218 protein-coding genes, 2 riboswitches and 2 other annotated features (1 of these 222 cut by a window edge) are annotated in these 230,686 nt (G+C 37.8%); of the genes, 183 read left to right on the top strand and 35 right to left on the bottom strand.

Going from position 1 to position 230,686, the window contains the following annotated elements; translation table 11 throughout:
- From VXM77_RS07395 to VXM77_RS07355, 9 genes are all read left to right on the top strand, one after another.
- Positions 1 to 463, top strand: the end of a protein-coding gene (locus VXM77_RS07395; RefSeq protein ID WP_338505837.1) for a hypothetical protein. It extends 1,040 nt beyond the left edge of the window; 463 of the gene's 1,503 nt are visible here — the last part of the coding sequence; the start codon falls outside the window, past its left edge; the stop codon is at positions 461 to 463.
- A 352-nt stretch (positions 464 to 815) separates the two neighbouring features.
- A complete protein-coding gene (locus VXM77_RS07390) occupies positions 816 to 1,490 on the top strand; it encodes a response regulator transcription factor (protein ID WP_161832061.1) in 675 nt (224 codons plus the stop codon).
- Positions 1,487 to 2,518 carry a HAMP domain-containing sensor histidine kinase gene (locus VXM77_RS07385; RefSeq protein ID WP_161832060.1) on the top strand — a complete coding sequence of 344 codons (1,032 nt, stop codon included), beginning with the start codon at positions 1,487 to 1,489 and terminating at the stop codon, positions 2,516 to 2,518. Before VXM77_RS07390 ends, VXM77_RS07385 begins: the two co-directional genes overlap by 4 nt.
- A 150-nt stretch (positions 2,519 to 2,668) precedes the next feature.
- Positions 2,669 to 4,429 (top strand): ABC transporter ATP-binding protein, encoded by a 1,761-nt coding sequence (locus VXM77_RS07380; protein ID WP_338505835.1) that lies wholly within the window; start codon positions 2,669 to 2,671, stop codon positions 4,427 to 4,429.
- Positions 4,426 to 6,183, top strand: coding sequence for an ABC transporter ATP-binding protein (locus tag VXM77_RS07375; protein ID WP_338505834.1), 1,758 nt, complete (start codon positions 4,426 to 4,428; stop codon positions 6,181 to 6,183). The genes VXM77_RS07380 and VXM77_RS07375 overlap by 4 nt, the downstream gene beginning before the upstream one ends.
- 429 nt (positions 6,184 to 6,612) lie before the next feature.
- Positions 6,613 to 7,113, top strand: coding sequence for a GNAT family N-acetyltransferase (locus tag VXM77_RS07370; RefSeq protein ID WP_338505832.1), 501 nt, complete (start codon positions 6,613 to 6,615; stop codon positions 7,111 to 7,113).
- Positions 7,114 to 7,789: 676 nt separating this feature from the next.
- Complete coding sequence (locus tag VXM77_RS07365) at positions 7,790 to 8,953, top strand: MFS transporter (protein ID WP_338505831.1); 1,164 nt, start codon at positions 7,790 to 7,792, stop codon at positions 8,951 to 8,953.
- 90 nt (positions 8,954 to 9,043) lie between these two features.
- Positions 9,044 to 9,577, top strand: a complete 534-nt coding sequence (locus VXM77_RS07360; protein ID WP_161832943.1) for a helix-turn-helix domain-containing protein — start codon at positions 9,044 to 9,046, stop codon at positions 9,575 to 9,577.
- A complete protein-coding gene (locus VXM77_RS07355) occupies positions 9,532 to 10,422 on the top strand; it encodes an IS3 family transposase (protein ID WP_161832944.1) in 891 nt (296 codons plus the stop codon). The genes VXM77_RS07360 and VXM77_RS07355 overlap by 46 nt, the downstream gene beginning before the upstream one ends.
- 48 nt (positions 10,423 to 10,470) lie before the next feature.
- On the opposite strand, the gene VXM77_RS07350 is transcribed toward VXM77_RS07355, so the two are convergent.
- Positions 10,471 to 12,255 (bottom strand): glycerophosphodiester phosphodiesterase, encoded by a 1,785-nt coding sequence (locus VXM77_RS07350; RefSeq protein WP_338505830.1) that lies wholly within the window; start codon positions 12,253 to 12,255, stop codon positions 10,471 to 10,473.
- Between the two features lie 285 nt (positions 12,256 to 12,540).
- Here VXM77_RS07350 and VXM77_RS07345 point away from each other — a divergent pair, with 285 nt between their 5' ends.
- The 7 genes from VXM77_RS07345 (at position 12,541) to VXM77_RS07315 (ending at position 18,460) form a co-directional block, all read left to right on the top strand.
- On the top strand, positions 12,541 to 12,855 hold the full coding sequence (locus tag VXM77_RS07345) for a hypothetical protein (RefSeq protein ID WP_161831668.1): 315 nt from the start codon (positions 12,541 to 12,543) through the stop codon (positions 12,853 to 12,855).
- Between the two features lie 565 nt (positions 12,856 to 13,420).
- On the top strand, positions 13,421 to 13,699 hold the full coding sequence (locus VXM77_RS07340) for a hypothetical protein (protein ID WP_161831667.1): 279 nt from the start codon (positions 13,421 to 13,423) through the stop codon (positions 13,697 to 13,699).
- A gap of 38 nt (positions 13,700 to 13,737) precedes the next feature.
- A complete protein-coding gene (locus tag VXM77_RS07335; RefSeq protein WP_262953612.1) occupies positions 13,738 to 14,016 on the top strand; it encodes a hypothetical protein in 279 nt (92 codons plus the stop codon).
- Positions 14,017 to 14,437: 421 nt separating this feature from the next.
- The gene (locus VXM77_RS07330; RefSeq protein ID WP_202618724.1) at positions 14,438 to 14,614 is read left to right on the top strand and encodes a hypothetical protein; all 177 of its coding nucleotides are present in this window, start codon (positions 14,438 to 14,440) and stop codon (positions 14,612 to 14,614) included.
- 280 nt (positions 14,615 to 14,894) lie between these two features.
- A complete protein-coding gene (locus VXM77_RS07325) occupies positions 14,895 to 15,641 on the top strand; it encodes a DeoR/GlpR family DNA-binding transcription regulator (protein ID WP_161831665.1) in 747 nt (248 codons plus the stop codon).
- On the top strand, positions 15,638 to 16,558 hold the full coding sequence (pfkB, locus tag VXM77_RS07320) for a 1-phosphofructokinase (RefSeq protein ID WP_161831664.1): 921 nt from the start codon (positions 15,638 to 15,640) through the stop codon (positions 16,556 to 16,558). The genes VXM77_RS07325 and pfkB overlap by 4 nt, the downstream gene beginning before the upstream one ends.
- A gap of 15 nt (positions 16,559 to 16,573) precedes the next feature.
- The gene (locus VXM77_RS07315) at positions 16,574 to 18,460 is read left to right on the top strand and encodes a fructose-specific PTS transporter subunit EIIC (protein ID WP_338505827.1); all 1,887 of its coding nucleotides are present in this window, start codon (positions 16,574 to 16,576) and stop codon (positions 18,458 to 18,460) included.
- A 194-nt stretch (positions 18,461 to 18,654) separates the two neighbouring features.
- On the opposite strand, the gene VXM77_RS07310 is transcribed toward VXM77_RS07315, so the two are convergent.
- Positions 18,655 to 19,290: a hypothetical protein gene (locus tag VXM77_RS07310; protein WP_161831662.1), complete on the bottom strand. Its 636-nt coding sequence runs from the start codon at positions 19,288 to 19,290 to the stop codon at positions 18,655 to 18,657.
- 152 nt (positions 19,291 to 19,442) lie between these two features.
- On the opposite strand from VXM77_RS07310, the gene VXM77_RS07305 reads away from it, so the two are divergent.
- Positions 19,443 to 20,039, top strand: a complete 597-nt coding sequence (locus VXM77_RS07305) for a glycosyltransferase (protein WP_161831661.1) — start codon at positions 19,443 to 19,445, stop codon at positions 20,037 to 20,039.
- A 180-nt stretch (positions 20,040 to 20,219) separates the two neighbouring features.
- Positions 20,220 to 20,792 carry a hypothetical protein gene (locus tag VXM77_RS07300; RefSeq protein ID WP_161831660.1) on the top strand — a complete coding sequence of 191 codons (573 nt, stop codon included), beginning with the start codon at positions 20,220 to 20,222 and terminating at the stop codon, positions 20,790 to 20,792.
- Positions 20,793 to 20,837: 45 nt separating this feature from the next.
- On the opposite strand, the gene VXM77_RS07295 is transcribed toward VXM77_RS07300, so the two are convergent.
- On the bottom strand, positions 20,838 to 21,596 hold the full coding sequence (locus VXM77_RS07295) for an exodeoxyribonuclease III (protein WP_338505825.1): 759 nt from the start codon (positions 21,594 to 21,596) through the stop codon (positions 20,838 to 20,840).
- Between the two features lie 194 nt (positions 21,597 to 21,790).
- On the opposite strand from VXM77_RS07295, the gene VXM77_RS07290 reads away from it, so the two are divergent.
- From VXM77_RS07290 to VXM77_RS07275, 4 genes are all read left to right on the top strand, one after another.
- Positions 21,791 to 23,104, top strand: a complete 1,314-nt coding sequence (locus VXM77_RS07290) for a GNAT family N-acetyltransferase (RefSeq protein WP_161831658.1) — start codon at positions 21,791 to 21,793, stop codon at positions 23,102 to 23,104.
- 41 nt (positions 23,105 to 23,145) lie between these two features.
- Positions 23,146 to 23,382: a hypothetical protein gene (locus VXM77_RS07285; RefSeq protein WP_161831657.1), complete on the top strand. Its 237-nt coding sequence runs from the start codon at positions 23,146 to 23,148 to the stop codon at positions 23,380 to 23,382.
- 87 nt (positions 23,383 to 23,469) lie between these two features.
- A complete protein-coding gene (locus VXM77_RS07280; RefSeq protein ID WP_338505824.1) occupies positions 23,470 to 24,486 on the top strand; it encodes an alpha/beta hydrolase in 1,017 nt (338 codons plus the stop codon).
- Positions 24,487 to 24,667: 181 nt separating this feature from the next.
- A complete protein-coding gene (locus VXM77_RS07275) occupies positions 24,668 to 24,952 on the top strand; it encodes a hypothetical protein (RefSeq protein WP_338505823.1) in 285 nt (94 codons plus the stop codon).
- Between the two features lie 101 nt (positions 24,953 to 25,053).
- Here the strand turns inward: VXM77_RS07275 and VXM77_RS07270 are convergent, their stop codons facing one another.
- Positions 25,054 to 25,548: a DedA family protein gene (locus tag VXM77_RS07270; RefSeq protein ID WP_161831654.1), complete on the bottom strand. Its 495-nt coding sequence runs from the start codon at positions 25,546 to 25,548 to the stop codon at positions 25,054 to 25,056.
- A gap of 504 nt (positions 25,549 to 26,052) precedes the next feature.
- Between VXM77_RS07270 and gshAB the strand changes: the two genes are divergently transcribed.
- A complete protein-coding gene (gene gshAB / locus VXM77_RS07265) occupies positions 26,053 to 27,438 on the top strand; it encodes a bifunctional glutamate--cysteine ligase GshA/glutathione synthetase GshB (RefSeq protein WP_338505822.1) in 1,386 nt (461 codons plus the stop codon).
- 44 nt (positions 27,439 to 27,482) lie between these two features.
- On the opposite strand, the gene VXM77_RS07260 is transcribed toward gshAB, so the two are convergent.
- Complete coding sequence (locus VXM77_RS07260) at positions 27,483 to 28,304, bottom strand: hypothetical protein (RefSeq protein WP_262950628.1); 822 nt, start codon at positions 28,302 to 28,304, stop codon at positions 27,483 to 27,485.
- A gap of 463 nt (positions 28,305 to 28,767) precedes the next feature.
- On the opposite strand from VXM77_RS07260, the gene VXM77_RS07255 reads away from it, so the two are divergent.
- The 17 genes from VXM77_RS07255 (at position 28,768) to VXM77_RS07175 (ending at position 46,481) form a co-directional block, all read left to right on the top strand.
- Entirely contained in the window at positions 28,768 to 29,931 is a 1,164-nt protein-coding gene (locus VXM77_RS07255) for a hypothetical protein (RefSeq protein ID WP_262953610.1), read from the top strand.
- A 215-nt stretch (positions 29,932 to 30,146) separates the two neighbouring features.
- A complete protein-coding gene (locus VXM77_RS07250) occupies positions 30,147 to 30,926 on the top strand; it encodes an endonuclease/exonuclease/phosphatase family protein (RefSeq protein WP_338507427.1) in 780 nt (259 codons plus the stop codon).
- 2,002 nt (positions 30,927 to 32,928) lie between these two features.
- Entirely contained in the window at positions 32,929 to 34,431 is a 1,503-nt protein-coding gene (locus VXM77_RS07245; RefSeq protein WP_161831649.1) for a carboxypeptidase M32, read from the top strand.
- 88 nt (positions 34,432 to 34,519) lie between these two features.
- Positions 34,520 to 35,002 carry a GNAT family protein gene (locus tag VXM77_RS07240; RefSeq protein ID WP_161831648.1) on the top strand — a complete coding sequence of 161 codons (483 nt, stop codon included), beginning with the start codon at positions 34,520 to 34,522 and terminating at the stop codon, positions 35,000 to 35,002.
- A gap of 160 nt (positions 35,003 to 35,162) precedes the next feature.
- Positions 35,163 to 36,653, top strand: a complete 1,491-nt coding sequence (locus VXM77_RS07235; RefSeq protein WP_237658904.1) for a glycoside hydrolase family 32 protein — start codon at positions 35,163 to 35,165, stop codon at positions 36,651 to 36,653.
- A gap of 199 nt (positions 36,654 to 36,852) precedes the next feature.
- Positions 36,853 to 37,278 (top strand): methylglyoxal synthase, encoded by a 426-nt coding sequence (locus VXM77_RS07230; protein ID WP_161831646.1) that lies wholly within the window; start codon positions 36,853 to 36,855, stop codon positions 37,276 to 37,278.
- Between the two features lie 28 nt (positions 37,279 to 37,306).
- The gene (locus tag VXM77_RS07225) at positions 37,307 to 37,768 is read left to right on the top strand and encodes a GNAT family N-acetyltransferase (protein ID WP_161831645.1); all 462 of its coding nucleotides are present in this window, start codon (positions 37,307 to 37,309) and stop codon (positions 37,766 to 37,768) included.
- A 349-nt stretch (positions 37,769 to 38,117) separates the two neighbouring features.
- The gene (murI, locus tag VXM77_RS07220; RefSeq protein ID WP_161831644.1) at positions 38,118 to 38,897 is read left to right on the top strand and encodes a glutamate racemase; all 780 of its coding nucleotides are present in this window, start codon (positions 38,118 to 38,120) and stop codon (positions 38,895 to 38,897) included.
- A gap of 84 nt (positions 38,898 to 38,981) precedes the next feature.
- The gene (locus VXM77_RS07215) at positions 38,982 to 39,428 is read left to right on the top strand and encodes a hypothetical protein (RefSeq protein ID WP_161831643.1); all 447 of its coding nucleotides are present in this window, start codon (positions 38,982 to 38,984) and stop codon (positions 39,426 to 39,428) included.
- A gap of 74 nt (positions 39,429 to 39,502) precedes the next feature.
- Positions 39,503 to 39,706 carry a spore protein A gene (locus VXM77_RS07210; RefSeq protein ID WP_161831642.1) on the top strand — a complete coding sequence of 68 codons (204 nt, stop codon included), beginning with the start codon at positions 39,503 to 39,505 and terminating at the stop codon, positions 39,704 to 39,706.
- 345 nt (positions 39,707 to 40,051) lie between these two features.
- Entirely contained in the window at positions 40,052 to 41,542 is a 1,491-nt protein-coding gene (locus tag VXM77_RS07205) for an ABC transporter permease (protein WP_161831641.1), read from the top strand.
- A 2-nt stretch (positions 41,543 to 41,544) separates the two neighbouring features.
- Positions 41,545 to 42,462 carry an ABC transporter permease gene (locus VXM77_RS07200; RefSeq protein WP_161831640.1) on the top strand — a complete coding sequence of 306 codons (918 nt, stop codon included), beginning with the start codon at positions 41,545 to 41,547 and terminating at the stop codon, positions 42,460 to 42,462.
- A gap of 12 nt (positions 42,463 to 42,474) precedes the next feature.
- Entirely contained in the window at positions 42,475 to 43,578 is a 1,104-nt protein-coding gene (locus VXM77_RS07195) for an ABC transporter ATP-binding protein (protein WP_338505819.1), read from the top strand.
- Entirely contained in the window at positions 43,526 to 44,464 is a 939-nt protein-coding gene (locus VXM77_RS07190; protein WP_338505817.1) for an ATP-binding cassette domain-containing protein, read from the top strand. Before VXM77_RS07195 ends, VXM77_RS07190 begins: the two co-directional genes overlap by 53 nt.
- Positions 44,465 to 44,607: 143 nt before the next feature.
- A complete protein-coding gene (locus VXM77_RS07185; RefSeq protein WP_161831637.1) occupies positions 44,608 to 45,126 on the top strand; it encodes an amidase domain-containing protein in 519 nt (172 codons plus the stop codon).
- A 90-nt stretch (positions 45,127 to 45,216) separates the two neighbouring features.
- A complete protein-coding gene (locus VXM77_RS07180; RefSeq protein WP_338505816.1) occupies positions 45,217 to 45,411 on the top strand; it encodes a hypothetical protein in 195 nt (64 codons plus the stop codon).
- 233 nt (positions 45,412 to 45,644) lie between these two features.
- A complete protein-coding gene (locus VXM77_RS07175) occupies positions 45,645 to 46,481 on the top strand; it encodes an HAD family hydrolase (RefSeq protein ID WP_161831635.1) in 837 nt (278 codons plus the stop codon).
- 198 nt (positions 46,482 to 46,679) lie between these two features.
- On the opposite strand, the gene feoB is transcribed toward VXM77_RS07175, so the two are convergent.
- Positions 46,680 to 48,812, bottom strand: a complete 2,133-nt coding sequence (gene feoB, locus VXM77_RS07170) for a ferrous iron transport protein B (protein WP_338505815.1) — start codon at positions 48,810 to 48,812, stop codon at positions 46,680 to 46,682.
- Positions 48,813 to 48,827: 15 nt separating this feature from the next.
- Positions 48,828 to 49,064, bottom strand: coding sequence for a FeoA family protein (locus VXM77_RS07165; RefSeq protein ID WP_161831633.1), 237 nt, complete (start codon positions 49,062 to 49,064; stop codon positions 48,828 to 48,830).
- Positions 49,065 to 49,358: 294 nt separating this feature from the next.
- Here VXM77_RS07165 and VXM77_RS07160 point away from each other — a divergent pair, with 294 nt between their 5' ends.
- From VXM77_RS07160 to VXM77_RS07110, 11 genes are all read left to right on the top strand, one after another.
- A complete protein-coding gene (locus VXM77_RS07160) occupies positions 49,359 to 49,730 on the top strand; it encodes an Asp23/Gls24 family envelope stress response protein (protein ID WP_161831632.1) in 372 nt (123 codons plus the stop codon).
- A gap of 250 nt (positions 49,731 to 49,980) precedes the next feature.
- Positions 49,981 to 50,460 carry a transcription antitermination factor NusB gene (nusB, locus tag VXM77_RS07155; RefSeq protein WP_161831631.1) on the top strand — a complete coding sequence of 160 codons (480 nt, stop codon included), beginning with the start codon at positions 49,981 to 49,983 and terminating at the stop codon, positions 50,458 to 50,460.
- 16 nt (positions 50,461 to 50,476) lie between these two features.
- Positions 50,477 to 51,826, top strand: a complete 1,350-nt coding sequence (xseA, locus tag VXM77_RS07150; protein ID WP_161831630.1) for an exodeoxyribonuclease VII large subunit — start codon at positions 50,477 to 50,479, stop codon at positions 51,824 to 51,826.
- 18 nt (positions 51,827 to 51,844) lie between these two features.
- A complete protein-coding gene (gene xseB, locus VXM77_RS07145) occupies positions 51,845 to 52,072 on the top strand; it encodes an exodeoxyribonuclease VII small subunit (protein ID WP_161831629.1) in 228 nt (75 codons plus the stop codon).
- Positions 52,073 to 52,074: 2 nt separating this feature from the next.
- On the top strand, positions 52,075 to 52,950 hold the full coding sequence (locus VXM77_RS07140) for a polyprenyl synthetase family protein (protein WP_161831628.1): 876 nt from the start codon (positions 52,075 to 52,077) through the stop codon (positions 52,948 to 52,950).
- 294 nt (positions 52,951 to 53,244) lie between these two features.
- The gene (dxs, locus tag VXM77_RS07135) at positions 53,245 to 55,116 is read left to right on the top strand and encodes a 1-deoxy-D-xylulose-5-phosphate synthase (protein ID WP_161831627.1); all 1,872 of its coding nucleotides are present in this window, start codon (positions 53,245 to 53,247) and stop codon (positions 55,114 to 55,116) included.
- A gap of 17 nt (positions 55,117 to 55,133) precedes the next feature.
- The gene (locus VXM77_RS07130) at positions 55,134 to 55,940 is read left to right on the top strand and encodes a TlyA family RNA methyltransferase (protein WP_161831626.1); all 807 of its coding nucleotides are present in this window, start codon (positions 55,134 to 55,136) and stop codon (positions 55,938 to 55,940) included.
- Positions 55,941 to 56,153: 213 nt separating this feature from the next.
- Positions 56,154 to 57,839: a DNA repair protein RecN gene (gene recN, locus VXM77_RS07125; RefSeq protein ID WP_338505813.1), complete on the top strand. Its 1,686-nt coding sequence runs from the start codon at positions 56,154 to 56,156 to the stop codon at positions 57,837 to 57,839.
- A gap of 128 nt (positions 57,840 to 57,967) precedes the next feature.
- A complete protein-coding gene (spoIVB, locus tag VXM77_RS07120; protein ID WP_161831624.1) occupies positions 57,968 to 59,146 on the top strand; it encodes a SpoIVB peptidase in 1,179 nt (392 codons plus the stop codon).
- A 207-nt stretch (positions 59,147 to 59,353) separates the two neighbouring features.
- Entirely contained in the window at positions 59,354 to 60,166 is an 813-nt protein-coding gene (gene spo0A / locus VXM77_RS07115; protein WP_161831623.1) for a sporulation transcription factor Spo0A, read from the top strand.
- Positions 60,167 to 60,448: 282 nt separating this feature from the next.
- The gene (locus VXM77_RS07110; protein ID WP_161831622.1) at positions 60,449 to 62,167 is read left to right on the top strand and encodes a family 10 glycosylhydrolase; all 1,719 of its coding nucleotides are present in this window, start codon (positions 60,449 to 60,451) and stop codon (positions 62,165 to 62,167) included.
- Between the two features lie 42 nt (positions 62,168 to 62,209).
- Here VXM77_RS07110 and VXM77_RS07105 read toward each other — a convergent pair whose 3' ends face one another.
- The gene (locus tag VXM77_RS07105; RefSeq protein WP_202618723.1) at positions 62,210 to 62,353 is read right to left on the bottom strand and encodes a hypothetical protein; all 144 of its coding nucleotides are present in this window, start codon (positions 62,351 to 62,353) and stop codon (positions 62,210 to 62,212) included.
- Between the two features lie 95 nt (positions 62,354 to 62,448).
- Here VXM77_RS07105 and VXM77_RS07100 point away from each other — a divergent pair, with 95 nt between their 5' ends.
- The 12 genes from VXM77_RS07100 to VXM77_RS07045 all read left to right on the top strand — a co-directional run bounded on the left by VXM77_RS07100 (position 62,449) and on the right by VXM77_RS07045 (position 75,483).
- Positions 62,449 to 63,651 (top strand): DNA polymerase IV, encoded by a 1,203-nt coding sequence (locus tag VXM77_RS07100; protein ID WP_262950617.1) that lies wholly within the window; start codon positions 62,449 to 62,451, stop codon positions 63,649 to 63,651.
- Positions 63,648 to 64,193, top strand: coding sequence for an NUDIX hydrolase (locus VXM77_RS07095; protein WP_262953604.1), 546 nt, complete (start codon positions 63,648 to 63,650; stop codon positions 64,191 to 64,193). Before VXM77_RS07100 ends, VXM77_RS07095 begins: the two co-directional genes overlap by 4 nt.
- Before the next feature lie 166 nt (positions 64,194 to 64,359).
- On the top strand, positions 64,360 to 65,082 hold the full coding sequence (locus tag VXM77_RS07090) for a hypothetical protein (protein ID WP_161831619.1): 723 nt from the start codon (positions 64,360 to 64,362) through the stop codon (positions 65,080 to 65,082).
- Between the two features lie 41 nt (positions 65,083 to 65,123).
- Complete coding sequence (locus VXM77_RS07085; RefSeq protein WP_161831618.1) at positions 65,124 to 65,591, top strand: Fur family transcriptional regulator; 468 nt, start codon at positions 65,124 to 65,126, stop codon at positions 65,589 to 65,591.
- 255 nt (positions 65,592 to 65,846) lie between these two features.
- On the top strand, positions 65,847 to 66,767 hold the full coding sequence (xerD, locus tag VXM77_RS07080; protein ID WP_338505811.1) for a site-specific tyrosine recombinase XerD: 921 nt from the start codon (positions 65,847 to 65,849) through the stop codon (positions 66,765 to 66,767).
- Positions 66,768 to 66,847: 80 nt separating this feature from the next.
- Positions 66,848 to 68,029 (top strand): phosphopentomutase, encoded by a 1,182-nt coding sequence (gene deoB, locus VXM77_RS07075; RefSeq protein ID WP_161831617.1) that lies wholly within the window; start codon positions 66,848 to 66,850, stop codon positions 68,027 to 68,029.
- Positions 68,030 to 68,176: 147 nt separating this feature from the next.
- Positions 68,177 to 69,568 (top strand): CehA/McbA family metallohydrolase, encoded by a 1,392-nt coding sequence (locus VXM77_RS07070; protein WP_161831616.1) that lies wholly within the window; start codon positions 68,177 to 68,179, stop codon positions 69,566 to 69,568.
- An 87-nt stretch (positions 69,569 to 69,655) separates the two neighbouring features.
- The gene (locus VXM77_RS07065; protein WP_161831615.1) at positions 69,656 to 69,958 is read left to right on the top strand and encodes a Dabb family protein; all 303 of its coding nucleotides are present in this window, start codon (positions 69,656 to 69,658) and stop codon (positions 69,956 to 69,958) included.
- Between the two features lie 129 nt (positions 69,959 to 70,087).
- Positions 70,088 to 71,041, top strand: a complete 954-nt coding sequence (locus tag VXM77_RS07060; RefSeq protein WP_262950613.1) for a carbohydrate kinase family protein — start codon at positions 70,088 to 70,090, stop codon at positions 71,039 to 71,041.
- Positions 71,042 to 71,330: 289 nt separating this feature from the next.
- Positions 71,331 to 72,995, top strand: a complete 1,665-nt coding sequence (locus VXM77_RS07055; RefSeq protein ID WP_338505809.1) for an alpha-glucosidase — start codon at positions 71,331 to 71,333, stop codon at positions 72,993 to 72,995.
- A gap of 36 nt (positions 72,996 to 73,031) precedes the next feature.
- On the top strand, positions 73,032 to 74,678 hold the full coding sequence (locus VXM77_RS07050; protein WP_338505808.1) for a PTS transporter subunit IIBC: 1,647 nt from the start codon (positions 73,032 to 73,034) through the stop codon (positions 74,676 to 74,678).
- Between the two features lie 16 nt (positions 74,679 to 74,694).
- Positions 74,695 to 75,483, top strand: a complete 789-nt coding sequence (locus VXM77_RS07045; RefSeq protein ID WP_161831611.1) for an endonuclease/exonuclease/phosphatase family protein — start codon at positions 74,695 to 74,697, stop codon at positions 75,481 to 75,483.
- A 95-nt stretch (positions 75,484 to 75,578) separates the two neighbouring features.
- Here VXM77_RS07045 and VXM77_RS07040 read toward each other — a convergent pair whose 3' ends face one another.
- Complete coding sequence (locus VXM77_RS07040; RefSeq protein WP_262950607.1) at positions 75,579 to 76,229, bottom strand: hypothetical protein; 651 nt, start codon at positions 76,227 to 76,229, stop codon at positions 75,579 to 75,581.
- Positions 76,230 to 76,427: 198 nt separating this feature from the next.
- Here VXM77_RS07040 and VXM77_RS07035 point away from each other — a divergent pair, with 198 nt between their 5' ends.
- Positions 76,428 to 76,922, top strand: coding sequence for a hypothetical protein (locus tag VXM77_RS07035; protein ID WP_262950605.1), 495 nt, complete (start codon positions 76,428 to 76,430; stop codon positions 76,920 to 76,922).
- A 61-nt stretch (positions 76,923 to 76,983) separates the two neighbouring features.
- On the opposite strand, the gene VXM77_RS07030 is transcribed toward VXM77_RS07035, so the two are convergent.
- Positions 76,984 to 77,829, bottom strand: a complete 846-nt coding sequence (locus VXM77_RS07030) for a hypothetical protein (protein ID WP_161831608.1) — start codon at positions 77,827 to 77,829, stop codon at positions 76,984 to 76,986.
- A gap of 316 nt (positions 77,830 to 78,145) precedes the next feature.
- Between VXM77_RS07030 and VXM77_RS07025 the strand changes: the two genes are divergently transcribed.
- The 9 genes from VXM77_RS07025 (at position 78,146) to VXM77_RS06985 (ending at position 85,265) form a co-directional block, all read left to right on the top strand.
- Entirely contained in the window at positions 78,146 to 79,855 is a 1,710-nt protein-coding gene (locus tag VXM77_RS07025; RefSeq protein WP_262950603.1) for an alpha-glucosidase, read from the top strand.
- A gap of 316 nt (positions 79,856 to 80,171) precedes the next feature.
- Positions 80,172 to 80,414, top strand: coding sequence for a hypothetical protein (locus VXM77_RS07020; protein ID WP_161832599.1), 243 nt, complete (start codon positions 80,172 to 80,174; stop codon positions 80,412 to 80,414).
- Positions 80,415 to 80,729: 315 nt separating this feature from the next.
- On the top strand, positions 80,730 to 80,939 hold the full coding sequence (locus VXM77_RS07015; protein ID WP_161832598.1) for a hypothetical protein: 210 nt from the start codon (positions 80,730 to 80,732) through the stop codon (positions 80,937 to 80,939).
- Positions 80,939 to 81,490 (top strand): type II toxin-antitoxin system PemK/MazF family toxin, encoded by a 552-nt coding sequence (locus VXM77_RS07010; protein ID WP_161832597.1) that lies wholly within the window; start codon positions 80,939 to 80,941, stop codon positions 81,488 to 81,490. The genes VXM77_RS07015 and VXM77_RS07010 overlap by 1 nt, the downstream gene beginning before the upstream one ends.
- A gap of 145 nt (positions 81,491 to 81,635) precedes the next feature.
- A complete protein-coding gene (aspD, locus tag VXM77_RS07005; protein ID WP_338505805.1) occupies positions 81,636 to 83,336 on the top strand; it encodes an aspartate 4-decarboxylase in 1,701 nt (566 codons plus the stop codon).
- A gap of 195 nt (positions 83,337 to 83,531) precedes the next feature.
- A complete protein-coding gene (ybaK, locus tag VXM77_RS07000) occupies positions 83,532 to 84,014 on the top strand; it encodes a Cys-tRNA(Pro) deacylase (RefSeq protein ID WP_161832595.1) in 483 nt (160 codons plus the stop codon).
- A 3-nt stretch (positions 84,015 to 84,017) separates the two neighbouring features.
- Positions 84,018 to 84,287, top strand: coding sequence for a DUF1294 domain-containing protein (locus VXM77_RS06995; protein ID WP_161832594.1), 270 nt, complete (start codon positions 84,018 to 84,020; stop codon positions 84,285 to 84,287).
- 82 nt (positions 84,288 to 84,369) lie between these two features.
- Positions 84,370 to 84,729, top strand: a complete 360-nt coding sequence (locus VXM77_RS06990; protein ID WP_161832593.1) for a hypothetical protein — start codon at positions 84,370 to 84,372, stop codon at positions 84,727 to 84,729.
- Between the two features lie 170 nt (positions 84,730 to 84,899).
- A complete protein-coding gene (locus VXM77_RS06985) occupies positions 84,900 to 85,265 on the top strand; it encodes a DUF3784 domain-containing protein (protein WP_161832592.1) in 366 nt (121 codons plus the stop codon).
- 41 nt (positions 85,266 to 85,306) lie between these two features.
- Here the strand turns inward: VXM77_RS06985 and VXM77_RS06980 are convergent, their stop codons facing one another.
- Entirely contained in the window at positions 85,307 to 85,909 is a 603-nt protein-coding gene (locus tag VXM77_RS06980) for a GNAT family N-acetyltransferase (protein WP_161832591.1), read from the bottom strand.
- Positions 85,910 to 86,108: 199 nt separating this feature from the next.
- Here VXM77_RS06980 and VXM77_RS06975 point away from each other — a divergent pair, with 199 nt between their 5' ends.
- From VXM77_RS06975 to VXM77_RS06955, 5 genes are all read left to right on the top strand, one after another.
- Positions 86,109 to 86,360 (top strand): GIY-YIG nuclease family protein, encoded by a 252-nt coding sequence (locus VXM77_RS06975; protein ID WP_338505804.1) that lies wholly within the window; start codon positions 86,109 to 86,111, stop codon positions 86,358 to 86,360.
- A gap of 80 nt (positions 86,361 to 86,440) precedes the next feature.
- On the top strand, positions 86,441 to 86,827 hold the full coding sequence (locus VXM77_RS06970; protein ID WP_338505803.1) for a transcriptional repressor: 387 nt from the start codon (positions 86,441 to 86,443) through the stop codon (positions 86,825 to 86,827).
- Between the two features lie 69 nt (positions 86,828 to 86,896).
- Positions 86,897 to 87,391, top strand: a complete 495-nt coding sequence (locus tag VXM77_RS06965; RefSeq protein ID WP_338505802.1) for a hypothetical protein — start codon at positions 86,897 to 86,899, stop codon at positions 87,389 to 87,391.
- A gap of 90 nt (positions 87,392 to 87,481) precedes the next feature.
- Positions 87,482 to 88,324: an SGNH/GDSL hydrolase family protein gene (locus VXM77_RS06960; protein WP_338505801.1), complete on the top strand. Its 843-nt coding sequence runs from the start codon at positions 87,482 to 87,484 to the stop codon at positions 88,322 to 88,324.
- 85 nt (positions 88,325 to 88,409) lie between these two features.
- Positions 88,410 to 91,139 carry a calcium-translocating P-type ATPase, PMCA-type gene (locus VXM77_RS06955; RefSeq protein ID WP_338505800.1) on the top strand — a complete coding sequence of 910 codons (2,730 nt, stop codon included), beginning with the start codon at positions 88,410 to 88,412 and terminating at the stop codon, positions 91,137 to 91,139.
- Positions 91,140 to 91,197: 58 nt separating this feature from the next.
- Here the strand turns inward: VXM77_RS06955 and VXM77_RS06950 are convergent, their stop codons facing one another.
- Positions 91,198 to 93,144, bottom strand: coding sequence for an aryl-sulfate sulfotransferase (locus tag VXM77_RS06950; protein WP_338505799.1), 1,947 nt, complete (start codon positions 93,142 to 93,144; stop codon positions 91,198 to 91,200).
- A gap of 345 nt (positions 93,145 to 93,489) precedes the next feature.
- On the opposite strand from VXM77_RS06950, the gene VXM77_RS06945 reads away from it, so the two are divergent.
- Positions 93,490 to 95,052, top strand: a complete 1,563-nt coding sequence (locus VXM77_RS06945; protein WP_338505798.1) for a BspA family leucine-rich repeat surface protein — start codon at positions 93,490 to 93,492, stop codon at positions 95,050 to 95,052.
- Between the two features lie 279 nt (positions 95,053 to 95,331).
- The gene (locus tag VXM77_RS06940) at positions 95,332 to 96,618 is read left to right on the top strand and encodes an ISL3 family transposase (RefSeq protein ID WP_289461271.1); all 1,287 of its coding nucleotides are present in this window, start codon (positions 95,332 to 95,334) and stop codon (positions 96,616 to 96,618) included.
- A 90-nt stretch (positions 96,619 to 96,708) separates the two neighbouring features.
- Here the strand turns inward: VXM77_RS06940 and VXM77_RS06935 are convergent, their stop codons facing one another.
- Positions 96,709 to 98,220 carry a bifunctional UDP-sugar hydrolase/5'-nucleotidase gene (locus tag VXM77_RS06935; RefSeq protein ID WP_338505797.1) on the bottom strand — a complete coding sequence of 504 codons (1,512 nt, stop codon included), beginning with the start codon at positions 98,218 to 98,220 and terminating at the stop codon, positions 96,709 to 96,711.
- 194 nt (positions 98,221 to 98,414) lie between these two features.
- On the opposite strand from VXM77_RS06935, the gene VXM77_RS06930 reads away from it, so the two are divergent.
- The 4 genes from VXM77_RS06930 to VXM77_RS06915 all read left to right on the top strand — a co-directional run bounded on the left by VXM77_RS06930 (position 98,415) and on the right by VXM77_RS06915 (position 100,715).
- Positions 98,415 to 98,912 carry a hypothetical protein gene (locus tag VXM77_RS06930; protein WP_338505796.1) on the top strand — a complete coding sequence of 166 codons (498 nt, stop codon included), beginning with the start codon at positions 98,415 to 98,417 and terminating at the stop codon, positions 98,910 to 98,912.
- 249 nt (positions 98,913 to 99,161) lie between these two features.
- On the top strand, positions 99,162 to 99,749 hold the full coding sequence (locus tag VXM77_RS06925) for a hypothetical protein (protein WP_161832584.1): 588 nt from the start codon (positions 99,162 to 99,164) through the stop codon (positions 99,747 to 99,749).
- A 14-nt stretch (positions 99,750 to 99,763) separates the two neighbouring features.
- The gene (locus VXM77_RS06920; protein WP_161832583.1) at positions 99,764 to 100,258 is read left to right on the top strand and encodes a GNAT family N-acetyltransferase; all 495 of its coding nucleotides are present in this window, start codon (positions 99,764 to 99,766) and stop codon (positions 100,256 to 100,258) included.
- Between the two features lie 10 nt (positions 100,259 to 100,268).
- Positions 100,269 to 100,715, top strand: coding sequence for a hypothetical protein (locus tag VXM77_RS06915; protein ID WP_161832582.1), 447 nt, complete (start codon positions 100,269 to 100,271; stop codon positions 100,713 to 100,715).
- A gap of 36 nt (positions 100,716 to 100,751) precedes the next feature.
- On the opposite strand, the gene nhaC is transcribed toward VXM77_RS06915, so the two are convergent.
- Positions 100,752 to 102,143, bottom strand: a complete 1,392-nt coding sequence (gene nhaC / locus VXM77_RS06910; RefSeq protein ID WP_161832581.1) for a Na+/H+ antiporter NhaC — start codon at positions 102,141 to 102,143, stop codon at positions 100,752 to 100,754.
- A gap of 355 nt (positions 102,144 to 102,498) precedes the next feature.
- Here nhaC and cspD point away from each other — a divergent pair, with 355 nt between their 5' ends.
- The 4 genes from cspD (at position 102,499) to VXM77_RS06890 (ending at position 107,854) form a co-directional block, all read left to right on the top strand.
- On the top strand, positions 102,499 to 102,699 hold the full coding sequence (cspD, locus tag VXM77_RS06905; protein ID WP_161832600.1) for a cold-shock protein CspD: 201 nt from the start codon (positions 102,499 to 102,501) through the stop codon (positions 102,697 to 102,699).
- Positions 102,700 to 103,762: 1,063 nt separating this feature from the next.
- Positions 103,763 to 106,213, top strand: coding sequence for a UvrD-helicase domain-containing protein (locus tag VXM77_RS06900; protein ID WP_338505794.1), 2,451 nt, complete (start codon positions 103,763 to 103,765; stop codon positions 106,211 to 106,213).
- A 5-nt stretch (positions 106,214 to 106,218) separates the two neighbouring features.
- Positions 106,219 to 106,926, top strand: coding sequence for a hypothetical protein (locus VXM77_RS06895; RefSeq protein ID WP_161832538.1), 708 nt, complete (start codon positions 106,219 to 106,221; stop codon positions 106,924 to 106,926).
- Between the two features lie 241 nt (positions 106,927 to 107,167).
- A complete protein-coding gene (locus VXM77_RS06890) occupies positions 107,168 to 107,854 on the top strand; it encodes a TIGR00266 family protein (RefSeq protein WP_161832539.1) in 687 nt (228 codons plus the stop codon).
- 75 nt (positions 107,855 to 107,929) lie between these two features.
- Here VXM77_RS06890 and VXM77_RS06885 read toward each other — a convergent pair whose 3' ends face one another.
- The 3 genes from VXM77_RS06885 to VXM77_RS06875 all read right to left on the bottom strand — a co-directional run bounded on the left by VXM77_RS06885 (position 107,930) and on the right by VXM77_RS06875 (position 109,941).
- Positions 107,930 to 108,544, bottom strand: a complete 615-nt coding sequence (locus tag VXM77_RS06885) for a sugar O-acetyltransferase (RefSeq protein WP_262950588.1) — start codon at positions 108,542 to 108,544, stop codon at positions 107,930 to 107,932.
- Positions 108,545 to 108,640: 96 nt separating this feature from the next.
- On the bottom strand, positions 108,641 to 109,276 hold the full coding sequence (locus VXM77_RS06880) for an MFS transporter (RefSeq protein WP_161832541.1): 636 nt from the start codon (positions 109,274 to 109,276) through the stop codon (positions 108,641 to 108,643).
- Positions 109,276 to 109,941: an MFS transporter gene (locus VXM77_RS06875; RefSeq protein ID WP_161832542.1), complete on the bottom strand. Its 666-nt coding sequence runs from the start codon at positions 109,939 to 109,941 to the stop codon at positions 109,276 to 109,278. The genes VXM77_RS06880 and VXM77_RS06875 overlap by 1 nt, the downstream gene beginning before the upstream one ends.
- Positions 109,942 to 110,289: 348 nt before the next feature.
- Here VXM77_RS06875 and VXM77_RS06870 point away from each other — a divergent pair, with 348 nt between their 5' ends.
- The 9 genes from VXM77_RS06870 (at position 110,290) to VXM77_RS06830 (ending at position 117,986) form a co-directional block, all read left to right on the top strand.
- Entirely contained in the window at positions 110,290 to 111,480 is a 1,191-nt protein-coding gene (locus tag VXM77_RS06870; protein WP_338505791.1) for a helix-turn-helix transcriptional regulator, read from the top strand.
- Positions 111,481 to 111,745: 265 nt separating this feature from the next.
- Positions 111,746 to 111,943, top strand: a complete 198-nt coding sequence (locus VXM77_RS06865; protein WP_338505790.1) for a hypothetical protein — start codon at positions 111,746 to 111,748, stop codon at positions 111,941 to 111,943.
- A 75-nt stretch (positions 111,944 to 112,018) separates the two neighbouring features.
- Positions 112,019 to 112,852 (top strand): McbB family protein, encoded by an 834-nt coding sequence (locus tag VXM77_RS06860; protein ID WP_338505789.1) that lies wholly within the window; start codon positions 112,019 to 112,021, stop codon positions 112,850 to 112,852.
- Entirely contained in the window at positions 112,845 to 113,498 is a 654-nt protein-coding gene (locus tag VXM77_RS06855) for a hypothetical protein (RefSeq protein ID WP_338505788.1), read from the top strand. Before VXM77_RS06860 ends, VXM77_RS06855 begins: the two co-directional genes overlap by 8 nt.
- A 1-nt stretch (position 113,499) precedes the next feature.
- Positions 113,500 to 114,489: a YcaO-like family protein gene (locus VXM77_RS06850; protein ID WP_338505787.1), complete on the top strand. Its 990-nt coding sequence runs from the start codon at positions 113,500 to 113,502 to the stop codon at positions 114,487 to 114,489.
- 24 nt (positions 114,490 to 114,513) lie between these two features.
- Positions 114,514 to 115,560 (top strand): hypothetical protein, encoded by a 1,047-nt coding sequence (locus tag VXM77_RS06845; RefSeq protein ID WP_338505786.1) that lies wholly within the window; start codon positions 114,514 to 114,516, stop codon positions 115,558 to 115,560.
- 19 nt (positions 115,561 to 115,579) lie between these two features.
- Positions 115,580 to 116,254, top strand: coding sequence for a hypothetical protein (locus tag VXM77_RS06840; RefSeq protein WP_338505785.1), 675 nt, complete (start codon positions 115,580 to 115,582; stop codon positions 116,252 to 116,254).
- Positions 116,255 to 116,259: 5 nt separating this feature from the next.
- Positions 116,260 to 116,880 (top strand): ATP-binding cassette domain-containing protein, encoded by a 621-nt coding sequence (locus tag VXM77_RS06835; RefSeq protein WP_338505784.1) that lies wholly within the window; start codon positions 116,260 to 116,262, stop codon positions 116,878 to 116,880.
- Between the two features lie 680 nt (positions 116,881 to 117,560).
- A complete protein-coding gene (locus tag VXM77_RS06830; RefSeq protein WP_161832547.1) occupies positions 117,561 to 117,986 on the top strand; it encodes a hypothetical protein in 426 nt (141 codons plus the stop codon).
- Positions 117,987 to 118,023: 37 nt separating this feature from the next.
- Here VXM77_RS06830 and VXM77_RS06825 read toward each other — a convergent pair whose 3' ends face one another.
- On the bottom strand, positions 118,024 to 118,272 hold the full coding sequence (locus tag VXM77_RS06825) for a hypothetical protein (RefSeq protein WP_338505782.1): 249 nt from the start codon (positions 118,270 to 118,272) through the stop codon (positions 118,024 to 118,026).
- A gap of 289 nt (positions 118,273 to 118,561) precedes the next feature.
- Here VXM77_RS06825 and VXM77_RS06820 point away from each other — a divergent pair, with 289 nt between their 5' ends.
- The 4 genes from VXM77_RS06820 to VXM77_RS06805 all read left to right on the top strand — a co-directional run bounded on the left by VXM77_RS06820 (position 118,562) and on the right by VXM77_RS06805 (position 122,586).
- A complete protein-coding gene (locus VXM77_RS06820) occupies positions 118,562 to 119,305 on the top strand; it encodes a polyphosphate polymerase domain-containing protein (protein ID WP_161832549.1) in 744 nt (247 codons plus the stop codon).
- On the top strand, positions 119,299 to 119,976 hold the full coding sequence (locus tag VXM77_RS06815; RefSeq protein WP_161832550.1) for a DUF4956 domain-containing protein: 678 nt from the start codon (positions 119,299 to 119,301) through the stop codon (positions 119,974 to 119,976). The genes VXM77_RS06820 and VXM77_RS06815 overlap by 7 nt, the downstream gene beginning before the upstream one ends.
- 24 nt (positions 119,977 to 120,000) lie before the next feature.
- Complete coding sequence (locus VXM77_RS06810; protein WP_338505781.1) at positions 120,001 to 121,908, top strand: carbohydrate-binding domain-containing protein; 1,908 nt, start codon at positions 120,001 to 120,003, stop codon at positions 121,906 to 121,908.
- Positions 121,909 to 122,463: 555 nt separating this feature from the next.
- A complete protein-coding gene (locus VXM77_RS06805) occupies positions 122,464 to 122,586 on the top strand; it encodes a hypothetical protein (RefSeq protein ID WP_255421493.1) in 123 nt (40 codons plus the stop codon).
- Between the two features lie 350 nt (positions 122,587 to 122,936).
- Here VXM77_RS06805 and VXM77_RS06800 read toward each other — a convergent pair whose 3' ends face one another.
- Together VXM77_RS06800 and VXM77_RS06795 are read right to left on the bottom strand one after the other, a co-directional pair.
- Complete coding sequence (locus VXM77_RS06800; RefSeq protein WP_338505779.1) at positions 122,937 to 124,205, bottom strand: HAMP domain-containing sensor histidine kinase; 1,269 nt, start codon at positions 124,203 to 124,205, stop codon at positions 122,937 to 122,939.
- On the bottom strand, positions 124,202 to 124,882 hold the full coding sequence (locus VXM77_RS06795) for a response regulator transcription factor (RefSeq protein WP_262953585.1): 681 nt from the start codon (positions 124,880 to 124,882) through the stop codon (positions 124,202 to 124,204). Before VXM77_RS06795 ends, VXM77_RS06800 begins: the two co-directional genes overlap by 4 nt.
- A 201-nt stretch (positions 124,883 to 125,083) precedes the next feature.
- Here VXM77_RS06795 and VXM77_RS06790 point away from each other — a divergent pair, with 201 nt between their 5' ends.
- Both VXM77_RS06790 and VXM77_RS06785 read left to right on the top strand, forming a co-directional pair.
- Complete coding sequence (locus VXM77_RS06790; RefSeq protein WP_161832554.1) at positions 125,084 to 126,169, top strand: radical SAM protein; 1,086 nt, start codon at positions 125,084 to 125,086, stop codon at positions 126,167 to 126,169.
- A 77-nt stretch (positions 126,170 to 126,246) separates the two neighbouring features.
- Positions 126,247 to 126,675, top strand: a complete 429-nt coding sequence (locus VXM77_RS06785; RefSeq protein ID WP_161832555.1) for an EamA family transporter — start codon at positions 126,247 to 126,249, stop codon at positions 126,673 to 126,675.
- A 423-nt stretch (positions 126,676 to 127,098) separates the two neighbouring features.
- Here VXM77_RS06785 and VXM77_RS06780 read toward each other — a convergent pair whose 3' ends face one another.
- Positions 127,099 to 127,332, bottom strand: a complete 234-nt coding sequence (locus VXM77_RS06780; protein ID WP_161832556.1) for a hypothetical protein — start codon at positions 127,330 to 127,332, stop codon at positions 127,099 to 127,101.
- Between the two features lie 142 nt (positions 127,333 to 127,474).
- Between VXM77_RS06780 and VXM77_RS06775 the strand changes: the two genes are divergently transcribed.
- On the top strand, positions 127,475 to 127,894 hold the full coding sequence (locus VXM77_RS06775; protein ID WP_161832557.1) for a DUF3888 domain-containing protein: 420 nt from the start codon (positions 127,475 to 127,477) through the stop codon (positions 127,892 to 127,894).
- A 448-nt stretch (positions 127,895 to 128,342) separates the two neighbouring features.
- On the opposite strand, the gene VXM77_RS06770 is transcribed toward VXM77_RS06775, so the two are convergent.
- The gene (locus tag VXM77_RS06770; RefSeq protein WP_338505775.1) at positions 128,343 to 129,776 is read right to left on the bottom strand and encodes an alanine/glycine:cation symporter family protein; all 1,434 of its coding nucleotides are present in this window, start codon (positions 129,774 to 129,776) and stop codon (positions 128,343 to 128,345) included.
- 156 nt (positions 129,777 to 129,932) lie between these two features.
- Entirely contained in the window at positions 129,933 to 130,349 is a 417-nt protein-coding gene (locus VXM77_RS06765) for a hypothetical protein (RefSeq protein ID WP_161831403.1), read from the bottom strand.
- Positions 130,350 to 130,628: 279 nt separating this feature from the next.
- Between VXM77_RS06765 and VXM77_RS06760 the strand changes: the two genes are divergently transcribed.
- The 4 genes from VXM77_RS06760 to VXM77_RS06745 all read left to right on the top strand — a co-directional run bounded on the left by VXM77_RS06760 (position 130,629) and on the right by VXM77_RS06745 (position 134,370).
- Complete coding sequence (locus VXM77_RS06760) at positions 130,629 to 130,754, top strand: hypothetical protein (RefSeq protein ID WP_338505772.1); 126 nt, start codon at positions 130,629 to 130,631, stop codon at positions 130,752 to 130,754.
- 14 nt (positions 130,755 to 130,768) lie between these two features.
- Positions 130,769 to 131,080, top strand: a complete 312-nt coding sequence (locus tag VXM77_RS06755; RefSeq protein WP_338507425.1) for a DUF188 domain-containing protein — start codon at positions 130,769 to 130,771, stop codon at positions 131,078 to 131,080.
- A gap of 810 nt (positions 131,081 to 131,890) precedes the next feature.
- Positions 131,891 to 133,333, top strand: coding sequence for a cardiolipin synthase (gene cls, locus VXM77_RS06750; RefSeq protein ID WP_237658883.1), 1,443 nt, complete (start codon positions 131,891 to 131,893; stop codon positions 133,331 to 133,333).
- Between the two features lie 23 nt (positions 133,334 to 133,356).
- Positions 133,357 to 134,370, top strand: coding sequence for an aromatic acid exporter family protein (locus tag VXM77_RS06745; RefSeq protein WP_161831397.1), 1,014 nt, complete (start codon positions 133,357 to 133,359; stop codon positions 134,368 to 134,370).
- Between the two features lie 81 nt (positions 134,371 to 134,451).
- On the opposite strand, the gene VXM77_RS06740 is transcribed toward VXM77_RS06745, so the two are convergent.
- The gene (locus tag VXM77_RS06740; protein WP_338505770.1) at positions 134,452 to 135,597 is read right to left on the bottom strand and encodes a DEAD/DEAH box helicase; all 1,146 of its coding nucleotides are present in this window, start codon (positions 135,595 to 135,597) and stop codon (positions 134,452 to 134,454) included.
- Between the two features lie 37 nt (positions 135,598 to 135,634).
- On the bottom strand, positions 135,635 to 135,787 hold the full coding sequence (locus VXM77_RS06735; RefSeq protein WP_338505768.1) for a hypothetical protein: 153 nt from the start codon (positions 135,785 to 135,787) through the stop codon (positions 135,635 to 135,637).
- Positions 135,788 to 135,998: 211 nt separating this feature from the next.
- On the opposite strand from VXM77_RS06735, the gene VXM77_RS06730 reads away from it, so the two are divergent.
- The gene (locus tag VXM77_RS06730; protein WP_338505767.1) at positions 135,999 to 136,280 is read left to right on the top strand and encodes a DUF503 domain-containing protein; all 282 of its coding nucleotides are present in this window, start codon (positions 135,999 to 136,001) and stop codon (positions 136,278 to 136,280) included.
- Positions 136,281 to 136,458: 178 nt separating this feature from the next.
- Positions 136,459 to 137,745 (top strand): ISL3 family transposase, encoded by a 1,287-nt coding sequence (locus tag VXM77_RS06725; RefSeq protein WP_289461271.1) that lies wholly within the window; start codon positions 136,459 to 136,461, stop codon positions 137,743 to 137,745.
- Positions 137,746 to 137,879: 134 nt separating this feature from the next.
- Here VXM77_RS06725 and VXM77_RS06720 read toward each other — a convergent pair whose 3' ends face one another.
- On the bottom strand, positions 137,880 to 138,029 hold the full coding sequence (locus VXM77_RS06720) for a hypothetical protein (RefSeq protein WP_202618710.1): 150 nt from the start codon (positions 138,027 to 138,029) through the stop codon (positions 137,880 to 137,882).
- 240 nt (positions 138,030 to 138,269) lie between these two features.
- On the opposite strand from VXM77_RS06720, the gene VXM77_RS06715 reads away from it, so the two are divergent.
- From VXM77_RS06715 to VXM77_RS06630, 18 genes are all read left to right on the top strand, one after another.
- Positions 138,270 to 139,622, top strand: a complete 1,353-nt coding sequence (locus VXM77_RS06715) for an MATE family efflux transporter (protein WP_338505766.1) — start codon at positions 138,270 to 138,272, stop codon at positions 139,620 to 139,622.
- Positions 139,623 to 139,759: 137 nt separating this feature from the next.
- Positions 139,760 to 139,996, top strand: coding sequence for a zinc ribbon domain-containing protein (locus tag VXM77_RS06710; RefSeq protein ID WP_161831389.1), 237 nt, complete (start codon positions 139,760 to 139,762; stop codon positions 139,994 to 139,996).
- A gap of 153 nt (positions 139,997 to 140,149) precedes the next feature.
- Positions 140,150 to 141,079 carry an MFS transporter gene (locus VXM77_RS06705; RefSeq protein ID WP_161831387.1) on the top strand — a complete coding sequence of 310 codons (930 nt, stop codon included), beginning with the start codon at positions 140,150 to 140,152 and terminating at the stop codon, positions 141,077 to 141,079.
- Entirely contained in the window at positions 141,067 to 141,216 is a 150-nt protein-coding gene (locus VXM77_RS06700; protein ID WP_262950562.1) for a hypothetical protein, read from the top strand. Before VXM77_RS06705 ends, VXM77_RS06700 begins: the two co-directional genes overlap by 13 nt.
- A 142-nt stretch (positions 141,217 to 141,358) precedes the next feature.
- Positions 141,359 to 141,587: a binding site (T-box leader), on the top strand.
- Positions 141,588 to 141,627: 40 nt separating this feature from the next.
- Entirely contained in the window at positions 141,628 to 142,107 is a 480-nt protein-coding gene (locus tag VXM77_RS06695) for an Lrp/AsnC family transcriptional regulator (RefSeq protein ID WP_161831383.1), read from the top strand.
- Entirely contained in the window at positions 142,104 to 143,273 is a 1,170-nt protein-coding gene (locus VXM77_RS06690; protein WP_161831381.1) for an aminotransferase class I/II-fold pyridoxal phosphate-dependent enzyme, read from the top strand. The genes VXM77_RS06695 and VXM77_RS06690 overlap by 4 nt, the downstream gene beginning before the upstream one ends.
- A gap of 94 nt (positions 143,274 to 143,367) precedes the next feature.
- Positions 143,368 to 144,540, top strand: coding sequence for an alpha/beta hydrolase (locus VXM77_RS06685; RefSeq protein WP_338505762.1), 1,173 nt, complete (start codon positions 143,368 to 143,370; stop codon positions 144,538 to 144,540).
- Positions 144,541 to 144,638: 98 nt separating this feature from the next.
- On the top strand, positions 144,639 to 145,487 hold the full coding sequence (locus VXM77_RS06680; RefSeq protein ID WP_338505760.1) for a potassium channel family protein: 849 nt from the start codon (positions 144,639 to 144,641) through the stop codon (positions 145,485 to 145,487).
- Positions 145,462 to 145,950 carry a GNAT family protein gene (locus VXM77_RS06675; protein ID WP_262950560.1) on the top strand — a complete coding sequence of 163 codons (489 nt, stop codon included), beginning with the start codon at positions 145,462 to 145,464 and terminating at the stop codon, positions 145,948 to 145,950. The genes VXM77_RS06680 and VXM77_RS06675 overlap by 26 nt, the downstream gene beginning before the upstream one ends.
- A gap of 85 nt (positions 145,951 to 146,035) precedes the next feature.
- A complete protein-coding gene (locus VXM77_RS06670; protein ID WP_161831373.1) occupies positions 146,036 to 146,857 on the top strand; it encodes a YhfC family intramembrane metalloprotease in 822 nt (273 codons plus the stop codon).
- A gap of 52 nt (positions 146,858 to 146,909) precedes the next feature.
- Positions 146,910 to 147,170 carry an autorepressor SdpR family transcription factor gene (locus tag VXM77_RS06665; RefSeq protein WP_161831371.1) on the top strand — a complete coding sequence of 87 codons (261 nt, stop codon included), beginning with the start codon at positions 146,910 to 146,912 and terminating at the stop codon, positions 147,168 to 147,170.
- 132 nt (positions 147,171 to 147,302) lie between these two features.
- On the top strand, positions 147,303 to 147,806 hold the full coding sequence (locus tag VXM77_RS06660; protein WP_161831369.1) for a DedA family protein: 504 nt from the start codon (positions 147,303 to 147,305) through the stop codon (positions 147,804 to 147,806).
- A 42-nt stretch (positions 147,807 to 147,848) separates the two neighbouring features.
- On the top strand, positions 147,849 to 149,261 hold the full coding sequence (cls, locus tag VXM77_RS06655; protein WP_202618709.1) for a cardiolipin synthase: 1,413 nt from the start codon (positions 147,849 to 147,851) through the stop codon (positions 149,259 to 149,261).
- Between the two features lie 30 nt (positions 149,262 to 149,291).
- Positions 149,292 to 150,173, top strand: a complete 882-nt coding sequence (locus VXM77_RS06650) for a metallophosphoesterase (protein WP_338505759.1) — start codon at positions 149,292 to 149,294, stop codon at positions 150,171 to 150,173.
- A gap of 371 nt (positions 150,174 to 150,544) precedes the next feature.
- A complete protein-coding gene (locus VXM77_RS06645; RefSeq protein WP_161831366.1) occupies positions 150,545 to 150,952 on the top strand; it encodes a DUF2680 domain-containing protein in 408 nt (135 codons plus the stop codon).
- A 218-nt stretch (positions 150,953 to 151,170) separates the two neighbouring features.
- A complete protein-coding gene (locus VXM77_RS06640; protein ID WP_161831364.1) occupies positions 151,171 to 151,320 on the top strand; it encodes a hypothetical protein in 150 nt (49 codons plus the stop codon).
- Positions 151,321 to 151,559: 239 nt separating this feature from the next.
- Positions 151,560 to 152,249, top strand: coding sequence for a hypothetical protein (locus VXM77_RS06635; protein WP_338505758.1), 690 nt, complete (start codon positions 151,560 to 151,562; stop codon positions 152,247 to 152,249).
- Between the two features lie 111 nt (positions 152,250 to 152,360).
- Entirely contained in the window at positions 152,361 to 154,397 is a 2,037-nt protein-coding gene (locus VXM77_RS06630) for an SNF2 helicase associated domain-containing protein (protein ID WP_338505757.1), read from the top strand.
- On the opposite strand, the gene VXM77_RS06625 is transcribed toward VXM77_RS06630, so the two are convergent.
- Positions 154,386 to 155,276, bottom strand: a complete 891-nt coding sequence (locus VXM77_RS06625; protein ID WP_161832944.1) for an IS3 family transposase — start codon at positions 155,274 to 155,276, stop codon at positions 154,386 to 154,388. The genes VXM77_RS06630 and VXM77_RS06625 overlap by 12 nt on opposite strands.
- Complete coding sequence (locus tag VXM77_RS06620; RefSeq protein WP_161832943.1) at positions 155,231 to 155,764, bottom strand: helix-turn-helix domain-containing protein; 534 nt, start codon at positions 155,762 to 155,764, stop codon at positions 155,231 to 155,233. Before VXM77_RS06620 ends, VXM77_RS06625 begins: the two co-directional genes overlap by 46 nt.
- Positions 155,765 to 155,804: 40 nt before the next feature.
- Between VXM77_RS06620 and VXM77_RS06615 the strand changes: the two genes are divergently transcribed.
- From VXM77_RS06615 to VXM77_RS06560, 12 genes are all read left to right on the top strand, one after another.
- Positions 155,805 to 157,076: a DEAD/DEAH box helicase gene (locus tag VXM77_RS06615; protein WP_338505754.1), complete on the top strand. Its 1,272-nt coding sequence runs from the start codon at positions 155,805 to 155,807 to the stop codon at positions 157,074 to 157,076.
- Between the two features lie 39 nt (positions 157,077 to 157,115).
- Positions 157,116 to 157,330: a binding site (T-box leader), on the top strand.
- A gap of 78 nt (positions 157,331 to 157,408) precedes the next feature.
- Positions 157,409 to 158,407, top strand: a complete 999-nt coding sequence (gene trpS, locus VXM77_RS06610) for a tryptophan--tRNA ligase (RefSeq protein ID WP_338505753.1) — start codon at positions 157,409 to 157,411, stop codon at positions 158,405 to 158,407.
- A gap of 99 nt (positions 158,408 to 158,506) precedes the next feature.
- Entirely contained in the window at positions 158,507 to 159,034 is a 528-nt protein-coding gene (locus tag VXM77_RS06605) for an adenylate kinase (protein WP_338507424.1), read from the top strand.
- 139 nt (positions 159,035 to 159,173) lie between these two features.
- Complete coding sequence (locus tag VXM77_RS06600; protein WP_161831356.1) at positions 159,174 to 159,752, top strand: DJ-1/PfpI family protein; 579 nt, start codon at positions 159,174 to 159,176, stop codon at positions 159,750 to 159,752.
- 229 nt (positions 159,753 to 159,981) lie between these two features.
- A complete protein-coding gene (locus tag VXM77_RS06595) occupies positions 159,982 to 161,439 on the top strand; it encodes a DUF4352 domain-containing protein (protein WP_161831354.1) in 1,458 nt (485 codons plus the stop codon).
- Positions 161,440 to 161,571: 132 nt separating this feature from the next.
- Positions 161,572 to 162,345 carry an SAM-dependent methyltransferase gene (locus tag VXM77_RS06590; RefSeq protein ID WP_161831352.1) on the top strand — a complete coding sequence of 258 codons (774 nt, stop codon included), beginning with the start codon at positions 161,572 to 161,574 and terminating at the stop codon, positions 162,343 to 162,345.
- Positions 162,346 to 162,901: 556 nt separating this feature from the next.
- Positions 162,902 to 163,882: a Wadjet anti-phage system protein JetD domain-containing protein gene (locus VXM77_RS06585; RefSeq protein ID WP_338505752.1), complete on the top strand. Its 981-nt coding sequence runs from the start codon at positions 162,902 to 162,904 to the stop codon at positions 163,880 to 163,882.
- Positions 163,883 to 163,894: 12 nt separating this feature from the next.
- Positions 163,895 to 165,496, top strand: a complete 1,602-nt coding sequence (locus VXM77_RS06580) for a hypothetical protein (RefSeq protein ID WP_338505751.1) — start codon at positions 163,895 to 163,897, stop codon at positions 165,494 to 165,496.
- Complete coding sequence (locus tag VXM77_RS06575) at positions 165,497 to 166,219, top strand: DUF6063 family protein (RefSeq protein WP_338505750.1); 723 nt, start codon at positions 165,497 to 165,499, stop codon at positions 166,217 to 166,219.
- The gene (locus VXM77_RS06570) at positions 166,206 to 170,618 is read left to right on the top strand and encodes a hypothetical protein (RefSeq protein ID WP_338505749.1); all 4,413 of its coding nucleotides are present in this window, start codon (positions 166,206 to 166,208) and stop codon (positions 170,616 to 170,618) included. The genes VXM77_RS06575 and VXM77_RS06570 overlap by 14 nt, the downstream gene beginning before the upstream one ends.
- 281 nt (positions 170,619 to 170,899) lie before the next feature.
- A complete protein-coding gene (locus VXM77_RS06565; RefSeq protein ID WP_161831342.1) occupies positions 170,900 to 171,673 on the top strand; it encodes an ABC transporter ATP-binding protein in 774 nt (257 codons plus the stop codon).
- Entirely contained in the window at positions 171,657 to 173,543 is a 1,887-nt protein-coding gene (locus VXM77_RS06560; protein WP_237658884.1) for an ABC transporter permease, read from the top strand. Before VXM77_RS06565 ends, VXM77_RS06560 begins: the two co-directional genes overlap by 17 nt.
- A 249-nt stretch (positions 173,544 to 173,792) precedes the next feature.
- Here the strand turns inward: VXM77_RS06560 and VXM77_RS06555 are convergent, their stop codons facing one another.
- On the bottom strand, positions 173,793 to 174,407 hold the full coding sequence (locus VXM77_RS06555; protein ID WP_161831338.1) for a TetR/AcrR family transcriptional regulator C-terminal domain-containing protein: 615 nt from the start codon (positions 174,405 to 174,407) through the stop codon (positions 173,793 to 173,795).
- 271 nt (positions 174,408 to 174,678) lie between these two features.
- Between VXM77_RS06555 and VXM77_RS06550 the strand changes: the two genes are divergently transcribed.
- The 7 genes from VXM77_RS06550 to VXM77_RS06520 all read left to right on the top strand — a co-directional run bounded on the left by VXM77_RS06550 (position 174,679) and on the right by VXM77_RS06520 (position 182,959).
- The gene (locus VXM77_RS06550; RefSeq protein ID WP_161831336.1) at positions 174,679 to 176,763 is read left to right on the top strand and encodes an MMPL family transporter; all 2,085 of its coding nucleotides are present in this window, start codon (positions 174,679 to 174,681) and stop codon (positions 176,761 to 176,763) included.
- Positions 176,760 to 178,898, top strand: a complete 2,139-nt coding sequence (locus VXM77_RS06545; RefSeq protein ID WP_338505748.1) for a hypothetical protein — start codon at positions 176,760 to 176,762, stop codon at positions 178,896 to 178,898. Before VXM77_RS06550 ends, VXM77_RS06545 begins: the two co-directional genes overlap by 4 nt.
- A 237-nt stretch (positions 178,899 to 179,135) precedes the next feature.
- Positions 179,136 to 179,441: a hypothetical protein gene (locus VXM77_RS06540; RefSeq protein ID WP_161831332.1), complete on the top strand. Its 306-nt coding sequence runs from the start codon at positions 179,136 to 179,138 to the stop codon at positions 179,439 to 179,441.
- An 84-nt stretch (positions 179,442 to 179,525) separates the two neighbouring features.
- The gene (locus VXM77_RS06535) at positions 179,526 to 180,050 is read left to right on the top strand and encodes a GNAT family N-acetyltransferase (RefSeq protein WP_338505746.1); all 525 of its coding nucleotides are present in this window, start codon (positions 179,526 to 179,528) and stop codon (positions 180,048 to 180,050) included.
- Between the two features lie 551 nt (positions 180,051 to 180,601).
- On the top strand, positions 180,602 to 181,888 hold the full coding sequence (locus tag VXM77_RS06530) for an MFS transporter (RefSeq protein ID WP_262950534.1): 1,287 nt from the start codon (positions 180,602 to 180,604) through the stop codon (positions 181,886 to 181,888).
- 213 nt (positions 181,889 to 182,101) lie between these two features.
- Positions 182,102 to 182,656 carry a GNAT family N-acetyltransferase gene (locus VXM77_RS06525; RefSeq protein ID WP_338505744.1) on the top strand — a complete coding sequence of 185 codons (555 nt, stop codon included), beginning with the start codon at positions 182,102 to 182,104 and terminating at the stop codon, positions 182,654 to 182,656.
- A 177-nt stretch (positions 182,657 to 182,833) separates the two neighbouring features.
- The gene (locus VXM77_RS06520; RefSeq protein WP_262950531.1) at positions 182,834 to 182,959 is read left to right on the top strand and encodes a hypothetical protein; all 126 of its coding nucleotides are present in this window, start codon (positions 182,834 to 182,836) and stop codon (positions 182,957 to 182,959) included.
- A 157-nt stretch (positions 182,960 to 183,116) separates the two neighbouring features.
- On the opposite strand, the gene VXM77_RS06515 is transcribed toward VXM77_RS06520, so the two are convergent.
- Complete coding sequence (locus VXM77_RS06515) at positions 183,117 to 183,788, bottom strand: flavodoxin family protein (protein WP_262950529.1); 672 nt, start codon at positions 183,786 to 183,788, stop codon at positions 183,117 to 183,119.
- An 880-nt stretch (positions 183,789 to 184,668) separates the two neighbouring features.
- On the opposite strand from VXM77_RS06515, the gene VXM77_RS06510 reads away from it, so the two are divergent.
- The 14 genes from VXM77_RS06510 (at position 184,669) to VXM77_RS06445 (ending at position 198,890) form a co-directional block, all read left to right on the top strand.
- Entirely contained in the window at positions 184,669 to 185,454 is a 786-nt protein-coding gene (locus tag VXM77_RS06510) for an alpha/beta hydrolase (RefSeq protein WP_338505741.1), read from the top strand.
- Complete coding sequence (locus tag VXM77_RS06505; RefSeq protein WP_161831317.1) at positions 185,438 to 185,644, top strand: PspC domain-containing protein; 207 nt, start codon at positions 185,438 to 185,440, stop codon at positions 185,642 to 185,644. Before VXM77_RS06510 ends, VXM77_RS06505 begins: the two co-directional genes overlap by 17 nt.
- Before the next feature lie 2 nt (positions 185,645 to 185,646).
- Complete coding sequence (locus tag VXM77_RS06500; RefSeq protein WP_262950524.1) at positions 185,647 to 186,342, top strand: NAD(P)H-dependent oxidoreductase; 696 nt, start codon at positions 185,647 to 185,649, stop codon at positions 186,340 to 186,342.
- Positions 186,343 to 186,475: 133 nt separating this feature from the next.
- Positions 186,476 to 187,174, top strand: coding sequence for an alpha/beta hydrolase (locus VXM77_RS06495; protein ID WP_161831314.1), 699 nt, complete (start codon positions 186,476 to 186,478; stop codon positions 187,172 to 187,174).
- 1 nt (position 187,175) lies between these two features.
- Entirely contained in the window at positions 187,176 to 187,820 is a 645-nt protein-coding gene (locus VXM77_RS06490) for an SIMPL domain-containing protein (RefSeq protein WP_161831312.1), read from the top strand.
- Positions 187,821 to 187,834: 14 nt separating this feature from the next.
- Positions 187,835 to 188,884 carry a M42 family peptidase gene (locus VXM77_RS06485; RefSeq protein WP_262953565.1) on the top strand — a complete coding sequence of 350 codons (1,050 nt, stop codon included), beginning with the start codon at positions 187,835 to 187,837 and terminating at the stop codon, positions 188,882 to 188,884.
- A 79-nt stretch (positions 188,885 to 188,963) separates the two neighbouring features.
- A riboswitch (purine riboswitch) is annotated at positions 188,964 to 189,064 on the top strand.
- A 131-nt stretch (positions 189,065 to 189,195) separates the two neighbouring features.
- Positions 189,196 to 189,801 carry a class I SAM-dependent methyltransferase gene (locus VXM77_RS06480; protein ID WP_338505739.1) on the top strand — a complete coding sequence of 202 codons (606 nt, stop codon included), beginning with the start codon at positions 189,196 to 189,198 and terminating at the stop codon, positions 189,799 to 189,801.
- 142 nt (positions 189,802 to 189,943) lie between these two features.
- Positions 189,944 to 191,116 (top strand): MBL fold metallo-hydrolase, encoded by a 1,173-nt coding sequence (locus VXM77_RS06475; protein WP_304940771.1) that lies wholly within the window; start codon positions 189,944 to 189,946, stop codon positions 191,114 to 191,116.
- A 132-nt stretch (positions 191,117 to 191,248) separates the two neighbouring features.
- Entirely contained in the window at positions 191,249 to 191,443 is a 195-nt protein-coding gene (locus VXM77_RS06470; RefSeq protein ID WP_161831304.1) for a hypothetical protein, read from the top strand.
- A gap of 1,531 nt (positions 191,444 to 192,974) precedes the next feature.
- On the top strand, positions 192,975 to 193,541 hold the full coding sequence (locus tag VXM77_RS06465; RefSeq protein ID WP_161831300.1) for a hypothetical protein: 567 nt from the start codon (positions 192,975 to 192,977) through the stop codon (positions 193,539 to 193,541).
- A gap of 499 nt (positions 193,542 to 194,040) precedes the next feature.
- Positions 194,041 to 195,371 (top strand): IS3 family transposase gene (locus VXM77_RS06460; protein WP_338505737.1). Its coding sequence is split into 2 segments (ribosomal slippage): positions 194,041 to 194,422 and positions 194,422 to 195,371, totalling 1,332 coding nucleotides; the frame shifts between segments, so codons are not numbered across the junction.
- A gap of 534 nt (positions 195,372 to 195,905) precedes the next feature.
- The gene (locus VXM77_RS06455) at positions 195,906 to 196,622 is read left to right on the top strand and encodes a recombinase family protein (RefSeq protein ID WP_338505736.1); all 717 of its coding nucleotides are present in this window, start codon (positions 195,906 to 195,908) and stop codon (positions 196,620 to 196,622) included.
- Between the two features lie 17 nt (positions 196,623 to 196,639).
- Positions 196,640 to 196,966, top strand: a complete 327-nt coding sequence (locus VXM77_RS06450) for a hypothetical protein (protein WP_338505735.1) — start codon at positions 196,640 to 196,642, stop codon at positions 196,964 to 196,966.
- A gap of 793 nt (positions 196,967 to 197,759) precedes the next feature.
- A complete protein-coding gene (locus tag VXM77_RS06445) occupies positions 197,760 to 198,890 on the top strand; it encodes a lysozyme inhibitor LprI family protein (protein ID WP_338505734.1) in 1,131 nt (376 codons plus the stop codon).
- 247 nt (positions 198,891 to 199,137) lie between these two features.
- Here VXM77_RS06445 and VXM77_RS06440 read toward each other — a convergent pair whose 3' ends face one another.
- On the bottom strand, positions 199,138 to 199,506 hold the full coding sequence (locus VXM77_RS06440; protein ID WP_338505733.1) for a hypothetical protein: 369 nt from the start codon (positions 199,504 to 199,506) through the stop codon (positions 199,138 to 199,140).
- Positions 199,507 to 200,509: 1,003 nt separating this feature from the next.
- Here VXM77_RS06440 and VXM77_RS06435 point away from each other — a divergent pair.
- The 4 genes from VXM77_RS06435 to VXM77_RS06420 all read left to right on the top strand — a co-directional run bounded on the left by VXM77_RS06435 (position 200,510) and on the right by VXM77_RS06420 (position 204,208).
- The gene (locus VXM77_RS06435) at positions 200,510 to 201,094 is read left to right on the top strand and encodes a thermonuclease family protein (protein ID WP_338505732.1); all 585 of its coding nucleotides are present in this window, start codon (positions 200,510 to 200,512) and stop codon (positions 201,092 to 201,094) included.
- Positions 201,095 to 201,480: 386 nt separating this feature from the next.
- Positions 201,481 to 202,929, top strand: coding sequence for a DNA methylase (locus VXM77_RS06430; RefSeq protein ID WP_338505731.1), 1,449 nt, complete (start codon positions 201,481 to 201,483; stop codon positions 202,927 to 202,929).
- Positions 202,930 to 203,364, top strand: a complete 435-nt coding sequence (locus VXM77_RS06425) for a hypothetical protein (RefSeq protein WP_161831291.1) — start codon at positions 202,930 to 202,932, stop codon at positions 203,362 to 203,364.
- Positions 203,365 to 203,512: 148 nt separating this feature from the next.
- Entirely contained in the window at positions 203,513 to 204,208 is a 696-nt protein-coding gene (locus VXM77_RS06420; RefSeq protein ID WP_338505730.1) for a Crp/Fnr family transcriptional regulator, read from the top strand.
- A 46-nt stretch (positions 204,209 to 204,254) separates the two neighbouring features.
- On the opposite strand, the gene hcp is transcribed toward VXM77_RS06420, so the two are convergent.
- Positions 204,255 to 205,904: a hydroxylamine reductase gene (hcp, locus tag VXM77_RS06415; protein WP_338505729.1), complete on the bottom strand. Its 1,650-nt coding sequence runs from the start codon at positions 205,902 to 205,904 to the stop codon at positions 204,255 to 204,257.
- 144 nt (positions 205,905 to 206,048) lie between these two features.
- On the opposite strand from hcp, the gene VXM77_RS06410 reads away from it, so the two are divergent.
- The 3 genes from VXM77_RS06410 (at position 206,049) to VXM77_RS06400 (ending at position 207,725) form a co-directional block, all read left to right on the top strand.
- Positions 206,049 to 206,609: a hypothetical protein gene (locus tag VXM77_RS06410; RefSeq protein ID WP_262950511.1), complete on the top strand. Its 561-nt coding sequence runs from the start codon at positions 206,049 to 206,051 to the stop codon at positions 206,607 to 206,609.
- 26 nt (positions 206,610 to 206,635) lie between these two features.
- Positions 206,636 to 207,178 carry a hypothetical protein gene (locus VXM77_RS06405; RefSeq protein ID WP_338505727.1) on the top strand — a complete coding sequence of 181 codons (543 nt, stop codon included), beginning with the start codon at positions 206,636 to 206,638 and terminating at the stop codon, positions 207,176 to 207,178.
- A 265-nt stretch (positions 207,179 to 207,443) separates the two neighbouring features.
- On the top strand, positions 207,444 to 207,725 hold the full coding sequence (locus VXM77_RS06400; RefSeq protein WP_338505726.1) for a helix-turn-helix transcriptional regulator: 282 nt from the start codon (positions 207,444 to 207,446) through the stop codon (positions 207,723 to 207,725).
- A 61-nt stretch (positions 207,726 to 207,786) separates the two neighbouring features.
- Here VXM77_RS06400 and VXM77_RS06395 read toward each other — a convergent pair whose 3' ends face one another.
- Positions 207,787 to 208,095 (bottom strand): nucleoside triphosphate pyrophosphohydrolase, encoded by a 309-nt coding sequence (locus tag VXM77_RS06395; RefSeq protein WP_161831278.1) that lies wholly within the window; start codon positions 208,093 to 208,095, stop codon positions 207,787 to 207,789.
- Between the two features lie 114 nt (positions 208,096 to 208,209).
- Here VXM77_RS06395 and VXM77_RS06390 point away from each other — a divergent pair, with 114 nt between their 5' ends.
- From VXM77_RS06390 to VXM77_RS06375, 4 genes are all read left to right on the top strand, one after another.
- Positions 208,210 to 210,648: a DEAD/DEAH box helicase family protein gene (locus VXM77_RS06390; protein ID WP_161831276.1), complete on the top strand. Its 2,439-nt coding sequence runs from the start codon at positions 208,210 to 208,212 to the stop codon at positions 210,646 to 210,648.
- A gap of 411 nt (positions 210,649 to 211,059) precedes the next feature.
- On the top strand, positions 211,060 to 212,142 hold the full coding sequence (locus tag VXM77_RS06385) for an SIR2 family protein (protein ID WP_161831274.1): 1,083 nt from the start codon (positions 211,060 to 211,062) through the stop codon (positions 212,140 to 212,142).
- Complete coding sequence (locus VXM77_RS06380; protein ID WP_161831272.1) at positions 212,132 to 214,384, top strand: hypothetical protein; 2,253 nt, start codon at positions 212,132 to 212,134, stop codon at positions 214,382 to 214,384. Before VXM77_RS06385 ends, VXM77_RS06380 begins: the two co-directional genes overlap by 11 nt.
- Positions 214,385 to 214,896: 512 nt before the next feature.
- Entirely contained in the window at positions 214,897 to 216,183 is a 1,287-nt protein-coding gene (locus VXM77_RS06375; protein WP_289461271.1) for an ISL3 family transposase, read from the top strand.
- Positions 216,184 to 216,582: 399 nt separating this feature from the next.
- Here VXM77_RS06375 and VXM77_RS06370 read toward each other — a convergent pair whose 3' ends face one another.
- Positions 216,583 to 217,353: a MerR family transcriptional regulator gene (locus tag VXM77_RS06370; protein WP_161831270.1), complete on the bottom strand. Its 771-nt coding sequence runs from the start codon at positions 217,351 to 217,353 to the stop codon at positions 216,583 to 216,585.
- An 82-nt stretch (positions 217,354 to 217,435) separates the two neighbouring features.
- Here VXM77_RS06370 and VXM77_RS06365 point away from each other — a divergent pair, with 82 nt between their 5' ends.
- The 4 genes from VXM77_RS06365 (at position 217,436) to VXM77_RS06350 (ending at position 220,542) form a co-directional block, all read left to right on the top strand.
- Positions 217,436 to 218,788, top strand: coding sequence for an MATE family efflux transporter (locus VXM77_RS06365; RefSeq protein ID WP_338505721.1), 1,353 nt, complete (start codon positions 217,436 to 217,438; stop codon positions 218,786 to 218,788).
- Positions 218,789 to 218,820: 32 nt separating this feature from the next.
- On the top strand, positions 218,821 to 218,985 hold the full coding sequence (locus tag VXM77_RS06360) for a hypothetical protein (RefSeq protein ID WP_161831267.1): 165 nt from the start codon (positions 218,821 to 218,823) through the stop codon (positions 218,983 to 218,985).
- A 203-nt stretch (positions 218,986 to 219,188) separates the two neighbouring features.
- On the top strand, positions 219,189 to 219,860 hold the full coding sequence (locus tag VXM77_RS06355) for an isoprenylcysteine carboxylmethyltransferase family protein (RefSeq protein WP_338505720.1): 672 nt from the start codon (positions 219,189 to 219,191) through the stop codon (positions 219,858 to 219,860).
- Positions 219,861 to 220,128: 268 nt separating this feature from the next.
- Positions 220,129 to 220,542, top strand: a complete 414-nt coding sequence (locus VXM77_RS06350; RefSeq protein ID WP_338505719.1) for a helix-turn-helix transcriptional regulator — start codon at positions 220,129 to 220,131, stop codon at positions 220,540 to 220,542.
- A gap of 228 nt (positions 220,543 to 220,770) precedes the next feature.
- Here the strand turns inward: VXM77_RS06350 and VXM77_RS06345 are convergent, their stop codons facing one another.
- A complete protein-coding gene (locus tag VXM77_RS06345) occupies positions 220,771 to 221,418 on the bottom strand; it encodes a hypothetical protein (RefSeq protein WP_262950494.1) in 648 nt (215 codons plus the stop codon).
- 437 nt (positions 221,419 to 221,855) lie between these two features.
- Here VXM77_RS06345 and VXM77_RS06340 point away from each other — a divergent pair, with 437 nt between their 5' ends.
- The 7 genes from VXM77_RS06340 to VXM77_RS06310 all read left to right on the top strand — a co-directional run bounded on the left by VXM77_RS06340 (position 221,856) and on the right by VXM77_RS06310 (position 230,592).
- On the top strand, positions 221,856 to 222,458 hold the full coding sequence (locus VXM77_RS06340) for a sugar O-acetyltransferase (RefSeq protein ID WP_262950493.1): 603 nt from the start codon (positions 221,856 to 221,858) through the stop codon (positions 222,456 to 222,458).
- Positions 222,459 to 222,612: 154 nt separating this feature from the next.
- On the top strand, positions 222,613 to 223,095 hold the full coding sequence (locus VXM77_RS06335) for a flavodoxin family protein (protein ID WP_161831257.1): 483 nt from the start codon (positions 222,613 to 222,615) through the stop codon (positions 223,093 to 223,095).
- A gap of 152 nt (positions 223,096 to 223,247) precedes the next feature.
- Positions 223,248 to 223,349, top strand: a riboswitch (purine riboswitch).
- A 412-nt stretch (positions 223,350 to 223,761) separates the two neighbouring features.
- Positions 223,762 to 224,700: an Rpn family recombination-promoting nuclease/putative transposase gene (locus tag VXM77_RS06330; protein ID WP_338505717.1), complete on the top strand. Its 939-nt coding sequence runs from the start codon at positions 223,762 to 223,764 to the stop codon at positions 224,698 to 224,700.
- A gap of 251 nt (positions 224,701 to 224,951) precedes the next feature.
- Positions 224,952 to 226,148 carry a dicarboxylate/amino acid:cation symporter gene (locus VXM77_RS06325; RefSeq protein ID WP_338505715.1) on the top strand — a complete coding sequence of 399 codons (1,197 nt, stop codon included), beginning with the start codon at positions 224,952 to 224,954 and terminating at the stop codon, positions 226,146 to 226,148.
- A 98-nt stretch (positions 226,149 to 226,246) separates the two neighbouring features.
- Positions 226,247 to 227,023: an RNA-binding protein gene (locus VXM77_RS06320; RefSeq protein WP_338505714.1), complete on the top strand. Its 777-nt coding sequence runs from the start codon at positions 226,247 to 226,249 to the stop codon at positions 227,021 to 227,023.
- 194 nt (positions 227,024 to 227,217) lie between these two features.
- Entirely contained in the window at positions 227,218 to 229,134 is a 1,917-nt protein-coding gene (locus VXM77_RS06315; RefSeq protein WP_338505713.1) for an LTA synthase family protein, read from the top strand.
- Positions 229,135 to 229,230: 96 nt separating this feature from the next.
- Positions 229,231 to 230,592, top strand: coding sequence for an MATE family efflux transporter (locus VXM77_RS06310; protein ID WP_262953418.1), 1,362 nt, complete (start codon positions 229,231 to 229,233; stop codon positions 230,590 to 230,592).
- Positions 230,593 to 230,686 lie beyond the last annotated feature (94 nt).

Genomic DNA, 230,686 nt, shown 5'->3' with positions numbered 1-230,686 from the left:
TGATTCTGTTAATATGAAACTGATGCGAGATGTATTTATCCAACGAAAAGAGGGGTTGATTCAACGCATTGGACAGGAAAAATACCAGCAACTTGTATGTCTTTACGGGGAGATTATCTGCCTTTTAGAAAAATATCAGTATCCGAAAGGATTCGATTTATATGTTTCAAAAGATGGGATTCATTTTAGACCTGAGGTTTTAAGTGGACTTAATAATCCGTATAGTTACGGAGGACGGACATTACTTGTTAGCCAAGAGGATGAGCTATATGTTGGGACGGCGAATCCATATGAAGGATGCGATGTGTATAGAGGAGAAATTATCGGATGTCAACCTTACTTTACAGACGGCCAGTTACAGAGCTATTTTGAACAGTTAGAGGCACTAACCTGTGAACTTCAATGTCTTTATCCGGATTTAATTCGTCTTTTATCTGAATTGTTTGTGACTTCGAAAAAATGAGCCACCTTTTTTGAAGGGCTAGGGCCCTAGATCGCTTTATGACGTCTAAGGGGCCTAACTATCCAAGCAGAAGGGGCAAATTTTTGGATAAGCTTCTCATCCAGGGACTCAACTTGTGTGACGTTTCGCAAAAAAATCACGTCTGAATTAAAACGTGATTTTTTTTGAATTCTATTCTTTTGTTTATTTAGAGTTTATATTTGTTTGGTAAAATAATAAAGCGGATGTTATAGGGAGAATTCCAGTCATTTTTATCGAAAAGAGTGTTAGAAGGACGTACTAAGGTGAGTGAGTCTTCAAGGATGGGCCTTTTATTGGGGGAGAGGTAAGATATTAAAGGTGGTGATTCGTGATGATTCATATTTTAGTGGCAGAAGATGACAAGCATGCCAGAAGATTATTAGAGGTCGTCTTAAAGCGAGAGGGATATCATGTCTTAAGCGTCGAAGACGGTGAGATGGCATTAAAAGTGATCGAATCTCATCATGTCGATTTAGTCATTTTGGATGTGATGATGCCAAAGCTTGATGGTTATGAGGTGGCAAGATTATTAAGAGAGGCGGAGTTTATGATGCCTATTTTAATGGTGACAGCTAAGCAATTACCAGAAGATAAAAAGCGGGGATTTATCATGGGAACCGATGATTATATGACGAAGCCGATTGATACGGAGGAACTTGTTTTAAGGATTAAAGCCTTACTGCGACGGTCAAAAATTGCAAGTGAGAAAAAATTAACGATTGGCGATGTCGTCTTAGATTATGAATCCTTAACGGTGCACCGAAATCAAGACGTGCAGACGCTTCCACAAAAGGAGTTTTATTTATTGTATAAATTGTTATCTTATCCGGGACGAATCTTTACACGTATTCAGTTAATGGATGAGATTTGGGGCGTTGACACGGAGAGTACGGACACAACCGTGAACGTTCATATTAATCGATTGCGCAAACGTTTTGCTGATTGTGAAGCTTTCGAGTTAGTTTCAGTGCGAGGGCTTGGATATAAGGCGGTGAAAAAGGAATGAGGCAATTATTAACGAAAATTAGTTTTAGTTTTTATACGACGCTGTTTATTTTTATTTTATACGTCTTGATTTTTACGATTACCGCCTGTTTAATTTATACGGTGATTGGCCTCGGGTGGTTTGATGAGGAGAGTCTTAACCCTATGTTGTTGACGTTAGCTGCCTGCTTTTTAGTTGGAACAACGATTTCAATTATCTGGGGGCATAAAATGTTGAAAAATGTTCGAATTTTTACCGGAGCGATGGATCAACTAGCTAGCGGGGATTTTTCGGTGCGTTTAAATATGACTCATCCCTTAGAATATCAGCTGTTATCTGATAATTTTAATCGGATGGCGGAACAATTAGCAGGCATTCAGGTGCTACGCACTGATTTTATTAATCACTTTTCGCATGAGTTTAAAACTCCGATTGTTTCGATTAAAGGATTTGCCCAGATTCTAAAGGATGATACGTTGTCTAAGGAAGAGCGCGAGGAATATTTAACGATTATGATAGAGGAGGCCGACCGCCTGTCAACTTTAGCGACGAATGTCCTCATGTTATCGAATATCGAATCACAAACTCTTTTAGTTGATCGCCAACGCTTTAATTTGGGGGAACAGTTACGACAATGTATTTTGATGTTTGAACCCAAATTAATAAAAAAAGATATTTTACTGCTTGCAACGATTGAAGATGAGGATATTTATGCGAATAAAGAATTACTCAATCAAGTGTGGTTAAATTTATTAGATAACGCCATTAAATTTGTTCCAATAGGTGGAAAGATCGAAGTGTCCATGGGAAGTTATGAGGCGGATTTAACCGTGATGATTGCCGATAATGGATGCGGAATTGCGAAAGAGACGCTTCCTAAAATATTTGATAAATTTTATCAAGAAGACCATTCCCGAAAGACGATGGGAAACGGACTGGGTCTATCGATTGTCAAAAAAATTATTCTCCTTCATCAGGGGGAGATTACGTGCGAAAGTATACCAAACCAACGGACTATCTTTACGATAAGGCTCCCTAAATCTTTATAAAAGGGGGCCTTTTATCATGACTTACCAATGCTAGATAGGAATCTACCTCATGGTTGATGAAAAAGTTGCTCTTTTTTCAATTGTTTATCATGAGTTAATGTTTCTTTGTTATAGTTATCAGGTGGAGATTTGAAAAAGGAGTGCGAAAAGATGATTAAGATGTTTCGACAATTAAAAAAGAGGGAGTGGCTATTGTTTTTATGTAGCGTCCTCTTCATCATTGCCCAAGTCTGGCTTGATTTAAGGTTACCGGACTACATGAGTAAGATTACGCAATTAGTGCAAACACAAGGAAGTGAGATGGAAGAAATTTTAGCGGCAGGAGGGAAGATGTTACTTTGTGCCTTTTTTAGCCTAGCGACTTCTTTTATTGTAGCGGCGATTTCGGCGAAAGTAGCGGCTAATTTATCCGGACGATTACGTTTTGCCCTGTTTAACCGTGTTCAGTCATTTTCAATGGAGGAAATTAATCATTTTTCAACCGCAAGTCTTGTGACGCGTTCAACAAATGATGTGACACAAGTTCAAATGTTTGTGGTCATGGGGCTGCAAATCCTGATTAAGGCCCCCATTTTAGCGGGATGGGCGTTAGTAAAGATTACGAATAAAGGGTGGCAGTGGACGTTAGCAACGGCTGTGGCTGTTGCCGTTTTGATTGTGATTGTTTCTATCTGTGTTTGGTTGGGGATGCCAAAATTTAAGGGCATTCAACGCTTAACCGATAATGTCAATAAAATTGCACGTGAGAATATTAATGGATTACGCGTGATTCGAGCGTATAATGCCGAAGGATATCAGGAGGAAAAGTTTGAAAGAGCTAATACCAATTTGACGTACAATAATTTATTTGTCGGGCGCGTCATGGCCTTTTTATTTCCAAGTATTAACTTGATTATGAGTGGCTTAACGCTAGCAATCTACTGGATTGGTGGCTTCTTAATTGATGGGGCAATCGGAATGGAACGAATGACTGTTTTTTCAGATATGATCGTCTTCTCTTCTTATGCCATGCAAATTGTGATGGCCTTTATGATGCTTATTATGATTATGTTTATTCTTCCTCGGGCGACGGTTTCGGCGAGTCGAATTAACGAGGTGCTTGAGATGAAACCGACCATTGAGGATGGAAGTTTTATTCCTAAGGATGAGCGATTGATGGGAGAGATTGAGTTTAAGGATGTTTGCTTTAGATATGCCGATGGTGAGGACTATGTGTTAGATCACATTAATTTTAAAGTGCGCCAAGGAGAAACAGTTGCTCTTATTGGAGCAACAGGGTGTGGGAAAAGTACGTTGGTTAATTTAATTCCTCGTTTTTATGATGTAACAGAAGGTGAAATCTTAATTGGAGGAGTCAATATTAAAGACTATGACCAGCAGGCGCTTCGTAATGAATTAGGATATGTTTCACAACGGGCCATCTTGTTTGAAGGAACCATTCAATCAAACGTCGCGTTTGGAGATAATGGAAAAGCGTCATCTCAAGAGGAAACGGTAGAAGAAGCCATCGAGATTGCTCAAGCGTCAGAGTTTGTTAATAAGATGGAAGCGGGAGATAAGGCGCATGTTGCACAAGGTGGAACGAATTTATCCGGAGGTCAAAAACAACGGTTATCGATTGCAAGAGCTGTTGCCCGTCGTCCGAAAGTCCTTATTTTTGATGATTCTTTTTCTGCCCTAGATTATAAAACGGATCGAACACTCCGTCAGCGGCTGAAAAAGGAAACGGCCGGGACAACGTTATTTATTGTCGCCCAACGAATTGGAACCATTAAGGATGCAGATAAAATTATCGTTTTAGACGAAGGGCGAATTGTTGGAATGGGATCTCATGATTTTTTAATGACATCTTGTGAGGTTTATCGTGAAATTGCATACTCTCAACTTTCAAAGGAGGAACTTGAATCATGAGAAAGATGGAGAAAAAGGAGAGTAGTTTTTTAAAATTACTAAAATATTGTAAAAAATATACGGTGCAGATTATTGTGGCACTCATTGGAAGTGTGATTGGAACCCTTTTAACCCTTTTTGGTCCGGATAAATTATCAGAAATGACAGATATCATGACGAATGGGTTAATGGGCGAGCTTGATTTAGAAGGAATTACTTCGATTGGACTAACACTTGTAATGATTTATGCAGTTAGTTTCATTTTATCGCTGACGCAAGGACTCATCATGACCCAAGTGATTCAGCGCGTTTCAAAACAATTACGAACATCGTTAACGGTGAAGATTAATCGCCTACCGATGAGTTATTATAATCAAACAACGACCGGTGACATTTTATCACGCGTGACAAATGATGTGGATACATTAGGTCAATCGTTAAACCAAAGTTTAACGACATTAGTCAGCGCAACGTGTTTGTTTATCGGGTCCATTGTCATGATGTTAAAGACCAATGTTGTACTCACGCTAACGGCTATCTTGGCGACGATTATTGGATTTATCATGATGATGTTAATCATGAAACGATCTCAGGTGTTCTTTTTAAGACAACAAGAGGGACTGGGAAAGTTAAATGGTTATATTGAAGAGGCTTATTCGGGTCAGATGATTATTAAAGCTTACAATAGTGAAGAACAAATGATTTCAACTTTTCAGACAATTAATGAGGAATTGACATCGAATACTTACCGCGCACAAATTCTTGCGGGATTTATGATGCCACTGATGACCTTTATCGGTAACCTTGGCTACGTAGCCGTTTGTATTGTTGGGGCGTTATTGACGATGAATGGAACGATTTCATTTGGGGTCATCGTGGCGTTCATTATGTATGTCCGTTATTTTACACAACCCCTTGCCCAAATGGCGCAGGCAGCCCAAAGTTTGCAATCCGCTTCAGCAGCGGGGTACCGCGTTTTTGAGTTTTTAGAAGCTGAAGAAATGGAAGACGAGTCAAAAAAGGTCGGTTATTTAAAAGAAGTAACAGGAAAAGTGGAGTTTGACCACGTCTCATTCGCCTATGAAGGAAGTGATCGACCAGTCATTAAAGATTTCTCGATGACGGCACATCCAGGACAAAAAGTTGCGATTGTCGGACCAACAGGAGCTGGAAAAACGACACTTGTCAATTTATTGATGCGATTTAATGAAATCAATCGAGGAGATATTCGAATTGATGACGTTTCAATTCATGACCTGACACGTGAAAATATCCATGATTTATTTTGCATGGTTTTACAAGATACGTGGTTATTTGAAGGAACAATTAAAGAAAATTTAATTTATAATCAGACGCACTTAACGGATGAAGATGTGGAGCAGGCGTGTGAAGCGGTCGGATTACATCATTTTATTCAAACCCTACCGGAAGGATATGAAACGCTATTAAACGATCAACTTAACTTGTCGGCCGGTCAAAAGCAACAGCTTACGATTGCTCGAGCGATGCTTAAAAATGCACCGATGCTTATTTTAGATGAGGCGACAAGTTCTGTTGATACGAGAACGGAATTAATCATTCAACAGGCGATGGATCAGTTAATGCACGGGCGCACATCCTTTATTATTGCGCACCGTTTGTCAACGATCAAAAATGCAGATGTGATTTTAGTTTTAAAAGATGGCGATATTTTAGAAAGTGGAAACCATGAACAATTATTAGCCAAAGATGGTTTTTACGCCGAACTTTATAATAGTCAATTTGAACAAGGATAAAAATGAAAAAGAGGGAAACCTGGCTTGTCATGGGCCAAGTTTCCCTCTTTTTTTGTTGGGAAGGATATGGATGGAGCTATTTGACAGAAGAGATTTATAAAAACGAGAATGAGTGTTCTTATTTGAAAGTTCCTTTTTAGTGAGGGGCTAATAAAGCATCCATTTGATTAAGGCTAATGTCCATTTATTGAGGATCGATTTGTACAAAAGGGGGAATGAATTCCTTTATTTGTTGATTCGACGTTTGTAAGCCAGTGAGAAGGTTCTCTAAATCAAGTGTGGAGAGTTTTGATAGATGTTCATTATTATATAATCAAAAGAATTGATAACGCTTTAAAAACTATAATCATACACACATCACATGAATCGCCAATTTTTTAAAAAAAAGAGTATATTTAAGTTGAAAAGAAGTAAGAGGAGAGATTTAAAATGAATATAGAGTTATTGTCTAGTCGATTTAAAGTAAAATATATTGAAGAGTCTCAAATAGATGAGGTATATGAACTTTGTAAAGGGAATCCAATATATTATAAATACTGTCCTCCCTACATAACAGTTCAAGGAATAAAAAAAGATATGATTGCACTACCAAATGGTAAAACGTTAGAAGATAAATATTATATCGGTTTTTATGATAATAATAAGCTTGTTGCTATCATGGATTTGATTTCTAAATATCCTGATGAAGAAACGGCATTCATAGGATTCTTTATGATGAGCCAAGAGCGTCAAGGAAAAGGTGAAGGGACAAACATTATTACAGAAGTATGCGGATATCTTAAAGAAATAGGTTTTCTGAAAGTAAAACTTGGTTATGTGAAAGGTAATTCTCAAAGTGAAACGTTTTGGAGGAAAAATCATTTCTTAAAAACAGGAATAGAAAGACAAGAAGAGGGTTATGTAGTGGTACAAATGGAAAAACAACTTTAATTAGAAACGTTGTGTTTTAAATAAAGGTTGATAAAATAGAAATTCCTCATGGTATCAATACATTGAAGTGATTTACAGTGCGAATGATTGATTGAATCAGAATTAGCAAAGGAACTAACACGACTAATGAAACAACGATAACCCTTTTAACAAAATCTAATGTTCCCTTAATCGTTAGAGCAGAGGTAGCAATAAGTGTGAGAATAGTTATCATGAATGGATTGACAGTAGGAACTAAAGTGGTAGCAATGACTTTCTTTTTTATAGAGCATCTCCTATTAAGATATCATTTAATACTGTTATATATTAGATGCCAAAAAATAATATAATTTTAGAGGATATCATAAGTAATTCAAACAACTAGAGGTTCTCCTGTTCTAATGGCTCCCTTTGAAATTATCAAGTAGATGGCTTATGCTTATCAATATATTATTTTTATCGAGTCTACCTAAGTTCATCTCATCGTAAAGATGAGATGTCTTTAGGATGGAGTGAAACACGGGTATAGTGACTTTGGACAGCGGTAAACGTTTGAACTGTTTAACACTTATCGTTGGTCTGTACGGAATCTGTTTTGGACTATGCGGTAAACTCTCAGAGGTGACAAGGAGATTTTACGTTCTGCTGATGTGGGATACACATAGGGGGAATATAAGGGAGGATAGGAGCTAAAAATATGAAGCGATTTTATGTGTATCGAATTTTTACGTTAAATCATTTTATGACGGCCGTTTATGTCATTTATTTACGCTCGTTAGGATGCTCGTTTGTGAGTATTGCGGCGTTTCATACAGCTAAAGATTTAACTGTGATGGGATTAGAGATTCCATTAAGTTATCTTTCCGAAAAAATAGGATATAAATTTGTCTTAGTGCTTTTGGGTATTTTTATGACACTTTCAATGTTACCCATGATGGGGACAACGAATCGGGCGCTATTATTTTTAAGTTTTATTTGTTGGGGCATCGCTGTATCATGCGATTCCGGAATTAGTGATGCCTATTTATATGAGCAAGTAGGTGAACAACGCTATCCTATCGTTCAATCCAATACCCTCATGTGGCGACAACTGGTCGGATCAGCCTTTAAATTAATGGGGTCAATGGTTTATTCCATATTTCATCTGCTTCCATTTCTGCTCACGTTAATCAATAGTTTAATTTCGACAGGTACCGCATTGAGTTTCAAACAGATAAAGGTTAAACAAACTCCGCGAAAGGTGTCATTTAAACAGTTTAAGGGGACGGTCTTATCTCCTACCTATCTTGCTGTTGTTTTTCATAGCGTGTGTTTAATTACTTTTTTAAGTTTAACGTTTACGTATGAATCGGTGTTACTTGTCGATCAAGGCCTAGATGCAAACTATTTAGGGGTTGTGACGTGTTTGAAATTAATGGTAAGCTCTTTCGGTGTCCATCTCGTTAAAAAGTTTGTATCTATCAAAAATAGTTCCAATTTTTATCTGTGGTTATACGTTATTTCAACCGTTGCTATCTTAGGATTAGGAAGTCGAGCGTCTATTTTAGTCATTAGTTTATCACTCTTAGTGATTTCGGTCGTAAATGGGGTAATGTTTCCCTATCGAAGCATTTTATTAAATAAAGTGATTCAAGATAATCGGGCAACGTTGTTGTCTATTCAATCTCAAGGTCAATTTTTTATGCGAGCCGTTTTATCGTTAGGAATGAGTTGGATAGCAAATCTTGTTTCCCCTTCATTTGCGATGGTAGGCTTAGCTGGATTAACATTATCCTCCATTTTAATCATGCGAGGATGCTTTTATCCGGTCATGAGAACCGTCGATGAATGGAACGAGAACAAAGTGAAGTCAGTCGCTTAACGGTTAAAAATTAAAGATAAAAGGGATCACCCATTTGATGTGCACCCCAAATGTTAGACTAAAAAATCTAACGTTAGGGGTGTTTTTTCTATGGCTAAATATAGTCCAGAATTCAAATTAAGGATTGTTAATGAATATTTACAAGGGACTTTAGGTTATCGATCGCTTGCTAAGAAATATCAGATTCCAAGTCAATCACAAATTGAAACATGGGTTAGACAGTATAAACAAGAAGGAAAAAACGGATTACAACCAAAAGAAAAACAAGTATATACTGGAGAATTTAAATTAAATGTATTAAACTATATCAAGACAACAGGTGCTTCATATAGCCAAACTGCTATTCATTTTGGAATATCAGATATAGGAACGATTGCGAATTGGAATGCAACGTTTCTAAAAGGCGGTGTAGAGGCATTACTTAAACCGAAAGGAAGGTCTCAAAGCCCTATGCCAAAATTAAAAGCATCTAAACAACCGAAAACTTTAACACGTGAACAACAATTAGAAGAAGAAATTAAATTACTCAGAATTGAGAATGAATACTTAAAAAAGTGTCACGCCCATGGGATTACGCCATGGAACCAAAGAATCAAATCGAGACAAGAATCATCCAAGAATTAACGGCTAATTTTAAATTAAGTGATATTTTAAAGGTCACAAAATTTCCTAAATCAACCTATCATTATTGGGTTAAAAAGATGGCGCAAGAGAATCCAGATCAAGAACTTGAAAATCTTATTTTAAGCATTTTTAAAGAAAATGATGAGAATTATGGTTATCGTCGAATCACAGATGAGCTTCATCATCGAGGTCATCGGGTTAACCATAAGAAAGTCTATCGTCTGATGAAAAAGCGTGGAATTATTTGCGTTAAGTTTAGTCATAAATCACGTAAATATCGTTCGTATAAAGGAACTGTTGGAACAGTGGCTAAGAATCGAATTAACCGCCGATTTAATACCCCTTATCCGTATCAGAAATTGACAACAGATGTGACTGAGTTTAAAACGCAGGAAGGAAAGAAATTATATTTAAGCCCAATCATGGACATGGCAACCGGTGAAATTTTGTCCTATTCAATGAGCCATAAACCTGACTTGAATTTTGTCATGGAATCTCTGAATCAGGTCCTACCTATTCTCAAACAAGCAAAATATAGAATAACCCTTCATTCCGATCAAGGTTGGCAGTATCAACATCAAAAATGGGTTAAAGCATTAAAAACACATAAAATTTTTCAAAGTATGTCACGAAAAGGAAATTGTCTAGATAATTCACCGATGGAAAACTTCTTTGGAATCCTTAAACAAGAAATGTACTATGGAAAGACATTTAAAACCTATGAGGAGTTAAAAGAAGCCATTGAAAACTATATCTACTACTATAATCATAAACGAATTAAAAGAAAATTGGCTGGTATGAGTCCAGTCAAATACCGAATTCGTACCAGCCAATTAGCTGCATAATATTAAGTTCAACATTTGGGGTTCACTACAATTTGGGGATCCCTTTTATCATGAAGGTTTGAAAAAAAGTTGATTGATAAGCATAATGTAATGGTCATTCAGATGTGCCTTTTGTTTTTTTAAGAGGGTGGGATTATCGGTCACAATCCCATCGACTTGCATCGCAATCATCGTTTGCATTGTGGCTTCTTTATTGACCGTCCACGCATAGATTTGTTTTCCAGAATGATGGACCTGACTGATGAGGGCATAAGAGATAAAGGACGCCTCAATCGAATAGTAGTCAACGTCTTTTAAATTTTGATAATCCCCGTAAGCAAGTGCCGTAATATAGACGGTTTGGATGTCGGGGTTAATCATTTTAGCGACTTGTAAAACACGGTAATCCATGGATCCAATAAGACATTCATCTTCCATTTTGTTTTCCTCTATTAAGTCAATTACCTTTTGAGTAATCTCGGATGTTTCTTCATTGACTTTGATTTCAATCATGAGTGTCAGTTTTCCTTTTGCCTTTTTTAAGGCTTCCTCTAGCGTGGGGATCGGTTCCCCGAAAAAGGCGGCATCAAATCGTCCTCCTACTTCTAATTGCCTGATTTTTTGATAAGTTGTCTCGGTTACTTTTTGATCATAACCAGATGTTCGTTTCAGATTGGAGTCGTGCATCAAAATCACTTCTTTGTCTTTGGTCATCTGAACATCAATTTCTGCCATATCAGCACCATGTTGAATGGAATAATCAAGAGCAGCTAATGTATTTTCAGGAACATAGGTTGCTGAACCGCGATGAGCAATAATTTGAATATCATCTGAAAAGTTTCTCCGACCAATCGAGAGGAAATTAGGACTAATGAGCCCACTACCAATGAGGAAGAAAATCCCGATCATGACTCCTTTGAGAATCGGATGTTTTGTCATTTTTGACGCGCAGCCTTTTATCGGAGGAAGATACGGGGCTGGGGTAATGAGGTAAAGAGTATGGATAAAGGCGCACATCAAAATTAAAAAGAAGGACGGTGCAATAATCGTTAATATACTTTTAATGGTTAAGGCTATATTTATAAAGATTGTCGATGCCTCTGTTGGATGAATGATTTTAATGGCAAGCGCACTTATTAGAATTAGTCCGCCATAAAGCCCCATAAAGGCTATTCCGATAAGCAGAAGATAGTTCAAGGTGTAGAAACGAAGAACTACTGTTTTCGATGAGCGTTTAACACTTTCCTTCGCTGCCCGAATGAAGGGCAACTTTTGATAGACCACCCCTTGGAGGGTAAAGCAAAAACGAATGTTAAGTAAGGCTAGAGCAGAGATGAAGAGAAAATAAACAGGATGAAAAGGCGCCCGTTGGTACAATAAATCGAATAAAAATTCGGTAATTGAAAAATCTTTTAGGAAATAGTATTTAAATAAAAAGGAAGAGATAGGGATGATACTCGTTAGAAAAAGGAGGAGTAAAAGGTTTCGAGGGGCTAGAATATTTAACGCCCCTTTTAGGCTTCGTGTAATGGTTTGAAAAAGCGAAAGTCTTTGATGATGAGTAGCTGCTTGTAAAAGGAGGAGAATAGCGTAAACTTCTAAAAATAATACATATCCAAGACAAATAATCATAAAAAAGCCTAAGATTAAAACACTTGGTGAAAGGCAAAAATGAACCGCTTGCTTGGCGCTCAGATAAGTCATATTCAACTTTTGCATAATCGTTGTTAAAATTGAAAAAAAAGATGGCACGATGACTGCCAAAAGAAGCAATTTATGTATAAGCTCAAAAAGAGCAAGTGTTAGGGCATTATATTTGAGATAAGTGAACGTTTCTTTAATCAAATGGGCCATGGTTGCAACCTCCATATCTGTCGTATTACTCCATCATATGCAAAAAGGAAAATAAACTTGCTTAGGACTAACAGGAATTAATGAGGAATGGTGCACACCCATCATGAGTTTTAACAACGACCATTCATCAAGTACTAGGTGGTCCAGTTAAAAGGGACGAGGGGGTAAGAATAGTATGTACATATTTTGGTAAAATTATGAGCGAGTTAATCGATAAAATCCTTTTCTTTAAAAACACAAAAAAAATTTGTATAATAGGATTGAGCGAAAGGAGCAAATCAAAAGATGAAGACTTATTACACAACGAATTTTGATTTTTATTATGATGAAAATATGATGGATATTCCGCAAGCGGTGTTAGAGAGTGAGCAATTGTCACCCGCTGCTAAAAATATTTATATTTACTTTATTTATTTAATCACGGAGAAGGTGGAAGATATTTTAGGCGTTTTATCGCAATTAGAAGAGGCGCGAAATGATTTAGAGGCCGGCTTGTCTGAACTCCTAGCGTGTGGGTTAATAAAAAAAGAAGTCAGATGTAATGAATCAGGTGAAGAAGAATTACATTATATTGTGACTAAGGAGTTAGCAAGAAAGTGATGGACGAATCACTATTTTCTTAAAAAGGGGCCTTTTAATTATCGTGAATTTTTCATGAAAATGAGCTATAACTTTGACGATGGAGGAGTTTGTTTTAAAAGCGTCCAACATCGTTTTTATTATGAGATAAACGAAAGAGAGGGGGGAACGACCTTTAGTGTTTCATGTAATAAATAGAATTTAACCACCTCAAACTTTTATAAAAAATGGGAAGGAAACCGTTAAAAATGAAGAAGATCAAAAAGACGGATCACTTTCTCAAGTTAAATTTCAATTGACTGCATAAAAGAGCACTTTTTTTTACAATAGGTGATTAGAAGAACCCCGTCTACGGATTTAAAACGAAGACGAGGTTTTTTTATTATTTTTCTTCCAAACAGAATTCGACAATTCGATTATGGTTAGCGCTTACTCGAAAAGAGGGGAGGATGAAATAGAGATTGTGTACGTTTTCACAGGCTTCAATTGAACTTTTTTTCACAATATTATTGTTAAAGAATTCACAACATGCTATACTACAGACATCAAGCAAAGATTAATTAATACGTGAGAGGGGTTTTCAAGGATGAGAACAGAGAAAGAATTTATCAACCGAATTAAGGAATGTCCGATGGATGTTAAAATCAGGGGGAATCGTCAAAGTATTATTTTATCTTTCGATGAAACAGAAGTGAAGTTCCCAGTTGTTGATTATATTTATACACGATTTGTGTGTTCTTTGTCTCATGCTCAAATCTTATCAAAAGGTAAACTAGAAGAGTTGAGTTTAAAAAGTTTCGAGGCGCTCGCAACAGCAGCGATTAATCGAAAAGGATCAAGTTTTGATTTGACATTTCAAGCGTAAGCGTGGATATAAAGGGGAAAAATGAAGGAGGAAATCAAATGAGAACAGAAAAGGAATTTATTAACTATATTAAGGAATGCCCAATGGAGGTTAAAATTAGGGGGAATCGCCAAAATATTATTTTGTCTTGTAAAGATACAGAGGTAAGATTTCCGGTTGTTGATCATATTTATACACGATTTATTTGCTCGCTTTCAGAGGCACAAATTTTATCAAAAGGCCATCTAGAAGAAATGGGATTACCAAGTTTAGAAGCATTAGCAACAGCGGCGATGAACCGTCAAGCGTCTAGCTTTGACTTAGTATTTGAGGCCTAATAAGGGAAATAAAAAAGCTAGATATTAATCTAGCTTTTTTGTTTGAATGTTTTTAGTCGAACCTTGTTGAACTCACGGACGATTTGAAAGATAAGGCAGTGATGTTTTAAAAGATGAAGACAGGTAGATTAAAGGTTTGTTTTAACTATAACGTCTATGAGAAAACCTCGAAGGGCTTAGTGGCTTTGGGTGATTAATTTTAAAAAGAAAGCGTAGACAAAACGGTTAGAATTTATCTAGCTTTAATCATTTGGCCTAAGCGGAGGAAAGCGGTTGATAGAACTCCTTATCTAACTTCGTATAAATCGAATGGGCGGAATGGATTTTTGACCAGAGGAGGAAAAAAATAAAGAGTTTTAGGCATATTTTTATGAGGATCTTCTTATAATGAAGTATCAACTAATTAAAGGAGCCTATAACGATGAAAAAATTTGAGTACCGATTAGAAAACTTAGCGATTGATATAAAGACAGTTTTAAATGTGGCAAATCAGGAGTTAACGGAAACGTTAAAACAAAAATTAGATGAACTTGGGCAAGAGGGATGGCGCCTTTGTGGAGTTAATGGTCATTTGTATTATTTTACACGTGAATTATAACTAGTATTCATTGAATAAAGAGGGAGAGGGATACCTGATCAAAATGAGGGGCCCCTCTTTTTTTGTTATGTAATGAACGAATATGGATGTTTATGAACGAAAGTGAATGAATTTGAATGAAAACGATTGACTAAAGGTGAGGATTTCGTTAAAATTGAATTGTAGGAAACGGTTTCAAAAAAGAGTTATAGAGGTGTTCAAGACATCCATGAAATGAACGTGTTTAGAAGGTCCCTCATCACGGGAAGTTAAACGAAATAGGATATTGGAGGTGAGGCTTTTGATTACAGAAAAAAGACATCAATTAATCTTATCGGAACTCAAGGAGAAAGGATCGGTAAAGGTCGCTGATCTTGTGGAGAAGTTTAATTTTTCAGAGTCAACCATCCGTCGAGATCTTGTTCAACTTGAAGCACGTCATTGTTTAAAGCGTGTTCATGGGGGTGCAATCCCTGTTCTTAATAAATTTGTTGAAAAAAGCTATCAAGATAAAAAAAGTCAATTTATTCATCAAAAAGATGGGATGGCAAAGTATGCAGCCTCGTTTGTTCAGGATGGAGAGAGTATTTATCTTGATTCAGGAACAACAACCTTTGAGATGATTAAATATTTAAAAGAAAAGGATATTGTGGTAGTGACGAACGGACTCTCTCATATTGAAGCGCTCATTGATCATGAAATTCCATGCTTTATTCTCGGGGGAAGAGTGAAACACAAGACAAAGGCGATTATCGGATATGAGGCGCTAACCTTGTTACATCGTTATAAATTTGACAAGTGTTTTATTGGAAGTAACGGGGTTCATCCCATCCACGGTTTTACCACCCCAGATCCAGAGGAAGCCTTGATTAAAGAGCACGCGATTAAATCCTCAGCAACGACATATGTCTTAGTTGATGAAAGTAAGTTTGGTGAAGTAAGTTTTACAAAGTTTGCGGACTTAGAAGAAGCGACTATTATTACAACAGGAAGTCTTGATCTTAAGGCCTATGAAAAAATAACGATAGTAAAGGACGTGAAAATATGATATATACAGTAACTTTGAATCCATCGATTGATTACGTCGTGAATATGGAGCAATTAGTTGAGGGAATGGTAAATCGGGTGAGCACCGAACATTTTTATGCGGGTGGAAAGGGAATCAATGTGTCTCAAATTCTGAATCAGCACGGAATTTCCAATCGTGCATTAGGTTTTATTAGTGGATTTACGGGAAATTTTATTGAAGGAAGCTTAAAAGAAAAGGGCATTGATACCGATTTTATTCGATTGAGTGAGGGATACTCTAGAATCAATATGAAAATTAAAACAACGACAGATGAAACAGAGATTAATGGAATGGGACCGCATATTCCAAAAACAGAGATTGATAAACTGTATCGGCAGTTAGATTTATTAACGGCGGATGATACGTTAGTGTTAGCGGGAAGCATTCCGGCGACGCTACCGGATGATTTTTACGAAAAAATGATGGAGCATGTACAGGATCGAGGAGTAAAAGTAGTCGTTGATGCCACTAAAAATTTATTATTAAACGTCTTAACCTATCGTCCTTTTTTAATTAAACCTAATCATCATGAAATAGCAGAGATGTTTGGGGTAACGATTTCAACCACGGAAGATTTGCTTCAGTATGGGAATCGCTTGAAGGACATGGGGGCGCGTAACGTCTTAATTTCAATGGGAGGAGACGGAGCAATTTTATTAGCTGAAAATGGTGAGGTATACCGATCAAATGTTCCAAAGGGGGTCGTAAAAAATTCAGTGGGAGCCGGGGATTCGATGGTAGCGGGGTTTATTGCCGGTTATGAAAAAACTCAATGTTATGAACAGGCGCTTCGTCTTGGAGCAGCGAGTGGGAGTGCCACAGCTTTTTCAAGCGATGTAGCGACAGCAGAGGAGATTTTAGCCTTAGTAAAGGAAATTGTTGTTCAAAAACTATAAAATGGAGGGGTTCATATGAGAATTATCGATTTGTTAAGTAAAGACTCAATTAGTCTTCAGTTACAGGCGAAAAATAAAATGGAGGCCATCAATGAATTAGTTGATTTAGTAGATGCTAGTGGTCACTTAACTGATAAAAAGGCGTACAAGGAAGGAATTATTGCGCGTGAAGAGCAGAGTACAACCGGGATTGGAGAAGGGATTGCCATTCCACATGCTAAAGTAGCTGCAGTGAAAAAGGCATGCTTGGCGGCCGCTGTTAGCCACGTGGGGGTTGACTATGAATCGTTTGATGGAAGTTTAGCTCATTTGTTTTTTATGATTGCTGCACCTGATGGGGCAAATAACACGCACTTAGAAGTCCTATCGCGATTATCAACGATTTTGATGGATGAATCCTTTAGAAAGAAACTGATGGATGCCAAAACAGTGGATGAATTTTTATCATTGATTGATCGAAAGGAAACAGAGGCGTTTAAAGAGGAAACAGAAGAAGTTATCGAACAAGGGGGGAATGAAAAGACATCAAAATATCCTAAAGTATTGGCGGTCACAGCGTGTCCAACTGGAATTGCGCATACGTTTATGGCGGCAGAATCACTTAATAAAAAGGGGGCAGAGTTAGGAATTTCGATTAAGGTTGAGACGAATGGATCAGCAGGAATTAAAAATGCGTTAACAAAAGAAGAGATTGAGCATTGTGAAGCTATTATTGTTGCGGCTGATAAAAAGGTAGAAATGGCACGATTCAATGGTAAACGTGTGATTCAAACAAAGGTTGCCGACGGGATTCACAAAGCAGAAGAATTAATTAACCGGGCGGTAAATGGAGAGGCACCCATTTACTATAATTCGTCAGCGACACAGGATGTAGTGGAGGAGTCAACTGAAAGTTTCGGGCGTCAATTATATAAACACTTAATGAATGGTGTTTCAAACATGTTACCTTTCGTTGTAGCTGGAGGAATTTTAATTGCCCTTGCCTTCTTATTTGATAATCGCGAAATAAACCCAGCAAATTTTGGATCAAATACGCCGTTTGCTGCTTTCTTTAAAACGATTGGTGATGCAGCCTTCGGATTTTTATTGCCTGTGTTAGCAGGATTTATCGCAGTTAGTATCGCGGATCGCCCAGCTATGGTTGTTGGTTTCGTTGGTGGATTGTTAGCAAATGTAGGTGGCGCTGGATTTTTAGGGGCGTTACTGGCCGGATTTATTGCAGGTTATCTTGTTGTTGGATTAAAGAAAGTTTTCTCATTTTTACCATCATCACTTGAAGGAATTAAACCTGTTCTGCTTTATCCTTTATTTGGAACATTGCTTGTCGGAGTCATCATGACGTTTATTGTAAATCCGCCAGTTGCCTTTGTTAATCAAGGGTTGACTAACTTTTTAAATGGATTAGGAACGAGCTCAGCAGTTATTTTAGGAATTGTTGTGGCTGGAATGATGGCGATTGATATGGGAGGACCATTTAATAAAGCGGCTTACGTTTTTGGAATTGCTTCATTAGAATCTGGAAATGAAGCAGTTATGGCGGCTGTCATGGCCGGGGGGATGGTTCCACCTTTAGCCATCGCATTAGCCACAACGTTCTTTAGCCAACGTTTTACAAAAGAGCAACGTGATTCTGGAAAAGTTAATTATGTCATGGGACTCTCTTTTATTACGGAAGGGGCTATCCCATTTGCAGCGGCTGATCCATTAAAAGTCATTCCTGCTTGTGTGGTTGGTTCGGCGATTGCTGGTGCACTAACGATGATTTTTAATTGTACGTTGCCAGCACCACACGGTGGAATCTTCGTATTACCGGTTGTAGGAAATGCCCTCATGTACCTTGTTGCGATTGCCGTAGGTTCAATAGTCGGTGCTTGTATTTTAGGTGCTTTAAAGAAAAAATAATGATGAGTGAGTGTTGGTTGGATACCGAGGACTCGAAAAAAGACCCCAGGCAGAGATAGCTGATCTATCTTCGGACCTGGGGTCTTTTGTATAGGATTGGGGAGGCTAGGTCAACATACAATGGGTGACAGTGGTTGATTAGACAACCAACCTGGCGATAACTTTTTGTATGTTCCAACTTCCCGTTAGACGTTTCATTTTATTTCATCTACATGAAGCTGTCCATTTGCGACTAAGAACTCTTCAAACAACGGAAGCTTCTCTTGAAGTTCTTGACAAAATTGTCGCCATTCAGGCAATCGATGATGGTGACGTTGTGACCAAATGTTCATGAGTTGCAAATAGTTAGTTGTAATTCTTCCTGTCATTTTTAATCCCGCTGGGGTCGAGTACAGGAGTTTCAGATAATCTTCTTTAGACTTCGTTTGCTGATAATGTTTTTGAAGCTCTTCTAGACGCTCGATAATAAGAGGGTCTGTATAGTCGTTAAACGCAGATTTTAAATCAAACTGGCTAATTCGATGCATGGTACTCATCCCAGTAATGATGTCAGCAAAATGGTACCGTTGAAACTCAATCCAAGCTTTATTTGTAAAGGTGATATCCATATTCACGACAATCCCCTTCGCAAACGAACAATGTCCACTATTTAACGGAGCGCGTAACAGCTTTAGAGCACGTCGGTAAGGGTGAGACTCCTTTGCATTCCCTTTTAAAGAATTCAGTTGTTGTAAAACAATTTCTTCCTGATAATCCTCAATCATCGCATACCCACTCGCAATAAGGGTCTCCTCTAAATCATAGACGCGTAAATGAGAAATAATCTCCATTTTTTCTCCTCCTTTTTACAATTTAAGATTAAAATAACATGCGAAGAGATGAGGGGGCAAGGAAAAATAACAAATTTCTAATAATCGGTAGAAACGATGAACGATTTATTAGAAAATACATATAATAATAAAAAGGAAAGGAGTCGATCGACATGAGTCAAATAATTCCTAAAATAATTCATCAAATATGGTTAGGAGACGGTGATGTTCCAATAAAATATTTATCGTTTATTGATTCGTGGAAGTCACATCATCCTGATTGGGAATATCACCTATGGACGGTGGACCATCTGATTCCCTTGAGAAACCAAAGAAGTTATGATCAAACGACAGATGTCGTGCAAAAGACCAATATCGTTCGTTATGAAGTTCTTTATCAATATGGTGGAATTTACGTTGAATTAGATACAGCCTGTTTTAAAAATATTGAACCGTTATTGGATGATGTCGAATTTTTTGTGGAAACTAAAGATGATTTTTATTTTTCTAATGAATTGATGGGATGTACGCCACATCACGAATTAATGGGCGAATTAGTGGAAGGAATTTCTCGTTCTTTACAGACAGAGGGCTTAGCCCCAATTGATGAGCAAAGCGGTAGCCTTTATATGATGAAGTACCTTCTTTGGATGCCAGAGGTCACCATTTTGGAGGAGGCTATGTTCATTCCATCACATACCGAGTTGCTTCAGCCTGAGGATGGCTCATACTGCTATCGTTCAGCGCGATTCGTCCCCTCTTTAGGATAAATTGCTTTTTTTGACGCTTTACGAGTGCTTCTACTATAACATATGATAAGGCGTCATAGATAGTCACCGTTTAAGAAAAAGAGAACGTAGTTTTTAAATCCAGGAAATACCCCTTGACATAGATAGACAAGTTCCTTACGAGTCGCATGTTAGACTAATGACGATGAGAGGGGGATGCGGATGAAAAATCCAAAATCGTTTACGACGTTTTTAGAAGGGTTTAACTTAGGAACCATTCTATCATTAATTTTATTGGGGAGCATTTTATTAAGTAGTCAATCTATTCAAGCATATAGTTTAATCTTAATTCTTATCTTAACGTGTGGTGTTGTCATTGGGGTGGTTAGGCAATACTTGCTGATTCAATTAACCTTAATGAAAAATATGAGCCATTCCTTTAAGCGCTCGCAAAATCAAATTCCAAAACGTTTATTAGAGATGAAAAATAATAAGTTACTCGACGCCCTACATTTATTAGCAGGGATTAGCTTACGGTTGCGAATGAACATGGGGGGAGTTGCTTTACTCACCGTTCTTTTGTTAATGACGCTATTTTTACCAACCGTCTATACGTATTATTTTTCTTCGAAGATGTTGATTGTGAGTTTAATTTGGAATCTTGCCTTTATCATTTATACGTTTAAAATAGTAAGTGAAATCAAGGAAAATTATTACTATCTTCAAGATCAGATTAATTATTTATTAGAAGTTAATCAATTTAATCCGGCTCACATGGGGCAAAAACAAAGCTAACCTTTGATAAATAAGAAATGGACAAGTGCAAGACTTGTCCATTTCTTATTTTATGGTGAGTGTGAGACCAACCGGGCAGTGATCAGATCCTAAAATTTCTGGATAAATAGTAGCTGTTTGTAAGCTTTCTTTTAGACGATTAGAAACAAGGAAATAATCAATGCGCCAACCCACGTTTTTAGCACGTGCATTTGCACGGTAAGACCACCAGGAATAACATCCTTCTTGGTGCGGGAAAAAGTAGCGAAAGCTATCAATAAATCCTTCTGAGAGTAAATGGGTCATTTCCTCACGCTCTTCTTTTGTAAATCCTGCATTTTTTTGATTAGTTTTAGGGTTTTTTAAATCAATAGGTTGGTGGGCGACGTTTAAATCCCCACATAAAATAACAGGTTTTTTCTTGTTAAGTTCGACTAAATAATGGCGAAAGTCACGTTCCCAACTTAAGCGATACGGTAACCGGGCAAGTCCGTTTTGGGAATTTGGAGTATAGACATTTACGAGATAAAATTCATCGTATTCTAACGTAATGGTTCGTCCTTCTTGGTCGTGCTCCTCCAGGTTGATTCCATAAAAAACCGACGTCGGACGGTGTTTGGTAAAAATGGCTGTTCCAGAATAACCTTTCTTTTGGGCATAATTCCAGTATTGGTAGTACCCCTCAAGTTCTAAGTTGATTTGTCCTTCTTGTAATTTTGTCTCTTGAATACAAAAAAAGTCAGCATCGATAGCTTGAAAAAAATCTAAAAATCCTTTTTTAACACAGGCGCGTAATCCGTTGACATTCCATGAGATAAATTTCAATTTTATTCCTCCTTTTTATGAAAAAAAGTTTATCGTACCTTGCAATAAAAGTCTACTAAAATGGACGATGTTTGAAAAAGATGTTGAAAAATGCAAAATCCTTTTTATAGGGGAGGGCACATAAAAGAAGCTAAAAAACATAAATTAATAGCATGATAGGGTTATGACTTTTTTGTAAGATGGGAGAGATCGACATGAACTTATGTACAGATCATTGCCAATTAATTGAGAAACATAAGGGAGGAGACCCCTCTCATTTGCAAGCATCGTCTTCTTCAAAAAGGGAGAAAAATGAAAAAATCGTTGATTTTGAATGGGAGGTTAGGCTAACAAAGAATCAGCAAACGATTGGGGGGGTACAGCTTAAATCACTCCCTGATACAGTGAGCGTAGAGTTAGGGTATGATAACTTAGAAGTTTTAAGGCAATTAAACGTTATCGAAGAAATTTTGAGAAAGTTAGTGGACTTTTCTTTTTTGACGTTAAAAGTTCCTCGATTGATGATGATGGTTCGCTCGATTGATTTTGAGTTAACTAAAGTAGTAAAAAAACTTGGGATGAGGTTAGATGAGAAGGTAAGCATTGGGGGCGCTGTTTTCTCAAAATATAGTTTAACTCATCCGATAAATGAAAAAGTTCCTCTCTTAAAAATGCGTTCAAGTGCGCAAATCCAACGAGAGGTACTTGAATTTGTAAAACGTGAAGCGGAAATTCGTATTTTAATACAAACAGGATTACGATTAAATCGCGATGCTCCTCTTGATATTATGAGAGATTACCGCTTTTGTTTAGGGGTAAAAAGTGAAAAATTGCACCGTTATACGGAGGATTGTTCATGGATGGAGACATTTGGGGAATTGTTAGTCGTTAAAAAAAATAAGTTAACCCCGTCTCATCTTCTTTTTCAAATGCAATTTCAAGATGGAATTCGCCTTGATTTTGAATTCCTAACGCTCGATAGACTAAAGGAATATGTTATCTCAGAAACATTGTATCGAGTGATTTTAGACAAGGATCATCAGTTGCCACTAAATACTCAGACTCATCTGTTTCCTAGCCGTGTTTCATGCCCGACGGAAGAGGAGTTTCAGGAGTTACTGAATGACATTTGGTGGAATCAAATTGAGGTTGCTAAGGCATTGTATCGTGAAGAGGTGACGCTAGTTGGGTCACTTTATGAGAAACTTTTAACGGAGGGGCTAACAACCTTATTAGGCTGGATGGTTGAAATTAAATATGATTGGAAGGTTGATTTAGGCCGAAAAAATAGGTGGTTAAAACGTTATTTATCAGATACTAGCTATCAAGAGTATCTTTCACTGTATCCTAATCAAAGTTATGGGGGGATGTGGGAGCGTTTGTTTTTGATGAAGTTATTCGTTGAAAAATATGCGAAAAAAGTGGCAGGGGTTCTCGGATACACCTATGATGTTGAACAAGGGGAAAAAGTAGCTAAATTTTTACATCGAATCAATTCTTTACCAAGTAACGCCAGTGAATTTCATTAATCATGACGTAAACGTCGGGCGAAAGTCAGGGGGAAATTAAGATGGCAGAAATTATTTTATTAATAGTGATTGCTGGATTGGTTTTAGGGGGGCTTTGTTTGTTGTTTGTCGGATTAGGTGTCTTCCAATTGATGATGAAAGGGATAGCATTAACGAGGATTACCGTGATTTTTAGTTTAGGCGTCTTAGTTGTTCTTTTGTGTTTAACAGTTGGTCATGTTATAAGGGTGATAAGTTATTTTGAAGCCCTTTTAAAAGCAAAAACTCATGAAAGATAGTCCCCCCTCCTTATCTTTAATACAAGGGTTCATTTGAGGAGGCAACAAAGGAAAAATAGGATAATGCATGATTGAGGGAGGAAGAGGATGATAAGTAGGAAGAGGATGATCGGTTGGATTGTTTTAGGAGGAGCGCTTAGTTTGTTTCTTCCGTTGTTAGTGATTGGATGTTTGTATGAGAGGCAATATGGGGAAAGAAATGAGACTCCGGAATATTTAATGTATGACCTCTCAGTATTTTCAAATTTAGAACGTAGTCCTATTTCTTTTGAGTCTAATGACGGTCAATTATTAGCAGGATATGTATATACAAGTCCAGAGAATGACAACCCATTGGGGACCATTATTGTATCTTCAGGAATTGAAACGGGGCATAACGCGTATTTGCCAGAAATCAATTATATGGTAAATAGCGGGTATCGTGTTTTTGCCTACGACGGAACAGGGAATGATGAAAGTGAAGGAGAAAGTACCGGAGGCTACTTACAGGCAGCTATTGATTTGGATTATGCGATTCGTAAGGTGAAGGAAGATAAGCGGTATGGTGACTTACCGGTGATGCTATATGGTCATGGAAGTGGTGGATATGCGGTTGTATCTGTTTTAAATCATCATCAGGATATTACCGCTGTCGTCGAACAATCGGGCTTTTATGCTTCAACGGATGCGATGCCTTATCACTTTCAATGGTTAAAGCCTTATATTAAACTTTATGAGTATTTAAAATATGGAAACTATGCTCGGGAAGACCATTTAAATGTATTGATGCATACGAATAGTCATGTTCTTCTTCTTCATAGCGAAGACGATGAGGTGACAAGTTATGAGCAATCCTTTTTTAAATATGAACCGTTGCTATCGGCCCATGATCATTTAACGTTCAGACGCTATCAAAATCGTGGCCATGATGTCGTTCTTGATCAACGACTTATAAAGACGTTAAAACTACAAGTGGATGCGGATTTAGCGGAAGAGAAGATGTCGCCCACACTAAAAAGGATGTATCAACGGGTTTTTTATGACGCGAAAAAAAATTTAGATGTTGCCGTAATGCAACAGATTATTGATTTTTATAATCAATGGATATATGCAGAATATGAATAATCAGTGAAATTAGGATAAACCTCTATAGTTTCTCTTCAGCGGTAAAGGTCAATGGGCGATAGTAAAAAATGATGAACAAATTTCTGACCTTTACCTTCTATTTTTAATGGAATGATTGAACCCATCAAGTATTCAGTTTATAATACAAAAAGAGAAGTAAGAGGAAAGAAGGTAATGGTCGTTGGTTTTATATGATGTGTTAATGGTTATTTCTATTTTATGTGCACTTTTGGTCACAGGAATGATGATTTGGCTAATGAATCGTGCTAATAAGAAGATTGAGCGTCAAACGCGAGAGATTCAAGAAAAAGTTGAACAGTTAAGAGCAGTGCCTGATCGATTAAAGGTAGAGATTGGGGACAAATTGGAGGTAGTAAGGGGAAGGTTAAGAATTTGTTACAAGATGTTAACGTTTATTGGACGTAGAAGAAAACAAAAACGACTAAAAAAGAGATTGTTAAAGTAAAGTGTCTGTCTGTAAAATAAAAAAACCTCACCTTAATAGTGAACCATAAGGGTTAGATTAAAAATTATATCGTTAAAGGTTCCTATTCGTTTGAGGTTTTTTTATAAAGAGCAGGCGAAAATGTATCCGAGGAGAAGGAGAAGTGAATTCCAAATCGCAATGCCCCCCATCGAGAACCACAGGTATGATTGAAAAGGGACCTGAAAGACACCTGCCATGAGTGAGATAAATGTGCGTACGGTTGGAATTGTTCGACCAATTAAACAAGTGATGGCCCCATAGCGCTCACTCAACTCCTTCGCTTTGTCTAATCCCTTCTGAGTGGGTGGAAATTTATAATAGAAATAATTGTACATGGGGCGACCAAATTTTAGAGCAATCAGATAATATAGAAGACATCCGCAAAGACTGCCAATAAAGGTTGTAAAAAAGATGGTAAGAAGATGAAATGAACTTTGCTTTGTCAAGTAACCGATCGTAGCTAAAATAAGATATGAGGGAATTCCGGTAAGGTTTAAGGCCTCTAAAAACATAATCACAAAAATAAGCAGAGGCCCATACTCATTAAAATAAGATAAGATCTGGGATATTGTCATGAGGTAGACTCCTAAATTTAATTTTTTAAATTTATTATACCATAAAGAAAAAAGTAAAAACAAGTTGGGTGAATCCACATCTCCTATTCAAAAGATCAGGTGTATTAGGCGAGAAAGTTTTATTAAAATGTGCTATGATGGGGGTGGAGATAAGTGTGATTTGGTATAAATACCAAGGAGGAATCATAAGGTATAAATGGTTCAATCTTTTTAGAAGGACACCCCTTTTCATATAAGTGGGGAAAGCATCTAAGCCTGTCACTTAGTAGGGCTTCGTCATCTATATTTAGCAAGACTTAAAGGTTTTCTATGAAAAGATAATTTAGAATTTGTATGTACACCAACCGAAGGAACCATATATTTTATTAAACAGACTGAGTTGTTTAATCCATTCGGATTGGATGACGAATCATTAAATAGAGATGTGAGGAGATTTAAAGTGATCGTCTCGTACAAGTCGTATTGAAAAGGAATGGACGATTTGGGAGAGGAGGTAAAAAGGGAATGTTATTGGAATTGAAAGAAAAACTAACCGTTGAAGATTTATACCACGGAAATTTTGGAATTGAACGAGAGGGACTGCGCGTGACACAAGAGGGGAAACTCGCAGATACCCCGCACCCAGAAGTGTTCGGTGATAAGTTGAAAAATCCGTTTATTACAACCGACTTTTCCGAGAGTCAAATTGAAATGATTACCCCTGTTTGTCAGACGATTAATCAGGTGCATCGCTCCTTAGCTTCTCTTTACCATCAGACAATAAAGGGGCTACAAAGGAAGGAATATTTATGGCCGCAATCGATGCCCTGTTTGTTAGAGGAGAAACAAGTAGTTCCAATTGCCCACTTTACTAGTGATGAGGAAGGAAGGGCGCTCATGGCGTACCGAAAATTATTATTAGATAAGTATGGGGCTAAAAAACAATTGATTTCTGGGATCCATTACAATTTCTCATTTAGTGAAACATTGCTGAAAAAATTATTTTTAGAAAGAGGAGCTAGCCAATCTTATCAATTATTTAAAGATCAAGTATATCTTAAAATTGTCCGTCAATATTTGCGATACCGCTGGTTGCTTATTTATTTTTTAGGGGCTTCTCCGGTCATCGATACAAGTTATTTAAGTGAATGTAAAGCTCCGCTAAAACAAATCGCGAGAGATAGTTTTTCGCATGAGGGAGCTGTTTCCTTTCGTAATAGCTCTTATGGATATCAAAATAAAGTTCCGATTTATGTTGATTACAAGGATGTAAAAAGTTACGTTCGCTCTTTACAGACGTATATTGATAAACAGACACTGTTCAGTTACAAGGAGTTTTATAGTCCGATTCGTTTAAAGGCACGGAATCCTCAACGTTTTATGGATTCATTAAAACAGGAGGGGATTTCCTATCTTGAAGTACGCTCAATCGATCTTAATCCATTTGAACCACTAGGAATTTCTAAGACGGATTTACAATTTATTCATTTGTTTATCTTATTTTTATTGGAGAGTGAGGAGGTCGAGGTGGAAAACTGGCAACAGGAAGCTAACTTCAATGCAGAGCAAATAGCAAGAGAAGGACGTTGTTCTTCACTTCGACTTAAGCGAAGGGATGAAGAGGTTTTAATGACTGAATGGGCATTAGAAATATTGAATAAAATGAAACAAATTAATGATACATTTGGACTTTATCAGGAAGCAATGATGGATCAAAAGGTAAATCAGTTACGCTACCCGGAAGAAACAATTTCAGGGAAAATGGTAGAACTAATGAGGCGGAGTAGCTATCTCGATTTGAATTTAAGTTTAGCGCGTCGATATAAGGATAGTTTAAAACACCATTTGGTTTTAGGGAAAAGGGTAAAGACAGTGGATTTAGGCAAGGAAAATGAGACGTGTTTAAATTAAAAATGAAGGAGAATTCTATTTTAAGGGAGTTCTCCTTCATTTTTTTATTGTGAAACCTGTTCAATTTCATCGAGAATTCCACTTAGGCGAAGGGCTAGTTCATCTAATTGAAGTTCTTTAAATTTTAAATCCTCCTCTGTTGCAAGTTGTTGTTGTTTACTGCGTTTGAATTGAGATGTTTCATCATTCTCAACCGCAATATAATTTGCTTCAAACGCTTGCAACAGTTCTTGCGTTTCGTGTAAATCTAAAAGAATCATCGTCTTGGTGTATCCTGATGTTAAAAACTCCGTAGCAACATTAAAGGCTGAGTTAACAGGGTGTTTAGTGAGTTGTTTATCAATTGCTTTGAAGGTTGTTTGAATGACTTTCGTATAATCAGTTTCATTTGGGTTATGAAGGTATTGCTCAACCGTGTGTACGGCTTCCGTCATTATTTTTAAAGAGGTTTCATAAAGCGAAGAGGTGTCCTGTGAAGACATATGTTTAGATAGCTTTTCTTTAAGGTTAGTTAAAGGTGTGAGAATTTGTTTAGAAAGAGTCTCAGTATAAGGTCCTGTTTCTTCGGCAAGAATATTACGTTGGGTTCGTAATTCTTTAATATTTGTTTGTAGACTTTGAATCTCGGACTCTAACATGCTACGTTCTTCATGAAGCATGGTTAGTTGAGAAGTGGCATTAGCAAGGGTAGGCGAATCTGCCTCTAGTAATTTGGAAACAGGTGTTGCTGTTGTTCGAGCTAAATCGAGTTTAATAGCAGATGTTTGAATCTGTTCGGGTTGGTGTTGGGTAAAGCTTAGGGAGATTCCGCTGACGACTACTAATCCCCCAACTAAGCTAATAGGTATCATTTGTTTAACGTTCATAATAGCCTCCTAAAAAACTAGTTTTTATTAGTATGTCCGTTTACAGGGGATTTTTACGATAAAATTCAAAATAATAGTAAATAAGAGAGATAACTTTTTGGGGGAAGAAATGAAATTTCACCTAGAATTAGGCGAGAGATGATAGGTGATGGTAAAAAACATAGAGTATTGTCGTTGATTGTCAGAAGAGTTTTTAATATAATAAGAGTAATATCAATCAGTTAGACTAAATCTAATTTCTAATCATTTGATGGGAGAAAAGCATTTAGACTGACTATAATCTGATTGGAAACATCCCATCATTTCGTCGTTTAGTTACTAGAGTATATGTAAACAGTGGTTCCGTTTTTTGAAATGAAATTTCCTACTTGAAAAATAAATTTAGGATAAAGGATTGATCCACGCAAAGATTAGTAGGGAAACGCCTAAAATGATGTAAATAACTAAGATAGGAGATGGAAAAATGAACCAATCACGGAAACGGGTACGCTCTGTTAGTTTAGAAACCTTTATCTTTTTGGGAGTAACCCTTGGCATCTTTGGATATATCGCCAGTCAAATGGGTGTTGGAATCATGTTTAGTGTTATTATGAAGACGGCCCATGACCTATTACTACAAACTGTGTTTTTAATTATGGCATTGGCCGTGTTAGCTGGGGCGCTTAGTGCGCTATTATCGGAGTTTGGAGTCATTGCTTTAATCAATAAATTATTATCTAAGGTTATTCGCCCGCTTTACGGATTACCAGGAGCAAGTATTATAGGAGCGATTGCTACTTATTTATCGGATAATCCCGCTATTATTGCGTTTGCAAAAGATAAAGAATTTCAACGTTTTTTTAAAAAACATGAAATTCCAGTTCTTTGTAATTTAGGAACAGCGTTTGGGATGGGGTTAATTGTTACAACTTTTATGGTGGCATTGGGCCCAGATTACATTGTGCCAGCGTTACTTGGGAATGTTGGAGCCATTGTTGGGAGTATCGTCAGTGTTCGCCTCATGCTTTCCTACACAAAAAAATATTATGCGAATCAAGGAATTGAAGATTTTCAACAAGATGAGGTGATTGTTGTTGAAGACTATCGTGAGATTCGTGAAGGAAACCTGTTCCAACGTATTCTTGATGCCATGCTTGAAGGAGGAAAGAACGGGGTCGAAATGGGAATGTCAATCATTCCTGGAGTTTTGATTATTTGTACACTTGTTATGTTGTTAACATTTGGTCCCTCAACGGATCCGCTGACAGGAGAGTCTGTTTATTTAGGGGTCGCTTATGAGGGGGTAGCTCTTCTTCCAGCTATAGGTGAAAAGCTCATGTTTTTGTTAAACCCATTATTTGGATTTACTAATGCGCAAGCTATTGCGGTACCTGTCACTTCCCTAGGGGCTGTCGGAGCAGCGATGTCGCTAATTCCACAATTTATTACTGAAAATATTGTAACGCCTAATGATATTGCAGTATTTACTGCGATGGGAATGTGTTGGAGTGGATATTTAAGTACCCATGTTGGAATGATGGATGCACTTGGGGTAAGACAATTAAGTAGTAAGGCAATTATGGCCCATACAATTGGAGGAATCGTTGCTGGAATGGTTGCTCATTTCCTATACATATTTTTTATTTAAAAAGTTACCGCGAGGTAACTTTTTTTGGAATAGCAACCACACAAATGAAAAGAATAGTTAAGGAATATACTTCAGATGAGGATAGTTTTATTTAAGAGATGTTGGAAAGTAGGAGTGGTAAAGAAATAAAACGGTAGAATAAATTTTATAAAGTAAATAAATATTCTCATGAATGAAGAGTAAAGGATCGAAAGGAGGAGTAATAGGTGAAAATTATGACATTTAATCTCCGTTCTGATTCAGTTTTAGATGGTAAAAATCGTTGGCGTCATCGGAAGGAGATTGTGTGTGATATTTTAGAAAAATATAGTTGTGACATTATTGGTCTTCAAGAAGTAACCGTCAAGATGCGGGCAGACCTAGAAAAAAATTTGAAAGGATATCAGATTATCGGAAGGCCAAGGAGTAAACGATTCTTTATTGAGCATAATAATATCCTTGTCTCGACCAAGCATACGATTTTAAGCCAGGAGACATTTTGGTTATCTAGAAATCCTCAGAAAGTTGGAAGTTCCGTATGGTATTCTATTTTTCCGCGAATTTGTACAACAGCAAAAATCAAATTAAGCACGGGAGAAGTAGTGAGGGTGTATAATACACATTTAGATTGTTATCTATCTCCTGCAAGACAGTATGGGTTGAAAAAAATTATGCGCTATATTGAAAAGCAGCATGCTTTAGAAAAACTACCCGTGATTCTTATGGGAGACTTTAATGCAAATCCCCATCACCGTGTCATTCAAACAATCTTTGGTGAAAAATACAATACGCAACAATTGGTTGCTGTGCAGGAAAAAGATCCGAAAATTTATCGTCAGGCAACAATGGGACGGTTTAAAGATCGTGAGCGTGGAATGCATTTAGATTACATCTTTGTTTCCCCTGAGTATGAAGTTGAGCGAACACAGATTATCAAAGATAATCAAAATGGAAGATTTCCATCGGATCATTATCCATTAGTAGCAGATATTTGTTTGCAAAGAGGTAATGGATAGAAAAAGTTAATATCCAATTTTGACACGGAAAGAACACATCTTATTTAAACAAGTGTGCCATAATAGAAATTGTCTTGAAGAACAGGACACTACCCCAACAAAAATATTATAAAGTTCTCCCCAAAAAAAACTTTATAATATTCTCTCTTTTCATCCCAATATTTATAAAGCATCCCCAAAAAGAAATCTTATTTGATTTCTTTTTTTATTTGTTAAAACTGAGGGGGGGAAGAGACACAAGTTTTTATATGGCAATAATGCGGTAGAAGATAAAGGATCATCTTAAGAATTAAACATCTTTCGAGGAAAGGAAGAGCCGTTAGCCTGTATTAACTAGACGCCTGCGGTTATTTAGCCCTAACTATTCGACAGTATAAAACAAAAAACACAAAAAAGACACATTTCAAAGTGCAAATATGCTATAATAATAAATGTCTTGAAGAACAAGACACTACCCTAATTAAAAAATTACGAAGTTCTCCCCAAAAAAACTTCGTAATATTCTCTCTTTTCATCCCAATATTTATAAATCATCCCCTGTTTTAAGAGGCTCGTAAGAGCCTCCTTTTTTTATCATGCTTGAGATAGTAAAGAAGGAGTTCGTGTGTGGAACTTTATCATAACAAGGCTGCTTATTTACTCTCAACGTTTATCGACAATAAAAGAGAAAAAACACAAAAAAGACACATTTTGAAATGTAAATATGCTATAATAATAAATGTCTTGAAGAACAAGACACTACCCTAATTTAAAAATTACGAAGTTCTCCCCAAAAAAACTTCGTAATATTCTCTCTTTTCATCCCAATATTTATAAATCATCCCCTGTTTTAAGAGGCCTTAGAGCCTCCTTTTTAATTGGTAGAATAAAACACGAAAAAGACACAACAATAGATAGAGAGTATGGCATAATAGTGAATGTCTTGAAAGATAAGATACTATCCTAATTTAAGAAGTTATGAAGTTCTCCCTAAACAACTTCATAATATTTTCTCTTTTCATCCTGATAGTATAAATCATCCCCTGTTTTAAGAGGCTCATAGGAGTCTCCTTTTTTTGTAGAGAAGATTGAAAAAGGGCGAAAAAACACAAAAAGGACACATGGTATCAAAGAGTTGTGTTATAATAATAAATGTCTTGAAGAACAAGACACTACCCTAATTAAAAAGTTATGAAGTTCTCCCAAAAAACTTCGTAACATTCTCTCTTTTCATCCCAATATTATAAATCATCCCCTGTTTTAAGAGGCCCGAAGGGCCTCCTTTTTTGTGTGAAAAAATGAAACCGATGAGTAAGTTAAGAAGAGAGGCGATCATGATTAGACGATATTGTTGTTTCATTATTGTAGAATCTAGCTATAATGGTGATAAAAAACGACAAAAAAACACAAAAACGACACATTGTGTAAAAGGATTGTGTTATAATAATAAATGTCTTGAAGAACAAGACACTACCCTAATTAAAGAATTACGAAGTTCTCCCCAAAAAAACTTCGTAATATTCTCTCTTTTCATCCCAATATTTATAAATCATCCCCTGTTTTAAGAGGCTCGTAAGAGCCTCCTTTTTTATGTAGGTAAGAAAAATTTCCAATTTTAAAAATAATATTTAGGTTGAAATGTGAAATGATTGGTATGGGACTAAGACCTGTGTTTACCATGGGAAGTTTAATGATAGGTATGTGGGGATAGAGTGATCGTTTCTTATAACGAATTAATCTTTTTTGATAAAAAACGACAAAGAACACACGAAAGACACATTTTGAAGTACAAATATGCTATAATAATAAATGTCTTGAAGAACAAGACACTACCCTAATAAAAAGTTACGGAGTTCTCCCCAAAAAAACTTCGTAATATTCTCTCTTTTCATCCCAATATTTATAAATCATCCCCTGTTTTAAGAGGCCCGAAGGGCCTCCTTTTTTATATTTGAAAAAACCCCAACTAAAAATAGAAAAATATGGTAAAATATTTAAATAGAAGAAAAGAGGGGGAATGATCTTGGATAGAGAAAAAGCATTGAGGTTTTTAAAGGAACAAAGAAAACTCATGAATTATATGAATTCGACGTTAAGTGTTGTGTCGTGGGATACTGAGGTAATGGCTCCTGAGGAAGCAATCGATTATCGAAGTGAAGTGATTGGGTACTTATCGTCTAACTATCATCAGTTAACAACGGATTATAGAATTGAGCAAGCTCTGGGTGTCTTATTGAGTGAAGAGGATAAATTTAATCTGTATGAGCAACGCTTGATTGAAGAGTTTTATAATATTTATTATAAAAATAAAAAAATACCGGAATCCCTGCAAAAGGAATTATCGATGGCGACAGCGATAAGTAATAAATCTTGGAAAAGGGCGAAAGAAAAAGGTGATTATGAACTTTTTAAACCCCATCTTGCGCGTGTTATTGATTTGTTAAAACAGCAAGCAGTATGCGTGGGGTACGAGGGGCATATCTATAACGCCTTTTTAGATAACTTTGAAAAAGGGATGACAGTAGAGGAGTTGGACGAGATTTTTGCTGACCTTAAAGAGGGGCTTGTTAAACTTTTAGCGGAGTTAAAGGAGGCAAAGCAACTGTCATTCCGTCGGCCTAAAGGGCCATTTTCAAAAGAATCGCAATCTCAGTTGGCGTTATATATACTCAACCAAATGGGATATCGCATCCATGAAGCAGGGCGACTTGATGAAACAGAGCATCCTTTTACAGCTTTTTTAGGGCCCAAAGATATAAGGATTACCACACATTATTATGAAAATTCAATTGAAGGTGCGTTGTTTAGCACGATTCATGAAGGCGGGCATGCTATTTATGATCAAAATATGCCTCATGATTGGGCAGAATATGGGGTGAATGAAGCGCCATCGATGGGACTTCACGAATCTCAATCGCGTTTTTACGAAAATATAATTGGGAGAAGTTTACCATTTTGGAGAGCTTATTTTCCAAAATTACAAGAGTTTATGCCGTCTTATCAGTCGGTTTCTTTAGAGGAGTTCTACCAAATGATAAATGAGGTATCTCCTTCGCTTATTCGGACGGAGGCAGATGAGATAACCTACTCGTTACACATTATTATTCGCTATGAAATTGAAAAATTAATGGTGAGTGGAGAGGTTGGCATTGACGAACTTCCAATGATTTGGAATCAAAAGTATAAAGAGTACTTAGGCGTGGAGCCGAAAAACGATGCAGAGGGATTAATGCAAGATGTCCATTGGGCTGAAGGGATGATCGGTTACTTTCCAAGCTATGCGCTAGGAAACCTATACGGCGCTCAGTTTTATCATCAGATGAAAAAGGAACTTCCACAACTTAAGGATGAGATAGAATCAGGGAATTTATCAATTGTTTTTGAATGGTTGAAGCAAAATGTTCATTCGTATGGAAAGGTGTATACCCCTGGACAATTGGTTGAACATGTGACCAAAGAGCCGCTTAATCCTAAGTATTTCTTAGATTATTTGCGTGAAAAATATCTAAATTTATATCATCTATAATATTGAATTAATGCTTTAGCCCTTTGTGGCATATAATCCAACGAGGTTTCCGATCGTCGTTGGATTTTTTGTATAATGGGGGGATAAAATGAAAGTAAAAGTGAGGCGGATGAGCGAGATAGATGCGTTAAAAATATTGGTATGGCATTACGCTCCTCCTTATAGTTGGTATGATTTTGAACAAACAAACTCAGATTTTCACGTGTTGTTAAAAGATCAGTATTATTGTGTAATTGGTGAAGAAGGTGAGTTAATAGGTTTTTTTTGTTACGGAACGGCTGCACAAGTTTCTTTAGGAGTAGAGCAAGGGTTTTATCGGGATCAGGATTATTTAGATATTGGGTTGGGGATGAATCCCCTGCTGTGTGGTAAAGGTTACGGGGCTCGCTTTTTTTTAATAGGAATGGACTACGCAAAACATCAATTTGGTTTTAGTAAATTTCGGTTAACTGTAGCCTCGTTTAATCAACGGGCAATTAAAATGTATTTAAAGGTAGGTTTTGTAGAGATAGGTAGATTTATTGTTTCGACTTATGAATTTATTGTAATGATTTATGAGAGGGAATCTTAAAAGGAAGGTTCCTTTTTTTTTGTTTAAAATATAGTAAAATTTTAATAAAAAAGTTGATAAAAAAATAAAGTTATTATAAAATAGAATCATAAGTAAAACGCTTTTAAAAAAGAGTGTTCTTAAAGAAATGGGAAATAGAAGGAGTGAAGGCTTCGTGTTAATGGAAAAAGAATTGTTTATTCAGGGAACAAGTGAACCGTTACAGCAGGCACGTGAATATGTGGAAAAGAAAAAAGACGAGATTATTTCTTTAAAGGATAGAAATAGATTTCATCATATGCCGGAAGTTGGGTGGATGAATGATCCTAACGGATTTTCAGTTTATGATGGGGAGTATCACCTGTTTTATCAATACTTTCCTTACGATGTTAAGTGGGGGCCGATGCATTGGGGGCATGTGAAGAGTAAAGATTTAATCAAGTGGGAATACCTTCCGGTTGCTTTAGCGCCAGATCAATCTTATGAAACAGGAGGATGTTTCTCAGGAAGTGCGTTCGAGGTGGATGGAAAACATGTATTAATGTATACCGGACACACTAATCCTAATCCAGAAGATGAATCGTATGTTAGACAGGTTCAATGTTTAGCAGTTGGGGATGGGGTAAATTATCAAAAATATATTCAAAACCCAATCATTAAAACAGAGGAAATGCCTCCGCATTCTAGTTTAACAGACTTCCGTGATCCAAAAGTTTGGAAAAAGGGAGAGACATACTATTGTATCTTAGGAAGCAAGAGTGATGAAAATAGTGCTCGTGTTTTACTATATAAGTCAGAGGATTTAATTCACTGGACATATGTTGGTTTAGTCGGAGAAAGTAATCATGAGTTTGGTTACATGTGGGAGTGTCCAGACTTCTTCCACTTAGATGGAGAAGACGTCTTAATTATGTCGCCACAAGGGGTACCTGAAGATGAGTTTAGACATAAAAATACGAATACAACGGTTTATTGTTTAGGACATTTAGACTATGATTCCGCACATTATGATTTCCGTAAGATGGAAGAACTTGATTATGGATTAGATTTTTATGCACCTCAAACAACAGAAAGTTTGGATGGGCGCCGTTTAATGATTGCTTGGATGCAATCTTGGCATCGCAATATGCCAACTGATAAGCAAGGTTGGGTGTCATCGATGACGCTTCCGCGTGAATTAACGGTAAAAGATGATATTTTATATCAGTGGCCTGTTCGTGAAATCGAAAACTATCGTACTAATTTAGTTCGTTTTGAGGACTTGTTAGTGACAGGTGTTCAACAGTTAGCAGGCGTAGAGGGGCGTCATATCGATATGGACTTGACAGTAGAGTTAAACGATGCTCAACGTTTTGAAATAAAAGTGATGAAGGGCGAAAATCAAGAGACAACAATCGCTTACGATGTTGATCGTGAGGTGCTAAGTTTTGATCGTCGTCAAAGCGGAAGTGGCATTGAGGGACTTAATTATCGTGAAATGCCTGTTCCATTAAAAGATGGAAAATTATCACTCCGTATCTTAATGGATACTTATTCAGTTGAGTTGTTTGCGCAACAAGGGGCGCATACGATGACATCAACTGTATATGCGGATTTAACATCAACACAAGTGGAATTTGCAAGTGATAAAGAAGTTAAATTAACCATTAATAAATGGGATTTAGCCGTATAGAAGATGTAGATCGTCTTAAAAAAGAGTTCCCCCCCTATAAAATGGTAGATAAAGTAAACACAAACTTTATCTACTTCTCTTTTTTATTGCAATGAAAGCGTATAAAATATCTAACTGTGTTGATTTTTTTAGATTGAAATAAATGGAATTTTAAAAATAAAGGTGATAGGATAGGATTATGCCTAACTAGAATCATGAAATGAGGGTGAATGGTTTGAATTTAAATGTTGCATTAATCGCACATGACCGAATGAAGGATCAAATGGTGAATTTTTGTTTTGCATATGAATCTATTTTAGAAAAATATGGATTGTATACAACAGGAACGACGGGAAAGCGTATTGAAGAGGGAACGTCACTAAAAGTAAATAAATTAGCTTCAGGTCCACTTGGAGGTGACCAGCAAATTGGGGCGATGATTGTCACAGAGGAGATTGATTTAGTCATCTTTTTGAGAGATCCTTTAACGCCACAACCTCATGAGACGGATATTTTAGCATTAATTCGTTTATGCGATGTCCATGCTGTTCCTATTGCAACAAATTTAGCATCGGCAGAGATCTTTATTAGAGCACTTGATCAGGGTGATTTAGATTGGCGAACATTAAGAAAAAATAATAAGTAATGGCTATAGTTTTATAGGGGGAGAATGTATGTTAAAAGTTGTAAAGGTTAAAAAAGATTCTGCTGTCAAGGAATCGGCTATTCCATTTATTGAGGAGACTTGGAAACAAAATAGTAATTCCTCGGATGTTTATCTGAAGGAAAACGGTGTTAAATACTCTGAAGATCGATTAGAAAGTTTTTTTGTTTTAATTCAGGATGATCAAATCATTGGTTATTGTGATTTTATTGAAAATGCTCCGTTAACGGATACAATTGAAGGTCCTTGGGTGAGTTCAGTGTACATGAAAATAAATGATCGCGAAAATAACTATGGGCAGTTATTAATTAATCACGTCCTTCATTACGCCCAATTGCAGGGATATTCTAATGTATATTTATTAGCGAATTCGGGTGATTATTACCGGGAGCAAGGATGGACGATTTTAGAAAATAACGTTAAACAAGGAAGCCAACAAATTTTGATAAAAGAATTAACTGAGAGATGTTAATTATTTTTTAATGCCACTGAGTAACCGGTTACCGATTTTTTTATTCTTGAGGTAACCGGTTACTTCTATAACAAAAGGAAGGGGAATCGTCCCCTTCCTTTTGTTATAGAAAGCTAGAATAGAATTTTTTAAAATGTTGAAGGCGTATGAATTTGATGGCGCGGCATTAAAAGCTCTTTATTCTATATATTAATATGGGGGGGATAAAAAGTGTTAATTAAGAATAAAGTTTTAAGGATGAGTCGTCGTGGGGAGGTAGTCAAGGAAGGTTTTTTCGTGATATAATGCACATAAAACAACATAGAAGCTAAATAAAATTTTAGATGCCTAAAGTGTAGGAGAGGTTAACATGAAAATTGGATTTTTTGATTCAGGTATTGGAGGGTTAACTGTTTTAAGCGAAGCTTTAAAACGCCTTCCTCATCATGAATATCTATATTATGCAGATACTGAACATGCACCTTATGGGAAAAGACCTAAAGAAGAAGTGTTAATGTATGTGTTAGAGGCCGTTGACTTTTTAGTTCAACAAGGAGCACAAATGATCGTTATTGCTTGTAATACAGCGACAAGTATCGCTATTACAACGCTTCGTGAGAAGTATGATATTCCTATCATTGGGATGGAACCGGCGGTAAAACCAGCCATAGAGTGTGTGAGTGACGGTTCGAAGCGGGTCTTAGTCACTGCAACACCGTTGACATTGAAAGAAGAAAAGATGCATGAACTGATTCAGCGAATTGATGGGAAACATCAAACGGACTTACTTCCATTACCCGATTTGGTTCGTTTTGCCGAGGCGCTAGATTTTTCAGATCGAACAGTGCTTCCGTATTTAGAAAAATGTTTAAGTCCGTTGGCGGTGAACCAGTATGGAGCCGTTGTTTTGGGATGTACTCACTTTCCACTTTTTCGTGCTCAGTTTGAAAAATTGTTTGAATCGACGGTTCATATCGTTGACGGAAGTTCGGGGACAGTTTCACGTTTAGAACAATTAATGCGAGAAGAAAAAGCAATAGAATCAAGTGATCCAAAGGTGAAATTTTATCAGTCAGGGAAAGAGGTTCAATCAGAAAAGGATTTAGTGAAATTTACACGTATTCTCGCTCAATTAGATGGAAGTAAATAAAAAGAGTACATTTAGTCATATGAAGGAACGTTTAATCATAGATTAAGGTGAGAGATCAGATTACTTGAAAAATGTGGTGATACTATGGATTTTCAAAACGTGAATCCCGAGTTGTTCATCGTGGTCGGTGAGTTGCTGGGTAACGTTCTTTCAAATGAGTTACCATTTAATGTACAAAATGCCGTGGGCAACTGGTTACAACTTGTTGGACAAGCGATTGAAACGTATAATGCGCAGCAGCAATATTATCAGCAAGGACCCGGGCGATATTTTACACCAGATAGTTTTAATGTAGATAATCCTCATTGTCAAAATAAACAGGGAAGTTCTAATCAGACTTCCTCCAATCAAGGGGCTTCATCTGAAGATGACGTATTGCCTAAATCTTCAAGAGCGTCGACTGACTCAGGTTCAACACCAGACATTGAACATCTTGTGCGCTTACAGGAAACGGTTGAATTACTAATGTCACGTTTAGAACAATTAGAAAAAGAAATAAAAACTTTAAAAGAGATGGATAGGGGAAAATAAACTCGTGTTAAATGGATTTTTAACATGAGTTTTTTTGTTTTGGGTATATTAATAACTGTTGGAGGTGATTATTCATGAAACATTGTAGTCATCAAGGGTTAAAAGGTGGAAATCAATTTTCTGATGTTGAGTTTGCGTCTGAGTTTGCCTCAAAAGAATCATGTTTAGATCAAGAGGCACAACATGCCTTTTTATCAGCTAAAGCTGGCGGAATGATTACGAAACGATTAGTAGAAGTCGGAGAAAAGATGCTAATGAATCAACAAAAAACGAAGTAACGTCTGTTGAATGAAAAAATAAAGGACAGGATTCCGTTCATTGTAACGGTTGTCCTTTTTTATTTGCCCATAGATGTTAAGAGCTAGAAATGGGGAAACATGAATTTTGACGAAAGGTTTAACAAAAAATATGAAAAAATGCTATCGTATTTGGTATAAAATAATAAAAAAATTATAAGTAGAAAAGGGGTTGAACGAGGGAATAGCTACAGGTAGGGCTCGGTTTTTTAGGGCCTTTCAAACATCCGTCAATGAGAGCTTGGCAGGATGGTAACTGGGGAAAGGGTGATGATCATCAAGCTGGATGACTCAGTTTAAATAAAAGGTGAAGGGGGAGAAAGCTGAGTGAGACGATATTTAATTAAAAGGTTTTTAAGATCATTGTTGTCGATTTTTATTGTTATGACGATTGTTTTTACGCTTGTTTATTCGGTAGTCCCTCGTGATCGAGTCTTTTTTTCAGATGTAAATATAGAAAAGTTGCAAAAAAGACCGGATGATTACTTGAATTATAAATATATTCAATGGGAAAAGTTGGGTTACTTGAAGTATGAGACGATTCAAGATTATTGTAGAGGACTTTACGGCGACGCGAATGGAGAGTATGTTCGTTGTTTATTACCGGACTCAAGCGAAACAAAAGAGTTTGTATCTTCTAAACAAGAGGAAGGATGGGAAGTATCCTTTTTTGAAGAATCCGGACAGGCTTATTCATTTGAAGAGATTTCACCGTTAAAACGTGCACTTAATTGGTGGGCCAACTTAATTCAAATTGATTCGCCTAATCGGGTAAAGAGTGAAGAGGCGACCCTAAAACGCCAAATTTATGTTGGAAAAGATTTTAATGATCGTCTGGCGTTGATGTGTTCGGGGTGCGAAAATAAATACTTAATATATTTTGATCAAAAGTTTCCGTTTATTCATCAAAATATAGTCAAACTGAATTTAGGAGTTTCCTATCCAACGTATAGTGGACAGGAAGTATTAGAGGTCATTACGAGTTCTCAGGGAGAAAAGGTGAAACAGGAGCTTAAAGAACCTATTAATGGTCAAGAAGCGAGCTCGATTAATTATTACACGTGTCGATATAAGGAAACGTTGGATGCCCTAGAGAAGAAGAACTTTAGTGATCATTATGCAGATTGCGATGCCATTCGAACGGATCCATCCATGATGAAGATTTCGTTTATTATGGGATTTATCTCGCTTGTGTTGACTTATGTGATTGGCTTGCCACTTGGGGTTTATATGGCGCGCCATCAAGGTCGGTGGGGGGATCGTTTGGGGCAGTGGTATATCATCTTCATGAATGCCATTCCTGGTCTTGCTTATATTGTTTTTATTCGCTTTATCGGTGGAAAATATTTTGGCTTACCTTCGATGTTCCCTATGTTAGGGGCAGAGGATCCAAGGTCTTACATTTTACCTATTTTGTCGTTAACTTTAGGTGCTACAGCTAGCCGCATGATGTGGATGCGCCGCTATATGATTGACCAAAGCCAGATGGATTATGTCAAATTTGCACGTGCGAAGGGACTTTCAGAGCGCGAAATTTTTTCAAAACACATTTTTAGAAATGCGATCATTCCTATGGTTCATGGAATCCCTGCAGCCATCATTTTTTGTATTTCTGGCGCCTTAATTACCGAAGGGGTTTATGGAATTCCAGGAATGGGTAAAATTTTACCCGATTCTATTTCGATTTATAATAATTCGATGGTGGTAGGGCTAACGTTTATTTTTACAACTTTAAGTATTCTATCGACATTTTTAGGGGACTGGTTATTGACTAAAATTGATCCACGGATACGTCTTGAAGATAAGGGAGGGAATTAACGGTGCAAGATTCACGTTTTGAATTTGTCACAGTAGATGCACGGGTAGCTGAAGAGATTGAGGCCCCATCTTATTCATATTGGCAGTCTGTTTCAAAGCAATTTTTTAAAAAGAAGAGCACGGTTATTTTGTTATTACTGATGGTCGTTATTATACTTGTTGCCTTAATTCAACCAGAATTATCAGGCTATGATCCGATGAATTCCCCTAATATTAATCGTCCAGAAATGAGATTTCGAGGGATTTCATTACAATATCCTTATGGAACAGATGGGGTTGGAAACTCAGTTTGGGATGTTGTTTGGGCGGGGACTAGGACCTCGTTATTAGTTGGATTTATTGTTGCTTGTATTAATACATCGATTGGCGTTGTTGTAGGGGCCGTCTGGGGATTTTCAAAGGCCATTGATAAAGTGATGATTGAGGTCTTTAATATTATTTCAAGTGTTCCTTATATTTTAATTGTCACTGTTCTTTTGTATACGTTTGGAAGGGGATTTTGGCAATTAATTTTAGCCATGTGTTTGACGGGCTGGTTATCGACGGCTTATTTTATTCGAACACAAGTGATGATTATTCGTGATCGCGAATATAATCTCGCTTCATCTTGTCTTGGGACACCGATGTTGCGTTTAGTTAGTCGTAATATTTTGCCATACTTGCTATCCGTTATTATGACGAATGTATCGCTAGAAATTCCAGCGGCTATTTCAACAGAAGTCACGTTATCATTTTTAGGAATTGGTTTGAACGTGGCTGTTCCGTCTCTTGGAAGAATGATTAACCAATATGCCAATTATTTTAATGGATATCCCCACTTATTTTGGGCTCCTGTTTTAACATTGGCGTTAGTGACGATTTCTTTATATGTCATTGGTCAAACATTAGCAGACGCTTCAGATCCAAGGACACATCGATAAGGGGGATGAGTTATGAAAGGTAGGGACACTATTTTATCCATTCGAGATTTAGAGGTCACCTTTAAAGTGCGAGACCGCCAACTTAAAGCTATTCGCCGTATTTCATTTGATTTGTATCGCGGGGAAACACTTGCAATTGTTGGGGAATCTGGATCTGGAAAGTCTGTGTTAATGAAGTCGCTAACAGGAATGTTGGAATCTAACGGGACGGTTAGCGGTGGAAGTATTCGTTTTTTCGATGAGGAGCTTGCTCATAAGAAAAAACCGCGGGAATGGGAGTCGATTCGCGGGGCTAAGATTGCGACCGTTTTTCAGGATCCGATGACCTCACTTAATCCGGTTCGTACGATTGGATCGCAAATTGTAGAGGTGATGATGAAGCATCAACGTTGTTCACGAAAGCGGGCGAAACAGTTGGCGATTGAGCTAATGGAACGTGTCGGAATCTCAGAAGCTGCCGAGCGATTTGATGCGTATCCTCATGAGTATTCAGGCGGAATGCGCCAGCGGATTGTGATTGCGATTGCGTTAGCTTGCCGTCCACAAATTTTAATTTGTGATGAACCAACAACGGCTTTAGATGTGACCGTGCAAGCCCAAATTTTAAATTTAATTAAACAATTACAACAAGAGGAAGGGTTTACCACCATTTATATTACGCATGATTTAGGGGTAGTGGCCAATGTGGCTGATCGGGTAGCTGTTATGTATGCAGGACAAATTGTAGAGTACGGAGAGGTAGAGGAGATTTTCTATGAATCGGCTCATCCGTATACGTGGGCGTTGCTTTCTTCGCTTCCACAACTAGGTCAAAAGGGAGAACGTTTATTTTCGCTTCATGGGACACCGCCTTCTTTATATCATGACATTGTCGGGGATGCATTTGCTCCACGTAATCAGTATGCGATGCGTATTGATTTTGAAGAGGAGCCGCCTTTTTTTGAAATTACACCGACTCATTATGCAAAAACGTGGCTATGTGATCCGCGAGTTCCATTTTTTAAACGCCCAAAAGCGATTGAAGGGCTTCATCAGAAGATGGTAATGATTTATCAAGGAGGAAATGTTAGTGGGAACAGAGAAGAAAGAAGTTTTAGTTTCAATTCGCGATCTTGAAATTAAATTTGATGAGTACGTCGCTGTATCAAATGTGAATTTTGATATTTATAAAGGAGAGACCTTTTCGCTTGTTGGGGAATCCGGTTCAGGAAAAACGACCATTGGTCGGGCTTTAATGCGTATTCATGAGACATCGAAAGGGGATATTTTCTTTAAAGGAAAAAAGATTAATCAAAAGGTGGGGGCGCGTCTTCATAAAGAACTCATCAAAAAAATGCAAATGATTTTTCAAGATCCCGCTGCTTCTTTGAATGAACGAGCGACTATTGATTATATTGTATCTGAAGGGTTGCGAAATTTTCGTCTTTATAAAAATGAAACAGAGCGTCAACAAAAGGTTCGTGAGGCGCTATTGTCTGTTGGTCTCTTGCCTGAACATTTAACGAGATATCCTCACGAGTTTTCGGGAGGACAACGCCAGCGGATTGGAATTGCCCGTGCGATGGTGATGGAACCTGAGTTTATTGTAGCTGATGAACCGATTTCCGCACTTGATGTTTCCGTCCGCGCGCAAGTTTTAAATCTGTTAAAGAAGCTCCAACAAGAAAAAGAGTTAACTTATTTATTTATTGCGCATGATTTATCGGTTGTGCGTTTCATTTCCGATCGGATTGCTGTGATTCATAAAGGTAAAATTGTGGAGTTGGCAGAAGCAGAAGAATTATTTTTAAATCCGCTTCATCCGTATACGAAATCATTACTTTCAGCGATTCCGATTCCAGACCCACGCCTTGAAAAAAATAAAAAATTAGTGGCCTATACAGGGGAAGAACATGATTATTCAGAGGATTTACCGAAATGGAAGGAAATAAAAGCGGGTCACTTTGTATGGGCAAATGATGCGGAAGAAAAAAGATATAGAATGCAAATGAAGATAGGATAATAAAAAAACCGATTGAAACACGTGGTAAACCCAATAGGTTAGAATTTTTAACTAACGTATCGGGATTGTTGCGAAAAATCATCGGTTTTTTTGTTTTAATTCTACAGGAGTGGAATAAGGTATAAAGAGGGGAGGAGTAAGGCATGCAACTAAAACGTTACAACCGACAAAAGGCTATTGATTATGCTAGAAAGTGGGCGCTTGATCGTAATAGTGTTTATCACGATTATGAAAATTACGGTGGGGATTGTACGAATTTTATTTCACAGTGCTTACGGGCAGGAGAAATCCCGTTTGATGAATCAGGAAGTGATTCGACTAAGAAATGGTATTGGTATAGTGATGCAAAGCGGACACCTTCCTGGACGTCAGCTAAACCATTTGAAACTTATTTGATTGGCAATAATAAACAGGGAACGAAAAACTATGGTGTTTATGCCACGTTTTGTCGTTATGAGGAGTTAGAACTTGGGGACCTTGTGCAAAAGCGCATTAATGGTGTCCTTACCCACACGATGATTGTGACTTCAAAAGTTTTCGATGTGGACGGTGAGTTAACAGATTACTTAATCTGTCAACACTCGTATGATTTGAAAGACTTTCCACTCTCTCAAAAAGATGGCGTGCATAGCTACATTAAAATTCATGGGTATTATGCTTAACTCATTTATCTAAAGGTATCATGCATAGTTTCGATGAAATATCGCACACTACTAAAGTCAGAATTCGACAAGAAAGTGAGGCGGTATTTGATGAGTTGTAAATGTAATGGAAAATGCCATGAAAAAGGAAAAAAAGCTAAAAAATCGGAAGCAAATAATCAATGGTGTGGAGCGTCTGTCGTTGGAAATACAGATGACCATCAAATGAAAACCGAATTTAGTAACGAATGGGCTTCAACCAATAAAATGGGAGCCGTCAATCAGGAAACTAAAAAATCTCATTAAGACGAAAAGGCCCCAACAGGGGTCTTTTTATAAACGTTTGAACGAGGTAAGGTTTGTTTTTAGGACGCCTATACACGTTAGGTGAGAAGTGATTAGATGTTAACATAGAAGGTGATAAGGCCTATTGTCGCACGAGGTATCAGAAACTTGTCATAAAATAAGAGGATTTTTCTTGGTGTCTGATAGCTTTTTTAGTATAATTAAAATTAACAACATGAAGGAAGGGTGAGGACATGGAGTTATTTGTTTCGGATTTAGATGGGACATTATTAAACAAATCGAGTCAAGTCTCATCAAAAAGTCGTGAAATCATTAATGACTTAATGAAAAAAGGGGTAAAGTTTACGGTTGCAACCGCACGTACGCATGCGACGGTGATTGATTTACTTGAAGGATTAGAAATTAATATGCCGATTGCGATTATGAACGGCGTAGGAATTTATGATTTAAAAAATAGAAAATACCTTGAAATTGTTGATATGGATAAACAAGCAGTTAAGGAAGCGATCACGATCTTTGATCAATGTCACTTAGAACCGATGATTTACGGAATTTGTGAGGATCAATTATCCGTTTTTTATCGTCAACTTCCAAACATTGCAGCACAAACATTTTATCATCAACGTAAAGATGCGAAATTAAAAACATTTAAACAAGTTCATTCGTTCGAAGAGGTCATTCAAACGAATAAAATCGTAAATATGCTTGTTTTTGATCGATTAGAAATCATTGAGGAAGCCTATCGCCGTGTCCAATCCATCGACGGAATCAGAGCGACCTACTATCGTACGCGTGAAGAAGGATACGGGTATATGGAGCTTTATAGTACCAATGCTTCAAAGGCAAATGGAATTAAGGCGTTAATGAAATATGCTGACTTTGAGAAAGTCATTGGATTTGGTGATAATCTAAATGACCTCCCGATGTTTGAGTTAGCCGACGAGGCGTATGCACCTGAAAATGCGGTTGACGAAATTAAAAAAGTTGCAACGGGTGTTATTCGTCACCACGATGATGATGCGATTGCACTGTATTTACAAGAACGTTACGAAGATCGCCAAAAATCGTAAAGTTTTTGATGACTCAGGTGAAAGGCTCCCCTTATTCATTAGAGGTTTTATAGAACGAATGGCGCTATATTTAAAAAGACACCGATGTACGTCCCTTTGTGGGTAAACATCTGTGTCTTTTTCTTTTTTCGTGCGTGTGATTTAAAGGGGGAATTTTTTAAAAGCGCGACTTCTAGGGCATGAGTGAGGGTCCTCCTCTTACACCCAACCAAAGAGTTGAAAAATGAGCGTATTGATGAAACAGAGTAAAAATCCAATAAGCGTTGGAATGAGGAAAGCAAGAATCGCCCATTTATATCCACCCGTTTCTTTTTTGATTGTCATGAGGGTTGTCGAACATGGCCAATGGCAAAGCGTAAAGAGTAAAACATTGATCCCGGTCAGTAATGTCCATCCATGCTCAGTTAAAATTTGGCTAAGGGAAAGAATGCTATCAAATTCAACCATCACGCCACTCGATAAGTAAGACATGAGTAGAATAGGAATGACAATTTCATTTGCAGGAATCCCTAAGATAAACGCCATTAAAATAAATCCATCAAGTCCAATTAACGTCGCAAAGGGATTGAGAAAGTTTGCGATATGGGTTAAAAGACTCAAATCGTTAACATAAAGGTGATTTAAGCACCAAATCATGATCCCCGCTGGAATGGCGATCATCACGGCACGTCCTAAGACGAAAAGTGTTCGATCAATAATAGACGTGTAAAGAATCCGAGCAAGTTGGGGTGTACGATAGGGAGGTAATTCAAGGGTAAAAGAGGAAGGGACGCCTTTAAGAATGGTTTTTGATAGAAGGTAGGAGACGCCTAAAGTGATGAAGACGCCTAAAATAACAATCAGACCTACAACGAGGGCACTCGCAAGTGTTCCATTGATGGGACCAAGGTCCACATTTAAAAGGAGGACACTCGCGATGGCGATAATGGTCGGAAAACGTCCGTTACAAATCATAAAGTTATTCGTTAAAATGGCGATTAGTTTTTCACGAGGGGATTCGATAATCCGGCAACCAATGATCCCGGCGGCGTTACAGCCAAACCCCATACACATAGTCAGGCACTGTTTTCCATGAGCACACGCTTTTTTAAATAAATGATCTAAGTTAAAAGCGACGCGTGGTAAATAACCTAAATCTTCAAGGGCTGTAAATAGCGGAAAGAAGATGGCCATAGGGGGGAGCATCACAGAAATAACATTGGCAAGTGTCTGATAAACACCGTTTAAAAGCAATTCATATAACCATTGGGGGGTGTGAATGGCCGTTAAAAAATGGCTGATGTAACGGCCGAGGAACGCAAAAAAGTTAGATAGAAGTTCGGATGGAATATTGGCTCCTGCAATCGTTAGCCAAAGAATTCCTAGTAAAAGCAAGAGCATTAAAGGAATGCCAAAGCGCTTAGAGGTAATCCAGGTATCAATTTTTAAATCCCGCTCACGTGCTAACTGTTGTTTGTCGAGTAAATAAACATAATTTCGTTTGATTTCTTCGGCTTTAGCGTAACTGATCTCGGTCAAGTGATCTCGAATTTCATCTTTAGCTAATGATCGAGGTAATGTTTTTTCAATTTGAATTAATTCATCCGCTTCCTCTGGACTTAAATAGCGGTTCATAGATTGGTAAATACTTTCGTTTCCATCGATCAGACGAAGGGCGAGCCATCTGGGATTGAGATTTTTATAGTTGTTAGCGAGAAGGGGAAGGAGTTGGTGGATATGACGCTCTGTCTCTTCGTTATATGTAAGGGGTTGGTAATCGAAGGGGTAGTTATTGTTAATGATTTGATCAAGGGTTGTGGTCAGTTCATCAAGTCCTAATTTACTGCGGGCTGAGGTTAAAACAACAGGGACTCCTAGTTCTTGTTCAATGGCACGACGATCGACAACGATTCCTTTTTTTTCTGCCTCATCAATCAGATTGATGCATAAAATGACTCGGGTCGTGAGTTCCATTATTTGAAAGGCAAGGTGTAAATTGCGTTCAAGGGCAGTGGCATCCGTGACAACGACAACTGCATCGGGTTGTCCAAAACAAATGAAATCTCTTGCCACTAACTCTTCTTCCGATGTGGCGAATAAAGAGTAGGTTCCAGGTAGATCAACAAGCACGTAATCATGCTCCTTCGTTTTAAATTCTCCCCGGGCATTTGTCACCGTTTTTCCAGGCCAGTTTCCTGTGTGTTGGTGTAGCCCTGTCAAAGCATTAAAGACAGTACTTTTACCGGTATTTGGGTTACCTGTAAGGGCAATGACGAACTGATCTTCGGTTTTATCGATGGCGAATAAATCTTGTAAGGCTTCCCTTTTGGTTGAACGATAGGTTAATCCCATACAAATTCCTCCTTATCAATCATGAATTGGTTGAACCATAATCAAGCTTCCCTCCTCCTCGCGCAAGGCAATCATTGCACCTCTAATGTTATAGACCGTTAAATTATTTTTAGGGCCTTTTTTTATCACATCAATTAAAGCCCCAGTTGTGACACCAAGGGCCAGTAATCGCTCACGTAAAACACCTGTTGCGATAAGTTTAGCGACTTTAACCGTTGTTTGGCATTCAACTTCGCTTAATTTTTTCAGCATAGTCATCACTCCATTACTTGATTTAATAGGGCTAACGTTTATCTAAAAGGAAATCGATCCAAAAGGATTAACTATTTCTTTCACGAGTCATTAAATAGGGGGGGGATAAATTTTAGCCGCGGCTAACAGATGAAAGGCTAGTCGGTATAGTATATGAAGCTTCATCAAATGGGTGATAGTAAATGGACATTCTTCTCATTTACAGTTTTTTCTTTCCTGCAGGGATAGTATTTGCACAACGGTTCAAACTATAGTATTATTATAGTAGTTGCATATGATTGGAGGAGAATGGTGATGGCTGTTTCAAAGTATTATCGTATTGACGAAGCAAATCAAGAAATTGGGAATATCGAAATTCATTCACAGGTTTTTGAAGTGATTGCTCACAATGCGACAGCAGAAATTGATGGAGTTTCAAAAATGTTTGAAAGTATTTCACAATCAATTGCCGATACATTTAACAGTAAAAAACATCGAAATGGTGTTGAAGTTGAGTTTGATGAGAATGGATTAGTTGTAGATGTTTATGTGAGTATTAAAGTGGGATACGCAATCAATGAAGTTGCGGAAAAAATCCAAAAAAATATTCACCAAATGATCTATCATATGACAGCAGTTAAAACATCAGAAATCTATGTTCATGTCGTTTCAATTGATTTTGAATAAAAATAAACCACTTTCAGTGGTTTATTTTTATTTTTTTCGGCAAAATTTTAATAAATATGATAACATATATAATTGAAACTTGAAAAAATAGTATACAATATAAATATGTCCAGATGAATTTATCAGTTAGAGTTGGACCAAAGGGTTTGAGTGATAAGAAAACGACGTGGGTTTTCTAACTCATGAACCATTTATTTGTTAGTTGATAAATTGAACAACTTAGAAGATTTGAATAGAAAGAGGGATTTGTGTGATTCGTCATGTATTACGTCAATTTGCAGTACAAACATTATACCAAATGGAAGTTGGGAAGATGACTAAAGAAGAAGCCATCGAAAATGTTGAACTAGTAGTTGAAGGATTAAAGGAAGAAGCGCTAGAGCTTGTAGCAGAAGAGGTTACACCACATCAAATTCTTGAAATTGAACGTCAATTTAAGTTAGAAGATTTTTATTTTGAATTGGTTGAAGGTGTATTGGCTCATCAACAAGAGTTAGATGAATTAATTGAGGCTAACTTAAAAGGATGGAGCTTTTCACGTTTAAATAAAGTAGACCGCGCGATTTTACGCTTAGCTGTTTATGAAATGAAATTTTGTCAGGAGACTCCTCATAAAATTATTATGGATGAGGCCGTTGAATTAACGAAGGAATTTTCAGATACGGGAGATGGAAAAGCCCGTAGTTTCAATAACAAAGTATTAGATCAAATAAGTAAGCATTTAGCTTAAGTAGGATGTGGGATGGATGGAGCAAAGGCAACCCTTAACCGTTAAAGCGTTAACGAAGTACATTAAGTTAAAGTTTGATTATGATAAGAATCTGCAGCATCTCTTACTTAAGGGGGAGTTATCGAACGTTAAACGGCATTCACGTGGGCATCTTTACTTCACGCTAAAAGATGACGAGGCACAAATCAATGCCGTAATGTTTGCGAGTGCCGCCTCACATTTAGAATTTGTTCCAACGGAAGGGATGCAGGTCATCGTGAAGGGGCACATTACCGTTTATGAAGCGGGAGGAACCTATTCGCTATACGTAAAAGAGATGACCGAAGATGGAATCGGAAATCTCTATGTCGCCTATACCCAACTAAAGGAAAGACTAGCAACAGAAGGCTTATTTGATGCTCGCTTTAAGCAAAAAATCCCTGATTATCCTCAGGCAGTAGGTGTCATTACTTCTCCAACAGGGGCGGCAATCCGAGATATTATATCGACCATCAAGCGAAGATTTCCAATGGTCACCATTTATGTTTATCCTGCCCTCGTTCAAGGAGAACAAGCAGAGGCCTCAATTATTTCTTGTATTAAACAGGCCAATGCGATGAATCTAGTGGATACATTAATTGTCGGTCGTGGAGGCGGGTCCATTGAGGATTTATGGGCCTTTAATAAGGAAGGAGTCGCACGGGCCATTTTTGAGTCAAAGATTCCTATTATTTCGGCGGTCGGGCATGAGACAGATTTTACGATTGCAGACTTTGTTGCCGATCATCGCGCTCCAACCCCAACCGGCGCGGCGGAGTTAGCAGTTCCTAATTTACCAGACGTTTTAAAACATTTAAATCAGCTAAACGCACGCTTAAATCACAACTTTAATTTGCAGTTTAAACAGAAAAAGGATTATCTTACTCAACTTTGCAATCATTATATTATGAAAAATCCCGCGGCGTTATTTGAACAGAGGCTGATGTATGTGGATCAGTTGAGTGAAAAGTTGAATTATGTGTTGCAGGATCAACTGACAAGAAATCAAACAAAATGGTGGACGTTGCATCATCGACTTCTCCAATTAGATCCTAAAGCTAGCGTTGACCAAGCCAAGCAGTCCTTACTCCTTCAAGATCAAACATTGCGGCAATTAATGCTTCAACACCTTTCTCAATCGAAACAAGATTATACGGTTTTACTAACTAAACTTGAGTTACTAAACCCCTTATCCATTTTAAAAAAGGGGTACACCGTCTTGACGAATGATAAAGATGAGATGGTTACGACTGTTCAAGATATTTCTGTGGGACAGGACCTCTTAATTTCATTAGATGATGGAAGGGTAAGAGCATCCGTGAAGGAAATTGAAACAAGTGAAAGTTAATAAAGAGGTGATGCAAAGATGAGTGAAACAAAATTAAACTTTGATGAGGCGTTGCGCCAATTAGAACAAGTGGTTCGTCAATTAGAAGCAGGGAACTTGCCATTAGAACAGTCAATCGATCTTTATAAAAAGGGGATGTTACTGTCTGGTGAGTGTCATCAAAAGCTGCAACAAATTGAATCGGAGGTTGCAAAGCTTGTCGATCCAACCGGAGCCATGACTGATTTCGAGGTATCGGGGGAATAGGGATGTTACAACAATATATAAATTCTCATCGAGAATCCTTTAATGCGTATATGATGGGATTAATTGAAAAAGAAAATATTCCGAATGAATTGAAGGAGTCGATGCTCTATTCGTTATCTGTTGGTGGAAAGCGATTAAGGCCGATTATTTTATTCGCCGTTTTAGAAACATTAGGGTTGGATGCAAAAAAAGGATATCCAACAGCGGCCGCCCTTGAAATGATTCATACGTATTCATTAATTCATGATGATTTACCCGCAATGGATAATGATGATTTTAGAAGGGGCAAGCCGACTAATCACCGAGTATTTGGGGAGGCGATTGCTATTTTGGCGGGTGATGGTCTATTAACACACGCTTTTCGTATAATTTGTCAAGATAACGGGCTGACTGACATGCAAAAACTACAGTTAATTGCTCATCTATCTGAGGCAGCTGGTCCGACGGGGATGGTTGCTGGCCAAGTACTTGATATGGAAGCTGAACAAAAACAATTGACGCTTGACCAATTAAAAGAGGTCCATTTACATAAAACGGGATGTCTCATTGAATTTTCAGTTGCGGCTGCAGGAATTATCGCCGGTATCTCACAGGAGCTGCTACAGGATTTAAGACAATTTGCAAAACATATCGGTCTTGCTTTTCAAATCAAAGACGATATCCTAGACGTTGAGGGAGAGCGTGAACTTATTGGAAAAGATGTAGGTAGTGACATGGAAAATGGTAAAAATACGTATGTCTCTTTAGCAACATTAGCTGGGGCTAAAACATTGTTAGATGAGGAGATAAATGCATCGTCTGTCATTTTGGATAAAATCCCATATGACACGACACTACTTATGGCCATTGCACGATTCATTAAAGAACGTCAAAGTTAATAGCGGGGGCGATTATTCATAATCGCCTTTTATTGTGAGGCTATAGGATAGGGGATGCCGTGATAGCTTCTTGAGGCCTGTTTCTGTTGAAGGCGTGAGGAGACTCCACCCAATCGTTTATCTCGCCATCAAAAAAAGAGGAGTGTTCGTTTCTTGATGAAATAGTAAGTCCAAAGCCCAAACGAGGGCTACGATAGAAAAAGAGGTCCCGAGATAGGAATAAACGTCGAAATATGATATGATATAAAGGATTAGATAAAGATTAATAGATGGAACAAGGTTGGAGTGATTAGGATGTACGACATCAACAAGATTACGGATCCTTCATTCATCAAGAATTTATCCATTCAGGAAATGCAAGTTTTATGCGATGATGTTAGAACATTTTTGATTGATTCTTTATCACAAACTGGGGGACATGTGTCCTCAAATCTTGGGGTAGTCGAGTTGACAGTTGCGATGCATAAAGTTTTTAATACGCCAGAAGATAAATTCATTTGGGATGTTGGACACCAAGTATATACTCACAAAATACTAACAGGGAGAGCTCAACGATTTAATACGTTAAGACAGTATAAAGGATTATCAGGGTTTCCAAAGCGCGAGGAGTCACCTCATGATTGTTGGGAGACAGGACATGCCTCAACCTCGATTTCTGCGGCGGTTGGAATGGCTTACGCCCGGGATTTAAAGAAAGAAAATTATCATGTAGTGGCTGTCATTGGAGATGGATCATTAACAGGTGGAATGGCTTACGAGGCACTGAATCATATTGGACATACTAACCGAAGACTTATTGTTATTATCAATGATAATGAGATGTCTATTTCTCAAAATGTCGGAGCCCTGCATAATATTTTTGGAAATTTACGCACAAATGCCTCTTATTTAAAAACGAAACATCGCGTGAAGCGTTTATTGAAAAATTCCGTGGTGTTAAAACGTCTCATGTCGCGCGCTAAAGTGCGGGTCAAACGTTTTGTAATCGGTGAAAGTTTATTTGATGCAATGGGGTTTAAATATTTAGGGCCGATTGATGGACATAATTTAGAGGAACTCATTAAAAATTTAAATGTAGCGAAAACCGTAGATAAGCCGGTTATTATTCACGTGAAAACTAAAAAAGGAAAAGGTTACACTTACGCAGAGCAAGATAAACAAGGAATATGGCATGGAGTTGGGAAGTTTAATAAGGAGACGGGATCGATTTGCGCGGTTCGGGATCAAGAACGCATCTCTTGGAGTCAACATATTTGCAATATTTTAATTGAGCTATCGAAACATGATTCTCGTGTTGCTGTGATAACGCCAGCGATGATTAATGGTTCAGCGTTAAATGATTATCAAAAGTTGTATCCTGATCGATTAATTGATGTCGGAATTGCGGAAGAGCACGCGGTGACGATGGCAGGTGGAATGGCCACGCAAGGGATGAAGCCTTTTGTCTCGATTTATTCTACGTTTTTTAAACGTGCCTTTGATCAAGTTCACCACGATATTGCCCGTCAAAAATTAAATGTTGTTTTTGGTGTGGATCGTGCGGGGATTGTAGGTGCTGATGGGGAGACCCATCAGGGAATTTATGATATTCCAATGTTAAGGCCTGTTCCAAATTTAGTCATGATGATGCCTAAGGATGCGAAGGAAGCTGGGGATTTAATGTATACCGCTTATCAGATAGAGGGGCCAGTTGTTATTCGTTATCCACGTGGTGAGGTTTTAAAAGTCGATGTTAATTATGAGTCGCTTCAATGTGTTCGAGTGGGATCATGGTCTACGTTGAAAGCAGGGGGAGATGCCTATATTATTTCAATGGGACCTATTTTAGATGAGTTTGTAGGACTCGCTCAACAATTAGACGACGAACTTGGAATGAAAGTCGGCGTGATTAATGCCCGTTTTATTAAGCCGCTAGATACGAAATTGCTAGATGAATTGGCACTTAAAAAGGTTCCGCTTATTGTTTATGAGGAATCAGCAGTCATTGGTGGTTTAGGAACGGCCATTTTGGAATATTATAATCAGACAAAACAAGAGGTTGATGTAAGAAGGTTAGGAATTCCTGACCTTTATGTTCAACACGGAAGCGTTAAAGAAATTTTAGAAGAGTTACATCTTAGTTTACAAGACGTGAAACAGGAAATTAAGCAAGTCATTAATAAATAGGTCGGTGTCAAAAAAATATGAAAAAAGAACGAATTGATGTATTATTAACCCAATTAGGATATTTTAGTTCCCGCGAAAATGCTAAACGGGCGATTATGGCGGGATTAGTTCTAGTCAATCAAGAACGAGTGGATAAGCCAGGGGAAAAGGTTCCTGTGGAGGCAGTTATCACGGTTAAGGGAAATGTGTGTCCGTATGTTAGCCGTGGGGGATTAAAGTTAGAAAAGGCACTTCAAATTTTCCCTATTGATTTAAAAGATAAGATTATTATCGATATTGGTGCTTCTACGGGTGGTTTTACGGATTGCGCGTTACAAAATGGGGCGAAATTGTCATATGCAGTTGATGTGGGTTATAATCAGTTAGATTGGAAGATGCGTCAAGATGAACGCGTTATTTGTATGGAACGTACAAATTTTAGATATATGACGCCGGAGGATTTAGCATACGGTGCACCACAATTTGCTTGCATCGATGTTTCGTTTATCTCATTGAAAATTATTTTCCCGGTTTTAAAGCAGTTATTAGAAAAGAATGGTGAGGTTGTTGCGCTGATAAAACCTCAATTTGAGGCTGGAAAAGACCAAGTCGGTAAAAAAGGAATTGTTCGTGACCCGAAGGTTCATGCAAAAGTAGTGAAAGAAATTTTGGATTTTATTACGGCGTTAGAGTTAAGTGTACTCGGATTAACGTATTCACCGATTAAGGGGGGCGAAGGAAATATCGAATTCTTAGCCTATATTAAATATCAGGATGAGGTTTGCACGTCAATTGATGAAAAAGAAATTGAACGGATTGTAGCAGATGCGCATCAACAACTTTAATTTCAGTCATGATAAAGCATGGTTGAACGATAAAAAAGCATTCATATCATGAATGCTTTTTTTATTTTGATAAGATGAAAGCGCGCGTTTTCTACTGTTTTTGAAAAATAAAAGAATCTCTTAAAGTGTGACTTGAAATCCCGGTATTATCTATGATAAGATTAAATTATCGAACAAATGTTTAGGAATAACCCCTTAGAGTAGGTGATGAATATGTTATCGCATTTAAGTATAAAAAACATGGCAATTATTGAACATTTAGAATTAGATTTTAAAAAAAATATGACGGTGTTGACTGGTGAAACAGGAGCAGGAAAGTCGATTATTATTGATGCTATCTCTTTATTATTAGGGGATCGTGCGTCAACGGACCTTATCCGTCATCACGAAGAGGCAGCGGTGATTGAGGGAATTTTCGAAGTCACAGAAAATAAACCTGTAAAAAAATATTTATCCGCGTTGGGAATCGAGATTGAAGATCAACTACTGATTAAACGAATCGTGAAACGAGTAGGGAATGGTCAAATTCGAGTGAATGGAGAACTGTTGTCTGCTACTCAATTAAAGGAAATAGGTCAATATCTCGTGGATATTCATGTTCAACATGATACACACCGTCTTTTTCAAAATGAGTATAATTATCAATTAATCGATCATTTGGATTTAACGGGTGAGACGGCTGAAAAAAATAGAGCTTATCAATTAGCTCTTGCAACTTATAATCAGGCTAAACAAGAATATCTTTCTTTTAAGCGTAATGCGGAAGAGACCCAACGCCGAATGGATTTAATGATTTTCCAAAAAAACGAGATTGAGAAGGCCCAATTAAAATCTGGAGAATTTGAAGAGCTTGAGGAGAGACGAAATCTTATTTTAAATTCGGATAAGCTCCATAAAACATATAGTCAAATTTTACAATCTTTAACGAGTGATGGTGGAGCCTTAGAACGGTTATATCACGCCTATACGTCAACACAAAACCTTTCTTCGATAGATGAAACCTTGACCCCGGCTGTAGGGCAAATGGGTGATATCTATTATGGATTAGAGGATTTTGTAAATGTTATTTCATCCAAATTAGATGAACTTAATTATTATCCTGAAGAACTTGAAGAAATTGAAATGCGTTTAAATGAACTTCAACAATTAAAACGTAAATATCGTCTTGAAATTAATGAGATTATTCATTATTATGAGCAACTTGTGAATGATTTATCACTGTTTGAGGATGCCGGACATTATGAGGAAACATTATATGCCGCGGTAGAACAAGCGTATCATGTCGTTATTTCAAAGGGTGAAGAACTAAATGAAAGGCGAATGGAAGTTGCCGATGGAATTAAGGAACAGCTAGTGAAAGAATTAAAAGACTTACAATTATTTAACGCGCAGTTCGATGTAGAATTTAAACGCTTAGCTATAGAAGATAGATTAGAGACGATTTTTTTTACACACGGAATTTATGATATTCAATTTTTATTAAGCGCAAATAAGGGTGAGCCATTAAAGCCTCTCAATAAAATTGCCTCTGGTGGAGAGTTATCACGAATCATGCTTGCCCTCAAAACTATTTTGCATCGTGGTCAGTGTATTTCAACTATTATTTTTGATGAAATTGATACAGGTGTAAGCGGTCAGGTTGCTTCAAGTATTGGAGTAAAAATGAAAGACATTTCTAAGGAGAAGCAAGTATTATGTATTTCTCATTTGCCTCAAGTTGCTTCACTTGCTGATCATCATCTTCACGTGAGTAAACATGAAAAAAATGGACGTACTGTTACGCAGGTGAAAGAATTATCCTTTGAGGAGCGAATGAAAGAGATTGCTCGAATGTTAAGTAGTGATAATATTACGGAATCAGCACTCCTTAATGCTGAACAATTGCTTTTACAAAAATAAAAAAAAAGAATTCCTTATTTTTGTTTACATAAACAGAAAATTGGAATTCTTTTTTTTAGATATTTGTTATTTAAATAGCCATAATAGTAATGTAGTTCGTGTCGAAGAAAGTTGAAAGGAGGCGCAATATGAATCAAAAAATAAATAAAAATAGGTTTTTAATTCATACGATATTAATATTTGTCTTCTCTTTATTAAGTATTAGCGCTCCAGCACAAACATATGTATGGGCCCAATCTAATAATGACCAACTTTTACATATTGATGAAAAGCGAAAAATATATGAAGTCTCGACGAAGCAGGCAGAAAGAACGGCTTCTAAAAAGCAAAATCAAAATCGTTATATGTTAATTCCTGGAGGCGATGCCATAGGAATTAAGATTCAAACAGATGGATTAGTCGTTGTCGATACCTACCTTGTGAATACGGAAGGTGGAACTATTAACCCGGCTAAGGAAGCGGGGGTTATGAAAGGAGATATGATTTTAGCAGTTAATAATCAAAAGATTTCTACAATTGAGGAGTATAAAGAACAGTTGATGTTAGCGAAAGAAAACAATCAAATGATATTAACGATTAACCGCCAAGGTAAAACAGAAAATATCACCGTTCATCCGGTGATTTCGACCGAAGGTGTTTGTACGACAGGGCTTTATTTACGTGACAAATTAGCCGGTATAGGGACATTAACCTTTATCGATCCTAATACGAATAAGTATGGAGCATTAGGGCATGAAATTATTGATCAGGACACTAACCAGTTAGTTAATATAAAAAATGGTGAAATTATCAACTCTAATGTTCTATCTGTGAGAAAGGCGACGACAGGAAAGCCCGGGGAAAAGGTTGCGGACATCTTATTTGATGAAAAATTAGGAACATTAGAAAAAAATAATAAATACGGTGTTTATGGATTGATGCAATCTAATGAGATGAGCCAAAAAGACTTAATTCCAATGGCTTATATCAATGAGGTGAAAAAGGGTCCAGCACAAATTTTAACGGTCTTAAATGGAAATAAAATCGAAGCGTTTGACATTGAAATTACAGAAGTAAATGTTCAAAGTGAAAAGGCAATTAAGGGAATTAAATACACAGTGACAGATCCTCGTTTATTAGAAGAAACGGGGGGGATTGTCCAAGGAATGAGTGGGAGTCCTATTATTCAAGACGGGAAAATAATTGGTGCAGTTACCCATGTCCTTGTTCATGATTCGACGCTCGGCTATGGAATTTTTATTGAATGGATGTTGCAAGAAGTAGGAATTGAATATCCAGCTCAAAAAATGGTCACAAAAGTAGCTTAATGACGTATTAGTCTTTTTTCGACATTATTTGACACAAGAGCGTGAAAAGGGTTTAAAAAGAAATAAAAGACAAAAGGTGATAAAAAAAATTTGTCGAATAGGTTTAAGAAATTTTATAATCTCACAAAAAATATAAAGTAATTATTGAAAAATGTAAGGAAGTGTAATTTAATAGATATATAACCGGAAAAATTAGGGGGCCAAAAAATGAGTAAATTAAAAGTTTTATTAGCAGATGATAATAAAGAACTAATCACTGTATTATCAGAATACATTTCATTACAAGAAGATATGGAAGTTGTTGAGGTAGCAGGAAACGGGAATGAGGTCTTATCTGTTTTAAGACAGCGCGACATCGATATTTTATTATTAGATGTGGTGATGCCAGACTTAGATGGAGTAAGTGTGTTAGAAGAATTAAAAGATAATCCAACTTTATATAAACGTCCACGCCATATTATTATGTTTACAGCATTCAACCAAGAGAAAATTATGATGCGTGCTGCGGAATTAGGAGCTTCATATTTTATTATGAAACCATTTGAAATCAATAAAATCGTAAAAATTATTCGTGATATTAATGTTCGTTTTGATACGACTGAAGTTTCAAAGCCAATTAATAATTTATATACAAATCAACGTCCTGTGGTTAAAGAGTTTGATTTAGAATCAGAAATTACAAATATTTTACACGAGATGGGTGTACCGGCACACATCAAGGGATATTTATACTTACGCGAGTCGATTAATATGGTTTACAATGATATCGAATTACTTGGATCAATTACAAAAGTTTTATATCCAGATGTTGCGAAAAAATATAAAACAACAGCTTCACGTGTTGAGCGTGCTATTCGCCATGCAATCGAAGTGGCATGGAATCGTGGAAATATTGAAGCTATTTCAAACATCTTTGGTTATACAGTAAGCGTATCAAAATCAAAGCCAACAAACTCAGAGTTTATTGCGATGATTGCCGATAAATTACGTTTAGAACATAAAAATAAAGCTGCATCATAAAACAAGATTTAAAAAAAGCATCGGGTTTTCCGGTGCTTTTTTACGTTTAAGTTGGATGAACCTCTCATGATGAATGTGCATATATTAATTCAGAATGGAACTTCCTAAAAGGGAGTTAAATGCGCTGTGAGAGGAGGAAGGGGAGATTAGAAATACGATGCTTTCTAATCTTCTAAATTTAAAATGGGAAATGATAAAATTCATCTATATAAGTTAACTTGTAATTGTCCATATTGCCGACAGTTACGGTTTTTAAATGAACGCATGTTAGCGGAAGGGAAGGTGGAATTAAATACGCCGGAGGAGATAAGAAAAGAGGTTACTCCTTCGAGAAAAGAGTTAACAAATAAGGTGGTTTTTGAGCCGATAGCAAGTGGAGGTAAAACGGTATACACCCCCACCTCGATCGTTTCTAAGAAAGAACAGTTTCGAGGTGTTTGGATTACCACAGTTAGGAATAATGACTTTCCGTCCACATCGGTCTATGAAAACGGATTTAATGTGGAACAATTTAAACAGGAATTTTTGGCTATTCTTAAACGATGCAAAGAATTAAAATTAAATGCAATCTTCTTTCAAGTTCGACCGGAAGGAGATGCTTTTTACGAGTCGGGTGTTAATCCATGGAGTGTTTATTTAACAGGCGAACAAGGAGTCAAACCAAATTGGGGAGAATTTGATCCGTTGGCTTGGATGATTAATGCGACACATCACGTAGGAATTGAATTCCATGCTTGGTTTAATCCATTCCGCTTAACACCGACAGGTCCAAGTGATTCGACGAAAGAGAGTCTGTTACGGACACTTAGCGACACGCATTATGCGAGACGTCACCCGGATTGGGTTTATTATTTTAATCGACAAATTTATCTTAATCCAGGGATTCCTGCGGTTCGAGAATTTATTGTGCAGACGGTCATGGAAGTGACAGAAAAGTATGAAATTGATGCCGTTCATTTTGATGACTTTTTTTATCCATACTCTTATCAGGTGGAAGAAAACGGAGTGATTAAAGTTATCAGTTTTGCCGATGAAAGTCCAGACTATCAAACTTACGAGACTTATCATCTTCCCCATCAAACGATTTTCCAATGGCGTGAGTCAAACATCAATGAAGTTATTCGAACGCTATCAGAGGCCATTAGTGAATACAACCGGTTAGCTAAAAAAAGTGTGGCCTTTGGAATTAGTCCTTTCGGTATATGGGCTTCGGCTGAGGAAACGGGAGGTATTGGTTCACAAACATCACCTAATCAACTTTCCTCATTAAGCGAGTTTGTTAATTCAAAACTATGGATTGACGAACAGTGGATAGATTATATCGTTCCTCAAAATTATTGGTCATTTATTGATCCACTTTCAACATTTGCTGATGTTTCCGATTGGTGGAATAAGATTGTGATAAATTCTAAAACGCAACTTTATATGGGGATAGGGTTATATCTTTACAATGAAGATGCACAAAATCCTGCGTGGCAGAATAAAGAAGAGATCGTTAATCAAATTCGATATCTTTCGCATCTCGACCATGTCGATGGATATGCCTTTTTTACATATCATAATTTATTAATTTCACACCATCATCTACCGGGGCAAGAAGTATTGAATCAGGCCATTGTGAGTTTAGAAAATGAGGTTTTAACGAATTATGCACTCATCCCTTCTCGACCATGGCTACAACAAGGAGAAACATTCCCTGTCAGTCAGTTAAAGGTTACTCCTTGTGATGAAGGATGTGTATTGGTTCAATTTGAGGATATGCCAGAGAATTATAGTGAATATTACGTGATCTATCGTGCTCCGAAATCGAGTCAGCGGGATGTAATCGACTTTAATGATGCCGCGTCTATTCTTGATGTGGTAGGAAAAAATAAAAAGTCGCTCATTCAACATTATACGGATTCAAGTGCGAATCCAAATCAAACCTATACTTATGCGGTTAGTGCTTTATCTCAGGCACAAGTTGAATCCGATCCTGTTTCAGTTGTATATGTTCCGTAAAAATAAAAAAAACATTTACGTAAAGTAAATGTTTTTCTTTTATTAAAAGAATGGCATATCGCGTAAGCCGATGATGCTGATGATTAATGAAATAACAGGAACAACAACAAATGATAAAGCGAGAATTAATAATAAAATTTTTGTTCCCTTCATTTTGTTTAAATTATGCGGAGCCTTTTTAGCCATATTTAATTCACCTCATAGACAACTTTTGCTATAATGTTATGTGTAACTGAATCTATTATAATATATATATCTAAAAAAAGGAAGAGGATTTACCGTTGGAAAAGCCTATATTTAGAATTATCTTCCATATTGATTTAAATGCTTTTTTTGCTTCTTGTGAAATAGCGAGGCGTCCAGAGTTAAAGGATGTCCCCGTAGCGATTACGGGAGAAAAGTCATCAAAGCGTGGGATTGTAACGACTGCTAATTATGTCGCGAGAAAGTATGGGGTGAGCAGTGCGATGCCACTTGTTCAGGCCAAAAGGAAGTGTCCTAATTTAGTGGTTATTGCCGCAAATTTTAACTTGTACAAACAGGTTTCAAGGCAATTTCTTGATCTTCTTCACACGTATACCGATCAAGTTGAGAAAGCTTCGATTGATGAGGCTTATTTAGATGTGACGGCTCTTTTTCAAGAAGGTGGGGTGCATCCTGTGCAGTTAGCATTGCAAATGCAGCAACGTATTTTCAATGAGTTAAAGATTGGGTGTAGTGTAGGAATTGGACCGAATAAGTTTTTAGCGAAAATGGCGTCGGATATGAAAAAACCAAATGGGATTACGGTCTTAAGAAAGCGGGATTTACCACAACTGTTATGGCCACGGCCTATTGAAGAGATGTTTGGTGTTGGGAAAGCTTCGGCTCCAAAATTAAAACAACTTGGAATACAGACGATTGGGGATCTGGTTCATTTTCATGAAGTTGAACGATTAGAGTGGTTGTTTGGAAGTCAGGCCTTGAAATGGATAGAGCATGCGAGGGGGGAGGACTTGAGTATTGTTGATCCACAGCGATATGAAGTTCCGTCAAGCATTGGTCATTCAACGACGTTTTCTAAGGATTATTATTTTGAACGTGAAATTAAAGAAGAAGCGAAAAAAATGTGTTTGAAAACCGCCAATCGTTTAAAAAAGTATGGTCTCTATGCAAAAACAGTGTCACTACAACTCAAGGATACACACTTTAAGCAGATGACGCGTAGTTTAACTGTATCGAAGCCTATCCAGCATATGAATGAATTATACCCGCTTGTTGAGGGATTGTTTGATGATCACTGGGAGGGGCAACCGTTACGGTTAATCGGGGTATATACCTCCAATTTAGTGCATACTAATAAAACAACTGAGCCTTTAAACTTATTTAATTATCAGTCATTTGTCGGGGAAGGGAAAATTAGGAAGACTATGGAAGAGATAAAAAATAAATATGGGGCGGATTTGATTCAAAAGGGAATTCAGAAAGGAAAGAAAAACGAATGAAAAATTTAACTGAAAAACAACTAACAACGAAGGAATATTATCGTAATTCATTTTTGAGTGTGACAGAGGATGAGGTGCAATTACCTAATCAATTAGAAGCGAAGCGCGTCGTCGTCAATCATCCGGGTGGGGTGAATTTAATTGTTTTAGACGAGGAACGTCGTTTAATTCTTGTCGAGCAATACCGTTATCCTGTTGGAAGGCTAACACTTGAAACTCCCGCAGGAAAGATTGAAAAAGGTGAGTTAACGTCTGTGACGGCTAAGCGAGAGCTAGAGGAGGAGACGGGTTATACGTGTGATTCATTAAAAATGATTGGACGTTTTGCAACGTCGCCTGGTTTTTGTAATGAATATATTGAAAATTATTTAGTTATGAATCCCAAAAAATTAGAGCATCCTGTTCAGGGAGATGAGGATGAATTTTTAAATGTCTACCACTTATCAAAAGAGGAGGCGTTAGCTGCCGTTGAAGAGGGGCGAATTTGTGATTTTAAAACGGTCTATGCGATTCAATATTTAATGTTGACGCAACGTTGGTAAGAAGGCAACGCTAGAGGGCACCATTCATGAAAAGGGAATGGTGTTTTTTGATGAAGAAGTGACGTGGTGATGTTAGACTGAATGAAATAAATAAAAAAATTAAACTCATTTAGGCATAATCCTGAGTCTTCTTTCATAAGGTTGAAGAAGAAGGGGGGAAGTGCTCATGGTCGCACAAAAACGTCGCAAAAAATCGTTCTCGTATGTCTTATATGTTTTATATGTCTTACTACTACTCGTCATAATTGGTGATATTATTGGGGCTTCACTTTACGTTAAACTGGAACAATCATCCCAAAGTTTAATGGCGAACTATGTAAATGAAAATGTTAATGTTTTTAATCAGGAAAGTTGGTCATTTAATCAACTATTTTATAAACAGTTTATGTATCAAGGAAGTATGTGGGTATTAGGATTAACTGGAGTGGGAGTTATCGTAAACTTGTTTTTAGTCTTTTTAAAAGGGGTTATTGCAGGATTTAATGTCTTCTTTATTTTTCAGGCATTATCACCATTTCAGGCCATTTTAACAAGTCTTCTTTGGTTAATTCAATATTTGTTAATTTTAGGGGTTACCATCTTAAGCGGTTACTTCAGTGTCCGTTTTGTCATTATGGCGGTAAAGATTTTATTCTTTAAGAAGAATAAATTATTATTGAAAAAGCATTTGTTATACTATTTCTATCAATTAGTAATCATTACGGTGCTAACGCTGTTGACTGCAGGTGTCACTTACCTCATTCAGCCTGTTGTTTACCAACAATTTGAGAAGGCTGGAAAGTCTGAAACCATTCAACAATCAGCAGATGATTTTATTTCAACTTCATCGGATGCAACTTCACACTTAAACAAGCAAATAAATATTAATTTTGAAAGAGAAGTGTTATAATAAATTATAACAAAATTTAGATTTAGCAAGATGGTGAAATTATGACACAACTTTCAACATATGAAACGATGATAATGAAATCAGGATCAAAGCTAACCAAACAACGCAAACAGATATTAAAAGTCATTATTGATCATCCGCATGAACATTTTTCAGCCGAAGCACTTTATGATTTAGTGAAACATATCGATGACTCGATTGGAATTGCAACGGTTTATCGAACATTAGAACTTTTTGAGAAGTTAGGAATTGTTCGAAATGTAAAAATAAAAAATGATGGTGTGAACTATTATGATGTTGTTGATTTAGACGAGGAAAATCATTTTCATCATCATTTAATTTGTACAAATTGTCGTCGAATTATAGAGATTGCAGATGAACTTGAATCGTATGAGACCTTTATTGAACAAAAGTACGGGTTCCAAGTTAAGGATCATGATCTAACACTATATGGCATTTGTTCAGACTGTCAATCGTTAGAGAATAGTGAAAAACCTCTACAAAAGTAGGGGTTTTTCACTATTAAAAAACGTGAGCGGATCATTTGAAGGGTTGGTGTTGAAGTCATCATCAAACCTAGCGATGGAAAGAGGGGAGTTATGGGCTATTTAGTTTAGAAAGAGAGGAGGGATTGCCACTAGACCGGATGCGATCAATCGATTTAAAGGGGCTCAAAGCTGTTTGTTTCGTTTGTTGGTTTTTAAACGAGGATGTACCATTCCATCGATTGATATCAAGAGATCGAGGTTTAAGTGGCAGAACAGGTGATAAAAGAAAGAGAATTGGAAAGTTTTTTAACCTATCTAACCATTGATCGCGGGCTAAGTTTGAATACAAAAGAAAATTATGCACGTGATTTGGGAGGTTACCTTACTTATCTAGAGCAGCAATCCATTGAGCATTTTAATCAGATTAAGCGTGAACACATTCAAACGTATTTGATTGAGCTTTATGGACGAGGTCTAAATACTAAAAGCGTTGCGCGTCACTTATCCGCCATACGTACCTTTCATCAATATTTGATGATTGAGCGCCTATGCTCGCAAAATCCATGTGATCTTATTGAAAGCCCGAAATTAAGTCGAGATTTACCGGAAGTTTTAAGCGTGGCTGAGGTGGAACGACTTTTAGAAAGTTTTACTGAAGAAACGGCAGCTGACTTGCGCAATCACGCCATGGTCGAATTGTTGTATGCCTCAGGTCTTCGAGTGAGCGAGTTGCTCGCCTTAAACATTGTCGATATTCATTTATCGATGCAATTTATTAAGTGTCGTGGGAAGGGAGATAAGGAACGGATTGTCCCAATTGGGGAAGTTGCCTCTGACGTTTTAACGCGCTATTTAGAAAAAGCACGTCCACAGTTATTAAAGAAATCGACGGATGTCTTATTTTTAAATCGCTTTGGTGATCCTATGTCGCGGCAAGGATTTTTTAAAATATTAAAAAAGCAAGCCCAGATGGCGGGGATTACTAAAAATCTTTCGCCCCATAAATTAAGACATTCATTTGCCACGCATTTAATTGAAAATGGGGTGGATTTAAGGTTGGTGCAAGAGATGTTGGGGCACTCAGATATTTCGACCACTCAAATTTATACGCATATGAGTAAGGAGCATTTAAAGGAGTTGTTTGAGCATACACATCCGCGAGCTCAGGCGCTGAAAGAAAGAGACTCCACAAGTTAAAAAAAATAACATATAATAAATATGGATAGATTGTTAAATACTAATAAAGATTTAGTTGTCGTTAAGAAAGGACGTTAGATATGAAATATAATCGTATATTTTTAATTATCATGGATTCAGTAGGTGCCGGAGAATTACCGGATGCTAAAGATTATAATGATCAAGGAGCAAATACGTTAAAACATATCGCACAAGCTGCTAAAGGATTAAATATGCCTCATATGCAGTCGTTAGGATTAGGAAATTTAACTGAAATACAAGGGGTTGACCCGCATCAACCAGAAAAGGGATATTATACAAAATGTGAAGAATTGTCTGTAGGAAAAGATACGATGACTGGTCATTGGGAAATTATGGGGCTTAAAATTACGGAACCGTTTAAAACCTTCACAGAGACTGGGTTTCCACAGGATTTAATCGATGAATTAGAAAAACGTACAGGTCGCAAAGTAATTGGGAATAAGTCAGCCTCAGGAACTGAGATTTTAGATGAACTTGGGGAAGAACATATGAAAACGGGGGCTATTATCGTTTATACGTCAGCAGATTCTGTATTGCAAATTGCAGCACATGAAGAAATTGTTCCGATTGAAGAACTTTGGAACATGTGTAAAATGGCGCGTGAGATTACGATGAAAGAGGACTGGAAGGTCGGACGTATTATTGCGCGTCCATTTATTGGAGACAAAAAAGGAGCGTTTAAACGCACGCCAAATCGTCACGATTATGCCTTAAAACCTTTTGACAGAACCGTTTTAAATGAATTAAAAGATGCAAAAAAAGATATCATTGCTATTGGTAAAATTAATGATATTTATGTAGGAGAAGGGATTACAGAAGCCATTTTAACGAAATCAAATGAGGATGGAATGAACCAATTACTTCAGGTGATGGATCAGCCATTTGAAGGGTTAGCCTTTTTAAATTTAGTAGACTTTGATGCGTTGTATGGTCATCGTCGAGATCCACTTGGATATGCGAAATGTTTAGAAGCGTTTGATCGTCAATTAGGTGATGTTTTAACGAAGATGAAAGAAGACGATTTACTGATTATTTCAGCGGATCACGGAAATGATCCAATTGCCTCAGGAAGTGACCATACGCGTGAGTATATTCCAGTCATTATGTATTCTCCATCTATGGTAGCAGGAGGAGAATTACCTATTGGGAAAACATTTGCTAATATTGGGGCAACGGTCGCTGAAAACTTTGGAGTTAAGGCACCACTTATTGGAGAGAGTTATTTAAAACAAATGAAATAACAAGAAGAGATGAAAAAGGGATGAAATGATTCATCCCTTTTTTTGGTATTTGTGCTTCTGAAAGATTCGTTGTTTTAAAATCGACGTATAATAAAGGAAAAACTGGGAAGACTATTGAATAATGTTATAATTTAAAAGGTGATGAATATGAAGAGATGGTCTCTGTATCTTTTGATTTGTTTGATCTTGGTCGGAGCGTGGTGTCTTTTTAATCAGTTAGAGTCAACAGACACGGAGTTATCAGTGTTTGGATTCAAAATAGAATTGCAACAAGAGAAGGTATCGGGACAGGTCATTGATGAGGATGGGAAGCCCCTGGTCGCGGAAATTCGTTTTTTTGATTCGGAAGGTGGCCTTGTTAAACGAATTCAAACGAATCTAAAAGGGGAGTTTGGAATTCATCTAGATGAAGGATATTATACGATCGAACTATCGAGGGGATATGAGTATGAACGAAAATCAATTCCTGTGGAGGTTCGTCAGGGACAGCCTGTTCAGGTTAAACCTACGATTCTTACCCGACTGATTGACTGGAGAGCAAAGGATTATTATGGTGGTGATTTTAATCAACACTCCCATTTTAGTTCAGAGGGACAAAATACGGTTGAGGAAGTTTTGACGGCTAATTTAGCAAATGGGCTAAGTTATGGGGCATTGGCCGATGAAAATACCGTTGATGGTAATGATGAGTGGAATGCATTGGCGGATCAGGTCCATTATCTTGCACTGTCAGGTCAAACAGTCATGCATCGTCAACAACGATATGTGGCCGTAAATGTTCCAAAACAACTAACGCTTGATTCAGAAGCTTCGATCGATTCGATTAATCAATTAGGCCACCAAATTCATGAATCAAACGGAATCCTACTCACCGATGCTTTAAATGATTCAATTAAGTCCTTATTAGAGGGGAAAGGAATCGATGCAATTGAAATTTGGAATGGCCAACAAGTGCCTCCAATTAGAAGCTTAGAAGGGTTAGAGAAAAAAATGACCGCTAACGTTTTACGAAGAGAGAAATGGTTTGAACTGTTAAATCAAGGAATGAAAATAACGGCAGTGGCTAATTCAAATAATTATGATATTAATGGAGCCCTTATAGGTGAAGGAATAACGAAAAACGAGCACTATAATCGATGGTTAGCAGATGGAGGATCCGTCGGAGAACCACGGAATTATATTAAGGCGGATGAGTTAACGGTAGCAGGAATATTAAAAGGAATAAAAGAAGGTCATGTTTTTATGACCAATGGGCCTTTAATGGATATTACGATAAATGATAAAACATTCGGTGATGAAATAAGTGGGGTAACGGATGCTGAGATTGCGTATTTAGTAACGTCAAACCAGTCTGAATTAATGCAGTTAAATATTATTGCAGATGGAGAAATTATACAGGAAGTTCCATTAGCAAAAAATGTCCCCAACCTAGGAACATTGAATTTGAATTTATCAGATTATCAATGGGTTGCATTTGAGGTGTTAACGACATCCTATGAATATGCGCTCTCTAATCCGATTTATTTGAAAGCGGATTAAAAATCATACAAACGCCGTCGAACTATTGAATAATATGTCGTTTTTCAGTAAAATAAAGATAACAAGCAAAGAGATGGAGGTCTAACAATGGTTAAACATATTGTGATGTGGAAAATTAAAGAAACAAATGGATTAACAAAAGAACAAACAGCGCAACAAATTAAAGAAGCTTTAGAAGGATTAAACGGAAAAATCGAAGGTCTTCGTCATTTAGAAGTAGGAATTGATTTCTTACAATCGGATGCATCTTATGATGTCGTATTATATTCAGAGTTAGAAGATAAAGCTGCTTTAGAATATTATCAGGCACATCCATTACATGTGAAAGTGGCAACAGAAATTGTAAAACCTGCGGCAACTTCACGCGTTGTTTCTGATTACGAGTTATAAGAATGGGGCAATAACATTTTTGTTATTGCTTGTTTTTATTAGAAAGTTAGTAGATGAATTGATTTATTTTATGATAAATGATACCAATTAAATGGCTTTATTTTTAACTAAAGGGAGAGGCTAACAAGCATGAAAAACAATCACGATGCGTATAATTTAGTTTTTGGAATATCCATTTACGATATTTTTGGATTTACGGCTCACAATTACCGTTCTCATGACTCAAATCCGGGGCGTGTGAAAGTATCTTTTGGTGGCGTATGTCGTAATATTGCTGAAAATATGGCAAGAATGGGAGCAAATACAAAATTTATTTCCGTTCTAGGTAATGATGAAAAAGGAAAAAGCATTTTAAAGCACTCTGAATCAATCAACGTTGATATGTCTGATTCACTGATTATTGAAGGGGCCTCAACACCAACTTATGTTGCCATCCTTGATGAAAAGGGTGAAATGGTCTCTGCTATTGTTGATATTGATGTAGAGCATCATCTCACAGAAGAATTTATTGATTCGAAATCAGATGTGATTGAAGGTTCTGAATATATGTTCTTTGGAGCAGATAATCCGAAAATTTTAGAATATATTGTGAAGAAATATAACAAGAAAACAAAGTTTGTATTAGATCCTGTTTCTGCAGCAAAAGCAGCAAATATCAAAGATTTATTGCCGTACTTTCACACCGTGAAACCTAATCGTCATGAAGCAGAAGTATTATGTGGGTTTAAATTAGAAACAGTTGAAGATGTTCGTCGCGCAGGAAAATATTTTCTTTCGCTCGGAATCCAAAATATTTTTATTAGTTTAGATGCAGATGGTGTTTATTACTGTACCCCTGTAGAAGAAGGTATTGTGAAGCCGAACAAGGTAGACGTGATAAACGTAACGGGAGCGGGAGATTCTTTTATTGCAGGTGTTGGCTATAGTTATTTAAATCAACTATCTATTTTAGATACAGTGAAGTTGGCTCAGGCAATGTCGATTATTACCATTTCACATGAAGAGACGATTCATCCGGAGATGGAACTTAATCGTGTAAAACAAAAAATTAATGAAATTGAATGGTCTATAACTACGTTTTAACCTTTCGATTTCCGACAAAACGAGGAGCTTTTTTGTGAAAAAAGCTCCTTTTTTTGTCTTATTGCGGAACTGGAACCGATTACGGAATCGTGGGGTATTGTGTCGGATAAAGTGTTACCGGTTACATGAGAATTATACATTGTATTAATTTTATGAAAACGATATAATCAAGTTGTAGCAAAAAGTAATGCGTTTACTTTGGAGATTCTTAACAGGTATAACACGAAGAATGGGGAGAAACACTAACGAAAAGAGACAGCAAGAAAAAGAAAAAGGAGTCGGACACACGATGAATAAAGTATGGTGGAAAGAAGCCGTGGCATATCAAATCTATCCTAGAAGTTTTATGGATTCAAATGGTGATGGAATCGGTGATCTTAATGGAATTATTACGAAATTAGATTATCTAAAATCACTTGGAATTGATGTGATTTGGATTTGTCCATTTTATAAGTCGCCTAATGATGATTGTGGTTACGATATTAGCGACTATAAAGATATTATGGATGAATTTGGAACGATTGAAGATTTCGATCGTTTACTCAGTGAAGTTCATAAGCGAGGAATGAAATTAATTGCTGATTTAGTTATTAATCATACGAGTGATGAACATCCATGGTTTATCGAATCTAGGTCTTCATTAGATAACCCCAAACGTGACTGGTATATTTGGCGAGACGGGATTAATGGAAAAGAGCCAAATAACTGGGAAAGTATTTTCAGTGGATCCGCTTGGGAATATGACGAAGAAACGAATCAATATTACATGCATCTATTCTCTAAAAAACAACCTGATTTAAATTGGGAAAATCCAGAGGTTAGAGAAGCTTTATACGAGATGGTTAACTGGTGGTTAGATAAAGGAATCGATGGATTCCGAGTTGATGCCATCAGCCATATAAAAAAGGAAGAAGGATTGGCGGATATGCCGAATCCTCAACAACTCAAATATGTTTCATCGTTTGATAAACATATGAATGTGAAAGGAATTCATCCGCTACTGGCTGATTTGAAAGCGAATACTTTCGATCATTATGATATTATGACAGTAGGGGAAGCAAATGGGGTTAAACCTGAAGATGCTCACCTATGGGTGGGAGAAAAAGAAGGAAAATTTAATATGGTTTTCCAATTCGAACATCTTGGACTGTGGAAGGATAATGGAAGTGAAAAACTAGATATCCGTCAGTTAAAACAAATCTTAACCAAGTGGCAAAATGGCTTAGAAGGTGTTGGATGGAACGCGCTTTATATTGAGAATCATGATTTAGCGCGAATTGTTTCTACCCTTGGAGACGATGAACACTATTGGAAAGAAAGTGCGACATCGCTTGGCATGATGTACTTCATGATGAAGGGAACACCATTTATTTACCAAGGGCAAGAAATTGGAATGACCAATGTGCACTTTGATAAGGTTGAGGATTATCAAGATGTCCAAAGTACGGGGCTGTACTATTCTAAGCTCGATCAGGGAATGGAGCATGATGACATTATGGAGATTATTCGTGCAACAGCCCGTGGGAATAGTCGAACACCGATGCAATGGAATAACGAAGCGAATGCAGGATTTACAACGGGGGTACCTTGGTTAGCAGTTAATCCAAACTATAAAGAGATTAATGTGCAAAAACAGGAGGAAGATCCGGAATCAATTCTTAACTTCTATAAAGATATGATTGCATTAAGAAAATCGGATGATGTCTTTATTTACGGAAAATACGAATTGATTCTTGAAAATCATCCAAATGTTTACGCGTACTTACGTATCTTGGATGGGAAAAGTGCCTTAGTATTGTGTAATCTAACGGACACTGAAACGATGGTTGATTTAGGTCAATTATCAGTATCGGCAGAACAATTGTTACTTGCAAATATGCCTGTTGAGGATCACGCAATTGTAACTGAATTGGAATTGAAGCCGTTTGAAGCTCGCATCTACAGCTTAAATTAAGCTATGATGATATAAGAATTATTAGGAGGAATAGTTGTGAAAAAGTCAGGGTTTATGTCGTTTGATTTCTGGCAAAAGTTTGGAAAGGCCTTAATGGTCGTTATCGCTGTAATGCCAGCAGCGGGGATTATGATTTCTTTAGGTAAATTAGTTGCAATGTCAGGTGGAGATATTGCAGTAATTGCTACAATCGCTAAAATCATGGAAGAAATCGGTTGGGCGATTATTGGTAACTTACATGTTTTATTTGCCGTTGCTATCGGGGGATCTTGGGCAAAAGAACGTGCAGGTGGAGCATTTGCCGCTTTAATCGCATTTATCTTAATTAACCGTATTTCAGGAGCAATCTTTGGAGTAACAGCTGATATGTTAGCTGATCCAACAGCAACAGTTAAATCACTGTTTGGAGCAGACATGATTGTTGCAGACTACTTCACTGAAATTTTAGGATCGCCAGCCTTAAACATGGGGGTATTCGTAGGGATTATCTCAGGGTTCTTAGGGGCAGCTATCTTTAATAAATATTACAACTTCAGTAAATTACCACAAGCATTAGCGTTCTTCAATGGTAAACGTTTCGTACCATTCGTTGTAATCGGGGGATCAGTTGTAACTTCATTAATCTTATCAATCATTTGGCCATTCGCTCAAGGTGCATTAAACAACTTTGGTCAATGGATTGCAACTTCTCAAGATACTGCGCCAATCCTTGCACCATTCGTATACGGAGCTGGTGAGCGCTTATTATTACCATTTGGTTTACACCACATGTTAACTATTCCTATGAACTATACTGAATTAGGTGGAACATATGAAGTTTTAACAGGTGCAAACGCAGGACAAATCGTTGCAGGACAAGAGTCTTTATGGTTAGCATGGGTAACTGACTTAAATAACTTAAAAGCAGCTGGGGATATGGAAGCTTATAACACATTATTAAATTCAGTAACACCAGCACGCTTCAAAGCAGGACAAGTTATTTTATCAACTGCTTCATTAATGGGGGCTGCTTATGCAATGTTCCGTAATGTTGACAACGATAAAAAATCAGCTTATAAATCAATGTTCGTTTCTGCAGCATTAGCAACATTCTTAACAGGTGTATCTGAGCCATTAGAATTCATGTTCATGTTTATTTCACCAGTTTTATACTTATGCTATGCTATCTTAGCAGGTGCGGCGTTTGCTTTAGCTGACTTAATCAACTTACGTATTCACTCATTTGGTATTATCGAATTCTGTACTCGTATTCCAATGATGGCGAATGTTGGATTAACAGGAGATATGATTAACTTCGTATTAGGATGTTTAGGATTCTTCGCATTAAACTTCGGTGTATTCAACTTTGCTATTAAAAAGTTCAAAATTGCGACACCAGGACGTTTAGGAAACTACAATGAAGAAGATAACACTGCGGCGGATTCAAACGTAACAGCTGGAGGAAGCCAATTAGCAAATGATATCATCTTATTATTAGGTGGAGCAGAGAACATCTTAGACGTAGATGCTTGTATGACTCGTTTACGTGTAACAGTTAAAAATGCAGATAATGTATCAGATCAACCAAACTGGAAAGCAACTGGTGCATTAGGATTAATCATTAAAGATAATGGAATCCAAGCAATTTACGGACCAAAAGCTGATGTATTAAAATCAGAAATTCAAGATATCTTAGGTTTATAATTATAGGAGCGTTTTTATGAAAGTATTAACCTTAAATTGTCATGCTTGGCAAGAAGAAAATCAACTTCAAAAAATTAAACACTTAGCCGAAGTCATTAAAGAAAAAAACTATGATGTGATTGCCTTGCAAGAGGTCATGCAGTTAGTAGACCCAAGTGATGATGAAAAGGTCAAAAAAGACAATTATGCGGTTGTATTACTTCATGAGTTAATGAAGTTAGGGGTAACAGATTATCAATTCGTATGGGACTTTGCTCACATCGGATTTGATATCTATGAAGAGGGGTTAGCGGTGCTAACCCGTCTCCCTATTAAAAAGGCCGATTCATTTGTTATCACGAATCAAGATGATATTCATAATTTCCGCACACGTCGTGTTGTGGGGGTTGAGGTGATGAACGGGGATCAACCGATGAGCATTTATTCATGTCATTTAGGTTGGTACCATGATGAAGAGGAACCATTTAAAAATCAGGTTGACCGCCTAGTTGCTAAGTTACCACAAAATCAATTAGCCCTTGTTATGGGAGACTTCAATAATGATGCTAATATCCGTAATGAGGGATACGACTACCTTTTAAGTAAAGGGTTAGTTGATACGTATACGTTGGCTGAAGAGAAGGATAGTGGTATGACGGTTGTTGGAAAAATTGATGGGTGGTCGAACAATAAAAAAGACTTACGCATTGATTTAGTTTTAGCTAACCAAAATATCAAAGTTAAATCATCCCATGTTATTTTTAATGGCCAACATAAAGAAATTGTTTCTGATCATTTCGGTATTGAAGTAGAGTTAGATTTATAAAAATTAACCCCTCTAAAGATTTTCTTTAGAGGGGTTAATGATATAGAAGATAAAGAAAAAACAACTAATTTTTTTATTAGTTGTTTTTTCTTTTATTATTCTGTTTCAAGTTCCTTAAGTTCGAGGTTTTGACGGCGATTATCTAAAGGGTTTTTGTTAATGTGATAAACGTAAAATCCCGATTGTGGTTTTGCTAAGAATTCATCGAGATAAAGTGGACCAGATGGGGTATGAGCAAGAACATACGGTTGACCATTAGGTTTCTTTTTCGAAATCCAAGTATATTGTTCATTTACGACACCATCTAAATCCTCGGCGGAAATAAGTGCTTTGTTCACGATGTTTCCATAGCGATCTTTTAAATGAATAGCAATATCCCCATTATCTAGACGTTCGTAACTATTGATTTGTTGGCGATTGTATATTTCAAGGTTTGATTTACGGTTATCTAGAAGATCTCCGTTAATATGTCGGATAGGTGCGTTTTTACTTGTACCTAAGACAACTGATTGTAAGGTTGGTTTGAGGTAGCGAACTTTTCCGTTTTGATTTATTTTTGTTTTTGTTTCAATAATATAGCAATTAAAATCTTTATGCCATTGAGCGTACCAATAAGAATAGTTCTTTACTTTTTCTAAATCCTCTAGATCAAATTGAGTAACGAATGATTTTCCTTTTTTATTAAAAACAGTTAAGTTAACAACGTCTCCGACGATGTCATATTGGTTTTTATGTTGAGTTGTCATTTAGAATCACCTCTAGTCATTTATCTTCTTTATTCATTATGCCATTATAACAAAAGATAATGTATTTTTCTACCTATAAAAACAAATCTTATCTTAATTTGCTACTATTGATAAACGCATATTCAAAAGAAGCGGATAGGGAATAAATTAAGGTGTAGTTGAAATTCTAACAAATGAAGTAAAAGGAGATATAGAACTATGTGCACTAATGGTATGAATAACAATCAATTCAATGAAAATTCAATTTTTAATTTTGAACCTCAACAACAAAATCGCTGTCGATGCCAAAGCGAGGAAATGCGCCCACAACGCCCTTGTCGAAATTCGAATCAAGCGGATCAGACTTGTGTTTCACAAAATGTATTTTTAACAGGTGATTTGTATCAAATTAAAGATGCAGATACAGTTGTTACGAATGATGTGCAGTTAAATGGGATTAGCCAGATGGGGCGTCAGGGAAATAATAACTGTAGAGTTCGACAAGCATATATGCAGGGCTATCGTCAAGGCTGTATGAAAGGGTGTCGTCAAGGTTATCGTAAAGGATTTAGAGATGGGTATTGCCAGGGGGTTAGAACAGCTAACTGCTTTGGATTAGGGAATAACTGTTGCAATAAGGAAGCAGAACTTAACACAAGTCTTTCAAATTCAACTACAAACTCCGTAGCTAATGAAGATTTCTTTTTGTTTTAAAAAGCTACGTAAAGCGAAATAAAAAAAGGCAGGATATCCTGCCTTTTTTTAATAGCTATTATTATTTTGTTTCTAACGCTTTTTTAACTAAATCTAAGTAAGAAGCAACTTTAATAGAAACACCTGATACAGCATCTGTGTGTCCATCTTCATCTGTTAATGTAACTTTTGTTACATCAAAGTTATTAGCAACGATGAAGTCTTCTAATAAGTCCATTTGCTCATGCCATGCTAATTCTCCACCCATGTCATAAGTTCCTTCTTCTGATGCAGCACGTTTTGATGTTCCATCTTCTTGGATCATATCGATATTTAAGTTAACAGCTTTTCCGTTATCATAAACAACTTCAATCACATCTGTTCCTGATTTAGCTGGAAATTCCGATTTTTTAATTCCACTGAATCCAAATTCAGTTTCACCTTTTGCAACTGAATCCATTAATTCTTGAACTAATTTTACATATGAACCGACTTTCATTGAAACGCCTGTTAATGAGTCTGTATGTCCATCTTCATCAATAAGATTGATTTTTGTTGTATCAAAATTATTGTCTACTAATGCTTTTTCTACTGCAGCAATTTGTTCATGCCATTGTAAAGCACCTTCTTCTTTACTCATAACATATCCACCACTAGCAGCTAATTCTTTTTTTGATGTTCCGTTTGTTAATACATCAATTGATACTGAAGTCGGCTTCCCATCTTTGTATTCCATAACAATTGAAGCAACGTCAGTAGAAGCTCCTGTAGGATCAACTAAACGGTTGTATGTTACCGTTCCAGTGTATGTTCCCGCTACTTGTTCAGTTTTTGGTGTTTCAGTTTTTGGTGCTTCTGCGTCATTTGAGCAAGCCCCTAAAAATAAGACTGCTGAAGCTAACGCGATTAAAAGTTTACCTTTTAACATGTGTTTGTACCCCCTACGGCTAAATATTATCTCTAAAAGACAAGCTATATTCTAACAATAAACCTCTTTCATATCAAGGTTTTTTTGTGTTTTTTTTAACAAAAAGCATGAAAAAATGAATAAAGAAAAAATAAAGGGGAAAAATAATAGAATTTTTTTGCATAAGAGAGAGGAAAAAATAGAAAAGTAAGATTATTCCTGTGTATCTATAACATGGAATCGATTACAGTCAGAATTTAGTAGGTTTGTCAGATTACACTATGATAAAATATGTGTTGTGAAGAACAAGTAGACTATTTATAGGGGGATGACATAGATGACAGAAGTAGCACGTAAATGGTGGAAGGAAGGCGTAGGTTATCAAATCTATCCAAAAAGTTTTTGCGATAGTAATGGGGACGGAATTGGTGACTTACAAGGAATTATTAGTAAATTAGACTATTTAGCCCATTTAGGGATTAATATTATTTGGTTATGTCCTGTTTACCAATCACCAATGGATGATAACGGATACGATGTGTCAGATTATTATCAAATTGCAAAAGAATTTGGTAGTATTGAAGACTTTAAAATTTTATTAAATGAAGCTAAAAAGCGTGGAATTAAAATTGTAATGGACCTTGTATTAAATCATACGAGCGATGAACATCCTTGGTTCGTTGAGGCGCGTCAATCAGTAGATAGTCCATACCGTGATTATTACATTTGGCAAAAAGGGAAAACCGATGAGTGGGGAAATGAAACTGAGCCAACGAACTGGGCTTCATTTTTTACGCCTTCATGTTGGGAAAAAGACGAACAAACAAACGAGTATTACATGCACATCTTCTCTCGTAAAATGCCAGACTTAAACTGGGCAAATGATAAGATGCGTGAATCATTATATGAAATGGTTAAATGGTGGTTAGAGTTAGGAATTGATGGCTTCCGTGTAGATGCTGTAGCCCATTTAGATCGCGACTTCTCATTTACTGATTCACATATGCCAAGTCATGGGAAATATAAAGAAGATTGGTCAAAATTCTCTAACATGCCACTTGTTCATACTTACTTAAAAGAGTTAAATGAAAAAGTGTTATCTCATTATGATATTTTTACAGTTGGTGAAGTTGGCGGAGGAGCGGATGTTAATGAGGCGCTTAAATACGCGGCGTATGATTCAAAAGAATTAGACATGGTATTTACGTTTGATCACTGCTGGGCAAACAATGGATATGACTCATTAAATGAAACATGGACTAATCGTGTGAACTTATATGACTTAAAACAAGTGTTTAAAAAATGGCAATTAGGATTACAAAATCGTGCTTGGAATCCACTTTATTGGTTAAACCACGATCATCCGCGTGTGATGTCACAATACGGTGAGGCAACACATTACCATAAAGAATCAGGAAAAATGTTAGCGACGTCATTATTAATGATGTGGGGAACACCATTTATCTATAACGGTGAGGAAATTGGGATGACAAACGCGGATCATTTAACATTTGATGATTATCATGATGTTTCGACAATTGAAAAAATTAAGAAATTATTAGGGGAAGGGCACCCAACGGAATTGATTGAACGTTATATTAAAGTGACTTCTCGTGATAATGCGCGAACACCAATGCAATGGGATCAAACGGAAAATGGTGGGTTTACAACGGGAACACCATGGATGAAAGTTAATCCAAATTATCAAACGATTAATGTGGCTTCACAATTAGAGGACGAAGATTCATTATTTAATCACTATCGCCGTTTAATTGAGTTAAGACGTTTTAGTGACTATAAAGATATCATCGTTTATGGGGATTACCAGTTAGTAGGTGAGCATCATCCAAATGTATACGCATATGTAAGAACATATGGGGATCGTCGATTATTAATCGTATCAAACTTCTTTGAAAAACCAACAACTATTTGTTTACCAGATTTAACAGCTAAACAAATGGTCATCTCAAACTATAAAGATTCATCAATGCATTTACCATGTTTAGAGTTAAGAGTTTATGAATCAATTGTTTTTGAATTAGTTTAATTAATATTATTTTAAAAGAAAATACAGTATCAATACACTCTGACTTGATACTGTATTTTCTTTTGTTGGTAAATGAGCGCGAATTGCGTATAATAGAGAAATCCGAGATAATTTTACTCAAGAAGACGCTCAAGGCTTTTAGCCAATCAAGGTGAACAGTCGTTTAGTTGCCCAATATAAGATTGATTGTGTAGCTAGATAGATAGAGGCGGGGTTCCTTTTGTGTTTTAAGCAGACATCCCTCATCCATAAAACATAAAAGGACGTTTGAGCGCATCCATGTGAAGGTCTTATTTGAATAGTGAAGGAGTTTACGATGAATCATATTTTACAATTATTAGTTGCGATCGTGTTCTTTTTTATCCTTTTTAAACAGTATAAAAAAACACATCAACCTCATCTTTTAGTGACACTACTGGCGTTAGTACTGATCGGTATTTGCCGACTAGTGGTTCCGCATCTTTCAAATCCCGCTATTCGGATAGGGGTTGTCTTTATTGCGGTACTAAGTTGCGCCCTCAGTTATGGACTCATCTGCCGTGATGAAAAAAAACGGTAAGGGGTTAGCCTTCATGGCTAACTCCTTTTTTTATCAAAATGAAAACTTAAGTGTGAAGGCGTCATATAGTAGTAGGGGAGAAACTTATTCTTCTTCCTTAGGGTGCTTTGAAATGGCTGCAAGAGGCGATCTATTATAAATGAAATTCTGTTAAAGTAAATCACCTCATGTATGTGATTAACTGAAAATTTAACGGAAGAATAGGCGTTGATCTATTATTATTAAGGTTTTATTGAATAGGATAGAGTAGGCAGAAAATGTAGCTATTTTAAAGTAGGATAAGAAGCTAGGAACTCTCTGATTTGAGGTGAAACAATGGTTAATCGAGGCAAAGACGGCTGGAATAAAGGAATGTTACAAAAAGAAAAAACGTCTTCCAAAAGTACGCGTAGCGTAAAAAAAACGCCTCTTCAACAATTTGATGTCGCGGCTTTCTTCGAGGAAAATTTGTTTGATATTATTGACCTAGAAGAAAATCGTTCAGGTGTCAAAGAGTTTGAAGATGCTGTGAAGAAGGATGAATAATGGAGCTCCCTCGACTTGTTCAAAGTAAAGATATTCATCGAGGGAAAATCTTTTATGTTGCCTTACCGTATACGCAGGGAAGACCGTTTCGGTTTGTTGAAAAGGACGGACAATACGAGGATTTGTATCGTATTATTGAGCGACCAGATGGATTTAAGGGGGTTTTTGAACCTGAGACCGGGAAGCGCCGTTCGGAAAATCTAGAAGTTGTAACAGGTATTAAATTACGCCCATGTATCGTCATTCAAAAAGATCAGTATAACCATAATGAGAAGTATCCATTTGTTGTCGTGTTACCCATTGCGACATTAACGAAGGAACATAAACAACGCCCGATTTTTAAGCGATTAATTGAGCATAATGATTTGGATCAATTCTATTATCTTGGAAATGATTGTTATATTACAGTCAATGATCCGAAACGTGTGTATAAAAATACGTTATTCTATGTTGAAGGACGTTTAAAAATTGAGGAAAGTGACATCGATATGGATGAATTAATGATGCGCTTTGCAGAATGCTTAGCCGTCAAAAAAATACGTTCTGAATAAGTAAGGGATACTTGCAAGAAAGGGATGCGTCAGGCGTCCCTTTTTGTTGCTAAAAAAGTCGAATATTTATTTAAAATAGTTTGCATTCTATTAAGAATATGATAAATTAGTTATGCTAGATTGAATTAAACAATGGATATTCATCATGCGATTGATGTTGCATTGTGTGGTGGATATGATGAGAATAAAGGGGCAGAATAAAAAGATGACAGCAAAGAAAATGTTAAAACGACCAGAGATGAAACAACTGATTGAAAAAGTAAAGATGTTAAGCCCATTTGAATTAAAGGATGAATTTATTAAAATGGCGCAGAAATCGAAGGAGTTGGGGACCCCGAAAATTTTAAATGCCGGACGTGGAAATCCGAACTGGACAGCGGCAACACCAAGGCAGGCCTTCTTTTCACTAGGACAATTTGCCGTTCTTGAGTCCCAATTAACATGGTGTGAAGGAGATTTGGCGGGAATGCCACAAAAAGAGGGAGCCTATGAACGCTTTTTGGCTTATCTTGCGAAGCACCCGGATGAATATGGGATGGATTTATTAAAACAGGTTGTAGAGTATGGAATTGATGTGCATCAATTTGATCCGGATGAATGGGTATTTGAGTTAGTAGATGGGATTATTGGTGATAATTATCCGGTTCCTGATCGTATGCTTGTCCAAACGGAGCGTGTGGTGAAGGACTATTTAATTAAGGAAATGGGGGGCGATTCTCAAACAGCGACGCATGAGTTATTTGCCGTTGAAGGTGGAACGGCAGCGATGTGTTATATCATCGACTCGTTAAAGTCAAATTATTTATTAAAACCAAAAGATAAGATTGCATTATTTGTTCCTATTTTTACTCCTTATCTTGAAATTGCAACGTTACCATCAAACGAATTTGAAATGGTGTTCATTCATGCCTCGGCGGTGAATGAGGAAGGGGTACCGACGTGGCAATATCCAAAAGAGGAGTTAGATAAATTAAAGGATACGGATATTAAGTTAGCGTTTGTCGTTAATCCAAGTAACCCACCTGCCGTCGCCATGAATGAGGAGACGCTTGCGTATTTAGAAGAAATCGTAACAAAGCATCACCCTAAATTAATGATTGTTACAGATGATGTTTATGGAACGTTTTGCGATGGATTTAAGTCATTGATGATTACGATGCCTTATCATACACTAGGTGTTTATTCCTACTCTAAATATTTTGGGGTGACAGGATGGCGTTTAGGTCTGATTGCACTAGCAAAAGAGAATGTTTATAATCAGTTGATTAAAGAATTAAGTAAGGAAGAACAAGAAAAGTTAGTGGAACGATATGAGGCGTTAACGACTAACCCGAAAGAGATCTCATTTATTGACCGTCTTGTAGCAGATAGTCGTCAGGTGGCGTTAAATCATACAGCGGGACTATCAACCCCTCAACAGGTTCAGATGGCTATTTTTTCAGTTTTTGCATTGCTTGATGAAAAAAATCGCTATAAAGAGCAAACGAAGGCGATTTGTCGCCATCGCGAGCAGTTAATTTATCAAGAGTTAAAGGATTATCCTTACTTAGAAAATGAATTAAATACGGCTTATTATAATAAGTATGATTTACTTGTCTGGGCGAAGTTAAAGTACGGGGAATCTTTTGCGACATATTTAAAAAACGAACGGAGTGCGCTTGAATTTTTATTTGACCTTGCACGACGCTATGGAATTGTCCTATTAAACGGGAGCGGGTTTGAAGGTCCTGCTTGGTCGATTCGTGTGTCACTGGCTAATTTAAATGACGTTGATTACACTAAAATTGGTCAGGCGATTAATGAGCTCTTCGAGGAGTACGCGAATGATTGGAAAAACGGGCAATAATCCGTCTACTTTATGAGAGAAAAATGCCATCCTTTAAATAAAAGGAAGGCGTTTTTTTTATATTCGGTATATAATAGAAAAGTAGCAATCAATCGGTGAGAGATTTTTAACGCCTTTATTAAGATTAAGGGCCTGTTTGTAAAAAGATGAAAGATAGTTTCATAGATAGAATGAAAACAGATTGGAGGAAATAGAGTGTCAAAGGTAAAAACAAATGCGATGAGATGGTTGGACCAACACAAAATTGGTTATGATGTACTGGCCTACGAGGTTAAAGATGGAGCTGTCGATGGGATTTCCGTGGCAGCGAAGGTGGGCCGCCCCGTAGAAGTTGTTTTTAAAACATTGGTGACAAGAGGGGCGAGTAAAGCTATTTATGTGTTTGTCATCCCCGTTGCTAAAGAGCTCGATTTAAAAAAGGCTGCTAAAGCGGTCAACGAGAAAAAAATTGAACTCATTGCTGTCAACGAAATCAATAAACTAACGGGCTATATCCGAGGTGGATGTTCACCTATTGGGATGAAGAAGTCTTATCCGACACTTATCGACTCGACGGCGATGGCGCTTCCGACCTTTATTGTAAGTGCCGGAAAAATCGGTTTTCAATTAGAGCTCGATCCACAGGTTCTAAGTCGACTATTAGATGCCCAGTTTCTAGAGGTGACGATGGAGGATTAATACATGGGTTGGATTTTTTTACTTACGGTTAACTGTTTAGGATATGCCCTCATGGCGATTGATAAGCGAAAAGCTTGTCGTGGGGAATGGAGAATAAGCGAGCGATCATTATTTTTGTGCGCGTTTTGCTTTGGGAGTTTTGGCGTTTATGCGGGGATGCACAGTTGTCGGCATAAGACAAAGCATCGATCGTTTCAAGTTTGGATTCCCTTTTTAATGGCGATGCAAACCTGGATCATCTTAAAATTGTATACAGGATCCGGCCTTAGTTAAAGAGTTTTTTCTTCAGAGAAGGTCATGCCACCCTCATCCTTGCATATAATTAAGGTAAGGTGCAAGAAGGGATGTGAGGGGGATGATGAAGGACTTAGAGACAATTCGTCATCAACGAAGAGGGTTTGTTCGTGTGAAGCTATTAATTGAATATTTAGATCAACTCGCAGAACTGAAACAACTCGAAATGGGAACCTACGAAGCAAGCGACGGGGCATTAGTGAACTATGTGGTCGTTGCTAAAGGCTGGAATCATTTTGGCTCATATATTCAACTGTTATATGTTCCGCGTTCCTACGGAAAGCGATATCGCTTTTTACTTGGGGAGGTCGAGGGGACAGTTGATCAATATGAGCAGTTTGACTGTTATCTTTCAGACGCGATTCCAATGACAGAAACATTAATCGATTATATCGTGGATAAAAGTCAACATTTATCATGAGAGCGCGTGGAAGGGGGATGCCGTAATAGATACCTTTTGGGACATTAAGTGAATCGGCCGTTTCAGTTTATAAGATGTTGGTGGTAAAGTTTTATGGCACTTGGTGTCCTTATATCGTCACTCGGGCGCTAGTGGGTTTAGTGGTTGACAAAGGAAAGGTGGACGAGGTAATGAATATGGATGGAGTAGCTTTTTATAGTTGTTTGTCGTTAGCGGGGCTATTTTTCCTTTTAGCACTACTTTTAATGTTACTAGGTGAAAAGGGTGCCATATTAATTAGTGGATTTAATACCTGGCCAAAGTCTAAGCGGGACATGTATGATAAACGGAAGTTAGTAAGCGATCAAGCTCGTTTATTATGGATTTGGGCGATTATTTTGAGTATGGGTGCCGTGTTATCCTATTTTATTTCACCCTATTTTGGGCTGGTAGCATTTATTTTATGGTTGATTCTAGCGTTTAAAGACGTTCATTGGGATGCTAATCGGGCCTTTGAAAAATATCGGAAATCACCTCATTCGGAACATAAAAAATAAAATGATAAAAAAATAAAAAGGGGATTCCCTTTTTATTTTTTTTATTTTGACATTAATATCGCGTCAATGACAGTTGGATCTAATTTATTAAATGGAATAAATGGTGTTGGAGGAGTAGTCGGGGTGGCAATCATTTTTTCCATCCAGATGATGTCGTACCAGTCATGAAATTTATAGGCATGGTCATGAAAATGAGCTACTTGTTTAAAGCCACGGTGTAGGTGAAAATAATAACTCGTTTTTGGGAGTCGCTTATCTTCTTGATCCGTATACGTGAGACAAGCATTTAAATAAGTGATGTTTTGTGCTCGAGAAATCTGTTCAATTTTTTCATAAAGAAGGGTTCCGAGTCCGCGTTGTTGGAGATTGGGTTTAAGGTAGATACTTGTTTCTACCGCCCATTGACAAGCTTCACGTTTATTAAAGGGACTCGTATAGGCAAATCCTAAAATTTCATCTTTCTGTTTGATGATCAGATAGGGATAAGCTACTAAGGTTTGTTGAATTCGGGTATAAAAATCTTCTACGGATGGAAGATGACATTCGCATGTAATCGCTGTATGTAGAATATAATAAGTATAGATATGAAGTAATTCTAAAGCGTCTTCAGGCTTAGCGATAGAGATTTGAATTGTTGAGCTCATTTAAGTCTCCTCCTCATTTTGAATGGTGCGAAAAGCTGGGTGTTTACTATTATCAGAGTAGTCAAAGTTGTAGAAACAAACCTGTCTTGCCCCTAACCTAAAAACAATGTCGATTATTGTAGAAAACTATCTTTTTTAATAAAGAAAGGCGTGGTATAATTAAAGGCATTGGTTAATGTTTGATGAAAGGAAGGGATTCATGCACTGGGTTTATATCGTTGAGTGCTCTGATGGGACTTATTATACGGGATATACAACGGATGTCAAGCGTCGGTTGAAAGAACATAATGAATCACCTAAGGGGGCGAAGTATACGCGGGCTCGACGGCCGGTGACCTTATGTTATCAAGCAAGTTATGAAACACGGAAAGAGGCTTGTCAGCGGGAGTATCAGATAAAAAAGATGACGCGGCAACAGAAAATAGATTTAATAATGTCTCAAAGCAAATGATTTGACAAATTTAAAGTTAGCTTCTATAATTCAAGTAGTAATCATTATTATTATAATTTATAAAAAAAGGGGTGATTGAGATGAAATACTCTAAACAGCGTGAAATGATTCATAACTGTGTGAAGGATAATCCTTGTCACTTAACGGCGGATGCTATTTATGAAATGTTAAAAAAAGATCATCCAAATTTAAGTTTAGGAACGGTCTATCGCAATTTATCTCAGTTAGCAGAGCATGACATGGTAAAAAAAGTGAGTATCCCAGGTTATCCGGATCGCTTTGATGGAACATTAGAGGATCACTTTCACTTTATTTGTTTAGAATGCGGTGAAGTAAAGGATTTATTTATTCCTGAATTATATGGAATTGACTCGGTCGTGGAGCAATTAACGGGAGTTGATGTTTCAAAATGTGAAATGACCTTCAAAGGAATTTGCGAAAAATGTAAATCGACTAAAATAGTTTAAAAGAATCCTAGGCCGTCTAGGATTTTTTTTTATGGATTACAATAAAATAGGGAGGAAGGGGGAAGTTAAATGGGTAATTTTAGTTTTTCATCGCTTGGTGTGTTATTTTTATTGTTGGTATTGATTCCGAATGCCTGCTGGTGTTTTAAAAAGCCAAAAGACTATACGGCAGAAAGGGAGAATCGTTGGTTACAAACGTGTGAACAGCTTGGGCAGGTCTTAACGACAATAGCTCTTCTTATCGATGGGAATTTAAATTGGCACGGATGGTCCAATCGGTGTTGGTGGCTTATCTTAGCTAGTTGTTTTATTTTTTTGTATGAGTGGTTTTGGGTTCGATATTTTCGAAGTGATCGAAATTTAATTGATTTTTATCGCCCATTAGTGGGGGTTCGAGTGCCAGGAGCAACTTTTCCTATCCTTTCGTTTTTATGCTTGGCTTTATATGGACGTGCGCTCGTTTTAGGTTTTGCAACTTTTTTATTAGGGGTTGGCCATATAGGCATTCATTTATCACATGAACAAGAGCTTAAGGCTCAACTACTGAATCAGGTTAAGGATTAATTTTTATTAAAAAGGGACTTTATTCCCGGTCCAATTTTCGATATCATAGGAGTCATAGAAGAACGGTCAGGAAAGGAGAACAAAAGGTTGATGAAAAAAAGATCAAAATGGTTGCTAGGTGCCTTTGGAACTTTGGCGATCACGAGTGCAGGATATACGATTTATCGCTTTAGCCGTCGTCCAAAAAATAGGGCAGATCGTTTTAAAGAGGAAGGAAATTATAAAAAAATCGTTGCCTGTTTGGGGGATAGCCATACTCAGGGGACGATGGCGCATAATTTTGTAGACGATTTAGCTAAGGAATTAGGTTCAGAAGGATACGAGTTTATCAATGCGGGGGTCAATGGTGATTTAGTTTATAATGCCTTGCATCGGATGGGGGAAGTGATTGATACGCATCCCGATTATATTATTATTTTGATCGGAACGAATGATATTTTGGCGCGCTTAAGTAAGTCAAATGAAATTCACTTTGAATTAAAAAAACATTTACCTCAAAAACCGACGGAGGATTGGTTTATACGTAATTTAAATCAATTGTTATGGGAATTGCGGCAACGAACAGAGGCAAAAATTGCTATTTTATCATTACCACTTATTAGCGAAGATGAAAATTCTGTTGCTTTTAAAACAGCGGTTGCGTATAGTCACGATATTTATAAAGTGGCGAAGATTCATGGAGTGACTTACCTTCCACTTAATGAATGTCAGTTGAACTATTTACAGAAAAGTCGTTCGGAAACGAAGCGTTCAGTTGTTCGTTCACCATTTGCGTATTTTATGCCGTCATTTAAACATTATGTTTTAAGAAAATCGTGGGAGGACATTTCAAACGATGCGGGGCTTCAACTCACGATTGATACGGTCCATCAAAATAAAGTAGCGACGGCAATGATTGTTAAATTAGTTCGTTCATTTTTACAAACCGAATAAAAAAACTTCTCGTTTGGGAAGTTTTTTTTGTTCTATTTTTAACGGACAAGACATAGAGTGAACTGTATAAACAAAAAGAAAGAAGGTGTCGGTCATTAAACGTTTGGCAAATGAAGCAGAATCAGCGAACATTACAGTTACAGATTTAAAAACAGGTTTAACAAAACAAGAAATCGAAGCATTACGATCGCAACATGGTGCAAATGAATTCACAAAGCCAAAAGAGCGTGGCCTATTTTGGGAGTTATTTGATGTATTTAAAGAACCACTGATGGTGATTTTAATTATCGCCAGTGGGCTCAGCTTTTTAGTAGGTGAGTATCAAGATGGAATCGGGATTTGCATGGCCGTGTTGCTTGGAATTATTATCGGTCGGGTCACGGAAGGACGATCGAAAAAAGCAGCTGAATCTTTAGCGAAGATGACGGAGGACGTGCTGGTTACGGTCTTACGTGATGGAAAGAAACAGAAGGTTCATAAAACGGATATCGTTCCCAATGACTTAGTGTATTTAGCGACGGGGGATATGGTCCCAGCTGATGGGATTGTGCTTGAATCTACGGACTTAAAATTAAGAGAAGATATGCTAACTGGGGAAGTTGACCAGGTTAAAAAAGAAAAAGACGATCTTGTCTACGGGGGAACACTTGTTGGAAATGGACAAGGGCTCGTGCAGATTGTTAAAATTGGCGATCAAACTGAGATGGGGGCGATTGCTAGAGATCTTGATCAAGAAGAACAAATGACGCCACTTCAATTAAAATTAGGAAAATTAGGACAAATGATTTCATCCATTTCTTCAGGGGTTGCCGCGATGTTATTCATCTATATGCTCATCCAAATTTTAAAAGATAGTCACATTCAGTTATCATTCTCAAGTTTCACAGCATTTGTTGATTCCTTAAAAGAAGTCCATCTTGTCTTCCCAAGTGTTAAAACAGCGTTTATCGTCTGTGTCGGATTAATTGTTGCTGCTGTGCCGGAAGGGTTACCAACGATGGTTAATATTACTTTAGCGATGACCATGGCAAAAATGGCAAAGATTAATGTGTTAATCCGTAAAAAAGAGGCGTGTGAAACCATCGGTTCGGTTAGTGTGATTTGTAGTGATAAGACCGGAACGTTAACAGAAAATAAAATGAAAGTTGGAAAATTATTTGCCAACGGTCATGAAACGTTATTTAAAGATATTAACAATCATCCGCTATTGATGGAAAACTGTTTAGTGAACAGTTCAGCGGAGGTTGAATTTAATGGAACGCATCATAATTATTTAGGAAACCCAACCGAAGGTGCCATTATTGCGATGGTGAATAACCCAAGTTATCAACATGTCCGTGAAAAAGCAAATATTGTGTATCAAATTCCATTTGCTTCTTCAAATAAATACATGTTAACTGTCACCAAACATGCGACAACGTATCACATTTTATCTAAAGGGGCACCTGAAGTCATCTTAAAGCAGTGTAGGAGCGAACTTGTGGATGGAAAAGTTCGTCCATTAACAAAAGCGCGCGAGCAAGCAATTTTAGATCAAATGAAAGAACTTCAATCGAACGCGATGCGTATTATTGCGTTTGCTTCGTCTGAAACGACACGTAAAGAAGACTTTATGAACAAAAAACAATGGTTCCATCAATTAACATTCCAAGGATTTGTTGGAATCAATGACCCATTACGTGAGGGCGTAAAAGAATCAATTGAATGTGCGCGTGATGCAAGAATTGAGACGAAAATTTTAACAGGGGATAATATTCATACGGCTATCGCGATTGGAAATGAGATCGGCATCTTAACCGAAGAGAAACGAGCGGTTGAGGCAAGCTATATCGATGGGTTAACGGATGAACAGTTACGTGAAGAAGTGAAAAGCATCGCGATTGTTGCACGATCAATGCCAAATACAAAAATGCGAATTGTATCGGCCCTTCAAGCAAACGGGGAAGTCGTTGCCGTCACAGGGGATGGAATTAACGATGCGCCGGCTTTAACGAAGGCAGATGTTGGGATCGCGATGGGAATTGCTGGAACAGAGGTTAGTAAAAATGCAGCGGACATTATTTTAACCGATGATAGTTTTAACACGATTGTTGAAGCCATTAAGTGGGGACGTGGGATTTATAATAACTTCCAACGTTATTTACAATTTACATTAACCGTGAATATCATTGCGTTTTTATTAACAATTATTTCGCAGTTGCTTGATCAACCGTTACCGTTTACGACGATTCACTTACTATGGGTGAATATTATTATGGACGGTCCACCAGCGTTAGCGTTAGGATTAGAACCGGTTCGTCAAACGGTCATGAAACGGAAACCAACGTCTAAAAATGCAAGCATTATTAATCGTTTAATGATTAATACGATTTTAATTAATAGTGCCTTTATGATTTTAGTGTTATTGGCTCAGTTAAAGTACAACTTCTTAGGGGCGGATTTAAGCCATGTGACACATGGGGCAAGCGAAGGACAAACGGTCATTTTCAGTTTATTCGTGAGCTTAGTGTTATTTAATGCCTTAAATTGCCGTGAATTTGGACTTGTGAGTATCTTTAAAAACTTTTTAAAAAACAAGATTGCCCTTTTAATCTTAGGGGGAACGTTCCTTATTCAAGTCGTTGTAACGCAGTTTGCCGGTGGGTTCTTCCATACGGTTCCATTAAGTGTGATGATGTGGGTAAAAATTATTGCCATCGGTTCAACCGTTGTTTTATTTAATGAACTTTTAAAATGGGGATTACGTTTAATTAATCAAACACGCCGTCGCGTTCGTCGAGCGAAAAAACGCCAAGTCGCGACGTCAAATTCTTAAAAAAATGGACATAAAAAAGCAACCCTCTCACAAGGAAGGGTTGCTTTTTTACATTCGTTTAGAAAGTTACGGATTGATTGAGCGTATAAAGGTCGCCATCAATTTCAAGATACAGGTTATACGTTCCGCTGAGTCCAGTGGCATTTATGTATTTTGTCACGCTTAATTGGTCATTTTCCTGAACTTGTTCTTTGTCGAATAAATCAACGCACATCGCGGAATAGGCTTTACTTGAGACGCGAATGTCGTAGACTTTTTGATCGGCTAGTTTATTTAAAATTAGTTTTACCTTTTGACCTTCATGGAAATTCCCCGTTAAAACGAGGCGATCGGGTTCTTTCGTGAGTTTTATGTGATAAGCGTCATCAACCGTTGCTTTAGCTCCTCTTATATTTTTAATCTTAATCGGTAAAGACGGTGTGATTTCAGGGGTTCCAACTTGCTTTCCTGGAGTTAACGAATAATTGAGTGTTTCAGGATAAAGGCTAAGTTTTGAGGCGCGGAAGAAGTGAGAGGGTAAATCGAGTTCAAAAATTACCTCTCCGTTGAGTACTTCCACTGTTTGACTTGAAAGAGTGGGATTATCATAGAAAAAGGCGGGTTGATTGATGGCCACCCCATTAACCGAACCGATTCCTCCGGAGTGGACGAGATAATGATCGGGTCCTAATTCATCAATTTCTGAAATATAAGGGGAATAAAATTGACTTCCACGTTCTTTTCCAAATTGGAATGTTTGTTCAATCGTCATTTCCTCTGGATTGAGGTGATAAACGACCCCTCGTGAATAATTGGCCTCAGCTGATAGGTAATTAAAAGGATCTTTTGATCGGTTATTTCCGTTATCAAACAATGCTAAGTCCCCATTGGCTAAGATTTTTGCAGAGTGTTGTGACCATTGCCATTCAAATGAATTACCAATGGGAGTAAAGAAGTAAGCCTGCATCTCTTCCGGCCATCCCGTTGGATCCCCAACAATCCATTTAAGGGCCCCCGTATCGTAATCTAAATAGACGACGGCATCTTGATGACGTCCTGAAAGAACAATGGCATTATTTTTCTCATCAAAGGCCACGGAGTTATTATGGAACCAATCTTCTTCGGTCCAGTTTTCGCTTTTAGCAACGTCCATCGGTAAGATTTGAGTTAAATCCCACGTTTTAATCACTTCTCCTGTTTGGCGATCGAGTTCGATGATATAATCTTCCACTGTTAATCCTTCGGGGTTGTTGGCGGCCACTAAGAAGTTTCCATTAGGGAGTTCGATGGCATCATGATGATAGCCACCAGCGACAGAATATTCCGTGTAGATTTTTCCGAGTAAATCCATTTCAACAAGCCCCGTCATGTAATACGGTGGCGCACTGGTTCGATCAGAACTTAGGAGGAGGTTTCCATTTTCTAAGCGTGAAATTTCCCAAATATTTTTAGTTGTTAAATACCATCTGACATCGCCATTGACGTCGTAGGCAGCTGTATAACCTAATGAAGCGGGAGTTAGAAAATAAAGCTCGTTGTCTAGTTCCCCGCGGTTTGCTGTCGTTTGAGTAGGAAGCAAAAAATCATCAGGAAGGGAATCGGTTTGAATCTCAATCGTCCGTGTCTCTTTTCCATCTAGCGTTAATGTCACCTGATTTAATGTATCGGCATAAAGTCCATAAACCGGGATGAGATGTGAGGTGGTTGGCTCGAAGTCGTGCGTGAACGTCGTCTGTTCATCTTTTCCTTGGATGGTCAACGTAACGGATTGTGCATCGTCGGTGTCAAAGGCAATTAGTGCCGAGAGGGGAGCATTTCCGTAAGGGTTTAAAATGACATAAGGGTCCTCGAACGTATAATCGTTTGCGTCTAATGTGTCACTGAGTGTTTGGTCCACCTGTTGTTGGTGGGATAAGGTATAATCGGTTTCTTCAACGGATGGTAATTTTTTGTTGAAGAAGAGTAAGCATGCTCCAATGAGCAAGGCGATTGTGCCTAATAAATAAAGCTTTGTTTCTCTTTTCATCTTAGTCTCCTTTTAAAGCAAAAATAAAACATGATATTTAAATAATATCCATTTTATAAAAAAATAAACCAAAAAGCAACAATTTTACAAATAGGGAAGAGAAGAGAGCCGTCCCTTATGGCAAATGCGGGGTTACCACTCTCGTTTACACCTAATCGTCATCATCAATAGAGTGGGAACGATTCTAAAATTTTTATAAAAGGGTTAAGAGGTGAGTTTCCTTAAATAGAGGAACTGGCTTTTGTAAAAGTTAAAGGCGTTTGACAGAAGAAAAGTGCCAACATTTTTTAATTTTTGCATATTATATAGAAGAGTCAATGTGTTTTTATGAAAGGAGTAAATGAAATGCCAACATTTAATATTGGTGATTGGAATGTGACTGAATCAGATACAGAATATCTGTTAACGGGGTGGAATGCAAGTACTGGTGGAAACCCTACCGATATTTATATTCCGGGGGAGTATAATGGGAAGCAGGTTTGTTTGAATAATCTTAAGATTTTCCCGGATTCTATGACTATGCTTCAAATTAAAGAAGAGAACGCCAAGAAAGTGAAACTAAACACAACAAATTTATCAACCTCTTTTATGAATAAGGATGGATTAATATCCATTGACTTAAGCGGACTAGATACAGGCGAAGTCACAGACATGAGTTCTATGTTTTTTCTTTGCAGAGGTTTAAAGGAATTAAAAGTGACAAACTTTAACACAGATAATGTGACGAATATGGCTTTTATGTTTTCAGATTGTAGAGAATTAAAGACGTTAGATGTGTCATCCTTTAATACAAGCAACGTCACAGATATGAATTCTATGTTTTCTACTTGTACTAGTTTAAAAGAGTTAAATTTGTCATCCTTTAATACGGAAAATGTGGGTAAAAATGGTGGAAATATGAAAAGTATGTTTTACGGTTGTTCGCTGTTAAAGACGTTAACGCTTAATCCCGAAAGCTTTCAGACAAGTAACGTAAGTAGCATGAATAGTATGTTTTCGACGTGTATGAGTTTAGTAACGTTAGATGTGTCATCCTTTGATACAAGCAACGTCACAGATATGAGTCAGATGTTTTATTTCTGTAGTGATTTAATAGAGTTAGATGTGAAAGGGTTTAATACTGATAACGTAACGAATATGGGTTCTATGTTTTCAGGTTGTAGAGGGTTAAAGACATTAGATGTGTCATCCTTTAATACAAGCAAGGTGACGAATATGAGTTCTATGTTTTCAAGTTGTAGAGAATTAGCGACGTTGAACTTTTCAACATTTGATACAGATAACGTAACGAATATGAGTTCTATGTTTTCTAGTTGTAGTGGGTTAAAGACGTTAGATGTGTCGTCTTTTAATACAAGCAACGTAACGAATATGAGTTTTATGTTTTCGGGTTGTAGTGGATTAGCGACGTTGAATTTATCAACATTTGATACAGGCAAGGTAACGAATATGAGTTCTATGTTTTCGGGGTGTACGAACCTTAAAATAGTTGATTTATCTTTGTGCACTACCTCAACAGCTTCAACGACTAATATGTTTTCGGAAAAATCAAACACCCCACTCGTGGTGATTACCCCTTCAACGGCGATAAATGCTTATGATTTTTTATCCGTTCGTCCGCAATCAAGTGCGATATTTAGGGAAAATGATGGGGGATTTAGTGATGAGACTTCATCTAAATCCGTGACGTTTGATTATGTATACGAGACTCGAGAGGAGTTAGAATCAGCTATCTCCATGGCCGCTTCTAAATCTCCGATTAAACCGACTTACTTTTTTTTAAGGTGGGAACGCAATCTTCCGACAACTGATGACTCGTTAGAGGAACTTTGGAATCAAGCAAATGCCATCTACACAGCTGTATGGTTTCCGTATACCGAACCAGGACGAAATTGTCATTATTGGTAGATTGGGAACGATTCTAAAATTTTTAGAGATGGGTTTAGAGGTGCGTTTTCTTAAATAGAGGAATTTGCTTTTAAAGAATTAAGAAGAGGTTAAATTCAATTTTCAAAAGGCACAATAAAAGCAATCCCAAGAGGGATTGCTTTGTTGTGTTTTTGGTTCTATAATATTTAGTGTTGCTGATTAAGCAGCACTTTTTTCATAGGATAAAAAAAAGAGACTTCAAGTCTCAATCCTGTTACAATGTTATCGACTAAAACAATATTGAAAGGATAAGATTTAATGTCTCACTCATATTTTACTAGAAAACTTTTAAATATTAAAGATAAAAATATTACATTTTCAGAAGATTATCTTGAGGAAGTGAAGTTGAACGGAATTACTAGCTTTATCTTTAAAGGTATTCTTACGTATCAACCGACTCATTGTCAAAAATGCGGAACCCTATTTGATTCAAAATTTAAGAAGCATGGATTTAAAACCTCTCGAATTGTCATTCCAAAAGTCTCTCTTCACGATACCTACTTAGACCTAAAAAAACAGCGTTATTATTGTGGGCATTGCCAGTCTACTTTTACACTAAGTACTTCAATTGTTGAAAAGAACTGTTACATTTCTTATCATACGAAACACGCCATTGCTTTAGAGGCCCAAAATAAAATTTCTGAATGTGATATCGCACGTCGCCATCAGGTCTCTCATTCAACCGTCAATCGAATCATCCATAGCTTTTATGAATCTCAAACCTTAAACCTTAATTATTTACCTGAAAATCTCTGTTTTGATGAATTTAAATCCGTTAAGTCTGCTGAGGGGCATATGTCTTTTATTTTTTGCGATGCTGACTCAAAACAAATCATCGATATCGTTGAAGATCGTCGTTTAAACTCCCTTCAAGCTTATTTTAAACGATACACAAAGGAAGCACGTCATCGAGTAAAAAATATTGTGATTGATATGTACGCTCCTTACATCAGCCTCATTAAGGATCTTTTTCCTCATGCCCAAATTATCATTGATAAATTTCATCTCGTTCAACATCTCTCTCGTGCACTGAACAAAACTCGAATCCGATTCATGAAAAAGTTCAAAAAGCATGGTCGTAAATTCAAACGTTATTGGCGCTTATTTTTAAAATCTCACGCTTTACTTAATACCACCACTTATCGATCAGTTTACTGCTTTAAACAACCCATGCGTGAAATTGATATCTTAAACTTTCTACTTGATTTATCTCCTGAATTAAAAGCAACCTATGATTTATATCAAGAGTTACTTTTCGCTCTTCAGACAAAAAACTTAAAACGATTTAATCATTTACTCGAAACGGAACATCCGCTTGTTTCTCCTGAGTTTCAAACGGCTTTCCAAACCTTTAAAACTTATCAATCCTATATTAAAAATACACTCTCAACTCATTACACAAATGGTCCCATCGAAGGAATTAATAATAAAATTAAGGTCATTAAGCGTATTGCCTTTGGATATCGTAGTTTCTATCACTTTAAATCTCGTATTCTCATGGTTCAAAATCTAACAAAGCCTAAAACGAAAATCCTAGCAGCATAGCTACTAGGATTTCGATTTGAATTTTCGTTGTAACAGGTTACAAATTAATCAGCAACACTATTTGACAAAGAACCGTGTTTTTTTAGGTTTTTATTTGATAACGTGAATAAAGGAACGATCATCGACGGTAACGTGTTGATGTTTGATAAAATAGTCAATAATAATTTCGGTCATTTCAATCGGGATTTCTTTTAATACTTTGCATCCACGTAAGCATTCATAGCCCCCAACCCCACTTGCTCGGTAGTTGTTCATGACTAAACTAAAACGATCGGTCGGTTGAACGTCTTTATCGTGAATACGCATTGAAACAACGCGTGAACCAACGGGTTGCGTTAAGTCAAACGTATAAAAGACGTTTGAGAAGAAGTCGTAGTTGTAATGCGCAACTTTTGGTTGTAAGAAGCGACGCGAAACCGAAAGCTCGTTGTTTTCATAGTGAATATAAGACGCACAAACCTCAAGCGCCTCTTTTAAAACAGCCCCCGTCACTTCAAGGACAACGAGTGTATTCGGATAAACATACGTTGAGACAATATCGCGGACCGTCACTTTTTCATTAAATCCTTTCACTACATTGGCAAAAGACGTACAAGAGAGGTCAGCACCTGAGGCTTCTAACTGGATTTGATTAATAAAGTTCGCTAGAAGTGATCCTTCGGTCGCCATCGTAATGCGTTCATCTGGTTGCAGCGGTTGATTTAAAAAACCAGCGGGTTCATCTAACCACGTTTGAACTTGCTGTTGAAGGGGAAGAAGCGCCTCATAAAGAGCCGGGGTTGGCGTGTTACCTGCCGGTTTTAAATCAGAAGTGATTTGGCATTGTCCCTCATCAAATGTTAAGTTGATTTGCGCGTATTGACTCGCATTGTGGGGCGGTTGAACGACGTGCGTTCCAAATAAGTCGTGATTTTTTAAGGGGATGTGTTGGTGTCCCGTCAGCAACACATCAAAGGCAAGTTCCTTACAAATTTTATAAGCGATATTTTCAGATGATGTGCTCAGCTGTTCGTGCGTCGCTAAGTCGTATTCAAATCCACCATGATAAACCCCAATTAATACATCCACTTGCGGTTTTAATTCATCATGAATCGCTCGAATCGATGAAAACGTATCGCGCACCTCAAAGTTTTCAAGGTTATGCGCTTTTTCCCAAATCGGGATAAAATCAGTGGTAAACCCAATAATTCCGACTTTTAATCCATTTTCCATCACTTTAATGTCTGATGAAAATAGGGGAAGTTGCCCTGTTTTATCAACGATGTTTGCACAGAGGCATTTAGCGTTAAGGGAAGTTAAGTAAGATTTTAAGTAATCATAACCATAGTTAAATTCATGGTTTCCAAGGGTGATGTAGTCATATCCCCCCCCGTTCATGACTTGGGCCACCGGGTGGGCTGTTAAGGGGCGTGAACTTAAATAGGTCATAAAAGGCGAACCTTGAATGGTATCCCCACCGTCAATGATGAGGGTATTCCCGTCTTTTTTGTAATTAGACACAATATTTAGCATCCCCATCGGTTTTTCGGTGCGATCCGTATAATCTGTCGGATAAACGTATCCGTGTAAATCTGATGTAAAATAAATTTTTAATTGTTTCATGTTGTAACACCTCATTTTAAATTATAACACAAAAAACGACATTTATTAGCCCTCCGTGCTCGTTTATTGAAGAATGCGTAGACTGTTAGGAATCGGTTGTTATTTTCCTAAAAAAGTCCAAACTCTCTCTAAACGAGGCAAAAAAATGTGGTAAAATAAAGAAAAAGATGCTGATAGAAAAGGAATGACGAATGATGACAGAGAAAATGTTAGTGACAGCGATGTCACCCATGCAAGAAGAATGGAAAGAATTAGAAGAAAGTGAGTTGTGGGAACTTTTAACACAATTACGAGAAGTCGATCCCGAGCTTTATGAGGATGCCGTTCAACGAATTCCTTATTTAGTGAAGCAAAACAAGTTAGTGTTTAAGTCGACACAAAAAACAGTGAAGCAGTTAACAAAATCGGCGAAGCAGACAAAAAAATATTATTATAAATTATCGAAAGCAATCATGAAGTTAATTAAGCGGGATGATGTCGCTCAGGAATTGAAATTAGAGTTGATTGAGCTATTAAAGGAATTGACGATTAAAATGGAGGGATGCGATCAACAAGGACAAGCGGCCCTCGTGGAGCGCCACAAGAAAACGATGGGATATGGAACGCTCGCTTTAATGACCATTGCGGCTGTTTATGGAGTTGTTACTCGCCAAAAGTCAACAGAGGTGACGCCAAACGATGACCGTTCTTAACGGTCTTTTTCTTTGGTGCGATAAACGTTGAAATTTAAGAATCACATGCAAGTTTAAAAGAAGTGTCTGTGGGAGTTTAATTTTCTAACACGTTGGTTAAGGTCAGAGAAAATGAGGGAGGGCTATCTTACTGACGTGAGGATGAAGGACAAAAAAGGGGGAATCATCGTTCTGACTCGAGATATTTTTCATGATTTGCCTCGATGTGGAATATACTTTAGTAGACGAACGTATAGGGGGGGGAGGAGAATGAAAAATCCAATTCAGTATCAACGGCAAATGGCGTTGCAACTTCATTGTGGGATTCACGCCTTTTGTTTTGTCGTAACGTTTATTTGTATGTTGTTTTTGCGCTTTGAGGTCGGCTTTTTAGAGGTTTTGGCCCTCATCATCCCGCTTATTGGGGTTTTGGCTCTCTTTTTAAACTCTAATTTAGGAAAGGGACGACGAGTGATGAAGGAATGTTACCTTTGTGCGAGTGCGGCGAGCGTTCTATCCTTATTTTTGCTTTCACAGGTCTTAATGCAATTTTGTTGTAATTACTGGTTTGGCGGGCTTTTGTATTTCTTATTTACAGGGGCAGCGCTTGCCGGATTAGCCTATTTTATTTTTTTAGGCGACATGCAGTTTTTATCGAAATGTTTAACGCCAATTGCCCTTGTTGGAAGTATTGTGATCGGTCTTTTAGTGGCAATTGTTATCTATAAGTTTTTCATTGCCTATTGGTTTAATGCGGGGTTTATTTTATTTTTAAGCTATGGCCTATGGGTATTAAATTTAGTCTTAACTATTTTTATTTGTTTAGATTTGCGCATTTTATTTTTAAAAGGACGTTAAAAGGAGTTTAAAAGATGGAATCCATAACGGTTTGTTATCGACGGATGGCTAAATCAGATTTAAAGGGGCTATTGGAATTATCTCAAGATCCCCACTTCTTAGCAGGATATGGGCAGACAACGGATTGGCCAACAACACCGGAGCAAATTCTGAGTTGGTATGAGGCTAATCTTTTGGACCCTAAGACCGCCTATTTTTCAATTGAGGTGGGGGAAGAGAAACAATGGGCAGGTTTTATGAGTTTAACGGATTTTAGTGAAACAAAAGAAGAGGCATGGTTAAGCATTGGTGTTTGTCCGAAGTTTTGGGGACAAAAAATTGCAACGAAGGTGTTAGGGCAATTCATTCAGGATTGTTTTGCAAGTGGTCCTCTAAAACGTTTAAACTTGTTTGTCTTTGCAACTAATCAACGGGCGCTAAGACTTTACACTCGACTCGGTTTTACCGTTCACTCATTTCATAAAACGCCATTTGGAGAGGTATATCAACTGTATGTGATGAATTTTTAGGAGGGTTGAAATGAAAAACAGGATTGAGAATAGCTCGTGGCTAGAAGGGGAGGAGCAATCCCCACGCTTATTTAAAACCGAAGGGAAACTTCATTTTGATCAAGCGATGAGGGAGGGGGATCGCTTAGCGAGTTTAAGCTTTAATATGTCAGATTATGAACGCTTAGTCTATACAGAACAAATTGCAACACAAGGATGCAACTATTTGACGATGGGGCTCATTGTTCGAGGTAACGACTTAGATGAAATTAATTATAAGGTCGCCTTTTATAATGAAAACCTCACGTGTCTAGATATATACGTACAAAACGTTGCTCCTGAGATTGAGACCCATTTTAAGCGAATCTGTGTCACCTATCCCATTCCAACAGATACAGCTTTTATTCGCGTCGGTTGGGAATTTAAAGGGCTTATTACAGGGATGAGTTGCTTTCATCCGTTTGTTTATTTACAGTAAAAAAGACGTCTTCTATTTTAGGAGACGTCTTTTAAATTAATGATGAGATGATCGCTTTTCCATGCTCCATCCTGTTGCCGCTAAAATTAAAGAAATGATGGGAGAAAGTAAGTTGAAGAAGGCAAAAGGTAAGAAGGCGATCGGATTTAAGCCAAGCGTGGCTAGCATATAAGAACCGCATGTCGTCCATGGAATTAAGGGTGAGGTAACGGTAGCACTATCTTCAATCGCGCGTGATAAATTTTTAGCTGCTAAATCGCGTTTTTCATATTCTTCCTTATACATGCGTCCTGGCATTACAATGGCTAAGTATTGATCACCGGTCACAATATTTGTGAAGATACAGGTCATTAAGGTTGCGAAAACGAGACCGAAGGTCCCTTTAGCGAATTTTAGAATATGAGATGAAATGGTTTCAAGCATCCCGGTCTTTTCTAACACCCCACCGAAAGAAAGGGCGCAAAGAACAAGGGAAACGGTCCATAACATACTATTTAATCCACCGCGGGTTAGTAAGTCATCAACGGCTTGCACCCCAGTATGAGATTCATAGCCGTAATGCATGGCTGACATCACATCGGCTAAACTTGCCCCTTGAAAAATCATCGCTAAAACGCCACCGATAACGGTTCCTGTTAATAGGGCTGGTAATGCTGGGACTTTTAAGATGACCATGGCAATGACCGAAATCGGAGCGAGTAAAAGAATAGGGGATAACGTATGGAAATGGTTTAAAAGCGTCGTTTGAATTAAATCAATTTGTGCGGTATCGAGGGTTTTTCCCGCAAAATTAATTCCAATCAGCGCGTAAAGAACTAGCGAGATAAGGTAGGCGGGGACGGTTGTATAAAGCATATGCTTGATGTGTTCGAATAAATGGGCCCCGGCCATAGCGGGCGCTAAGTTGGTTGTATCAGATAACGGTGACATTTTGTCTCCAAAATAAGCGCCAGAAATGATGGCCCCTGCAATAATAGGGGCACTGATCCCAAGCGTTTGTCCAATTCCAAGGAGCGCAATCCCCACTGTTCCAGCTGTTGTCCAAGAAGAACCTGTTGAAACCGCGACGATTGAACAAATGAGAAGGGTGGCTACTAGGAAAATACTTGGCGATAAAATGTTAAGCCCCCAATAAATCATCGAAGGAACGACACCACTTAAAATCCAAGTTCCAATTAAAGTTCCAACAATTAGCAAAATTAAAATTGCCTGAACCGCCATCGTAATGGTTTGAATAATTCCGTTTTCAAGCTCTTCCCACTTAAAACCGAGTCGATAAACACCAATGAGGGCCGCAACGACCGTTCCAAGTAAGAGCGGGATTTGAGGGTCCACTTTAAAGAGGGTTAAGGATAAACCTAAAATAATAATTAAAAAGATAATCGGGATTAGTGCTTCAACTAGCGTTGCCTGGCGGGCCTTTTTCACGCTCATCACTCCTTTTTCAATAGAACTCTATTTATATCATGTCTAAAAAGCGCAAATAATATCTTAAAAAATTGATTTTTGTCAAACATTACTATATCATGCAAAATAGGAGGATGTAAATTAATTTTTTAAAGAAATCAAGAGGAAGGGTAGCCCTTAAAACACGTAAATATTAGATATTAAGGTTGCCTATCCTGAAAAAATATGGTATAGTTTAAATATGCTTAATAGTTCTTTTGGTATTTTTCACAGCATCAAATTAATTGAGTTTCTTGGGGTTTATAACGAAGGGGAATTGTGTGGGGAACAAAATTGCATTAAGTATTAAATTTTGAAGTTTTTTTGGAGGTATCAGATAATGACAGGAACAGTTAAATGGTTTAACGCAGAAAAAGGATTTGGATTCATTTCAGTTGAAGGTGGAGACGATGTATTCGTACATTATTCAGCAATTACAGGAGAAGGATTCAAAACTTTAGAAGAAGGACAAAACGTTTCTTTCGAAATCGTTGAAGGAAACCGTGGAGCTCAAGCTTCTAACGTTGTTAAATTATAATTAAACGTTTAAACGTTGCTAAAAAGGTTAGCATCCCTCATGGGTGCTAACCTTTTTTACTTAGGCCCCCGTTTAAAAATGGGGGGAACTTTTCCATCGGGTATCAATAACCTTAAACAGTTTGATGCATCATCGTCGATCACGTCCTCTTTAGTTGGGTAAAAATATAGTAATGGGTTTAGGGTCTGTATTTATTAGGATTTTTTGAGATTAGTTTTCAACGCATGAAGAAGTCAAACTAAATAAATTTAAGTATCTATTGGGATAAGTAGACGTCATGTCGGGATGAGACGTCTACCTATGAGTGGGGGAGTTATTTCAACAGAAGGATTTTTTCTAAAATATGATGGAGGAGTGACGAAGAAGGAAAACTCAATAATGGGTGTAAGTAGGGGACGAGGTCATTATAAAATTCCGCTTAGAATAAATAACAGACTTGAAATAGCTAAACTGATACTGAAAAGTAACTAAGACTGAGTGTTGTTCTATATTAAAAAAACCGAACAGATCAAAATTAATCGAGTAAGTTAAAAGAAAGACTGTAAGGATACATCCATTCATGATATAGGAGGGCCCCTTAGTTTAAGAGACGAACGCAAAGATTCCAATAGGAGATTTTTTAAACGATTATAAAATCATCACGACTGTTTAATGGTGTTTAAATGAAAATAAAGTACAAAAAAGCAGGCGTTAATCGCCTGTTTTTTTTAATGATAATCCCCTTTAAGGAAGGGGGGGATTAGGTTTTTCCTGCTAATAAATGATGAACGGTGATAGAAAACACTGCCTTTGTCTAAAAAAGGAGGTGAATAAAAGGGGCATCAATGGTCGATAATTTAATGAGACATGCGTGTATGATTTTTGTTTAAAGATTCGTTATCAACGAGGAACTAAAATTCACTTGAAAAATAAAGTGGGCATATACATTTTATGGTGAATTTGATAAAATAAAAGAATCTGACGAGAGAGGGGGATTTTTATCAAAATATTAATAACCGAGCTATTTTTGAGTCATATTCCGACGGGGAAGACGGCATTTGTCTTGCAAAAAATGAGCCAGTTTGTGCAAGAGTATGAAGCATCAAAGTTTAACATGTCTTCGATGCGAGCTGGGGTATCTGTTCGTGAAATTAAACATAATAAAAATGGCTTACGAATTTTTAAATTACGAATTAATAAAGGCGATCGGTTGTTGTTTACCTTTGATACGATGCGAATCCGCCCTGAATATCGCCAATCCATTATTTTTTTAGATTACTGTCATCACGATGATCAAGCGATGCAAGGTCGAACCATTGGGTTACATTCACAAGACGTTTTGGAATACGAACCGATCGAAGAGCGCATTGAACTTGAAATTGACCAGCGTTACGCAGATTTTGATTATGATCCTAATCGAGTGATTACCCGAGTGATGGATGTTCAAACGATGGCTCAACTTCTTGATGATCGTGAAGATCGGGCTGTTTATTATTTAAATGATGAACAGTTTGCGTGTTTAAAAGAACAGGATGCCCCGACCTTTATTTTTGGAAGTGCGGGCAGCGGGAAAACAACGATTAATATACATAAGGCTTTTATCTTGGCAACCCAACCGATGAACATCGGATACTTTACGTACTCGAACTATTTAGTGGAGGATGCTAAGAAGTTATTTCACAAAATTATTGAACAGTCACCCGAATATCGAGCCGATGACCTTATTCGACGTGTGAATTTTCATCCCCTTAACGAGTACATGTCGGCCACCATCAATCAGTATAATGTTGTCACTTACGAACAGTTCCGGACGTGGATCATCGAGCGTCAACCACTCCTTCTTCGTCAACTCGATCTCCCGATTTATGATATTTGGAAAGAAATACGTGGGCTGATTAAGGGAATGATTCCAAAAGAGTGGCTGACCTATCGTGTCAATATCCATCAAAAAAAGATACCGATGGACCTGGTCGATGTATTAATCCAAAAAGGATTAGCGAAACGAAGCGGGGACGATCTTCAACTCCAAGCTGAAAAACTCTACGCAGCGAAAGCAAGATTTTTAGATGCTTATGAAACACGGGCGATTTTGTTAATGCATGAATTGCTCGATGAATATTTACTCACCCATCCAATGATTGACGAAAACATTTACTACGCCCTTGATGAACAATATTGTGTGTATTCGAGGCAATCTCGCGAATGGTTATATGAGTTAACTTTACGTTATCAGGCATTTCTACAAGAAACCGGGCTACTTGATGAAAATGATCTGGCGCGTGAATTTTTAAAAAAAGTTAGTCAAAAAGAGATGGCTTTGTTTGATTTTGTGATTGCCGATGAAATTCAAGATTTAACAGAAATTCAAATTTATTGTTTAATTCGCCTCGCTAAAAATAAAAATCAACTGTTATTTAGCGGAGATATTAATCAAACAATTCGCCCGACGTATTTTCATACGGGACGAATTGAAAGCTTATTAAAAACATCGAATACGCATCTTGGGTTTATTAAACATCAATTGATTAAAAATTACCGAAGTACGAAAGAAGTTGTTGATTTGGCCAATCAAGTGGTCGACTTGCGAGTCGAACACCTTGGGCGTCAAAAGAAACATGATTATCATGAAGTTGCCGTTCGTGAGGCTAAACATTCGATCTATTATTTTAATCCCGCCCAACCTAAAGAAGTCATGCGATTACTTGAGACGGCGATTCAACGTCATTATGTGGCAATCGTTGTTCCAAATGAAGCGGAAAAACGTAATTTTCAACAGTTAACCCAATTAAAAGGGGCGATTTTCACGGTTGAAGAAATTAAGGGGATTGAAAAGGACTATATTATTTGTTACAACGTAATGAGTTATTATCACAAAGAATGGGAACGAATTTTAACAACAGATGTAAAATATCAAAATCAATATCGATATTATTTTAATCTTCTATATGTTGCGCTCACGCGCGCGAGACATCATTTGTGTTTCATTGAGGAAAGGGTGCCCTCACTTCTTTTTGAATATTTTCGTCCGCACTTTTTAATGTTTGAGGCATTTGATGAGGCGGAGTTGAAGTTAAATCAAATTTCAACGGATAATGAGTTTTATAAAGAGGCGAAACGATATGAAGCGCATGAGTTATATGAGCAGGCGATTTTAGAGTATGAGCGCTCGAATCTTGCAGGAGCTGATCAAGATGTGAAGCGATGCCGGGCGTTAATGTTAAATAAGGAAGGTCACCACTTAGAGGCCGGTCACGCCCTTATGCAGTTAAAGGCATACGAGCTTGCAGCGAAATGTTATCGTCAGGCGCAAAATCAGCTACTGTATTTAAAGGCACGGGTTTTTTCCGATATTCCGTTTCAAACGCTAAAAGCAGAGTTTGAACAGGAAGGGATTGATTTAGTATCGTTTGTCTATGACCGAGAGGAGCCCATTAGTTGGGTGAAACGATTTAATCGTCTCTACATGAAATACGTGTTTGAACAAATGAAAGGCATCAATCGAATGATAGACACGATAGAGAAAATGAAGGGGTGAGATGAATGGATCGTGAGTTTTTAGAATTAATTCAGACGTTTGATCGAGCAGCGGGACGTCTAGAAACACTGGAAGAAACGATTTTAACGTTTAATGATGTCATAGAAAAGTTGCATCATCATTTAGACGAATTACTTGAACTTGTTTATTTAGATAATATTGTGACATTAGCGGAACAAAGTAATCAAAAACTGGGACAATTGAATCACCATTTAGATCAAGTCGCTAAAACGTATGAATCGCTTGTGCAGGTGAAGCAATTGATGAATGTCCACGCATTAGAAAATGAAGAGGGGACGTTGACATCGGTTGAAGATAAGCAGTATGTCTACTATGTGGTGTCGGAAACGAACCAAGTGATGGCAGTCAAAAAAGAAATGGGTGGTTATCACGGGCCCGTTCATAACCTTATTTCTAAAAAATTGGTGCAGGCGAACCAAATGGCGTTTGCTTTACGTGAGGAAACAGGTGAGGTCGTCTTATTACAGGGACCACAACTCGCGATGACATACCCACTTGAGGCGACTGACTTTACTATTTTTGGTTATGAACTGTATTATCTAACGGAACAAACCGTAAAGAAATTCCATTTATTAACCCAGGAACAAACAACACTCCTAGAAGGCGTGTGCGCCATAAGGAGCAAAAAGGGCGGGTTATGGTGTCAATCCTTTGATGGGACGCCCCAGTTCATTCCTTTTGCATCTATGTAGCTAAAGGCAAAGAGCTAGGAACATTTATAAATGGCAGGGAACCTTTGCCCTAGTAGTTAAGGGTATGCATGGGCTTTGCCACATGCACTAGGGAATCCAAGCCTTAGTAGACGAGGATAACTAAGAGTTCTTTATGCTCACACCTTAGCGTAGGGGACTCGGGTAAGTTATGTAGGTTGGGTGTTTTTTTGTATGGAATAACTAGGGCAAATGTGTTATGTTAAACGGAGGAGGGGATAAGATGAAGTATGAAATTTTCGGAAACGATTTACCGGGTGTATCGATTTTGTTAGATAAGGGGGAGTCGGTGTATACGCAATCCGGTGGGATGTCGTGGATGTCAGATAAAATGAAAATGGAAACAAACGTTAAAGGGGGCCTCATGAAGGGGATTGGTCGAATGTTTTCAGGGGAATCTCTGTTCATGGTAACCTATACTTCAATGGCTGCGGCTCAGGAGATTGTGTTTGCTTCAACGTTTCCCGGACAAATTTTAGCATTTGATTTATCAAATGGTGAGGAATGGATTTGTCAGAAGAGCTCATTTTTAGTTGGAGAACCAAGCATCCACTTAAGTGTGGAATGGACCAAACGTTTTTCATCGGGATTGTTTGGTGGAGAAGGCTTTATCCTACAACGAATTAGCGGGAAAGGAAAGGTTTTTTTAGAAACGGCAGGAAGTGTCGTTAAACGAGAACTAAAGGCAAATGAGGTTCTTAAAGTGGATACTGGAAATGTGGTTGCCTTTAGTCGCGGAGTTAAATATGAAGTTGAAACCGTAAAAGGATTTAAAAATATTTTCTTTGGTGGAGAGGGGCTCTTTTTAACAAAGTTAACGGGGCCAGGGACTGTTTACTTACAAACTTTAACCATGCAAAATGTAGCGGGACGTTTAATTCCCTATCTTCCAACAGGCGGAAATAATTAAAACCAAAAAGGACAAAACAATCTGTTTTGTCCTTTTAATCATTCAAAAAATAACGAGGTGAGTCTCACGTTTTATTTAATCGATGTCTATTTTCATTTCCTTAAAGTAGTATTCATAGTCGCGTTCATTAATCGCTCGTAATACTTTACATGGATTTCCGACAGCTACGACATGATCAGGAATATCTTTTGTGACGATACTCCCCGCTCCGATGACCGTGTTATCCCCAATGGTAACACCCGGTAAAACGACAGCTCCCGCTCCAATCCAAACATTATTTCCAATGGTAATGGGACGATTAAATTGAGCTTGCTTGATTCGAAGCTCGGGGTGAATAGGATGAGCAGCCGTTGCTAACGTGACATTGGGTCCAAACATCACATGATTTCCAACATAAATATGGGTATCATCTACTAAAGTTAAATTGAAATTTGCATAAACTCCGTTTCCAAAATGAACGTGGTGTCCCCCCCAATTGGCACGGAGTGGGGGTTCAATATAACAGCCTTCCCCAATTTCAGCAAACATTTCTTTTAGTAACTCAGTTCGTTTTTGAAACTCAGTTGGACGTGTTTGGTTAAAGTCATATAGACGGTCCAAACATTGTTCCTGCCGTGCTAAAAGTTCTTCGTTATGACAGTAGTATAACTTTTGATGATGCATGCGTTCTAAGGTTTCCTTGTCATCCATATCCATTCTCCTTTTTAGTAAAGCGTTTCAATTTTTATCTTATCATAGGAGTATTGGGGAGACAAGTTGGAATAGCTGACTCCTTCAATCATTTATTTAGTTTGGTGTACCTAGCAAGGTTTGTTTGTTTTTTCGTTGGGTGTGATGCCATGAAAGAGACATGAGGAAAGTGAGACAAAGAAAAAGAGTTCCGAGTAATTGTAAAAGTGTTAAGACTGAGAGAGATTCACCCACCAGTCCAGTTAGAAACGTACTGAATGGAATACACATCATAACGGTAGCACTGAGAGTACCGAGAACTTTGCCCATATGTGGACTGGCATATTCCTTTTGAATGAGGCTATAGACCCCAACAGAAACGTACGCAAAACACCCGCCAAGGATGAAAATACAAGCATAGGTGAGGAGAGTGGAAAAAAGAGAGCCCATTTCTATCATTGAGGAACCATGTCCTACTTGTGGGAGATTGCTAAAACTAGGATTTGTTTGGCGTAAAGAACCCATAAGAAGAAGAGCACTCCCAAAAATTCCACAGCTAATGAGAAGCCTTGGTGTTGTAAATAGACTCCCTTTTTTCTTGGATAAATAGAGATTGATGCTAATGGCACCAAGAGATTGAAGCGCGGCAGCGAGGCTAAAAAACAGTGGACTTTGATAAACCGTCGTTGCTAAAAAAGGAAGAGCAACTGAATAGGCGGCGTGAAAAAAGTTCATGGCTACTAACGTCATCATTAGAAGGAAAAGCGCTGGTTGTTGAAGGATGTCTTTGATGAGATGGGCTGCTTAGTGTTTTGGTTTAGGAGAGATTTGGAATCTGATCTAGAATAGGAGATCGGATGCAATAAAAGGAAAGAGATTAAAAAGGTGAGGGCATTAATGAAGAAAAGACTGGATAAGCTCAATTTAGAAAGAAGGGGAAGTCCGATGAGTAAAGGGGCAATAAATTTGATAAGATCACTAACGAGTGTATAAGAAATATTGAAGTTTTCTATTTCCTCTTTTGTAAGCATATCTGGAATGAGAGCGCGACTTGTCGGACTATATAATGAGGCAATCGCATTTAAAAAAAGTTGGACGAGGGTTAGAACTGTAATCGTCTGCCAAAATGATAACTCTGAAGGTAAAAATAAAAGAGCAACCACGAGACAAATGATAAAACTGAGTCCATCATAAAAGCGTAATAATTTTTTCTTTGAGTAGCGATCTGCACTAAATCCCCCAACTAAGTTGAAAAGACAATTTGGTAAAAAGGCAATGGCAGAAACCGTTCCTAAAATAGAGGTTGATTGAGATTCATTAGCAATAAAGTAGCTAAGGTACAGTGAGAAAATTAAGGTTCCTAATCGAGAAACTGCCGTGGCCGAAATAAAGGACCAGGCGTTTTTGTTTTTAATCATGAGAAAATCCCCCTTAATAAATGATTTAGAACAGGAATTAAATAGAAATTTTTTCTATGATTCCTAGTTATATCAGCCTTTTTATTTGAATTCAACACTAAAAATATCACTCCTCTTTCTAAGAGAGCAGTGATATTTTTAGTCATCGGGTTCTAGGATACGAGAGAGCTGTCTATGAATGTGAGATCATCGTTATCGAAAATAGCCTGGTTTTTCCTTTAATAGACAAAATGTGAAAAAATAATGGCGTTAATAGGAATAATTTGTTATAATGGGGCTAACTTCTCTATCTTTTATTGGCCAAATGAAAAGGATCGTGAAGTAAAAAGGATGAATTAGGGTGAGTGGATGTTTTTAACGATTGGAGAAAAGATGAAACGGGTCCGTCTAAGGAGTGGACTTAAACAAAGCGCGTTTGAGCGTTATGGAATCTCTCAACATTATTTAAGTTTGATTGAAAATAATCGTCGGCAACCCTCAGCAAAGATGAAGCAAAAGCTTTATGTGGCATTTTGTGAGTTGACGCAAGATCAGCCTCAGTTGAGTGAGTTGCTCATTGATTTATTAAAGGACCCGCAAGATGAGGCACGAGAATGGATCGCCAAACGGCTGGCGTTAACGGGTCAATATGATGAGACGTTACTTCAAGTTGCCAAGACATTTGACTTAACGGAAGTGCTCTTTCGTGGAAATTGGCAACTGGGTGAGGCTGCTGTATCTCATCGAAAATATTCATGTGCCATTGCTCATTTTGAAGAGGCACTCGTTTATGCAGATGAGGTCGGCGAACCTAAAAGTCATTTGTATCGAGCCATTGCCAGGTGTTTAAAACACGATTTTAATGAAGCGGGAGCAAAAGTTTATTACCAACTGGCGTTGACTCATCTTCATCTATCTGAGGATAAGTATGCTTTATTACTTGAGTTGGCGGAGGTGGAGGCAAGTCTTCAACATTGGAAAAAGGCATTGTCTTATGTGAAGGAAAGTGAGAAGAGTTCACAATTGTACATCCAAGTTCAAGGCCTATTACTAAAAGAACAAATTTGGCGCCACCAAGGACAGGCGTCTAAAGGACGAAAATTACTGGAGGCGTATTTAAGTGAACCGTTAGATGAAGCGTTATTGGACCACGTGTTCTATCAGCTAGCACTTAATGAGGCAAGTGAGCAACGTCACTCAAACGCCCTTAAACGATGCCTCTATCTTTTAAATGGTGAAACCCCGGTGACAGATGAGATTCGAACGAAAACATTGTTACTCATGGCTAACATGAACGAAAAAATGGGGGAATACCGAACGGGCTTAAACATCATCAAAGGAATTTCTTATGAGGATTTAAAAGAGCTAGGCCCTCGTGTGCTTAAAGATTATTATGAAAGTTATCTTCAGTTACTGACTCAGTTACACGAAAGAAAAGAGAGTGATCGTCTTCTATTAGAGGTGAATCGATTGGTTGAAAAGGGGGAACTCCATGAAGGGATTCTTCACCACCTCCTTACGTACACGATGAAAACGCGTCTAAAATCTAAAAAAGTTTAAAACATGACTGACTGAATGACGATAGGAGTTAAGGAAATCGGGCATCTTTGAGGGAGAAATTAAACAAAACACTTCAGTAGACGACAAAAGAAGCTAGAGTTTTTTTAACTAAGAGGAAAAATATGACTCACCCATGGTAGCGGTGAGTCATATTTTTTATGTGGTAGTTTATTCCTTTAAGTGTTAGAATGAATTTTGAGAAGAGGTAGGGATAAAAATATCCCAATCAGGATGTCTCAAAAATAATAAAAAGGAGGAGTTTTATATGGCTAAAGATCCAATTATGAAGTCTATTCCAGATGTGAATTGGGGGTATGGTGTTTCAAATTACTCATCTTCTACGGGAGGAAGTGGTGGAAGTAATGGTGGAGGCGGTGGAGGCGGTGGATGTTGTTGCTGCTGCTGTTGTTGCTGTAGCGGTGGAGCATCTGATGTGGTAGAATCTTTAAAGAATAAAAAGTAAGAATTAGATAATAAAAGATACATAATTTATTTATGTATCTTTTATTTAATCTAATAAGGACAGGGGAGTATAGAAATGTATAGAGTTAGGTCATTTTTATTACAGGAGATAGAACAAGGATGCGTATTACAAAATGGAACTGCAACTGTAATAATTACAAATGAGGAATTACTAGGCTTTTTAAAAAGTATTGAACAGAAGGGGATAATAGAGCTAGAAGAAGACTGTTTTATTGAATATTTTCAGGAAAATTACGAAAGCGTTATAGATTTTTTGATAAATACTAATATATTAAAAAAAGTTAAGAAACCACGGTTAGATTTCGATAAGCTTTTTTTAGTGACAAATGATAATGAATTTTCCAAATTATTTGAATACTCTACAACAGGTTTTGGTGAAGAAGTATCTATTTACACGACACAAGATTACCAAACAATTTTAAAAGCTCCCCCCGCTAACGGATTATGTATAGTATTCCTTAATCCTTTTAATTTAGATGAATATATTAGTATATGTAATGAGCTGATGCAAACAGATTTGATATTAAGAACAGGTTTTTTTTATAATCACTCACTTTATTTATCTAATTTGTACAAAAAGGAGTGGTATAATCCCTGTCCAAAATGCTTTTTTTATGCGCTAGAATCTCATCTAAGAGCTACTATTTCGCAAAATGGTTTAAATTTTCAAACGGTGATGGATTTAATTTATGCTAAAAACAGTAATTTTAAAGTTTTTACTAATTTAGAACATTTAGATTTGATTACATTTATAAATTTATTATTAAAAGATATTAAATTCAAAGAGGAAAATTTCGGTATAAATAATATTTATGAGCTTGATTTAGGAACTTATCGGGTAACTGAAGATAGCCCATATCATTGGGAGTTGTGCGATTGTTATGAGTAGGCATTATTGGGATGAGTATATTAAATTTTTTATTGATAATAACAAACTTCGTAATGTATTAAAGTTTCATCAATCAAATATTAATTTATTGGAATTAGATGGGTATGTTAATGCAGAGCTGAACAAAAAGGAATGGATTAATATTAGAAAGAATAGGATGATTTTTTCAGATATATCTTTAAAAAAGTATAATCATAGTGAACTGGAGAAGGATTTACAGGAATTATTTTTGATATTTGATTCTTTTACTAAAAATGCAGATTTTATTACTACTTTTCCTGTGTTGGTAATTTATAAAGAAAGAAGTGACATAGAAAGTGGATGTTACACCTTTAACTTAGTTGATAAGTGTCTTATTAAGTATTGTGAAATAGAATGTAGTGAATTACTAAATATTATGATTAGAGAGGGAGTTAGTTGGTCACTTAGTTATTTTTTGAGTATAGAGGAGAGTATTGCCGCATATGGTGGAATTGGATATTTAAAAGGAATTTTCCAAATTGGACAAATTAGTAAAGATGTTGAAGGCGGTATGGAGAATAAATTATTACATAATATTTTCATAAATAGTCAAAAGTTCACGCATGAAATTGGAATTAATTTAAGAAAACAATTATTAATTCATACAAGTTTTATAGGGGTGTAGAATGTTATTTACTATTAATAATTATGGGATTTCAAGTAGTAATTTTTTAAACAGAGATTATATTGCCTATGCTAATTTAGGAAGTGCGGATACTTATTTGGGAAATACACCAATTGATTCGTGTGCAATAGATAGTTTAAAAATACAATCGCTATTAAAATGCTATCATGAATACTTAGAAAGAATAAATATTGGTTTTCAGCTAGCTGTAGCAGAGGATGTAATGGTGCTCAATTATATAGATTTTCAATTTACCTCATTAAAAAGGTTAAACTTTGGGTATGGCGAGACAAAGTTATTTGGTAAAGTAGATACAACGGGAACTGCAGCAGGTCTAAGGTCCGATCAAGTAGTAAAAGCGGGTATTTTAGAGTTAATAGAGAAGAATGAGATGTTATTGTTGTGGTATTGTAAAAAAGGAGTTTATTTTAAAAAAAATGCCTTTATTAAGAAAACTATAGCTAATATGGCTTTTTCAAGTGAACGGGTTGAAATATTTATGTGTCAGGAGATAAGTAATTATTTTTCAATTTTTGTGGTACTTATTAGTCAGAATAGTGTGGTAGCCTCTGGTGCAGGAATATCTGATAGTAAGGTGTCAGCTTTAAAAAAAGCACTTTGTGAGGCGCGGTTATTGGAATGGCAAAATAAAAATAATAAGCTGTCAAGTTATTATTCTATGAATGATTATCAAAGAAGTAGTGTTCTGAAACATATAAATAAAATAGTTTTTGAACTGCCGAAGGTGGATTTCTATGAGGAAGAAGTGAAGAATCTTGAAGTTGTTACCTGGGTTAAAACCATGTATGTTCATCCGTTAAATTTATCAAATAGCTATGGTCCTCTAATAGTGAAATGCATATCTAAAGAATTGTATAATTGTGTTCCTTTAAAAGAAAATATTATAAACTCTTTAGATAAGGCTATTGCGAAAAAATATAAACTCTCTGATAAATATTTAAAATTAATTCCAAATTGTATATTAAAATAATTTATCCTACGAAAGGAAAACGTAATGATTGCAAGAGGATTTTTAGATAATAAAATAAACTTTATAGTTAATAGAGATAATTTTTTAAATCATCATAGTCATATATATATGGAAAGAAGAGATTTTCAAGTAATAAAATCCTATGAGGTAACTCTAGATTACACTACGAAAAATATACTAGGTACAATTGGGGAGTTCTTTGAGCGTGAAGTACTAATAAATACAAATAAAATTAAAATTGGTAAGCTACCTGCTATTTCAATGTTGAATGCAGATATAAAATATATAGAGACTTCTAAGGTTGTATTTGATGTGGATTTTGTTGACTCCTGTGGGATGGCGTCTCACATCATATCGAGTGATATTATAAGGACGGCGATTTTTGAATTTTTTGAGAGGCAGTGCTTTATATTCAACTATCTTTCGCAGGGGTTAGCGGAAAAAATAGATATCGCTAATTGTGATCAATTAGTTAGATATGATATGTATATAAAAAATTTTACGGATGATATAAGCTATTTTAATATATCTCTCAATAATAGCCTCTACGTTATTATTGCGCTAGCTTTTGGAGATGAGAAAAAGGCTATCGGTCTAGGAACAGATACATGTTGTATAGGTGCCGTTTTAAAAGCACAAAAGGAAATTCTTCAAAATTTTGCAGTAGAATGTTCAAAATATAAATATACGGATATAGGTTTTCAATATAAATGTTCCGGTGATATTGATTTATATCATGCAAATTTTTCGACTTTATCACCTTTAAAAGTTAAAGAGAAATACGAGTATTTAAGTGAATCTCCGATTAGGAAGATTGATAGTATGGAAAGGGGGAATTTTCAATTGAATCGATTTTTATATGAGATAAATGAGGTTTATGGGATGGACCCTCATATTGTATTTTTACGCACCAAGCGCTTAGTAAATCATCTTAAAGTTATAAAGATAGTAGACTTTAACTGGTTTCCAAATATGAGACCTGGAATTTATAATGAGTATATTTATAACTACGTTGAGGAAAAAACGAATAAGGTACTTAATCGTGAGGTTGATATTATTCCGTTTCCATAGATTAGAAGGGGGTTGAATGATGAATCAGATAAAGGCTTATTATGTGCTCAATATGAAAATGTTAATGAAAGATAAACTTTCGTTTATCTGGGTGCTCTTCCTACCTTCAATGACATTTGTGTGTCAATCACCGATGCAAGGAGGAGAACACCATCTTCGCTTTTACTGGGCGTATATTATTTTTTCGGCTTATGTCTTTGGCATCGGGCTTCATGCCTTAAATTTAAAGGAGCAGGGGTGTTTAAAAACTTATTTTTCGATTAAACCAACGAGACTCAGCTTTTTTATCGCTAATTTATTGACTCAAATGACGTTTTCATTTGTGACCCTTCTTATTTTTAATCTTTTAGCAGCCCAAGTCCTCCAAGTGAATGTCCTGCCTTTAATGGTATCATCTAGTATCCTCATCATTGCAGGTATACCGATTGCTTTTTTATTTTATGGATTGACGTTATTTAAACGGGTGCATTATCAATCATTAAATACATTGATGGTGATTGCGACCAGCCTTTGTTTATTGGGACAATCAGTTTCGGGTAGAATGGGTATCTTCAATCCTCTGAATTATTTGGCCATGATTGTCATGATGACAAAGGAGCATTTCGTTTTATACTTTTTGTTATCGGTGCTCTTTATTGCCATCGGCTGCTACAGTATTAAAAAATTTTCCGTGATGTCTAACGAAGTGAGGTAATGAAAATGAAACTTGGGCGCGTATCATATCCTCCCATTTTAAAGGAGGTCACTTTAACAATTCCACGAGGAATCACGTATTTATCGGGAAGTAATGGAGCCGGCAAATCCACGTTATTGGATTGCCTAAGTGGGGTTAATCCGGCGTATGAAGGGATCATTTTAGGGAATGAGTCAGTCGTTTATTTAAATCAACAGCTTTACTTTTCCCCACGATTACGGGCGCGTGATTTTCTCGATTTTATTTGTCAATTAGAAGGCATAAAGGCGTACGAACAATTATTTAATGCTTTTTTAAAAACGTATGATTGGGTTGAAACTTATGAATCAATCCAGAATAAACAAGTCGGTAAACTTTCTGGGGGAGAACGTCGATGCTTCTTTTTTATCGTCATTTGTTTTTTAGAACGTGAGTGGTATCTTTTTGATGAACCGTTTGCGGGCGTGGATGAAGCGGGAAAGAAAGTCATGACAAACATGATGAAGGCGCTCCTTCGTCAGGGGAAAAACATTCTTTTGACGAGTCATGAAAAGGAACCTCTTCGTGATTTTGAAGCATTAAACGTGATAGAACTCACCGAAGGGACGTTAATTTTAAAGTCAGCACACAAAAACCACACGGATTAGCGTGTGGTTTTTGTGATTAGTTGGCCCTTGGCGTCAAAGTTTTTTCTTAACGCATGTTCGGTTAGAAAAATTGGAATAAAGAGGACGATGAGTTGAGGAATGTAAAGGAAATCACCGCCGATAGCGAAAGGGATGTCTTTTGCGCCTATGAGGATCAACTCCATTAAAAGGGTGAATACGAGTAAATAGAGGCCCCATTTTTTAAAAAGACGCCCACTGAAATGGTGGGGCATTCCCTAGTAAAGGAGGATGGTGCGCTTAGCGCACTGCCCCAGGGGACCCACTCCCAAGTGTCCTTATTTTTCATCGAACGTGTCGTGCGATATCCCCAGACCGGATTGATGGTTTTGGGGGCGTGTTGAGAAAAGAGGAAACCTATTATTAGCATAGTAAGTGGGATAAAGAGTTGAAATGAAAAAAGGAGTATTTTCATTGGATTCACGTCCTTTGTAAGTTTGAGTTCATCATAACATATGAGATAGTGGAGAGCAAGGGAATTTATTCCTAACGCGTGTGCTGTGTAACAGGTGGTGAGAATTTGATGAAAAGAGGCGGTCTTTTTCCTTTTTTTGTGCCCAAATGTACACGGAGAGCATATAATAAAGTGTCAATCCATCGTCGAGTGAAACGTGTTAAATAGTTAGTCAGCCCCGACAGGAAAGGGAAGGGATGGGGTTTTGGTGAATATTAATCGAGTGGAGGTTTTAATCTTAAATCATAAGGAGCAGGCGGTTAAAAAGTTTGGGCGTAATAGTCAGGCAATTCGTTACTATCAGGAAGGAACGAGCAGCGATTTAATCAATGATTTATATCAACATTGGTTTGGAATTAATGAGGCGTGTATCGTGGCGCATCATTTGGCAACGATTAGTGACGAGCAAGATGATGTCAATTACATGGTGGCGGTCAATCATTTTAATGCATCGACCTCTTACGAATTGAAAAAAGTAAAGGGAAAACGACTTCGCTACGTCTTTGTCTTTTTTGATCAAGAAGAGCAAGAGGCCCGTGCCTACGCTTATCAACTGCTTAAGCCAATGCTCCTTGGTAACAAAACGCAACCGGTATCAGTGGATATCGATTATCATAATGTCACTTTTTATTAAGAAAGATTAAAAGGGGAAGAAAGCTCTTCCTCTTTTTTTATGCGAGATTTTTTGTGATAGAATCGTCTCTTGTTTGGAAATAGCAATCAGAAAAAACGCCGGCAGGTAGCTCGGTTAAAAAGTTAACGAGCCAAAAGGTCCCACCGAATAAGTTAATATGTAAAAACGAAAATCCAAGCTGTTGTAAATAAAGATAGAAAATAGCACCAAAAATAGCGAGCGAACTCGTGTAAGAAATATTAATCATAAAATACGCGTGTTTAATTTTTTTGATGGATGTTTCCATGGCAGGTTCCCCCTTTTTATTGCAACGCTCCGCATCTATTAAAGGGAGGAGATTCCCGTTCAACCGATGAGGCGTTTTCTTTTTTCTATTATTACAGATTTTTAGGGGGGGACAAGAATTGTTTGGTAATTATAACCATTTTGTTACTTTTGAGAGCAAGGATTGGACCTTTAAGTTTTCTTTAAGGTTCGTCGGTATAATGAAAGAGGAAGGCGGCTTTTCAAATCCATACACGCCGGTTAGGAAAGGCCCAATGAGTCATATCGCAAATGAGATGGGAGGTCTATCAATGGCAAAACTAATGACGTTTAGACGGTATGAGAAAAAGTTTATGTTAACCCGGGCGCAATATGAGGCGCTGATTCCACGATTGTTAGTTTATATGGAATTGGATCATCATTGTAAGAATCATCGGCCCTATTCCATTTATAACGTCTATTATGATACGGTGAATTTTGATGTGATTCGCCATTCGATTTCGAAGCCTTATTATAAGGAAAAGTTGCGTTTACGGAGTTATCGTATCCCGGGGAGTGAGGAGGAAGAGGTTTTTTTAGAGTTGAAGAAAAAAATTAAGGGCATCGTGAGTAAACGCCGAATGGCGCTCTCGTTAGCAGAGGCCAAGGCGTTTGTAAAGTGTGGGATTTTACCGACAGTTAAAGATGAGAAATCGAGTCAAGTGATGGCAGAAATCGCCTACTATTTAAAACATCATCGCGTGCGAGAAGCGGTTTATGTTGGGTATCAGCGATATGCCTATTTTGCAAAAGATAATCCCGATTTTCGTCTGACGTTCGATTTTAATATTTTGACTCGACGTGAGGTGTTAAAACTAGAAGCGGGTTATTTTGGGACAGAATTGCTAGGCCCCTCTGAGTATTTAATGGAGGTTAAGATTTTAGGGGCAATCCCTAGTTGGTTTACGTCGCTGTTATCGGAGCTTCGTATTTATCCGACACATTTTTCAAAATACGGTCAGGAGTATTTAAATCATTGTCAGTTTAGTGAAAAAAGGAGAGAACAGTTATGTTAGAAACGATTATTCAAACGGTTGATGGGACATCATTGACGTTAGTAAATACGTTAATCATTATTGGAACGTCATTTCTTTTAGGGGCGCTCATTAGTGTGGTGTATATGAAAACGATGAAAAAGACGGGGTATAGCCCAAGTTTTGCTGTTACGTTGATCATGTTACCGATGATTATTTCGGTGATTATTTTGCTCGTTGGTAATAATGTCGCTCGTGCGTTTAGTTTAGCGGGGGCCTTTTCGCTCATTCGCTTTCGCAGTGCCCCAGGGGAGCCTAAAGATATTGCTTACGTCTTTTTTACATTGGCTGTTGGACTTTGTACAGGGATGGGCTATCTCGGATATGCTGTTATTTTTACGGCAATCATGTGTGTCGTGATGTGGGGAGTTGAGGTAACAAATTTTGCGCGAATGAAAACGAAGACGATGAAATTAAAAATTGTCGTTCCAGAAGATTTGAATTATGAGGGAACGTTTGATGAAATTTTAGAGGATTATGCGTTAACTTATCACTTAGATCAAGTGCGGACACGGGATTTTGGGGCGCTTTTTGAGTTAACTTATACGCTAAGTCTCGATGAATCGACGTCTCAGAAACAGTTGATAGATGAGATTCGATGCCGAAACGGCAATTTAAATGTGACGTTAATTCAATCTGAGTTAATGGTTTAAAGTGAAAATAAAGGAGCCTTTGTTATGAAAAACAAGCGAATTTACCGAGGTATGTTTTTAAGTCTAGCTTTAATCGCTGGATGTGAGGGGGTAAAGGATTCCCCTTCTTCGGCGGACGGAATAAAAGATTCCCTGTCATCGACGTTAACAGAAGGGACTGCCATCCAATTAGGAGAAACGATTACCATTGATGGGGAGGGGGCGACGGCGTCGGACCAAACCGTAAGGATTACACAGGCGGGAACGTACTTAATTAGTGGAACGCTTGAGGATGGTCAGATTCAAGTAGAAGTTGGCAATCAAGAAGAAGTGAATTTGGTTTTGAATGAGACTCAGATTTCTTCCACCACTGGTGCGCCTATTTTAATCACGCAGTCTGCAAAGACAACGATCACGCTAATGGAGGGAACACAAAATGTTATTTCCCATCAAATGGTCATGAATGATGGGGAGGAAGTGAGTAAGGAAGAAAAGGCGGCTATTTTTAGTCAGGATGATTTAATGATAACGGGGACGGGTTCTTTAACGGTGGATGCAAAGACGTATAATGGCATTGTGAGTCAGGATGATTTGGTGATTGAGGGTGGAAACTTTGTCATCGAGTCGGCTAATCACGGGCTAAAGGGGAAAGATTCAGTTGTCATTGAAGAGGGGACGTTTAAGATGACGACGAAGGGAGATGCCATTCAATCGGATCAAGGGGCAGATGAAGAGAAGGGATTTATTACGATTCGTGGGGGAGATTTTGATTTAGTGGCAGAGCAAGATGGAATTCAGGCTCAAACGAAGTTAGTCATCGAGGGTGGAACGTTTAAGATTGAAACGGGTGGTGGATATGAAGCAGGCGCGGTAAAGGAAACGACGTCGCAACCTCCTTTTAATCGTGGAGCCTCGGCGACGGCCGAGACGGCTACTACTCCTAGCGCTAAAGGTTTGAAAGCGGGCCAGGAGTTAGTGATTGAAGGCGGAAGTTTGACGATTAATTCAGCGGATGATGCGTTGCACACGAATGGCTCATTATGGATGAATGGGGGAGAGGTGACACTTTCAACGGGGGATGATGGGTTGCATGCAGATGAGACGGTTGAAGTGAATGGTGGAACGGTTGATATTTTAACGTCTTATGAAGGTTTAGAAGGTCAAGTCGTCCGAGTCAATGATGGGGTGATTCGATTAGTCGCCACCGATGATGGGATAAATGCTGCGGGTGGAATGGATGGCTCTGGATTTATGTCTTTTTTTAATCCAACGACAACCGCACAACAAGAGAGCGAGTCGGGATGGATTGAACTTAATGGTGGATGGCTTTACGTCAACGCCTCGGGAGATGGTTTAGATGCAAATGGCTCAATCATCATGACGGGCGGTGTGGTCATTGTTGAAGGGCCGACGAGTGGACATGATGGCATTCTTGATTTTGATGAGACATTCGATCTTCAAGGGGGACAGTTGATAGCCTCAGGAGGTGTCGGAATGCTGCAAACTCCGAGCGAGACTTCAACGCAACCGACGTTGGTGATTCAAGATTCATTTGAAAGTGGCGAGTTGATTCACATTCAGTCCGAAGAGGGGGCAGAAATCGTGACTTTTTCTCCGTCGAAAGCGTCACAGGTCCTGATCATCAGTTCACCCGATCTTAAGATGGAATCGACCTATTGTGTGCTAAGTGGGGGAGCGTATTCGGTAGAGGCGACAGATGGAGTGTATCAAGAAGGAACCTACACCGAAGGAGAGGAACGATTCCAAGTCGTCCTTTCAGATTTGATTACGAGTAACGGGACTTTAACTGGTGATGGGATGCGCGGCCCTGGAATGAAAGAAGGACCTGGGATGAGAGGGACCAAAGACATGAGGGAAGCACCGGAAATGAAGGATCATCCAAAAATGGAAATGAATTCGGACTTAAAAACCCCTACGTTAAATTCTTTTTAAACGAAATGAATAAAGGCAGTCCGATGAATGCGGACTGCCTTTGTGGTAAGAAGGAGAGTTAGAGAGGTGAGGAGGTTAAGGAGAAGATTTCAAATGTTATCAATGTGCAACGTGAATAGTCATTTACTTTGTGCCTACTTATCCCCATCTTGACATCGTAAGAATAATAGAGTTACAGTTATAAAATCTGTTGTAGCAAGTTCAAAGTTGCCATTAGAAGACTGGTTAGAATATGCCAAATGCATGGTTTTATGCTTTAGTATCCGTCGTTCATTTATTTAAATTTTGGGACGTAAAGACCTCTTTTTACATACGCCATCGAATTTTAGATACCATTCGTTCTTATATTGGGATGTGACATTCAGAGGAAATCGTGGAGATAGATGAAATAAGCGCCTTTTGGCTAATGATGAGTTTGAATATCATCGGTATGATTATAAGTATTACTGGTGTAAGTAGTTTAATATTGATTGGATACTTATGGTAGTTTATAATAAAAACATAAAGTACTGAATAATCGTATTAAATAACGGATATAGAAGGAGGTGGGGGTGTATGAAAGGGCAGATTAATAAAATTTGCAATCATCCTATTGTCATTTTATCAACAGTAGTGGTTTCAGTGTTTATTGGAGGTGTTCTTGGTGTTTTTGCTTATTATGGACAATGGTTGGGGTAGATAATATAACCTAATTACGCTATTAATTTATTAGGAGTAAACATAAAGGTGGACAAATTAATTTGTCCACTTTTATATGTTCTCTTATCAAAACTATCTTGAACGACTCGGTACTCAAGTACCGCGATTCCTAGTCAATACCCTAGATAAGACAGGATTCCCCTAGGGTACCAAGATGATTCCCACCGCTGATTAGTGGAAATAGGTAAACGAGCCTGTCGCTTAAAGACCTAATTTTACATATAAAAAAGGGGAGAAATGGAGTCATCTCATGGATGATCAATTTTTCCCGATGATAGGTTTTGCGGTTCGCTTTTCTTCTCAGTTAACCAAGAGTCGTTATCTTGTGTCTAGGAAGGTTTGATAGGTAGGGTGACAACAAAGGTTGTTTTTCCAGATGAAGTACTGGTTGCGAAAATATTTCCGTGGTGTGCCGTGATAATGGATTTAGCAATGGCGAGTCCAAGTCCATGACCGCCTGTTTCTCGTGTGCGCGACGCATCGGCACGATAGAAACGATCAAAGATTTTAGGAAGATCTTCAGTTGCAATGACTGTTCCTGTGTTTTGGACGGTCAGTTCATAAACAGAAGGACGTCGTTTGAGAGAGATGTGAATGGTGCTACCATCTAAGGCGTGTTTAATGGCATTATCGAGTAAAATAACGACGACTTGTTGGATTCGTGTCACATCGCCATATGCGATCAGTTCAGGTTCGATGTCAAGCGCTAATTGTTTATGGGATTCAAAGGCTACTGACTCCAGTGGAAGAATCGCGGTCATGAGAGCGTCGCTGAGTGAGAATGGGGTAAGCGTCATCTCCATTTCCTGGCTATCACTTTTCGCTAAAAAAAGGAGATCATTTACGAGCTTTTCCATCCGATTGGATTCTGTCTGAAGGTAATTGATCCATTTTTCTGAGGCCTCGATGGTCTGTTTAGGGTGAGTGGTTAGCACTTCGAGTGTTGTTTTAATGACAGCAATTGGTGTTTTTAATTCATGGGAAGCATCCGCCATAAATTGTTGTTGTAATTCATAAGACTTGGCAATGGGGCGAATGGCCCAGTTGGCTAAAAAGTAGCTAATGATGGTTAGGACAATGAGTGAGAGACCACCAATGGCCAGAAGAATCATCGTCAGTTGTGTCAACGTTGCCAATTCGGCGGAACGGTCTAAGAAGACAAGTAGCTTTTCACCGTCCGGTCGTGGTTGGATAAGATAACGCAATTTAAACCCCTCAAAGGAAAAGGTTCCAGTTTCCTTATCTTTGGCTAGCACCCTTTCAACAAGTTCCTGCGGAGATTCGATGGACGTATCGGGTGGCAAATGGGAAATAGAGGCGACGATTTGTCCCTCTTCATTGATTTTAAAAATGAAGCTTGATTGAAGCAGTAATGGATTAAAAGGAGATTTTTTCAAGGGTCCCCATTTTTTCGGCTCATTCATCAAAGGAGGTGGAAGATTTCCATCGTTTCTTGCCAACTCTTCCATGATTTTTAGCGCTTGCCTCGTTTCAGCTTTAGACATCAAACCGTAGGTACTGATGAAAATAGATAAAAATACGGTCAGTAAAATGGAGAGATGGATGAGAAGAAAACGTCGTTTTAAATGTGGAATCACTCCTCCCCTCCTCCTAACGTGTAGCCGACGCCACGGACAGCCTTAATCATAAGAGGAGACTTTATGAATTGAAGCTTTTTCCTTAGAAAGGATATATACACCTCAACATTATTATAATCGACATCAGCATCATATCCCCAAACCTTTTCGATGAGCATCTCTTTCGTGACAATTTGCCGTTTATGATGCAATAAACAACTCATCAAGTTGAACTCTTTTAGCCCAAGTTGAATCTTTTTCTCCCCATGGCAAAGTTCGTGGGTTGAAAGATGAAGAGACGTTTCTTTGAACCGAAGGCAATCTTCCGTTAAGACGTTGCCTTGCCGACGTAGTAGGGCCCGAATTCGGGCAAGCAATTCTTCAGTTGAAAACGGCTTGGTTAAATAATCATCAGCGCCTAAATCAAGACCATGGACTTTATCTGAAACTTGATCTTTGGCAGTTAAAAGTAAGACAGGGGTCGTTACATCGTACTGACGAATCATGTTCAATACGTCAAATCCATTTCTTTTAGGGAGCATCACATCTAGGATGATGACATCATAAATCCCACGGAGTCCATATTCAAGTCCGGCTTCGCCATCGTAGCAACAGTCGACGATATACTTTTTCGCTTTTAACAGATGGGCAATGGCATCCGATAAATGACGTTCATCTTCAACTAATAAAAGTCGCATTTTAATCACCTCACTTTCATTTTATCACACATTTCTTAAAGGATTCTGAAAAAAGAGGGGCGGTAGCCGTTATTCCTGTCGCCATCAGACTGTTAATTTTTTTTGTGCAAATCATGAAACAGATGGTATGAATCAAAAAAATCGACAATATAATGAAATGAATATAGGTTTTATCGATGGGAAAATGGGGTGGAAGAGATGATGAATTTTTTAAATAATATGAATTTGTTACCTAAAAATTTTATCGTTGCAAATATTGTTGAAATTTTGAAAGAAGACCCGGATAACGGGGTTGATAAGTTGTATGAAATGTCGGGAACGTTTATCACCGATCCGCAGATTAAGGGTGTGATTGACCAAATTAAAATGTATTATGATACGCATCCTGCGATTAAACGATACGTCAAAAATATGATGTATAATACGAATAAAACGTGTTTGAATCATTTTTTGCAAAATGTTGCGGTGAAGGAGTTGTGGGAGGGAATTTCAACACGTGAGGAGATGTCTAAAAAGTATTCGGTCGCGATTCCTAATGCGTTAGTGTTAGACCTTGGGATGACGTGTCCGCTGTCGGGGCGTGGTTGTACCTGTCGACCTCAACCGGGAAATGTGATGCCTGTCTCTGAGGTTCATCGTTTAGTAGGGGAGGCACGGGACTTAGGTGTTCATATCGTGGTGTTAACAGGAGGGGACCCATTTTTAGAGGAACGATTATTTAGTGTGTATGAAGCTTATGATGATGTCGAGTTTATCGTCTTAACAACAGGACTTGCCGTGACTTCAGTTGTTGCACAACGCATCGCAAAACTTGGAAATGTGTTACCGCTCGTTATTTTAGAGGGGACCCAAGCCTTGGATTCAACGACACAACAAACGGTTTTACGTTCCCTTGATATCATGAAAACAAACGGCATTTTATTCGGTATTTTAACGCCAGTGACACCCAAAAATGTCGCGCAGGTGACAACAGATGAATTTATTTTACCGCTCATTCGTAAAGGTTCGCGTTTGAATGGTTATGTCATTTCATTACGGCAAACGGAGGCGCCATGGAGTCATGAGGCGCTCAAAGACTTAGAGGAGCATATTTCCTTTATTCGTCAAACCCGCCCATACGTCACCGTTTTACTTGAAACGGATCAGATGACTAAACGTTGCGCAGTTGGTTCATTGGCCTTTCACTATGGTTTTGATGGACAAGATCAAGTCCTTGTTTTTCCACGAGTAACAACGACACAAACTGTGAATCAGCCATTAATTCAGGTGCTTCGCTTGATGCGTTAAAAGACCTAAATGGAGTTCTAGAAATAAGGAGCTTTGTTTGATATAATCACCTCCAGAGAGAAAGAGGTGATTTTTTTATGGCACAATGGTTGATTTTTGCTTTATTAGCCGCAGTGAGTGCAAGTTTCGTGACGATTTTTACAAAAATCGGGATTCATCATTTAACGCCGGGGTTAGCAACGAGTGTGCGTGCAGTTATTATGGCTATATTTTTAGTGGCCGTTTCGTTCAGTCGGGGCGACTTTCACCAGTTAAAAGAGCTTGTGATGTACAAGCGGGATGTTGCATTTTTAATAGGGGCTGGAATTTGTGGGGCACTTTCATGGTTATTTTTAAACATCGCATTGAAAACGGGAAAAACATGGCAGGTCGCGCCTATCGATAAATTATCAGTTGTGATTACCGTTGTTGTTTCGTTGCTGATCTTCCAAGAAGAAATAACCATGAAGGGAATCATCGGCGTTGTTTTAATTGCAATTGGGACCGTATTTGTAGCGCTAGCTTAACAGGTGAGACGGCATTAGCTTATTCGTTTGGTATGTTAAAAGCCCTTCATTTTCGTTTGAAAATGAAGGGCTTTTAACATAAAATGATGACCTGAAGCCCATTCTATCCCATGATTAAATTTTTAAAAGCTTCACAAGAATATATTAATATTTAAGAACTGTCTATTAACTTTTCTTCACCTTTTAAATCAAAAACATTTTCTAAATCAACACTCGTCATAGTATGAAGATAAACATCTTCTTCACTACTTTGATTAAATGCTAATTCATAAGCTTCCTTCAACGAAAGAGAAGTATTATTTTTTGAAAGATTTAAATTAAAATAATAACCTATACAAACTATAAAAAAAACAAAAAATAAAGGGTATTATTATTTTCCTATTATAAAATCTCATAAATCTCCCACCCAAAAAGTACAAAGAATTACCTTGGAGATAAATGGTTTCTCCAAGGTAATTCTTTATTACTATCAATATAAATATATGTACCAAAAGAGATTATTGGATTTTGCCGATTACTTCCTACCCAATGGACTGATGCATATCCAACTTCCGGAACTTTACCAGAAGCAGTACGATTGGTTCCACTATAAGCATTAACATCTTGATTATAACGAACTGCTACTTTAATATTTATATCATTTTCTGAGAAAAACAACCAACATAACCACTAACCTCAATGTTAATAACAATCTGCTTTTTATAATAACAACTCCCATAGTTTTTATATTAAAGCGTATAATATAAATATCCATTCTAAATGAACACTATCTTAAAATCATCAAACAGTGAGGAAAAAAATGAAAAAAACAAAAAACATCCTGTCTTTATTATTAATTTCAATTTCTTTATTTTTAAATTATAACTCAACTAAAATTTTAGCTGAAAATAAAAATTTATTTTTTAGTCATCTCTCAAATGAAGAAAAACTTTCACAATACAATCGAATACTAGATTTACTATTATTTGATTCTATACAAAAATCAATAAATGAAATTTATGGTGAAAATCAACGAGAATATTGGAATTTTGAAATTATAGAAATTGAACGAGGTTATTATCCATCACCATTTAATTATCGTTTAACAGTGAAATTTCAAACCTTTGCTGGGGCGCATAGTGAACCATACGACGATAATATAGCAGTATACGATATTATTAATTTTTCCCCATTAAAAATAAAAGAAATTAAATTCGAACATCATCCAACAGAAAATTAAAAATGTGTATACAACATAATAATATTGCATAATTTAAATAATAAAAAAAGGTAGAAATATTTCTACTTTTTTTTATTTTTCTTTCAAAACCCTACATAATTCATATAACCAACATTCCGAGCATATGTTTCAAGCGTCATTTCACTCTCTAATTCTTCATCCTTTTCAGAATCAATATGAATTAAATCATCATTTTGTGTATCATCTAAATTTAATTTTTTATGCCACTCTTTTATGAATGCTAAAATAAATGTGTTTCTTCCGCCTATAAGATATCTTTTCATTATATCAGGTAAAGCGTTTTATCACCCAAAGTCAGGAAGAACCAACTCCTATTGATTACATATATAGATTTTATTCACCCACACGATTTGACAAAGAGCCGTTTTAAAAAGAAGGTCACCCAATCAGGGGACCTTCTTTAGATCATTCAATTAAACTTGAAGGGTTAGTTCCATTCATCAACGTTTGTTAGGCCTTCAATGTCTGAAGCTTTAAACGTTGGGTTTTGAATTCCTTGTTTACGTTGCATCGTGTAATTTTGTAGCGCTCTAAAGGCAAATTTACCAAGTAATAAGATAGCAATTAAGTTGACAATCGCCATAAATGACATAAATAAATCAGCTAAATCCCATACGATGGCAACCTTTGTAAGAGATCCGAAAATAATCATTGCAACAACAACAACGCGGTAGGCGATTAACCACCCTTTTTTCGTGCTCATAAATTCGATATTCGATTCTCCATAATAATAGTTTCCAATAATAGAACTAAAAGCAAAAAGTAAAATACAAAGGGCAATAAAGTAGTTTCCAATTACTCCGATTTGTGAAGTTAATGCAGCTTGTGTCAGTTGGATTCCTGTTAAATTAGGATCAGCGTGTGTTCCAGATAATAAAATAACAAAAGCTGTACAACTACAAATTAAAATTGTATCTGTAAAAACACCAAGTGTTTGGATTAATCCTTGTTGAACTGGGTGGCTAACTTCAGCAGTTGCGGCTGCATTTGGCGCTGATCCCATTCCGGCTTCATTTGAGAATAATCCACGTTTAACCCCTTGAATAAACATCACACCAAAGGCACCTGAGGCGAATGATGTAAAATCAAAGGCTTCTGAAATAATCAGACCAATTAATGTTGGAATCTTTGTGATGTTTAAAACGATGACTAATAAGGCCACAAGAACGTAAGCGACAGCTAATACAGGAACGATAATTTCTGAAACTTTCGCAATTCGTTGAACACCACCAAAAATAACACCCGCGGTAATAATCGCAAGTAAAATTCCCATGAATAATTTGTCCATTCCAAACGCCGTTTGGAATGCTTCTGTAATGGTATTGGCCTGAACGGCATTAAAGACAAATCCAAAGGTAATCGTAATTAAAATAGAGAAGAGTAATCCAAGCCAACGCTTGTTTAATCCTTTTTCAATATAATAAGCGGGACCTCCACGGTAAGCACCAGAAGCATCTTTTACTTTATAAATCTGTGCGAGCGTACTTTCGACGAAGCTTGAAGCACCACCAATAAGGGCGATAATCCACATCCAAAACACAGATCCTGCTCCACCAACGGCAATCGCTAAGGCAACCCCTGCAATATTTCCTGTTCCAACACGTGAGGCAGTACTAATACAAAACGCCTGGAAAGATGAAACTTTTCCATCTTTTGATGATTGTAAGGCACCATCTCCGAGTAATTTAATCATGTCTTTAAACATTCTAAATTGTACGAATTTCAACTTAAAAGTGAAATAAAATCCTGCGATGAGCAGTAATACGATGAGTAAGTACGTACCAATATACGTATTTCCAAAACTAATAATTGCATTAAGGAAGGTTAAGATCTTTTCCCCGATAACTTGTAACATTTCCATAATGTCCTCCTTTTGATGTTATATTATTGTCATATTCTGACACTCCCGCCAATAAGTATATCGTAAAATTGATGAAAATGGAAGAAGAAAGAAACAAAATGAAAAAAATGCCAATTTAAAAAGAGCAACTTGCAAGAAAGAAGTTGCTCTTTTCATTTAGTTTTGGAAAGGTTTAAATCCTGTGAGAACAAGTGTTGCCCAATCTGAATCAGGAGTTGTTTTCCATTCACATGTGACATTTAATTTTTTTAACCAGGCATTTAATCCTGTTGCAGTTTTACCGTCTGTTGCTGCCTGACGCCCAAAGACCTCTTTAATATATTCAAGGAGCTCCTTTTGCATCGTTGCATCTAGTGGCTTATCGATTAATGTTTCTAAATGTTCACGAACAGTGGTATAGTTTTGTTTATCATCGCGGTATAAATCGTTGACTAATAGTTGACGCTCACGATTTAACTCTAAGACAACCGCTTTAATTTCATCATGATTCGTTAAATATTTTTTAGCAATATTCATCGCTTGAACGGCTTGATCAATTTTAACAATACGTTTTTCAATAGCTGAACTTTTCATGTTTTCACTTCGCATTTCTACTAGTTTTTATTATAAGCCTAAGCATTATAACACTCTTATTTTAACTTTTCAATATAGGAATTTAAAAATTTGGTGTGATGAATGAGGAAAGAAAGTAAGTTGCTTTTTTTATTCGATTTCTAAGGAGAAAGGTTAAGGGGAGCATCTTAAGGAACAAGGGATAAAGAAGAAAAAAGAACCATATTTTTGTATAAAAGAAAAAGATTTTCGTCTACAATAGAATATTATGGTTAATGGTTGATAAAAGGAGCGGGCAAGATGAAGATTTATATTGATGCGGATGGATGTCCGGTAGTGAAGGAAACGATTGAGGTGGCGACTGCTTTTTTGATTCCTGTTGTGATTGTTTGCGATGTGGCCCATGAATTTTTTTTGACGGGGTAGAAGTTGTGACGGTCATGCGGGGGATGGATGCTGTTGATTACGAGATTATGAATCGACTTGAAGTTGGCGATTTGGTTATTACGCAAGATTATGGCTTAGCGGCGTTGGTGTTAGCCAAGCGTGGTTATGCATTGAATCAAAATGGACGGCAGTACGATGAAAATAATATTGATGAACTGCTTTATCGTCGGCATACATTAAAGAAATTAAGGCAAGCGGGTGAGCGAGTGAAAGGTCCTAGGAAACGTTCAAAGGAAGATACGGCTCATTTTGTAAAAGCGTTGACGACATTTTTGACCGAAATTTGTGAAACCTGTTCTAGATAAACTTATCAAATGGCGAAATTTAAGGTATAATAGTATTTTTGAGACTAAAATGTCAGGTTGAATTAAAAGTTAAAAAAAGTTGGCTTGCTTGAAAAAAGGGGGGGGATTCAAACCAATGGACAACCTCCCATAAAAAATATCCGAATCCTCATATGATCAAGATGGGAAATATGAGGACTTATCAATTGGATTTGAATAAGCATGAGAAACTATCTACTTAACGGACGCCAGTTTTGGAATGAAGATGGTCATTAAAGACTTAGTTGTTTGCAGTGACGCATATTTTTTTAAAAATATCCATCAAATACCCGTCGTTCGTAAGTGAGAGAGGCGTTTAAAACGACTTCAAAAACATATTTCTTGAAAATATAGAAGGAATAAAAATAATTAAAAGGAGGTGAAACCCGTTGCCAATTTGTTAAAACAGCAAATATTATAAAACTCGCAATTCGGTGACGACACCGGTGGTAAAAAAACAAGAAGTCATCCTACTTCACCTCATAACGAATTAGAGAGTGAAAACCAAACCTTCTCGTCTTGCTATAGAGATTTCAACTCTTCTTGGTATGATGAGAAATAAACGGTTATCAAAAGCTATTTAAAAGCAAGTCTCCTATGCATTTAAGCGCTAAATTCACTATAACGGTGAAAAGTATCGGGACGAGTTCGTAGAAGCTAATAAGTGCAATCCTTCGTTTAAAATTTGTTCTTGTTGTGAAAATATTAAATCGGAAACGGTGAACAGAGGACCTAACAAGTAAGGATAGAGTTTTATAATCTTTTGGCAACGGCTGTGTGATGCTAACGTGGATGATTGCTTTATCACTTTTTGTGATACAGTTTATCAATTTATGGACCATCTTACGAATGATTTTTAAGCGCAAAGATGAACCTATTTATATTATTGCATGGACATTAATTATGACCTTTATTCCGTTTATCGGATTTTTATTGTATCTTTTATTTGGTCATGGTCCAATCATGGCTAAAAAAGCGACGTTTCTCGATGAGGTAGAGGAGCGGGAATATCAGGAAACGGTGGAGTGGCAACTGAAGAAATTGATGAATCGACGCATTCATTTTCCTTATTTATCGTTTATAATATTTAATTTAAATTATAATAAATCACTGGTGATGGGGGCAAAGACATTTACCTATTTTAACGATGCAAAGGAGAAATATGAGGCATTGCTTGCGGATATATTAAATGCCAAAGATTCGATTCATGTTCTTTACTTTATTATTCGTGGGGATGAGAGTGGGGAACGGTTGATTCAAGCATTGACACAGAAGGCACGCGAAGGTGTACAAGTTCGACTTGTGTATGACGATGGGGGCAGCTTTATGACGCCTGCTTCTTTATTTCGTCCACTAAAAGAGGCTGGGGGGATGGTTGTCAAACACTACCCGGCAAAGTTAAAGATTTTTACCCTCAATTGGAATTACCGTAATCATCGTAAAATTGTTGTTATTGATGGGAAGATTGGTTATTTTGGCGGGATGAACATTGGCGATGAGTATTTATCGAAAAATCCGAAGTTTACCCCTTGGCGAGATGCCCACGTCCGTGTAACGGGAGAGGTTGTTCGTTCATTACAACTTCGGTTTTTAAAGGACTATACAGCTGTTATTGAACGTCTGTCAGATTTAGAACAGATTAAAACGCATCTTTCACGTTATTTTCCCGAAGAAGATCACGAGGATGCTGAAATTGAGTTACAACTTGTTTATGATGGACCGGATCAAGAACGGGACCACATGCGTGCGACTTATATTAAGTGGGTCACGATGGCGAAGGAAAGCATTTGGATTCAATCGCCTTACTTTATTCCAGATAGTGAGTTTTTACATGGATTAAAAATTGCTTCTCATTCGGGAATTGACGTTAAAATTATGATTCCAATTATCCCGGATAATCATTTCGTCCACCGTGCCACGACCTCATATATTAAAGAACTATTAGAAGCGGGGATTGAGGTTTATTTTTACGATGGCTTTTTACATTCTAAAACGATGGTTATTGATGGTCAATTAGCGACGATTGGGTCCGTCAATATGGATGTTCGTAGTTTTAGTATTAATTTTGAGTTGGCGGCATTTATTTATCACGAATCAGTTGCCCATCAGCTAATTGAGCAGTTTAAAGCGGACCAGCAACGGTGCCGTTTATTAGATTTGACAGATGAGAACAATAAATCGTGGTGGATGAAAGCGGAAGAGTCAGTGTATCGTCTTTTATCCATGCTTATGTAAGGTTTTAAAAAGGAGAAGTTTAAATGAAGTATCGTTTAGGGATGCGAACCATTAAGACGGCGCTAGGGGCAACCCTAGCTATTTTAGTGGCGCAGGCACTAGGATTAAAATACGCGCTATCGGCAGGGATTATTACGGTGTTAAGCGTGCAAAATACGAAGCAAAAATCAGTAGAAATAGCGAAATTACGTTTATATTCAACTGTACTCGCTCTGTTATTGAGTGGGATTCTTTTTGTAACATTCGGATTTCATCCGGTTTCATTTGGTCTGTATTTACTGCTATTTATTCCGTTAGCGGTTGAATTTAAATTGAGTGATGGGATTGTCATGAGCTCTGTCTTAGTGACGCATGTGCTCGGTGAGGGATACATCCATTGGAATTTACTCGTCAATGAACTGTTATTAGTCGCTATTGGTGCTGGCATTGCGTTAATCTTTAATCTCTATATGCCCAAAATGGTTCAACAGATCAAACACGATCAAGCTACAATTGAGGAGCAGTTTCGTAAAGTTTTGTTTTGTCTGGCCAAAACGATTCGTAGTCGTTCCGTGACAATTGATGAGGAAGTATTGTTTCAATCACTTGCGGATCAGTTAGAGTTAGCAAAGGTACGGGCTGAGCACAATCGTCAAAATTATTTATATGATGAGATGACGTATTATGCACAATATATGGAAATGAGGCTGATGCAATATCAAGTTTTAATTGGGATGCGTCAGCTTCTTGGAAAGTTGCAGATGACACTCGATCAATCGATTTTACTGGCGGATTTAACCGAGCATATTGCGAGTAGTTTGCATGAATTTAATACGACAGATGAGCTCATGGTTGAGACAACACAAGTGCTTCACATCTTCAGAAATCAATCATTACCAAAAACACGCGAAGAATTTGAAAATCGCGCCATGTTGTTTCAATACTTGAATGATGTCAAACACCTCTTAGAAATTAAGCGTCAATTTGTGATGAATTTAACGGAGGAACAACTTCAGAAATTTAAGCCGGAGGCGTCTTGCTCTTTGGATGAAAAATAAATAATGAATTTATCACGAGTTGCGGGGTTTGGAGGGTAAAAAAAATCATGTTCACTGAAAGGTTGAACATGATTTTTTTATTTATTTTTTAACTGGGATAAATTGACCGTGGCTGACTTGCATTTCTTCAAATTGAATATCAAATTTCTTTTGGTATTTTTTTAAAGTGCTAAGGTCTTTATCGGTAATAATACAAATTGATTTTCCATCAGAGAATCCGCGGGCGGTACGTCCGGCACGATGTAAATATTCATTTGGATTTGACGGACAGTCAAGGTGGATAATGTGAGTCACAGCGGGAATGTCAAGTCCACGTGCGGTCAGGTCAGAAGAGATTAAAAGTTTGATTTTACCGCTGCGGAAGGCGTATAATGCACGTTTTCGCTCTTCTTTTTTTATATTACCACGCATCATAAACGTTTCTTTTTGGTGATAATTTAATTTTTCTGCAATTTCTTGCATGGAATCGTTTTGGTTAACGAAAATAAGGGCACGTTCTGGATCTTCAGCAACGATCAGTTTACGTAATAATTCGAATTTATCTCGACGATCGCCTTTTAAATAAAAATGAGCAATATTCGGATTCATTGAAATACGATCCGTCATTTTTAAGACGACCGGTTCTTTCATAAATGTTTTCGCTAACTCTTCTGTTTGTGAACTAATTGACGCTGAGAATAAGCATAATTGACGGTCACGTAACGTTGTTTTAATAATATCTTGGATCGTTTTAGTATTTGTATTATCAAGTAAGCTATCTGCTTCGTCAAGGATGATCGTTTTAATGGTATGGGCCGTAATTTTTTTCTTTTTGATGAGTTCTAAAATTCGCCCTGCGGAACCGATAATGAAGTGTGGTTTTTCTTTTAATTTTTTGATTTGTTTATCAATGTTTGCTCCGCCAATAATCGTTGTTGAAGTGACAGGCTCACCCGAGTTAGCCGCTAATAACTTCACTTGGGCATCAATTTGCATGACTAACTCATGCGTTGGGGCTAAAATTAACACTTGCATCTCGCGTTTGGTTACATCGATTTTTTGAAAAAGGGGAAGAAGGAAGGCGAGTGTTTTACCGCTTCCGGTATGCGATTGAGCAATGAGGTCCTGGTGGTTTAAAATCAGGGGAATTGCTTGTTCTTGAATGGGAGTTGGGGTTGTAATCTGTTGTTTTGCTAATCCTTCAATCAGAGAAGGGGTTAATTGAAGCGTTTCAAATGATAAAGACATAGTTGTTCTCCTTTAATTAAAGTTGGGTGCGACAAGATTATTTATCGAATAGTCCGCCACCTTTGTGTCGTTTAATGCGTTTGCGTGCTTCACCAATTTGTTTATCTGGTCGCTTTAATTTATCTTGTTGTTTCGTTCTTTGTCGTTTTTCTTCAATGATTTTTTTCATTAACTCCATATTTGTTGTCATAATTCATTTTCCTCCATATAAACTAATGATATTCTTTTGGATGACCTCTTTTTATTTTATACCATTTACAACGTTTTATCTATACAAAAACCGACAAGTATTTTTGGATGAGGGGTGTCAGTGGTAAGAATAAAAGGGTAGGCTTAGGCGGGCGGTGCGTGAAAAGGCAACGATTAATGTCTGATGAAAAAAATGAAAGGTGTGGTTTGAAATGAAAATTGGTTGTTTAGAAGTGACGCTCGGTGTTCCATTTGTCACGAGTTTAAAGGAGAAGCGGATGATTGTTCGAAGTTTGGTCGTGAAGATTAGAAATCAGTTTAATGTATCGGTTCATGAGGTTGGGGCGCTTGATGTCCATCAACAAATAGTTTTAGGCGTGACAACAGGATCTAATTCAGAAGCAACGTTGCATTCTGTTTTAGATCACGTCATTAATTTTATAGAATCTAACTATGATGTGAGTGTGGAGGAAGTCATTAAAGATATTTTTTAAATGGAACAGGAGAAACCCATAAAATGAAATCATTCGTTTGGGGGTAGTAAAATGGTTCTATAATATTTAGTGTTGCTGATTAAGCAGCACTTTTTTCATAGGATAAAAAAAAGAGACTTCAAGTCTCAATCCTGTTACAATGTTATCGACTAAAACAATATTGAAAGGATAAGATTTAATGTCTCACTCATATTTTACTAGAAAACTTTTAAATATTAAAGATAAAAATATTACATTTTCAGAAGATTATCTTGAGGAAGTGAAGTTGAACGGAATTACTAGCTTTATCTTTAAAGGTATTCTTACGTATCAACCGACTCATTGTCAAAAATGCGGAACCCTATTTGATTCAAAATTTAAGAAGCATGGATTTAAAACCTCTCGAATTGTCATTCCAAAAGTCTCTCTTCACGATACCTACTTAGACCTAAAAAAACAGCGTTATTATTGTGGGCATTGCCAGTCTACTTTTACACTAAGTACTTCAATTGTTGAAAAGAACTGTTACATTTCTTATCATACGAAACACGCCATTGCTTTAGAGGCCCAAAATAAAATTTCTGAATGTGATATCGCACGTCGCCATCAGGTCTCTCATTCAACCGTCAATCGAATCATCCATAGCTTTTATGAATCTCAAACCTTAAACCTTAATTATTTACCTGAAAATCTCTGTTTTGATGAATTTAAATCCGTTAAGTCTGCTGAGGGGCATATGTCTTTTATTTTTTGCGATGCTGACTCAAAACAAATCATCGATATCGTTGAAGATCGTCGTTTAAACTCCCTTCAAGCTTATTTTAAACGATACACAAAGGAAGCACGTCATCGAGTAAAAAATATTGTGATTGATATGTACGCTCCTTACATCAGCCTCATTAAGGATCTTTTTCCTCATGCCCAAATTATCATTGATAAATTTCATCTCGTTCAACATCTCTCTCGTGCACTGAACAAAACTCGAATCCGATTCATGAAAAAGTTCAAAAAGCATGGTCGTAAATTCAAACGTTATTGGCGCTTATTTTTAAAATCTCACGCTTTACTTAATACCACCACTTATCGATCAGTTTACTGCTTTAAACAACCCATGCGTGAAATTGATATCTTAAACTTTCTACTTGATTTATCTCCTGAATTAAAAGCAACCTATGATTTATATCAAGAGTTACTTTTCGCTCTTCAGACAAAAAACTTAAAACGATTTAATCATTTACTCGAAACGGAACATCCGCTTGTTTCTCCTGAGTTTCAAACGGCTTTCCAAACCTTTAAAACTTATCAATCCTATATTAAAAATACACTCTCAACTCATTACACAAATGGTCCCATCGAAGGAATTAATAATAAAATTAAGGTCATTAAGCGTATTGCCTTTGGATATCGTAGTTTCTATCACTTTAAATCTCGTATTCTCATGGTTCAAAATCTAACAAAGCCTAAAACGAAAATCCTAGCAGCATAGCTACTAGGATTTCGATTTGAATTTTCGTTGTAACAGGTTACAAATTAATCAGCAACACTATTTGACAAAGAACCAGTAAAATTAATGCTGCGAGCATGAGAAAAGGCAACCTTGATCAAGGTTGCCTAAATAAATTAGCCTAAAACACCGGCTTTTTTGCGTGAACTTTTTCCTTTTTGTCCTTTGACCATTTCACGGCTTGGTATAAGTTGCGTTTTTTGATTTGCCGTCTGTTGTTTTTTTTGTTCGAGTAGGGCCTTGATGGCTTGCTTGGTTTGGCTCATAGTGAACGTCTCCTTTGTTTAGTTTATTATTATTTTACCGAAAAATGTCGATTTATCCTAGTGGTTCGTTAAAAAAGATTGATTATTTAATAAATTTTAGATATAATAAATTGTCTATGAGAGTGTAAAAATTACATTATAAGTGTTGAACCCCCACTTTGAAAAAACTTCAAACTGGGGGATTTTTTATGTAAAATGGTCAATACTAAAAAAAACACATGGAGAGGAAAGAGGCGAACGATGAAAAAAGAAACATCATTTTATAAGCGATTATTTATTTTAACCTTGCCGATTGTCATTCAAAATTTAATTACGACATCGCTTAATATGTTAGACACGGTCATGATTGGGAGTTTAGGTGAAGTCCAATTGGCGGCAGTTGGGGTGGCGAATCAATTTTATTTTTTATATAGTTTGTTAGTGATGGGTGTAGGTGCAGGTTGCGCCATTTTGATTGCCCAGTTATGGGGAAAACGAGATGAAGAAAAGATTCATGCCGTGTTAAAGCTTGGATTACTTGGGGCAACTGCCTTTGCAGTTGTCTTCATGGTTGTGGGCTTTTTAATGGCACAAAAAATTATTGGGTTGTTTAATACGGATCCCGATGTTGTACGTTTAGGAAGTGAGTATTTACGCATTTCAATTTTTAGTTATTTTGTTTCAGCCATTTCCTTTGTGTATGCAGGCGCTTTACGAAGTATCGGAAATAGTGCGTTGCCGATGTGGGGAAGTTTAGTCGGTTTAATTGTCAATGGCGTTTTAAATGCGATTTTAATCTTCGGTTTATTAGGGGCGCCTGCGCTTGGCGTGAAAGGGGCAGCGATGGCGACCCTTGTGGCACGCATGGTAGAGTGTGCGATTATTTTGACCGTCGTCACGATTAAAGTAAAGCCTTTGCGTCTTCGTTTCCAAGACTTTAAAACCATTGAACTTCCGTTAGTGAAATTGTTATATCAAACGGCGTTACCGGTTGTGTTAAATGAGGCGTGTTGGGGACTAGCGAATGTGACGTATACGATGATTTATGGTCATATCGGGGTCAATGCGATTGCAACGACACAAATTACGTCGACGATTCTAAATTTATTTACGATTGTTATTTTCGGGATGGCCCATGCGTCGGTTGTAATTATTGGAAATGAAATTGGGGCCAATCGTGAGGAACAGGCGCTTTTATATGCGAAGAAGATTATTCGTTTATCTGTTGTTGTTGGTTTAGTGATGGCGGTGACGCTTGCGGCCTTATCACCTGCCATTGTCTTAATGTACAATGTGTCAGACACGGTTCGAGCGGATGCGATTAAGATTTTAATTATTTATGCGATTTTTATGTTACCGCGTGTTTATAACGGAGTGCAAATTGTCGGAATTTTACGAGGTGGAGGCGATGCGAAATATGGATCAATTGCCCAAGGGTTATCGATGTGGTTAGTCGGAATCCCGCTGGCATTTATCGCCGCTTATTGGTTGAAATGGTCGATTTCCTCGGTGATTTTCCTTTCGACGTTAGAAGAGGTCCTTCGTTTCTTTATTTTAAGACACCGATTTAAATCAAATAAATGGATGAATAATATGGTCAAAGATATGGCTTAGTAGTATATTCTACATCCTATTTTCATATCATGCTTGTAAAGATGAGGCGGAGCGTCGCATCCTTACAAGCTTTTTTTATGAAAGGAAAATGGTGTGACGTGAGAGTAACATCAATTTTAAACACGAAGGTTAGGTAAATGGACGTGAATGCAGATGGTAGTAAAAATGAAGACCATGGTTCTTATTGTTTTGAAAACGGAGGGTTTACGTTTAATGGAACAATGGAAGAAATGATTGGAATTTGTGTTCCTCATACGGCCGCTGCAATTTCTAATCTGACGGAGGAAGGCGTAAGAAGAGCCATGCGTGAATGGTTCCCGATATTAAAGCGTTGGGTGTTGAGAGACGTAATGAAAGGTCCATTGATGCAATAGAAGTGTCTTTAGTTTAGCTAGTTATAGGATAAAAGATTTTATTTGATTGATGATAGCCTGAGGGAGGCGAATCTATATGTTCTTTAATAAAATAGGATCTCTCCTTTTGTTAGAGGAGTCCCTACGGTGTATCGTGAGTGAGATTTTTAGTTTTTGATTCCGATTGTTGGATTGAAAGTATTGCAGTTAACGACGTCTGAAATTTCTTTTGCAACCATGTTATTTAGTCTCGGCTATTTATTGTTTAGCTATGTTTTAGGAAGGCTTGCTGATCGGTTTGGGAAGAAACGATTGATTTTAATTGCCTTGGGTGTGGCCTCATTTTTACTTATCTTATGCTCACTGTCCATCGGAGTCGACTCTTTTTTTAAGTGGGAGTATTTTTTGATTGTTTTAGGGATGGGTGTGGCAGTAGTGAGTAAGGAAACAACAATGGGTGCTTGGATTCCTGAGTTGTTTAGTCGTAATGAGTGGTTGAAAGTGAATGGGGGTATTCAGGGAACAAAATCTGTCGCCAATTTAGTGGGGCCGCTTTTAGGTGGGATGATGGTTTCTTCTTTTCAAGTGCCCGTGTCACTGCTGATTCTTTCGGTGTTATTAATAGTAGGAATGGGGATGTTAAGCACGATTAAATCAGTAGAGCGTGAAGAAGTGAAGATAAATGAGGGGACTGAGCCGTTTAGCACTCATTTTTTCAGTCGAGTGAAGCTCGCTTTGAGGGAGCCTTCCCTCCGGGCTGTTTTATTGACAACGGCAACACTTAATTTAGCCATGTCACTTTATCAAACGATTCTTCTTCTTTATCTCATGACGTCGTTGAATTTAGGAGAGTCATTGAGCGGTTTTGTTCTCTCGATTAGTGGGATAGGAGCGATCTTAGGAGCTGTTTTATCTCGTCGTTTCATTCAAGTTGTCGGTTTGAACAGGACGATGTTTTTGATGCCCCTCTTAGGTGGAATTGGTGTTTTATTGATAGCTCTTCCTTTAGGGAAGGCTTGGATGTTTCTTTTGGTGATGGGACAATCTCTTTCTTTATTTGCACGAAGTGTGGGGAGTACAGCCGAACGACGGTGTGGCAATTGAAGGTTCCATCAACGATTCGAGGGGAAATGAATGGAATGATGATGACTTTAACTTGGGGGATGATTCCACTGGGTTCTTTTTTAGCCGCTGTTTTTGCCCCATTCATTTCGTATGCTTGGATGATTGTGATAGCTTAATCATGGGGGCAAGTGTTTGGACGGTTGGCGTGTGGAAAGATTCTTTGATTGCTTCAGCGTCCCTTTCTAGTGAAAGATAAATTAAAAAGTTTGGATTGACTCTTGTCAAGTGAGGGATTTCTCGTTATAATAGTTAACAATAGTAAAGATGATGATAAGAAGGAGTACATTTAAGCGATCTTTTTAGCGAGCTGATGAGGGTGAAAATTCAGTAAGAGTCATTAAATGGAAGCAGTCTTTGAATTGCGCACTGAGAACTAAGAATTTTTCTTAATGTAGGTGTTGCCGGTTGCCCACGTTACGGGTGTCGAGTGGGTCATCGCACGATGACTTATGAGGGTGGTACCGCGAAGTTGTCCTTCGTCCCTTTTGGGATGAAGGCTTTTTTTATTTTAAAAAGGAGGTCATGTCATGGAAGAAATCTTAGAGATTTTAGAACAAAATAGTCGTTATACGGATGAAGAAATTGCCGTTATGGCAGGAAAAACGGTGGAAGAAGTTCGCGAGGCGATTCGTGATTATGAGGAGCGTAGCATCATTGCGGGCTATACAACGTTGATTAACTGGGAAAATACAGGGAAGGAAAAAGTAACGGCCTTGATTGAGGTGAAAGTAACTCCTCAACGTGGTGAAGGCTTTGATAAAGTTGCGGAGCGTTTGTATCAGTTTGATCAAGTACGTGCGTGTTATTTAATGTCAGGCGGTTTTGATTTAACGGTCATTGTTGAGGGTAAAACAATGAAGGACGTCGCGATGTTTGTATCAGAGAAATTAGCGGTGCAGGAATATGTGCTTAGTTGTTCAACACATTTTGTCCTTAAAAAATATAAAGAGCACGGAACCATTTTTAAAGAACGAGAATTTGATGATCGCGAGGTGATTTTCTTATGATGATGGAAGACATGATTTTAGAACGCGTAAAAAAAATGCCCCCATCGGGGATTCGTAAATATTTTGATATGGTGCATGAAATGGAAGGGGTTATTTCTTTAGGTGTTGGAGAGCCAGACTTTGTCACGCCATGGAACATTCGAGAAGCGGGGATTTATTCGCTTGAAAAAGGACATACCCATTACTCATCAAATGCAGGTTTTTTAGAGTTGCGTGATGAAATTTCACGTTACTTACATCGACGTTTTGAGTTAAGCTACCATCCAGAAGATGAGATTTTGGTGACCGTTGGGGGAAGTGAAGGGATTGATCTAGCGCTTCGCGCCCTAGTTGGACCAGGAGATGAAGTTATTATTCCTGAACCAAGTTTTGTTGCTTACCAAGGATGCACGACTTTTACAGGGGCGACACCGAAGGTGATTGAACTAAAAGCAGAGAATGAATTTAAATTGACAAAGGAAGAGCTATTAGCAGCGATAACGCCAAAAACAAAGGTGCTGATCATGCCGTTTCCAAATAACCCAACAGGAGCCATTATGACAAAAGAAGAGCTCCAAGACATTGTTGACGTGATTAAAGATCGGAATATTGTTATTATTTCAGATGAAATCTATGCAGAACTGACGTACGAAACGAAACATGTTTCCATCGCAAGTTTTGAAGAAGTTAAAGATCAAACGTTATTAATTAACGGATTTTCAAAGGCATATGCGATGACAGGGTGGCGGTTAGGGTATGCCTGTGGGCCTAAAACATTAATTCAAGCCATGAAAAAGATTCATCAATACGCGATTATGTGTTCGCCAACTACGTCACAATATGCTGCCATTGAGGCGATGCGAAATGGCGATGCAAGTGTCGAAATGATGGTTAAGGAATATAATCGCCGTCGACGTGTTCTTGTCGATGGGTTTAGAAAGTTAGGACTTGATTGTTTCGAACCGTTAGGGGCTTTTTATGTTTTTCCATGTATTAAGTCAACAGGATTATCAAGCGATGAATTTTGTGAACAATTACTTCTGAGTGAGAAGGTATTAGCAGTTCCAGGAAATGCCTTTGGTGCATGCGGTGAAGGTTATATTCGTGCGTGTTATGCGGCTTCATACGAAGATATTAAAGAGGCACTCGTGCGAATTGAACGTTTTTTAACTCAATTAAAAAAATAGTGCTCAAAGCTCTCCGATGATTTGTGAGAGCTTTTGGCATATTTAAACCGGTCCTTTCATACGTTTGTAAGAGATTGAGATGGGGGGGATGTTGTTGCGAAAAATTTTGTTTAAAACGGTGCTTCATTTATTAGCTTCTGTTTCATTGATGTTCTTAATTATTATAGGCGGCCTTTTTGTTATGCGACAACTCTCCTTTCAATCCACGTTAGCACAAGCTGACCAACTGAACAAACAAGGTGGGATTAGTGAAATGCGCGAAGTCTCTTTAGGTGGAATTTCTCAATACATTGCGATTGAGGGAGAAAATCGGGATAATCCCGTTTGCCTTTTTTTACATGGGGGACCCGGACTCTCGCTTCCATACGGCATAAGTGGCCGTCATCAAATTGAGACGATCAGTTCCCACTGTAATGTTGTTTATTGGGATCAACGGGGGGCTGGGAAGACGTTCAGTGATCAGAAAGGAGACCCTGATTTTACGTATGAACAATTGGAGTCGGATGCAAAAGAATTAATTGCCTATTTAAGAGAGGAATTTGAACAAGATAAAATTTATTTGGTAGGTTATTCTTGGGGAAGTGTATTGGGTCTGCGACTTGCGAAAGCTTTACCGGATCAGTTAGCAGGCTATTTTGGTTTGTCACAAGTTGTTAATCCAAAGGCTTCTGAACGATTGCTTTATGAGTGGTTGCTTGAAGAATTTGAAACAACGGGCCACCATCACTTTATTACGCAACTGCGGCAACTTGGGCTTCCCCCTTATGAGAAGCAGAGTAGTCAACAGGCCTTTCAGGAGTTGTTAACACAAAGTAATGCTTATGTGAAATGGAATGAGGGGCTTCCGAATGTGAATGTGTTACAGTGGTTTTATCAAGTCTTTGCGTGTCCAGATTTATCTATTGGGGAGGCTTATGATACACTATTTCAAGCATCGGATAAGATGTTGAATCAGGGAAAGTACTGGAAGCAATTGCAAGAGGTTAACTTGATTGAAGAAATCAAGCAGGTTCAAATACCGCTTTATTTTGTAACGGGAGCGGATGACTATATTTGTCCGGTTTCTTTAGTCGAGGAATTTATGAATCAAGTGTCGTCAAGTGAAAAAGAATTGTTAGTTCTTGAACATTCAGCTCATTACTTTTCGGTAGAAGATGAGGTGAAGATGTACGATTGGATGAAAGGAAAAATTAAAGGGGCACACACTAACGAGACTTCCGATGAAGAACAAACGGTTGGGGATGTTATTTCTAACTTGTTACAGTGAAAAATTTCAGGAGCTGTCATGACAGGAATCACGAAATGTTTAAATAAGCCGACACCTTTTGAGGTATACTAAGGCTAAATGAACATGGGGTGATTTTAGTGAAGAAAGTTAATTTGTATTCCTGGGCGATTATTATTTGTTCGCTTCTTGCCGTCATCATGACGGTTATTCAATTGACTGTACCACTGAGTGAGACCTGGAATCGATGGTTTAATCGGATTGATACAATGATTTGGTTGTTTTTTTTGTTCGATTACGGATATCGATTGGTGAAAAGTCCGAATAAAAAGCAATTTATAAAGGGAAATAAAGTGGATTTATTAACGATTATTCCCTATTTTTCTGTTCTTCGTTTATTGAGAATTGTTAGAGTGACACGTGTGTTCTCCTTGTTACATTTTGCAAAGGTGCTACGGGCAAGCGCAATGTTAAGTCGGCTTTCTAAGCGAATGGGGGAATTTTTTAAAACGAATAATTTTCACTATATTACGGGTGTGACATTTATCGTGATTTTACTCGGTTCAGGAAGTCTGTCGCTCGTTGAGGGATTGCCGTTTAAAGATGCTCTTTGGTGGTGTGTCGTAACGGTGACAACGGTAGGATATGGAGATATTGTCCCTAAAACGGGAATGGGGCGAATAATTGCAGCCCTTGTTATGATTAGTGGAATTGGATTTTTAGGGGTTTTTACCGGAACCATTTCAACCTATTTTTTAAATCGTCGGCAGGAGAAGAAAAGACCGGCCTACGTGTTAGACCTAGTGGATCGTTTAGTTCACTTTGAGGAGTTGAGTCCGGATGAATTTGAGGAAATTATCTCTATTTTACGGGTGGTAAAAATGGGAGAAGTCTCACCGACGAAGTCTCATGAGGAGGAGACGATCAGACGGAATACGAATGAGGAAAAAGAAGGAGATTACTGTGAAAAGACAGCCAGAATTGATTGAGATTAAACCAGGTTTAAGACTGAGAACACCTAAGAAGGAAGAGTGGAGGCTTGCCCATCCATGGTATCAAAATGAGAAAGTGATGTACCTTTCTGAGGGAGTTAAAAATAAAACTTATAACTTATCACAAATTTATAATATGTATGAATATTTAAGTACGCGTGGCGAGCTTTATTTTATTGAGGTCTTTGAGCACAATCGCTGGTTAGCGATTGGCGACGTGACGCTTTGGGAAGAAAACTTACCGATTGCGATCGGTGTCGAAGCGTATTGGGGTCAAGGAATTGGAAAGGCAGTGATCAACTGCTTATTAAAGCGAGCGAAGGAACTTGGAATGACAAAAATCTCAGTGCCAGCTATTTACCATTATAATAAAGCGTCCCTTCGCCTTTTTGAATCGTGTGGGTTTAAAAAAATTTCAGAAAATGAAACCGAGAAATCATATGAAAAAATGATTAAATAGAAAGATTGACAGACCAGACATTGGAAATTATAATAAAGAATATCATTAAATAATTTTCTAATTATAGGGGATTGGGGGAGAGCACATGGTAAGCTCATTTGCAATGATCATGATGGGCCTAACAGCCATCATTTGTTTTTTAGTACCACTTGGGACACTCTACTGGATTAGAAGACGGTATCAGGCATCACTGAAAAGTTTTCTTGTCGGAATGGTCATGTTTATTGTGATGGTTCAGATCCTAGAAGGACTACTTCATCTTTATTTATTAAAAATCAATCAAACGACAGCAGCATGGCTGATGCAACCATTCATTTATGCGATTTATGGTGGGTTAATGGCAGGGGTATTTGAGGAAACCGGACGCTACGTCAGTTTTAAATGGTTTTTGAAAAAAGAAACTCGGATTCAAGATGCATTAAGTTATGGAATCGGCCATGGTGGAATAGAAGCCATGCTTATTGTCGGAACAACGTACGTGAATAATTTAATTGTCTCATTTTTGATTAATCAAGGACAACTTTCGATGCTCGGATTAGGAGCAGAAGTTGAGGAACAGATTGTAACCCAATTAACACAACTTCCCCCATTTATTTTTGGATTAGCGGGGTATGAGCGCTTCATGACCTTTATTATTCAAGTCGGTCTTAGCGTCTTAGTGTTTAAAGCGGTGAAGGAACGAAAAAAATATTTTTACATCTTAGCGATTGTCATTCACGCATTACTCGATATTCCGGCAGCTTTGGCCCAAGTTGGCGTATCGAATGTCTATGTTGTAGAAGGGATTGTAACATTTGTCGCTATTTTATTTGTTAGTTTTATGCTAAAACAATTAAAAGTTTATCGTCAAGATTTAAAACAACCGGAGGATCCTGAACTAGAGGGTTACCAAAAGGCGGGATATTAAGAGAAGGTAAAGGAGGTGTCCGTTTGCTAATAGGGTTAGCAGCGGAAGTATTGTGAATAAAGCATTTCAAGCATTAGCAGATCCAACAAGGAGAACGATTTTAAAAAAATTAAATAAGGGGGAGATGACAGCGGGGCAAATTGCCGCGTGTTTTGATATGAGTAAACCCTCGATTACCCATCATTTAAATATCTTGAAAAATGCCAATTTAATTCAGAGTGAAAAGCGAGGTCAATTTGTTGTTTATACGTTGAATACAACAGTGATTGGCGATGTTGTTGGTTGGTTTTATGAGTTTGGGTATCGACTTTAAAATAATGAGGAGGAGTCTAGAGCGGTGCTTTAGACTTTTTTTGTAAAAAAATAAAGGATACTTTATGGAATCACGAATGGATGTTGCCTTTTTTGTTATACTAATTTTAAGAAAGATAAAGGGGGAGTATCAGTGGATAATGTGCAGGTTATTTTAGATTATTTATCCGAGTATGGATTGTTTTTTTTGTTTGTCATTGTTTTTTTAGAATATCTTAATTTACCAGGGTTACCTGCAGGAATTATTATGCCAGCGGTCGGTATTTTAGTCGCGGCTAATGATATGAGCTTTTTGATGGCTTTGGTAGTATCTGTATTGGCAGGACTCCTTGGAAGTTATGTCCTATATTTGATTGGGTATTTCCTAGGCCATCCCATTTTGGAATGGTTTTATGAACGCTTTGAGCAAATGCGCCCGGCGATTGAGCGGGCGATACGGTATACGGATCAGTACGGGGATAAGGGAGTCTTTATTGCACGACTCATTCCGGTAGCACGAACATTAGTCTCATTGACGGTTGGGACTGTTCGAATGAATGTCTTGAAATTTACGATTTATTCGACGTTCGGAATTATCATTTGGAATTTTGTCTTTATTTATGCCGGTTATGGATTCGGTCATTTATTTTTAAAATAGGGGGAACCGGGGGAGTTTAAAGTAAGAGGAGGCGCCCCTATCATGGCAATCTTAATGTTTATTTCCCGTGTGATCAGCCTGTTTTTAATGGTTGTCTTAATTTTTTATAAAAGAAAGGAGCCAGCGCTCTTAATGGCCTGGCTGCTTCTTTTAGTCTTTCTTCCTCCAATTGGTTGCGTGATGTACTTATTGTTTGAACGGACCCCCTTGCCGAGAAAAGCCGGACTTTTTTTAAATGATATTAAAGACGAGCGCAGGGGGCGCCAAGCATCGGTTTCCCTCAATGATAAAATAACATCGCTGGTCCATTTTAATGAAAATTATAACAGTAGCCGCCTCTACCTCTATCAAGATTTTATGTATTTTGCAGACGGAAAAAGTAAATATCAACAATTATTTAAAGATATCGAGGGAGCTAAGCAATCCATCCATCTTCAATATTTTATTATTCGAGAAGATGAGGTCGGTCGTCAATTAGTCCAGTTATTGACTGAAAAAGCGGCACAAGGGGTTGAAGTTCGCCTGATTTTTGATAGTGCTGGTTGCTTTGGGACCCGACTTAAATACTTTGCTTCCCTTATGGAGGCAGGGGGACAGGTCTATCAATTTCATCCTCCAACCTTTCGCTTAATTGGATTGAATTATAATTATCGTAATCATCGTAAAATTGTCGTGATTGATGGTCGAATTGGGTATTTAGGTGGGATGAATATTGGAAATGAATATATGTCTTTGGACCCTAAATTTTCACCATGGCGAGATGCTCATTTACGTTTAGTAGGCGATGCTGTTTGGGAGTTACAACATCGCTTTTTAAAGGACTATTACATGGTGTGTGATCATCAAGAAGATGAAAGATATATTAAAGATCACTTAAATCACTATTTTGCCTCTCCTTTATCAACGACTCTGTGTCCAATGCAAATTGTTTCAGACGGCCCTGATACGACGACAGATGATATTAAGTTAACATTTGTTAAAATGATTCAAAGTGCCGTTCATACAATTCAAATTCAAACGCCGTATTTTATTCCTGATTCGTTGTTTTTAGAGACGCTCAAAATTGCAGCTTATTCAGGGGTAAAAGTTGAGGTGATGATTCCAACGATAGCGGACCATCATTATGTGTATCGCACCACGACCTCATTTATTAAAGAATTGCGTGAAGCCAACATTGACGTTTATTTTTATAAAGGATTTTTACATTCAAAGATTATTATTATCGATGAAGAGTTATGTACGATTGGGTCAACAAATATAGATCAACGAAGTTTTAAAATTAATTATGAAATTAATGCCTTTATTTATGATAAAACATTGACGCGTCAAGCGGTTCATCAGTTTCAACTGGACTTAGAAAATTGTTTGTTAGTGGATGATTCCTATGAACAAAATAAATCAGCTTGGATTCGGTTTGAAGAAAAGGTCTATCGACTGGTCTCCATGCTTCTTTAAACAAAGTAATAGTGGAAGGGGGAGAAAAAGATGCTCGTGTTGGTGGTTGTTGCGGTTATCTTGTTTTTTTATAGGGAACAAAATGCCTTCTCGACGACTTTTTATCGATTAACAACGCATAAATTTCACTCTACACAGGGACAGATACGAATCGTCCAGTTATCGGATTTACATTCTAAAACGTTTGGACGGAAGAATAAACGATTAATCAACAAAATAAAAAGGCTAAATCCAGATTTAATTTTTGCAACGGGTGATTTGATCTCATCTACAGATACAAACGGTGGCGCTTTCTTAGATCTTATTGATGGGCTGAAAGGTCAATATCCCATCTTTTATATTGAAGGAAATCACGAAACGACAGCTAGATATGACCAGATGAATAATGAAAGTGGTTGGTATGATGACTTTTTAAGGCAGTTAAAAGAAAAGGGCATTTGCCGATTAGACAATGCTTACCAACAAGTAGAAGTGAATGGGGAGGAACTGTTTATCTATGGATTAACGCTCCCCTTAACGCATTATAAGGCAGTTCCTCAGGCGATAAAAGATCGAGCGAACCACCGTGAGATTACTGATTTATCTGAGGTGTTTTCACCACTTAGGTTAGAGTCAATCAATATTTTATTGGCACATTCCCCATTTTTAGCAACGTTGTATGAAAAGCACGGATTTGATTACACCTATTCAGGGCATGTTCACGGAGGGATTTTGCGACTTCCTTTTGTAGGTGGTGTGCTCTCCCCCGAACGGAAGTTTTTCCCTACGTATAGCTGTGGTATCTATTCCATGAATCGGATGACACTCATTGTGAGTCGTGGATTAGGGAAGCTTCGCTTATTTAATCGTCCCCATTTAGTTGTGGTAGACTTAGTTGCTGATCCAAACAAACCTCGGCACCCAAACGGTTAGACGCTATGTTTAACGTTAGGGTGCCTTTTTGTCGCCTCCAATTATCGTGTAGGGAACTTCATAGGAGGGGAAAAAGCTCAGAGGATTAAAGATAAAGGTTTAGAGATAAACTTTTATTAGGAGACTAGAAGGCAATGGAGATAGGCATCGGACGCCCGTTCGTTTAATTGGCTATCGGTCGAGCAGTCGTCACTATGTTAGACATCTAGGATTGTCCTAAGGAGGGTTACGTGGAACACTTGATTGCCCTAATAAAAGGAGGAACAACAAATTTGGAAATAGATACGTTATTTTCATAAACTTGGCATACAAAGTTTTGGAAAACTGGTGAACACTAAGGGTGTAACAGAATTTGAAAGGAGATTAAGAAGATGAAGAAATTAAACATGGTTTTTAGTACGGCTTTATTAGCCGCAACACTTGGTTTTACAGCGTATGCTAAAGATGAGGTTAAAGAAGTTCCTAATCATCCTCAATTAACAGAGGAACAAAAAGCGGAAGTGAAGCAACAATTTGAAGCCGATTATAAAGAAATGCAAGAAAAATTTAATCAATTAACAGACGATCAAAAAGAAGAAATTTATGAGTTATATGATAAAGTTAACGTTGCTAAAGTAAAATTATTAGATAAATATGTTGAGCTTGAACTGATGACTGAAGAAGAAGTTGAGGCCATTCAAAAACATATGGCAGAAATGTCAGAAAAAATTCGAGAAGAAAAACAATTTATTGGCTTTAAAGCACCTTGTCCAGCTAAACAAACAGAAAAAACGAATTAAAGAGGAACATTATTTAACAAACGATTTAAAAGTTGATAAAATTATTGATTTTATCTGTATAAAGATGAATGATATGACTTTATTTGTTAAAAATAAAAAAGAATGGGGAATGTCACTTGAATCAAGAGACATTCTTTTATTTCTATGCAATGACGAAGAGACCAAAAAGGGGCCTTTTGCATACGATAAATTAGAAAAAAGTAAAGGCGTGTGAAATCATGAGGGAACATCAACCAACAGTAACCAATCAAACAAAACGGGTGATTTCTGCCACAACTCATCATACATTTAAATTAAAATTAAGTGTTGACGAACAAAAAAGAAAAGCCTATTTTGCTCGTATTAGAGGATATCGTGACCGTAAGTAACAGCCACGGTATCCTTTTTTTTGCTCAATAACTAAAAAAATTAAAAATTAGACAATTCTCTAATAATTGATTTATTAAGGGTATCTTATCTTATCCAAATAAAGGGGCGAATTCTTTAAAAAAAGGAGCATTTTAGAAGTAGGGGCATAGTCTAAAAGGGAAACCCTGTCTTTTTAATCAAAGGAGTTATAGGAAAATAGGGACGAAGAGGGCTTTTATCATCAAAAGGGGAGAGAACAATGTTGTATGGGGATCATTTATGGGCTGTGTATCAAATGGCGGCTAAGCAACCGGGGGTCGAGGCGCTCTATTATAAACAGACGATGGAGGGGAACGACCTGTTTTTAATTTTATGCCACGAGCCTGTTTTCTTTTTTTTACAGCTCGATTGGGTCCAGGCAATGGGTCCATTTTTACACGTGGAAAAGGAGTGGTGTCGAGGGAAACAGTTTCATTGCCGAATTATTTTTCAGTCAGGATGGGAGTGTCTGTTTCAATTTATTGCTCAAAGACCACCGTTAGATGAAGATTTGCGAGTGCTTATCGATCATCATCCCATCGTTTATCAGGAACGATCCTTCAAATTAGATAGAATGGAACAAGAAAAGAGAGCCGATGAATTTGCAAAAGTAGCACACAACTTTTATATGCATGTCCTCGTTTGGGTGCGACATTTAAAAAACGGGTCCCCGTCAACTTGCCTATGGCGAGAGAGGGAGTTAAAGAAAATGTATGAGCAGCTAAATGAAAAGGAAGGACGTACATTAGGAGAGGAAAGGATACAATGGAGCCAACTAACTGCACTCCTTGAATGGGGCGATACGTTGTTAGATGAGGTAAAGCGAAGACAAGGCCCACTTCCCCAGGAAGGGCAAATTTTCCGTTTAAAAGAACTAATTAGACAACTTATGGGGGATGGAGGGTCATAAAAGGATTGAAATGGTGCAAACTAATCCCATTAAATCCATCATCTCTCGTTTCCTATAAGTACAATTTATGGTAAAATAAAGAGATAAGTGTAGAATGGGAGTGTGAGTAACGTGAACTTAAATCAAACGCGGATTAAAAATCGAGCAGCCAATCCTGCTGTTTTTTCGCGTGCTCAGGCCTTTTATAACAGTGGGGGAAAAATTCAATACTATGTGACGTATGATCCAACTGATTTATATCAGATCTTTGCAGAAGTCGAAGACGATGGACAAACCTATCATATTTTAATTAACTTAGATGACCAGAGCAAGATTCTTCATGACCAGTGTGACTGTGGAACATTTTTATCTAATTTTGGCTCATGTAAACATGCGATCGCTGTCTTATTAAAGGTTTATGAGGATCAAATTAGAAATAAGTTAGTGATTCATTCGGCAGGCGATGGGTCCGATGCCATCATCGATGAATTATTGACGTCATATGAGTTGCAATTATCATCGGTTATCTATCAGGAATGGAATGAAAAGGATGTAAGCCTCGTTCCCAAACTTGTGATGGGAGATGAGCATCAAGAATTAGGATTTGAGGTATCAGTAAAAAAGCAACGCGCTTATGTCGTGCGCGATATTTATAAACTCGCGACGGATATTTTAAATGAGAATGTCGTGAGTTATGGCAAAGAGCTTCAGTTTAAGCATTCGATGCTTCAATTTGATTTGCAGTCGCGACCATTTGCTCGATTTATTTGTGAAATTATCCAAGAATACGATGTTTATGCGAAACAACTACCGACGCTTGGCCCCGTTAAGGCGACCAAGTGCCTAGCTTTAACGCCAAGATGGTTAGACCAATTTTATCAACTGTATCAAGGGCAGACACTGGCCTGTGATATAAGTGGTCTTGCCTCGCAGGTGATGACCTTACATCCGTATGAGCCTACGATTGAATTTCGATTGACGCAGGAAGGGACAGATTACTATTTATCGCATAACTTGGGGCCCTTTCGATTAGGCGCGGGGTTAAACTATTCTTATATTTTTTGCGAACATGAGTGTTTTCGTTGCGATGAGTCGTTCGTTAAGAAAATATTTCCTATTTTAAGGACATTGACGCAGTCTTCTCATTATGAATTGCAGATGAACGAGGCCCACATGTCGCGCTTTTTATCACTCGTTGTTCCAAATATTAAAGAGTATATTAAAGATACATCGTTAGATTTACTGTATGAAACGTTTAAAGTTTATCCCCTAGAGGTTAAATTTTATCTGGATTCGTTAAAACGCGGGGGGATTGGATTAGATGTCCATTTTTGCTATGGTGAAACGATAATCAAGGTTCATGAAACTACTGCGTCAACAGGGGCCATTTTGCGAGATGCGTTAAAGGAAACACAGGCTTTAGCAATGGTGGAACAGTATCAATTTAAGAAGGGAACCTCGAATGCCTATGCACTAGAAGATGAGGAACTCATTTATTCTTTTTTACAAGATGGGATTGATGAGTTAAAAAAAATAGGGAGTGTTTATGCATCTGAAAGTTTTAAAGCGATTAAGATTCAGGAACCGAAGAGTTTTTCCGTAGGAATTCGTCTTAAAAACGATTGGCTCAGTTTAAATTTTGATGACTTAGAATTTTCGGCAGCTGAATATAAAAAAATCCTTGCTTCTTATCGCCAAAATAAAAAATATTTCCGTCTAAAAGATGGATCATTTATTAATTTAAAAAACGACTATGTTGAAAAATTAGCATCTTTTATGGATGATTTAAGCATTGATGAAAGGCAACTCGATGAAACAGAAATTTTGATCCCTAAATATCGGGCGCTATATTTAGATCAATTAATGAAGGTCAGTCCGACGCTTTCTATTAAACGCGATACATCATTTGATGCACTCGTCGAAGAGTTTCATCACGTTGAAGATGCAGAGTTTTGTATTCCGCCATCACTTGCGAAAACACTGCGCCATTATCAAGAGACAGGTTATCGTTGGTTAAAAACGTTGTCTAAGTATCAAATGGGAGGAATTTTAGCAGATGATATGGGGCTTGGGAAAACATTACAGGTCATTTCAGTTCTTGTATCCGAACAAGAAAAAGGAACAAAATGTAGTGAACCCCAAATGTTGAACTTAATATTATGCAGCTAATTGGCTGGTACGAATTCGGTATTTGACTGGACTCATACCAGCCAATTTTCTTTTAATTCGTTTATGATTATAGTAGTAGATATAGTTTTCAATGGCTTCTTTTAACTCCTCATAGGTTTTAAATGTCTTTCCATAGTACATTTCTTGTTTAAGGATTCCAAAGAAGTTTTCCATCGGTGAATTATCTAGACAATTTCCTTTTCGTGACATACTTTGAAAAATTTTATGTGTTTTTAATGCTTTAACCCATTTTTGATGTTGATACTGCCAACCTTGATCGGAATGAAGGGTTATTCTATATTTTGCTTGTTTGAGAATAGGTAGGACCTGATTCAGAGATTCCATGACAAAATTCAAGTCAGGTTTATGGCTCATTGAATAGGACAAAATTTCACCGGTTGCCATGTCCATGATTGGGCTTAAATATAATTTCTTTCCTTCCTGCGTTTTAAACTCAGTCACATCTGTTGTCAATTTCTGATACGGATAAGGGGTATTAAATCGGCGGTTAATTCGATTCTTAGCCACTGTTCCAACAGTTCCTTTATACGAACGATATTTACGTGATTTATGACTAAACTTAACGCAAATAATTCCACGCTTTTTCATCAGACGATAGACTTTCTTATGGTTAACCCGATGACCTCGATGATGAAGCTCATCTGTGATTCGACGATAACCATAATTCTCATCATTTTCTTTAAAAATGCTTAAAATAAGATTTTCAAGTTCTTGATCTGGATTCTCTTGCGCCATCTTTTTAACCCAATAATGATAGGTTGATTTAGGAAATTTTGTGACCTTTAAAATATCACTTAATTTAAAATTAGCCGTTAATTCTTGGATGATTCTTGTCTCGATTTGATTCTTTGGTTCCATGGCGTAATCCCATGGGCGTGACACTTTTTTAAGTATTCATTCTCAATTCTGAGTAATTTAATTTCTTCTTCTAATTGTTGTTCACGTGTTAAAGTTTTCGGTTGTTTAGATGCTTTTAATTTTGGCATAGGGCTTTGAGACCTTCCTTTCGGTTTAAGTAATGCCTCTACACCGCCTTTTAGAAACGTTGCATTCCAATTCGCAATCGTTCCTATATCTGATATTCCAAAATGAATAGCAGTTTGGCTATATGAAGCACCTGTTGTCTTGATATAGTTTAATACATTTAATTTAAATTCTCCAGTATATACTTGTTTTTCTTTTGGTTGTAATCCGTTTTTTCCTTCTTGTTTATACTGTCTAACCCATGTTTCAATTTGTGATTGACTTGGAATCTGATATTTCTTAGCAAGCGATCGATAACCTAAAGTCCCTTGTAAATATTCATTAACAATCCTTAATTTGAATTCTGGACTATATTTAGCCATAGAAAAAACACCCCTAACGTTAGATTTTTTAGTCTAACATTTGGGGTGCACATCAAAACCGGCATTGATTGTAGCCCCAAGTTCCCTTGTTTATAACTGGGAACGTGAGATTCATAAATTTGCACCGACGTTGAAAACCATCATTGTTCAAGGAACGCCCAAAGTTAGGGAGCAACTGATTGAACAAGGGGCTAACGTCGATGTTGTGATTACGTCATATGATTTAATCCGACGCGATATTTCTCATTATGAAAATCAAAGATTTAGATACTGTATTTTAGATGAGGCCCATTATATTAAGAACCATAGCACGCTAAGCTCAAAAGCAGTAAAAAAAATTAAGGCTGAGGTACGTTTTGCCTTAACAGGGACACCTATTGAGAATTCATTATCTGACTTATGGTCTATTTTTGATTTTATTTTACCGGGGTATTTTGGGACATATACGCAATTTAAGAAAAAATATGAGGCTCCGGTGATGAAAAATCAAAATTTAAATTTATTGAGTCGTATTCATCAACAGGTTGCCCCCTTTATTTTACGACGTCTGAAAAAGGACGTGCTGAAAGAATTACCAGAAAAAATTGAAACGAGTCTCTATTGCGAGATGGATAAGACGCAAAAAGACTTATATTATGCGATGGTTTATGAAATGAAAGAAGAAATGAACAGTGAAATTAAAACGCAAGGTATCGAGCGAAGTCGCATTAAAATTTTAGCCTTACTCATGAGATTGCGACAAATTTGCTGTGATCCTGCCCTTTACTTAGAAAATTATAAAGGGGAAAGTGCGAAGTTGCAGTTATGCTTACAATTAGTTGAAGAATGTATCGCGACGGGGCATAAGGTTTTAATTTTTTCACAGTTTACGTCGATGCTTGATATTCTGTCAAAGGCCCTTCAACAAAAAGAAATCGAACACTTAATGTTAACGGGTGCCACAAAAACAAGTGAGCGGTTAGCATTAACTGAACAATTTAACACCGACCACACGCCCGTCTTTCTTATTTCTTTAAAAGCGGGAGGAACTGGATTAAATTTAACAGGCGCGGATGTGGTGATTCATTACGATCCATGGTGGAATATGAGTGCGCAAAATCAGGCCACTGACCGTGCCCACCGATTAGGTCAAGAGAAAAAGGTTCAAGTGTTTAAATTATTTGTAAAAGATACGATTGAAGAGAAGATTGAGCAATTACAAAAACGAAAACGTGATTTGACAGAAGCAATCGTTCAGGAAGGTGAAACCTTTATTAATCAATTAAGCAACGAAGAATTGGTTCAACTTTTTGAGGATGATTATTCATTTTAATTGACAAACGATATAATATTGCATAAAATGAAACTAAATATGAATGCGTTGATTGAGAAAGAGTAATTTAAGACCTATTTTAAAGAGAGTCGATGGTTGGTGTGAATCGATAAATAACTTGAATGAATGGGCTCAGGAGCGGAACTTGAATAAAAAAAGTAGGGAACCCGGATAACGACCGTTAACAGTTTGAAGTGAAATAACGACAATCGTTATTTAAATGAGGTGGTACCGCGGTTTTAATCGTCCTCTATCGTGAGATAGAGGGCTTTTTTTTATGGCCAGGAAAATGAATGAAAACATGAAAGTTATATTGAAAAGGAGTCGATAGCATGTCAAGAATTTTATCAGCTATTCAACCGTCAGGAACATTGACAATTGGAAATTACTTAGGGGCGTTAAAAAATTTCGTTGAGTTACAGGATGAGCATGATTGTTTATTTTTCATCGTTGATCAACATGCGATTACAGTCCCACAAGATCGCCTAGAGCTACGCAAACGAATTAAAGAGTTAACAGCCCTTTATTTAGCGTGTGGACTTGACCCAAATAAAGCAACCATCTTTATTCAATCAGAAGTCCCAGGACACACACAATTGGCTTGGATGTTAACATGTAATACCTCAATGGGTGAACTTGAACGCATGACGCAATATAAAGATAAGGTTCAAAAGCAAACGGCTAAAGGACAAGGAATTAGTGCTGGATTATTTATGTATCCTGTTTTAATGGCAGCTGATATTTTATTATATGATGTTGACTTTGTCCCTGTTGGGGATGACCAAAAACAACACGTGGAATTAACGCGTGATTTAGCAGAACGCTTTAATAACCGTTTCGGTGAAACGTTTAAAGTCCCTGAGGTGTGGATCCCTAAAAGAGGGGCACGCGTCATGTCTTTACAAGAGCCAACGAAAAAAATGAGTAAGTCAGATGATAACCCACGTAACTTTGTTTTAATGACGGATGAACCAAATGTGATTCGTAAAAAAATAAAGTCGGCCGTGACTGATTCAGATGGCGTTATTGCTTATGACCGTCAAAATAAACCGGGAATTTCAAATTTATTAGATATCTATTCAGCCTTCACTTCTGAATCGATTGAATCACTCGTCGTACGTTATGAAGGATGCGGATATGGTCAATTTAAGTCAGATTTAGCTGAGATTGTTGTTGCAGAGCTTGAACCGATCCAACAACGCATGAAAGAGTTGCTAAAATCGAATGTGATTGATGAGGTGCTTGATGCGGGGGCAAAAAGAGCTAATCAATTAGCTTTTAAAAAAGTTAAAAAAGTAGAACATAAAATGGGATTAGGACGTAAAAAATAAGAAGGGAAAGCAGCACTTGAACTAAAGTGCTCTTTTTTTATTATTTGACTTAACTCGGCACTGTTTAACGAGAAATAAGAGAGGATGTGCATGTGGGTGATGAAAAAGGTATTAATTATTGGAAGTCCTGGTGCTGGAAAAAGTACATTTGCCAGACGATTACGTACAATCACGGACTTACCGCTTTATTATTTAGATCAAATCTGGCATTGTTCAGATGGGACACACATTTTGGAACAGGCATTTGATCAACAATTAGAACGCTTATTACAAAAGGATCAATGGATTATTGATGGAAATTATAGTCGGACCCTCGAACGGCGCTTAGCAGCTTGTGATACGGTGTTTTTACTTGATTACCCAGTAGAGGTTTGTCTACTGGGGGCAGCTTCAAGAATTGGCCATCAACGGGAGGATTTACCCTGGATTGAACGGGAGTTTGATGCCGATTTTAAACAACACATTTTAGACTTTCCTCAAAAAAGATTACCTTATCTGTATGAGCAATTAGCAGCTGTCAAATTAGAAAAGACAATTATCGTCTTTAAATCGCGGGACGAGGCACAACTTTATTTGAAAAGGTTAGCGAATAAGGGGCGATGCGTGGGAGATAAAAGGGGGGAATAGGATTCTTTTTGTTGTCGAAACAACTGATTAAACGACGTAATATTGCTATTATTTAGGGTTACTGTGGAAGGTATTGACAATAGTAGCTGGCCTAAATTACAATGAGGATAATAGTTACGAAGTTAGATGGGGGCATAATATGGGGAAGATTTTGGTTTTTTTATTTGATGGGATGACGGATTATGAAATTTCATTTATTTGTCATGTTTTGCGCACAGACGCGGGGAAAGATATTATCACGGTTGCCTACGAAGATCGTGTGATTAAATCACAGGCAGGATTTAATTTAGACCCTGACTGTACCTTGTCAGAAGTCGTTGATTTAGATGTTGAAGGATTAATTTTATGCGGGGGGCGCGAGGTAGATATTAAACCTTCATTAATGAGGCTGATTAAACGTTGTGATAAGGAAAGAAAATTATTAGCTGCTATTGGTACAGCGGGAACCATTATGCTAGCAAAATCAGGGGTTTTAGATGAAGCAACGTATACGACGCCATTAACGGCATGGACGACAAAATATCAGTATGTCTATGGGATTCAGGATCCATTTCCTCGAGATAATTATATTGATAAACGATTGGTCCGTGACCGTCATATCATTACCGCACAAAGTATCGCTTTTTTAGATTTCACCTTAGAAATTTGTGCATGGTTTAAGTTATTTCAAAATCATCAGGAAAAGCACGCGTTTGCTCGCTTAGTTAAGGGGGCTTAAAAGATTAACTCTTTATCAAAGAGTTAATCTTTTTTTATAGGGAAAGATTCGACTCTTCAATTTTCTTTTTTTGAGTATTTTTTTAAAAATATGACAAAGATGAACAAAGTTATACAGCACAAATAAAACAATCCATTACTTTTTTTAGCGAAAAAAGAGGGATATAAACTAGTTAGGCTCAAGATAGGATATAATGAATGGTAAGAATAAGATGAAATGGGGAGTTTATATGCCAGACATAAAATCGATCTTATTGCTGTGTTCCTTTTTATGCTTTATTACGGGGATTTTTAGTCCAGAAGTGATTATTAGATGGGGGATTCCTTCGGTTAAAACTCGAAAACGCGTGTTATGGACGTTTGGGATGATGACATTACTGCTTGTTGGGATTAGACAGCTTACGGAGTTTGCATCTGTTGAGGATAGCGCGACGAATCATCAAGGGCAAGGGGTCAATGTAGAGACCTTTGTTTTTTCTAGTCCGGAGGAGGAGCAGCAAAAAATTTATAAATTAACGTCATCGGTTCAAAATAATCAGTTAGAGATTAAAATTGTGAATCAGCAGATGGCATCGGATCGTGCGGTAGAGAAGGCTCCTGAGGGCTATGAGTTCGTTCAATTAGACGTAAACATTACAAATAAAATGGATGAACCGTCTACGATAAATCTTGCAGATCTTCAATTACAGACTGAAACATTAGAGTTTCTTCTACCGATGAAAGATCATTTACCTACACAAAAACTGGAGTTATTACCGCAGGAAAGTAAGACTGTTTCACTCGTCTATTTGCAACCGACCAAACAGGAGCAATTAATGTTCTCTTATTTGCCAACGTCATCTGAGGAGGAGACATCTGAAGAAGAGGAAGTCAGTGTGAGTCAAATTGGCGATATAGTGAAAGCAAAGCAGGCGATGATTCAAGTGCACGAGGTTAAACGAGAGGCCTCAAAAAAAGAGGGATATGAGACACTTTTAATTTCCTTAAGTCTTAAGAATTCAACGGATATGACGGTTAATTATTATCCTTTTCACTTTTCACTTGCTGCCGACGGGTTAACCCAGCGGGTGAAACCAACCATTGATATGAGTGAGGTAAAAACACTTGGAATAAGTGAGCTCGTGGGTGGAGGAATGGTTAGTGGGACATTAATTTTTGAAATTCCACAGGGGATTCAACAATTACGTCTTCATTATGATGAACCTTCTTTGTTTTCAACACAATCCATTGAAATTGATTTAACCTCAACGAATGAGGAGGCAACACCGCTACAGCCAGAAGTTAAATTAAATGAGCAGTGGCAAGCGAGCGACGCTCTTAATGACCATCACTTAGAGGTTACAAAGGTGGAATTCGTTAAGGAGACAAAATATACAAAAGCTAAAGATCATCAGCAATTTGTTATTGTCGGGGTTGAGTTGAGTAATCAATCGACTGAAAAGCAGGACTATACTGCCTTTGATTTTAAATTAATAAATGAGCAAGGACGCCTTATTTTACCTAACTTATTGTTAATTGATAATCAGTCAGAGTTAACAAGTGGTTCGCTCGAACCTTCAGAAAGTGTTCAAGGCTACCTATTATTTGAAGATACAGATCTTTATACAACTTATCACCTCTTATATTCACCGTCACATTGGAAATCAGGTGAAGGTCTAATAAAGGAACTTCATCCATCTGGGGAGTAATGCCTCAATGGGGGAGAAGCAAATAAAATTTTATGAGGGAAAATGGTGACCTCATTCATTATTTTTGGACACACCTTATCGTTAAACGGGATGGCATTTGTAGATGAAATAGAAAGGGATTGGGGATAAGAGATGAAACAGCAGTTATTTAATGAATTAGTATTGGAAGAACAACGCCCCTTCTCAAAGTGGGATTATAGTTATTTAAAAGAGACGCAGCGGATGGTTCAGTTTCCTTTAATATGGAAATTCCCCCAGGTGATTAAGCCTTATTTACGGGATGGAGAATGCCTCGTACAGATGAATAGATTAGATGAAACTGATTGGGCTAGTTTCACTTCTTTGTCAAAGAGGACAGTTGCTCTAGAAACGAAGGAAGACCATTTATTAAAGACGAGACAACCTTTAAATAATTTAGGGATTAAGGTAGTCTTTGGTGATGAAGGAGCATTGTTACCTTTTGAGAACGAAACCTTTGATGTGATGATTAATCGCAATCAAAGGTTTCAGGTGGATGAGGTCTCTCGGGTCTTGCGCGAAAATGGGTACTTTATTACCCAGCAAATTGGTGGATTAAGTAATGGTGAATTAAATGTTTGGTTAAACGTGGAACCGACGAGTTATTCCAATTGGCGCCTTCAAGTCGCAGTAGAACAATTGAAAGAGTCTGGATTCACGATTATTGAGGTGAAAGAGGATATCTCTAAAACTCGTTTTTATGATATAGGGGCAATTGTTTATTACCTGAAGACGATGACCGAGCAAATTCCTGATTTTTCCGTTGAAAAATACTTTGATCGTTTAGTCACAATGAAAAAGGTGATGGACGAAGAGGGACATTTAGATGTTACAAGGCATCGATTCTTAATTGTTGCAAAGAAAGAAACGAACGAAAATATGGAATAGGAGATCATAGGAAGGAGCTGTCGTAAAATGACTTATCTTCAAAAGTCATAGAGCGAGAGGCTCTTTTTTTGTGCTCGTTTATAAAGGTGAAAACTATTGACTGAAAATATTCTTCTCATTTTGTTAGAAGCATGCATATCAATCGGAGTTTGTATTTTTGATAGTAGGTAAGCAATTGACTCTGTTGATTACTGGAAGAGTGAAGCTGAGACTCTACTTGTTTCTCTTTGACTAGTTCTTAAATTAATTGTCTAACTTCTTAATCTGTGTGTAATTTTGATAAAATAAATTAAAAGAAGTGAAGGGGAATTTGGTGTAAACAATCATGGCGGTGTTTAAAAGAAGAGCAATAATCTATAATAGATTTAGGTTTATCAATTTTAAGAGGATAAGGTAAGGAAAAGTTAATTTAATAGCACGGGAAAACGCATTTAGAAATGAAATGTTTGATTAATCGATTGAGGGGAATGAATAAATTTTTAGAGAAACGGATTTTTTTACTTAATTTTTAAGGTATAATTTTTATTAAAAGTAGCCAGTGCTAGGAGGACTAACCATGCAATTTTTAAAAGACTATCCCCGTAAAAAAATTACGTTACAGGAAATTGAACAGCATTATCTATTAAAGGATTATCGAGAGTTATATGATTTTATTTTAAGTCTCATTGAGCAAGAGCTTATTTCCCCAATTAAAAGTAGTGGGAGGAATGGGAAAAAACCATCATTGTATAAAAGTTATCGCCTTAAGATTTCCCTTGAAAACGAAAAATCTTTACAGGACGAGGTGACGTATGTGTTTCACCCCCTATTAAATCAGGAGTATTATTTAACTCATCTTAAGCAATATCAATTAGATCGAGAATCCATCTTAAAAATAAATAATTTTTTTAAAAATAAGCGAGAGTTGTTACAAAAATCCACGTCGATAAACGAACGCAGTTTTCAAATTTTTACCCAAGAGAAGTTTTTAGCAACTGAAGGAAAGCGCCTATTAAAAAATTTAGGTCTTTCGCTAGAAGATTTAAATTTATATGAAACGGCGGAACCGTTAGCTTATTTTAGCCTATCTAAGAAGACACCACAAACCATTTTAATTATTGAAAATAAAGATACCTTTTATAGTTTACGGAAGCATTTGATGTCTGGAAAGACAACCATCTTTGGTCAGGAGGTTCAGACGCTCATTTATGGGGGTGGAAAAAAAGTTTGGAAAGGCTTTTGTCATTTTGAGGAAAGTGTTGAGCCATTTTTGCTTCATGAATTAAATCGATTTTATTATTTTGGAGATTTAGATTATGAGGGAATTTTAATTTTTGAACAGTTATGTGCCGAGTTTTATTGTGAACCCTTGGTGTCAGCTTATGAGGCGATGGTCAAAAAAGCGACCCATCTTTCTTTACCCCAAACCAAGGAGGGGCAAAATCGGAATGAGAAAGGTGTGTTTTTTAGTTATTTTGAGGAGACGTCGCAGATGCGGGCCATTTTAGAGGCTGGTTTGTATATTCCACAAGAGATCGTAACAATGAGTGACTTTTAGGAGGTCTAGCAAATGCAATATGATTTTTTACGACAGTTTCAAACACGGATGAAAAAAGTTGGAGCCTATGCTGTCCTTTTTAAGAATAGTTTAGCAAAAACAACATGGAAAACGTACGGATTTGAGGAGTCGTTTGAACAAGTTAATTTACTATTTTCCGTGTTGCTCTACATTATGGAGAGTTCTTTAAAAGAAGAGCCTTGCACAATGGATGATATTGCTAATTTTATTGATCAGTTAAACCTCTCTGTTTATCAAAAGGCGTTATCGTATGAAGAAGCTAAAGAATTGGCTACTTTTATTGTGGATGTCGTATTTTGTAACGAGGGACGCCCGATGTATTTTGAAAGTTATAATTATGAGAAAAAGGGGTATGAACCGATCCATATTAGTTTTATTGCAAATGAAGTCGTTTACCTTGAGGAAGGTGTTCGGCGAACATCATATTCTTTAACGGATGCAGGCTATGAGTTAATGTTATCAACGCTTGAGGTGGATCGTCATTTACAGTTAACGATTCAGGAGATGGTTTTCAAATTACATTTAGAAAAAGCGACGTATGATAAAGCCGTCGATGATGTGAAAAGGATTTTTGATTTGTTACGCATGCAGTGTCAAAGAATTGAAGGGGATATGCGAAAAATTAGACAAAATGTCTTACTTTACTCTGCCAAAGATTACCGAGAACGGATTGAACAAGATTTAACGATGATTCAAGAAACAAAAACGAAATTTTTAGGTTACCGGGAAAATATTAAACACCGAGTGGAAGAACTTGAAGAAAAAGATATTGCCATTCAAAAATTGATGGATGACGAGCGTGAAAACTTACAACACTTAAAAACAATTGAACAGTATTTAAACCGATCGCTTGATGAACATCAACGAATTTTAAATTCTCATTTTGATTTAAAGATTCTGTATGAAAAGGAATTAGAAGGGCTGATTCAAATGAGCGGGATTCGGCGCTTTAATTTGCGGACAGAGGTTTATGACGTTTTATTAAAAAATCCCGATGTTTTAGAATCGATGGACGATTTTTTAAGACCACTCTGGATGCGCCCCCTTCATAAAACATACGATTTAACGAAAAGTTTTGCCCCTCAGCGCCCCCTTTATAAAAGGAAAAAGGAAGAAGAGTTCTTTGAAACATTTGAAGAGGAGTCGTTCGAGGAATTTATGGATGAGCAAAAAAGACAACGATTGATTCGTTATAAGAAGAGTCTATGTCTAATTTTAAGTTTTGTCATTAAATCAGGAAGCCTTGAGTTGAATGAGTTAAAAGAACAGTTAACACCACAAGATATTCAGGTGTTAATTCCGACGGTTGAAATCTTTAAAGAAATTGTGATTGAATTATTGCAAGCAAAAGAAATCGATATCGAACAATTAAAAAGAGAACAACTTGAGCGGACATTTGAACAAACGTTGGAATTTCAACTCAATCGGTGTTTACTTGATGTGTTAGAAGAATCTTTTATTAATCAGCAGATTCAAAAAATAGAAGTGATGCGAACAAAAGAGAATGAAGTCGTTAGATTTGAAGAGGTCGTAGACGAAAACGGGCGGAAAAAGAGCATTCAATGTTCTAATATTCGATTCGAGGTGAGCTAGATGGATTATACGCGTGAAGAGATACGGCTAAGCCAACAGATTTTTTATTATTTACTAAAACATCGAGAGTTAAATGAACAGAAGGAGAAGGAACTTTATTATGCTTATACGGCAAATGAGGCGGTCATTGAACTGGTTAAAGGTCAAGGTGAAATTGCCAGTTGTCTCATCCAACGTTATGGGAGTAGTATTTATTTAATTCCCGAGGAAGAAAATGAATTTTTAGGTTTTTCTAAGGTAGAATTGAAAAAGCTGTTATGTAAATCTCAGGCGACGGATAAAGATTATTATTTATCACAATTTGTTATTTTAACGTTACTCGTTGAATTTTATGACGGACAAGGACAAAGTGCGAAAAGCCGCGATTTCATTCGTGCCGGTGAGTTGCAAAATATTATTTCTGAACGTTTGAAAGAAGGGGCTAGTTATTATGATGAACAGGCGCAACAACAATTAGGAATTGCTTATCAAAATATGCTAGAAGCTTTTGAGTCACTTCGAAGTAGTGATCGAACGAATCGACAGAAAACAACAAAGGAGGGGTTTTTGTCTGGAATTTTAAAGTTTTTACAAGATCAGCAACTCATTGATTATATTGAAGAAGATGAAATGATTTGGACAACTAAAAAATTAGATCAATTAATGGATTATTATCTTTTAAGTCAAAATAATTTTAAGCGGTTTCAACAGATTTTAAAGGAGGTTTCAGATGAGTCGCATTAATCGAATTCGGATTGTTAATTTAAATTATAATCATCAGGCCTTTCGGATTGATGATGAGTGCTTTGATTTGGCGACTGAAAATACGTTATTTTCTTTACGAAATGGGGGAGGAAAGTCCGTTTTTATTCAAATGATAACTGCCCTTTTTGTTCGTAAAGGATATCGTCATGCGGGAGATCGGAAGTTTGAAAGTTATTTTACGACGAATCAACCGACGTTTATTATGGTCGAGTGGTGCCTTGATCAGGGGGCAGGTTATGTTTTGACTGGAATGATGGTACGGAAAAATCAAGAGATAAAAGATGAGGAGAATAGTCCTGAACTTGAAATGATTAACTTTATTTACGAGTATGAGAGTGAAAATGAATACGATATTAAACACATTCCCATTCTTATTCAAGAAGGAAATAAAAAGTCTTTAAAAGGGTTTTATGTGTGCCGCCAATTATTCGAGTCGTGTAAACAAAATAAACAATTAAACTTTTATTACTATGACATGTACCAACCGGCGAGAAGCCGGGAGTATTTTACTAAGCTACGAGAGTATCAAATTTATTCGAAGGAATGGGAGACCATTATTAAGAAGGTTAACTTAAAGGAGTCTGGGCTTTCAGAGTTATTTAAAGATGCGAAGGATGAGAAAGGGCTTATTGAAACGTGGTTTTTAAAAGCAGTTGAAAATAAATTGAATCAGCATCAAAATCGGGTGAAGGCTTTTGAAGAGTTAATGACAAAGTATGTGAATCAGTATAAAAAGAATGAAGAGAATTTTAAACGCCAAGAAGGAATTTTACTGTTTCGTCAAGAGATGGAGACGGTACTGACACTTGAGGAGCAACTGTTAAGTCATGAATCGACGATGCTTAAGTATCAGGAGGAGTTAGCAAAGCTATATGCGATTTTAGAACTATTAAGGAAAGAAGCGCTTCAATTCAAAGAGGAGGCAGAAAGTCAGTTAACCGAGTTTAAATTACAAACACATCAACTGCTATATGAACAAAGGTCATTAACCATTCATGGGTTGATGGATGAGTTAGTGGAATTAGGAAAGGAACAAAAGCGACAAATTCAACAATTAGAGCAGTTAAAAGCGCAAGAAGGAAAAATACAAAAGCAGGCGTATATTTATGAGGCTGCTCGAAGCTATCAGACGTATGTTCGAGCTTCAGAGGACGTTCAGCGCGCAGAGTCGGCGTTAGAGGTGGCGAAAAAAAGTGAACAAGAGTTGCTTCCACGCCTACAGGATTTGGGTTATAGTTTAAGTGTCGTGTATGAGGAGGAACTGGAGAGAAAAACTAAAGAAGTTGAAAAAATTGGCTGGGATTTAAAAGATAAAGAACAGGAGCGATTACGTGCGCAGCGAGAGATCCAATTAAAACAAGAGGAGCGGCAAACCCTTTCGCAAACAATCGGCCGATTAGAGGCGATGCTTTCTCAATTTGAACAAGAAGAAAAGCGATTATCGACTCGCTACTTAGAACCGTTTGAAAGAAATCTAGAGGGATTTTATTTAAACGGCTGGCTCGAGACAAAGGTTGAACAGATTACAAAGGAATTAGACGAGGCGAAAAAGCAAAACAAAAAACTGTTAGAGGAAGAGCTTAAACTTAAGGAACAACACCATCAGGTTAGTCGAGATTTAGAGGATTTAAAAGAATCGTTAGGATTGGTGAAAGCTAGTGTCCAAACGAGCCACGAAAAAATGCAGAGGTTAGAGGAAGAACTTAGAATTCGCCATAACATAGGACGCTATATTGAATGGCCTGAAGATAACGTATTTGATAAAGATGGAATGATTGAGGCCTTCCGCCAAAAGCGTCAAGTGATTGAAGAAGGATTACGTTCTTATGAACGTGAAATAGATCGTTTAAAGCAAGAAAAACGACAATTACAAGCAGGGGATGTGGAAGAATTACCAGAAGAATTATCACAGCGATTAAAAGACGTTGGGATTCAACCGATTCGAGGAATCGAGTGGTTAAAACGAAACGGAAATACGATGGAAGTCAATCAAGCGTTGATTAGAAAAAACCCTTTTTTACCGTATAGTCTCATTTTAAATGAATCACAGATGAAACAATTAAAGGAATTATCCCTTGAAGTGAGCACTTCATTTCCTATTCCGCTTTTATTACGTGAATCATTAGAATCAACACCGGTCTTTGTTCACGCATCAGGTTACTGTCAGTTAGATACTTTTCCATTTTATGTCTGGTTTAATGAAGAATTATTAGACGAGCAACGCCTAGCACAATTACTGCTTGTAAAAGATCATTCCATTGAAGAACTCATGCAAAAGTGTGACAGAAGTCGCGAGACCCTGAATCATTATGACAACCAATTAGCAACTTTAAGTTACCAACAGTTATCGAAAGACAGTTATCAAAAGGCGAAACGGCAAGTGAAAGAGGCCGTGGAGTCTCAAGAAAGATTACATCAACAAATTATTGAGTTACAACAGGAAAAAGAGCGACTAAATGCAATATCTGAATCGCTTCAAAAAAATCTAAGGAGGCTAAAGGATAAAGTTTCTAAGTTAGAGATGAAAGAGAAAGACTTTAGTTTGTTTTTAAAAAGCTATGCGGACTATTTAAAAAATCATCGATTGTATTTAGAGGCGAAGGAGAATCAAGAACGATTAGTTGAAGAATTAGAAGCTTTGGCGGACCTTCAACAAGATCTTCATCAATCGATTGACCGGTTAAAATCGAGCGAGCAAAAATCACATTATGATTTAGAGAAAACAAACGAGTCTTTTACACGATTTGTTATCTATGAAGAAGGAACCCTCATTCAAAAGGATGTAGAAGATTTATTATCCGAATACGATGCGATTGAAAAACAAATGGAGGGCGCATTTAAGCAAACTCAGGATGAGTTATCTCGGGCGAATGCGCGCTTTAAAGCTGCTGAAAGTGAGTTAGATACATTAACTAAACGCTATGAGTTATTAGATGCAGACTATCGTTTTGTAACCTATGATTGTTTGTTAGAAGAAGAAAATTTACATGAATTAAGCCGATTAAAGCAACAGTATGAAGAGCAAAAGCAAGTTATTCATGCGTTGGATATCCTTAAAGGAAAAATTGAAACAAAAAAAGAGGGAGAGTACAGTCGATTAAAACGTGAATTAGGTGAGACAGAGATTTTGGATAAATCACAAGTCATCGTGCGTGATTTTGAGCGGTTATTAGTTGTCAATAACAAACAAGTAGCGTCGATGGAACAAAAGGTCAAGGATCTTGAGAAGAAAGTGGAAATTTACGAACGTGAAAAATCTAGTTTATCTGACTATCAGCAACCGTTGAGTCAAGCGTTAGTAATGGACACCTCTTACCGACTATATGAAGAAAGGGATTGGGAATTAAAGCGAAAATTGCTCATCCGTGATTACCGGACAGAAAAAGAAAGTCGTGGAAAGGTTGAACGTCAGGTTAGTGATGAGTTTCATCGATTAAATCGTCTGAGTTTAGTTGAAGATGAATTTTTCTTAAAGATTCTTTCGCATTTTGATAAATATAAATATAATCCTCGCGTGTTTATGGAACAGTATGAACTGAAAAATGAGGTGCTTGAAAATCTAATGGGTCAATTAGCGGTTAATATTCAGATGATTGAGCAAGAGAAGGAGACAGTCATTCAATTATTACTTGATTATGTCGAAGAAGTTAACCAACAATTAAAGCTCATCGATCGAAATTCAAGTATTCCTATTCGCGGTAAGCGTGTTAAAATGTTAGAAATTGAAATTCCAAAATGGGAAGAAAATGAGCGTCTTTATTATCGACGGATGAACGAGTTCGTTCATTCGGTGACGGAACATTGTCTAACATTAATGGAAGAAAACACGCCGGTTGAGGAGTTTATTGGAACGCATTTGAAAACGACCCTCTTATACGATACAATCGTTGGAACGGCTAATATTAGAATTCGCTTATTTAAAATTGAAGAGCAGCGGGAATATCCGATTACTTGGGAACAAGTGGCTAAAAATTCCGGAGGGGAAGGCTTCCTATCCGCGTTTGTGATTTTAACAAGTTTACTGTCTTTTATGAGAAAGGATGAAACCGATATTTTTTCAAGTTGTGAAGAGGGAAAAGTCTTACTAATGGATAATCCTTTTGCGCAAACGAATGCTGCCCATTTGCTTAAGCCCCTTATCGAATTGGCAAAAAAAAATAATACCCAATTGATTTGCTTATCCGGACTTGGTGGAGATTCCATTTATAGTCGTTTTGAAAATATTTATTCATTAAGTTTAGTTCCATCGAGCTTTAAAAAAGGTTGTTCCTACATGAAAAGTAAACATATTAAAGGGGAAATCGGCCAACACTTGCTCATTCCTTCGCGGGTTTACATCGAAGAACATCTTGAGGATACAGAGGATTTATTATTTTAAGCGTTTAAAAGCATATGCTGTGGTCTAGATTTAACGTTGAATGATTTGGGCATATGTGGCAGCTAGTGAAGTAGGGTTTGATAGATGAGCTTTTCTATTTAATTTAAAAAATATTTAAATGAGAAGAGGAATTTTACGAAAAACTCATTCATCTAGAGGGTAGTTATTGATGTGGAGACGATAAAAAAGGTGACAGTGTTGTCACCTTTTTTTCATGTGTATAAATGGTTAAGGGAGTGGAATGCTAGTAAAATAGGGCTAGACGTAAGGAGAAATAACTAATGACTATCGTTTTAAGTGTTAATCAGTTACAGAAGGTTTATGAGGGAAAAGTTCCCTATCAAGCGTTAAAGGATATAAATTTTAAATTGAAAAAGGGCGAGTTTGTCGCCATTATGGGACCGAGTGGAAGTGGAAAATCGACATTATTGCAAGTTATTTCAACGATTGATTCGCCTACAGGGGGAAGCGTATTAATAGATGGGAAAAATCCACATCAGATGGTGAAAGAGGAGTTAGCTTCATTTCGAAGACGTGAGCTCGGCTTTATTTTTCAGGATTTTAACTTAATTCATACGTTAACGGTGGAGGAAAACATCATGTTACCGTTATCACTTGAAGGCGTTCCTGCTAACGAAATAACTAAACGGACACGCGAGGTGGCGAGATATTTAGGGATTGAAGCCCTCTTACCTAAACGGACCTTTGAAATATCAGGTGGTCAGGCACAGCGTGTTGCTATTGCACGTGCTGTTGCGCATCAGCCCTCATTAATTTTAGCTGATGAACCAACAGGAAACTTAGATTCTAAGGCGACAAAGGATGTCATGAACCTGTTGAAAACTTTAAATAAAGAGATGGATAGCACGATTTTAATGGTTACGCATGATGCCTATGTGGCAAGTATGTGTCATCGCGTCTTATTTATTAAGGATGGTCGGATTTACCAGGAAATCGTAGCAGGGGATCATGAATCTGAGTTTTACCAACGTATTCTTGATATGTTAACCTTTTTAGGAGGTGATCACGGTGACGTTAATGCAAATCGCCTATAAAAATATTAAGCGCAGTCAAAGGACTTATTTGGCTTATTTGCTGAGCAGTACGGTGACCATTTTGTTGTTCTATCTTTTTAGCGCGGCAGCGATGCATCCTAATCTAACGGTTATTGAGAATGGATCAACATTATCTATTGCATTGGGGGCCGGAAATTTTATTATTTATGGATTTTCCTTCTTATTTATTGGCTACTCTTCCTGGGCATTTTTAATGTCTCGTGGAAAACAACTCGGGACATATATCATTTTAGGAATGTCCCCAAAACAAATGAAAAAAATGCTATTTTGGGAAAATGTTTTAATTGGACTTGTTGCTATTGCTCTTGGATTAATAGGGGGGATTCTTTTTTCGGGTCTATTCTTTAAACTAGTTAGCAATTTATTTGGAATGGGGGATTTCCAACTTTACGTTCCGATTGTTCCAGTTCTTTTAACAACCGTGTTATTTTTCGGATTGTTTTTAATCATTGGATGGCTAACGCCTCGCTTTGTGTCGCATCAAAAGATTCTTTACTTTTTGAAAAGCGATCGCTCTTACGCGCAACGAATCCAGTTGTCTTTACTAAAAATAATTTTATCTGGTTTGGTGTTAGGTGGTTTAATTAGTTTATTAACCCCAAGTATTGGAAGTCGTTTTGGGGAAATGTGGACTCCGCTTCTTGGAGCGTGTGGTGTGGGATTTATTTTTCTGTTAACTCCGCAACTAGGAGCCATTTATGTGAACGTAAAGAAAAGTTCAAAGGATTATTTAAAGGGAATTAATCTATTCGCCACATCTGAGGTTTCTACTTCGTTGAAGGAAAATACAACGATGCTCTCGCTAAATACGCTACTATTAACGGTTGCCTTCTTAACGATTTGCGCGCTCGGTTCTATGGAACGTAATGTGCTTAAATCGGTAACATCAATTATGCCATTTCCGTATATCTATATTGAACGTCCGGAAAATACACATGCCTTAACGGATATCAAACGTTTAGATGATCAATTATTATCAATGGAAGGAGTGGAAAAAATTTCGTATGAGATCTTAAGAAAGGAATATGGCTATGGATTTTTAAAAGCAAGTGATTTTAATCAAATTCTTATCGCAAAAGGAACCCCTCCAATGGAGTTAGCGTCGCAACGTGTGCTTATATTACCCGGGGATAAGAATATGAAGTTAAAAAATCTTTCATTATTGCCGGAGGCAAAGGAACAATTGAACGAATTTTTAACGGGCGATTTAGAGGTTCAAAAAGTAGAACAAATGGTGAGTCAAACAGGTGCCTATCGTTATATTTATGTGATTGATGATCCCCTTTGGCAACAACTGAAAGATCAAGCGGCAGACAATCTGTCGATTGAATCGTATACAGCCTACCAGGACAAACAGTGGCTGAATCATTTAAAGGTAGCAGACGAATTAGAAAAAGAGCTAGCACAGGACGAAATAGATTGGGATTATAGCTATTCTTTTAGTACGTTAGGGCGTTATTACGAATCAGAATTGTTAACGAAAAAACTATGCCTTTTCGTTGGGGTCTCAATCAGTATTATCTTTTTAGTGGCCTCTGTGAGCCTCATTTATTTTAGACTTTATACCTCGTTAGATCGCGAGCAACAAAAATATCACGCCCTATATAAATTAGGGTTTTCAAGACAAGAGATGTACCAAACAATCGGGCGAAAAGTTCGTTGGCTCTTGTGGGCTCCTTTTTCAATCGCTCTTTCGATGATGTGGCTTGGAGTGTTTTATATTGAGTCGCAGACAGCGATTAGTATTTTAACATTATCCTTGAAATACAGTGCCTTATTTCTCGTCTTATATTTCCTCTTTTACGGAATTGTGGTTCGGGTTTATCGACATAAATTTATTGAAGAGTAGGCGTAACATCACGGTGGGTTATGCCGAAGGATCCTAACGTTCGTTAATAAAGATGTTGAACCATAAGGTCTCACAAGTTAAGCACATTAAAAAGTAGGGGAAGAAATGCGGAGATTAAAGAGAGAGGCTTAGGAGTTCATGAGGTTAATTGATGGGTGAAAGGATAAGGATTTTTTTAACGATGGGCCTTTGGAGTGGCTTGTACAGGAAGTAAAAAATGGAAACTTAACGAAAGAAAAACCTAGTGATTTATTCACTAGGTTTTTTGAGGTTGGGGTGGGTTAAAGGTGTGTTACTGCTGGCAGCTAAAACACCAACTAGCGAATATTTGATGGTCATTGCCAAATAAGAGGTCAATTGATGTTCTTTTCGCTTTTCCTTGTTTTTGATTAAATCAACCCAGGTGGAAACGATAGCATCTGTATAAAAATGGGTTAAAAAATCTTTGTAGCCTAATTCTAAACGCTGATGGGTAACGTTTTCTCCATGTTCAATAATAGAGGTGACAACAGCATAAAAATCGTCGTAAAAGATTTTCTTTAAGGCAGTATGACCTAAAGAGTCATAGGCCCCTATGAGCATCGCCTCATTTTCATCGATGTAATGAATCATAAAAGTGATCGCTTCTTCATATTCGGCAATTAAATCAAACTGATGAAGGATATCGATGGCTTCTTGTTCAAAAAGCCACTTTAAAAGGTGATAAATATCATTGAAATGATAGTAAAAAGTTTTTCGATTGACGTGACAAATTTTAATGAGTTCACTGATAGTAATTTTATTAAAAGGTTTGTCTTTCATCGTTTCCTTTAGCGCATTTGCGAGCGCCCTTTTCGTCATAAATGAATGTTTTTCTTGGTTCATTGGCGGCCTCCTTACAGGTATTTTAGAAGGCTTCCTTTCATTTGGCAATGGTCAATCTAACGAATTTGTGGGGAATTTATGAAGGGTCTTTGAAATAAGATAAAATGTCTTGTTTTCATAAGGCGTGATTGGACTAAATGACGGGAATTTCACAGAAAGATGTCTTTCAAGTTGAAAAAGGGTGAATAAAGGCATGAAGCGCTGTTTATGATTAGACGGTGGCAACTGATTAAAGAAATTTCGTCCTTAGTTTAGAAAGAGAGGGGAGAAGATGAAAAGGTTTTATGAAAAAATTGTCCAGTATAAAAAATGTTTAGTGGTCTTGTTTACTTTCAGTGCCCTCCTTTGTTTGTGGGTCGGACAACGTGTGGCAGTCAATTATGATATTGCGGATTATCTCCCATCTCATAGTCCATCAAGTCGTGCCTTAGAGGTGATGGAGGAAGAGTTTGAAGGAGGAATTCCTAATGCGCGCGTTATGATTTCAAATGTAACGATTGCTGAGGCGTTGGAGTACAAGGAAAAGTTAGCTCGTGTAGAAGGGGTGGAAGCGGTCACCTGGTTAGATGACGCCGTTAATATTTTACAGCCGTTAGCTACCCTTGATCAGGAGCAGGTTCAAACTTATTACCAAGACAACACAGCCTTATTTACTGTAACGATTAAAGAAGATATGCGTATTGAGGCGGTTCAAAATTTACGTGAGCTGATTGGAGAGGATCAGGCAATGAGCGGAAGTGCTGTCTCAACGGCGATTTCTACAACAGCTACAGTGTCTGAAGTTCAATTAATTTCCGTGTTTGCCGTGTTATTTGTCTTAGTGGTCCTTGTTTTGACGACCACCTCGTGGGTAGAGCCTATCATTGTCTTAGTTGGGCTCGGGGTGGCGATTGCTATTAATAAAGGAACAAATCTGATGTTTGGTGAAATTTCGTTTGTGACCAATGCAGCCGGAAGTATTTTGCAGTTAGCAGTTTCGTTGGATTACTCTGTCTTTTTATTGCACCGATTTGAGGAATGTCGTCAAACAAATAGCGATGTGAAGTCGGCTATGGTTGAGGCATTAGGGAAATCAACCTTGTCTATTTTATCGAGTGGATTAACGACCGTGATTGGGTTTTTAGCACTCGTTCTCATGCAGTTTAGGTTGGGGCCGGACCTTGGTCTTGCTTTAGCGAAAGGGGTAGCCATTAGTTTAATCGTCGTGTTTACGTTTATGCCGGCCCTTATTTTACTTGTTTACCGTCAAATCGATCGTACGAAACATCGTCCATTTGTTCCAAAACTCCAATCGCTTGGAAAATGGGTGAGTCGGCTATCGATGCCTCTTGTTATCCTCTTTGCTTTAGTGATCGTTCCCTCTTATTTATCCTCAAATGCCAATGACTACTATTACGGGGCGTCACACATTTTTAATGAAACGACACAGTTAGGAGCGGATACCTTAGCGATTGAAAAAAGGTTTGGACAAAATGATACCTACGTGTTGCTTCTGCCCCAAGGAGATTTAGCAACTGAAACAAAGCTGTCTCAGGCATTGAATGAATTACCTCAAGTGAAAAGTATCATCTCGTATGTTGATTTAGCGGGAGCAGAAATTCCATTGAGCTATTTAGATGAGACGACGCGAGCTAAATTGATGTCTGAACATTATAGTCGCATGGTACTTTCTGTCAATGTGCCCTATGAAGGTGAAGAAACGTTTTCGGTTGTGGAGACGATTCGCCATATTGCCAACCAGTATTATCCTGATGATTATTATCTAGCCGGGGAAGGGGTGAGCACCTATGATTTAATGAAGACAATTAGCACAGATATGACGAAGGTGAATTTAGTGGCAATTTTAGCCGTGTTCATTGTTCTAGTGTTTTCATTAAAATCGGTGTTACTTCCTATTTTCTTAGTTCTTAGTATCGAAACTGCCATCTGGTTGAATTTAGCAATTCCTTATTTTTCAGACACACCGATTTTTTATATCGCTTATTTAATTATTAGTTCTATTCAATTAGGCGCAACCGTTGATTATGCAATTTTAATGACGGATCGGTATCGAGAAAATCGGATGCAAGGGTCTAAAAAAGAAGCCGTCATTCAAACGATAATGGATGTAACGGTCTCGATTTTAACATCAGGTAGTACGTTAACAGTGGTCGGGTTATTGATGGGATATATTTCAAGTAATCAACTCCTTGGCCAATTAGGTCTTTTTATCGGACGAGGGGCTATTTTTTCACTCATTATTGTGCTCTTTGTTTTACCGGGAATTCTTTATCTATTTGATCATTTTATTATTAAATCTAATCCTGTCTTTTTAACAGAAAAAGAAGGGGAAGAAGTTGAGGAGGCGCTCGCATGAATCATCGAAAAAAAATAGTGGGAATGTCACTGGTAGCTTGTGTGTCTGTACCTATGCTGTCTCCAGTGTTAGCCTACGAGGAAAATACGAATAAAGAAGAGGTTGTTTATGTGAATTTAAATGGGGATGGATCGGTGGACGATATTTATGTGGTGAATATTTTTAATCCGTCGGAAACCGGAAAAATTTATGATTATGGACGGTATAAAACCGTTCGTAATATGACAGGGACTCAAAAGATTCACTATAAAGCGGATGAGGTGACCATAAACGCCTCTAAGGAACGGTTATATTATGAGGGGCAACTTGAGACAAAGGAAATTCCATGGAAGATTGAAGTTCGTTATTTTTTAAATGGAAAAGAGTACGAGGCGGATCAGGTAATTGGAAAAAGTGGGGAGTTAGAGATTCACGTTTCTATTAAGGAAAATGAGTCACAGGCGTCGAATTTCTTTGATCAATACGCGTTACAGGCGACCTTTTTATTAGATACGAATCGCTGTGAAAATCTGGTGGCTGAAGGGGCAACCATAGCGAATGTTGGTCATAATAAACAGTTAACTTATACGCTACTGCCTGGTAAAGGGGCCGAATTTAAGATAACGGCATCGGTCGAGGATTTTGAAATGGAGGCAATGGCAATTAATGGTGTCCCTTTAAATTTAAATATTGAAGTGGAGGATGAGGAGTTATTAAATAAGGTGACGCAGTTAACGGAAGCGATTGAGCAACTTGATGATGGAGCTTCACAATTAGTTGAGGGATCCAGTGATTTAAAAAGCGGGGCAACGGGTGGATTAGAATCAGGGGTTTCGGCCCTTGAGGAAGGAGCCCATACCTTAGAAAATGGGGCCGCCACGCTAAAAGATGGGGGAACGTCATTAAAAGGGGGCGCCCAAACGATGAGCAATGGAGCGACAACGTTAAATGAGGGCCTTGAATCTTTAAATCAAGGGATTCTCTCTGTTTCGGAAGCTTTAACTACATTAAATAACCAGTCATCATCTTTAACTGAAGGATCTTCTGAAATAAAGTCAGCCCTAGCCCAGATTCAACAGGCACTTGACCAAGTCTCTGTGACAACGGATGATTTGAGTGCATTAAGCAACGCATCGGGAGAGATACAAACAGGAATTGATACGCTAGTTACCGGGGCTAATACGTTAGCACAATCGGTTAGTTATGAGAGTTTCGTTCAAGCGATGGGGCAAAATGGTCTTGATATTCAAGCACTTGGGCAAAATAACATGGAAGTTGCCAATCAGGTAGAGGGACTCGTGGGTGCGTTAACAGCCCAACTGGGGACGTTACAAGAAGCCGGAATGGATACAAGTGCTCTCGAAGCTCAAATTGGACAGCTCACTCAAGTCGCGAGTTTATTACGTGCAAATTCTGCGGCCTTTGAGGGAACGAAAACTTATTTTTTAACACTAAATGGCGCCGTGAGTCAATGGGTTGAAGGGGCAAGAACCTTACAGACAAGCTATCAGACATTTGATACAAAAATCAACGAACTTGTTCAACTTTTAGGTGGCATGGCCTATCAGTTGACAGAACTATCCACGGCAATTGATACACTCGTTTCTTCTTACGAATCGTTAAATTCAGGGATATTAGCTTATACGGATGGGATTGCTCAACTATTGGACAACTATGACCAGCTTGTGAAGGCAGCGGGTCAACTTGTTCAAGGAAGTAGTGACCTAGCAACAGGAGGTCAAACACTTTATCAGGGAACTGAAGCATTATTAAATGGCATCACCTCGCTGTATGAAGGGACTGGATCGTTACGAAATGGTGCAGGTGAATTAGATGAAGGTGTCGCCAAGCTTTTAGTGGGAATTAGTCAATTAAATAATGGAACGCACACGTTAAAAGCCGGAACCGAAACCTTAAAAAATGAAACGTCGGGAATGGATCAAGAAATCACTCGTCAGATTGATACGCTGCTTGAAGAAATCACGGGGGGGAGCGAAGACATTGCCTCATTCGTATCGGATAAAAATACCCATGTTGAATCTGTTCAATTTGTCATCAAGGGAGAATCCTTATTGAAAGAAAAGCAAGAACAAGCCGTTGTGAAAGAAGAGAAACAGACTTCATTTTGGGAGAAGCTTATTCAATTATTTCACTAGAATGGGGGTAGGGCTCATGATGCGTTAAGGATGAGCCCCACCGTCCTCTTAACCCGTTGACTAATTTTGATGAATATCGTGAGAGGAAAGAGGATTGACAACATCGGAGAATGACTTATTCGGTTATTTTATGAGAGATGTGTATGTCACCGTAAAAAAGAACATATATATAGAAGGGATGCAAATGAAAAAATAACATCAATGATTTGCATCAGGATGAAACGAGGGGGGATTCATTTGTTATTATCAGAAATTAAAGTATCCAAGACACCAATGACACTTTCTTTAGTTGAAGGAGACTCGATTCATGAATCATTAAATGGTCTTCTTGACCGATTAGTGGCTACCTTTAATGAGGATGAGTTTTATCAGTTAACACAAGGACTTTCAATGGAAGAAAAGTCAGCATTTATTCAATCGTATATCTTTGAAAACTTAAATGAACAGGGGATTCGAATGAATAAAAAGGAACTTGCACATATTTTGAAGTTATGTCGTGATCTTGTTGATGAACTCGTAGATATGCAAGCACAAGAAGCATAAATGAAAAAGGACACTTATTGGGGAGTGTCCTTTTATCGTCCACGGGATGAGATTTTTAAAATAATAATAAGGGAGGTTCAGTGAATGATAAGAAAAGTGCAAACAGATGAATACGGGCTATTAACCGACTTTTTATATGAGGCCATTTTTATTAAAGAGGGAGATGTCCCTCCAGATCGCGCCATTGTTTATGAGCCAGAACTGTCACTTTATGTTGATAAATTTGGTGAATCTAGTGACGACGAGGCCCTCTGTTATGTCTTAAATGGCGAAGTAGTTGGCGCCATATGGGTACGAATAATGGAGGATTATGGCCACATTGATAACCAAACGCCTTCCCTCGCCATGTCCGTTTTAAAGCCATATCGCCATCAAGGAATTGGTCATCAACTACTACAAGCCATGCTCGATCTACTGGCGAAAAAGGGATATACCGGCGTCTCCCTTTCCGTCTCAAAAGAAAATACCGTCGCCATCCACCTCTACCAAAAACTCGGATTTATCCCCCTCCAAGAAAGAAAAGAAGACCTCCTCATGATGTGCTACCTGGGTCCCCTGCGCCACGTGGGACAATCTTTGATTGGCATCGTGGCTATCCCCCACTGGTAGGGAGTGGTCCCCTGCGCTAAGGAGTGAGAGAAACGAACTCCTAGCTATCCTCCACTAGTAGGGAGTGGTCCCCTGCGCTAATGAGTGAGAGAAACGAACTCTTAGTTATCCCCCACTGGTAGGAAGTGGTCCCCTGCGCTAATGAGTGAGAGAAACGAACTCTTAGCTATCCTCCACTAGTAGGGAATGGGTCCCCTGGCGTACGAGGCATAGCCCGTACATATCCTCAACTGCTAGGGAATGGCGATCGAGGTTATTTCAGAAATGACGGGGTTAGTTATAAACGATGTTAAAAAGTTAGCTAACAAATCATAGAGTGGATAGAGCCTTCTTACGGGAAGGTTCTTTTTTTGTTTTGAAACGGCATTTTTTTAAAAAGATGGGTATAGGTTGCTAAAATCTGACATAGGTATAAAGAGAATGCGTATTTTATGGAAGATTTTGTGTTCGTTCAATGTCGTGATTCGGCTTTTTTTAAGAATACTTTTTATCGAACGAATTTTTTGATGAAGGATGGACGCTTAATCTTGTACATCAGGGGGGAATGGGTGATGAAATCAACGTTAGTTTCGAAAGATTTTATGTTAGTGGTCATCGGACAAATCATTTCGTTATTTGGGAATGCGGCGTTAAGGTTTGCTTTGCCATTGTATTTACTAAACTTAACGGGCTCTTCGGCAGTTTACGGGACGGTGACAGCTTGTGCGTTTATTCCGGCTATTTTATTATCACCTATTGGTGGAATCGTGGCGGACCGTGTGAATAAGCGCAATATTATGGTTTTGTTAGATTTTGCGACGGCGCTCCTTCTCGTCCTTTTTTTAGGAATCGTCGATGTATGGAATCCTGTCGTTTTGATTGCTCTTACGTTGATGATATTATATGGAATCGCCGGGGCTTACCAACCATCCGTACAGGCGAGTATCCCCGCGCTTGTTCATGAAGATGAGGTGATGGTTGCCAATGCGATCATCAATACGATTAGCTTTTTTTCATCGTTAGTCGGACCTGTCGTTGGGGGGATTTTGTACAGTGTCTACGGATTAAAACTTATTTTATGGATGTGCATGGCCTGTTTTGTGATATCCGCTATCATGGAAGTTTTTATCAACATTCCATTTGAACGACAGGACTCTAGAATGGGGTTGTGGAAGACGGTTCGCGAGGATCTGTTAACAAGCTTTCACTTTATCAAAAAGGACAAGCCCATCATTGGGAAAGTCCTAGTCATGACATGCGGGATTAATTTGTTTTTAGCGTCCATGGTGATGGTCGCCCTGCCTTACTTAATCACCGAAGTATTGGATCTTGGAACTTTACCGGTGAATAGTCTTTATGGATTTGCTGAAGGGGCCCTAGCTGCTGGGGGACTTGTCGGTGGGATTTGTGCCGGAATTTTTGCCAAAAAACTCCCCGTTCAAACGGCGGGAACGATGCTCGTTTGTTGCGTCTGTTGCGTGTTTCCACTCAGTGTGTTTCTTCTTGTTTGCTCCTCGGGGCTTGTAAACTACTTCGTTTTAACGGGATGCTGCTTTTTTATCATGATGTTTTCAACGATTTGTACGGTACAAATGATGAGTTTCGTTCAAAAGGAAACCCCTTCTCACCTCGTTGGAAAGGTGGTCGCCCTAATCATGACCCTTTCAATGTGCGCGCAACCGCTTGGCATGGCCCTATACGGAATCCTTTTTGAGGCATGCCAGGGCATTGAGTTTATCGTTTGTCTGATGGCTGGAGCCATTTCATTGGTGATTGCCTTAAAAACTTGTACGATATTTCATCGTTTTGAAGAAGACCTTGGGGTTTTTATTCAGGGAGAACAACGGGAAAATTTTTGAATCGCTCTGTCAGAAAGGTTTAAAATAGAAGATAGGAAAAAATAGGACGGTTTTTTAATCCTATTTTTTTTATTTTTAGTAGTCAACTCCATCATGGGGGAGCAGGTGCTTTTTAAAACGGTGGGTGATGGTAGGTTTAAACAGGTTGTTGATTGAATCTTCTAATCAAGTATGATACGATAATAAAAATTTAGATCAAGGGAGGAATGCGTCATGACCCTTCAACAGGTCGGAACACGAAAGATGGAGACCGAGCGGTTAGTCTTACGCCCCTTTCAGGTACAGGATGCACAACAGATGTTTGAAAATTGGGCGAGCGATGAGGAAGTGACACGCTTTTTAACATGGCCTACCCACGAATCGGTACAAGTAACGAAACAAGTGCTTGAATCGTGGGTGTCATCCTATTCTAATCGGGACTATTATCAATGGGCCATCGTATTAAAGAAAACGGGACAAGTGATTGGAAGCTTGAGTTTAATGAACGTTAACAACGAGACGGCAAGCGCTGAAGCGGGCTACTGTATTGGACGTGCGTATTGGAATCAGGGAATCGTAACAGAAGCCTTCAAGGCGATGATTTCTTTTGGGTTTGAACGGATAGGTCTTGACCAACTAGAGGCTTATCACGATGTTAAAAATCCGGCTTCTGGACGTGTGATGCAAAAATGCGGACTTCAACCGTGTGGTCAATGTCTTCGTCCTAATCCAAAGGGAGAAAACGGCGTCGTATGGTGTGAAAAATACATCATCCAATCACCGAGATAAAAAAGCGAGGTATGCCGCCTCGCTTTTGTTGTCATAAACAGAGTATGAAAATTTTGAGAATTGGATGATGCAACGTCGTTGAATGTGTGACTCGTCACGTATCAATGATTAAAAAATGGCATAGACTAATAATAGAACGCTAACATTCTATTTTATTTGGTGAAAGGAAGGGGTACAATGCGTGGGCTAATGTGGATGATGTATGTTGCCTTACTGACTGGAAGTTGTGTCATGATTGATCTTCATCAATTAAAAAAAGACGGGATCTTGACGAAGGTGTTGTTGTCGAAGGGATGTACTTAGGAATGTGTCTTAGTGTTGTTTTAGCGAGTGTGCTTCATTTTAATGTATGCCTTGGAATATTCCTAGGACTATTAGTCGGTGGAACGTTTGGATTCTCCTTACAAACGAGTAAGAATAAATAAAGATAAGAAAAAGATGATTCGGGGGGATCATCTTTTTACATTCCAAGGTAGTCCATGTATTCAGGAATGGTCATGAGGGGCTGTTGTAGCTTAGTTTTTATTTCTTCAGAGACGTTATTTTGTAACACGAGTTCTTGGCCTGCGGCTTCAACACTTTCTAACCAGACATTGACTTTTTGAAGGACGTCTGGATTTTTGCTTTTTAGTAATTTCCCACAGTTTCGGTAAATTTCAAGAATCGGTTCGGCACACGCAACAGAGGCGCGTAAGACATCAAAGTTATTTTCTCCTGGAAATCCAGAATTAGAGAGGATGACGATTTTTTTAGGGGTTGAGTCTTGATTTTTCATATCGAGGTGACCGTTGGTTTCCATCATTTGTGGGACTTTTAATGGAATGAGTCGATCAATAAAGTTTTTGAGAAGGGCGGTCATATTCCACGTATAAATCGGGGTTGCAAAACAGATAATATCTGATTCCCGGTATAGGTTTAATAGATGTTCCATTTCGTCGGCAAGTACGCAACGTCCTGGTGTTTTAAACCAACAGGCAAAGCATCCTTGACATTGAAGGATTTTGTAATCTTTTAAATAAACGTGTTCAATTTCGGCTCCTGCAATGGCTGCTCCTTTTAAAAAAGACGCGGCGATGAGGTGAGTAGCGCTCGCCTTACCTGCAGGGCTACCGTTAAATACAGTAACTTTCATGAATAGTTTCCTCCTTTTTACTGCTAAATGAGCGGTTTGATGAACCTCGAAAAGTATACCATCGACGCATTTAAAAGACTATCCACGGGTCGTAGAGTCATGATTCGTTGCGAGTCGCTAGTGAAGTCGATGTCGTTTTTTATTTCCAATAAAGGTGTTTTGAAGAAAATAGGGGGGGCTAAGGCTGAGTTAGGGTTTTTTATTTTATTTGGGTTTACAAATGATGGGAGAATACTCTAATAGTATTAGGTAACAAGGGTTGCGTAACATTTGTTTCTTAAAAAATGAAGAGGTGAGTACGTTAGGATGATATGAATGAAGAAAGAAGGTGTTTGGTGTGCCACCTAAAGTTAAATATACAAAGGATGAGATTATTTGGGCAGCACTGGATCTCGCACGAGAAGGTGGGATTCGCTCGGTGACAGCAAGAGGATTAGCAGAGCGACTAGGGTGTTCAGTGAACCTATTTTTGGCCTTTTTGAGAACATGGAGGAAGTCCTCGAAGCGGTGCTTAAAACGGCTAATCAGTGATATGAGTCTCGGTTAGAGGCGGGGATTTCTTCGGGTAAGTATCCACCTATGCGATGGGGGCGGCTCTGCTTGCCATCTTCTTCTTTTTACGTCAAATGAGACGATAGGTTGGAAAGATCACGAACCGTTTGAGGAATGTGAGACGGTTGTGAAGAAGTGGTCTTACTTGATGAGGGGTCACTTTTTTTGTAAGAATTTTAATTTTATAGGAGCAAATCGATGTCTTTTCAACTAAAATGAAGAGTTTTAGCATAGAATATAAAGAAACAATGAGTCTTCAAGAGAGATTTTTTAAAAACCTGAGGGGTCAAAACCGGATGGAATCAAAGTGGTGAATGGAGAGGATGAAATGTTAGTCTTTGATGAATACGGAAACCGGGAGAATCCGACGCTATTGTTGTTACATGGCGCTGGCGTTTTGGATACTTTTTCTGCCCAATATGAGGCGTTTAATGATTATCATTTAGTCGTGCCTCATTTATCTGGAGCTGGCGAATCGGCCCATCTTCCATATGAACCGAAGCAAATGGTAGCAGAACTGATTGCGTTAATGGATCATTTATCAAAAGAAAAAATCGGCGTGATGGGGCATTCACTCGGTGCCCAACTGGCGTTGTTACTAGTGACGACGTGTCCCGAACGGTTCGCGTTCGCTATTTTTTTAAGCGCCTGGGTGAATCCAAGCGTCTGGCGTGTAAAGATGTATGAGAGTGTCGCTCCGTTAGGGGCAAAATTGTTACATTTAAAATGGGCCATCCGACTTCAAGGAACGTATTGGCATTTAACACAGCAACAAATCGCCTATATGTGTAAGTATTCTCAACACATCACGCCGGCGGTCTATCGCTCGTTTTTTCAGCATACGGTCGTGTTGGCCGACCTTTTGGAGTATGACACGTTATCATTACCGATGCTTGCCATCTGCGGTGATCAAGAGATCCGTGCGATGAAGGAATCCCTTCGCCTACTGGCGAAAAATCCGTATTGTCAGACGATCATTTTAAAACGAGCGGGACATGATTTTGTCATGAAAAAGGCAACAGAGCTCCATCCAGTGTTACGAACCTTTATCTCTGCCACTATGCAGGGACAGGAGGCATCAAAAGGGGGGTGGTCGCATGAAGCGACTTTATAAAACGCGTAAAGGAAATATGGTTGATGGGGTGTGCGGAGGAATCGCAAACTATTTAGAGGTAGACCCGACGATTATACGTCTGCTTTGGGTGGCGTTTTGTTTCTTTTATGGCGGAGGATTTTTGGCCTACCTTATTTGCATGATTATTATTCCAAGGGAACCGCTCGATGAGGAGAATAAGGGGGAATGAAGATGAAAGTGACGATGATTCATGGACAAAATCATAAAGGATCGACGTATCATCTCGCACACCTATTAGCCGATCACTTAGAGGCCGAGGTGACGGAATTCTTTTTACCGAAAGATTTCAATGCGACGTGCATCGGATGTGGGCAGTGCTTTTTAACGTCCGAGGAAAAATGTCCACATGCACCAAAACTTAAACCAATCACCGAGGCGCTCGATGCCGCCGATGTCATCATCTTAGCAAGTCCTGTTTACGTCTACCATGTGACGGGGGCGATGAAATCATTTCTAGATCATTATGCGTATCGCTGGATGATTCATCGGCCAGAAGAAAAAATGTTTTCAAAACAACTCGTCTGCCTTTCAACAGCGGCAGGAGCTGGAATGAAGCGCACGAATCAAGATTTGGCAGACAGTGCTTATTTTTGGGGAATCGCGAAGACTTATCGTTATGGGGCGGCCGTACGGGCGACTTCGTGGAAAGACGTCGATGAAAAAATGAAAGCACGCCTTGAACGAGATATGAAAAAACTTGCTCAAACCATTAGACGGCGTGATAAAAAAGTTCAACCGGGATTAAAAACAAAAGCCTTTTTTTATTTAGTCTGCAAGATTCATCGTCAGGGCTGGCCGGAGGCCGATTGTGCTTATTGGCATGAAAAAGGGTGGGATATGAAAAAACGACCTTGGAAAAAGCAATAACTAAGGTCTAGCTGATGCAAGGCATCAGCTTTTTTTAAGCAAGCAGGGGTCACACTGAAGGATAAGGGGCATATCTCAATTAGGAGTGGAATACGATAGTAGCAACGGGTTGTTTAAGGAGGTGGCGAGCGGGATGAACCTTTTATTACATGATCAAGAGGCCGGTTCAGGTGAACCTTTGTTGTTACTTCATGGAAACGGGGAGGATGGGACTTATTTTAAGCATCAACTTGCCTATTTTTCTTCTTCGTATCACGTCTTTGCGATTGATACCCGGGGGCACGGTCAGTCCTCACGGGGAAGTTGTCCGTTTACGATGGATCAATTTGTTGAAGATCTAAAGCATTGGATGGCGCATCGGAAAATCAAGTCGGCGATTATTTTAGGCTTTTCTGATGGTGCCAATGTGGCGATGAAATTTGCATTTCGGTACCCCACTCATGTCCGAGCGTTAATTTTAAATGGAGGGAATTACGATGCGACCGGGGTCAAACGTAGTGTGCAATTTCCGATTGAAGTTGGCTATCGTCTCTGTTGCTTTTTTTCACGCTATTCATCGGAGGCCCAACGAAACATGGAAATGCTTGGTCTGATGGTGAACGAGCCTCGTTTAACACCTAGGCAACTGGCAACGATTGAGGTTCCAGTTTTAGTGATTGCTGGTACGCGGGATATGATTAAACGGTCACATACAGAGGCATTAGCTCGGGCCATTCCACGCTCAACCCTCGTGTTCATTCGTGGGAATCATTTTATTGCGAGGAAGAAGCCTGAGGCATTTAATCGGGCAGTGGATGACTTTTTAAGACATCTTCAGGAAAAGGAGGGATGAAATGAAGCCAAAAACATTGACGGTCAGGGGCGTGGCGACGGTTTCACTTCCACCGGATTGGATTGACCTTCAACTTCGCCTAACCACACGGGCCGCAACTTATGAACAAACGTTAGCGGAGATGGAGCATCAAATTCAGGGGGTGGCGACCTGTTTAGAAAGCATTGGATTTCTAAAGACGGAAATTAAAACGCAACGATTAGATGTCTCGCTTGATCGCGAACAGGTGAAAAATGAAGCGGGAGATTATGAGTTTGTCATCATCGGTTACGTCGCACAGTGCGTTCAACATCTTTCCTTTGATTTAGACCTTGAGCGACTGAGTCAAGTGGTGTTAGCACTTAAACACTGTTCGGCGCATCCAGAGTTTGACGTAACGTACCGCCTCAAGGATCGGAAGCGTCTTCATTCATTACTTCTAGAGGCGGCGATGGAGCAAGCGATCGAATCCGCTCGCGTCCTCGCGACAGCAGGAAACGTTTCACTGCAATCTATTCATTCGATTGATTATCAGGGAAATGCCTGGTTAGGTGGGGAGCACGGCCGGCTTTTAGCCGTCCAAGATGTCACTGAAAAGATGGAGCTTTATCCTGAGGAGATCGAAGCGAGTGATGAGGTGACGGTTGTCTTTGAAATCGGAGATTAGGGGGGAACTTAGTGATGAACAGAGAATTTTTATACGAAATGATTCAAACACCCTCTCCATCAGGAGCAGAATATGAATTACAAAAAAAGGTGATTCGCTACATGAAACCTCATGTAGATACGTTTTTAAGTGATGCCACGGGAAATGTGATTAGTGTATTAAATCCAAGCTCACCGTGTAAGGTACTCCTTGCGGGCCATGTGGATGAAATTGGGTTAATGGTAACTAAAATAACGGAAAGTGGAAAACTTCGGGTAGTTAACGTTGGAGGGATTCGCGTTCCCCTTTATTTAGGACAAAAGGTGCGTGTCCTGACGGAATCAGGGGTTGTTCACGGAGTGGTTGGTGTGACACCTTCGTTGCTCGATGATCGTTATTTGCAAGCCGATGACCTTTTTGTCGATATCGGAGCGACCACGAAGGAGGAGGCTTGTCAGTTTGTGAAACCGGGAAGCTACCTCGTTGTAGATACGGATTATCGTGAACTCTTGAATGACTGTATTTGTGGGCGAGCCCTTGATAATCGGTTAGGGGCCTTTATTGTGATTGAAGCACTGCGTCGTGCGAAGGAACTGGGCACGACGGTTGGAACTTATTCGGCAACAACGGTCGGGGAGGAGACGACGTTGCGAGGGGCGATTTGGGCGGCTAAACATGTCAAACCCACACTGGCCATTGTCGTTGATGTGACGTATGCAACAGATTATGAGGATGCCTTTTCTGAGGAAGTCGGAGATATTCGAGTAGGGGGCGGCCCTGTGTTAGCCAATGGCTCGATTATTCATCCTTTATTAAATAAAACGTTAGAACAATTAGCCGATCAGTGGTCCATCCCATTGCAGTATGAGGCTGCCCCGGGTCGAACGGGGACCGATGGGGATGCGATTCATCTTCGAAATGATGGAATTCCATTGGCGCTTGTTTCAATTCCGATTCGTTATATGCATTCTGGAAGTGAAGTTGGATCCTTAAAAGATGTCGAATTAGCGATTGAATTGATCGCTCGCTTCTTATTAAGGGTAGAAGAAGGTCTAGATTTGTCGCCTTACAAAAATCTTCTTTAATTTTTTATAAAAAGGCTTGCATTTAGGGGATGAGGATGATATGATTAAGCCATGGAAATGATAAAAAATTTCCTACTCCAAATAGTTAAAAATACTTATCTGTATAATTGTTAAGATATGGTTAACTAGTTTCTACCCACGACCGTTATCTCGTGGACTACAGGTAAAACTTTTGTATGTCCTCATCATACATCCTTTTTACTTGTGAAACACCGAAATGGCCGTCGGTGTTTCTTTTTTTATTTTTTAGAACGAAACGTCACTTAGCTAAACGTTAAGGGCGTATTTTTTTATTGAGGAGACGTTAACACATGAACAAAACGTTAGATTATTATAACCAACAAGCGTCGCTTTATAATGAAACGACGTTTTCGATAGAATTTGACCAAAAACGCGCCTTTTTCTTAAAGTATCTTCAACCGGGCGCTCATATTTTAGATTTGGGATGTGGATCTGGTCGGGATAGTCGAGCCTTTTTAGCCCAAGGGTATCGCGTGACTGCCATAGACGGTTCTATTGAACTGTGTAAAATAGCGAGTGAACAATTAGGACACCCTGTTCGTTGTCAACGATTTGAAGAGCTAGACGATGAAGCTATTTATGATGGAGTATGGGCGTGTGCCTCATTACTTCATTTACCGACCCCTGTTTTAAAGGATGCGATTTATCGGGTAGAACGTGCCTTAAAACCGGGTGGATATTTTTATGCTTCATTTAAATATGGAACTTATGAAGGGGAGCGGGATGGACGCTACTTTAATGATTTTACTGAAGAAAAATGGAGGGATGTTTTACATGACTTCCCATCTTTAACCCTTCAAGAACTCGAGGTTACAATCGATGTCATTCCTGGACGTGAAGAGATTCGGTGGCTAAATGTCATTATGAAAAAGGCGAGTAAATTAGGAGGGAGATAACAGAGGGGAAACGTTCCAATCGGGAACGTCCCCGAAGTTACCCAATGCTAGGGGATGTTTGTCGTCTTTTTCAACCCAATGGGATTGGGGGAAGGCGAGTCGTAGTAAAGGGCTAAGATTGGAAGAGATAGGAGGAGTTTGAATGCGATGGAAGTTATGGAAAGTAAGTGGGCTTATGGTGAGCCTCCTTGTCTTTTTGAGCGGATGTCAGAATGCGGTTGATCCAGTGCCTGACGAGAAGGTTGAGGCTTTGGAACCTGTACTTGAGGAAAATACGGTCGTTGCTGATTCAGTAGAACCGGACGATGTTGAGGAGGTGCCAACGCAATCAACGGAGGTGGGGAAAATCCATTTTATCAATACGGGCAATTCAGATGCTATTTTAATTGAGAATGGCGGCGAATTTGCGATGATTGATACGGGGGATACAGATGATGATGCAACGGTGGGTGCTTATTTGAGACAGCAGGGTGTGACGCGATTGTCTTATTTAATTTTAACGCATTACCATGCGGACCATATTGGGGGAGCTGATACGGTGTTAAGGGATTTTGAGGTTGAGACGACGCTTGTTCCAAATGGTGATGCGAATACGAACGTTTATCGGGAGTATATTGAGGCACTTTCGATGAAGGGATTGAAGCCAAGTGTCCCGCTAGAAGGGGCAACCTTTCATTTAGGGGAGGCCACGCTGACGTTGTATAATACGTCAGGGGGGCACAGCAATGAAAATAATAATTCGTTAGTTGTTTTATACGAACATGGCGACGATCGGGCGTTGTTTACCGGGGATGCAGAAGCTGAAATTGAGCAGACGTTAGAGGTTGGCACAGTCGAATTGTTAAAAGTGGGCCATCACGGATCTAAAACGAGTTCAAGTTCTTCTTTTATTAATCAGCTTCGGCCGAAATATGCGGTTATTTTGACGGGGCAACCCAATCAATATGGTCATCCACATGAAGAAACATTACAATTATTTGCCTCAAAAGGAATTTTGGTTTATCGGACAGATGAACAAGGGCATCTCGTTTTTCAATCGACCGGACATGGGTTTGAAACAGCGCTCAGCCCGGGATCTTACACGCCAGGTCAAGGGCGTTTAACACCAGAGACGAACCCCTCGAATTCGCAGCCCCCTCAATATAAAGATGATAATCCCAATGGAATTTATGACCAAGAGCCAACAGGGCAACGGGAATCGTATCAAAATTGTACGAAGTTAAGAGAGGTTCATCCCGACGGCGTTCCAAAAGGGCATCCGGCGTATGAGTCGAAGCATGATCGCGATAAAGATGGCTGGGCGTGTGAGCGATAAAACCAGCTAGCTTTTATTAATCATATTTAAGAGGATAGAAGACGCGGGATTTTATGCGACTGAAAATAGTTTCATTTTGATTTAATTATGTCTAATAAAACTAGTTATAGCACGATGAGGGGAGAAATTTTATTGAAAGGTATTCATAACTTTATCCAAAAATATGGTCAATCAATCGTGACTGTAACTATGATCTTACTCATCTTCTCTATAGGCTTTGGGAAAGCGACTGTTTTAAAGAGTGTCATTATATTTTTACTCGTTCTTTTATTAGCTTTTATGCCTGATAAGTTTTTTGACGATGAAGATAGTGATGAAAAACGTTAATTTATTGAGAGGTTTCTCGAGGTAAATAAAACAGTAAGGATGGATTTTAATAACTCGGTTTAGTTCGTATTATGTTTAACGATAGGTGGGTTATTTGGGATACTTGCTTGGAATATGAAATGAAGATAAGGACGGATCATTTAAATCGTTGACGAACGAAAGAGTGGTGAAATTTTCACCACTCTTTTACATTTACCAGGTAAGATTAAGATTATTTTAAAACGGGACCTGATAATAAAGGACGTCGGATCAATACTTTTCCAATTTTTAACGATTAAGGTCTCTAAAAATTAAATTTCCGTATTTTTATCTAACAACGTTTGTTTTATAATCAGTAAAACTCAAACTAACCTATTTTTGTATTTTTCTTTGAAAAAGAGACAGAGGAGGTTAGTTTTTTTATCATGAAGTGGAACAAAGCACTTCATCCCAAAATCCCCTTCACCGCTGCCAACAACGGCAGGATCAAGGGGATTAGAAACAGTTAAGGGATTGATAAAAATAAGATTAACAGAGGGGGATGAATAGTTCGTTTAATGAACTATTCCATATATTTTATGAGCGACTGTTATTTGCGTGACAGTTGAAAAGAAGGTTTTTTATCAAGGTTATTTTCATTGATAGATGCCGATAGATCTTGTCGAATGCGTGCGTTAGCTGTTGGGGAATGGTTGTTAAATCGCAATTGTCGTTAGTGAGGCAACGTTTCCTCTAGTTGTTGCTCGAATAGAAGAAGAGGCATTAGTCGTTGATGATGGTGATGGAATGGCTAGTGTAGCGATTAATGGCAGCGTAGTTATGATGGTACTAGACATTGAAATTTCAAAAGTGATGATGGTTATGATAATTCCGCATGAACTATAATCGGCAAGTGGAGCAGAGGCACTGGGTATCACCGTCGATGGCCGTGTAGTGATAACAGTTAATGATTCAAATATGTTCTAGGCAGCATATAAAAATATCTCGATGCATGAGCCAAACGGCGGATGGTAGACAGTATTATTTGATACAGCGCACTCGTATACTCAAACACTCTATATTGAAAACACTAATGATTTACCTATTCAAACTCAGTTAATGGTATCGCGTTGCCCTAGTATTAATTGTGCTTGTTTCTTAGGGGAACCACGAGAGGTAATTCGGATTTTGCCTTTCATAATGATACGCCTACTAGTTATGTAGGGGGCATTGTTATTAACGAATGTCTAGATCAACTTCTTGAGAATCGTGTTATCGTCATGGAATCTCACAAGTCTGTTAGAAATCCAGAGTTGTGATAATACCTGTTAAATGGATGAAAGAGCTAGAGTGCCCCTCATAGCCCTTTTTTATAGATTTATTAAGAAATTAGATAATTGTTCCCGGGTGAGAGGATGAAAAAATCCCGACGTCACCCAGACAAAGACATACTTCCTCCCCCTGGTTGCGACTCGTTTGCGATAATATGTCAAAACAGAAAAAAACTAAAGAGAAATTGCAATATTTTTATTTATAAAAACATAAAATGTATCGAAAAGAAGGGGGATTGGGAATGAAAAAGTACTGGTATGTTTTTGTCGCTTTGTTTGTTTGCCTCGTGTCTTTGCTGTCGGTATATTTCATTGTTTCGCTTGACGCCTATAATCCTGATGCGCCTGAGGACGAAAAGTTAATTCAAAGGTACGAAAAAGAAGTAGGATCTGAAATTGATGTTATTTATGACTTTGTTGAGGATACAGGTGATTCCTTTAGCTATTGGATTGATCATGAAAATAGAACCATCACTGATCATGTGACCTTACGTTACTCGATGGAAAATCTGACCGATGAACAAAAGGATAGCCTCGCACGCTTATCCTTAGAACTTGCAACGTTACAGTATGAAAAAAATAAGTGGGCGATAAGAAAAGATTTTCCCGGCTATACGCATACAGTCGAGGTGTTAGCGATTAATAATAGCGATCATATTTATAATTTGCACTACGACTACGATGTCCTCCGTCAAACCATTACAGACGTAAATCGTGAGATGTCTGAGGCCTCTCAATCTATGGAGCAATTTTCAATACAATATATCGAGGATCACCACACGACATTGTACTGGCGTAACTATTATTAACGGCTGAGTAAAGAAGCTTTTTTTGGGGAGGAAGAGTAAAGGTTGCGTTCATACTAGGAGGTTTTGTGTTCAAATAGAAACACCGTTGTAGGAAGTGGCACCACTCACCACCTGTGAGGAGACTAAGAGTCATGAGTTTAATTGACGCATGTGTGTAGGTATAAGTTTAGGAAGGTTGACCTTTCTAGGGTTAAAGTGGCAAAAGCCATGAGAGGGGGAGGTCCTAAATCAGTTGAAGTCTAAAATAAAATAGATGAGTTAAAAGCGGTCGTTCATAGGTCAATCTAGTCTGAGGGCCGTTTTTTTAATTTCTAAAATAGGGGACAATCCCTATAGTTGTAGCCCTCTGAATTAAAGTGTTATTTATCCGTTTAGAGTTCAGTGAAAAAGTAAAGGATAAGAAATAAAATGTACCCTAGAGAGTAGACAAATAAAAAAAGTCTACCTTCTAGGGCCTTTTTGTTATAATATTAACTATTAGATTTTAGGAGGATTTTAAATGAGCAAGAAGTTATTTACACCACAAGAGATTGAACAACTCAAACAAAACGAATATGTTAAGTCAGTATCTGAAAAAGGGATTACTTATACGAAAGAATTTAAGGAGAACTTTATTATGATGAGCGAGAAAGGAAAGTTTCCGCGAGAGATATTCGAATACTATGGATTTAATGTTACGGTGCTTGGCATGCAGCGTGTGAATTCTGCAGCTAAACGTTGGAAACAAGCCTTTAAAACCCAGGGCCCATTAGGATTGGATGATAGTCGTACTAAGAATTCTGGAAGGTCCCTAAAACGAGAGTTAACGCTAGAAGAACAATTATTACGCACGCAGGCTAAATTAGAAGTTTTAAAGATTGAGAACGAATTATTAAAAAAGTTGAGACTCATGAGAAAAATGCTCGAATAGTCTCTAAAGAAGTAAAGTTTCAAATGATTCATCAAGTAGTGAATCAGACATCAACTAAATTTAAATCTTTAATTTCTCATTTATGCGATAGTCTTGGTGTTTCAAGATCAGGTTATTATCGTTATTTTTCGTTATGTGCTGAAGAAGCTCGTTTAAAGCGATTAAAGGAGGAACAACATCGTTTAGAAGTTATTCAAAAGGCCATTTGTTTTAAGGGACGAAAAAACAAGGGAATTCGCCAAGTAGCGATGGTTCTTAAAGGGGAATTCAACATTATCTTTAACCTAAAATCTATTCATCGAATCATGAAAAAGTATGGACTATTGAGTCAAGTTCGTCGAAGCAATCCCTATCGTAAACTCGCTAAAGCGACACAAGCACATCGTGTCTGTCCAAATCTTGTTAATCGTCAATTTAGGCCATTAGAACCTTATAAAGTTCTATTAACCGATATCACTTATTTAAAATATGGAAAGGGTCAGACTGCCTATCTCTCGACCATCTTAGATAGTGCAACAAATGAAGTTTTAGCTTTTCAATTAAGTGAGCATTTAAAGATAGATTTTGTTCTCCAAACACTGAACCAACTTCAAGAAAATCCGACTGTCCAATTAACGAAGGAAACGATTATTCACTCCGATCAGGGCGTGCATTATACGAGTCCGCAATTTTCGAATCAATTAAAGGAATTAGGAATTCAACAATCAATGTCTAGGAAGGGGAATTGTTGGGATAACGCTCCACAAGAATCATTTTTTGGGCATCTAAAAGATGAAGCAGATATAACCAATCAACTGACATTTGATGATTTACTCATTGAAATTGAAGAATATATAGATTATCATAACAACTTTAGATATCAATGGAATTTAAAAAAGCTGACTCCTGTAGGATACAGAAATCAGCTTCAAGTTGCTTAGGTTTTTTTCTTTGTCCTTGACAAAGGGTACAGATTAAAATGAAGATGATTTTTAAGCAGATTTTTATCTCTCATAGAGACTATCATCATAATGAAAGGGGGGCATCCTCGTTATTGATTGCAATCAACCATCTATTAAAGTCGTTTATAGTTAGTTTTTCTCCCAAGAATGCCTTCCTTTATAACGCGATGATTGAATATCTCAAAAAAATTTAGGATCTTATATTTTTATTAAGATAAACGAGACTTAATGATAGAAAAATTCCCTTTCTATTGGTGGGTCACTTAGTGATTATTTTAGACCATCTATTCATCCTTTGCTGGAAATTATAAAAGTTGAGGGGATTGATGGGTGATAGGGATTTGAAAAAACGGCGATTAAATAAAAAAATTTTTTTAGTGATAAGGAGAATCAGCTTCTTTTCATTTACGCATAGGTGGGTTTGAAAATTGGAAATAGATGTGGATGGACTCATGATGTTTTGTAGTATATCATTAATTTGTAACAAAATACGACGCGAAAAGAGGGATTTAGATGGAAACAGGGATGAAAGTTCATTATAAAACCGTGCAAGCAGCTGAAAAGAAAGCAGAGATTGAAGGACAATTAAATGATTATCGTCAATCGATTGAAGAATATAATGCTAAATATAAGAATAGGGTTGGATTTAAGCCGAAACGTGTTTTAATTGGATATGCTAGACGATCTGAATACCGCGGGATTGATGAACAAGTTGAGGTGTTAGAAAATACCGGGTGTGGTGTTATATTCAAAGAAACCACATTGAGTGCTGATACGGCTAGAGGGCAATACGATCATATGAATGCTTTATTACAACCAAAAGATGTAGTCGTGGTGAGTGATTTAACACGGTTGGCTTGGTCAACGGTTAATCTAACGGTGTTAGTAGATGAATTTACGAATAAAGGAATTGATTTAATGTCAGTGAAAGATGCGTGGTTTAACACGACATCTGTTAATAGAGACTTTTTGTTGTCGGTGATGCGAGGGATAAATGTTTTTGAAAATGAACTGAAGTCGGATAAAACGAGAGCGGGACTTGCTAAAGCTAAACAAAGTGGCACTAAATTTGGTCGAGCATTAAAAGAAGGCGCAGATATAGAAAAGGCAATTGATCTGTATGTAAATAATGTTGATGGACTCCCTATTGGTGAAATAGCTCGAATTTGTAATGTGTCGCGTACCACACTCTGGCGCCGATTAAGAGATAGGGACTTATTGAATAAATAATAAGGAGGGGTGAACGCGTGAGTACCGATCATTATTTAAACATGATAGCGAATCTTTCCGATGATTTATCTAAAACTTTAGAAGGGGATGACCTTGATAAGATGAGTGAGGGTGAACTCCTTTCACTTTTAGATAGTTTACAAGCATTTAACAGAACAGTTGACTCTATCGTCGGCATCCATGAAGATGATTTTGATTTAGAACAAGCCGAGTTATTGTTAAGTGAATTGGATTCGTTTTTTTCGGAAAAAGAGATAGAGGATGATTCAATATTGACGAGATTTGACAACTTAGGGAAGTCATTGTGCATGGGAGCACGAGATGAAAATCAATACAAGAATTAAGGCGGAATGATTCCGCTTTTTTTTATGCTGTTTAGAGCATCAAACGGCTATCAATCACGTGGTCGCAGGCGTAGGAGGACTTCCGTTATCATGAAATTTCTTCTTTAAAGCGTGAGAAGTTTTTTTAAAAATATAAAAATTAGATAATTTTCTAAATAACGGAGAGGATGAAAATCCAAAAGGGATGGGAAGAACTAAAAATTCTACGATGAATAGTCCACAGAACGCTCAACGTCTCCTTTTTATTTCCATTATAGGGATGGGAAGAACTAAAAATTCTACGATGAATAGTCCACAGAACGCTCAACGTCTCCTTTTTATTTCCATTATAAGGATTTTAAAAACGAGCAGAAGACTTCTCATCATGCCTTTATTTTTCAACAACTGCTATTCATTGTTTTTTACGTGTTTGAAGGGGTTCTTTTGAAAAAATGATCATAAGTCATATTGAGGGTGCAAAAAACATAAAATTATCATGTGTTTCGACTCACTGTAGGGATAGGATGATCATATTCGAACGAGAAATTTAAAAATTTGACGAGCAAGGAGGAGCTTTATCTGGCTTCAACGGGGATGTGGCGTGAAAACGATCGTACTATAAATGAGTTTAATAAAGTAGCCGTGAGTTAAATGAGGGATCTCAGGATGGATAAATAGGGTGGGAGGAAATAGAAGTACCCATTGAAGCAATGAACTGCATTAAATCTGGAATCAAGCGCTATTTACTTTAAGATGAAGTTCTTCCTATCGGATGAATATGCCGATAGGTGAAATGTAAAAGGGAGGCGAAGAGATGATTAAAAAAGTTTTAGTTGCATGCTTACTTCTAACCTTGATGGGATGTCAAAGGCTTAAGGACGAGGTCGTAGAAAGGTTTTGGCATCCCAAACAGGAGCAAAGTGAATTGAAAGAGTCAACTAAGGAGGTTAAGGAAAGAAAAGAGATCACACAAACTTTAACGAATTCTGATTTACAGCAGTTAAATGTTTATTTGAGTCATTTAAGTAATAGTGGGTTTGAAACGTATAATAAAGAAAATCTCAATCATGATCAACTATTAGAGTTCGGCCTTTGGTTATATCTGGGGAATATGGTGAAAGTAGAATCTAAAGAAATAGATGGCGTTTATTATAGCGTTTTTAATTATGATGAGTTTAGCCATAAAATAAGTCAATATTTTGATTGTGAATTAGAGAAAAAAGGCAACGATGAATGGCTGTTTCAAGATAATAATTATTATCATCCGTTATTAGAAAGCGAATATCCGCTCAATACGGTCACTCAAGTTGATCGTATATATGATAATGGGGATAATAGCTTTTTAGTTGAAGGGCTGGTTTATCGATTTGAATCATCTATGGACACTCATATTTATGAACAGTATTTGCAACCCAAATCCACATGGAGTCCTTCAATGGAAAGTGAATTAATCGGGAATATCACGACCACGCTTGTTTATTCAGATAAATTAAACCATTATGTTATTGAAGATTATCAAGCTAAGTATTATCCGAGCGACGAAGGGATAGAGAGTGAATCGAGCAATAACGAAGAATTCTCCTATAGCTATAAAAAGGACTACCTAGATAAACTAGACTTTATAGAAGAAGGCATGAGTGATTTAGATTACCTCTATGATAGTGGAACAACAGTCGACTTCGTTGAGGCAGAAGGAACACGCCTTAAAAGATGGGATGACATGCTAAATGAAATATATAGCTTATTAAAAACTCAACTTACAGAAAGTGAGATGAAAGAATTAAAGAGTAAACAACTAGCTTGGATCGAATATCGAGATAAGACTGCCGAGAATGAAGCAAATGCAGCAGGGGGCGGATCCTTAACGACCGTCGTCTACAATAGCACATTAGCTACCCTTACAAAAGAACGATGTTATGAATTAGTAAACACCTACCTCGAATAGATTTAATGTCAATACGAATAAGGGACGATGGACTAACTATCGCTAATGAGAAGATCAAATGAGAGGAAATGACGCCGATAGTTTAAGGGGTAAACTTGAACTTGCATCAAGCATTCATCCGTTCTCGTTTTTCAGATGTATAAAAAAACAACGGGTTGTAGGGGAATCCGTTGTTTAATAAAAGGCGTTTATGGGGGAATAAACGTCTTTTTTAATCTAAGAAATTTAGGAAGAGTTAAAAAGTTAGCTAGCAACTTTCTTTTGCTGTTTTCATCGCCTCGTTTAAATGGACTAATATGATGTTCATCGCGCGAATCAGATTAGAAAAGCGGGTATAGGTGGAACTCCCTTCTTTCGCGCGACTAAGACCAGACGTACTCTTATTTTTGATAGAGGTAATTTGGGCAATCGCTTGCTCTAGATCCTCCTTTGAATAGGAACATGTTTTATTGAGTAGAAGATCCTGGGCGATGTATAAAGCCTTAATCCTGTTTTTAGAGAGCGAAAATGAAGGAGAACACTCCTTTAATTTAGGCTGTATTTTTTCACAATTCACAATCGATGATTCAATAACTTTTAAGGTGTCCTTCATTTGTTGTTCTGTTAATGAATCCATCACGGTATCCTCCTTTATTGAAATGTCCCTCTATTATAACAAACATACGCACTTCAAGCGATGTTATGAGGTGGGTTAGTTTTCTTAATTTTTATTAGAGGTAAACATAGAAAAATCCCCATTCTTGTTGTTGGGCGGTAACAAGAATGGGGATTGAAAACGGTTAAGGGATTGATAAAAATAAGATTAACAGAGGGTGATGAATCAATCGCTTGGCGATCGATTCAATATATTTTATGCTTCTGCTACCGTTTCGTGAGTGTCATCGGGCTCCTTTTTTTACTGTTCATATTCGTCTTCATCGTCGTCTTCATATTCAATCACACAAGGGTATCTCATGATCCGAACACCCATGAAGAGGTTGAGACAACTTATGGCGCCCCAAAATATATCCCATGCGGATGGGGTAGTAAACAATTTGGGAATCCGTAGGATAAGACAAAAAATACTTAATAGGATGATCATCATCCCCATTCGTTTGTTAGACAATGACTGATACCTCTCTTTTCTAAATGCTTGTTCATTTCATTTTATCATAATTTGGCGATTTAGGGTACCATTGTAGGTAGGCGAGTTCAATTAATCTGTTTATTTGGATGACGCTGGTGCGGGGGGATGAATAGGGAGTGTCGGCAGGTTGTTTGACGATGGTGTAGGGGGGACTGTCGGGTTCTTTTTTTGAGTGGCAACCCGGCTTGTTGATGCGCTTTTTTAACCGCTAGGTTGAGAGAAGCCTCCCTGAATCAAAGAAGAAGGTTCATCGCTAGATTCGAGAGGATTTTTTGGGGAAGATATGATTCGTGATTCAAACAAGAGAGCGGATAAGTGGGGGAATCGAATTTCACAAGAAAAGTCATCTGGTGAACAAGCCTTCTCATCTTCAGCAGAAAAAAATGATTGAATTTGGCGAAAAACATATTAAAATAGACATATTGGTGCTTTATTGAAGGAGTGCAACAAGATGTTACGCCATAAAATGGCGGTTTAGGAGAGTAGGTAAAGAATGAGTCGTCAGAAATTGAATGTGAAAAAGCTAGCTAAAATTAAGAAGCGATATGGCTTAATCGGGGTCATTTTTGTTATCGTGGCAACCCTGGCCGTTAGTTATGTTGAAGATTATCTTTCTTCACGGTCTGTGGCGTCGCTTCAAGTGTTTGAAACGAATGGGATTGAACTTGAGCCGGTGATTTTAAAACGTGTCGTCGATGGGGATACGTTAGTCGTGACGAATGCAAATCGGGAGGAGGTTCGAGTTCGCCTCATCGGAATGGATACGCCTGAAAGTGTGCATCCGGATCAAGAAAAAAATACGGAAGCGGGCGAGTTGGCGAGCCAGTATACGAAGTCAGTGTTAACCGTTGGACAGACGCTATATTTGGAGTATGATGTTCAAAAAACGGATCGTTATCATCGCGTGCTAGCCTATGTGTGGTTAACCGATGATGTCAATCCAGATGATATCGCCACGAACATGTTAAATGCGAAATTGGTGGCTGACGGCTATGCGGTGGCGAAAGAGTTTAAGCCGAATGTCAAATATTCGAGTCTTTTAAAACAGTTAGAATCAGCCGCGAACAACGAGCGCTAAATCGGTGGTTAAAGACTAAAAATCATCGTCAAAAGGTTCATCGTCCGATGGAGGGCGGTGAGCTTTTTTTATTTATCTCATCGGTCAACACGACTATTATTTAGAAAAACTATGAAGGAACGAATTTTTTACTGAGGGTAATCTAACTTGTGACCCACGGGATGCTTCCTATGAAACGAGACAATGTAATCGGGCGTTATTTTTTAACCTGGGAACGTCGGAAACGTTTCAAACAACCATAAAACTATAGCGAGAGGCCTTTATTCAAGGCGATGGGAACTTTTTATAACCGCTACCTGATAGGGAAATGTGGCGAATAAGTATAAAAAGAGATTGAACATTTGTTCGATTTTGTTTATAATAAAGGAAGAAAAGGAGGGAATTGGATGAAACAGCGGGTGTATATGGCGATTGATCTGAAAAGTTTTTATGCTTCGGTGGAATGTCGTGAACGCGGTCTCAATCCGATGACGACCCATTTAGTTGTTGCCGATGAAGGTCGGAGTGAGAAAACGATTTGTCTAGCGGTCACTCCCTCGCTCAAATCATTAGGCCTTTCGGGGCGTCCGCGTTTGTTTGAGGTCGAGCAAAAAGTTCAAGAGGCAAATGCCATCCGTAAACAAAGAGCCCGTTGTTCATGTTTGACGCAGGCCTCATCTGATGCCCGAGCATTGAGGGCATCGCCTGAACTGGCGATTTCCTATATCGTTGCCACGCCAAGAATGGCTTACTATTTGGAGTATAGTACCCGAATTTACGAGGTGTATTTGAAGTATATCGCACCGGAAGACATTCATGTGTATAGTATTGACGAGGTGTTTATCGATGCCACCGACTACTTAACACTTTACCAAATGACGGCGCACGAGTTAGCAAGGACCATCATTCACGACGTTTTAAAGACAACTGGCATTACGGCAACTGCCGGGATAGGCCCTAATTTGTACTTATGTAAAGTTGCGATGGACATTGTCGCGAAGAAGATGCCTCCCGATGCCTTTGGCGTGCGGATTGCTGAGCTTGATGAAACATCTTATCGAACCTTATTGTGGCATCATCGTCCGCTCACGTCATTTTGGCGGGTTGGAAAAGGTTATGCCGCTAAACTGGAGGCCCATGGGATGTATACGATGGGGGATGTGGCTCGGATGTCGTTAACTGAGCGCGGGGAACAATTGCTGTATCACCTATTTGGTGTGAATGCCGAACTCCTGATTGATCACGCATGGGGTGTTGAGTCGTGTACCATGGCGGATATTAAAGCCTATGAACCTAAACATCACAGCATCAGCTCGGGTCAAATTCTACCGACAGGGTATCCGATTAATAAAGCACGATTAGTCGTCCGCGAAATGGTCGAATCTCTCGTGTTTGAGTTGCTCGAAAAGGGACTCGTGACTCCTTCCGTTGGATTAACCCTTTGTTACGATTCCACGCGCGGTGTTCCTAACGCAAGTCGAGGCACTAAAAAATTGGCGTCGTACACGTCTTCGCCCCGATTACTGAAGCAGGCCGTGACCACTTTATTTGATGATATCGTGGATCAAAGACAACGTGTTCGTCGAGTATCTCTTGTTTTTTCTGAAGTGAGGAACGCGCAAGAAATTAACGACGCTCCTGTGGTTCAACAACTCGATTTATTTACAAACGTTCAGGTGTTGCAACAAAAGGAGCAAGAACAGGAGGCAGACCGCCAAAAGGAACGTCGGCAACAAGAGGCAATGTTACAGATCCGTCAGAAGTTTGGAAAGAACGCCATTTTAAAAGGAATGAATCTCGAAGAAGGAGCTACTGGAAGAGATCGCAATAATCAAATAGGAGGACATCGCGCTTAAATGACAACGAATCATTATCAAGATATCATTCATCTTTCTTATCGCAAATCAACCCGCCGCCCTCAGATGACGAATAGGCAGCGGGCGGCTCAATTCGCGCCTTTTGCTGCCTTGACAGGACATGAGGCCGCCATAAAAGAAGTTGCGCGACTAACCGATGCAAAAGTTGAATTAGATGAAACACGGATAGGGGCGCTTCATGCCGCCCTTCATACGGTTGCTTTAACAATAAAGAACGCGCCTTTAGTCAAGGTGACGTATTTTAAGCCCGATGATAAAAAAGGAGGAGGCGCCTATGTGACCGTTCAAGAACGCGTGCGAAAAATTGATGCGTATCACCAACAGCTCGTGTTTAAATCGGGTGCTTTTATTCCCATTACGGACATCTTCACCATCGAATGTCTCGATCCGGTGCATGAAGGCTCGCTTGACTAAGACCCGACCGTTCATTTGATTTGACTGGGGGATGAAGGTCATCACGTTGGGTATGTTAAGGGAGAGGGTCAGTCATACTAGTAAGGAAGGTCGTTTGATGGGTACCTTTTTTAAAACTAGCCGTTAAAGTGGAGAAGGAGTGGATGAGATGAGTTGTACATGTGGCGTGGGCCAATCTTGCACGTATAAGGTGCCTATTTTTCAAGCATTTAATTGTGAAGAAACGAAGGCGTTGTTACAGGTGATTAAACGCAAAACCTATCAAAAAGGAGAGATGGTATTTCGTGAGGGTGAACCTGCCGATACGCTTTGGATTGTAAACGAAGGGAAACTCAAAATTTTTAATTATACGAAAGATGGAAAAGAACAAATTCTTCATCTGTTGGGTGAGGGTGATTTTTGGGGCGAACTCCAATTGTTTCAAGACACGACGTTTAATTGTTATGCCAAAGCGATTGAAGATTGCCGATTCTGTTTAATAACGAAACAGCATTTTCAACAGTTAATGCTTAAAAAACCAGAAATGAGTTTAAAAGTGTTAGAAGTCCTTAGCCAACGGTTGATTCATTTAGAGCAGTTAACACTTATGTTATCGAACCAAGACCCTGAGAGTAAGTTGGCCTATTTACTCTTAGAGTTAGCCAAGAAAGAGGGCGTCCAAGTTGGATCTAAAATGGTGATTCATTTACCCTTTACACGTGAAGAAGTGGCAAGTTATACCGGATTGACACGAGAAACCGTGAGTCGAAAATTACACCAGTTGAGTGAAAAAGGAATCATCAACATCATCGGTCATAGGAAAATAGAAATCCTAGACGTCGCGTATTTGAAGGATCTGCTCTAGGTGCTAATAAAAAACCACTCCTTGAATTCAAAGAGTGGTTTTTTTGTTAAGCTTTTAAGAACTCGTTTAAATCTTCTTCAACGGTTGAAATGCCACCGATGGCAAAGTTTTCAATTAAGACTTGGAGGACATTAGGGGATAAGAAGGCGGGTAAGGTTGGGCCTAGGTGAATGTTTTTCACACCGAGGGCTAGCAGGGCTAATAAAACGATGACCGCTTTTTGCTCATACCAGGCAATGTTATAGGCGATAGGTAAATCATTAATGTCTTCAATCCCTAAGGCTTCTTTTAATTTCAAGGCGATGACGACTAATGAATAAGAGTCGTTACATTGTCCGGCATCTAATAGGCGTGGAATGCCGTTAATGTCGCCCAGATTTAATTTATTGTATTTGTATTTGGCGCATCCGGCTGTTAGAATGACGGAATCTTGTGGTAATTCTTTGGCGAAATCAGTATAGTAGGTACGCTCTTTATGGCGACCATCACACCCGGCCATGACGACGAAGTTCTTAATCGCCCCCTCTTTGATGGCACCTACGACCGAATCGGCAAGACTCAACACTTGATGGTGGGCAAATCCTCCGATGATTTCTCCTGTTTCAAGCGGTGTCGGAGCGGCGCACGTTAAGGCGTGTTCAATCACGCAACTGAAATCTTTTGTCCCATCAGCGAGTGTTTTGATCACCTTGAAGTCAGGGTGCCCCGTATTTCCAGTTGTATAGACGCGCTCAGTATAGGTGCATCCTTGACGTGGGGGAACTAAACAGTTAGTTGTAAAGACAATCGGCCCATTGAAGGTTTCGAATTCTTTTGTTTGTTCGTGCCAAGCGTTTCCGTAGTTTCCAACGAGATGTGGATATTTTTTTAGTTCAGGATAGTAATGGGCAGGTAGCATCTCGCTATGTGTATAGACGTCAACCCCGGTATCTTGCGTCTGTTCTAAGAGTTGTTTGAGGTCGTGAAGGTCGTGTCCAGTGATTAAGATTCCGGGGCGGTTTTGAACGCCGATATTCACCTTTGTTAATTCCGGGTGCCCAAACGAAGAGTTATTGGCTTGATCAAGGAGAGACATCGCCAAAACCCCAACGTTTCCTAATTCAAGGGCAAGCGTTGTATAGGCGCTAACATCTAGGTCGGGCTGGATTAAGGTAGCCATGAAACGATGCAGGTTATTAAATAGTTCATCGTCAGTAAATCCTAATTTTTCGGCATGCGACGTATAGGCAGCCAGCCCTTTAAGTCCGAATAAAATCAGTTCGCGTAGGGAACGGATGTCTTCATTTTCTGTTGTGGAATGAATCGCAACCGATAAGGCTTTTTTGATCATACTTTGTTTATGGTCGACCTCAAAGTTGACGATATCGTGTGTTAAAATAGGAAGATTAGTGTGGATTAAGCGTTCTTTTAATTGGTTTCTTAAGCGGATGCTTTCTTTAATACGTGTGACGAATTCTTCTTCATCAAAATTGGCATTCGTGATGGTAGCGAACAATCCTTCTGTGACAAATAAATCGACTTCGCGGACGAGTTCTTTCTCTTTTTTCACCTCAAGCGCTAAACAAGATAATCCAATAAGGGAGTAAATAAAAGTATCCATTAAGGCGGTCAGTTCGGGTGATTTTCCGCAAACCCCAAACACGGTACAGCCTACTCCTTTTGCTGCTTCTTGACATTGATTACAAAACATAGTCATTCTTTCACCTCTTTTTCATTTGTTAAGGTTATTTTATCGATGAAGAGGGAAGTTGAATGTGATTGAAATCAAATTTGATAAAAAGAGGCACGCCTTTTAGGTAAAGGCATAGGATATAGTAACTTGTTGAAGGGTGGGATGGATGTGAAGAAGTGGTTATTCGCTGGAAGTGTTCTTTTTTGTTCGGTGTTATTAGTGGCGTGTGAGTATTTTGATCAGACGAATGAGGTGAAAAAGGTCAAAGAGACGCCTGTGGTTCAGGAAAAGACAGAGGTTAAGGATCCGGTCGTTGAGGAGCAAAAACCTGAAGCTGAAAAACCAAAGGCACCAAAAGAGGCTGAACGGGTTAAATTAGGGGAAACCATAGGGAATGATCAAATTGAGGTGACCTTTTTAAATGCTTATTATACGGATGATCGCAATGAGTATTGTGACGTGAAGGCGGATAAAGTGCTGGTTATTGAGTATGAGTATAAAAATTTAGCGGTTGAGGATGGATTTTCGTTATTTGAAGGCATTCATTATCAAGTGTATGATGGAAGCGGGCATTTGTTAAAAAATTACCCATCGATGGAAGCCCGTTATGGTGGAGAGGTCTCAATCGGACGCTCAACAACGGGATCAGATGCGTTGGCGGTTGTCGGGGATCAGACCCATTATGAAATTGAAATAGGGGACGTCATTGTTGAGTTTGATTTAGAATAGATTTAAACGTGTGAAGGGGGAGTGGCGTGCGACAATGGATTAATTTTTATTATTATCTCCCGTTAGAACGTTATGAAGCCCACGTTTTAACGGTTGAACTTGGCAAGGAAGCGATGACGGATGCTCAGGAGTTGTTCGACGTTTATAAACGCGCGCTCGGTATTTTTGAATGTGTCTTTTCAATGGATGATGAGGTAATGCTTGTCATCAATACTTATCCGTGTGATGGCATTAATCCGCGCCCTCGCTCGATTAAACCGTATCTAAAGAATGAACGACTCCATCGCACGTTGAATGCCTTCATGGAGAAGGGACCACACGAAGAAGACATCATGCATTATTATTTAACGTGTCGATGGGGTGAACTAAAGAATAAAAAACTCATTTTACATTTGTGTCAACATGACCTCGTCAAAGGAGTCAAACCGATGAATGACTACTATTTCATCCAGTTAGAAAAAAAACGTTGTGTTCGGATGCAAGATGACCGGTTTATCGATTTGATTTTTAAGGATGAAAGCGATAAAACACGGATGATCGAGTGTCTTTTAGCAACAAACCTCCTTTAACAATCGTTTAACCGAAGAAGCGGGAGCCCCTATGGGGATGAACCGAAAACAGCACTTGCGATAGGGAATTTCCTTTGGAAAAATCTTTGGTCCTGTTAAAGGCGTCCTCCTTTAAACAATATAAAAAGGCAACCTGATGAAACATCGTCGGATTGCCTTTTAGTTTTGTTTAGCATGCATGATAAAAAACGGAGGTGGCATATCTTAAAGAGAAGGGAGTGGTGAGAGATTATAAAAAAGATTTTGTTGAAGGTAGGGATACAAGATGCATTTAGGGGAAGAAATTCGAGTGAAACGTGAGGCGATGGGCCTCTCGTTAGAAGAGCTCGCCCATCAATTAGGCGTACCCTCTTGGAAAGTGGTAAACTGGGAGGTCAATCAGGAGCGTCCAAGCGAGGAACAATTAAGAAATTTAATGGATATTTTAGGAAAATTAGAGGAAGACGTTGCTCACCCATCACCTACTTTGGATCGGAGCTTTATTTATACGCTGCTTTACTTATTTGTCTGCGTTACTGTGTTAATATCGATCGTTTTTTGGTGGTAGATGGTCACCTATCTAGTCAAAAAGGTCCCCTAGATCAGGGGACCTTTTTGAGATGAATTTGTTACTTGGTTGATTTTAGGACGATATTTTTTTCAAAGCCGCCTCGGGCGTTTTTCTTCTCTAAACGTTTGGCTAAAAGGTCTTGTTCCCCATAACCGAGTTTTTGGGCAAGGGCAAATAAAACTTCTAAAACATCTGCCAATTCTTCAAGGTTTTGATCCGTCTTAAATTCGGCAACTTCCTCGTCTAATTTTTTAACTAAATAGTCAAATGCCACTTCATCACTAACGACTTCAATTTCCGCCGTTTTTCCTGAGGCCTGAATAATGTCTGGAATAAGATCGCGAACTAATTTATCATAAGTTAACATGCTATCGGCTCCTTTATTTTCAATTACTTTCATTATAGTTTAATTAGTGGCTATCTGTCAAAAGACCTCAAAAAGTGATAAAATAAAGAAAACAGAAGGTTTGGGAGTGAAAAGATGAGGCAACTTCGCAGTATTACAGGCTATGATGATTATTTATACGACCATTTTAAAGAAAGCTTCAAAAAAGCAAAAAAGATTGATATTATTGTTTCTTTTTTGATGGAATCAGGTGTTAAACTTTTAGAAAAACAATTTTTAGAGATTCGTCATCAACAAATTCCTATCCGTATTTTAACAGGAAACTATTTAAATATTACACAACCCTCTGCCTTGTATCGCTTGAAAGAAATTTTTGGTGATGTTGCGGATATCCGTTTTTTTAATGAACCTCGGCGCAGTTTTCATGCCAAGGCCTATTTCTTCTACTACGATGAAGGGGCCGATATGTATATTGGGTCATCTAATTTATCCAAATCGGCACTCACTGAAGGGGTGGAATGGAATTTTAAACTTGACCAAGACACGCACCCTCAGGAATTTGCCGAATATGCACGGGTTTTTGAAGATCTATTTTATAATTATTCGATTGTGGTGACGGATGCGGAGTTAGATTTTTATTCAAAGAATTGGAAAAAGAATAAGATTTATCAGACTCCGACCTTTTTGCAACAAAAATTGACGGAAGATATTGAGGAGGAAAAGGAAGCTTATGTGGTTGATTTGTATCAACCCCGAGGGGCCCAAATCGAGGCACTTTATCATTTGAAGAAAACACGGGATGAAGGATTTGATAAAGGCGTAGTGGTTGCGGCGACGGGAATTGGTAAAACGTATTTAGCTGCATTTGATTCGCGAGACTACCAACGAATCTTATTTATTGCGCATCGTGAGGAAATTTTAAGACAAGCGTACCGCAGTTTTGGAAATGTTCGCCCGCTAAGTGAACGTGGATTTTTTATGGGAGGCATGAAAGAAACGCACAAGGATATTATTTTTGCCTCGGTTCAAAGTTTAGGAAAGGAAGAAAATTTACATTTATTTGATCCTCATTACTTTGATTATATTGTGATCGATGAGTTTCATCATGCAGTCGCGTCTAATTATCAGCGGATTTTGCAATATTTTAAACCGAGATTTTTACTAGGGATTACGGCTACACCTGACCGGCTTGACAGTAAGGACGTCTTGGCTATTTGCGATTATAATGTGGTGTATGAGGCTCCGTTAAAAAAGGCCATTAATCACGGGTGGTTAGTGCCATTTCGCTACTATGCGATTTATGATGAAACGATTAACTATGATCAATTAACGTATCGTAATGGGCGTTATCAAACTGAGGAACTCGAAGATGCTTTAAATATTCACCAACGTGCAGAGTTAGTATTTAATCATTATAAAAAGTACCGTTCGGTTCGGGCACTTGGATTCTGTGTGAGTAAACGGCATGCGGATTTTATGAGCGAGTATTTTAATGAACAGGGGATTTTAGCTTGTGCCGTTTATAGTGGTGATGGAGGGGCGCAGACACTTCCACGAGAAGAGGCCCTTACCAAACTTTCAAAGGGTGAGATTCAGGTGATTTTCTCAGTGGATATGTTTAACGAAGGACTCGATATTGCCGCACTGGATATGGTACTTATGCTACGACCTACTGAATCGCCAACGATTTTCATGCAACAACTCGGTCGTGGACTCCGCTTGTCGAAGGATAAACAGTATTTAAATGTGCTCGATTTTATTGGAAATTATAAAAAAGCCAATCTCATTCCGTATTTAATTACTGGGACGACTAAAAAAGAGTTTAAACGGGCAAGTGAAGTTATTCGTGAGGAGACGCTGTTACCAGAAGGGTGCTTTATCGACTTCGATTTTCAATTAATTGATTTGTTTGAAAAAATGGAGAAATCAACTCAAAAAATTGAGGATTTAGTGGTAGAAGAATATGAACGGGTAAAGGATGAACTCGGACATCGTCCAACTCGTGTTGAGTTTTTTACACTGATGAATGAGGGCATTTACCATCTCGTTAAAAGTAAAGCAAAATTAAATCCATTTAAAAATTATCTGGCGTTTTTACAACGACAACACGATTTATCACCAGAGGAAGAGGTGTGGTTATCAACCCCGGCCGGGGCTTTCTTAACCATGATTGAAAAAACATCCCTTTCAAAAACATATAAGCTACCGACCTTTTTAGCGTTTATCCAAAATGGGGTCCTTCAATTAAAAATTGATGACGATGATTTATACCGAGCCTTTTTGGACTTTTATTCAAAAGGATCAAATGGGGTAGATTTGCTAAGAGATAAGGGAACAGCCAATTTTAAAGAATGGGGCAAAAAGGAATACGTTAAACTCGCCCGAAAAAATCCCGTTCACTTTTTATGCCAAAGTGAATCTGACTTCTTTAGCAAAGACGATCAACAGGTCTACCTTCATTCGGACTTAAAACCTTATCAAGATAACCCTTTATTTATCGCTCATGTAAAAGACGCGATTGACCTAAGAACTCAAGAATTTTACAAAACAAGACTTGAAAAACTGAAGGGATAAGGCTTATTGGGAAAGATATAATTTAGGGATAGGGTAAGTTACCCGGTTATGTAAATATAAGATACAAGGATTCTGTTGAGGGTAGCGTGAATTCTATGTTATTAGAAAGGTTTGAAAATATTTATCGCTTATTTGTTTGGAAAAATTCAAAATATATTGCAAGATGTTTGAGCGGGTTACATTAGGATGAACACTAAATACATCAAAAAGAGGGCCTAATAGCTCTTTTTATATTATAAAAATTAGATAAATCTTTAAATGTAATTTATGAATAATAATGTTAATCTTTGAATATTCTATACAAAAAATGGGGATAGTAATGATGAAATTTAGATGCATCTTGCATTATAGGAGATTTTCTTTTATAAATGAAATAAGTTAAAAATTATAGATTATTATTCAGGAGGGAATATGGACAATCATTTAAACGAAGAAAAAAAATATGAGATTAAGTATTCAAAAACAGAGTACAACCAAATGATAGAGGTTATATCAGAAGCCGAAAGTAGTAATAATCTAGTATTTTTTATAGGAGCCGGGGTCTCTATTTCTCAAGGATATCCTAATTGGAATGAGTATGTTGATAAATTAATTAAATATTGGACCTTTCATCTTGAGGATTTAATTGACGAGGAGATTACAACAGAAAAAGAGGTCCAAAGGCAAGATATGTTAGTATTGGATCAATTATTAGAAAATAGGATGGATAAAAAAAGAAAAGTAGATTTAGTTCACCATATGATTAGGAAATATACCAAAATTAGTGGAGATAAAGTTGGATCTACGAAACGGTTTAATGAAAATGTATTGAATTTTGAAAGGTTTTATTTTAAAGACTTGCCAGTTTGTATTGAAAAAAATGAAATATTATTCCATTTGCTAAATTTAAACGCAACCTATATCACAACCAATTATGATTTAGAGATAGAAAATCATTTTCAAAAATATGCAAAAAAGGATATTGAGATTCTCAAAGATCTAAGTGAGGTTTCTTCTAATCTTAAGGCCAATAGCGTGATTCACTTACATGGGAGCCCTGATGGAAATCCTGATTATTTTATCAGTTCGGCTAGTTCGTATACTAATTTGTATTATCCTAATGATGAAAATAGGGAAGTTTTACGAAATTTTAAACAAATTATTCAAGATAAAAGCGACCCCAAAATTATTTTTATTGGTTGTAGTATGGAGGAAGATGAAGTTTTATCTATTCTACGATTAGCTCACGATGTAGAAAAAGACCAAAGAAAAGAAATGCAATATTATGCACTTTTGAAATATGATAATCACCTTAACCCGCAAATAAAGGAACCTCATCATAGTCATTTTGAGGATTATATGCAAACTGTAAAAGGTGTAACTGTTGTTTGGTACGGAGATGAGTTTAGTGATTTGCCAAAATTCTGTGAAAGACTGGTTACAGATGTGTCTTTAAAAAGGGAGGACAATATATCTAACCCTGAAAGCGATTGGAGGATTTTAAATGGGGAATAGTGTGATAGAGGTTATCAATAAACATATAAAAAATAAAAATTATTTATTCTTAGACCGTGTGTTTAAAAATTATGATAATCTTTCTAGTGAGAAAGCATTAAATTTATTAAAAGAAGCTTTAAAGTCTGATTTAGTAAAACAACAAGCAGCCACATATACAGCCGATTATCCATTTTTTTGGAAACAAATTGCTCACTACTATAATCAGTTTGATAAAGAAGAACAAGAAGATATTCTACAATTGATTAAAAATTTAAAACAATATAATGAAATAACAGCTAAGCCTATCTACAATATTATTATTAATGCATTCACGGATATTGAAAAAAAAGGAGAATATTTAAGCTTTTTAATTAAAGCTAATAATCTTTATGATTTTATAGAAGATAATGAATTGAAATGTTTATGGTTGATAGAGAAAATTACATCGAAGAAAAGTTCTTATATAAAACCGGATTATTTCAAAACCATTCAATTTGATTTTAATTTCTCATTATGGAAAGAATTAATTAAATATTTAACTAGTATAGACGAAACAATGGTGTATTTTTCGTTTGCATCTATTTTAGAAAATGAAGAAATGAAGTTATTATTTTTATGTTTAAAAGAAAATAAAATCCTTTATCAAGGAACGTTGAATTTTCCTGAAGAGTTTTACCGTTTAAAAATAATCCAACGGTTGTTGATTAATATTGATTTAGAACAGGGATTAGAAGAGAGTGTATTAACAAATCTTATAGCAAATATTGATGTTTCATTTAAATTTTATGGGAAAGAAATGAATGAATTCGTAAAGAAACACCAAGAATTATTTCCAAAATCAATTTCTTCAGATTATTTTATGAATGGTTTAGAATTTGGAGAGTGGGGATGGATTCAACAATATCCTTATTTGTCTATAAATATGATTTTAAATCAACCTCTAGAGAAAACTGTAAAGCTTTTATTAGAACATAAGAAGGCAATCGATCTTGATGATTTAAAGGAACAGTCTGTTGAGGGACAACGAAAAGAATTATCGAAATTGTTTACAGAAGGTTACGTAGTAGATCATAAAGAACAAATTATTGCCTTCTTGAAGGAACTCATTGTAAATGATACTTTATGTGTAAGATATTGTGGAAGTATCGTAGAATTTTTTGTTTCCTCGAAAGATAGAACGAAGGAGAATATTGATTTATTAATAGAGTTTATAAAAAAATTTAAAATAAGCAATGATTTTAATATTGAAATGGGTAAATTATATTGTTTTTTATTTAAAAATGATTATATTGAAGAACAACGAGTAAAGGATTGCTTCTTTGGGTATAAAGTGGATAAGCTTTCAATAAAAAATATTTTTCGTAATAAACAAGAGGGCCCATATATAGATATTAATATATACATTAATACGGAGGTTGGAAGATATTTTGAAGCACTGCGAGTATTAGATGATAAAGTATTCAATGAGGAAGATATTCAAGTTTTAGTACTTCAGAAGTTTCATGAAACCCCTGAAAAATATAAAAAATATGTTATTGGTCAATTTCCAATTTTATGGAGTAAAATTCCTGGATTTGTACTCACTATAGAATCTTATCAAGGGTATTCTTATAAATATAGAATAGGAAAAAATGATTTAGAATTCTTTAAACCAATCATAAGAGAAGTGTTAGAGAAGGATGATTTTGATGATGGGATAACAGTATTTAATTCAATGATTATTTTATTTGAAACAACGTCTCCTCAAGAGATACTAATCCGTAATCATGAATATTTTGATAAACTCTCATTAAAAATGTTAGCTGGTTATTTAGAAAATGATTATAAATTTAAATATGGTGAAGACTGGATAATTTATCTATTTAATGATGAGACATATTCGGAGTCCTTAATAAAAAATCTTTTTCTCCGATTATTAAAAATTAAAACTGAAAAATTAGAGAGAATATTATCATTGTTGGAAGGGATGCCTATTCATACGTGGAAACTTAAGAGTTATTCCTACAGTTATGTATTACGTAAACGATTTGAAAAAGATACGTTAGTGCATATAATGAAATTAGTAATGATAGTGTTAAAAAAGGAAATGGTGAATGTTGACTATTATTTTATAGAGTGTATAGATACCATTTTAGAACAAATGGATGAGTTTCAAATGATTCCAGAAATGAATCAATTATTGGATGAAATTCGGGCATATTTAACAACAGAAGATTACGATAAATTGAATAGAAAATTTAGATACTTAAATAAAAGATAAAAAACAACCGGTTCTGGCTGTGTGGTGGTATAGTACCTACATAATAGACATAAAAGTGAAAGCGATGCTATCCATATCAACTATGTTGGAATGGCGTTAGAGTCTATGATGGAGGTACTTCTTTTATGTAATTTAAAAAGATTGATTCCAAATTTACTTGTTCAGAAAATTAGGGTATACGCGTCATTATCATGGATAAGGTATACTGATTTTCTGATCCATGATAAAAAGTTGTTACCACTTTAATGAATAAGAGGTTTTTCTGTGAGAATTCTTCCTGCTCTTATAGGAGATTTAATGGGTCCTTTAACTTCATTAGGAAAAGTTAAGTTTAGCACTTATATATAATAAAAAGACGTTCATGGGGGGTGAACGTCTTTTTTAATGGTTCTATAATATTTAGTGTTGCTGATTAAGCAGCACTTTTTTCATAGGATAAAAAAAAAGAGACTTCAAGTCTCAATCCTGTTACAATGTTATCGACTAAAACAATATTGAAAGGATAAGATTTAATGTCTCACTCATATTTTACTAGAAAACTTTTAAATATTAAAGATAAAAATATTACATTTTCAGAAGATTATCTTGAGGAAGTGAAGTTGAACGGAATTACTAGCTTTATCTTTAAAGGTATTCTTACGTATCAACCGACTCATTGTCAAAAATGCGGAACCCTATTTGATTCAAAATTTAAGAAGCATGGATTTAAAACCTCTCGAATTGTCATTCCAAAAGTCTCTCTTCACGATACCTACTTAGACCTAAAAAAACAGCGTTATTATTGTGGGCATTGCCAGTCTACTTTTACACTAAGTACTTCAATTGTTGAAAAGAACTGTTACATTTCTTATCATACGAAACACGCCATTGCTTTAGAGGCCCAAAATAAAATTTCTGAATGTGATATCGCACGTCGCCATCAGGTCTCTCATTCAACCGTCAATCGAATCATCCATAGCTTTTATGAATCTCAAACCTTAAACCTTAATTATTTACCTGAAAATCTCTGTTTTGATGAATTTAAATCCGTTAAGTCTGCTGAGGGGCATATGTCTTTTATTTTTTGCGATGCTGACTCAAAACAAATCATCGATATCGTTGAAGATCGTCGTTTAAACTCCCTTCAAGCTTATTTTAAACGATACACAAAGGAAGCACGTCATCGAGTAAAAAATATTGTGATTGATATGTACGCTCCTTACATCAGCCTCATTAAGGATCTTTTTCCTCATGCCCAAATTATCATTGATAAATTTCATCTCGTTCAACATCTCTCTCGTGCACTGAACAAAACTCGAATCCGATTCATGAAAAAGTTCAAAAAGCATGGTCGTAAATTCAAACGTTATTGGCGCTTATTTTTAAAATCTCACGCTTTACTTAATACCACCACTTATCGATCAGTTTACTGCTTTAAACAACCCATGCGTGAAATTGATATCTTAAACTTTCTACTTGATTTATCTCCTGAATTAAAAGCAACCTATGATTTATATCAAGAGTTACTTTTCGCTCTTCAGACAAAAAACTTAAAACGATTTAATCATTTACTCGAAACGGAACATCCGCTTGTTTCTCCTGAGTTTCAAACGGCTTTCCAAACCTTTAAAACTTATCAATCCTATATTAAAAATACACTCTCAACTCATTACACAAATGGTCCCATCGAAGGAATTAATAATAAAATTAAGGTCATTAAGCGTATTGCCTTTGGATATCGTAGTTTCTATCACTTTAAATCTCGTATTCTCATGGTTCAAAATCTAACAAAGCCTAAAACGAAAATCCTAGCAGCATAGCTACTAGGATTTCGATTTGAATTTTCGTTGTAACAGGTTACAAATTAATCAGCAACACTATTTGACAAAGAACCTTTTTAATATGAGAAATTTAGGAAGAGTGTAAGCATCTCACTTACAGTATTGTTATGGACTATAAGAATAATATTTATTCAAAAAATTAGGATTATTTTTTAAAAAGTTCTATCTCTCTTCTGAAAGTCACCTTTTCGAGGCTTGTATTCACTGTGAGGTGTGATCTTAAAGATGGAACATTTCATTCCAGGGGTGCCACGGGATCGATTCGATTGAGGTGCAATCGTTTGCGAGGCGGTCACGGGATTTGGTAAAGTCACTCATATGGGGCAATCTGGTCGATTTCTTTTCCCCGACACGGGGAAGATAAGACGAAAATGCGGGTTAGAGGGTACATTTGACTTCGAAATAGGGGCTTGAGAGGCTATAGTTATACCCTGGACTAATTATAATCGTCTTGGTGTCGGCCTCAATCTCTGAAAACAGTTTACAAATCTCTTTGAACTGGAAGCAATCTGTTTTTTTACAAAGGAAAGGGCCTTTGTTCACTTTGATAAGGTTTGGAAGGGTGGAATCGTGTTGATAGATTTCACAGGCAACAAATTTTTTCACGTGCTCGTTGTTTTGCTGGATAATGACGCTGTAGTCGGGTTTAATGGATAAGTTTTGATGAAAGCATTCGTTAAACATGGTCTCAAGGCGTTTATAGAAGTGATCATTCATTTCTTCTTCCTCTAACGGGAGTGTATAATAGTAGGTTTCGTTAAAGGTGAACACTTTGGATTCATCGTCACGATAACTATTAATGCGGTCGATCTCTTGTTGTAAATTATTTAACACGTTTAGGTTTTCTTGGAGGGCGGCTATTTTTTCTTCTGTCATTTGTTTGCCATATTCGATTAATTGTTTGTAATTAAGTGTCTGATCTTTTGTTAGGATTAATTCTTTGACTTCTTTTAAGGGAATAGATAAGTTAATACAGATTTGGATGAGCTCGACCATTCGTGCTTGTTCAACGGTGTAGTAGCGGTAATGGCTATCTGGATCAATGTAGGTAGGAGGGAGCAGTCCGATTGAATCGTAGTATCGAAGTGCCTTTATGCTACATCCTGTTCTTTTTGCTAATTCTCCAATGGTTAATAAGTTATTTTTCATAGAATCACCTTGACTCTCCCCTAAGGAGATACTTTATAGTCATTATAGAGTGTTATGGCGCTTATGTCAAAGGAGGCGAATGATGAATCAAGAATTTTTTGGAACAACACCGCCGAAAAAGTTATTTATGAAGTTGGCGATTCCCGGATTATTTAGTATGTTGTTTTCGTCGCTTTATATGATGGCTGATGGGATGTTTGTCGGAAAGATGATAGGAAGGAAAGCGTTAGCGGCGATTAACCTTGTTTTTCCTATTATCATGATTGTGTTTGCGGTCGGAGATATGATTGCAGCGGGCGCATCCGTCAAGATAGGGATGAAGCTCGGTGAAAAAAAGGAGGATGAGGCGAGTCGTATTTTTTCGATGGCCCTGTTACTAATGTTGGTGATCGATGGTCTGTTTATGATTGCCAGTTTGTTTTTTGCGAAGGACCTGATTTTTATTTTAATTAAGGATAAAGAACTTGCGACGTTAGCCTATCAATTTGCTTCTGTTTTTATTTTGGCATTCCCTTTTATCGCTCCCTTTTTTGCTTTGGATAATTATTTAAGGTTATGCGGAAAAGCCACGCTGAGTATGTGGGTCAATATCGCAGTGTCTCTTCTTAATATTGTATTAGATGCACTTCTTATCGGTTATTTTAAATTAGGAATAGAAACCGCGGCTTGGGCGAGTGTCTTAAGTATGTTGATCGGAACGCTCATTTTTCTTTATCCGTTTATCATGAAGAAGGTAGCTTTAAGATTTACTAAACCGAAGGTCGATGTAAAGGAGTTTTTATATGTGATTTACAATGGGAGTTCCGTGTTTTTAGGCAATATCTCAGGATCAATTATGGCCATTATTACGAATGGATTTTTGCTTTATTATGGCGGGCCTGTGGCCGTTGCGGCATTTTCAGTGGTGACGTATATCGATGCCTTAATGCTTCCTATTTTATCAGGAATGGTCGATTCCATCCTTCCGGTCATTAGTTATAGTTATGGAGCTAAAGATTACCGACGGATTACTCAATTTTTTCACCTCACGTGTCGAGTGGGATTTGTGCTTTCTATCGTGACGCTATTGATTATGGTGATGTTTCCAGATTTTTTAGTCGGTTTGTTTTCTTCAACATCGGAGGGTGATCTGATCCAAATGGGGAAAATCGCTTTGTTATTAAGTGCGCCGTCTTATTTAGTTAATTGGTATAGCTTGACGGTTGGGAGTTTTTTAACTGGTATCGAGAAGGCGACGGCATCGATTGTTGTCATGTTAGTGGAGTCTGTGTTGCTTCCGTTATTTTTGATGGTTGTTTTAACAAAGTTCATGGGTGTTTATGGACTTTTCCTCGTCCCAAGTGTTGGCGGATTGGGGGCTGCCGTCATCGCCTGGATGACTTGGAGGAGATGTGTCAAAAAAGAGTTTAATTCGTTTCGATTTGGTGTGAAGTGATCATGAGTTTTCTGCAAGAGGAGTCGGATTTCGTGAATAGTGGTGAAAGAGGGGCATCGGATGGTGAATGCGATCTTAATAGAATCTCATTTTCTTTATGTCAGTTGGTATCTTCCCATCGTGCCATTGATGATTATTTGATTGTTCGTTTTTATTTCGGTTATGATTACTGTTTATTTATCGATTCAACGGATTAAACAGAGCTCGGTGATTGAATTATAATAAAGATAAGAATTATTCGTTAAAAAGAGCGGATAAGAAGAATGATCGGTTTTAAATAAATTTGAACAGGTGACCTAAAAGCTTGAGGAGGTGAATCAAGTTTTTAGGTCATTTTTAGTTGAGTCTTGTCGTATATTGGTAGTAGGTTTAAGAGAATTTGTTGGAGGGGGGCAGACGTATGAAAAAGAGTTTGTGTTGTCAAGCAGGGTTGAAATTTTTCTTTGGGGTACTGATGGTCGGGGGATTACTCTTTCTTGCTGCAGGGTCGTTTCATTATTGGCAAGGTTGGCTACTCATGGCTATTTTATTTATTCCCATGCTAGGGATAGGACTTTTATTGATGGTAAAAAATCCTGACTTGCTCAGAAATCGGTTAAACGCACGGGAGACGCAAGTCAAGCAACGATGGCTGGTTCGTCTGAGTGGGCTGATGTTTACGATGGGATTTATTGTCGCAGGGTTAACCTATCGTTGGCACGGGGAAATGTTACCGGATTGGGTTTCTTGGATGGGGGCTGTTTTGTTTTTGTTTGCCTATGGAATGTATGCGGAAGTTTTAAGAGAAAATCGTTATGTATCACGGGTTGTAGAAGTTCAGGCTGAACAAGAGGTCATTGATCATGGGCTTTATGGAATGGTTCGCCATCCGATGTATAGTGCCACGCTCCTTTTGTTTTTGTCGATTCCACTCGTATTAGGTTCATTCATTTCTTTCGTTATTTTTTTGATGTATCCCTTTATTCTCGTTACACGGATTCAAAATGAAGAGCAGGTTCTTGAAAAGGAGTTAACGGGATATTCGGCATATAAAAAGCGGGTGCGATATAAACTTATTCTACTCATTTGGTGATGGAAAAAAGCGTCGCGCGAAAGCATTAAACTTCGATCAGATGATGAATAATCGCAGAAATTTTTCATCCATATCGATAAGGAGTCGGACTTTTTGGCTTAACCGATGCTGTATTTTTATCGCTCGATAATATAAAAATTAGATAATACTCTAATAATTGAATGCATATAAAAAGCCGAGAAAAAAGCATTTTTTATCTGTTTAACTCATAAAATGTAATGTAAGGAAGTATCTAATACTTGAAATTCTCAAAAAAGGGGGATTAAGTATGAGTTTAGGGGAAAAAATTAAGGGGCGCCGTGAAGAATTAGGTTTATCGGTAGAGCAATTAGGCGAAAAGTTAGCTGTTTCTCAGGAGCTAATCATCAAATGGGAGTCAGGAAAATGCATTCCGCATCTATCACATCTCATAACCATAAGTGACGAACTCGGATTAACGCTCGATGAACTTGTAAAAGAGGACGAAGCCGTTAAAAAACACGTACTATCGTCGGGTATGCGAGAAAAGTGGCACGTCGTGATTTTAATTTACTTGTTGGCCATTGTCGCTTATATCGGTTATTTCGCGATTCATAATCATATTTTTATGGTCGGATTTTTAGTCGCGACGTTGTTTATGTTGTCGTTTGAATTAAAATACTTTATTACTAGAAGAATAAGCCGACACGATCAGAAAGAATAAGATGTAATCCTTAGTTAGAGGAGGCCGCGCCGTAACTAACTAAGGATTTTTTTTAACGTATTGCACGTGAACCCCTGTCAAGAAAAAGAGAGATAGCGTCTATAAACTAATATTATAATATAAAAATTAGGTAATACTCTAAATAATGAAATGATAAATATATAGAAGGCGATGAATTTTTTTCATCACCAACAAAAGAGCCCCACCTAAAATTAATAAATAAATGAGCTAGTCATAGTAATGCATGCCACCTTCTTGAAGTAGGGTCACGTACTTTTCCTTATTTAGGTTGTATCGGGGCGTATCCTTTCCATAAATCAATTCTGCACAGTCAATTATCATTTGGGCTAATTTTTCATCGGTCATTCCTGGTTGAGCTTGGGGGAGGGTCCCTGTTCCTGTAATTTCCCCATCATTGGCTCGAATAGCGATTGCAAAGGCAGAGTGATTAAAGGTTACATTCATAAACTGGTCTTTCTCTTTATGAAGTTCGTATCTCGGTTGAATGGTTTTAAGTTGATAGGTCTCAAAATCAGCACGATGAAAAGTTTGATGATTAAGAAGTGTCATGAATTTTATTTTATTTAAGGTGTAAGCCTCACTGTCTTTTCCATAAAGGAGTTCCACCCCATCAAGCAACATTTGGACAAATTGTTGATCCGTCATTTTTTTCGTTGGATGGGCAATGTGACTAAATCCGATGATTTCACCCGTTCCCACTTTCATTTTAATCGTAAAAAAGGAATCGTCAAATTCGACGTTAATGAACTGTTGTTCATCCTTTTCCATCAGATACGGATCGGTCGTCGCGGCTTGCCCAGTGAGACCACACATCAATAACAAGAAACCGATTATAAAAAACTGTAATTTTTTCATGATCATTCTCCTTTCTATGTGATTTAGGATACCCGATAATGAAGGTTTTATAAAAGAAGAACATATTTTTTATTTAAAACAACTGAATGAGCAGGGAGTCTCCCACGGCTATACCTGTTATTGATAAAACGTAAAAATAGAATTCTGATCGGGGGAATGTGCTCTAACAGTTAATGGGGATTCGTTGGGGGCGTTTTATCCTATTCGTTTAACGCCTTTTTTGCATGAACTCTATTAAGTGAGAAAATATAACTGGAGGGGGGGGGGAGTAGCAAGATAAAGCTAGTTGTAGAAAGTGGCCGGCTAAACAGCGAGGAGGGTGCTCCTGTTTGAGATTTTATTAATCGCCGGTAATCGGTTTCTATCTTGGGAAAACGATAGATTTTTGTTAAGCTAGAAAGAGGAAAACAAATCATAAAAAAGAGAGGATAGAGGAAATGACAGAGAAAGAAAAAATGTTACAGCAACAATTATATGATGCCAATTATGATCAAAAGTTAATAGAGGAACGGAGCGTAGCGAAAGATCTTTGTTTTCAATATAACCAGTTGTTACCCTCAGATGTCGATGCTCAGCAACAATTGATGAAGAAGTTGCTTGGAAAAACGAAGGATTCCTTTTGCATTATGGCCCCTTTTTGGTGTGACTACGGCTATAATATTGAAGTTGGAGAAAATTTCTTTGCCAATCACAACACCGTCATTTTAGATGGAGGAAAGGTGACGTTTGGCGATAACGTCTTCATTGCCCCAAACTGCGGATTTCATACAGCGGGTCACCCGATCGATTTTGAACGTCGAAATCAAGGGCTAGAGTATGCGTATCCGATTACAGTAGGCGACAATGTTTGGATTGGAGCCGGGGTTCAAGTCATGCCAGGTGTAACAATCGGTAGCGACGTTGTGATTGGGGGCGGTAGTGTCGTTGTCAAAGATATTCCCGATCATTCAGTGGCAGTTGGGAATCCTTGTCGAGTTATCCGTCCGATTACGGAGGAAGACCGTCAAACGTGTTGGAATCGTTCACCTCTAAACAAATGATGATGTATTACAGCTAGGTTCTGTTTTCTTGCAGTTATTGGTGCGACTTTCAAGTGATCAAGGTTCCAAATGTAATAATAATTCCTATTTTTATTGAATAATTAGATTCTTTATGATATAGTAAAAGAAATTAGGGATCCGGGAGGACGTTAAAATGACTTATTCGATTGTATATAGTAGTGTGACAGGAAATACAGAACAGTTAGCACAAGCGATTCAACAGGCGGTTGGGGCAACTTATTGTGGGAAACCATCTGATGAGGCGTTAGCGGCTGATACGATTTTTATTGGATTTTGGTCGACTCGTTATTCTTGTGGGGCGGATATTCAAGCTTTCATGAAGCAATTGTCAGGGAAAAAGGTCTTTTTATTTGGAACGGCTGGCTTTGGCGATACAAAGGAATTTTATGAAAAGATTTTAGAAAGTGCGCAAACACATCTTCCAGCATCAAATGAACTAATTGGAAGCTATATGTGCCTTGGAAAGGTAACTGATAAAATGCAGACACACATTAAGGAGGGGGCTCCTGAGCTATACGCGGAGATTAAAGAAGTATTAGCTGAAGCAGCTCATCATCCGAACCAAGCAGATTTGGATGAGTTAGTTGCGTCAGTTAAAAAAGCGTTAACTAAATAATCCCATTGAAGGGGTCTTACGACCTCTTTTTTTATTTTTCGTCAAGAAGGACTCTTTGTCACGCATTATTCATTTCTTTTGAAAAAAGGCTTGCACTAGATGATGAATTGTGATATGATATAATTCCGGAAATGATAAAACATTTCCTACTCCAAATAGTTGAAACATTTACTTGTATAATTGTTAAGATATGGTTAACTAGTTTCTACCCACGACCGGTTATCTCGTGGACTACAAGTAAGAACTTTGTATGTCCTCATCATACATCCTTTTTACTTGTAGAGCATCGAAATGGCCGTCGGTGCTCTTTTTTTGATTTATAAATAATTCAGATCGTGCATCTGAAAGAACTGTAAACGTGGATCATTATTCAAAGGGGGCGCTTAGCCTTTTTATGCGCGTTGTTTAGTTAAACGACATCCCACTTCCCGATGAGTTTGAATGATGGAAATGGGTCGATTGTTATGAAGTATCACGACGGTTGGAGTAGGTACTTGAAATGTTGCAATTTATGATTGATCATTAATGATACAAGGGAGCCACCTAGGGCTTCCTTTTTTTATTTTAAAAATGAAAAAGGAAATGAGGTATTTTTGGCGTATTTTAAAACGGGAGGATGTTAAAATTCCCAAATATTTATTATAATAACAGATAGGAGCGATTTAAATGACTGAGATAAAACGTCAAAACCCCCACACGATAGGAGTTGAGGAAGATTTGGGACCTGTATTATTACCTCCAACCATGGATTTTGTTTTTAAAGGATTATTTGGAAATGAAAAAAAACCTGAGATTTTAATTTCCTTTTTAAATGCGGTGTTAACACCAGAAGAGCCAATTACATCCATTACTTTCAAAGATCGAACACTCGATAGAAGGTATCGAAAAGATAAGGTAGGGGTTCTTGACCTCTTGGCTCAAACGGATAAAGGAGAACTCGTCAATGTTGAAGTTCAGTTAGCAGATGAAAATGACATGATTGAACGAAGTTTATTTTATTGGAGTCGACTGTTTTCTGGGCAACTAGAAAGCGGGCATTTTTATGATCAGTTAGAACGAACTATTTGTATCAATATCCTTGATTTTAACCTTATGGATACCGATGATTATCATAGTTCTTACCGACTAAAAGAGCGTGATCGAAACGATGAGTTAACTGATTTACTAGAAATTCATTATATTGAATTAAAGAAAATGAAAGATATCAAAGATGTGAGTGAAGTGAAGACTCAGCTTGAAGCCTGGATTGAATTTCTTAAGCATCCAGAAAGTCGTGTGAGTTATGAGTTAGCACATCAACATGAAACAATTCGTGAGGCAAAAGAGGAATTATTGGCGTTAAGTTGTGACCGAAAATACCGCCTTCATTATGAAGCAAGATTTAAAGAGTGGATGGATCGACTTAATCGAATGCATTATGCGGAGAAAAAAGGAATCCAACAAGGCATTCAGCAGGGGATTGAACAGGGAATCGAGCGAGGCATTCAACAGAACAAGGTCGAAATTGCTAAACAGTTAATGGATGTACTAGATGTCCAAACCATTGCCATTAAAACAGGATTATCCCTTGATGAGGTCCTTCAACTTAAAAAAGAAATGAGTTAATAGGATTATTCTTTTAAATAAGTATTGGAAGAAAGAGACGAGTCTGTCTCTTTTTTCATTAAGAACAAACGGTTGGGGTCTGTGATCTGTTAATCTACTGTGCCCAGAAATCAAACTCCCTGATTTTGCTCATCCTCCAAAAAAGGGTTTTCATCGATAACCCTCTTTTTTTTTCGTGCAATCCCCTTGAATTTTTGTGTTTTTCTGCCATAATAAGAGTACTTATTTAATTTAAAAAGGAGGCGGATGACGTGAAAAAGTTACCGTTAATTGCACGTATTATTATTTGGTTACTCATTGGTATTAGTTTAGGGGTGATTTGTCGCACGACCCATTTTGCAGGACCGATTATTGTCATCGCCACTTTCCGTCAATTAGTTAGTACATTTTTAGGCTTTGTGATTCCACTCATTATTATCGGGCTCATCGTCCCTGGAATTGCTTCTCTTGGAAAGCAATCTAAAAAGGGATTATTATTGACAACTACATTGGCCTATTTATCAACGATTAGTGCGGGAATCATTGCATTTATTGTGGGATGTACTGTCCTCCCTCATCTTACGCAACATGTTGAAACATTGATGACAGAGGGCGAGGGAGTTACCCCGCTATTCACCTTAGATATTCCTGCATTGATGAGCGTGATGAGCGCCTTAGTATTATCTTTCATTTTAGGGATCGGATTAGCCTCAAAACCTAAAAGTTCACTACTGAAACTATGTACCGAATTTAGTGAATTAATGATGGCCCTCATCAAAAACGTCATCATTCCTCTTGTCCCACTCTACATTGGGTCAGTTTTTTCAGAATTAAGCTATAGTGGTGAAATCTTTGTCACCTTAAAATCTTTTCTTCTCGTTTATCTTGTATTATTTTTACTTCAGGTGGGCTATTTAATTATTTTGTATACTTTAGCGGGGGGAATTAAAGGAAAAAATCCTTTCTCTTTACTGAAACACATGATTCCTGCTTACATTACAGCAGCAGGAACCCAATCGTCAGCTGCGACGATTCCAGTTACGCTTGATTGTGTGAAATCAAATGGTGTGCGTCCAGATATTTGCGAATTTGTGATTCCACTATCTGCAACGATTCATATTGCGGGCGATACGATGACGATTGTATTAACGTCAATGGCGCTCATGTTGATGAATGGCCAAACGCCAACACTTGGGCACTATGTTCCCTTTATTTTGATGCTTGGTATTATGATGATTGCTGCCCCTGGTGTTCCAGGAGGTGGAGTCATGGCTGCTCTTGGATTATTACAGTCCATGCTTGGGTTTGGTGCCCTACAAACGCCTCTTATGATTGCCCTTCACGCGGCCCAAGATAGTTTTGGAACAGCAACTAATGTGGTAGGGGACGGTGCCATGGCTATTTTTGTTGAAAAATTAATGTCTCATGAGACAGTAGAGTCTGTGAGTCTACAAGAAAAAAGATGCTAAAGGCATCTTTTTTTATTTCTTTTTTTTGATTTTCCTGATAAAATATAAGTATAAAGCGCTTTCTTTGATAACTTAGACCAAGTGGGGGGATTCATTAAATGAAGAAAGTTTTCACAGTAGAAATAGATGTAAACAATGTCCAAACAGGAAAGGTAAAGGATGTTCGATATGATCATTATTTAGAAGAGGATTCTGTTGAGATTGAACACGAGGAACAACGAGTTATTATTTTACGTTCACATTTAGAACTGTATGAGGTAAAAGGAAATCTCAATCGTTATAGGGGGCAGATGCTTGAGTATGTGATAATCGGTTACGATTCCTTACGAAATATTTACTATGGGTCATGCCTTGAGGTAAAGCGCCAAAAAAGGCGCCAGCTGATTAAAGAATTAGAAACGGGAAAACCTTATTTAGCAACGATTACTAAATTGACGTATTTTGGAGCTTATTTAACAATTGAAGGTATTTCCGTTATTTTAAGAAATCGTGATTTTGCAGCCGATTACACAACGGTTTCTGACATTTATCAGGTCGGCGATCAACTTGAAGTCTGTTTCTTAAAAGCAAATAATAACCTTAAAATTAATGTTCAAGCTGTTAATAAATATGTTCAAACGTCAACCATTACGATTGAGGATTTTGAACCACATACCGTTGTTTATGGAACGGTCCGAAGTATTAAACCATGGGCATGTTTTGTTAATATTGCGCCTAATTTAGATGCTATTTGTCCCATTCCTATGGTTAACTTCATTAAGGAGGGATCGCCTGTGGCCTTTAGAATCCATCAGGTACGTGTTGAGGAAGGAAAGGTTAGGGGGAAAATCATTAAAATAATGGAAAATAGATCTTCCAACTTACAGTCTGTGTGATAAATGATTGAAATGATGCATAGATAGTAAGGAAGGAAGTTTTCTGAATGAAAGCCGTTCACTCTTCCTTTAGGGGAAGATTACCGGCTTTTTTTGTGATTTATTGTAGGAAATATGTAAGAGGTGTTGAAAGATAAGCTATTATATGGTAACGTTAAAATCTATGTTAAATGGTCAAGTAGGAGGTAGTTAGGGTGAAAGATTTAATCGAATGGTTGATTCTCTCTACTTTGTTAACTTTAATAATGGAAATCATTCGATTTCAATCCGTACGCAAAGCCTTTTGTTTTGTCAAGCGGAGTCCTCGATACGCGCTAATTAATTTGCTCATTGTATCGGCGACGTTAGTCCCTGTTTTTTTCATGTCACGAAAACTTTTCTTTTTAAGTTGTGTCATCTTTTTTTGGTTATTTTTATCGATTGTTAATGCCATCGTAACCTTTCTTCGTGGTTATGCCTTGATGTTTTCAGATATTTTTTTAATTAAAGAGGGGCTGAGTCTTTCTTCCCACTACTTTACTCCACCCGTAATTGGATCGATTCTGATTGCGATGATTGGTTTAATGTTTGCCGGTGGTTATGTGTTTACGTTTCAAACGTCTATTCATAGTGGTTGTGCATTTTTTGCGTTGTTTTATTTGGTTTTTTCAATCTGGGGGATTAATCGCTTGGAAAAAAAACGTCTTTCTCATCCTTCGTCAGAGGAATATGCGGCAATGGGGTTTGCTTATGCAATGATGAATTCGTTATATCCTTATTTAAATCGAAAACCAACCGCATATAGTGAAGCGACGATGAAGCATATCTTAAAAGGAATGGATCAGACAGCAAAGGTGAACAGTCACGCGATCAAACCAGATATTATTTTTTTACAGTTAGAATCATTTTTTGATCCGCTCTTATTAGAAGGGGTCTCATTTAGTCAAGATCCAATTCCGACGTTTCGGCGATTGAAACGAGCGAATCAAAGCCAAAAGATGCAAGTTCAAACCTTTGGGGGAGGAACAGCTAAAACTGAATTTTCCGTTTTAACTTCTATGAGTGCCGAACTTTTAAAGCCCGGGGAGATCCCACATTTGTCTGTTCTTAGGAAAAAGTCGGTGGAATCACTTGCCACACAGCTTAAACGTCAGGGATATGTTTCAACCTTAATTCATAACTATGAGGGGAATTTTTATAACCGTCATTTAGCTTATGAGAAGTTAGGGTTTTCACGCTATATCCCGATTGAATACATGAGTGGGGTTGCTACGCCACACGATTTAGCACAAATGAATGACCAATGGGTCATGGATTATATTATCAAGACGTTGAAACACGATGAACCAGCGTTTATCTATGGAATTACAGCAGGAACCCATCAACCGTATGATGAAAAACTTCCAGACCACCTTTCTCCTATAGAGGTGTTTGGAGATCTTGAAGAGCCAGTTAGACAAACTTTACAAAATTATGTGACGCGTCTTTATCAACTCGATCTTCAGTTAAACCGTTTAATGGATGATTTAGCTGCCTCTAAGAGGGAAACAGTATTGTTTATGTTCTCTGATCATCTGCCTAATTTACCGATTTTAACGGATGAAACATACTATTCAAAGGATCCCTTTGAAGTGGATTATTTTGCTGCTCATTTCCATCCAAGTTTTGATTTAAATCCGTTGCCACCTTTAAATTGTTATGATGTTGGAACATGGTTAATGAATAGTTTAAACTGTCCCTTATCTATCATTCAACAGGTGCATGAAAGTTATTGTCATGACACTGCTTATCGCGAGGTATTAAGACTCGCACAATATGACCTATTAGAAGGAAAGGGTTATTTAACTCCATCCTTTGATTTATCACCTGAACAACCGATGGTATTTGGGTTAAATGAACAGCATATCAGTGGCTATTCCTTTACTGACGAGGGGTTAGTTGTTGAGGGAACCGGCTTTAACATTGATTCTCAATTGTTTATCGATCAGAAGCGGGTAGAAACTCAATTTGTAAATGAGACTAAACTTCTTGTTAAAATGGAGCCAAGGGAATTTTCCTGTCTTTCTCTCAAGCAATTAAGTCGTCGTCAAGAGGTACTTGGAGAGGAGATAAAACTTACGCGGAAGGATTGACACCGTTTTTTTGATTTGATATAGTTGAAAGAGGAAGAATGTCGATTCTTCCTCTTTTTTTATTGATGTTTGTCGTTAGGGAAAGGATGTAATGAAATGAAGTTAATGAAACATTATAGGCAACATGCCTCCTTTTATAGGGATTTATGGATCATTGCATTGCCAATTGCCTTACAGCAGTTAGTAACCTCAAGTCTAAACATGGTAGATACCTTAATGGTAGGTCGTGTTGGGGTGGATGCGGTTGCCGCTGTTGGGGTATCCAATCAATATTATTTTTTATTGAATATGGTGATGTTTGGAATATATAGCGGGGGAATGGTTTACTTCGCCCAGTATTGGGGGAAAAAGGACCTACGTAATATTCATCGTCTACTCGGGTTTACGCTCGTGCTCGGAATGGGTCTAGCTGTTTTATTTACAGGGATGGCTTTATTTATTCCGGAACAAATTATTCGTATTTTTACTAATGACCAGACCGTTATGGTGTTAGGGGCAAAATACTTAAAGATTGCAGCGTTAAGTTATCCGTTTATGATTTTATCATTCGGTTATAGCATGGGGTTGCGGGCCGTAGAAAAACCGAAATTTTCGATGATTGCCTCGGTCATTGCCTTGACCCTTAATACAGTTTTAAATATAGTCTTAATTTTCGGACTCTTTGGCTGTCCTGCGCTTGGCGTGGTCGGAGCAGCCATTGCAACGCTTGTTTCAAGGGTCGTCGAGTTTATTTTAGTTCTTGGATTTGCTTATCTAAAGACCGATACCATGAACCCTAAGTTATCGGTTTTACTTTCGTTTGACCGATCGCTCATTAATAAATTGATGGTAACGAGCTTACCTGTTGTGATTAACGAGTGTTTCTGGGGGCTTGGAACGACCGCATATATGGTGATTTACGGAATGATTAACGTTGAGGCGATTTCAATTATGAACATCGTCAACTCAATTTTTAATATTTTCTTCATCGCCGCAATAGGGGTCGGAAATGCTTCAACGGTTATGCTTGGGAAAAAACTAGGTGCCGGTGAAAAAGAAAAAACGTATAAAGAAGCGATCCTCTTTTTGAAAATTGGAGTCGTACTCGGAGTTTTATCAGGAATTTTACTTGTCATGTGCATTCCTGTGATGCTTCGCTTATATCGCGATTTTGATTTCTCGACATTGGAAACAATGGCCTATGTATTAATTATCTTTGCGATAGGCTTAACCTTTAGATTTATCAATATTATTAACATCGTCGGAATTTTTCGGGCAGGTGGTGACACAAAATACGCCATGCTTCTTGAACTGGGAATTCTATGGAGCGTCGGTGTCCTTGGAACCTTTATTGCTGTCAAGTACTTCCATGCTCCACTCATTGTCGTTGCAATGATTGTTCAATTCGAGGAAGTCGTTAAAGTCCTTTTAGGAATTGTTCGAGTGAAATCGAAAAAATGGATTAATCAATTGGTTTAAGCGGCTTCAATGACTCAGAATCTGACCCCAATCAGTTCGCACATAAGCCAAAGAAAAAGTCGACATCTGTTTTGGACTATAAAATGGGGTAGGA

Origin of the sequence: Turicibacter sp. KK003 (genome assembly GCF_037014675.1) — a bacterium.
Taxonomy (GTDB): Bacteria; Bacillota_I; Bacilli_A; order MOL361; family Turicibacteraceae; genus Turicibacter; species Turicibacter faecis.
Note: the sequence above shows the minus strand (reverse complement) of the source record. Positions and strands in the feature narration are given on the sequence as shown.

Bases quoted from the DNA above. Each gene is read 5' to 3' on its own strand.
- VXM77_RS06440 (WP_338505733.1), bottom strand. From the start codon at position 199,506: ATGGATTCATTAACAGAACAACAAATGAAGGACACCTTAAAAGTTATT.
- VXM77_RS07225 (WP_161831645.1), top strand. From the start codon at position 37,307: ATGTTAAAAGTTGTAAAGGTTAAAAAAGATTCTGCTGTCAAGGAATCG.
- VXM77_RS07035 (WP_262950605.1), top strand. From the start codon at position 76,428: ATGTGCACTAATGGTATGAATAACAATCAATTCAATGAAAATTCAATT.
- VXM77_RS06575 (WP_338505750.1), top strand. From the start codon at position 165,497: ATGGATTATACGCGTGAAGAGATACGGCTAAGCCAACAGATTTTTTAT.
- VXM77_RS07215 (WP_161831643.1), top strand. From the start codon at position 38,982: ATGGATTTTCAAAACGTGAATCCCGAGTTGTTCATCGTGGTCGGTGAG.
- VXM77_RS06940 (WP_289461271.1), top strand. From the start codon at position 95,332: ATGTCTCACTCATATTTTACTAGAAAACTTTTAAATATTAAAGATAAA.
- VXM77_RS06530 (WP_262950534.1), top strand. From the start codon at position 180,602: ATGAAATCAACGTTAGTTTCGAAAGATTTTATGTTAGTGGTCATCGGA.
- VXM77_RS06795 (WP_262953585.1), bottom strand. From the start codon at position 124,882: ATGCGACTTTTATTAGTTGAAGATGAACGTCATTTATCGGATGCCATT.
- VXM77_RS06920 (WP_161832583.1), top strand. From the start codon at position 99,764: ATGGAATCCATAACGGTTTGTTATCGACGGATGGCTAAATCAGATTTA.
- xseB (WP_161831629.1), top strand. From the start codon at position 51,845: ATGAGTGAAACAAAATTAAACTTTGATGAGGCGTTGCGCCAATTAGAA.
- VXM77_RS07010 (WP_161832597.1), top strand. From the start codon at position 80,939: ATGGAGCTCCCTCGACTTGTTCAAAGTAAAGATATTCATCGAGGGAAA.
- VXM77_RS06635 (WP_338505758.1), top strand. From the start codon at position 151,560: ATGTTGTATGGGGATCATTTATGGGCTGTGTATCAAATGGCGGCTAAG.
- spoIVB (WP_161831624.1), top strand. From the start codon at position 57,968: ATGAATCAAAAAATAAATAAAAATAGGTTTTTAATTCATACGATATTA.
- VXM77_RS06805 (WP_255421493.1), top strand. From the start codon at position 122,464: ATGAAAGGGCAGATTAATAAAATTTGCAATCATCCTATTGTCATTTTA.
- VXM77_RS06555 (WP_161831338.1), bottom strand. From the start codon at position 174,407: ATGAACCAAGAAAAACATTCATTTATGACGAAAAGGGCGCTCGCAAAT.
- VXM77_RS06890 (WP_161832539.1), top strand. From the start codon at position 107,168: ATGAAGTATGAAATTTTCGGAAACGATTTACCGGGTGTATCGATTTTG.
- VXM77_RS06875 (WP_161832542.1), bottom strand. From the start codon at position 109,941: ATGATTAAAAACAAAAACGCCTGGTCCTTTATTTCGGCCACGGCAGTT.
- aspD (WP_338505805.1), top strand. From the start codon at position 81,636: ATGCGATTGATGTTGCATTGTGTGGTGGATATGATGAGAATAAAGGGG.
- VXM77_RS06880 (WP_161832541.1), bottom strand. From the start codon at position 109,276: ATGATGACGTTAGTAGCCATGAACTTTTTTCACGCCGCCTATTCAGTT.
- VXM77_RS06995 (WP_161832594.1), top strand. From the start codon at position 84,018: ATGGGTTGGATTTTTTTACTTACGGTTAACTGTTTAGGATATGCCCTC.
- VXM77_RS06975 (WP_338505804.1), top strand. From the start codon at position 86,109: ATGCACTGGGTTTATATCGTTGAGTGCTCTGATGGGACTTATTATACG.
- VXM77_RS06420 (WP_338505730.1), top strand. From the start codon at position 203,513: ATGAGTTGTACATGTGGCGTGGGCCAATCTTGCACGTATAAGGTGCCT.
- VXM77_RS07210 (WP_161831642.1), top strand. From the start codon at position 39,503: ATGAAACATTGTAGTCATCAAGGGTTAAAAGGTGGAAATCAATTTTCT.
- VXM77_RS06375 (WP_289461271.1), top strand. From the start codon at position 214,897: ATGTCTCACTCATATTTTACTAGAAAACTTTTAAATATTAAAGATAAA.
- VXM77_RS06545 (WP_338505748.1), top strand. From the start codon at position 176,760: ATGAATCATCGAAAAAAAATAGTGGGAATGTCACTGGTAGCTTGTGTG.
- VXM77_RS07175 (WP_161831635.1), top strand. From the start codon at position 45,645: ATGGAGTTATTTGTTTCGGATTTAGATGGGACATTATTAAACAAATCG.
- VXM77_RS07195 (WP_338505819.1), top strand. From the start codon at position 42,475: ATGAAAGGTAGGGACACTATTTTATCCATTCGAGATTTAGAGGTCACC.
- VXM77_RS07060 (WP_262950613.1), top strand. From the start codon at position 70,088: ATGAAAAACAATCACGATGCGTATAATTTAGTTTTTGGAATATCCATT.
- VXM77_RS06600 (WP_161831356.1), top strand. From the start codon at position 159,174: ATGGGGAAGATTTTGGTTTTTTTATTTGATGGGATGACGGATTATGAA.
- VXM77_RS06355 (WP_338505720.1), top strand. From the start codon at position 219,189: ATGAAAAAGAGTTTGTGTTGTCAAGCAGGGTTGAAATTTTTCTTTGGG.
- VXM77_RS07130 (WP_161831626.1), top strand. From the start codon at position 55,134: ATGAAAAAAGAACGAATTGATGTATTATTAACCCAATTAGGATATTTT.
- VXM77_RS07020 (WP_161832599.1), top strand. From the start codon at position 80,172: ATGAATCATATTTTACAATTATTAGTTGCGATCGTGTTCTTTTTTATC.
- murI (WP_161831644.1), top strand. From the start codon at position 38,118: ATGAAAATTGGATTTTTTGATTCAGGTATTGGAGGGTTAACTGTTTTA.
- VXM77_RS06425 (WP_161831291.1), top strand. From the start codon at position 202,930: ATGACAACGAATCATTATCAAGATATCATTCATCTTTCTTATCGCAAA.
- VXM77_RS06645 (WP_161831366.1), top strand. From the start codon at position 150,545: ATGAAGAAATTAAACATGGTTTTTAGTACGGCTTTATTAGCCGCAACA.
- VXM77_RS06740 (WP_338505770.1), bottom strand. From the start codon at position 135,597: ATGTCTTTATCATTTGAAACGCTTCAATTAACCCCTTCTCTGATTGAA.
- VXM77_RS07160 (WP_161831632.1), top strand. From the start codon at position 49,359: ATGGCTGTTTCAAAGTATTATCGTATTGACGAAGCAAATCAAGAAATT.
- VXM77_RS07255 (WP_262953610.1), top strand. From the start codon at position 28,768: ATGAACCAATCACGGAAACGGGTACGCTCTGTTAGTTTAGAAACCTTT.
- VXM77_RS07360 (WP_161832943.1), top strand. From the start codon at position 9,044: ATGGCTAAATATAGTCCAGAATTCAAATTAAGGATTGTTAATGAATAT.
- VXM77_RS06760 (WP_338505772.1), top strand. From the start codon at position 130,629: ATGAAGATTTATATTGATGCGGATGGATGTCCGGTAGTGAAGGAAACG.
- VXM77_RS07040 (WP_262950607.1), bottom strand. From the start codon at position 76,229: ATGACAACTCAACATAAAAACCAATATGACATCGTCGGAGACGTTGTT.
- VXM77_RS07090 (WP_161831619.1), top strand. From the start codon at position 64,360: ATGGTCGCACAAAAACGTCGCAAAAAATCGTTCTCGTATGTCTTATAT.
- VXM77_RS06960 (WP_338505801.1), top strand. From the start codon at position 87,482: ATGAAAAAAAGATCAAAATGGTTGCTAGGTGCCTTTGGAACTTTGGCG.
- VXM77_RS06620 (WP_161832943.1), bottom strand. From the start codon at position 155,764: ATGGCTAAATATAGTCCAGAATTCAAATTAAGGATTGTTAATGAATAT.
- VXM77_RS06370 (WP_161831270.1), bottom strand. From the start codon at position 217,353: ATGAAAAATAACTTATTAACCATTGGAGAATTAGCAAAAAGAACAGGA.
- VXM77_RS06985 (WP_161832592.1), top strand. From the start codon at position 84,900: ATGAATATGGATGGAGTAGCTTTTTATAGTTGTTTGTCGTTAGCGGGG.
- VXM77_RS06990 (WP_161832593.1), top strand. From the start codon at position 84,370: ATGATGAAGGACTTAGAGACAATTCGTCATCAACGAAGAGGGTTTGTT.
- feoB (WP_338505815.1), bottom strand. From the start codon at position 48,812: ATGGGATTAACCTATCGTTCAACCAAAAGGGAAGCCTTACAAGATTTA.
- VXM77_RS06320 (WP_338505714.1), top strand. From the start codon at position 226,247: ATGAAGAAAGTTTTCACAGTAGAAATAGATGTAAACAATGTCCAAACA.
- VXM77_RS06885 (WP_262950588.1), bottom strand. From the start codon at position 108,544: ATGGATGACAAGGAAACCTTAGAACGCATGCATCATCAAAAGTTATAC.
- VXM77_RS06935 (WP_338505797.1), bottom strand. From the start codon at position 98,220: ATGAAACAATTAAAAATTTATTTTACATCAGATTTACACGGATACGTT.
- VXM77_RS06505 (WP_161831317.1), top strand. From the start codon at position 185,438: ATGAAGCGACTTTATAAAACGCGTAAAGGAAATATGGTTGATGGGGTG.
- cls (WP_202618709.1), top strand. From the start codon at position 147,849: ATGGCAATCTTAATGTTTATTTCCCGTGTGATCAGCCTGTTTTTAATG.
- hcp (WP_338505729.1), bottom strand. From the start codon at position 205,904: ATGACTATGTTTTGTAATCAATGTCAAGAAGCAGCAAAAGGAGTAGGC.
- VXM77_RS06715 (WP_338505766.1), top strand. From the start codon at position 138,270: ATGAAAAAAGAAACATCATTTTATAAGCGATTATTTATTTTAACCTTG.
- VXM77_RS07330 (WP_202618724.1), top strand. From the start codon at position 14,438: ATGAAAAAATTTGAGTACCGATTAGAAAACTTAGCGATTGATATAAAG.
- VXM77_RS07235 (WP_237658904.1), top strand. From the start codon at position 35,163: ATGGAAAAAGAATTGTTTATTCAGGGAACAAGTGAACCGTTACAGCAG.
- VXM77_RS06915 (WP_161832582.1), top strand. From the start codon at position 100,269: ATGAAAAACAGGATTGAGAATAGCTCGTGGCTAGAAGGGGAGGAGCAA.
- VXM77_RS06510 (WP_338505741.1), top strand. From the start codon at position 184,669: ATGTTAGTCTTTGATGAATACGGAAACCGGGAGAATCCGACGCTATTG.
- VXM77_RS06435 (WP_338505732.1), top strand. From the start codon at position 200,510: ATGAGTCGTCAGAAATTGAATGTGAAAAAGCTAGCTAAAATTAAGAAG.
- VXM77_RS07305 (WP_161831661.1), top strand. From the start codon at position 19,443: ATGAGTCAAATAATTCCTAAAATAATTCATCAAATATGGTTAGGAGAC.
- dxs (WP_161831627.1), top strand. From the start codon at position 53,245: ATGTACGACATCAACAAGATTACGGATCCTTCATTCATCAAGAATTTA.
- VXM77_RS06870 (WP_338505791.1), top strand. From the start codon at position 110,290: ATGTTTTTAACGATTGGAGAAAAGATGAAACGGGTCCGTCTAAGGAGT.
- VXM77_RS06535 (WP_338505746.1), top strand. From the start codon at position 179,526: ATGATAAGAAAAGTGCAAACAGATGAATACGGGCTATTAACCGACTTT.
- VXM77_RS06580 (WP_338505751.1), top strand. From the start codon at position 163,895: ATGCAATATGATTTTTTACGACAGTTTCAAACACGGATGAAAAAAGTT.
- VXM77_RS06735 (WP_338505768.1), bottom strand. From the start codon at position 135,787: ATGACAACAAATATGGAGTTAATGAAAAAAATCATTGAAGAAAAACGA.
- VXM77_RS06590 (WP_161831352.1), top strand. From the start codon at position 161,572: ATGAAACAGCAGTTATTTAATGAATTAGTATTGGAAGAACAACGCCCC.
- VXM77_RS06350 (WP_338505719.1), top strand. From the start codon at position 220,129: ATGAGTTTAGGGGAAAAAATTAAGGGGCGCCGTGAAGAATTAGGTTTA.
- VXM77_RS06480 (WP_338505739.1), top strand. From the start codon at position 189,196: ATGAACAAAACGTTAGATTATTATAACCAACAAGCGTCGCTTTATAAT.
- VXM77_RS07300 (WP_161831660.1), top strand. From the start codon at position 20,220: ATGAAAAATCCAAAATCGTTTACGACGTTTTTAGAAGGGTTTAACTTA.
- VXM77_RS06485 (WP_262953565.1), top strand. From the start codon at position 187,835: ATGAACAGAGAATTTTTATACGAAATGATTCAAACACCCTCTCCATCA.
- VXM77_RS07240 (WP_161831648.1), top strand. From the start codon at position 34,520: ATGAAAGTAAAAGTGAGGCGGATGAGCGAGATAGATGCGTTAAAAATA.
- VXM77_RS06595 (WP_161831354.1), top strand. From the start codon at position 159,982: ATGCCAGACATAAAATCGATCTTATTGCTGTGTTCCTTTTTATGCTTT.
- VXM77_RS07315 (WP_338505827.1), top strand. From the start codon at position 16,574: ATGAGAATTATCGATTTGTTAAGTAAAGACTCAATTAGTCTTCAGTTA.
- VXM77_RS06765 (WP_161831403.1), bottom strand. From the start codon at position 130,349: ATGAAAAGTTCAGCTATTGAAAAACGTATTGTTAAAATTGATCAAGCC.
- VXM77_RS06930 (WP_338505796.1), top strand. From the start codon at position 98,415: ATGACAGAGAAAATGTTAGTGACAGCGATGTCACCCATGCAAGAAGAA.
- VXM77_RS06815 (WP_161832550.1), top strand. From the start codon at position 119,299: ATGTTAGAAACGATTATTCAAACGGTTGATGGGACATCATTGACGTTA.
- VXM77_RS07380 (WP_338505835.1), top strand. From the start codon at position 2,669: ATGATTAAGATGTTTCGACAATTAAAAAAGAGGGAGTGGCTATTGTTT.
- VXM77_RS07105 (WP_202618723.1), bottom strand. From the start codon at position 62,353: ATGGCTAAAAAGGCTCCGCATAATTTAAACAAAATGAAGGGAACAAAA.
- VXM77_RS07055 (WP_338505809.1), top strand. From the start codon at position 71,331: ATGAATAAAGTATGGTGGAAAGAAGCCGTGGCATATCAAATCTATCCT.
- VXM77_RS07185 (WP_161831637.1), top strand. From the start codon at position 44,608: ATGCAACTAAAACGTTACAACCGACAAAAGGCTATTGATTATGCTAGA.
- VXM77_RS06565 (WP_161831342.1), top strand. From the start codon at position 170,900: ATGACTATCGTTTTAAGTGTTAATCAGTTACAGAAGGTTTATGAGGGA.
- VXM77_RS06720 (WP_202618710.1), bottom strand. From the start codon at position 138,029: ATGAGCCAAACCAAGCAAGCCATCAAGGCCCTACTCGAACAAAAAAAA.
- VXM77_RS06605 (WP_338507424.1), top strand. From the start codon at position 158,507: ATGAAAAAGGTATTAATTATTGGAAGTCCTGGTGCTGGAAAAAGTACA.
- VXM77_RS07190 (WP_338505817.1), top strand. From the start codon at position 43,526: ATGTTAGTGGGAACAGAGAAGAAAGAAGTTTTAGTTTCAATTCGCGAT.
- VXM77_RS06465 (WP_161831300.1), top strand. From the start codon at position 192,975: ATGAAAAAGTACTGGTATGTTTTTGTCGCTTTGTTTGTTTGCCTCGTG.
- VXM77_RS06335 (WP_161831257.1), top strand. From the start codon at position 222,613: ATGACTTATTCGATTGTATATAGTAGTGTGACAGGAAATACAGAACAG.
- VXM77_RS06945 (WP_338505798.1), top strand. From the start codon at position 93,490: ATGCCAACATTTAATATTGGTGATTGGAATGTGACTGAATCAGATACA.
- VXM77_RS07280 (WP_338505824.1), top strand. From the start codon at position 23,470: ATGATAAGTAGGAAGAGGATGATCGGTTGGATTGTTTTAGGAGGAGCG.
- VXM77_RS06455 (WP_338505736.1), top strand. From the start codon at position 195,906: ATGGAAACAGGGATGAAAGTTCATTATAAAACCGTGCAAGCAGCTGAA.
- VXM77_RS07355 (WP_161832944.1), top strand. From the start codon at position 9,532: ATGGAACCAAAGAATCAAATCGAGACAAGAATCATCCAAGAATTAACG.
- VXM77_RS07270 (WP_161831654.1), bottom strand. From the start codon at position 25,548: ATGACAATATCCCAGATCTTATCTTATTTTAATGAGTATGGGCCTCTG.
- VXM77_RS06390 (WP_161831276.1), top strand. From the start codon at position 208,210: ATGAGGCAACTTCGCAGTATTACAGGCTATGATGATTATTTATACGAC.
- VXM77_RS06400 (WP_338505726.1), top strand. From the start codon at position 207,444: ATGCATTTAGGGGAAGAAATTCGAGTGAAACGTGAGGCGATGGGCCTC.
- pfkB (WP_161831664.1), top strand. From the start codon at position 15,638: ATGATATATACAGTAACTTTGAATCCATCGATTGATTACGTCGTGAAT.
- VXM77_RS06855 (WP_338505788.1), top strand. From the start codon at position 112,845: ATGAGTAGGCATTATTGGGATGAGTATATTAAATTTTTTATTGATAAT.
- VXM77_RS06695 (WP_161831383.1), top strand. From the start codon at position 141,628: ATGGAAGAAATCTTAGAGATTTTAGAACAAAATAGTCGTTATACGGAT.
- VXM77_RS07085 (WP_161831618.1), top strand. From the start codon at position 65,124: ATGACACAACTTTCAACATATGAAACGATGATAATGAAATCAGGATCA.
- VXM77_RS06785 (WP_161832555.1), top strand. From the start codon at position 126,247: ATGGCACAATGGTTGATTTTTGCTTTATTAGCCGCAGTGAGTGCAAGT.
- VXM77_RS07335 (WP_262953612.1), top strand. From the start codon at position 13,738: ATGAGAACAGAAAAGGAATTTATTAACTATATTAAGGAATGCCCAATG.
- VXM77_RS06365 (WP_338505721.1), top strand. From the start codon at position 217,436: ATGAATCAAGAATTTTTTGGAACAACACCGCCGAAAAAGTTATTTATG.
- VXM77_RS06525 (WP_338505744.1), top strand. From the start codon at position 182,102: ATGACCCTTCAACAGGTCGGAACACGAAAGATGGAGACCGAGCGGTTA.
- VXM77_RS06825 (WP_338505782.1), bottom strand. From the start codon at position 118,272: ATGGAAACATCCATCAAAAAAATTAAACACGCGTATTTTATGATTAAT.
- VXM77_RS06445 (WP_338505734.1), top strand. From the start codon at position 197,760: ATGATTAAAAAAGTTTTAGTTGCATGCTTACTTCTAACCTTGATGGGA.
- spo0A (WP_161831623.1), top strand. From the start codon at position 59,354: ATGAGTAAATTAAAAGTTTTATTAGCAGATGATAATAAAGAACTAATC.
- VXM77_RS07365 (WP_338505831.1), top strand. From the start codon at position 7,790: ATGAAGCGATTTTATGTGTATCGAATTTTTACGTTAAATCATTTTATG.
- VXM77_RS06345 (WP_262950494.1), bottom strand. From the start codon at position 221,418: ATGAAAAAATTACAGTTTTTTATAATCGGTTTCTTGTTATTGATGTGT.
- VXM77_RS06950 (WP_338505799.1), bottom strand. From the start codon at position 93,144: ATGAAAAGAGAAACAAAGCTTTATTTATTAGGCACAATCGCCTTGCTC.
- cls (WP_237658883.1), top strand. From the start codon at position 131,891: ATGATTGCTTTATCACTTTTTGTGATACAGTTTATCAATTTATGGACC.
- VXM77_RS06895 (WP_161832538.1), top strand. From the start codon at position 106,219: ATGGATCGTGAGTTTTTAGAATTAATTCAGACGTTTGATCGAGCAGCG.
- VXM77_RS06640 (WP_161831364.1), top strand. From the start codon at position 151,171: ATGAGGGAACATCAACCAACAGTAACCAATCAAACAAAACGGGTGATT.
- VXM77_RS07350 (WP_338505830.1), bottom strand. From the start codon at position 12,255: ATGGCCCATTTGATTAAAGAAACGTTCACTTATCTCAAATATAATGCC.
- VXM77_RS06865 (WP_338505790.1), top strand. From the start codon at position 111,746: ATGGCTAAAGATCCAATTATGAAGTCTATTCCAGATGTGAATTGGGGG.
- VXM77_RS07285 (WP_161831657.1), top strand. From the start codon at position 23,146: ATGGCAGAAATTATTTTATTAATAGTGATTGCTGGATTGGTTTTAGGG.
- VXM77_RS06790 (WP_161832554.1), top strand. From the start codon at position 125,084: ATGAATTTTTTAAATAATATGAATTTGTTACCTAAAAATTTTATCGTT.
- VXM77_RS06475 (WP_304940771.1), top strand. From the start codon at position 189,944: ATGCGATGGAAGTTATGGAAAGTAAGTGGGCTTATGGTGAGCCTCCTT.
- VXM77_RS06340 (WP_262950493.1), top strand. From the start codon at position 221,856: ATGACAGAGAAAGAAAAAATGTTACAGCAACAATTATATGATGCCAAT.
- VXM77_RS07165 (WP_161831633.1), bottom strand. From the start codon at position 49,064: ATGCTGAAAAAATTAAGCGAAGTTGAATGCCAAACAACGGTTAAAGTC.
- VXM77_RS07375 (WP_338505834.1), top strand. From the start codon at position 4,426: ATGAGAAAGATGGAGAAAAAGGAGAGTAGTTTTTTAAAATTACTAAAA.
- VXM77_RS07095 (WP_262953604.1), top strand. From the start codon at position 63,648: ATGAAAAATTTAACTGAAAAACAACTAACAACGAAGGAATATTATCGT.
- recN (WP_338505813.1), top strand. From the start codon at position 56,154: ATGTTATCGCATTTAAGTATAAAAAACATGGCAATTATTGAACATTTA.
- VXM77_RS07250 (WP_338507427.1), top strand. From the start codon at position 30,147: ATGACATTTAATCTCCGTTCTGATTCAGTTTTAGATGGTAAAAATCGT.
- VXM77_RS06330 (WP_338505717.1), top strand. From the start codon at position 223,762: ATGACTGAGATAAAACGTCAAAACCCCCACACGATAGGAGTTGAGGAA.
- VXM77_RS07065 (WP_161831615.1), top strand. From the start codon at position 69,656: ATGGTTAAACATATTGTGATGTGGAAAATTAAAGAAACAAATGGATTA.
- VXM77_RS06395 (WP_161831278.1), bottom strand. From the start codon at position 208,095: ATGTTAACTTATGATAAATTAGTTCGCGATCTTATTCCAGACATTATT.
- VXM77_RS06965 (WP_338505802.1), top strand. From the start codon at position 86,897: ATGGGTAATTTTAGTTTTTCATCGCTTGGTGTGTTATTTTTATTGTTG.
- VXM77_RS06835 (WP_338505784.1), top strand. From the start codon at position 116,260: ATGAAACTTGGGCGCGTATCATATCCTCCCATTTTAAAGGAGGTCACT.
- VXM77_RS07290 (WP_161831658.1), top strand. From the start codon at position 21,791: ATGAACTTATGTACAGATCATTGCCAATTAATTGAGAAACATAAGGGA.
- VXM77_RS06495 (WP_161831314.1), top strand. From the start codon at position 186,476: ATGAACCTTTTATTACATGATCAAGAGGCCGGTTCAGGTGAACCTTTG.
- VXM77_RS06925 (WP_161832584.1), top strand. From the start codon at position 99,162: ATGAAAAATCCAATTCAGTATCAACGGCAAATGGCGTTGCAACTTCAT.
- trpS (WP_338505753.1), top strand. From the start codon at position 157,409: ATGTCAAGAATTTTATCAGCTATTCAACCGTCAGGAACATTGACAATT.
- VXM77_RS06430 (WP_338505731.1), top strand. From the start codon at position 201,481: ATGAAACAGCGGGTGTATATGGCGATTGATCTGAAAAGTTTTTATGCT.
- VXM77_RS07025 (WP_262950603.1), top strand. From the start codon at position 78,146: ATGACAGAAGTAGCACGTAAATGGTGGAAGGAAGGCGTAGGTTATCAA.
- VXM77_RS07030 (WP_161831608.1), bottom strand. From the start codon at position 77,829: ATGTTAAAAGGTAAACTTTTAATCGCGTTAGCTTCAGCAGTCTTATTT.
- VXM77_RS06650 (WP_338505759.1), top strand. From the start codon at position 149,292: ATGCTCGTGTTGGTGGTTGTTGCGGTTATCTTGTTTTTTTATAGGGAA.
- VXM77_RS06710 (WP_161831389.1), top strand. From the start codon at position 139,760: ATGGACGTGAATGCAGATGGTAGTAAAAATGAAGACCATGGTTCTTAT.
- VXM77_RS07310 (WP_161831662.1), bottom strand. From the start codon at position 19,290: ATGGAGATTATTTCTCATTTACGCGTCTATGATTTAGAGGAGACCCTT.
- VXM77_RS07230 (WP_161831646.1), top strand. From the start codon at position 36,853: ATGAGGGTGAATGGTTTGAATTTAAATGTTGCATTAATCGCACATGAC.
- VXM77_RS06570 (WP_338505749.1), top strand. From the start codon at position 166,206: ATGAGTCGCATTAATCGAATTCGGATTGTTAATTTAAATTATAATCAT.
- VXM77_RS06770 (WP_338505775.1), bottom strand. From the start codon at position 129,776: ATGGAAATGTTACAAGTTATCGGGGAAAAGATCTTAACCTTCCTTAAT.
- VXM77_RS07140 (WP_161831628.1), top strand. From the start codon at position 52,075: ATGTTACAACAATATATAAATTCTCATCGAGAATCCTTTAATGCGTAT.
- VXM77_RS06850 (WP_338505787.1), top strand. From the start codon at position 113,500: ATGTTATTTACTATTAATAATTATGGGATTTCAAGTAGTAATTTTTTA.
- VXM77_RS07370 (WP_338505832.1), top strand. From the start codon at position 6,613: ATGAATATAGAGTTATTGTCTAGTCGATTTAAAGTAAAATATATTGAA.
- VXM77_RS06845 (WP_338505786.1), top strand. From the start codon at position 114,514: ATGATTGCAAGAGGATTTTTAGATAATAAAATAAACTTTATAGTTAAT.
- VXM77_RS06380 (WP_161831272.1), top strand. From the start codon at position 212,132: ATGGGGAATAGTGTGATAGAGGTTATCAATAAACATATAAAAAATAAA.
- VXM77_RS06500 (WP_262950524.1), top strand. From the start codon at position 185,647: ATGAAAGTGACGATGATTCATGGACAAAATCATAAAGGATCGACGTAT.
- VXM77_RS07390 (WP_161832061.1), top strand. From the start codon at position 816: ATGATTCATATTTTAGTGGCAGAAGATGACAAGCATGCCAGAAGATTA.
- VXM77_RS07070 (WP_161831616.1), top strand. From the start codon at position 68,177: ATGAAGAGATGGTCTCTGTATCTTTTGATTTGTTTGATCTTGGTCGGA.
- VXM77_RS06840 (WP_338505785.1), top strand. From the start codon at position 115,580: ATGAATCAGATAAAGGCTTATTATGTGCTCAATATGAAAATGTTAATG.
- gshAB (WP_338505822.1), top strand. From the start codon at position 26,053: ATGTTATTGGAATTGAAAGAAAAACTAACCGTTGAAGATTTATACCAC.
- VXM77_RS06810 (WP_338505781.1), top strand. From the start codon at position 120,001: ATGAAAAACAAGCGAATTTACCGAGGTATGTTTTTAAGTCTAGCTTTA.
- VXM77_RS07340 (WP_161831667.1), top strand. From the start codon at position 13,421: ATGAGAACAGAGAAAGAATTTATCAACCGAATTAAGGAATGTCCGATG.
- VXM77_RS06515 (WP_262950529.1), bottom strand. From the start codon at position 183,788: ATGAAAGTTACTGTATTTAACGGTAGCCCTGCAGGTAAGGCGAGCGCT.
- VXM77_RS06755 (WP_338507425.1), top strand. From the start codon at position 130,769: ATGCGGGGGATGGATGCTGTTGATTACGAGATTATGAATCGACTTGAA.
- VXM77_RS06585 (WP_338505752.1), top strand. From the start codon at position 162,902: ATGCAATTTTTAAAAGACTATCCCCGTAAAAAAATTACGTTACAGGAA.
- VXM77_RS06625 (WP_161832944.1), bottom strand. From the start codon at position 155,276: ATGGAACCAAAGAATCAAATCGAGACAAGAATCATCCAAGAATTAACG.
- VXM77_RS07180 (WP_338505816.1), top strand. From the start codon at position 45,217: ATGAGTTGTAAATGTAATGGAAAATGCCATGAAAAAGGAAAAAAAGCT.
- xseA (WP_161831630.1), top strand. From the start codon at position 50,477: ATGGAGCAAAGGCAACCCTTAACCGTTAAAGCGTTAACGAAGTACATT.
- VXM77_RS06860 (WP_338505789.1), top strand. From the start codon at position 112,019: ATGTATAGAGTTAGGTCATTTTTATTACAGGAGATAGAACAAGGATGC.
- VXM77_RS07045 (WP_161831611.1), top strand. From the start codon at position 74,695: ATGAAAGTATTAACCTTAAATTGTCATGCTTGGCAAGAAGAAAATCAA.
- VXM77_RS06730 (WP_338505767.1), top strand. From the start codon at position 135,999: ATGAAAATTGGTTGTTTAGAAGTGACGCTCGGTGTTCCATTTGTCACG.
- deoB (WP_161831617.1), top strand. From the start codon at position 66,848: ATGAAATATAATCGTATATTTTTAATTATCATGGATTCAGTAGGTGCC.
- VXM77_RS06745 (WP_161831397.1), top strand. From the start codon at position 133,357: ATGAAGTATCGTTTAGGGATGCGAACCATTAAGACGGCGCTAGGGGCA.
- VXM77_RS06980 (WP_161832591.1), bottom strand. From the start codon at position 85,909: ATGAGCTCAACAATTCAAATCTCTATCGCTAAGCCTGAAGACGCTTTA.
- VXM77_RS07385 (WP_161832060.1), top strand. From the start codon at position 1,487: ATGAGGCAATTATTAACGAAAATTAGTTTTAGTTTTTATACGACGCTG.
- VXM77_RS06310 (WP_262953418.1), top strand. From the start codon at position 229,231: ATGAAGTTAATGAAACATTATAGGCAACATGCCTCCTTTTATAGGGAT.
- VXM77_RS06490 (WP_161831312.1), top strand. From the start codon at position 187,176: ATGAAGCCAAAAACATTGACGGTCAGGGGCGTGGCGACGGTTTCACTT.
- VXM77_RS06690 (WP_161831381.1), top strand. From the start codon at position 142,104: ATGATGATGGAAGACATGATTTTAGAACGCGTAAAAAAAATGCCCCCA.
- VXM77_RS07015 (WP_161832598.1), top strand. From the start codon at position 80,730: ATGGTTAATCGAGGCAAAGACGGCTGGAATAAAGGAATGTTACAAAAA.
- VXM77_RS06820 (WP_161832549.1), top strand. From the start codon at position 118,562: ATGGCAAAACTAATGACGTTTAGACGGTATGAGAAAAAGTTTATGTTA.
- VXM77_RS06550 (WP_161831336.1), top strand. From the start codon at position 174,679: ATGAAAAGGTTTTATGAAAAAATTGTCCAGTATAAAAAATGTTTAGTG.
- VXM77_RS07345 (WP_161831668.1), top strand. From the start codon at position 12,541: ATGAAGACTTATTACACAACGAATTTTGATTTTTATTATGATGAAAAT.
- VXM77_RS06670 (WP_161831373.1), top strand. From the start codon at position 146,036: ATGGTAAGCTCATTTGCAATGATCATGATGGGCCTAACAGCCATCATT.
- VXM77_RS06385 (WP_161831274.1), top strand. From the start codon at position 211,060: ATGGACAATCATTTAAACGAAGAAAAAAAATATGAGATTAAGTATTCA.
- VXM77_RS07260 (WP_262950628.1), bottom strand. From the start codon at position 28,304: ATGAACGTTAAACAAATGATACCTATTAGCTTAGTTGGGGGATTAGTA.
- VXM77_RS06970 (WP_338505803.1), top strand. From the start codon at position 86,441: ATGAAATACTCTAAACAGCGTGAAATGATTCATAACTGTGTGAAGGAT.
- VXM77_RS06775 (WP_161832557.1), top strand. From the start codon at position 127,475: ATGAAAAAAACAAAAAACATCCTGTCTTTATTATTAATTTCAATTTCT.
- VXM77_RS06560 (WP_237658884.1), top strand. From the start codon at position 171,657: ATGCAAATCGCCTATAAAAATATTAAGCGCAGTCAAAGGACTTATTTG.
- VXM77_RS06725 (WP_289461271.1), top strand. From the start codon at position 136,459: ATGTCTCACTCATATTTTACTAGAAAACTTTTAAATATTAAAGATAAA.
- VXM77_RS06520 (WP_262950531.1), top strand. From the start codon at position 182,834: ATGCGTGGGCTAATGTGGATGATGTATGTTGCCTTACTGACTGGAAGT.